The 178,583-nt window shown below is 68.0% G+C and carries 165 protein-coding genes, 1 tRNA gene and 1 pseudogene; 73 read left to right on the plus strand and 94 right to left on the minus strand.

What is annotated here, in order from left to right:
- Positions 1-64: 64 nt before the first annotated feature.
- Positions 65-286, plus strand: a pseudogene (locus FFS08_RS10080) (helix-hairpin-helix domain-containing protein); the annotation flags it as partial.
- On the opposite strand, the gene FFS08_RS10085 reads toward FFS08_RS10080, so the two are convergent.
- The 4 genes from FFS08_RS10085 to FFS08_RS10100 all read right to left on the minus strand — a co-directional run bounded on the left by FFS08_RS10085 (position 283) and on the right by FFS08_RS10100 (position 3,198).
- A complete protein-coding gene (locus tag FFS08_RS10085) occupies positions 283-792 on the minus strand; it encodes a hypothetical protein (RefSeq protein ID WP_137865134.1) in 510 nt (169 codons plus the stop codon). The pseudogene FFS08_RS10080 and the gene FFS08_RS10085 sit on opposite strands and share 4 nt — an antisense overlap.
- The gene (locus FFS08_RS10090) at positions 789-2,096 is read right to left on the minus strand and encodes a hemolysin family protein (RefSeq protein ID WP_137865135.1); all 1,308 of its coding nucleotides are present in this window, start codon (positions 2,094-2,096) and stop codon (positions 789-791) included. Before FFS08_RS10090 ends, FFS08_RS10085 begins: the two co-directional genes overlap by 4 nt.
- A gap of 73 nt (positions 2,097-2,169) precedes the next feature.
- Positions 2,170-2,601 (minus strand): nucleoside deaminase, encoded by a 432-nt coding sequence (locus tag FFS08_RS10095; protein ID WP_137865136.1) that lies wholly within the window; start codon positions 2,599-2,601, stop codon positions 2,170-2,172.
- Positions 2,602-2,901: 300 nt separating this feature from the next.
- Positions 2,902-3,198, minus strand: coding sequence for a hypothetical protein (locus tag FFS08_RS10100; RefSeq protein WP_137861594.1), 297 nt, complete (start codon positions 3,196-3,198; stop codon positions 2,902-2,904).
- A gap of 173 nt (positions 3,199-3,371) precedes the next feature.
- Here FFS08_RS10100 and rpmB point away from each other — a divergent pair, with 173 nt between their 5' ends.
- Positions 3,372-3,668 carry a 50S ribosomal protein L28 gene (rpmB, locus tag FFS08_RS10105; protein ID WP_086127409.1) on the plus strand — a complete coding sequence of 99 codons (297 nt, stop codon included), beginning with the start codon at positions 3,372-3,374 and terminating at the stop codon, positions 3,666-3,668.
- 539 nt (positions 3,669-4,207) lie between these two features.
- On the opposite strand, the gene FFS08_RS10110 is transcribed toward rpmB, so the two are convergent.
- From FFS08_RS10110 to FFS08_RS10125, 4 genes are all read right to left on the minus strand, one after another.
- Positions 4,208-5,209, minus strand: coding sequence for an esterase-like activity of phytase family protein (locus FFS08_RS10110; RefSeq protein ID WP_137861595.1), 1,002 nt, complete (start codon positions 5,207-5,209; stop codon positions 4,208-4,210).
- A 187-nt stretch (positions 5,210-5,396) separates the two neighbouring features.
- Positions 5,397-6,119, minus strand: coding sequence for an acetoacetyl-CoA reductase (gene phbB, locus FFS08_RS10115; protein WP_137861596.1), 723 nt, complete (start codon positions 6,117-6,119; stop codon positions 5,397-5,399).
- Between the two features lie 32 nt (positions 6,120-6,151).
- A complete protein-coding gene (gene hemH / locus FFS08_RS10120) occupies positions 6,152-7,162 on the minus strand; it encodes a ferrochelatase (RefSeq protein WP_137861597.1) in 1,011 nt (336 codons plus the stop codon).
- Entirely contained in the window at positions 7,159-9,399 is a 2,241-nt protein-coding gene (locus tag FFS08_RS10125; protein ID WP_137861598.1) for a xanthine dehydrogenase family protein molybdopterin-binding subunit, read from the minus strand. The genes hemH and FFS08_RS10125 overlap by 4 nt, the downstream gene beginning before the upstream one ends.
- Before the next feature lie 163 nt (positions 9,400-9,562).
- On the opposite strand from FFS08_RS10125, the gene lgt reads away from it, so the two are divergent.
- The 6 genes from lgt to FFS08_RS10155 all read left to right on the plus strand — a co-directional run bounded on the left by lgt (position 9,563) and on the right by FFS08_RS10155 (position 16,088).
- Positions 9,563-10,429, plus strand: coding sequence for a prolipoprotein diacylglyceryl transferase (gene lgt, locus FFS08_RS10130; protein WP_502702021.1), 867 nt, complete (start codon positions 9,563-9,565; stop codon positions 10,427-10,429).
- Positions 10,430-10,521: 92 nt separating this feature from the next.
- On the plus strand, positions 10,522-11,526 hold the full coding sequence (locus tag FFS08_RS10135; RefSeq protein WP_137861600.1) for a class I SAM-dependent methyltransferase: 1,005 nt from the start codon (positions 10,522-10,524) through the stop codon (positions 11,524-11,526).
- A complete protein-coding gene (locus FFS08_RS10140; RefSeq protein ID WP_137861601.1) occupies positions 11,523-12,026 on the plus strand; it encodes a GNAT family N-acetyltransferase in 504 nt (167 codons plus the stop codon). The genes FFS08_RS10135 and FFS08_RS10140 overlap by 4 nt, the downstream gene beginning before the upstream one ends.
- A complete protein-coding gene (gene pgeF / locus FFS08_RS10145; protein ID WP_137861602.1) occupies positions 12,023-12,787 on the plus strand; it encodes a peptidoglycan editing factor PgeF in 765 nt (254 codons plus the stop codon). The genes FFS08_RS10140 and pgeF overlap by 4 nt, the downstream gene beginning before the upstream one ends.
- A 204-nt stretch (positions 12,788-12,991) precedes the next feature.
- A complete protein-coding gene (locus tag FFS08_RS10150; protein ID WP_137861603.1) occupies positions 12,992-14,302 on the plus strand; it encodes a cystathionine gamma-synthase family protein in 1,311 nt (436 codons plus the stop codon).
- Between the two features lie 91 nt (positions 14,303-14,393).
- Positions 14,394-16,088 carry a hypothetical protein gene (locus FFS08_RS10155; RefSeq protein WP_137861604.1) on the plus strand — a complete coding sequence of 565 codons (1,695 nt, stop codon included), beginning with the start codon at positions 14,394-14,396 and terminating at the stop codon, positions 16,086-16,088.
- Here the strand turns inward: FFS08_RS10155 and FFS08_RS10160 are convergent.
- Positions 16,069-17,085, minus strand: coding sequence for an SGNH/GDSL hydrolase family protein (locus FFS08_RS10160; protein WP_137861605.1), 1,017 nt, complete (start codon positions 17,083-17,085; stop codon positions 16,069-16,071). The two genes, FFS08_RS10155 and FFS08_RS10160, sit on opposite strands and share 20 nt — an antisense overlap.
- Positions 17,086-17,226: 141 nt before the next feature.
- Between FFS08_RS10160 and scpC the strand changes: the two genes are divergently transcribed.
- Both scpC and FFS08_RS10170 read left to right on the plus strand, forming a co-directional pair.
- Positions 17,227-18,738, plus strand: a complete 1,512-nt coding sequence (gene scpC, locus FFS08_RS10165; RefSeq protein WP_137861606.1) for a succinyl-CoA:acetate CoA-transferase ScpC — start codon at positions 17,227-17,229, stop codon at positions 18,736-18,738.
- Positions 18,739-18,779: 41 nt separating this feature from the next.
- Positions 18,780-21,101, plus strand: a complete 2,322-nt coding sequence (locus tag FFS08_RS10170; protein ID WP_137861607.1) for a GH92 family glycosyl hydrolase — start codon at positions 18,780-18,782, stop codon at positions 21,099-21,101.
- A gap of 24 nt (positions 21,102-21,125) precedes the next feature.
- Here the strand turns inward: FFS08_RS10170 and FFS08_RS10175 are convergent, their stop codons facing one another.
- Together FFS08_RS10175 and murA are read right to left on the minus strand one after the other, a co-directional pair.
- Positions 21,126-22,004, minus strand: coding sequence for an alpha/beta hydrolase (locus FFS08_RS10175; protein WP_137861608.1), 879 nt, complete (start codon positions 22,002-22,004; stop codon positions 21,126-21,128).
- A 5-nt stretch (positions 22,005-22,009) separates the two neighbouring features.
- A complete protein-coding gene (gene murA, locus FFS08_RS10180; protein ID WP_137861609.1) occupies positions 22,010-23,293 on the minus strand; it encodes a UDP-N-acetylglucosamine 1-carboxyvinyltransferase in 1,284 nt (427 codons plus the stop codon).
- 122 nt (positions 23,294-23,415) lie between these two features.
- Here murA and FFS08_RS10185 point away from each other — a divergent pair, with 122 nt between their 5' ends.
- Entirely contained in the window at positions 23,416-24,150 is a 735-nt protein-coding gene (locus FFS08_RS10185) for a Crp/Fnr family transcriptional regulator (RefSeq protein ID WP_249340989.1), read from the plus strand.
- A gap of 425 nt (positions 24,151-24,575) precedes the next feature.
- Here the strand turns inward: FFS08_RS10185 and clpS are convergent, their stop codons facing one another.
- From clpS to FFS08_RS10200, 3 genes are all read right to left on the minus strand, one after another.
- Positions 24,576-24,908, minus strand: coding sequence for an ATP-dependent Clp protease adapter ClpS (gene clpS / locus FFS08_RS10190; protein ID WP_137861769.1), 333 nt, complete (start codon positions 24,906-24,908; stop codon positions 24,576-24,578).
- Between the two features lie 174 nt (positions 24,909-25,082).
- The gene (locus tag FFS08_RS10195) at positions 25,083-25,850 is read right to left on the minus strand and encodes a phasin family protein (RefSeq protein ID WP_137861610.1); all 768 of its coding nucleotides are present in this window, start codon (positions 25,848-25,850) and stop codon (positions 25,083-25,085) included.
- Positions 25,851-25,970: 120 nt separating this feature from the next.
- Positions 25,971-27,719, minus strand: coding sequence for a class I poly(R)-hydroxyalkanoic acid synthase (locus tag FFS08_RS10200; RefSeq protein WP_137861770.1), 1,749 nt, complete (start codon positions 27,717-27,719; stop codon positions 25,971-25,973).
- Between the two features lie 122 nt (positions 27,720-27,841).
- On the opposite strand from FFS08_RS10200, the gene FFS08_RS10205 reads away from it, so the two are divergent.
- The 3 genes from FFS08_RS10205 to FFS08_RS10215 all read left to right on the plus strand — a co-directional run bounded on the left by FFS08_RS10205 (position 27,842) and on the right by FFS08_RS10215 (position 30,519).
- Positions 27,842-29,047 (plus strand): LL-diaminopimelate aminotransferase, encoded by a 1,206-nt coding sequence (locus FFS08_RS10205; protein WP_137861611.1) that lies wholly within the window; start codon positions 27,842-27,844, stop codon positions 29,045-29,047.
- A 13-nt stretch (positions 29,048-29,060) separates the two neighbouring features.
- Positions 29,061-29,837, plus strand: coding sequence for a sulfite exporter TauE/SafE family protein (locus FFS08_RS10210; RefSeq protein WP_137861771.1), 777 nt, complete (start codon positions 29,061-29,063; stop codon positions 29,835-29,837).
- A 244-nt stretch (positions 29,838-30,081) separates the two neighbouring features.
- Complete coding sequence (locus tag FFS08_RS10215) at positions 30,082-30,519, plus strand: acyl-CoA thioesterase (RefSeq protein ID WP_137861612.1); 438 nt, start codon at positions 30,082-30,084, stop codon at positions 30,517-30,519.
- Between the two features lie 19 nt (positions 30,520-30,538).
- Here FFS08_RS10215 and FFS08_RS10220 read toward each other — a convergent pair whose 3' ends face one another.
- Complete coding sequence (locus tag FFS08_RS10220) at positions 30,539-31,039, minus strand: winged helix-turn-helix transcriptional regulator (RefSeq protein ID WP_137861613.1); 501 nt, start codon at positions 31,037-31,039, stop codon at positions 30,539-30,541.
- A 149-nt stretch (positions 31,040-31,188) separates the two neighbouring features.
- On the opposite strand from FFS08_RS10220, the gene FFS08_RS10225 reads away from it, so the two are divergent.
- The 4 genes from FFS08_RS10225 (at position 31,189) to FFS08_RS10240 (ending at position 35,759) form a co-directional block, all read left to right on the plus strand.
- Positions 31,189-31,500: a CC_3452 family protein gene (locus tag FFS08_RS10225; RefSeq protein ID WP_137861614.1), complete on the plus strand. Its 312-nt coding sequence runs from the start codon at positions 31,189-31,191 to the stop codon at positions 31,498-31,500.
- Between the two features lie 115 nt (positions 31,501-31,615).
- Positions 31,616-33,706, plus strand: coding sequence for a RelA/SpoT family protein (locus FFS08_RS10230; RefSeq protein ID WP_137861615.1), 2,091 nt, complete (start codon positions 31,616-31,618; stop codon positions 33,704-33,706).
- Positions 33,707-34,020: 314 nt separating this feature from the next.
- Entirely contained in the window at positions 34,021-34,515 is a 495-nt protein-coding gene (locus FFS08_RS10235; RefSeq protein ID WP_171012556.1) for a YdeI/OmpD-associated family protein, read from the plus strand.
- 86 nt (positions 34,516-34,601) lie between these two features.
- Entirely contained in the window at positions 34,602-35,759 is a 1,158-nt protein-coding gene (locus FFS08_RS10240; RefSeq protein ID WP_171012557.1) for a cytochrome-c peroxidase, read from the plus strand.
- Positions 35,760-35,764: 5 nt separating this feature from the next.
- Here the strand turns inward: FFS08_RS10240 and FFS08_RS10245 are convergent, their stop codons facing one another.
- The 3 genes from FFS08_RS10245 to FFS08_RS10255 form a co-directional block, all read right to left on the minus strand.
- Positions 35,765-37,375: a hypothetical protein gene (locus FFS08_RS10245; RefSeq protein ID WP_137861618.1), complete on the minus strand. Its 1,611-nt coding sequence runs from the start codon at positions 37,373-37,375 to the stop codon at positions 35,765-35,767.
- Between the two features lie 584 nt (positions 37,376-37,959).
- The gene (locus FFS08_RS10250; protein ID WP_137861619.1) at positions 37,960-38,913 is read right to left on the minus strand and encodes a DUF6607 family protein; all 954 of its coding nucleotides are present in this window, start codon (positions 38,911-38,913) and stop codon (positions 37,960-37,962) included.
- A 20-nt stretch (positions 38,914-38,933) separates the two neighbouring features.
- Positions 38,934-41,168, minus strand: a complete 2,235-nt coding sequence (locus tag FFS08_RS10255; protein WP_137861620.1) for a TonB-dependent hemoglobin/transferrin/lactoferrin family receptor — start codon at positions 41,166-41,168, stop codon at positions 38,934-38,936.
- 434 nt (positions 41,169-41,602) lie between these two features.
- Here FFS08_RS10255 and FFS08_RS10260 point away from each other — a divergent pair, with 434 nt between their 5' ends.
- On the plus strand, positions 41,603-42,631 hold the full coding sequence (locus FFS08_RS10260) for a glycosyltransferase family 2 protein (RefSeq protein WP_137861621.1): 1,029 nt from the start codon (positions 41,603-41,605) through the stop codon (positions 42,629-42,631).
- A 27-nt stretch (positions 42,632-42,658) separates the two neighbouring features.
- On the opposite strand, the gene FFS08_RS10265 is transcribed toward FFS08_RS10260, so the two are convergent.
- Both FFS08_RS10265 and FFS08_RS10270 read right to left on the minus strand, forming a co-directional pair.
- Complete coding sequence (locus FFS08_RS10265; RefSeq protein ID WP_137861622.1) at positions 42,659-43,417, minus strand: class I SAM-dependent methyltransferase; 759 nt, start codon at positions 43,415-43,417, stop codon at positions 42,659-42,661.
- A gap of 1 nt (position 43,418) precedes the next feature.
- Entirely contained in the window at positions 43,419-43,790 is a 372-nt protein-coding gene (locus FFS08_RS10270) for a GtrA family protein (RefSeq protein ID WP_137861623.1), read from the minus strand.
- 172 nt (positions 43,791-43,962) lie between these two features.
- Between FFS08_RS10270 and FFS08_RS10275 the strand changes: the two genes are divergently transcribed.
- A complete protein-coding gene (locus tag FFS08_RS10275; RefSeq protein WP_137861772.1) occupies positions 43,963-45,801 on the plus strand; it encodes an AcrB/AcrD/AcrF family protein in 1,839 nt (612 codons plus the stop codon).
- 18 nt (positions 45,802-45,819) lie between these two features.
- Here FFS08_RS10275 and FFS08_RS10280 read toward each other — a convergent pair whose 3' ends face one another.
- From FFS08_RS10280 to FFS08_RS10315, 8 genes are all read right to left on the minus strand, one after another.
- Positions 45,820-46,461 carry a MarC family protein gene (locus tag FFS08_RS10280; RefSeq protein WP_137861624.1) on the minus strand — a complete coding sequence of 214 codons (642 nt, stop codon included), beginning with the start codon at positions 46,459-46,461 and terminating at the stop codon, positions 45,820-45,822.
- Entirely contained in the window at positions 46,458-47,069 is a 612-nt protein-coding gene (locus FFS08_RS10285; RefSeq protein WP_137861625.1) for a Cif family virulence factor, read from the minus strand. The genes FFS08_RS10280 and FFS08_RS10285 overlap by 4 nt, the downstream gene beginning before the upstream one ends.
- Complete coding sequence (gene folD, locus FFS08_RS10290; RefSeq protein WP_137861626.1) at positions 47,066-47,941, minus strand: bifunctional methylenetetrahydrofolate dehydrogenase/methenyltetrahydrofolate cyclohydrolase FolD; 876 nt, start codon at positions 47,939-47,941, stop codon at positions 47,066-47,068. Before folD ends, FFS08_RS10285 begins: the two co-directional genes overlap by 4 nt.
- Positions 47,931-48,239, minus strand: coding sequence for a DUF167 domain-containing protein (locus tag FFS08_RS10295; protein WP_137861627.1), 309 nt, complete (start codon positions 48,237-48,239; stop codon positions 47,931-47,933). Before FFS08_RS10295 ends, folD begins: the two co-directional genes overlap by 11 nt.
- A gap of 7 nt (positions 48,240-48,246) precedes the next feature.
- A complete protein-coding gene (locus FFS08_RS10300; RefSeq protein WP_137861773.1) occupies positions 48,247-48,543 on the minus strand; it encodes a YggT family protein in 297 nt (98 codons plus the stop codon).
- 126 nt (positions 48,544-48,669) lie between these two features.
- Entirely contained in the window at positions 48,670-48,933 is a 264-nt protein-coding gene (locus FFS08_RS10305) for a hypothetical protein (protein WP_137861628.1), read from the minus strand.
- Between the two features lie 130 nt (positions 48,934-49,063).
- A complete protein-coding gene (argB, locus tag FFS08_RS10310) occupies positions 49,064-49,960 on the minus strand; it encodes an acetylglutamate kinase (RefSeq protein ID WP_137861629.1) in 897 nt (298 codons plus the stop codon).
- A 43-nt stretch (positions 49,961-50,003) separates the two neighbouring features.
- Complete coding sequence (locus tag FFS08_RS10315) at positions 50,004-51,014, minus strand: DUF1176 domain-containing protein (protein WP_171012558.1); 1,011 nt, start codon at positions 51,012-51,014, stop codon at positions 50,004-50,006.
- A 61-nt stretch (positions 51,015-51,075) separates the two neighbouring features.
- Between FFS08_RS10315 and FFS08_RS10320 the strand changes: the two genes are divergently transcribed.
- Positions 51,076-51,945: a 3-hydroxyacyl-CoA dehydrogenase NAD-binding domain-containing protein gene (locus tag FFS08_RS10320; RefSeq protein ID WP_137861631.1), complete on the plus strand. Its 870-nt coding sequence runs from the start codon at positions 51,076-51,078 to the stop codon at positions 51,943-51,945.
- Between the two features lie 193 nt (positions 51,946-52,138).
- On the opposite strand, the gene FFS08_RS23435 is transcribed toward FFS08_RS10320, so the two are convergent.
- Positions 52,139-52,729, minus strand: a complete 591-nt coding sequence (locus FFS08_RS23435) for a PilZ domain-containing protein (protein ID WP_171012559.1) — start codon at positions 52,727-52,729, stop codon at positions 52,139-52,141.
- Between the two features lie 506 nt (positions 52,730-53,235).
- Entirely contained in the window at positions 53,236-54,531 is a 1,296-nt protein-coding gene (locus FFS08_RS10330) for a NupC/NupG family nucleoside CNT transporter (RefSeq protein ID WP_137861633.1), read from the minus strand.
- Between the two features lie 424 nt (positions 54,532-54,955).
- On the opposite strand from FFS08_RS10330, the gene FFS08_RS10335 reads away from it, so the two are divergent.
- Positions 54,956-55,633: a queuosine precursor transporter gene (locus FFS08_RS10335; RefSeq protein WP_137861634.1), complete on the plus strand. Its 678-nt coding sequence runs from the start codon at positions 54,956-54,958 to the stop codon at positions 55,631-55,633.
- Positions 55,634-55,734: 101 nt separating this feature from the next.
- On the opposite strand, the gene egtD is transcribed toward FFS08_RS10335, so the two are convergent.
- The 7 genes from egtD to FFS08_RS10370 all read right to left on the minus strand — a co-directional run bounded on the left by egtD (position 55,735) and on the right by FFS08_RS10370 (position 61,515).
- Entirely contained in the window at positions 55,735-56,712 is a 978-nt protein-coding gene (gene egtD / locus FFS08_RS10340) for an L-histidine N(alpha)-methyltransferase (RefSeq protein ID WP_137861635.1), read from the minus strand.
- Positions 56,713-56,766: 54 nt separating this feature from the next.
- Positions 56,767-58,032: an ergothioneine biosynthesis protein EgtB gene (egtB, locus tag FFS08_RS10345; protein WP_137861636.1), complete on the minus strand. Its 1,266-nt coding sequence runs from the start codon at positions 58,030-58,032 to the stop codon at positions 56,767-56,769.
- Positions 58,033-58,084: 52 nt separating this feature from the next.
- A complete protein-coding gene (locus FFS08_RS10350) occupies positions 58,085-58,630 on the minus strand; it encodes a cob(I)yrinic acid a,c-diamide adenosyltransferase (protein ID WP_137861774.1) in 546 nt (181 codons plus the stop codon).
- Positions 58,631-58,702: 72 nt separating this feature from the next.
- Positions 58,703-59,572: a class I SAM-dependent methyltransferase gene (locus tag FFS08_RS10355; protein WP_137861637.1), complete on the minus strand. Its 870-nt coding sequence runs from the start codon at positions 59,570-59,572 to the stop codon at positions 58,703-58,705.
- A gap of 47 nt (positions 59,573-59,619) precedes the next feature.
- Positions 59,620-60,255, minus strand: a complete 636-nt coding sequence (locus FFS08_RS10360) for a LysE family translocator (protein ID WP_137861638.1) — start codon at positions 60,253-60,255, stop codon at positions 59,620-59,622.
- Positions 60,256-60,309: 54 nt separating this feature from the next.
- On the minus strand, positions 60,310-60,543 hold the full coding sequence (locus tag FFS08_RS10365) for a twin transmembrane helix small protein (RefSeq protein ID WP_137861639.1): 234 nt from the start codon (positions 60,541-60,543) through the stop codon (positions 60,310-60,312).
- A gap of 9 nt (positions 60,544-60,552) precedes the next feature.
- A complete protein-coding gene (locus FFS08_RS10370; protein ID WP_137861640.1) occupies positions 60,553-61,515 on the minus strand; it encodes a glutamyl-Q tRNA(Asp) synthetase in 963 nt (320 codons plus the stop codon).
- A gap of 98 nt (positions 61,516-61,613) precedes the next feature.
- Between FFS08_RS10370 and FFS08_RS10375 the strand changes: the two genes are divergently transcribed.
- From FFS08_RS10375 to FFS08_RS10395, 5 genes are all read left to right on the plus strand, one after another.
- A complete protein-coding gene (locus FFS08_RS10375; RefSeq protein WP_137861641.1) occupies positions 61,614-62,180 on the plus strand; it encodes an HNH endonuclease in 567 nt (188 codons plus the stop codon).
- 198 nt (positions 62,181-62,378) lie between these two features.
- Positions 62,379-63,965 (plus strand): serine hydrolase, encoded by a 1,587-nt coding sequence (locus FFS08_RS10380; RefSeq protein WP_137861642.1) that lies wholly within the window; start codon positions 62,379-62,381, stop codon positions 63,963-63,965.
- A 266-nt stretch (positions 63,966-64,231) separates the two neighbouring features.
- Positions 64,232-66,364, plus strand: coding sequence for a PBP1A family penicillin-binding protein (locus FFS08_RS10385; protein ID WP_137861775.1), 2,133 nt, complete (start codon positions 64,232-64,234; stop codon positions 66,362-66,364).
- Positions 66,365-66,537: 173 nt separating this feature from the next.
- Complete coding sequence (locus tag FFS08_RS10390; protein ID WP_137861776.1) at positions 66,538-67,539, plus strand: threonine aldolase family protein; 1,002 nt, start codon at positions 66,538-66,540, stop codon at positions 67,537-67,539.
- Positions 67,536-68,453, plus strand: a complete 918-nt coding sequence (locus FFS08_RS10395) for a DMT family transporter (protein WP_137861643.1) — start codon at positions 67,536-67,538, stop codon at positions 68,451-68,453. Before FFS08_RS10390 ends, FFS08_RS10395 begins: the two co-directional genes overlap by 4 nt.
- Here FFS08_RS10395 and FFS08_RS10400 read toward each other — a convergent pair.
- From FFS08_RS10400 to FFS08_RS10415, 4 genes are read right to left on the minus strand one after another with little or no spacing between them, the layout of a single operon-like run.
- The gene (locus tag FFS08_RS10400) at positions 68,363-69,187 is read right to left on the minus strand and encodes a Rossmann-fold NAD(P)-binding domain-containing protein (protein WP_137861644.1); all 825 of its coding nucleotides are present in this window, start codon (positions 69,185-69,187) and stop codon (positions 68,363-68,365) included. The genes FFS08_RS10395 and FFS08_RS10400 overlap by 91 nt on opposite strands.
- A gap of 8 nt (positions 69,188-69,195) precedes the next feature.
- Positions 69,196-70,818: a M28 family metallopeptidase gene (locus FFS08_RS10405; RefSeq protein WP_137861645.1), complete on the minus strand. Its 1,623-nt coding sequence runs from the start codon at positions 70,816-70,818 to the stop codon at positions 69,196-69,198.
- Positions 70,815-72,401 (minus strand): M20/M25/M40 family metallo-hydrolase, encoded by a 1,587-nt coding sequence (locus FFS08_RS10410; RefSeq protein ID WP_137861646.1) that lies wholly within the window; start codon positions 72,399-72,401, stop codon positions 70,815-70,817. Before FFS08_RS10410 ends, FFS08_RS10405 begins: the two co-directional genes overlap by 4 nt.
- A gap of 2 nt (positions 72,402-72,403) precedes the next feature.
- Positions 72,404-74,092, minus strand: coding sequence for a M28 family metallopeptidase (locus tag FFS08_RS10415; protein ID WP_137861647.1), 1,689 nt, complete (start codon positions 74,090-74,092; stop codon positions 72,404-72,406).
- 120 nt (positions 74,093-74,212) lie between these two features.
- Here FFS08_RS10415 and pepN point away from each other — a divergent pair, with 120 nt between their 5' ends.
- The 3 genes from pepN (at position 74,213) to FFS08_RS10430 (ending at position 78,901) form a co-directional block, all read left to right on the plus strand.
- Positions 74,213-76,801 carry an aminopeptidase N gene (pepN, locus tag FFS08_RS10420; protein ID WP_137861648.1) on the plus strand — a complete coding sequence of 863 codons (2,589 nt, stop codon included), beginning with the start codon at positions 74,213-74,215 and terminating at the stop codon, positions 76,799-76,801.
- Between the two features lie 71 nt (positions 76,802-76,872).
- Complete coding sequence (locus FFS08_RS10425) at positions 76,873-77,358, plus strand: methylated-DNA--[protein]-cysteine S-methyltransferase (protein WP_137861649.1); 486 nt, start codon at positions 76,873-76,875, stop codon at positions 77,356-77,358.
- A gap of 37 nt (positions 77,359-77,395) precedes the next feature.
- Positions 77,396-78,901, plus strand: a complete 1,506-nt coding sequence (locus FFS08_RS10430; RefSeq protein ID WP_137861650.1) for an ABC1 kinase family protein — start codon at positions 77,396-77,398, stop codon at positions 78,899-78,901.
- Between the two features lie 43 nt (positions 78,902-78,944).
- Here the strand turns inward: FFS08_RS10430 and FFS08_RS10435 are convergent, their stop codons facing one another.
- Positions 78,945-80,567, minus strand: coding sequence for an alkaline phosphatase D family protein (locus FFS08_RS10435; RefSeq protein ID WP_137861651.1), 1,623 nt, complete (start codon positions 80,565-80,567; stop codon positions 78,945-78,947).
- 162 nt (positions 80,568-80,729) lie between these two features.
- On the opposite strand from FFS08_RS10435, the gene FFS08_RS10440 reads away from it, so the two are divergent.
- On the plus strand, positions 80,730-82,280 hold the full coding sequence (locus tag FFS08_RS10440) for an ArnT family glycosyltransferase (protein ID WP_137861652.1): 1,551 nt from the start codon (positions 80,730-80,732) through the stop codon (positions 82,278-82,280).
- Here the strand turns inward: FFS08_RS10440 and FFS08_RS10445 are convergent.
- Genes FFS08_RS10445 through FFS08_RS10455 form a run of 3 tightly spaced genes read right to left on the minus strand, consistent with a single transcriptional unit; the run spans position 82,217 to position 84,883 of the window.
- Positions 82,217-83,416: a glycosyltransferase gene (locus tag FFS08_RS10445; protein WP_137861653.1), complete on the minus strand. Its 1,200-nt coding sequence runs from the start codon at positions 83,414-83,416 to the stop codon at positions 82,217-82,219. The two genes, FFS08_RS10440 and FFS08_RS10445, sit on opposite strands and share 64 nt — an antisense overlap.
- 13 nt (positions 83,417-83,429) lie before the next feature.
- Complete coding sequence (locus FFS08_RS10450) at positions 83,430-83,954, minus strand: DUF2141 domain-containing protein (RefSeq protein ID WP_137861654.1); 525 nt, start codon at positions 83,952-83,954, stop codon at positions 83,430-83,432.
- Positions 83,951-84,883 carry a hypothetical protein gene (locus FFS08_RS10455; protein ID WP_171012560.1) on the minus strand — a complete coding sequence of 311 codons (933 nt, stop codon included), beginning with the start codon at positions 84,881-84,883 and terminating at the stop codon, positions 83,951-83,953. Before FFS08_RS10455 ends, FFS08_RS10450 begins: the two co-directional genes overlap by 4 nt.
- Positions 84,884-85,072: 189 nt before the next feature.
- Between FFS08_RS10455 and FFS08_RS10460 the strand changes: the two genes are divergently transcribed.
- Positions 85,073-86,173, plus strand: a complete 1,101-nt coding sequence (locus FFS08_RS10460; RefSeq protein WP_137861655.1) for a glycosyltransferase — start codon at positions 85,073-85,075, stop codon at positions 86,171-86,173.
- Positions 86,174-86,177: 4 nt separating this feature from the next.
- Here the strand turns inward: FFS08_RS10460 and FFS08_RS10465 are convergent, their stop codons facing one another.
- The 8 genes from FFS08_RS10465 to pyrE are packed head-to-tail and all read right to left on the minus strand — an operon-like array spanning position 86,178 to position 92,931.
- Positions 86,178-88,244, minus strand: coding sequence for a TonB-dependent receptor (locus FFS08_RS10465; protein WP_137861656.1), 2,067 nt, complete (start codon positions 88,242-88,244; stop codon positions 86,178-86,180).
- Positions 88,241-88,861, minus strand: a complete 621-nt coding sequence (maiA, locus tag FFS08_RS10470) for a maleylacetoacetate isomerase (protein ID WP_137861657.1) — start codon at positions 88,859-88,861, stop codon at positions 88,241-88,243. The genes FFS08_RS10465 and maiA overlap by 4 nt, the downstream gene beginning before the upstream one ends.
- A complete protein-coding gene (locus FFS08_RS10475; protein ID WP_137861658.1) occupies positions 88,858-90,021 on the minus strand; it encodes an AI-2E family transporter in 1,164 nt (387 codons plus the stop codon). The genes maiA and FFS08_RS10475 overlap by 4 nt, the downstream gene beginning before the upstream one ends.
- The gene (gene lepB / locus FFS08_RS10480; protein ID WP_137861659.1) at positions 90,021-90,920 is read right to left on the minus strand and encodes a signal peptidase I; all 900 of its coding nucleotides are present in this window, start codon (positions 90,918-90,920) and stop codon (positions 90,021-90,023) included. The genes FFS08_RS10475 and lepB overlap by 1 nt, the downstream gene beginning before the upstream one ends.
- The gene (gene acpS / locus FFS08_RS10485) at positions 90,920-91,324 is read right to left on the minus strand and encodes a holo-ACP synthase (RefSeq protein ID WP_137861660.1); all 405 of its coding nucleotides are present in this window, start codon (positions 91,322-91,324) and stop codon (positions 90,920-90,922) included. Before acpS ends, lepB begins: the two co-directional genes overlap by 1 nt.
- Positions 91,321-91,572 carry a hypothetical protein gene (locus FFS08_RS10490; protein WP_137861661.1) on the minus strand — a complete coding sequence of 84 codons (252 nt, stop codon included), beginning with the start codon at positions 91,570-91,572 and terminating at the stop codon, positions 91,321-91,323. Before FFS08_RS10490 ends, acpS begins: the two co-directional genes overlap by 4 nt.
- Positions 91,569-92,321 (minus strand): pyridoxine 5'-phosphate synthase, encoded by a 753-nt coding sequence (locus FFS08_RS10495; protein WP_137861662.1) that lies wholly within the window; start codon positions 92,319-92,321, stop codon positions 91,569-91,571. The genes FFS08_RS10490 and FFS08_RS10495 overlap by 4 nt, the downstream gene beginning before the upstream one ends.
- A 13-nt stretch (positions 92,322-92,334) precedes the next feature.
- Positions 92,335-92,931 (minus strand): orotate phosphoribosyltransferase, encoded by a 597-nt coding sequence (pyrE, locus tag FFS08_RS10500; RefSeq protein WP_212741990.1) that lies wholly within the window; start codon positions 92,929-92,931, stop codon positions 92,335-92,337.
- A 160-nt stretch (positions 92,932-93,091) separates the two neighbouring features.
- Between pyrE and coxB the strand changes: the two genes are divergently transcribed.
- From coxB to FFS08_RS10560, 12 genes are all read left to right on the plus strand, one after another.
- Positions 93,092-94,183, plus strand: a complete 1,092-nt coding sequence (coxB, locus tag FFS08_RS10505) for a cytochrome c oxidase subunit II (RefSeq protein WP_137861664.1) — start codon at positions 93,092-93,094, stop codon at positions 94,181-94,183.
- A 4-nt stretch (positions 94,184-94,187) separates the two neighbouring features.
- Positions 94,188-95,864 (plus strand): cytochrome c oxidase subunit I, encoded by a 1,677-nt coding sequence (gene ctaD, locus FFS08_RS10510; protein ID WP_137861665.1) that lies wholly within the window; start codon positions 94,188-94,190, stop codon positions 95,862-95,864.
- 187 nt (positions 95,865-96,051) lie between these two features.
- Positions 96,052-96,939: an aspartyl protease family protein gene (locus FFS08_RS10515; RefSeq protein ID WP_137861666.1), complete on the plus strand. Its 888-nt coding sequence runs from the start codon at positions 96,052-96,054 to the stop codon at positions 96,937-96,939.
- 247 nt (positions 96,940-97,186) lie between these two features.
- Positions 97,187-98,089, plus strand: coding sequence for a heme o synthase (locus tag FFS08_RS10520; RefSeq protein WP_137861667.1), 903 nt, complete (start codon positions 97,187-97,189; stop codon positions 98,087-98,089).
- Positions 98,086-98,265: a cytochrome c oxidase system small membrane protein gene (locus tag FFS08_RS10525; RefSeq protein ID WP_137861668.1), complete on the plus strand. Its 180-nt coding sequence runs from the start codon at positions 98,086-98,088 to the stop codon at positions 98,263-98,265. Before FFS08_RS10520 ends, FFS08_RS10525 begins: the two co-directional genes overlap by 4 nt.
- The gene (locus FFS08_RS10530; RefSeq protein ID WP_137861778.1) at positions 98,265-98,822 is read left to right on the plus strand and encodes a cytochrome c oxidase assembly protein; all 558 of its coding nucleotides are present in this window, start codon (positions 98,265-98,267) and stop codon (positions 98,820-98,822) included. The genes FFS08_RS10525 and FFS08_RS10530 overlap by 1 nt, the downstream gene beginning before the upstream one ends.
- Positions 98,823-98,908: 86 nt before the next feature.
- Positions 98,909-99,790: a cytochrome c oxidase subunit 3 gene (locus FFS08_RS10535; RefSeq protein ID WP_137861669.1), complete on the plus strand. Its 882-nt coding sequence runs from the start codon at positions 98,909-98,911 to the stop codon at positions 99,788-99,790.
- The gene (locus tag FFS08_RS10540; protein WP_137861670.1) at positions 99,753-100,193 is read left to right on the plus strand and encodes a DUF983 domain-containing protein; all 441 of its coding nucleotides are present in this window, start codon (positions 99,753-99,755) and stop codon (positions 100,191-100,193) included. Before FFS08_RS10535 ends, FFS08_RS10540 begins: the two co-directional genes overlap by 38 nt.
- Positions 100,193-100,816 carry an SURF1 family protein gene (locus FFS08_RS10545; protein WP_137861671.1) on the plus strand — a complete coding sequence of 208 codons (624 nt, stop codon included), beginning with the start codon at positions 100,193-100,195 and terminating at the stop codon, positions 100,814-100,816. Before FFS08_RS10540 ends, FFS08_RS10545 begins: the two co-directional genes overlap by 1 nt.
- A 48-nt stretch (positions 100,817-100,864) precedes the next feature.
- Positions 100,865-102,256: a threonine synthase gene (thrC, locus tag FFS08_RS10550; protein WP_137861672.1), complete on the plus strand. Its 1,392-nt coding sequence runs from the start codon at positions 100,865-100,867 to the stop codon at positions 102,254-102,256.
- A 68-nt stretch (positions 102,257-102,324) separates the two neighbouring features.
- Positions 102,325-103,194, plus strand: a complete 870-nt coding sequence (locus FFS08_RS10555; RefSeq protein WP_137861673.1) for a class I SAM-dependent rRNA methyltransferase — start codon at positions 102,325-102,327, stop codon at positions 103,192-103,194.
- Positions 103,194-103,490: a hypothetical protein gene (locus tag FFS08_RS10560; protein ID WP_137861674.1), complete on the plus strand. Its 297-nt coding sequence runs from the start codon at positions 103,194-103,196 to the stop codon at positions 103,488-103,490. Before FFS08_RS10555 ends, FFS08_RS10560 begins: the two co-directional genes overlap by 1 nt.
- A 3-nt stretch (positions 103,491-103,493) precedes the next feature.
- Here the strand turns inward: FFS08_RS10560 and FFS08_RS10565 are convergent, their stop codons facing one another.
- From FFS08_RS10565 to FFS08_RS10580, 4 genes are read right to left on the minus strand one after another with little or no spacing between them, the layout of a single operon-like run.
- Positions 103,494-104,003 (minus strand): barstar family protein, encoded by a 510-nt coding sequence (locus FFS08_RS10565; protein ID WP_137861675.1) that lies wholly within the window; start codon positions 104,001-104,003, stop codon positions 103,494-103,496.
- The gene (locus tag FFS08_RS10570; RefSeq protein WP_137861676.1) at positions 104,003-104,641 is read right to left on the minus strand and encodes a heme exporter protein CcmB; all 639 of its coding nucleotides are present in this window, start codon (positions 104,639-104,641) and stop codon (positions 104,003-104,005) included. Before FFS08_RS10570 ends, FFS08_RS10565 begins: the two co-directional genes overlap by 1 nt.
- Positions 104,638-105,204, minus strand: a complete 567-nt coding sequence (gene ccmA, locus FFS08_RS10575) for a heme ABC exporter ATP-binding protein CcmA (RefSeq protein WP_171012554.1) — start codon at positions 105,202-105,204, stop codon at positions 104,638-104,640. The genes FFS08_RS10570 and ccmA overlap by 4 nt, the downstream gene beginning before the upstream one ends.
- Positions 105,201-105,593 (minus strand): metallopeptidase family protein, encoded by a 393-nt coding sequence (locus FFS08_RS10580; protein ID WP_137861678.1) that lies wholly within the window; start codon positions 105,591-105,593, stop codon positions 105,201-105,203. The genes ccmA and FFS08_RS10580 overlap by 4 nt, the downstream gene beginning before the upstream one ends.
- Positions 105,594-105,641: 48 nt before the next feature.
- On the opposite strand from FFS08_RS10580, the gene FFS08_RS10585 reads away from it, so the two are divergent.
- Positions 105,642-105,929 carry a 4a-hydroxytetrahydrobiopterin dehydratase gene (locus tag FFS08_RS10585; RefSeq protein WP_137861679.1) on the plus strand — a complete coding sequence of 96 codons (288 nt, stop codon included), beginning with the start codon at positions 105,642-105,644 and terminating at the stop codon, positions 105,927-105,929.
- Positions 105,930-106,085: 156 nt separating this feature from the next.
- Here FFS08_RS10585 and FFS08_RS10590 read toward each other — a convergent pair whose 3' ends face one another.
- Together FFS08_RS10590 and FFS08_RS10595 are read right to left on the minus strand one after the other, a co-directional pair.
- On the minus strand, positions 106,086-106,628 hold the full coding sequence (locus FFS08_RS10590) for a hypothetical protein (RefSeq protein WP_137861680.1): 543 nt from the start codon (positions 106,626-106,628) through the stop codon (positions 106,086-106,088).
- Entirely contained in the window at positions 106,625-107,404 is a 780-nt protein-coding gene (locus FFS08_RS10595; protein WP_137861681.1) for an SDR family oxidoreductase, read from the minus strand. The genes FFS08_RS10590 and FFS08_RS10595 overlap by 4 nt, the downstream gene beginning before the upstream one ends.
- Before the next feature lie 54 nt (positions 107,405-107,458).
- Here FFS08_RS10595 and FFS08_RS10600 point away from each other — a divergent pair, with 54 nt between their 5' ends.
- The 4 genes from FFS08_RS10600 to FFS08_RS10615 are packed head-to-tail and all read left to right on the plus strand — an operon-like array spanning position 107,459 to position 113,288.
- The gene (locus FFS08_RS10600; RefSeq protein ID WP_137861682.1) at positions 107,459-108,226 is read left to right on the plus strand and encodes an ATP-binding cassette domain-containing protein; all 768 of its coding nucleotides are present in this window, start codon (positions 107,459-107,461) and stop codon (positions 108,224-108,226) included.
- Entirely contained in the window at positions 108,223-109,740 is a 1,518-nt protein-coding gene (locus tag FFS08_RS10605; protein WP_137861683.1) for an ABC transporter permease/substrate-binding protein, read from the plus strand. Before FFS08_RS10600 ends, FFS08_RS10605 begins: the two co-directional genes overlap by 4 nt.
- A 42-nt stretch (positions 109,741-109,782) precedes the next feature.
- On the plus strand, positions 109,783-112,242 hold the full coding sequence (locus FFS08_RS10610) for a glycoside hydrolase family 3 protein (RefSeq protein ID WP_137861684.1): 2,460 nt from the start codon (positions 109,783-109,785) through the stop codon (positions 112,240-112,242).
- The gene (locus FFS08_RS10615) at positions 112,239-113,288 is read left to right on the plus strand and encodes an aldose epimerase family protein (protein ID WP_137861685.1); all 1,050 of its coding nucleotides are present in this window, start codon (positions 112,239-112,241) and stop codon (positions 113,286-113,288) included. The genes FFS08_RS10610 and FFS08_RS10615 overlap by 4 nt, the downstream gene beginning before the upstream one ends.
- A gap of 351 nt (positions 113,289-113,639) precedes the next feature.
- On the opposite strand, the gene FFS08_RS10620 is transcribed toward FFS08_RS10615, so the two are convergent.
- The 8 genes from FFS08_RS10620 to FFS08_RS10655 all read right to left on the minus strand — a co-directional run bounded on the left by FFS08_RS10620 (position 113,640) and on the right by FFS08_RS10655 (position 124,983).
- Entirely contained in the window at positions 113,640-115,211 is a 1,572-nt protein-coding gene (locus FFS08_RS10620; protein WP_137861686.1) for an aldehyde dehydrogenase (NADP(+)), read from the minus strand.
- Positions 115,212-115,338: 127 nt separating this feature from the next.
- Positions 115,339-116,124: a FadR/GntR family transcriptional regulator gene (locus FFS08_RS10625; RefSeq protein WP_137861687.1), complete on the minus strand. Its 786-nt coding sequence runs from the start codon at positions 116,122-116,124 to the stop codon at positions 115,339-115,341.
- A 201-nt stretch (positions 116,125-116,325) separates the two neighbouring features.
- Positions 116,326-116,826, minus strand: a complete 501-nt coding sequence (locus tag FFS08_RS10630; RefSeq protein ID WP_137861688.1) for a hypothetical protein — start codon at positions 116,824-116,826, stop codon at positions 116,326-116,328.
- Between the two features lie 219 nt (positions 116,827-117,045).
- Positions 117,046-118,488, minus strand: coding sequence for an efflux transporter outer membrane subunit (locus FFS08_RS10635; RefSeq protein ID WP_249340991.1), 1,443 nt, complete (start codon positions 118,486-118,488; stop codon positions 117,046-117,048).
- Positions 118,485-121,625 carry an efflux RND transporter permease subunit gene (locus tag FFS08_RS10640; RefSeq protein WP_137861689.1) on the minus strand — a complete coding sequence of 1,047 codons (3,141 nt, stop codon included), beginning with the start codon at positions 121,623-121,625 and terminating at the stop codon, positions 118,485-118,487. The genes FFS08_RS10635 and FFS08_RS10640 overlap by 4 nt, the downstream gene beginning before the upstream one ends.
- A gap of 5 nt (positions 121,626-121,630) precedes the next feature.
- On the minus strand, positions 121,631-122,887 hold the full coding sequence (locus FFS08_RS10645) for an efflux RND transporter periplasmic adaptor subunit (protein ID WP_502702020.1): 1,257 nt from the start codon (positions 122,885-122,887) through the stop codon (positions 121,631-121,633).
- Between the two features lie 63 nt (positions 122,888-122,950).
- A complete protein-coding gene (locus FFS08_RS10650; RefSeq protein ID WP_137861691.1) occupies positions 122,951-124,327 on the minus strand; it encodes a sensor histidine kinase in 1,377 nt (458 codons plus the stop codon).
- Positions 124,324-124,983: a response regulator transcription factor gene (locus FFS08_RS10655; protein WP_137861692.1), complete on the minus strand. Its 660-nt coding sequence runs from the start codon at positions 124,981-124,983 to the stop codon at positions 124,324-124,326. Before FFS08_RS10655 ends, FFS08_RS10650 begins: the two co-directional genes overlap by 4 nt.
- A 482-nt stretch (positions 124,984-125,465) precedes the next feature.
- Between FFS08_RS10655 and FFS08_RS10660 the strand changes: the two genes are divergently transcribed.
- Both FFS08_RS10660 and FFS08_RS10665 read left to right on the plus strand, forming a co-directional pair.
- Positions 125,466-125,792: a DUF2946 family protein gene (locus tag FFS08_RS10660; RefSeq protein WP_137861693.1), complete on the plus strand. Its 327-nt coding sequence runs from the start codon at positions 125,466-125,468 to the stop codon at positions 125,790-125,792.
- An 89-nt stretch (positions 125,793-125,881) separates the two neighbouring features.
- On the plus strand, positions 125,882-128,089 hold the full coding sequence (locus tag FFS08_RS10665; RefSeq protein WP_137861694.1) for a TonB-dependent receptor: 2,208 nt from the start codon (positions 125,882-125,884) through the stop codon (positions 128,087-128,089).
- Positions 128,090-128,159: 70 nt separating this feature from the next.
- Here the strand turns inward: FFS08_RS10665 and FFS08_RS10670 are convergent, their stop codons facing one another.
- Genes FFS08_RS10670 through FFS08_RS10695 form a run of 6 tightly spaced genes read right to left on the minus strand, consistent with a single transcriptional unit; the run spans position 128,160 to position 134,599 of the window.
- Positions 128,160-129,089, minus strand: coding sequence for a hypothetical protein (locus FFS08_RS10670; protein ID WP_137861695.1), 930 nt, complete (start codon positions 129,087-129,089; stop codon positions 128,160-128,162).
- A gap of 31 nt (positions 129,090-129,120) precedes the next feature.
- On the minus strand, positions 129,121-131,433 hold the full coding sequence (locus FFS08_RS10675; protein ID WP_249340992.1) for a TonB-dependent receptor: 2,313 nt from the start codon (positions 131,431-131,433) through the stop codon (positions 129,121-129,123).
- A 25-nt stretch (positions 131,434-131,458) separates the two neighbouring features.
- Positions 131,459-132,406 (minus strand): FecR family protein, encoded by a 948-nt coding sequence (locus FFS08_RS10680; RefSeq protein WP_137861696.1) that lies wholly within the window; start codon positions 132,404-132,406, stop codon positions 131,459-131,461.
- On the minus strand, positions 132,396-132,884 hold the full coding sequence (locus FFS08_RS10685; protein WP_249340993.1) for an RNA polymerase sigma factor: 489 nt from the start codon (positions 132,882-132,884) through the stop codon (positions 132,396-132,398). Before FFS08_RS10685 ends, FFS08_RS10680 begins: the two co-directional genes overlap by 11 nt.
- Entirely contained in the window at positions 132,850-133,752 is a 903-nt protein-coding gene (locus FFS08_RS10690; protein ID WP_137861698.1) for a ChbG/HpnK family deacetylase, read from the minus strand. The genes FFS08_RS10685 and FFS08_RS10690 overlap by 35 nt, the downstream gene beginning before the upstream one ends.
- Positions 133,727-134,599 (minus strand): glycosyltransferase family 2 protein, encoded by an 873-nt coding sequence (locus FFS08_RS10695; RefSeq protein WP_137861699.1) that lies wholly within the window; start codon positions 134,597-134,599, stop codon positions 133,727-133,729. The genes FFS08_RS10690 and FFS08_RS10695 overlap by 26 nt, the downstream gene beginning before the upstream one ends.
- A gap of 244 nt (positions 134,600-134,843) precedes the next feature.
- Here FFS08_RS10695 and FFS08_RS10700 point away from each other — a divergent pair, with 244 nt between their 5' ends.
- The 5 genes from FFS08_RS10700 to FFS08_RS10720 all read left to right on the plus strand — a co-directional run bounded on the left by FFS08_RS10700 (position 134,844) and on the right by FFS08_RS10720 (position 141,391).
- The gene (locus FFS08_RS10700) at positions 134,844-136,274 is read left to right on the plus strand and encodes a glycosyltransferase family protein (RefSeq protein WP_137861700.1); all 1,431 of its coding nucleotides are present in this window, start codon (positions 134,844-134,846) and stop codon (positions 136,272-136,274) included.
- A gap of 76 nt (positions 136,275-136,350) precedes the next feature.
- The gene (locus tag FFS08_RS10705; RefSeq protein ID WP_137861701.1) at positions 136,351-136,878 is read left to right on the plus strand and encodes a DUF2141 domain-containing protein; all 528 of its coding nucleotides are present in this window, start codon (positions 136,351-136,353) and stop codon (positions 136,876-136,878) included.
- Positions 136,875-138,209, plus strand: a complete 1,335-nt coding sequence (locus FFS08_RS10710; RefSeq protein ID WP_137861702.1) for an LptF/LptG family permease — start codon at positions 136,875-136,877, stop codon at positions 138,207-138,209. Before FFS08_RS10705 ends, FFS08_RS10710 begins: the two co-directional genes overlap by 4 nt.
- A 628-nt stretch (positions 138,210-138,837) precedes the next feature.
- Complete coding sequence (locus FFS08_RS10715; RefSeq protein WP_171012561.1) at positions 138,838-141,180, plus strand: TonB-dependent receptor; 2,343 nt, start codon at positions 138,838-138,840, stop codon at positions 141,178-141,180.
- A 16-nt stretch (positions 141,181-141,196) separates the two neighbouring features.
- The gene (locus FFS08_RS10720; RefSeq protein ID WP_137861704.1) at positions 141,197-141,391 is read left to right on the plus strand and encodes a hypothetical protein; all 195 of its coding nucleotides are present in this window, start codon (positions 141,197-141,199) and stop codon (positions 141,389-141,391) included.
- Here the strand turns inward: FFS08_RS10720 and FFS08_RS10725 are convergent.
- The 4 genes from FFS08_RS10725 to mgtA form a co-directional block, all read right to left on the minus strand.
- Positions 141,388-142,002, minus strand: coding sequence for a response regulator transcription factor (locus FFS08_RS10725; protein ID WP_137861705.1), 615 nt, complete (start codon positions 142,000-142,002; stop codon positions 141,388-141,390). The genes FFS08_RS10720 and FFS08_RS10725 overlap by 4 nt on opposite strands.
- Complete coding sequence (locus FFS08_RS10730; protein ID WP_137861706.1) at positions 141,999-143,093, minus strand: sensor histidine kinase; 1,095 nt, start codon at positions 143,091-143,093, stop codon at positions 141,999-142,001. The genes FFS08_RS10725 and FFS08_RS10730 overlap by 4 nt, the downstream gene beginning before the upstream one ends.
- 147 nt (positions 143,094-143,240) lie before the next feature.
- Positions 143,241-143,402: a hypothetical protein gene (locus tag FFS08_RS23440; protein WP_171012562.1), complete on the minus strand. Its 162-nt coding sequence runs from the start codon at positions 143,400-143,402 to the stop codon at positions 143,241-143,243.
- A 125-nt stretch (positions 143,403-143,527) separates the two neighbouring features.
- Positions 143,528-146,242 (minus strand): magnesium-translocating P-type ATPase, encoded by a 2,715-nt coding sequence (mgtA, locus tag FFS08_RS10735; RefSeq protein ID WP_137861707.1) that lies wholly within the window; start codon positions 146,240-146,242, stop codon positions 143,528-143,530.
- A gap of 738 nt (positions 146,243-146,980) precedes the next feature.
- Here mgtA and FFS08_RS10740 point away from each other — a divergent pair.
- The 9 genes from FFS08_RS10740 to FFS08_RS10780 are packed head-to-tail and all read left to right on the plus strand — an operon-like array spanning position 146,981 to position 155,059.
- Positions 146,981-147,265: a TrbC/VirB2 family protein gene (locus tag FFS08_RS10740; protein ID WP_137861708.1), complete on the plus strand. Its 285-nt coding sequence runs from the start codon at positions 146,981-146,983 to the stop codon at positions 147,263-147,265.
- A 1-nt stretch (position 147,266) separates the two neighbouring features.
- Positions 147,267-147,551: a VirB3 family type IV secretion system protein gene (locus tag FFS08_RS10745; protein WP_137861709.1), complete on the plus strand. Its 285-nt coding sequence runs from the start codon at positions 147,267-147,269 to the stop codon at positions 147,549-147,551.
- A complete protein-coding gene (locus tag FFS08_RS10750; RefSeq protein ID WP_137861710.1) occupies positions 147,530-149,884 on the plus strand; it encodes a VirB4 family type IV secretion/conjugal transfer ATPase in 2,355 nt (784 codons plus the stop codon). The genes FFS08_RS10745 and FFS08_RS10750 overlap by 22 nt, the downstream gene beginning before the upstream one ends.
- On the plus strand, positions 149,881-151,110 hold the full coding sequence (locus FFS08_RS10755) for a TrbL/VirB6 family protein (protein ID WP_137861711.1): 1,230 nt from the start codon (positions 149,881-149,883) through the stop codon (positions 151,108-151,110). Before FFS08_RS10750 ends, FFS08_RS10755 begins: the two co-directional genes overlap by 4 nt.
- Positions 151,107-151,880 (plus strand): VirB8 family type IV secretion system protein, encoded by a 774-nt coding sequence (locus FFS08_RS10760; protein WP_137861712.1) that lies wholly within the window; start codon positions 151,107-151,109, stop codon positions 151,878-151,880. Before FFS08_RS10755 ends, FFS08_RS10760 begins: the two co-directional genes overlap by 4 nt.
- Positions 151,877-152,569 (plus strand): TrbG/VirB9 family P-type conjugative transfer protein, encoded by a 693-nt coding sequence (locus FFS08_RS10765; protein ID WP_137861713.1) that lies wholly within the window; start codon positions 151,877-151,879, stop codon positions 152,567-152,569. The genes FFS08_RS10760 and FFS08_RS10765 overlap by 4 nt, the downstream gene beginning before the upstream one ends.
- Positions 152,566-153,675 carry a TrbI/VirB10 family protein gene (locus FFS08_RS24010; RefSeq protein WP_249340994.1) on the plus strand — a complete coding sequence of 370 codons (1,110 nt, stop codon included), beginning with the start codon at positions 152,566-152,568 and terminating at the stop codon, positions 153,673-153,675. The genes FFS08_RS10765 and FFS08_RS24010 overlap by 4 nt, the downstream gene beginning before the upstream one ends.
- Positions 153,672-154,667 (plus strand): P-type DNA transfer ATPase VirB11, encoded by a 996-nt coding sequence (gene virB11, locus FFS08_RS10775; protein WP_137861714.1) that lies wholly within the window; start codon positions 153,672-153,674, stop codon positions 154,665-154,667. The genes FFS08_RS24010 and virB11 overlap by 4 nt, the downstream gene beginning before the upstream one ends.
- On the plus strand, positions 154,664-155,059 hold the full coding sequence (locus tag FFS08_RS10780; RefSeq protein WP_137861715.1) for a TrbC/VirB2 family protein: 396 nt from the start codon (positions 154,664-154,666) through the stop codon (positions 155,057-155,059). Before virB11 ends, FFS08_RS10780 begins: the two co-directional genes overlap by 4 nt.
- Before the next feature lie 65 nt (positions 155,060-155,124).
- Here FFS08_RS10780 and FFS08_RS10785 read toward each other — a convergent pair whose 3' ends face one another.
- The 5 genes from FFS08_RS10785 to FFS08_RS10805 form a co-directional block, all read right to left on the minus strand.
- Complete coding sequence (locus FFS08_RS10785) at positions 155,125-155,502, minus strand: YdbL family probable chaperone protein (RefSeq protein ID WP_137861716.1); 378 nt, start codon at positions 155,500-155,502, stop codon at positions 155,125-155,127.
- The gene (locus FFS08_RS10790; protein WP_171012568.1) at positions 155,502-155,648 is read right to left on the minus strand and encodes a YnbE family lipoprotein; all 147 of its coding nucleotides are present in this window, start codon (positions 155,646-155,648) and stop codon (positions 155,502-155,504) included. Before FFS08_RS10790 ends, FFS08_RS10785 begins: the two co-directional genes overlap by 1 nt.
- 74 nt (positions 155,649-155,722) lie before the next feature.
- Positions 155,723-158,872, minus strand: a complete 3,150-nt coding sequence (locus FFS08_RS10795; protein WP_137861717.1) for an intermembrane phospholipid transport YdbH family protein — start codon at positions 158,870-158,872, stop codon at positions 155,723-155,725.
- Positions 158,873-159,037: 165 nt separating this feature from the next.
- Positions 159,038-159,406, minus strand: a complete 369-nt coding sequence (locus tag FFS08_RS10800) for a hypothetical protein (protein ID WP_137861718.1) — start codon at positions 159,404-159,406, stop codon at positions 159,038-159,040.
- A gap of 61 nt (positions 159,407-159,467) precedes the next feature.
- Positions 159,468-160,031 (minus strand): helix-turn-helix domain-containing protein, encoded by a 564-nt coding sequence (locus FFS08_RS10805; RefSeq protein WP_137861719.1) that lies wholly within the window; start codon positions 160,029-160,031, stop codon positions 159,468-159,470.
- A gap of 92 nt (positions 160,032-160,123) precedes the next feature.
- On the opposite strand from FFS08_RS10805, the gene FFS08_RS10810 reads away from it, so the two are divergent.
- A complete protein-coding gene (locus FFS08_RS10810) occupies positions 160,124-160,576 on the plus strand; it encodes a DUF6456 domain-containing protein (protein WP_137861720.1) in 453 nt (150 codons plus the stop codon).
- Here FFS08_RS10810 and FFS08_RS10815 read toward each other — a convergent pair.
- Positions 160,569-163,043 carry a DUF2339 domain-containing protein gene (locus FFS08_RS10815; RefSeq protein ID WP_249340996.1) on the minus strand — a complete coding sequence of 825 codons (2,475 nt, stop codon included), beginning with the start codon at positions 163,041-163,043 and terminating at the stop codon, positions 160,569-160,571. The genes FFS08_RS10810 and FFS08_RS10815 overlap by 8 nt on opposite strands.
- Positions 163,044-163,144: 101 nt before the next feature.
- Between FFS08_RS10815 and FFS08_RS10820 the strand changes: the two genes are divergently transcribed.
- Complete coding sequence (locus FFS08_RS10820; RefSeq protein ID WP_137861721.1) at positions 163,145-163,819, plus strand: glutathione S-transferase family protein; 675 nt, start codon at positions 163,145-163,147, stop codon at positions 163,817-163,819.
- 32 nt (positions 163,820-163,851) lie between these two features.
- Positions 163,852-164,787, plus strand: a complete 936-nt coding sequence (gene dapF / locus FFS08_RS10825; protein ID WP_171012563.1) for a diaminopimelate epimerase — start codon at positions 163,852-163,854, stop codon at positions 164,785-164,787.
- Here dapF and FFS08_RS10830 read toward each other — a convergent pair.
- Positions 164,784-165,248: an SRPBCC family protein gene (locus FFS08_RS10830; RefSeq protein WP_137861723.1), complete on the minus strand. Its 465-nt coding sequence runs from the start codon at positions 165,246-165,248 to the stop codon at positions 164,784-164,786. The genes dapF and FFS08_RS10830 overlap by 4 nt on opposite strands.
- Positions 165,245-166,567 (minus strand): dihydroorotase, encoded by a 1,323-nt coding sequence (locus FFS08_RS10835; RefSeq protein ID WP_137861724.1) that lies wholly within the window; start codon positions 166,565-166,567, stop codon positions 165,245-165,247. Before FFS08_RS10835 ends, FFS08_RS10830 begins: the two co-directional genes overlap by 4 nt.
- A gap of 46 nt (positions 166,568-166,613) precedes the next feature.
- Between FFS08_RS10835 and ygfZ the strand changes: the two genes are divergently transcribed.
- Positions 166,614-167,375 carry a CAF17-like 4Fe-4S cluster assembly/insertion protein YgfZ gene (gene ygfZ / locus FFS08_RS10840; RefSeq protein WP_137861725.1) on the plus strand — a complete coding sequence of 254 codons (762 nt, stop codon included), beginning with the start codon at positions 166,614-166,616 and terminating at the stop codon, positions 167,373-167,375.
- Positions 167,376-167,565: 190 nt separating this feature from the next.
- Here the strand turns inward: ygfZ and FFS08_RS10845 are convergent, their stop codons facing one another.
- Positions 167,566-168,699, minus strand: coding sequence for an OmpA family protein (locus tag FFS08_RS10845; protein WP_137861726.1), 1,134 nt, complete (start codon positions 168,697-168,699; stop codon positions 167,566-167,568).
- Positions 168,700-168,801: 102 nt separating this feature from the next.
- Positions 168,802-169,224, minus strand: coding sequence for a DUF2793 domain-containing protein (locus tag FFS08_RS10850; protein WP_137861727.1), 423 nt, complete (start codon positions 169,222-169,224; stop codon positions 168,802-168,804).
- A 6-nt stretch (positions 169,225-169,230) separates the two neighbouring features.
- On the opposite strand from FFS08_RS10850, the gene FFS08_RS23445 reads away from it, so the two are divergent.
- Complete coding sequence (locus tag FFS08_RS23445; protein WP_171012564.1) at positions 169,231-169,398, plus strand: hypothetical protein; 168 nt, start codon at positions 169,231-169,233, stop codon at positions 169,396-169,398.
- A 159-nt stretch (positions 169,399-169,557) separates the two neighbouring features.
- Here the strand turns inward: FFS08_RS23445 and FFS08_RS10860 are convergent, their stop codons facing one another.
- Positions 169,558-169,869 carry an EF-hand domain-containing protein gene (locus FFS08_RS10860; RefSeq protein ID WP_137861728.1) on the minus strand — a complete coding sequence of 104 codons (312 nt, stop codon included), beginning with the start codon at positions 169,867-169,869 and terminating at the stop codon, positions 169,558-169,560.
- A 444-nt stretch (positions 169,870-170,313) separates the two neighbouring features.
- On the opposite strand from FFS08_RS10860, the gene FFS08_RS10865 reads away from it, so the two are divergent.
- On the plus strand, positions 170,314-170,643 hold the full coding sequence (locus FFS08_RS10865) for a DUF8220 family protein (protein ID WP_137861729.1): 330 nt from the start codon (positions 170,314-170,316) through the stop codon (positions 170,641-170,643).
- 112 nt (positions 170,644-170,755) lie between these two features.
- Here the strand turns inward: FFS08_RS10865 and FFS08_RS10870 are convergent, their stop codons facing one another.
- The 3 genes from FFS08_RS10870 to FFS08_RS10880 form a co-directional block, all read right to left on the minus strand.
- On the minus strand, positions 170,756-172,063 hold the full coding sequence (locus FFS08_RS10870; protein WP_249340997.1) for a DNA-packaging protein: 1,308 nt from the start codon (positions 172,061-172,063) through the stop codon (positions 170,756-170,758).
- The gene (locus FFS08_RS10875; protein ID WP_137861731.1) at positions 172,053-172,511 is read right to left on the minus strand and encodes a hypothetical protein; all 459 of its coding nucleotides are present in this window, start codon (positions 172,509-172,511) and stop codon (positions 172,053-172,055) included. Before FFS08_RS10875 ends, FFS08_RS10870 begins: the two co-directional genes overlap by 11 nt.
- Positions 172,512-172,834: 323 nt before the next feature.
- Positions 172,835-173,605, minus strand: a complete 771-nt coding sequence (locus tag FFS08_RS10880; RefSeq protein WP_137861732.1) for a DUF1134 domain-containing protein — start codon at positions 173,603-173,605, stop codon at positions 172,835-172,837.
- Positions 173,606-173,758: 153 nt separating this feature from the next.
- Between FFS08_RS10880 and FFS08_RS10885 the strand changes: the two genes are divergently transcribed.
- A tRNA-Ser gene (locus tag FFS08_RS10885) sits at positions 173,759-173,848 on the plus strand.
- Positions 173,849-174,100: 252 nt separating this feature from the next.
- Here the strand turns inward: FFS08_RS10885 and FFS08_RS10890 are convergent.
- The 3 genes from FFS08_RS10890 to FFS08_RS10900 are packed head-to-tail and all read right to left on the minus strand — an operon-like array spanning position 174,101 to position 177,990.
- Positions 174,101-176,452 carry a TonB-dependent receptor gene (locus FFS08_RS10890; RefSeq protein WP_137861733.1) on the minus strand — a complete coding sequence of 784 codons (2,352 nt, stop codon included), beginning with the start codon at positions 176,450-176,452 and terminating at the stop codon, positions 174,101-174,103.
- Positions 176,439-177,404 (minus strand): FecR family protein, encoded by a 966-nt coding sequence (locus FFS08_RS10895; protein ID WP_171012565.1) that lies wholly within the window; start codon positions 177,402-177,404, stop codon positions 176,439-176,441. The genes FFS08_RS10890 and FFS08_RS10895 overlap by 14 nt, the downstream gene beginning before the upstream one ends.
- A complete protein-coding gene (locus FFS08_RS10900; protein ID WP_137861735.1) occupies positions 177,394-177,990 on the minus strand; it encodes an RNA polymerase sigma factor in 597 nt (198 codons plus the stop codon). Before FFS08_RS10900 ends, FFS08_RS10895 begins: the two co-directional genes overlap by 11 nt.
- 192 nt (positions 177,991-178,182) lie before the next feature.
- Between FFS08_RS10900 and FFS08_RS10905 the strand changes: the two genes are divergently transcribed.
- On the plus strand, positions 178,183-178,583 hold a 401-nt coding region (locus FFS08_RS10905), incomplete at its 3' end, for a hypothetical protein (protein ID WP_137871831.1).

Raw genomic sequence — 178,583 nt, forward strand, 5'->3', positions numbered from 1 at the left:
ATCCGGGTGAGGTCGTCCGCGGCCGGAACCGGCACCGGCCGCCCCGGCCGCGGACGACCTCACCCGGATGAAGGGCGTCGGTCCGCGCCTGGCCGAGCGGCTGGGCAGTGTCGGCATCACCAGCTTCGCCCAGCTCGCCGCGCTCACGCCCCAGGAAGCCGATGCGCTCGACGCCAGGCTGGGCGATTTCCAGGGCCGCATCCACCGCGACCGCTGGATCGAGCAGGCGAGCTTCCTGGCAAAGGAAGACATTGCCGGCTTCGAGGGCGTGTTCGGGAAACTCTAGTCGAAGAGTTGCGGTGCCTGGGCGCGGACAGCTTCGATCAGTTCGCTGGGCCGGCGGTCCGCCAGCCAGGTATCGACTCCCAAATCTGCTCTATCGCCGTCCCGGCGGAGCGCCCGATTGGTCCGCAGGATATGGTCGAGGCCCCTACCCGGCGGAATGACGGCGTCCTTCGCCAGCCAGAGTTGCAGCCTGCCCTTCACCACCGCAGCCCGCGCAATGCTGCTCCACGGCAAGACGCCCTGATAGCAACGGGGCATCTGGATGCCCTCGGCATCGACGGAGAGGAGTTCGCCTCGGTAGGACAATATCCCGCCGATGCGAAAGGCTCCGTAGAGGAACATCAGCATGCAGCCTGTCGCCAAGAGCATCGCTGCCCAATCGACGGCACGAACCGGCCATTGCCAGATCATGAGCACCATCATCGAACCTGCCGCGGCCAGCATAAACAGCACATTGCCGATCACCTTACGCCGCGAGATGAGCGCAACGAAGCGCGCGTCGCTCACCGCTCCGCCCGCTGGACCAGCAGCTTGTCGATCTTGCGCCCGTCCAGGTCGACGATCTCGAAGCGCCAGCCCTGCTCGATGAAGCTGTCGCCCTCATTGGGCAGCCGCTTGAACACCGCCAGCGCCAGGCCGGCGACCGTGGCATAGTCGCGGTCCTCGTCGAGATCGAGGCCGAGCCGCTCGGCGAGCAGGTCCGCCGCCATCTGGCCCGAGACGAGCAGCGAGCCGTCCTCGCGCGTCACGATATTGGGATTGTCGCCGGGCTCCACGTCGGAAGCGAGCTCGCCCGCGATCGCGGCGAGCAGGTTGGCGGGCGTGACGATGCCTTCGAAATGGCCATATTCGTCGTGCACCAGCCCCATCGGCACCTCGGCGCGGCGCAGCGCGCCCAGCGCGTCCATCGCATCGACGGTATCCGGCAGGATCGGCGCCTCACGCATCAGCTTGCGCAGGTCGAGCGCCTCGCCGCGGAACAGCGCGGCAGCGATGTCGCGCGCCTGGACCACGCCGATCACCGTGTCGACCGATCCTTCGGCCACCGGCAGGCGCGTGTGGGGCGTGAGCAGCAGCGCCTCGCGGATGCCGTCGGCGTCCAGGTTCACATCGACCCAGTCGACCTCGGTGCGCGGCGTCATCACTTCGCGCACCGGCCGGTCGGCAAGGCGGACGACGCTGGAGATGATCGAGCGCTCATGCTCTTCGATCACGCCCGACTTGCTCGCCTCGGCGACGAGCAGATGCAACTCCTCGGCGGTGACTCGGTTCTCCGATTCGCGGTTGAGGCCGATCAGGCGGAAGATCAGCCGCGTGGTCGAATCGAGCAGCCAGACCAGCGGCGCGGTCGCCCGGCTGGTCCATAGCAGCGGCACCGCGACCAGCACCGCGATCGGCTCGGGCGAGCGCAGCGCGAACTGCTTGGGCACCAACTCGCCTGCGACCAGCGAGGCGAAGGTGGTGAGGCCGATCACGATCGAGATGCCGAGCGTATGGGCAAGCTCGTCGCCCACGCCGAGCAACGCGATGCGCTGCGCCGTCGGCTCGCCCAGGCTGGCGCCCGAATAAGCGCCGGCGACGATGCCGATCAGCGTGATGCCGATCTGCACGGTGGAGAGGAACTTGCCCGGATCGGCCGCGAGCTGGATCGCGGTGCGCGCGCCGGCGCCGTTGCGCCCGGCACGCGCCATCGCCTCCAGCCGCGCCGTGCGCGACGATACGATCGCGAGTTCGGACATCGAAAAAAGGCCGTTCAGAACGATCAGCGCGAAGATGATCGCTACGTCTATCCAGGGGAAAGGCGCCAACATGATGTGGGGCCCTCATATCCGCAGATGGTGCCGCGCGGCAACCGGCGTTGCATCCGCGCAATGAAACGTAAGACTAACCGCGCCGTTCGCGGAAGAAATCGCGCAATATTTCTCCCGCCTCGGCCTCGCCGATGCCGGGATAGAGTTCGGGGCGGTGGTGGCAGGTCGGCTGGGCGAAGAAGCGGGGGCCATGCTCCACGGCACCGCCCTTGGGATCGCCGGCGCCGTAATAGACGCGCGCGATCCGGGCATGCGCGATCGCCCCGGCGCACATCGCGCAGGGCTCGAGCGTCACCCAGAGGTCGCAATCCTCCAGCCGCTCGCGCCCCAGCTGCTCCGCCGCCGCGCGAATCACCCGTATCTCGGCATGGGCGGTGGGGTCGCGGAGCGTACGCGGGGCATTGGCCGCCGTGGCGATCACCTTGCCTTCGCACACCAGCACGGCGCCGACCGGCACCTCGCCCGCCTCGGCCGCCGCACGGGCGGCATCGAGCGCCAGGCGCATCGGTTCGGGGAGCGGGAACATCGGGATCAGGTAGCCGAGCCGGACTTCCCCGTCACCCCGGCCCGTCACCCCGGCCCGCCACTCCGGCCCATCGCCCCGGCCCGGCCCGGCCCGGCACTGTGGTGCCCGCACGGTGCCGGGATGACGATCCAAGCAGGCAAGGGCTCGACGGGCTGCGCCTTCGGATCATGGAGCACCCTCCATAGCGGGATGGCACCGCCGGGGAAGAACCCCAGCGCCGCCGTCCCGCAGGCGATCCGGAAATCGCGCCCCGGCCCGCCAGGCCCGGGGGCGCATCCGCTATTTCGCGGCGGGCGTCGGCGTCGGAGTGGCGCCGGCCTGCTTCACTTCGATGGTGGGCAAGGTGACGGTGGTATTCTTCATCTCGACCGTCGGCACCGCGACGGTCGTATTGGTCGATCCGATCCCCACCGATCCCGTTTCGGCCTTGAATTTGGGCAGCTGGCCGCCCTTGGCGTCGAAGGTGATCGTCGGCATCGTCGCACCCTGCTGCTGCTCGATGCGCAGCATGCCGACCGACATGAGCACCACCACGGCAAGCGCGATCAGGCCAATAAGCACGAGAATTCCACGCATCGCTTCATCTCCCCAATTGAATCGGTTGCGTAATCAACGCCGCATCAACCATGGTGGTTGCGTCGGCACAAGGCGTTTCTTCGGGCGAATCGGTTGACGCACCGTCCCATTACGGCTATCGGCGCCACCTTTCCGGCCCCAGTTCGCTGAGGCTCAAACCAGGATATCAAGCGATGTCGCGCATTTGCGAGCTGACCGGCAAGGGCCGGCAGGTGGGTAACAACGTTTCCCACGCCAACAACAAGACCAAGCGTACGTTCCTGCCGAACCTGCAGAACGTCACGCTGATCAGCGATGCGCTGGGCCGCAGCGTGCGCCTGCGCGTCTCGACCCACGGCCTGCGTTCGGTCGAGCACAATGGCGGCCTCGACAACTGGCTGCTCAAGACCAGCGACGACGATCTGTCGCTGCGCGCCCGCCGCCTGAAGCGCGAAGTGCGCAAGGCGTCGGCCGAGAAGACCGCGGCCTAACAGCCCGTTTCTTCGACGGCTCCATGCGAGCCCGTTCTCTGCACCGGAGGGCGGGCTTTTCGCATGTGGATGCATCGAGTGGCGTCATGTTAGGTTGTAGCGATGCGGCCGCATGCTTTCCTGGTCCATCTTGTCGCGTTGCCCGCTCTTGGAGCGTGCTCCGCATCGTATCCCGACGCGTACCGAGGACGTGACGGGAAGGCGGAGGCGCTAGCAGATTACCAGCACGGCGCGCTCCTGAAGATCTATTCCCATATCTTCAACGGCTTCGTGCCCGGCTCAAGGAGTCCGGGCCTGACGGAATGCTCGCCGTCAGCGAGCGATGGCGGGCATCCGCGCAGCCGATTCGTCTTCATCCCCGAAGCAGCCTTCCAGGAAGGAGCCCCGACGACGCCCGCTCAGGATGCATCGGCAGCGTCCGCGATTCGCTTCGCTCGGGACTACAACATGACCACGCTAAGGTTGCGCAAGCGCGAGGTTCAGGCACTGTGCCCCCGAGTCCGGCCCGAGATATAGGCACCGGCTTCCGCGCTCACACTTCAGCGCTTCCTGAACTCGATCCGGAACTTGAGCAGCAGCGACCATTCCCAGAATTCCTGGTTGTCGTCCGACGCGATCCACAGAATCGTGTCCTCGCCCTCACGCGTGATCGCCAGCGCCTCGTAATTGTCGTGGATCAGCGGGGCAGCGAGCGCCGCAATCTCCGTGCCGCGCACCACGGCGCCTGGGCGGAAATCCTTCGGATCCACCAGGGTCAGCCGCACCGTGAACAGGCCCGGCACCGCGAAGCGCCGGTTGAGCACGATCAGCCGCCCGTCCGGCAACTGGACGGCATCGCTCGGATCATAGCGCTCGTCAGGCGGCATATAGACGAATCGGATCGGCTCGACACCGGGCGCCGTAGGATCGCCCGGGAAGAGCAGGGCTTCGCGGCCGATCCGGCTCCCCCTGGGCCGCGACGTTTCGCCAATCGCCACGAACCGGCCGTCGCGCAGCCGCACCATCGATTCGGGCCCGCCATTTTCGGACCAGTCGCGCATCGCCGCCGGCTCCACGCTTCGTTCCGCGCGGGTCAGCCCGTCATCATAGCGCCAGATCGCGTTGTAGCGCTCGAAACCCACCCAGATCTGCCCGGTGGCCGGATCGCTCGTCATCGATTCCGAATCGCGGTCCGATTTCAGCCAGCCGGTGCCGGGGCCATCGGGCAAGTCACCGAACACCAGCTCGCGCGGCACCCAGTCGGCGCCCATCCGGAAACGGATGAAGGTACCGCCATCGCTGAGCAGCGTGAAGCGGTCGCCCTTGATCTGCATCGAGGAGAAGCCGCCAAAGGCGCGATCCGGGCTCCTCAGCCGGATGCCGCCCAGATATGTGAGCGCGCCCACTCGCGTCCGCCCGGGATCGCGCGCATCGAGCGGTACCCGCTCCACGGTCATGCGCGGCGGCCCGCCCCTCCATATATCGCGCCCGTCGCGCCCCGATGCGGAGAGCAACAGGATGAAACCGAGAGAGAACAGGGCAATCGCGAGGCGGAGCAGCATTGCGTCCGCTCATAGCGGCTGGCGGCGGAAGGACCAGCGCCTGAAAGATGAACGCCAGATGACCAGTCCGTTCAGAAGAAACTAAAGGGAACCGGGCTAGGACGTCGTTGGTTGTTCGAACAAGAGTTTCCCTCGCGTAGCGTATCGAGGGTTGGGGGCCGCCCTGAAAGGGGCGGCCCTCATCGCATCAGTACATGTGCTGGCCGCCGTTGATCGACAGCGTCGATCCGGTGACGAAGCCAGCCTCGTCCGAGCAGAGGAAGGCCACGCCGCGCGCGATCTCGTGCGCCTGGCCGAGTCGGCCGACCGGGATCTTCGCGACGATCTTCTCGAGGACTTCGGGCGGCACCGCGGCGACCATGTCGGTATCGATATAGCCGGGCGCGATCGCGTTCACCGTGACGCCGAAGCGCGCGCCTTCCTGCGACAATGCCTTGGTGAAGCCGTGGATGCCCGATTTGGCGGCGGCATAATTGACCTGGCCATATTGGCCCGCCTGGCCGTTGATCGAGCCGATGTTGACGATGCGGCCCCATTTGCGATCGCGCATGCCGGGGAACACCGCATGCGCCATGTTGAAGCAGCCGCCCAGGTTGATGCGGATCACATCCTCCCACATGTCGCGGCTCATCTTCAGGATCGTGCCGTCGCGCGTGATGCCGGCATTGTTGATCACGACGTCGACCGGGCCGAGCTCGGCTTCCACCTTCGCCACGCCTTCATGACAAGCGTCGTAATCGCCCACATCCCATTTGTACGCCGCGATGCCGGTGCGATCGGTGAAGGCGCGGGCCTTCTCCTCATTGCCCGCATAGTTGGCGGCGACGATCATTCCCGCATCCTGGAGCGCGAGGCTGATCGCCTCACCGATGCCGCGGGTGCCGCCCGTCACGATCGCTACGCGTGCCATGCTCTTCCTCTCCTTCGTGGTGCGCCGAAACGCTAGGCAGGCTCGATCCAGCCCGCAAGCTCCCCGCGCAAAATTGTGCGCAGCATCGCGATGCCGCCGGCGCTGTCGTTGAGACAGGGGAGATAGGCGAAGCGGGTTCCGCCTGCGGCGAGGAACGTCTCCCGCCCGCGAATCGCCAGTTCCTCCAGCGTCTCCAGACAGTCGGCCGAGAAGCCCGGCGCCACGATCGCAACCTTCCCGACGCCCTTGCCCGGCAGCGCGGCGAGCGTGGCGTCGGTGGCGGGCTCGAGCCATTTCGCCCGGCCGAAGCGCGACTGGAAGGTGACGACGAGTTCGCGCCCCAGCGCCTCGCCCAGCAGCCGCGCCGTCTTCCGGCACTGGCAATGATAGGGATCGCCGAGGTCGAGCGTCCGCTGCGGCATGCCGTGGAAGCTCGCCAGGATCGCATCGGGCTCGAAATCGAGCCGGGCGAGGCTCGCCTCCACCGACGCCTTGAGCGCGGCGATATAGGCGGGATGGTCGTGATAGGGCGGCAGCGTGCGGATCGCCGGCTGCCAGCGCATCTTCGCGAGCGCGGCGAAGGCTGCATCGTTGGCGGTGGCAGTCGTCGCCGCGCAATATTGCGGATAGAGCGGCGCGATCAGGATGCGCCGCACGCCCTCTGCCTGCATCGCGGTGAGCCGGTCCGCGATCCGCGGTTCGCCATAACGCATCGCCCAGTCGACGGAACTGCCTTCCCCAAATGCGCCCTGCAATGCCCTGGACTGCGCGGCCGTGATCGCGGCGAGCGGCGAGCCGTCCGCGCGCCACACCTGCCGATAGGCATGCGCCGATTTGCTCGGCCGGGTGCGCAGGATGATCCCGTGCAGGATCGGCTGCCAGACGAGCGACGGAATCTCCACCACGCGGCGATCGGACAGAAACTCGGCGAGGTAGCGCCGCACCGATGCCGGGTCGGGCGCGTTCGGCGTGCCGAGATTGACCAGCAGCACGCCGATCCGGTCGGGAGGAAACAGGGGCGGATGCCCGTCCGGAATGTTCATTCGACGTCCGAGAGCAGGGGCAGCACGCGGAAGCGCACGCCGCTCGCCGATTGCAGCGCATTGGCGATGGCGGGAGCGACCGGCGGCACGGCGAGCTCGCTCACCCCGCCCGGATCGGCGGCGTTGCGGATCAGCTCCACGGTGATGTCGGGCGCATCGGCCAGGGTCGGCAGGCCGAGTTCGGAAAGGTCGCGCACGTCCGCGACATTTTCGGTAAAGCCAGTCGATCCGGCAAGCGCCGCCGCCATCCCGAACAACAGCCCGCCCTCGATCTGCTGGGTGACCAGGTCCGGGTTCACCACTCTCCCGCAATCGACCGCGGCAACCAGCCGCTCGACCTTCACCTTGCGCCCGTCGAGCCGCGCCTCGGCCATCACCGCGACATAGGAGCCGCGAAAGGCGTGGCAGGCAATGCCCTGGCCGCTGCCCGGCTGGCCGCCCTGCCAGCCGCCCAGCTGGGCCGCCATCTGCAGGCACCGCGCCAGCCGCGTCTCGCCCCCCAGCATCGCCATGCGGAACGACACCGCATCCTGCTCGGCGGCATGGGCCAGCTCGTCCATGAAGCTCTCGACGAAGAAGCAGGTGTAGCTGTGGGCGCCCGAGCGCCAATAGCCGGTCGGCACGCCGATCGCGGCGACGTGGTGATCGACCGCGTAATTGGGAATGGCATAGAAGGGCTGCGCCCCCGCCACCGCCGAGGGATCCCCCTTGCCGGGCAGCGCGAGCGAAGCCTGCACCACCGGATCGCTGCCCAGCAGCCGGGTCGCCAACTCGCGGCCCGTCTCGGGCGCGGCGACCTTGGCGAGCAAGCCCGAGACCTGGCCCCGCTGGTTCAGCTTGCCGGTCAGCCGCCCGATCGCGGGCGGGCGATAGCGATCCTGGCGCATGTCCTCGCCGCGCGGCCAGGTGAGCTGCACCGGCCGGCCGATCCGCTCGGTGAGCAGCGCCGCCTGTTCGGCCACCCGATGCTCCAGTTTCGCTCCGAACGAGCCGCCCGCCATCGTCGCGTGCACGGTCACCGAGCTCTCGGAGATGCCGATCGCGCGCGCCGCCGCCGCCCGCGCCAGCCCCGGCGCCTGGGTCGGCAGCCAGAGCGACAGGTGCCCGTCCTGATAATTGGCCGTGCAGGTCATCGGCTCGAGCGCGGCATGGAGCGCCACGTCGACGCGATATTCGGCGGATACCACCTTCGCCCCGCGGAAATCCGCCGCCAGGTCGCCGGCCTCGTGGATCCGCGCACCATCGGCGTTCAGCGCGTCGCTCAGCGCCGAGGCGATCGAATCATTGTTGATCACTTCCTCGGGCGTCCTGAAGCGCGGGCGCATCGCATCGATCGCCCGCTCCGCCGCCCAGCCATTGTTGGCGATCGTCGCGACCCAGTCCCTGGTCGTGACGATGGAGAGCATGCCGGGGATCTTGTTCGCCGCCGCCCGGTCAAGCTTCACCAGCTCGGTCTCGCCGATCGGGCCCATCCGGATCGAGGCGAACACCATGTTCGGCAGCCGCACGTCCGCCGCGTAGAGCAGGCTGCCGTCCACCTTGGCCGGCGCGTCGAGCCGGGGCAGCGGCTGGCCATAGAGCCGGTTCGCCTCGCCGGTGCGCAGCGGCACGTCGCCGGGCACGCGCTCGTCCGCCGCCTCTGCCGCCAGCGCGCCGAAGCCGAGCTTCGAGCTGCCGTGGATCACCTGGCCGCCTGCCGTGTCGCAGCTCTGCCACTCGGCGCCCCAGCGCCGCGCCGCCGCCTTGCACAGCAGCACCCGCGCGGTGGCACCGGCATGGCGCAGCTGGTCCTCGAAGCTGCGGATCGAAGTCGAGCAGCCGGTGAGCACCAGCCCGGTGCGCGCGGCATGGCTGCGCCGCAGCTGCTCGGGCAGCCCGCCCAGCGCCAGCTCGAACAGTTCCTCGGCCGCCAGCGGATTGGCATAGAGCGGGTTGAGCGGCGCCGGCTCCACGCCCACCAGCTTCCAGTCCGCGCCCAGCTCGTCGGCGATGATCTGCGGCATGGCGGTGAACACGCCCTGCCCTTCCTCGCATTGCGGCACCGCGACCGAGACGTGCCCGTCGGTGCCGATCTTGATCCAGGCGCCGAACAGGCTCTCGCCCGGCGCCGCGGTGAGATTGGGAAGATAGGTGCGCGGCCACACCGCCCAGGCGACGACCAGCCCCACGCCCACGCCGCCGCCGATCAGCAGCGTGCGCCGATCCAGCTTCTGGAGCCTGCCGAAATCGACCTTCATGGCACCGGCTCTATCGCGCGGCCGGAGCGGTGTCATCCCTGCCTTCGACGGGCGCGCGTCGCATGGCGGGCATCCCGGCTTTCGCGGGCATGGCGGAACGGGCCTCTTGGGTTTGCGGCGCGCCTGTTCTATCGGAACCGGATATCCGGAGGGACCCCCCGTGCTGATTTCCACCCTGGCCGCCGCCGCGGCCGACCATATCCAGTTCAAGGATCTCGGCCTCGACAAGGTCGCGCTCGATCTCGGCTTCTTCCAGATCAAATGGTATTCGCTGGCCTATATCGCCGGCATCCTGGTCGGCTGGTGGTATCTGCTCCGCCTGCTCCGCGTGCCCGGCGCGCCGATGAGCAAGCGCCATGCCGACGACCTCGTCTTCTACGCCACGCTCGGCATCATCCTGGGCGGGCGGCTCGGCTATGTCATCTTCTACGCGCCCGACATGTTCCTCAATCCGATCCGCATCCTCAAGCTGTGGGACGGGGGCATGTCGTTCCATGGCGGCGTGATCGGCACCACGCTGGCGATCATCCTGATGTGCCGCCGCCAGGGGCTCAACTGGCTGCGCGTGCACGATTACGTCGCCTGCTGCGCGCCGTTCGGCCTGTTCTTCGGCCGTCTCGCCAATTTCGTGAACGGTGAACTGTGGGGCAAGCCCGCGGACCTGCCCTGGGCGATCGTCTTCCCCGGCGCCGGCCCGCTGGCCCGCCACCCGAGCCAGCTCTACGAGGCCGGGCTCGAGGGCCTGCTCCTCTTCGCCATCCTCGCCTATGCCTTCTGGCGCACCAAGGCGCGCTACGAGCCGGGCAAGCTCGTCGGCATCTTCCTGCTCGGCTATGGCGCCTTCCGCTTCTTCGTCGAATATTTCCGCGAGCCCGACGCGCAGTTCGCAGGCACGATCTTCGAGCATGTGATCCACATGGGCCAGGTGCTGTGCCTGCCGATGATCGTCGGCGGCATCTATCTGATCGTCACCGCGAAGGGGCGGCGCCAACGAGTCGAACCGATCGCGGGCGTGGAGAGCGTGGCCTGAGCAACGGGAACCCCCTCGACGCGCCCGCCGGGGAGCGCGGTGCCAACGCCGCCGAGCCGCTGCTCGCCGAGCGGCTGGCCCGCGCCATAACCATGGCCGGGCCGATCCCGCTCTCGCAGTTCATGGGCGCCGCCAACGCGCATTATTATGCGACGCGCGATCCGCTGGGCGCCCGCGGCGACTTCACCACGGCGCCCGAAGTAAGCCAGATGTTCGGCGAGCTGATCGGCCTGTGGGTGGCCGACCTGTGGCAGCGCGCCGGCGAACCGCCGATCCGCTATGTCGAGCTGGGCCCGGGCCGCGGCACGCTCGCCGCCGATGCCCTGCGCGCCATGGCCAAGGCCGGGCTGGCGCCGCCGGTCGACCTGGTCGAGACCAGCCCCGTCCTGCGCGCCGCCCAGGCCGAGCGCGTGCCCGGCGCCGAATTCCATCTCGATCTGGTCGGTTTGCCCGACGACGCGCCGCTGGTCTTCGTCGCCAACGAATTCTTCGATGCGCTGCCGATCCGCCAGCTGATCGCCACCCAGGAGGGCTGGCGCGAGCGGCTCGTCGCCTGCCAGGACACGCTGTTCCTGCCGATCGCCGGCGACCGCAGCTTCGACATGATCATCCCGCGCGACTTCAAGGATGCGGCGCCCGGCTCGATCCTCGAGACGTCGCCGGCCAGCGTCGCCGTGCTGCGCCAGCTCGCCAAGCGGCTCACCGAGCAGGGCGGCGCGGCGCTTATAGTCGACTATGGCTATTCGGGCCCGGCGATCGGCGACACGCTGCAAGCGGTGAAGGGCCATGCCTATGCCAATCCCTTCGACGAGCCGGGCGAGGCGGACCTCACCGCCCATGTCGATTTCGCCACGCTTGCCGAAGCCGCGCGCGCCGAGGGCCTGGTCGTGCATGGCCCGGTGACGCAGGGCGCATTCCTGATGCGGCTCGGCATCGCCGAGCGCACTGCCGGCCTCTCGCTCGCCGCCCCCGATCGCGCCGGCCGGCTCGCCACCGATCGCGACCGGCTGACCGATCCCGATCAGATGGGCGAGCTGTTCAAGGTGATTGCGCTCACCGCGCCCGGCTGGCCGGCGCCCGCGGGGTTCGAGGGATGATCTACCGCGACGCCACGGCCGCCGACCTCCCGGCGATCGACGCGCTGTTCCGCGCGAGCTTCGTCGCGACCTTCGGCCATCTCTACCGGCCCGAGGATCTCGCCGCCTTCCTGGCCGGCTTCACGCCCGAAGCCTGGGCCGGGGAGCTGGCCACGCCCGACCTGCGCTTCCAGCTTGCCGAGGACGAGCAGGGGCTGGCCGGCTTCGCCAAGACCAGCGCACTGACGCTGCCGGCGGAAACCCAGGCCCGTACCCATGAGCTGCGCCAGCTCTATCTCGACGAGCGCGCCAAGGGCAGCGGCGCGGCGCAGACCTTGCTCGACTGGGCGCTGGACGAGGGCCGGGCGCGCGGCGCCGAGGAGATGTGGCTCTCGGTCTATGTCGACAATCACCGCGCCAGGCGGTTCTACGAGAAGAACGGGTTCGAGGACCGGGGCACCTATGCCTTCATGGTCGGCGAGCATGCCGATGAGGACCGGTTGATGAGGCGCAAGCTGTGAGTGAGGCAGAAGTTTTCCGCGCGCGGGCGCTGGCCGGGGTCGCGCACGGCTTTCTCGGCCGCCAGGGCGGCGTCTCGACCGGCGACATGGCCAGCCTCAACGTCGGGCTGGGCTCGCGCGACGATCCCGCGCTGATCGCCGAGAATCGCCGGCGTGCCGTGGCAGCGGTGCTCCCCGGCGCGCGCCTCGTCTCGGTGCATCAGGTCCATTCCGCGGACTGCATCACCGTGGTCGAGCCCTATGAGGATCGCCTGCGCCCCCATGCCGATGCGCTGGTCACCGATCGGCGGGGCCTGATACTCGGCATCCTCACCGCCGATTGCGCGCCGGTGCTGTTCGCCGACGCGAAGGCCGGCGTGGTCGGCGCCGCCCATGCCGGTTGGAAGGGCGCGATCGGCGGCGTCACCGATTCGACCGTCGCCGCGATGGAGACGCTGGGCGCCAGCCGCGACCGGATCGTCGCGGCGATCGGTCCCTGCATCGCCCGCGCCTCCTATGAAGTCGATGCCGGCTTCCTCGCCCGCTTCGCCGAAGCCGATCCCGATAACGAGCGCTTCTTCACCGAGGGGCGCCGCGAGGATCACTGGCAGTTCGACCTCGAAGCCTATGTCGCGCACCGGCTGGCCGCAGCGGGCGTCCGCACCGTCGAGATGCTCGGGCAGGACACTTATGCGCAGCCCGGGCATTTCTATTCCTATCGCCGCGCCACGCATCGCGGCGAGCCGGACTATGGGCGGCAGATCAGCCTGATCGGGCTATAGGGTCCCGCTCCCGGCGGGTGAGGGGGAACCGCCAAGGGCGGCGCGGGCAAGGGGACGAGAGTCCGCTCTTGCCGCGCGCGACGCGGAACATGCGGGCCGCCCGCATGCGCCGCGACTTTTGTGACTTTCCGCGGGTTTTGGGCTGCCCAACCGCCGGCAAATCGTTACAGCTGATACGAAATAGATTCCCATCGGAGAGCCTCCATGACCGACGAGACCGAAGCCGACCTGACCGGTGCCACGCCGCGGCGCCGCCCCAAGGCATCGGCCGACAGGATCGGCGAGCGCCAGCTCAAGCCGTCGACGATGATGATGGGGCACGGCTTCGACCCGATGCTCTCGGAAGGCTCGCTCAAGCCGCCGATCTTCCTCACCTCCACCTTCGTCTTTCCCAATGCCGCCGCCGGCAAGCGCCATTTCGAAGGCGTCACCGGCAAGCGCCCGGGCGGCGCCGAGGGCCTGGTCTATTCGCGCTTCAACGGCCCGAATCAGGAGATACTCGAGGATCGCCTGGGCGTGTGGGAAGGCGCGGAGGACGCGCTGGCCTTTTCCAGCGGCATGTCGGCGATCGCCACGCTCTTCCTGTCGATGGTCAAGCCCGGCGACACGATCGTCCATTCGGGCCCGCTCTATGCCGCGACCGAGACGCTGATCGCCCGCATCCTCGGCCGCTTCGGCGTGCACTGGCTCGATTTCCCGGCCGGCGCCAGCCGCGAGGAGATCGACGCGGTGCTGGGCAAGGCGGCGAGCGGAAACGTCGCGCTGATCTATCTCGAATCGCCGGCCAACCCCACCAACGCGCTGGTCGATGTCGAGGCCGTGGCCGCCAGCCGTGACGCGATCTTCAAGGGGCCGAACAAGCCGCCGATCGCGATCGACAACACGTTCCTCGGCCCGCTCTGGGCCCAGCCGCTCAAGCAGGGCGCCGACATCGTCGTCTATTCGCTGACCAAATATGCCGGCGGCCATTCGGACCTGGTGGCGGGCGGCGTGCTCGGCACGAAGGAGCACATCAACACGATCCGGCTGATGCGCAACACGATCGGCACGATCTGCGATCCCAACACCGCCTGGATGCTGCTCCGCAGCCTGGAGACGCTGGAGCTGCGCATGAGCCGCGCGGGCGAGAATGCGGCCAAGGTCTGCGCGTTCCTGCGCGCGCACCCCAAGGTCGAGCATGTCGGCTATCTCGGCTTCCTCGAGGAAGGATCGCGCCAGGCGGATATCTATCGGCGCCACTGCACGGGCGCGGGCTCGACCTTCTCGCTCTATCTCAAGGGCGGCGAGAAGGAGGCGTTCGCCTTTCTCGACAGCCTCAAGATCGCCAAGCTCGCCGTGTCGCTGGGCGGCACCGAGACGCTGGCCAGCCACCCCGCCGGCATGACGCACCTCTCGGTGCCCGATGCGCGCAAGCAGGCGCTGGGCATCACCGACAATCTCGTCCGCATCTCGATCGGCGTCGAGGATGCCGACGACCTGATCGCCGACTTCGACGAGGCGCTGAAGGCAGTCTAGCGCCGGGAAGCGATCGAGCCGGTACGGTTGCGTGCTTGATTGAGGTCAAGGGCCGGCGGGTATATCCTGCCGGTTCGAGGGGGAACTCGCCATGACCGGAATTTCGCGCTTCCTGGCTCTGCTCGCCGCGGCGCTGCTCGTCCCGCCCGCCGCGGCGCAGACCGGCGACATGGCCGGCATGCATGCGGGGCACGGCTTCCCGCAGACACTGGCCGATTGGGCGCATGGCGCGCAGCTCTTCCCCGATCTCGGCGATTTCCGCCGCGATGCCGGAACCAGGGTGCCCGCCGCCCAGGCCTATTTCGACCAGGGCATGCGCCTGCTCTGGGCGTTCAATCACGACGAGGCGGCGCGCAGCTTCGCCAAGGCGGCCGAGACGGATCCCCGATGCGGCATCTGCCATTGGGGCGTCGCGCTGGCGCTGGGCCCCAATTACAACATGCCGATGATGGCCGGCGCCCGGGCCCGGGTCGCATGGGAATCGCTGAAGAAGGCGGAGACGCTGGCGCCCGGCGCCACGCCCGCCAACCGCGCGCTGATCCTAGCACTCGCGAAACGCTACACGGGCCCGCAGCCGGTCGATGCCGGCAACAGCGCGCCCCTGCTGGCCGCGTTCGGCGACGCAATGCGCGCCGCGGCCAAGGCCTTCCCCCAGGACGACGACATCCTCACGCTCTTCGCCGAGGCGCAGATGAACCGGAACCCGTGGAAGCTGTGGAATGCCGACGGCACCCCGGCCAGGGATACGCCCGAGATCGTCGCCACGCTGGAGACGGTGCTTGCCCGCAATCCGCATCATCCGGGCGCCAATCATTATTACATCCACGCCGTCGAGGCATCGACCGCGCCGGCCAAGGCCATCGGCGCGGCCGAGCGGATCGGCACGTTGATGCCGGGCGCCGGCCATGTCGTGCACATGCCCTCGCACATCCTCCAGCGCGTCGGCCGCTACGCCGAATCGGCCGAGGCCAACCGCCTCGCCGACGCGGCCGACAGCGCCTATTACGCCAGGACCGCGGCCATCGACTATTACCCGATGTATTCGGCGCACAATCTCCAGTTCCTCGCGGCCTCGACGGCGATGGAGGGGCGCGGCGCCGAGACGATCAAGGCCCTGCGCGACGTACGCAAGGTCTTCACCGACGATCAGGCCGCCGCCATGCCCGGCATGGATTGGGGGATCGGCTATCTCTACCAGGCACTGATCCGCTTCGGCCGCTGGGACGAGATGCTCGCCGAGCCCAGGCCGGACGCGCGGCTGCTCGACCTGACCGTCAACTGGCTCTCCGCCCGCACCATCGCGCTCGCCGCCAGGGGCAGCATCCCCGAGGCCGAGGCAGAGCTGGCCGGCCTGAAGGCCAGGATCGCCGCCGCTCCCGCCGATGCGCTGGCCGGCATGAACCTGGCAGCGCCGCTCTTCCGCATCGCCGCGCTGCGCGCCGAGGCGCGGATCGCGCTCGCCCGCAAGGACGGTCCCCGCGCCGTCGCGCTGCTGCGCGAGGCAGTCACCGTCGAGGACGGGCTCTCGTACAACGAGCCTTCGGACGAATTCTTCCCCACCCGCCACCTGCTCGGCGCGGCGCTGCTCGACGGCGGCAAGGCGGCGGAGGCCGAGACGGTGTTCCGCGAGGACCTCGATCCCCGGCGCAATCCGCGCAACGGCTGGGCCCTGCTCGGCCTTGCCCAGGCGCTCAAGGCCCGGGGCAAGGACGCAAGCACGGCCGAGAAGGACTTCGCCGCCGCCTGGGCCCGCGCCGACGTGAAGCTCAGCGCGCCGGCCTTCTGAGCGCCGCCTCGATCAGGTCGGCCATCACCCGATGGTCCTGGATCGACGGATGCCAGTTGCACCCCGTCATCTCCAGGGCGGGCACCTTCACCGCGGTCACGCCGGCAGCCTCCGCCACCGCGGCGACATCGGGATAGAAATTCTCGGCGCCCATCAGCAGGATCCGCGCCCGGGGCTGCGCGGCCTGCCGGGCGCGGACAAAGGCGATATACTGCTCGCGGTAATCCGCCCGCAGCGCCGCCGCATCGGCCCAGGCCTCGCCGCCGTGCACCGGCGTCGAGAAGTCGTTGGTGCCGAGATTGATGACGATGGTCTCGGGCCGCCAGCCGTCCGCCCGGGCCGGGGCCGGCTCGCCGGGAATGGCACGGGGATAGAGGAAGGGCAGGCTCTCGCCCGGCTTGCTGCCGGCATAGTTGCGGACGATCCCATAACCCGAATAGGCAATCAGCCGGTAGTCGGCACCCAGCCGCCGCGCCAGCACCGGCCCGAACGCCTGGCTGGTATCGGTCGTGTCGTGCACCTTCTGCCGGTCGCAGTCGCGGGTCGGCGAAGCGTTGCCATAGCCGACGGTGTGCGAGTCCCCGATGAACTCGATCCGGCGCGGCCGCACCGGCGCGGGAAGCGGCACGCCAGAAGTGAAGAAGCCGAAAAAGCTGCTGCTGCCCGACTGGCTCTCGGTCAGCTTGTCGATGCGGATATCGTGCACGCCGGGCTGCAGCCCCGCGATCCTCACCGTGGCCGGCCCGGGCGATACCAGCGTCTGGAACGGCTTGCCGTCCACGCTCACCCGCAAGAAGTCGCCATGCGTCTCGACCCGGGCCGTGACCTCGGTGCCGCGAAAGCGCGCCTCGACATAGGTGCCCGGCCAGCCGAACCGCATTTCGCTCCCCTTGGCGACGATGCGGCCGCCGACATGAACGGCCAGCCGCTTGCCCCCCGGCACCGGCGCGGTGGAGAGGATCAGCGGCACGAGCAGCACAAGGGATACGGGCTTCATCGCATCACCCTAACCCGTCCCGCCGATGCGCGAAATCGCCGCATCGCTTGCCCGTATCGCGCCCGCAGCATGCGAAGCTTGCACTCGTGCGCAGGCCGGGCGGTGCGCTAGCGAAGGGCGGATTTCCGCAAGAGGACGCCCATGGCTTCGCGAATCGCGCATCCCGGACTAGCCGCCAAGGTCACCAGCGCCGACCAGGCGGCCGGCTTCATCGACGACCGCATGACCGTGGGGATGAGCGGCTTCACCGGGTCCGGCTATCCCAAGGCCGTCCCGCTCGCACTGGCCAGGCGCATCGCCGGCGAGCGGGCGGCGGGGCGCGATCTGCGGGTCAAGGTGTGGACCGGCGCTTCCACCGGCCCCGAGCTGGACGGCGCGCTGGCCGAGGCGGACGGCATCGAGCTGCGCCTCCCCTATAATTCCGATCCCGTCGCCCGCGAGCGGATCAATCGCGGCGAGATGGAATATCTCGACATGCACCTGAGCCAGGTCGCGCCCATGGCCTGGGAGGGATTTCTGGGCCCGCTCGACATCGCCGTGATCGAGATCGCCGGCATCCGCGCGGACGGCGCATTGATCCCCTCCTCCTCGGTCGGCAACAACAAGACCTGGCTCGATCGCGCGCAGGGCGTGATCCTCGAGGTCAATCGCTGGCAGAACCCCGCGCTGGAGGGGATGCACGACATCTATTACGGCACCGCGCTGCCGCCGAACCGGGTGCCGATCCCGCTCACCCGCCCCGACGACCGGATCGGCCAGCCGACCTTCCGCTGCGACCCCGGCAAGGTGATCGCCGTGGTCGAGACGGATGCGCCCGATCGCAACCTGCCCTTCGCGAAGCCGGATGACGCGGCGCTGGCGATCGCCGGCCATCTGATCGAATTCCTCCGGCACGAAGTCGGCATGGGCCGCCTGCCGCCGTCGCTGCTCCCGATCCAGTCCGGCGTCGGCAACATCGCCAACGCCGTGCTCGCCGGGCTGCTCGACGCGCCCTTCGCCGGCATGACCGCCTATACCGAAGTGCTGCAGGACGGGATGCTCGACCTGCTCGCCGCCGGCAAGCTGCGCATGGCGTCGTGCACCGCCTTTTCGCTCAGCCCCGATGCGGCCGAGCGGCTCAATGCCGAGATGGCCGATTTCCACGACCGCATCCTGCTGCGCCCCCAGGAGATCAGCAACCATCCCGAGATCGTGCGCCGCCTCGGCTGCCTGGCGATGAACGGGATGATCGAGGCGGATATCTACGGCAACGTCAATTCGACGCACATCATGGGTTCGCGCATCCAGAACGGCATCGGCGGCTCGGGCGATTTCGCGCGCAACGCCTTCATCTCGATCTTCATGACGCCCTCCATCGCCAAGAGCGGCAGGATCTCGGCGATCGTGCCGCATGTCAGCCATGTCGACCACATCACCCAGGACGTGCAGGTGATCGTCACCGAGCAGGGGCTGGCCGATCTGCGCGGCCTGGCACCCCGCCGCCGCGCCGAGCTGGTGATCGAGCAATGCGCGCATCCCGATTATCGCCCCATGCTGCGCGACTATTATGCGCGCGCGATCAAGGGCAGCTACGGCCTGCAGACGCCGACGCTGTGCGGCGAGGCGCTGGCCTGGCACCAGCGCTTCGTCGAGACGGGCAGCATGCGGCCCTGATCCGGGTTGGAGGCGTGGCGCGGCTCTGCTCTAAGAAGGGCATGACCGCGCCTCTCCGCACCGGCCTCGCCGCGCTCGCCGCCCTGTCGCTCCTCGCCGCGCCGCTCGCGGCCCAGACGTCCGGCGGATCCACTTATGACGCCGCCGACCCGATGATCGGCACCGGCGGCGAGGGGCATACGTTCCCGGGCGCGGTCGCGCCCTTCGGCATGATCCAGCTGAGCCCGGACACCGACACGAGCTGCGTGATCCGCAAATGCTACAGCCACGCCGCCGGCTATCGCCACGAGGACCCGACGATCCAGGGCTTCTCGATGACACATTTCTCGGGCGCCGGCCATTCGGACCTGGGCGACTTCCTGATCCAGCCGATCGCCGGCGACGACGTTCCGCTGGAGCCAGACGGCTATCGTTCGCCCTTCGACCACGCGAGCGAAGCGGCCGTGCCGGGCTATTACGCCGTCACGCTCGCGCGCCAGGGCATCCGCGCCCAGATGACGGCGGGCATCCGCATCGGCGTGCAGCGCTACGAATTTCCCGCCGGCCAGAGCGCGCATCTGGTGCTCGATCTGCGCAGCTCGCTCTACAATTATCCGGGCAAGACACTGTGGTCGTCGATCCGCGTCCGCGCCGACGGCACGATCACGGGATCGCGCGAGACGCGCGGCTGGGCGCCGGCCCGGAAGCTCTTCTTCGCAATCCGGCCCTCGCGCCCGCTCGCCGGCCATGCCTTCCTCAACCGCGAGGAGAGGATCGACTATAAGGGCTTTCAGGGCCCGAGCCGCGGCGCCGACGATGCCCGCCAGCTCGCCGGGCGCGCGCTCGTCGCCCGGCTCGACTTCGGCCGGATCGACGGGCCGCTCGACGTGAAGGCGGCGATCAGCGCAGTCGACGAGGACGGCGCCATCGCCAATCTCGACAGCGAGCCCGGCGGCTTCGACACGGTCCGCGCCGCCACCCGCGGGGCCTGGGAGCAGGCGCTCGGCGCGATCGATATCGAGGCACCCGCAGCGATGAAGAAGACCGTGGCGACCGCGCTCTATCACAGCCTGATCGCCCCCAGCGTCTTCTCCGACGCGGACGGCCGCTGGCGCGGGCCGGACGATCAGGTCCATGCGGCGAAGGGCTTCACCTTCCACTCGACCTTCTCGCTGTGGGACACGTTTCGCGCCGAGCATCCGCTGCTGCTGCTCGTCCAGCCCGAGCGGAAGAATGCCGACTTCGTCAATTCGCTGATCGCCAGCCGGCAGGTCAGCCCGTTCGGCATCCTGCCCGTCTGGCAGTTCCACGGGCGCGAGACCTGGACAATGATCGGCTACCACGCCGTGCCCGTGATCGCCGATGCCTATCTCAAGGGCATTCGCGGCTTCGACGCAGACGCAGCGCTGGAAGCGATGGCTGGGAGCGCGACCTATGGCCCCTATGGCGGCTTGGACTCATATATGAAGCTCGGCTACGTCCCGATCGACAAGGAGCCGGAAGCAGCCTCCAAGACCGTCGAATACGCCTATGACGACTGGACCATCGCGCGCATGGCCAAGGCGATGGGCAGGGCCGATGTCGCCGCCGCCTTCGGGAAGCGCGCCGGCAACTGGCGCAACAGCTTTGACGCGAAGACCGGCTTCCTGCGCGCCCGCAAGTCCGACGGGACCTATCGCACGCCCTTCGATCCCACCGCGATCAACTATGGATCGGACTATACCGAGGGCAATGCCTGGCAATATTCCTGGTTCGTCCCGCAGGACCAGGCCGGCATGTTCGCGCTGCTCGGCGGCGACGCGGCGGCGGTGCGGAAGCTCGACGCGATGTTCGATTTCGACAATTCGAAGCTCGACTACAGCCATGCGGAGGACATTGCCGGGCTGATCGGCCAGTACATCCACGGCAACGAGCCGAGCCACCACGTCGCCTATCTCTACAGCTATGCCGGCCAGCCCTGGCGGACGCAGGAGCGGCTGAAGCAGATCGTCGACAGCCAGTACAAGCCGACGCCGGACGGGCTGTCGGGCAATGACGATCTCGGCCAGATGTCGGCATGGCTCGTCTTCACTGCGCTCGGCTTCTATCCCGTCGCGCCGGGCTCGAACGAATATGTGATCGGCCGCCCCTTCGTGAACCGCGCGACGATGAACCTGCCGAACGGCAAACGCTTCACCATCGTGGCGGAGGGGCTGTCGGACGCGAACGGCTATGTCGGCAAGGTCGTGCTCAACGGCAAGCCGCTGGCGCGCGGCTTCCTGACTCATGCCGAGATCATGGCGGGCGGCGAGCTGAAGTTCACCATGCAGGCGACCCCGAACCGAAGCTGGGCGACCGCCAAGGCGGCGCGGCCCTATTCGATGAGCACCCAGCCGAGGCACTGATCCTTCGCCTTCGCTCCAGACCCCTCAGGGTGTCCCGATCGTCCCGCGCAGGAAGCCGCCCACCCGCCGCGCCCATTCGGCGTCGTGCAGGTTGCTGACGTCGCCATGCGAGAGCCCCGGCACCAGCCATAGCCCCCTGCGGTTCGGCGCAGCCTCATGGAGCGCGCGCGTCTCTGCCGGCGGCGTGTAGCGGTCCTCCGCGCCGCCGATCACGAAGACCGGCCCCCGATAGTCCCGGATCGCCGCGAGCGGCGCGATCCGTCCGGGCCACACGCCGTAGCGGGGCAGCGACTGGAAGCTGAGCAGCGGCTCGGCAAGCGTCCCGCCCACCGGAGTCAGCACCGCCGCCATCCGGTTGTAGATCGCGTGGCGAATGTCCGGGAACACGGCGACCAGCACCATCGCATCGGCCGGCACCGCGCCGTCGCGCCCGATCAGCGCCGCCGCACCGCCCAGCGAGACGCCGACCACCGCCACTTTCGCGCCGTCCTGCCTTGCCTTGAGCCAGTCGAACGCCGCGCGCGCGTCCAGCCCCTCATCGAGCCCATAGCTGTGATCGGTGATCGTGGAGGCACCATGGCCGCGCAGGTCGATCGCCAGCGCCGCATAGCCTTGCGCCACCAGCGCCTTGGCCATCGGCGCGGTCTGGTCGCGCGAGGCACCGACACCGTGGAGGAGGAGCACCGCCGGCGCATCGCGGCGTCTGCCGGGCCAATAGGTGCCGGCGACGACGATGCCGTCCCGAGCCGTCAGCGTTACATTCCGTGCAGGGGGCGGGACCGGTGCCACCGCAGAGGGATGGCCCGCCGCGATCATCGACGCGAGCGACCAGCTTCCCGCAAGCACCAGGAACGACAGCAGTGCCGCTACGCCGATCGCCAGCTTCGTCCGCGGCCTCCGCATCGGTCCTAGCCGTCGCCGACGCGCTCGATGTCCGCGCCCACTGCCTGAAGCTTCTCTTCGAGCCGCTCATAGCCGCGGTCGAGGTGATAGACGCGGTTGACCTGCGTCTCCCCCTCGGCCGCAAGGCCCGCGAGGATCAGGCTCATCGAAGCGCGCAGATCGGTCGCCATCACCTGGGCGCCGACCAGCCTGGCCGGTCCGTGCACCACCGCGGTGCGCCCGCGCACATCGATATGCGCGCCCATCCGCGCCAGCTCGGGCACGTGCATGTAGCGATTCTCGAAGATCGTCTCGGTGAACACGCTGGCGCCCTCGGCCATGCACTGCATCGCCATGAACTGCGCCTGCATGTCGGTCGCGAAGCCCGGGAAGGGCGCGGTCGACAGCGTCAGCGGCTTGAGCGGCCCATTGGCGGCGACGCGGATGCCGGCCCGAGTCTCTTCCACCGTCACCCCGGCCTGGACGAGCGCGTCCAGCGTCGCGCGCATGTCGCCCGCCGCCGCGCCGAGCAGCTCGACATCGCCGCCCGTGATCGCCGCCGCGCAGGCATAGCTGCCCGCCTCGATCCGATCGGGCATCACGGCATAGGTCGCGCCGTGCAGCCGCTCGACGCCTTCGATCTCCAGCCGCTCGGTGCCGATGCCGCCGATGCGCGCGCCCATCGCGACGAGCAGGTTGCACAGGTCGACGATCTCGGGCTCGCGCGCAGCATTGTCGAGCACGGTGGTGCCCTTGGCAGTGACCGCCGCCATCAGCGCATTCTCGGTCGCGCCGACCGAGACGACCGGGAAGCTGTAGCGCCCGCCGGGCAGCCGCCCGCCCGGCGCAGTCGCCTTCACATAGCCGGCGGCCAGCTCGATCTCGGCGCCCATCGCCTCGAGCGCCTTGAGGTGCAGGTCGATCGGGCGGTTGCCGATCGCGCAGCCGCCGGGCAGCGACACCGTCGCCTCGCCGGCGCGGCCGAGCAGCGGCCCCAGCACCAGGATCGAGGCGCGCATCTTGCGGACGATGTCATAGGGCGCGACCGTCGAGGTCAGCTTGCCGGCCCGCACCGTCATCACCCGGCCGAAGTCGCTGGGCCGCGTGCCTTCGATCGCGGTCGAGGCGCCGAGCTCGTTGAGCAGGTGGCCGAAGCTGTCGACGTCCGCCAGGCGCGGCAGGTTCCGCAGCGTCAACGGTTCGTCCGTGAGCAGCGCGCAGGGCATCAGCGTGAGCGCTGCGTTCTTGGCGCCGGAGACGGGAATCTTGCCGGAAAGGCGATTGCCGCCGCGAATGAGAATACGGTCCATGCCGGGCTTCTAATCTTTGTCCCGGCGTGCGCAAGGGCAGGCGTTTTTAGCGCCCTTGATCGATTTTAATGCATTGATTCAATTGCACTGCTTTGCATCGGCACGTGGGGGGAAGCCATCGCGTGTCCGGCAGTTGTTTCGCGGAGAGGCTGAGCGAGTTGATCGACCTGACCGAGGTCGAGCAGAAAGCGCTCGAGAAACTGGAGGAGCGCCAGCGCCATCTGCGTCGCGGCGCGGTGCTCCAGCGCGAGAACGAGGCTGGCAACGAGCTCTACATCCTGCGCAAGGGCCTGATGATGAGCTATGTGCTGCTCGACGACGGCAGCCGCCAGATCCTGCGCTTCCTCTTTCCCGGCGACATGCTCGGCATCTCCAGCGCAGTCTATCGGGAAGCGCCCGAGACGCTGGCGACGCTGTCCGAGTGCGTGGTCTGCCCTTTCGACCGCGCCGCGCTCGCGGACTTGATGCTCGCGCATCCCCGGCTCTCGGCAATGGTGCTCGCCTATTCGCAGATCGAGCGCGTGGCGCTCACCGACCGGCTCGCCGCCCTGGGCCGCACCAGCGCCAAGGCGCGGGTCGCCGCGCTGCTGCTGGAACTGCGCAATCGCCTGCGCGCCACCGACAAGAGCCTGGCCAATGTCTTTTCGCTGGGGCTGACGCAGGAGGAAGTGGGCGACGCCACCGGACTCACCGCGGTGCATGTCAACCGCATGCTGCGCCAGCTGGAGGAAGAAGGGCTGATCGCGCGCGAAGGCGGGCGCGTGACGCTGCTCGACGAGCGCGCGCTCGTCCGCGCGGCCAATTATGTGAACCGCTATGAAGGGCTGGACCTCAGCTGGCTTCCCAAGGCGGGCTGAACGGCGGCGGATCGATTGCGGAAGGGGAAGGGCCGGACGCCGGCGGTGACAAGTCGCGCCGTCCGACCCCCAAGAACTGCGCGGCTTCTACCAACTTGCCGGCGCGCCGTATCGCCCGGGAAAAGCCTATGCGGAGAATATCTTAGTCGGGGATGGAACGAAAATGCCGCCACCGCCGCCCGGGCCGGACGACGATGGCGGGGACATGCGTTCCCGGCCTGGGGTGCGGACTCAAGGATACGTCTGATTTGCCCTCGTCATCCCCGCGCAGGCGGGGATCCAGCGTAATGCGGGATATCGGTGCCATCGCGCGAACGCCGCCCGGAAAGGACAGAACCCGCCACCCTCGCTCCGCGCTTGGCCCTGGATCCCCGCCTGCGCGGGGATGACGACGGAACGGGCCGGGATGACGAGAGAAGAATCCCCTAAGCCTTTTCCAGCGTGCACTGGAGCGGGTGCTGGTTCTGGCGGGCGAAGTCGATCACCTGCGCCACCTTGGTCTCGGCGACTTCGTAGCTGAACACGCCGCACACGCCCACGCCGCGCTGATGGACGTGGAGCATCACGCGCGTCGCCTCTTCCATGTTCATCCGGAAGAAGCGCTGCAGGACGAGCACGACGAACTCCATCGGCGTATAATCGTCGTTGAGCATCAGGACACGGTAGGGCGTGGGCTGCTTGGTCCGCGTGCGGGTGCGCGTGGCGATGCCGACCGCGGGGTCATTGCCCCGATCGTCGTCATTGCCGTCCTCGGCCATGCGGAAATCGAATTTCACGGGATCTGTCACGCCGCCGAAAATATGGGCTCGCGCTCCCAAGGGCAAGGCCGCCCGCCACGCCCGCACTCCGATGGGACATGGACAAAGGAAAGGGCGGCCATCCCGAAGGACGGCCGCCCTGATCTTGTCTCCCGGCAAGCCGGAAGCACCGGCTTACGCGGCGGTCTTCACCTTTTCGGCGGCAACGGCGACGCGGTTCGACAGCGGCTGCGCGGCATCGCTGGCGAGCTTGATCAGCGCCTCGGTGTTCTTCGACGCTTCGGCGACATACGAGTCGAACGCGCCGCGGAAATAGTCGCTCTGCAGCTTGAAGAACTCGGTCGGCGACTTGACGGCGGCCAGGTTCTTCAGCGCGGCGGTCGCGCTCTCGAACGACTTGCGGCCATATTCGGCGGCGTCCTGGCCCAGGCCCTCAAAGCCCTTGGCGGCGATGCGGCCCGACTCGACCAGCGCCTCGACATTGCCCTTGGCGAAGTCATTGGCTTCCTCGACCAGCTTGGTCGACTTCTCGACGGCGGCCTTGGTACGGTCGTTCCACTCGGCGAACAGAGCCTGGGCCTTGTCGGTGGCGTTCTCGATGGTGGTCATCTTCCAGCTTCCCTTCACTTCCGGCGCGGCGACCGTCTCCTCGACGGCTTCGACGACGGTGATTGCGGTTTCCGCGGCAACCTCGGCGATCTGCTCGACGGGGGTCTCGGCCACGGCTTGGACGGTTTCGGTTTCGGTCACTTCCTGCGGTGCTGCCTCAAGGACCGGGACCGGCTCGGCGACGACGGGAGCCGCGACGATCGTCTCGGCAGCCTTCACCGGCTCGGGCTTCTCAGCCTTGGGCGCAGCAACTTTCGGCGCGGGCTTGGCGCGCGCCGCAGGCTTCGGAGCGACGGGCTTGGGCGCGCCGGTCTTCGGTCCCTTGGTGGCCATGATGTGCCTTCCCCATAAAGCTATTGCTGCGATGCAGCATGTAGGCCTTCTTGCACTGCAATGCAAGTAGCTTTTGTGCAGTGCACAAAAACAAGTAAAGGCCTGGGAAGGCGCGGGAAATCAGCGCATCCGGACATAGCTGCCGGGCGCGTCCTCCAGGGCCTTGAGCTTGCCCTTGCCCGGAATCCGCGCGCCCTTGGCCGGAACCTTGGCGGCGTCGAGCGCGTCGAGCCAGCCGATCCAGTCGGGCCACCAACTCCCCTTGGTCTCTTTTGCTCCCGCGAAAAACTCGGCGAGCGATTCGACTCGCTCCGAATTGGTCCAATATTGATATTTCTGCGCAGAGGGCGGGTTCACCACCCCGGCGATGTGCCCCGATCCGGCCAGCACGAACTTGAGCGGCCCCTTGAAGTGATGGGTGATCTTCCAGACGCTCTGCGCCGGCGCGATATGGTCCTCGCGCCCGGCCTGGACATAAGTCGGCGTCACTATCTTCGACAGGTCGAGCGGCGTGCCGCCGATCGCCAGCGCGCCGGGCTGGACCAGCTTGTTGTCGCGATAGAGGTCGGTCAGGTAGCTCATGTGCCAGCGCGCCGGCAGGTTGGTGACGTCCGAATTCCAGTGGAGCAGGTCGAACGGGGCATAGTCCTTGCCCATCAGGTAATTATTGGTGACATAGTTCCAGATCAGGTCGCGCCCGCGCAGCAGGTTGAACGTCGCCGCCATGTAGCGCCCGTCGAGGAACCCCTCGGTCCCCAGGCTGCGGATCATCGCCAGCTGGTCGTCGTCGATGAACATGCCGAGCTCGCCCGCATCGGCGAAATCCACTTGGGCGGTGAAGAAGGTCGCGCTCGCCACCTTCCCGGCCTGATCCCTCGCATGGAGCACCGCCAGCGTAGCGGCCAGCGTGGTGCCGGCGACGCAATAGCCGATCGCATGCACCGCCCCGACGCCGAGCAGCTCGCGCACCGTGTCGATCGCGTCGATCTGTCCGCCCTCGACGAAATCGTCCCACAACAGGTCCTTCATCGTGGCGTCGGCGGACTTCCACGAGACGACGAACACGGTGAGCCCCTGCTCCACCGCCCAGCGGATGAAGCTCTTCTCCGGATTGAGGTCGAGGATGTAGTAGCGGTTGATCCAGGGCGGGAAGATCAGCAGCGGCGTCGCATAGACCTGTTTCGCGCCTTCCGCCGGGGCATATTGGATCAGCTCGTAGAGCGGCGTGCGCTTCACCACCTTGCCGGGCGTCATCGCCAGGTTGCGGCCCAGCTCGTAGACGCCTTCCGCCGTCTGGGTCATCTGGCCCTTGGCCAGGTCCGCCAGCATGTTGGACAGCCCCTTCAAAAGGCTTTCGCCCTTGGTCTCGACGATCTTCTCGAGCACCTCGGGATTGGTCGCGGGGAAGTTGGTCGGGCTCACTGCGTCGAGGAAGCCCCTGGTCGCGAAGCGCACCTGGTCCTTCTGCCTGGGGTCCATCCCCTCCAGCGCATCGACGCCGCGCAGCATGTGGTCGGCGATGACCAGATAGCTCTGGCGGAGAAAGTCGAACACCGGCTCCTCGCGCCATTGCGGTGCCTTGAAGCGCTTGTCGCGCGCCTGCTCCGCCGTCTCCGCGAAGGGCGCGGCGTTCTGCGGGTCGAGGAAGCGCTGCCACAGCTGCATCGTGTCCGACCATAAGTCCATGCCGGCCTTCATCGCCGCCCCCGGATCGAGCAGCGCGCCGAAGGGCGGCGCGGCGGGCAGGTGCTCGATCATGTCGAAGCCGTGCTCCAGCATCATCTGCTGCGCCCGGCCCAGCACCCAGGTCCAGTGCTGCAGTTCTGCGAGATCGGGAATCGGCGGGGTGGTCGTCTCGGCCATGCTCATCCTCTTCAAGCGCCGCTTTAGCGCACCACAGGCAACTCGTCATTCCCGCAGGCGCGAACATGGCGTAGGACGGGTGCACGGCACAAGTTCGTGTCGCGCTCCAACCCCTGAGAGACGAGGAAATGTCCGAAGAATTCTACCGCATGAAGCGCCTGCCCCCCTATGTCATCGCCGAAGTCAATGCGATGCGGGCAGCGGCGCGGGCGGCGGGAGAGGACATCATCGATCTCGGCATGGGCAATCCGGACCTGCCGCCGCCGCAGCACGTGATCGACAAGCTGATCGAAGTGGCCCGCAAGCCCGATGCGCACGGCTATTCCCAGTCCAAGGGCATTCCCGGCCTGCGCCGCGCCCAGGCCAACTATTATGCGCGCCGCTTCGGCGTCGACATCGATCCCGAGACCGAAGTCGTGGTGACGATGGGCTCGAAGGAAGGGCTGGCCAGCCTCGCCACCGCGATCACCGCGCCGGGCGACGTCGTGCTCGCGCCCAACCCGAGCTACCCGATCCACACGTTCGGCTTCATCATCGCCGGCGCCACGATCCGCGCGGTGCCGACCACGCCGGACGAACATTATTTCGAAAGCCTCGAGCGGGCGATGGCCTTCACCGTGCCGCGCCCGTCGATCCTGGTCGTCAACTATCCGTCGAACCCGACCGCCGAGACGGTGGACCTCGCCTTCTACGAGCGGCTCGTCGCCTGGGCGCGCGAGAACAAGGTGTGGATCCTCTCCGACCTCGCTTATTCCGAGCTGTATTTCGACGGCAAGCCGACCGTGTCGATCCTGCAGGTCAAGGGCGCCAAGGACGTGGCGATCGAGTTCACCTCGCTCTCCAAGACCTATTCCATGGCCGGCTGGCGCATGGGCTTCGCCGTCGGCAACAAGCAGCTGATCGCGGCGATGACGCGCGTGAAGTCCTATCTCGATTACGGCGCCTTCACCCCGATCCAGGCCGCCGCCTGCGCCGCGCTCAACGGCCCGCAGGACATCGTCGAGGCGAACCGCCAGCTCTATCACAAGCGCCGCGACGTGCTGGTCGAGAGCTTCGGCCGCGCCGGCTGGGAGATTCCTTCGCCGCCCGCATCGATGTTCGCCTGGGCGCCGCTGCCGCCGGCGCTCGCCCATCTCGGCAGCCTGGAATTCTCCAAGCAGCTGCTCACCCATGCCAAGGTCGCGGTCGCGCCGGGCGTCGGCTATGGCGAGAATGGCGAGGGCTTCGTGCGCATCGCAATGGTCGAGAACGAGCAGCGCCTGCGCCAGGCGGCGCGCAACGTGAAGAAATATCTCCAGTCGATGGGCGTCAACACCGCGGCGAAGGCAGGCTGAGCCCCCGCCGGTGCTGCACGTCGATCCGCTCTATTCGCTTGCCGGCGTGCTGGTCGGCATGCTTGTCGGACTGACCGGCGTCGGCGGCGGATCGCTGATGACGCCGCTGCTCGTGCTCGTCTTCGGCTTCCATCCGGCCACCGCCGTCGGCACCGACCTGCTCTACGCCTCGGGCACCAAGGCGGTGGGCACCGCCGTCCATGGCTGGCGCGGCTCGGTCGACTGGCGCGTGGTGCGGCGGCTGGCGACGGGCAGCGTGCCGGCGACGATCGCCACGCTGCTGTTCCTCAGCGCCGCCCATCGCAGCGCGCAGGATACCGGACATCTGATCTCGGCCATCCTCGGCGCCACGCTGGTGCTTACGGCGATCGCGCTGTTCTTCCGCACCCGCATCGTGCGCGCGGCGGGACAGCGCTTCGCCCGGCTCGACGAGCGCGCCATCGCCGGGCTGACGATCTTGCTCGGCGCGGTGCTCGGCGTGCTCGTCTCGCTCACGTCGGTGGGCGCGGGCGCGCTGGGGATGACGGCGCTGCTTGTCCTCTATCCCGGCTCGCCGGTGGCGCGGCTGGTCGGGTCGGACATCGCGCATGCGGTGCCGCTCACCTTCATCGCCGGCATCGGCCATTGGACGATGGGATCGGTGGACCTGGGCCTGCTCGTCGCGCTGCTGCTCGGCTCGATCCCCGGCATCGTGATCGGCAGCCTGATCGCGACGCGCATCTCCGAGCGCATATTGGTGCCGATCCTGGCAGTGACGCTGGCGATCGTCGGGACGAAGCTGCTGTTCTAGGGTCAAGACCCGATCAAGGCCTTGATTTTGTTCGTCATCCCCGCGCAGGCGGGGATCCGGGGCCAAGGGTGGGGTGCGTGCGGCAGGTCCAGTCCTCTCCGGAGAGCGTTCGCGGGATGGCATCGATGTCCCATACTGTCCTGGATCCCCGCCTGCGCGGGGATGACAAGGTTTGCTGAACGAGTCTTGACCCTAGCAAGGCCCGCCGGTTGACGCGAAGGCCCCTTCGCGCCAACCCGTCGCGATGCGCCCCGGCTTCCCCTTCTCCACGCGCTTCCGCGTCCGCTATTCCGAAATCGACGGCCAGAAGATCGTCTTCAACTCGCGCTATCTCGAATATGCCGACGTCACGCTCGGCGAATTCTGGCGCTGGGCCGATCTGGGCGATATCGGCCCGGACTGGCTCGACGCCGAGTTCAACGTCGTCCGCGCCGCCATCGACTATAAGAAGCCGTTCGTGTTCGACGACATGGTCGAGGGCTTCGCCCGAGTCGAGCGAGTCGGCACGTCGAGCATGACGATGCGCGTGGAGCTCCGCCACGCCGAGACGGGCGAACTCCATACCGAGATCGAGATGGTCAGCGTCCATGTCGACCTGGCGACGCGCAAGTCGAAGCCGATCCCGGAGAATGTGCGGGCGCGGCTGGAGGGGCTGGGGACCGGGCGCCGCGACGAAGCTTGAGACCGAGCCCGAGCCGGTCCTATTCCGCCGCCTTCACTTCGGCCGCTTCGTCCTCGCGCACCACGTCCTCGGCCAGCGCCCAGAGCAAGTCGCCCTTGCCCAGCACGCGCCCGTCATGGCTCAGCACCTGGACCTGGCGGATCGGGCGGCTGTCGCGCGCATCGACCAGCACCGGAAACGCCGGCACGCCCGTCTCCCAGCGCTCGCCCCATTGCCGGAGCGAGATCATCACCGGCAGCAGCGCATAGCCCTTGTCGGTCAGGCGATATTCGATCTTGCGGCGATCGTCGGCACAGGGCTGGCGCTGCAATATGCCCTTGTCGACCAGCCGCGCGAGCCGGTTCGCCAGGATGTTGCGCGCAATGCCCAGCTCGGACTGGAATTCCTCGAAATGGTGCAGCCCGTTGAACGAGCCGCGCAGGATCAGGAACGACCAGCGTTCGCCCATCGCTTCCAGCGCCGCCGGCAGGCTGCAGTCATTCGCCAGCTGGCGCAGCGACTCTCGAATGGCACCACCCATAACTTGTCATCCTACCGTAAAAGCCGACGCTACGGAATGGCGTAACTTCTTGCGCCGCAGCAAAAGTTTCTCGTTGCAACTTACTTTCATGTCAATTAAAAACTGAGTCGCAGCTTCGGCTGCAGGTTCTGACCCCAGGAGGATTTCCCATGACCCGCTTCTTCGCCGCAGCGGCTGCGGCCACGCTGGCCCTCGCCCCCGCCGCCGGCATCGCGCAGGGTGCCCCGAACGGCTATTATGCGGCGACCCCGATCGCCGCGCCGGCCAAGACCAGCCTCGTCACCCGTTCCACGCTGTGGAAGTGCGGCGCCGGCACCTGCACCGCCGCCAAGGCGAATGCGCGCGACGGCATCGTCTGCGAACTCGTCGCCCGCGAAGTCGGCAAGCTCTCGGCCTTCCGCGCCAATGGCGCCGATTTCGACGCGGCCGCACTCGAGAAGTGCAACGCCAAGGCGAACTGAGCCTATGGCGCCGGCGCCACACCGGTTCGGATAAAAGATTGAGCGCGGTCCGGAAAAAGCCGGATCGCGCTCAATCTTATTGCAAAGCAGCAGCAGCGGGCCCCATCTAGTTGCCGTGCTGCGCCAATATGAACTTGTCGACCGGGTCCTCAGCTACGACCCCGATGCCGATGAAGCCATGCTCAACCGGGCCTATGTCTTCTCGGTCAATGCGCACGGCACCCAGAAGCGCGCCAGCGGCGATCCCTATTTCAGCCACCCGATCGAAGTGGCCGGCATCCTCACCGACCTGCATCTCGACGACGAGACGATCGTCACTGCGATCCTGCACGACACGGTCGAGGACACGGTGGCCACACCCGAGGACATCCAGCGCCTGTTCGGCGACAATGTCGCGCGCATGGTCGACGGCGTCACCAAGCTCTCGAAGATCGAAGCGCAGACCGAGAGCGAACGCGCCGCCGAGAATCTCCGCAAGTTCCTGCTCGCCATGTCGGACGATGTCCGCGTGCTGCTCGTCAAGCTCGCCGACCGGCTGCACAACATGCGCACGCTCGTCCACATCAAGAACCCGGACAAGCGCAAGCGCATCGCCCGCGAGACGATGGACATCTATGCCCCGCTCGCCGAGCGGATCGGCATGTACGAGTTCATGAAGGAGATGCAGACGCTCGCCTTTCGCGAGCTCGAGCCCGAAGCCTATGAATCGATCGAGAAGCGGCTCGACAGCCTGAAGATCGAAGGCGAGGACCGCATCGCCAAGATCGCCTCGGGGCTCAAGCTGCTCCTCTCGCGCGGCGGCATCGACGCCGAGATCACCGGGCGCGAGAAGCATCCCTATTCGATCTGGAAGAAGATGTCCGAGCGCCACGTCTCGCTCGAGCAGCTCAGCGACATCATGGCCTTTCGCGCGATCGTCGACACCGAGGAGGAATGCTACCGCGCGCTCGGCGTGATCCACCGCCGCTGGCCGATGGTGCCGGGCCGGTTCAAGGACTATATCTCCACGCCGAAGCGCAACGGCTATCGCTCGCTCCACACCAGCATCATCCATGCCGGCGACACGCGCATCGAGATCCAGATCCGCACGCGCGACATGCATGCCCAGGCCGAATACGGCCTGGCCGCCCATTGGGCCTATAAGGCCAGCAACGTGCGACCCGACACGCAGGTCAGCTGGATCAAGGACCTGATCGAGATCCTGGAACATGCCGACAGCCCCGAGGAGCTGCTCGAGCATACGCGCATGGCGATGTACCAGGACCGGATCTTCGCCTTCACGCCCAAGGGCGAGCTGATCCAGCTGCCCAAGAGAGCGACGCCGATCGACTTCGCCTATGCGGTGCATTCGAACCTGGGCGACCAGGCGGTAGGCGCCAAGATCAACGGCCGCGTGGTGCCGCTGCGCACCGAGATCGAACAGGGCGACCAGGTCCAGATCCTGCGCTCCAAGGCGCAGGAGCCCCAGGCCAACTGGCTCAACTTCGCGATCACCGGCAAGGCGCGCGCCGCGATCCGCCGCCACATCCGCCACAAGGAGCGCGAGGAGACGATCGCGCTCGGGCACAAGCTCTATGACGAGATCGTGCTGCGCCTGCCGACGCCGCCGGGCGACGGCGCGATTCCCGATGCGCTGAAGCGCCTGAAGCTGCAGGACGAAGCCTCGCTGATGGAAGCGATCGCCCGCCGCCAGTTCACCGATTTCCAGGTGATGGAGGCGCTGATGCCCGGCTCGACCGAGGGCGAGGACGAGCATGACCTGCCGCCCCAGCAGCACGCGATCGAGATCAAGGGGCTCACCCCGGGCGTGGCGTTCCACTTCTCGGTCGATTGCCGCCCGGTGCCAGGCGACCGCATCGTCGGCATCCGCCGCGCCGGCGAGCCGATCGAAGTCCACCGCATCGACTGCCCCAGCCTCGCCGACACGATCGAGGAGGACTGGGTCGACCTCACCTGGGGCGACAAGGCGGAGGGCGGCATCGCCCAGATCGAGATCACGCTGAAGAACGAGCCCGGCGCGCTCGGCGCGGTCGCCACGCTGATCGGCCAGCACAAGGCCAACATCCTCGGCCTGCGCATGGACAATCGCGACACCACTTTCCACACCAACACGATGGACCTGGAAGTGCGCAACGCCGCGCACCTGATGCGCCTGCTGGCGGCGCTGCGCGCGGCCGATGCAGTGAGCTCGGCGGAACGGGCCTAGGTTGGGGATTCATTCAGCTAACTCCATCATCCCCGCGCAGGCGGGGATCCAGAGTTATGCGTGGAGCGGGTGCGGCACGTCCTGCCCTCGGACGGCGTTCGCATGATGGCGCCGGTATCCCCTGCTACCCCGGATACCCGCCTGCGCGGGGATGACGAAGGAACATCAGATACTTGTTTGGGTTCTCAACCTAGGGAACGAGGACTCGAACCAATATCTGATTGCGCGCAGGCTTCACCGAACATCCCTGTCGCCTGCCCCGGCCCGACTCTGTAGCCTCGGCCATCGTCCCCGACATGCGCGGTGGTTCCGGAATGAAGTTCAAGGCGAGGATCGGGCTCAAGGGGATCAATCCCTATGTGATGGTGAGCGCCGCGCGCGCGCAGCGGATCAAGGCCGGCTGGAAGAAGCCGATGCCCGTCCTGGTCCAGGTGAACGGAGCACCGGATCCCGCCTGGCGGATCAACATGATGCCGGCGGGCGACGGCAGCTTCCATCTCTATCTTGACGGCAGCGTCCGCAAGGCCTCGGGCACCGGCACGGGCGATCTCGTCGACGTGTCGGTCGTCTTCGACCCCGCCTATCGAGGCGGGCCCCAGCACGACATGCTGCCGGAATTCGCTGCGCGCCTCGAGGCGGATCGCCCGGCCAAGGCGCGGTGGGAGAGCCTGTCACCCAGTCTCCGGAAGGAGATATTGCGCTATCTCGCCACGCTGAAATCGGAAGCGGCCAGGCAGCGCAATGTCGAGCGCGCCCTCCACGTCCTGGGCGGCGCGGCGGGACGCTTCATGGCGCGGGACTGGAACTGAGCGGCACCGGCCGCGGCCCGGTCGCAAGCGACTTGATGCCCCGGCACCGGAACCGCGATAAGAGAAGCAGGCGGCAGGGGATGGCGATGCGCACAGGGAAGAGGAAACGGCTGGCCGCGGGCGCCCTGGCACTGGCGCTGGCAGCATGCGGCGGCGAAGGCACCCGGCAGCCCGCCACCCCCACGGGCGTCGCGAAGTTCACCACCATCGATTTCGGCCATGTCGCCGATTATTCGCCGGCAGGCCTCCCCGCCTATTTCGACCGTACCGTGACCGTGCTCGACAACAGCCCGGCGTCCAACCCGATCGACGACAAGGTGGCGACGCTCGGGCGCGTGCTGTTCCACGATCTGCGGCTGAGCACCAACAACCGGGCCTCGTGCTCGGGCTGCCATCAGCAGGCGATCGGCTTCACCGATTCGATGCGGTTCAGCAACGGCATCAGCACCGCGGCAACCACCGATTTCCACGCGATGCGGCTCGGCAATCTCCGCTATTGGCAACCCGGCTCCACGTTCTGGGATCGGCGCGCGGCCAGCGTGGAGGCGCAGGCCAGCCATCCGTTCCACAGCCTGGTCGAGATGGGCTGGGGCGGGGCCGCGGGCGGCTTCGACGCGCTGATCCGGAAAATGAACGCGACGCCCTATTATCCAGACCTGTTCGCCTGGGCGTTCGGCAGCGCCGGGATCGACGAAACGCGCATCCAGCAGGCGCTCGCCCAGTTCGTGCGCGCGATGGTCTCCAGCTCCAGCCGGTGGGACACGGGCTATGCGAAGGTCTTCTCACCCACGGCGCCGAACCGCGCGCTGGACGTCGACCTGCCCAATTTCACGCCACAGGAAAATCGCGGCCGGCACTTGTTCATGGCTCCTGTCGGACAGGGCGGGGCCGGCTGCTCGTCCTGCCACCTCCCGCCCAGCTTCGCCCTGGCCGCGAACGCGCGGAGCAACGGCCTGGACGCCGGCGAGACGCGGCTGTTCAAGGCGCCTTCGCTGCGCAGCGTCGGGCTGACCGGGCCCTATATGCATGACGGCCGCTTCGCCACGCTGGCCGAGGTCGTCGATTTCTACGACCACGGCGTCCGGCAGGGCCCGGCGCTCGACGATCGTCTGCGCCAGGGCAATGCGCCGCGCCGCCTCAACCTGGGCGCGGCGGACCGGGCGGCGCTCGTCGCCTTCCTGATGACGCTGAGCGACCAGGAACTGACCAGGGATCCGCGCTTCGGCGATCCGTTCCGCCGATAGGCCGATCAGGCGCGGATCGCGTACAGCGTCGCGTTGCTGATCGCATACACCGTGCCGTCGGCGCCGACGAGCGTCGGCGTATAGGCCTGGCCGAGCCCGGCATTGAGCCGCACGCTCTGCGACAGGGTGTTCGTGGTGAGGTCCCAGCGATACAGCACGCCGTCCTCGCTGTTGGCGATGATCGACCGGCGCACCGGGTCCGCGGCCATCGTGTTGATGCACCATTCGACTCGCGAATTGGCCGAGGCGCCGTCCCGCGTCGGGCCAAGGATCGTCAGCACCTCGCGCATCACCTGCACGCTCGGCACGATCGTGTCGGCCTGGCCCGTCTTCGGATCGACCACGGCGATCCGGTTGAGCCCGTCGCCCGTCCCGACGCCGAAATAATTATTGTACTTCACCGCGAGCAGATAGGCCGAGGTGCCGGTGTAGGACGGCACCATCGAAGCCGGGATCACGCTGGGCGACACGTCCCAGCCGAAGCTGCCCGGCACGCTCGCCGGATTGAGCTGGGCATCGAACTGCAACAGCCAGCCCCGCGCATTGTGCGTCGGGAACTGAGTCTCCAGCACGCCGTAGAACACGCGGCCGTCCGGGCCGACCACCGGCGACGCCGTGCCGTCGTCGCTGAGCCGCGCGGGCGTGCCCAGATTGGGATCGGTCAGGGCAACCTTGGCGCGAGTCGCGAGCGTCGTGCTGTCGAGCGCGAGCAGATAGCCGTTCTGCGTCGCGGCGGTCGAGCCCCGGTTCACTGCGATATACACCGTGCTGCCGTCCGGCGAGAGGGCAGGCGCGCAATTCATCACGGGCTTCTGGACCGAGGGATCGCCCGCCGCTGTCGCGGCGCCGACCCAGGTGCCCGTACCGTCGGGAGCGCTCCGCGCGATGCCGCTCACCAGCCCCGCCGGGTTCGTACCGGTCACGACGAAACCGAAGAAGATGTTGCCGTTCGCATCCGCGACCAGCGGCGTGTTGATGAAGACGGTGCCGTCGAACGCGGCGGGATTGGCGTTGTACGTCACCGCACCGTAGAACAGCTGCGCCGCGAAGACTCCGCTGGCCGCATTCGGATCGGTGCGCACCAGCACCTTGCCGCCGGCGCCGGGCACATAGAGGCGGCCTTGCGGGGTGAGGACCGGGTTGTAGGGCGGCAGCCAGTTGCGCGGCGGCATGATATAGTCGGTAGTCGCCGACCACAGGAGCGCGCCCGTCGCGCCGGCACGGCCCTCGACCCGGTAGCTGCCCGTCGCCGCCGTCTTCACCGGGATCACCACGGTGTTGCTCGTCGTCACGACCGGCGAGCCGTAATGGGTGAACAGCACGCCGTACGACGCATATTGCGGCGCCAGGTCCATGGGCGTCGTCCAGGCGACGCGCCCCAGATCCTGCGTCGCGATCGCGCTCAGGGAAGTGTGCTGCGCATCGCGGCCATAGCCGGACCAGGCTGGCCCCGAGATCGGCGTGGACGTCGGGGACGGCGTCGGCGTGGGAGTCGGCGCGGCGCCCGGAGAGGATGATCCGCCGCTGCACGCGGCGACCATGGCGGACGACGACAGCATCGCCAGCGCGCTGCGGCGCGAAACAGGGAAGACGGAAGGAAATTGGCGGTGGCTCATGACGGCGCTCGCTCCCTGTTCGAGACGGCGCCGGCGCGCGCTGTTCACGCACGAGCGACTGTCCCCTCCTCGCCATGTTCCGCAGACATTGCGTGAACCTGACTATCCACTCATTGCGCGGACTTTCTCAAATGATTGCGATAATCGCAACTGCCCATGTGAATCGTCGACGCCGGCCGCTTCCAAGATCTGGACGCTGAAGGCCCAGGCAAACCCCCGCAATCTATTTGCTTCAAAATGGCGATATCCTGCGGCGAAACCCGTGGTCGTCTTGGACGCTACGGCAATAGCCACTCCTTCCGACGCAGGATTTCGCCCGGCACGCTCAATCGGCTCTTTCGTCCGCCGAAGCCATCTTCCCCGCCGCGCGCATCCATGCGGCGGCCCGGCACGCTCTTCGGTCATCGAATGGCGCGCCCGCGTGCATGTGCGTCAGCCGAGTCGATGAAGCGCACGCCCATCCGGTTGAATGCCCATCGCCGTCGCCGGGCAAAAAAAGGGGGCGAGCCAGGCGCGCTTGGGATACGCCCGGCCCGCCCCCAGCCCGCTCCGACCAAGGAAAGCGGGCCTTTCCCGAGGGGGAATCAGTTTGCGGCCCTGGTCGCCTGGTCCATCAGCGCCTTGGCGGTCCTGATCGCATCCGCCTCGCGGGTCTTGCCCGCCTGGATCTCGTCGGCGATCTCGAGCACGCGGCCGGCAATCACCGTGCCGTGATCGGCTTCCTCGGTGATGCGGATGCCCCCCTTGGCCGCGGCGATCCTGTCCCATTCGGCGCGGATCGCGGCCCAATAGCCCTTGGTCGCCGCCCAATAATCGTCCGCCGCCTTCACGTCGAAGCCCGCGAATTTCGTATAGCTGTTGAGGACATATTCCTGGACAACCGGCACGGTCCTGCCGTCCATCTTGAGATTGTCCTGCCAGTGGATCCAGCCGGCCGGCGCGATCGCGTGGCGGTTGACGCCCAGATAGCGGTCATAGACGGGGCCGCGCACTGCGTCGCGCCGGGCGAGCGGCCGCCAGCTGCGGTTCGATTCCCAGCGGCGCACCCCGCCGACATCGGTCCACTTGCCCCACCCGCCATAGCGCGGGGAATCGTCGACCTGATAGACGGTCTGCGACCAGGCGCCCTTGCGCTCGGCGGCGGGCACTTCGGCCCAGGTCCAGGCATCGCGGTCCGAATAGACCAGCACCTTGGCCGGCTCATATTGCCAGTCCTGGCGCCAGTGCTTGATCACCATCTTCTTGCCGTCGCCCATGTCGACCACCAGGAGATGCTGGAGCCGGATCGTCCCGCCCTTGTCCTCGATCACCCGGACGACTTCGTCGCCGCCCGAGACCTTGGCCGGGATCGGAACATAGTCGGCGCGCCAGGAAGTGCTCTCCTGCATGTCGAACTTCACCTTGTAGGTCCCCGCCATGGCGAGGATATCGGCCCGGTCGGCCTCGAAGGCGGACCGGGCCGCCGGGGCAGGCGCCGCCTGGGCGAGCGCCGGCACCGGCGCCAGCAGGAACAGGGCGATCGGAAGAAGCTGCTTCATGTCTTGGTCCTCAGAAGCGGTTAGAAACGATAGCTGATCGACACCGAGCCGTTGCGGCCCGGCTGGGTATAGGCGTCACGCACCGTGGAGCTGGCGGCCAGGCCGCGAATGTCCTGCCACAGCCAATATTTGCGGTCGGTCAGGTTGAACACGCCGCCGCGCACCGTCACGCCCTCGGCCACGCGCACATAGGCAGTGATGTCGAAAGTGACGAAGTCGCTGCCGGTGAAGCAGTTCGGCACGGCGCCGGCCGTGGCTGCATAGCAGCCCGATCCGCGCGTCCGGGCGATTTCCTTCTGCCCGCCATAGGTGGCCATCAGCCGCCCGCCGAAGCGCCGGTCGGCCGCGTCATAGCCGATGCCGGCCACCGCCTTGAGCGGGTCGACCGACTGGAGCGGCAGCCTGGCGCCGTTGGTGCCGATCGTGTCGCCATGGGCATAGGAAACCGCCAGCGTGGCGCTCAGCCCCCGCGCCGGCCGCACCTCGGCCCGCGCCTCGATGCCGCGGATCTTCACGCCGCCCAGGTTGCGCCACTGGTAGATCCAGGGATTGGCCGGCGACGGGAAGGGCCGGCCGGTGGTCTCCACCTGGTCGATGAAGTCGTGATAGCGGGCATAGAAGCCGGTCAGGTCGAACGAGACCAGCGTGTTGAAATAGCGCAAGCCGCCCTCGAAGCTCTCGCTGTTCTCCGGCTTCAGGTTCGGGTTGGCGATGCTGGTATAGCCGACCGGCGGGTTGGCGAAGAAATTGTTCACCTGGCTCGGCTCGGGCGCCTTGAAGCCCTGCGCGTAATTGGCGAACAGCCGCACGCCGTCGGACAGCTTGATCACTGCGCCGACCTTGGGCGAGACGCGCGAGCCATCCTGCCCCGAAGCGGCGAAGGTGGGCAGCAGCGGATCCTTCTCCGGCGTCAGCCTGTACGCGTCGAAGCGGAGCGCCGGATAGAGCGTGACCGGTCCGAACGAGACTTCCGCCGCAGCGACCAGGCCGGCCAGCATATAGTCGGTCACGGGAAAGGCGCGGGTCGGGAAGGTTTCCCCTGCCGGCGGCACCACGCCGTCGCGCAGGCCCTTTTGGTTGGTCCAGCTGATATCGCCCGCCAGCGTCAGCTTGGCGCGCAGCCCGTCATCCGCGCCGAAGCCCAGGCGCACTTCGCCCGATGCGCCATAGACTCGGTTCTCGAAGGTGTTGAGCCGTTCGCGATCGGCGACGGGGCTGCGGTCCTCGTCGGTGAACTGGCGATCCTTGCTGTTCTGCCAATAGCCGCTCAGCCGGGCGAATTCGAGCGTGCCTTCGCCGTGCCAGGTCCAGTCGCCGGCGATGCGGCCGCGCCTGCTGGTGTCGCGCGCCTGCAACAGGTCGATCGTGGTGCCGGTGGCGGGGAGCGGGGTCAGGCCGGTGAGCACATTGGTGAAGAGGCGGCTGTCGACATATTCGCCGGTGATCCGGAAGCGGCTGTGCGCGTCCGGCTCATAGACCAGCCGGCCCAGCGCGGCGTTCGAATGGCCGTTCTGCGGATTGGGTTCGGTGCGGGCCGTGCCGATGCCGCCGGTCGTGCCCTTGTTGTCGAGTTCATGATAGTCGCGGCGGGTATAGGCGACCATCGCCGAGAGATCGCCGAAGCGGCCGGCAATCACGCCGGTCTCGGAGAATTCATTGTCCGCCGAGCTGTATGCGGCGCGCGCCAGGCCGCCGACCTTCTTGCCGCCCTGGAGGAAATCCGAAGGGTCACTGGTGGTGAAGCTGACCGCGCCGGCCAGGCCGTCGCTGCCGTACAGCGCCGAAGCCGGGCCGCGCAGGATCTCGACCGACTTGACCAGGCCGAGATCGACATAGTCGCCGCGCCCGGTCGATTGCGCGCCGAAGCTGAAGCCGTCGGGCACGCGCACGCCGTCCACCTGGATCAGCACGCGATTGCCGCCGATGCCGCGGATGACGAAGCCCTCATTGCCGGCGCGCCCCGTGGTGCCCAGCGCCGCGCCGAAACGGGTCGGGCCGCGCGGCACGCTGATGCCCGGCTCGTAGCGGACCAGATCCTTGATGTCGGTGGTCAGCTCGTCGGCCATCCTCCGGTCGTCGATCACCGTGACGGTGGCCGGCACTTCCTTGACGTCGGCCGGAATGCGCGTGGCGGTGACGGTGATCGTCGAATCCTGCGCGGCCGCCGGCTTCCTGTCCTGCTCGTCCCGCGCCTGGGCCGGCAACGCCGCCGCCACTGCCAATATGCTCACCCCCAGCGCACTGAACCGCCCCATGCTTCGAAACCCCTTTATGCTAATGCAAGTGATTCTCAATCTCGATGTGCGTTAGGGGGCATGCGCGGCAGCGTCAACCCGGTAACGCAGGCCGATCCTGGGGCGCCGGCTGTCCTACAGCCCGGGATTCCGCTATTGCCCGGAATGCCTCCGGGCTGCTCTTTGACTCAGTGGATCCCGCGCGCAGCACCGCGGCGCGCCCGGAAATGCGCGGGTTTCGCCGCACCCGGCCCGGGGCCGTGCGAACTTCCACGATCGCGACCGTCCGCTCGCGCGACGCATCGCTCTCCGCGAACCGTTCCGATGCAGAGCCCGCCCTCCTGCGACTCGCGTGAACAACGCCAATATCGGCGCGCCCAACCGTCTGGCCGGCGGAACCGCGATGCGCTGACCCCGCTCGACGGCGGCTCGTCGCGCCGCTAAGGCGTCCGGTCATGCAAAAGCGCCCCAAGCTCTCCGTCGTCATTCCCTGCTACAATGAAGAGGCGTGCCTCGAGATGCTGCACGGCCGCGTCTCCGGCGCCGCCCGCGCCGCGGTGGGCGACGATTATGAAATCGTGCTGATCAACGACGGCTCGCGCGACCGGAGCTGGGAAGTGATGCAGCGCCTCTCGGCCGGCGATCCGCGCCTCGTCGCGATCAACCTCTCGCGCAACCACGGCCATCAGCTCGCGCTCACCGCGGGCCTGGACCTGTGCGCGGGCGAGGAAATCCTGATCATCGACGCGGACCTGCAGGATCCGCCCGAGCTGCTCACCGACATGCGCGCCGCGATGCGCTCGCAGGGCGCCGACGTGGTCTATGCGGTGCGCCGCAAGCGCGAGGGCGAGACGATCTTCAAGAAGATCACCGCCGCCTTCTTCTACCGCATGCTCGACCGGATCACCGACACGCCGATCCCGCTCGACACCGGCGACTTCCGCCTGATGACGCGGCGCGCGCTCGACGCCTTTCTGTCGCTGCCCGAACAGGCGCGCTTCATCCGCGGCATGGTCGCCTGGGTGGGCTTCAAGCAAGTGCCCTTCCCCTATGACCGGCACGAGCGCCATGCCGGCGAGACCAAATATCCGCTCGGCAAGATGATCCGCTTCGCCCTGGACGCGATCACCGGCTTCTCGACCGCGCCGCTGCGCTTCGCCAGCCATGTCGGCCTGATCCTTACCGGGCTCTCGGCGCTGCTGGTGCTCTACATCGTCGCCGGCTGGCTGATGGGCGCGGCGATCCCCGGCTGGACTTCGCTGATGCTCGTCGTCGTCGTGCTGGGCGCGGTGCAGATGTTCGTGCTCGGCATGATCGGCGAATATCTCGGCCGGCTCTATGTCGAGTCGAAGCGCCGCCCGCTCTACATCGTCGCCGACGTCGCCGGCCCGGTGATGGGCCATGCCTCGCTCGGCTATCGCTATGCCGATTCGGGCGAAGTCAGCGTCTCGCCGGTGACGCCGCGCGGCGAAAAGGCGGAGTGATCCGCCGCGCGGCTGGCTGGACCCCGGTTACTTGGACCCCGGTTGCTTGGGCCCCGGTTGCTTGGGCGACGCCAGCACGATGATCGACAGGCCCGGCGGCATCGGCAGCCGGCCGAGGATGTGCCGCTCGATCCCGAACACCGCTTCGAACGCCGCGTTGAGCGGCCGCGGCGGCGGCGAATCGTCGCTGTCGTCCTTGCCGGTCAGCTTGCCGACGAACCGCGCCGCGACCGCCACCGGGAAGAGCAGCGAGTTGAACCAGCGCAGCTTCTGCCAGCCGAGCCCCGCCTCTCGCAGCGAAGCGGTCAGCGTCGCCTTGGAATAGCGGCGCTTGTGGTGGTTCACCACGTCGTGCGCGCTCCACATCCATTGGTGCGCCGGCACGGTGATCAGGATCTTGCCGCCCGGCTTGAGCACCCGCGCGATCGCCCGCAGCGCCGCGACGTCGTCCTCGACATGCTCGATCACGTCGAGCACCGCGACCATGTCGTAGCTGCCGTCCCGGACTCCGGTCAGCTCCGGGAGCGGCGAGGCGCCCACCTGCTTGCCCAGCCGCTCGCTCGCCTTGGCGGCGGCGATCTCGTCGATCTCGATCGCGTCGATCTCGCCGAACTGGGCCAGCATCGGCAGGTTGTGGCCGGTGCCGCAGCCGATCTCGAGGATGCGCGCTTCGCCCGGAATGGCGGCATAGCGCTTCAGATAGTCGGAAAGGATCTCGCGGCGCGCGCGATACCACCAGTGGGTGGTGTCGTGCGCTGCCATGCGCTCGTAGACGATGCGGTCCATCTTATTTGAACACCAGATAGCGGTTGAGCGCGAAGGTAATGACAGGGGTGACGAACACCACCGGGAGCAAGGGCACCCAGGTCGGCTGGTGCAGCGGCCCGGTGATCACCCAGGTGAAGGCCGCGTTCATCGCCATGCCGACCGATTGCACCGCGACGAACTTGGACTGGGTGCCCATGCCGCCCTCGGCCTCGTGCCCCTTGAAGCTCCAGCGGCTGTGGAAGACATAGCCGAACACCACAGCGACCAGGAATCCCGCGATCGAGGCGAGCACCGGCGGGATCGCATAGGTGGCGAGCGGCCAATAGACCACGGCATAGACGAAGGTCGATCCCAGCCCCACGATGCCGAAGCGCACGAGTTGCCCGAACACCCCATTCGCCCACATCTCTTCAAATCGCTTGATTACAGCCGTCACAACCGCTTGCCCAAGAACCGCCGGTCGCCCTAATGCGTGGCGCGGAGCGAGGGAAGCGATTTTGACGCCAGAAGCCAAGGGCGGGTTCCGCCTCGACCGAGAACTGGATCGCCACTGGCTGCGCTGGATGGCGCTCTTCTGGTTCTGCGTGGTCGCCTGGTTCCTCCACGACCGCCAGGGCAACATCTATTGGCTGCTGCTCGGCGACACCGACGACAATATGCGGCTGATGCAGGTCCGCGCCTGGCTGGCGGGCCAGGGCTGGTACGATCTCCGGCAATATCGCCTCGATCCGGCGCTGGGCGGGTTCGACATCCACTGGTCGCGCCTCGTCGACTTGCCGATCGCCGGGCTGATCCTCGCCTTCAAGCCGTTCGTCGGCACCGCCACCGCGGAGAAATGGGCGTGCGGCCTCGCCCCGCTGCTGCCGCTGGCGCCGGCCATGGCGGGGCTCTCGCTCGCCGTGCGCCGGCTGGTGGCGCCCTGGGCCTGGCCGCTGGCGCTGATCGTCCTGATGGGCTGCGCCTCGACCATGTCGATGTACGCGCCGATGCGGATCGATCATCATGGCTGGCAGCTGGCGTTCCTGGCGATGACCGTCGCCGGCCTGGCCGATCCGCGCCGCGCCCGCGGCGGCGCCACCGTCGGCCTGTCCAGCGCCGCCTCGCTCACCATCGGGCTCGAGATGCTGCCCTACTGCGCGATGGCCGGCGCGATCATCGCCCTGCGCTGGATCTGGGATCGCGACGACGTGCGCCGCATGCAGGTCTATGGCCTGACGCTCGGCGGCGGCTCGGCGCTCGGCTTCGCGCTCTTCGCCTCGAATGCCAACCAGGCGATGCGCTGCGACGCGCTCACGCCGGTCTGGCTCAGCGTGATGATCGCGGCCGGCGCGCTGCTGTTCGGACTGTCCCTGGTCAATCCCGCCAATCGCTGGGTCCGCCTCGCCCTCGCCGCGCTGGCGGGCGGCGCGATCGTCGCCGGCTTCGCGCTGCTGTTCCCGCAATGCCTCGGCCGGCCCGAGCAAGTGTCCGACGAGCTCGCCAACACCTGGCTCAACAATGTCCGCGAGGCGCGGCCGATCTACAAGCATGCCTTCAAGACGGCCTTCCCGATGGCGGTGCTGCCGGTGATCGGGGTGATCGGCGCGATCTTCGCCACCTGGCGCGCGCGGCGCGGCGAGGCGCTGGTCGGCTGGGTCGCCGTCGCGCTCTTCACGGCTTTCGCCAGCGCGATGCTGCTGTGGCAAGTGCGTGCCGCACCCGCCGCCCAGCTGCTGGCGGTGCCGGGGTCGGTGGCGCTGCTGGTGGCGGCGGTGCCCTGGTTCCTCGGCATCCGCGCGCCTTTCGCGCGCTGGATCGGCGAGATCCCCGCGCGGCTGCTCGGCATTTTCGTCCGGGTGTTTGGCACGGTCTTCGCCTTCCTGCTGCTCTCGGGCCTGTGGGCCGGCCTGGTCGTGCCCTTCTTCTCCGCCGGCAACGACGCCAGGCCGGGCAAGCCGGCACCGCCCGACAAGATCGCCGCCGCCAACGCCGCCTGCGCGCGCATGAGCAACCTGCGCGTCCTCGACGACGTGCCCGCCGGGATCGTCTTCACCCATGTCGATCTGGGCCCGCGGCTGATCACCGTCACGCATCACAGCGGCATCGCCGGCCCCTATCATCGCAACGGCCGCGCGATCCTCGACGTGCACCACGCCTTCACCTGGGCGACGCCGAACTTCCGGCCGATCGCCGCCGCACACAAGGCGCAGTATCTGCTGGTCTGCCCGAACATGTCCGAGACCACGCTCTATCGCAGCCGGGGCCCGAACGGCTTCTATGCGCAACTGGCCAAGGGAGACGTGCCCAACTGGCTCGAGCCGGTCACGCTGCGCGAAGTCCAGCCGGGCAAGCCGCTGCCGTTCAAGCTGTGGCGGATCCGCTACGACCTGCCGGATATGGCGGGAGTGCCGGCGACGCGCTGAACGCTTCGCTGGAGCGTGCTAGTGGCCGCCGACGGCCCGTCCGGCGACCAGCGCGGCGCTGATCCCATCGATCACGAACTGCACCGCCAGCGCCCCCAGCAGCACGCCGAGCAGCCGCGACACCACCGCTTCGATCTTCGCCCCGACCACCCGCATCAGCGGGCCGGCGGCGAGCAGCGCCAGCATGGTGAGCAGCAGGATCGCAGCCATCGCCGCGAGCACCACGGTGGTGCGCTCGAAGCCGTTGTTCTGCGACATCAGCAGCATCACCGACGCGATCGAGCCCGGCCCGGCGATCATCGGCATCGCCATCGGGAAGATCGAGATATCGGTCGGCTCGCTCGCCTTCACTTTCTCGGCCCGGTCCTCGCGCCGCTCCGTGCGCTTCTCGAACACCATCTCGAGCGCGATCAGGAACAGCATGATGCCCCCGGCGATCTTGAAGGCGTTCAGACTGATGCCGAGCGCGCGCAGCAGCGCCTCGCCGAACAATGCGAAGCCGAACAGGATGATCGCCGCGACCACCACCGCGCGCACCGCCATCGCGCGGCGATGCGCCGGGCTCGTCCCCGCGGTCAGCCCGGCGAAGATCGGCGCGCAGCCGGGAGGATCGATCACCACGAAGAAAGTGATGAAGGCGGAAATGAAGAGTTCGATCATTTGCCCGGCCCGGTGATCCGGTCGTCGACCACCTGGACCATGGCCTTGCCGTCCCAGATCCAGGCGACGAACTGGCGCGCGCCGCTCGACGATACATGCCAATGCCAGGCGAGCGTCCCGTCAGCCGAGGCGCCGCTCTCGCTCGGCCCTTCGCGATAGCCGAACCGCGGCGGCTGCACGGCCTTTCCCGTGCAGGAAGCGCGGCGCAGCCTCGGCTCGGCGGGGCGTTCCCGCGGAGTCTCGAGCACTTCGCCTCCGTCGATGGTCCACTTCCAGCCGCCCTCGGCCTCGAGGCGCCACACGGTACTGAAAAAGCCGACCCTTCCCTCGGGCAGCTTCCACCCGCCGGTGTTCACCGCAGACTTGCCGTCGCACGAAACCCAGCTTTCGGTCGGCCACCATTCGATCGACCGGGGCGGGTCCTTGCGATCCTTGAGCCATTGCCGTGCCTGCACCGGCTGCGGCACGAACATCGTCGCATCCTCGGCCGCGAACGCGCGGAACGCCGTCCACTGGCCCCTGGCCTGCGCCGCGGCGTTGAACGCGCGCTCGGCATCGACCGCGCTCTGGGGCGCGGCGGCCTGCAGGACCAGGGCGGCCAGGATCATATCGCCCCCTTGTCCAGCGGCACCCCCGCGGCACGGTGCGCGGCGACCAGAGTATTGCGGAGCAGGCAGGCGATCGTCATCGGCCCGACCCCGCCCGGCACCGGCGTGATCGCGCCGGCCACGCTCGCCGCGCTGTCGAAATCGACGTCGCCGACAAGGCCCTCGTCGGTCCGGTTGATGCCCACGTCGATCACCGTCGCGCCCGGCTTCAGCCACTCGCCCTTGACGAAATGCGCACGGCCCACCGCAGCCACCACGATGTCGGCATGCTTCAGATAATGCGGCAGGTTGCGCGTCTTCGAATGGACGAGCGTCACCGTCGCGCTGGCCCGGGTCAGCAGCGCCGCCATCGGCTTGCCGACGATGTTCGAGCGGCCGATCACCACGGCGTCGAGCCCGGAGAGATCGCCCAGCCGGTCCTCGAGCAGCATCAGGCAGCCGAGCGGCGTGCAGGGAACGAAGCCATGGAGACCGGTGGCGAGACGCCCGGCATTGACCGGGTGGAAGCCGTCGACGTCCTTGTCCGGATCGATCCGGGTGAGCACCGCCTGCTCGTCGATGTGATCGGGCAGCGGCAGCTGAACGAGGATGCCGTCCACTTCGGGATCGGCGTTGAGCTTGTCGACCAGCGCGATCAGCGTTGCCTGGGTGGTATCGGCGCCGAGCTTGTGCTCGAAGCTCTCCATGCCCGCCTCGCGCGTCTGCTTGCCCTTGGAACGGACATAGACGGCGGACGCCGGATCCTCGCCGACCAGCACCACGGCGAGCCCGGGCGCGCGGCCGGCCTTCTCGCGAAATGCGGGAACCAGTTCCGCCACGCGGGCGCGCAGGCCAGCGGCGAACGCCTTGCCGTCGATGATCTCAGCCGTCATGCGCCCCGCCATAGAGCCTGCGCGCGATATCTTCCAGCGTCGCGGGATCGCCTTCCACACGAAGCCGCTTCAGCCGCGCCGCATCGCCGGCGATCAGCGTCACGGCGCGCTTCGGAACGCCGAAGGCCCCGGCCACCAGCGGCACCAGCGCGGCATTGGCCGCGCCGTCCACCGGCGGTGCGGCGAGCCGGGCCGCGAAGTGCGCATCGGTACCCGCCGCGAACGCCTCACGCGATGCGCGCGGCGTCACCCTGACGGCGATCTCGATCCCGGTCGCCACGCGCCGCCAGGCCGGCATCCCTGCCTCAATAGGCAGTGGAGGCCAGCTGCGCGGCGAGCGTCGGCAGGACGAAGTTGTTGAGGATGTAGATGATCAGCAGCGCCACCAGCGGGCTCAGGTCGAGCGCGCCGAAATCGGGCAGGATCTTCCGGATCGGGCGATAGATCGGCCGCGTGATCACCTCGAGCGCCTGCCAGACCGAACGGACGAACTCGTTGTAGAGGTTGATCACGTTGAAGACGATCAGCCACGACAGGATCGCCTGGACGACGATGACGATGCTCAACGCCGACAGCAGGAAGCCGATGATGTCGAGGATCATGAGTAGGAAGGGGATCAATGCGCTCTCCGAGGTCTCTTGCGACACAGATTAGGGAATGCGGTGCCCGGCAACAACCCCGGCGCTGCGCCGGATCGCATTCCTCGCGGAAGCCGCCGTCTCCGGAAGCTACACCAATCCCCGGGGCGGCTGGCCGGGCAGATGCCCGGAACGCATCACCGCAATTGCCTCGATTATCCGCCGCGCGAGATCGGTTGCCGTATCCTGATGGCGATATTCCAGCGCCACGAGCGTTTCCTCCACGACGTCATCGACCTCGCCGCCGCTCAGCACGCCCTTTTTCTCCAGGGCGTTCATCAGCGACTTCACCAGGGTGAACGCACTGAGGGCCAAGGCCCTGTTCTCGTCCTCGAAGTGGCTGCGCTCGCTCATTTCACTTCCTCGCTAGCAAAGGGACTCGCCCGCGGGCCGGCGCGGACCCGGGATCCGAGCCGGTCCAGGCCGCGGCGAAACGCACGCGGCCGATACTTGCCGATCCCGGCGCAGAAACCGCGCCGTCGGATCAGGCGTGGACGAGCGTGCCCGCGCCGCGCCGCGTGAAGATCTCGAGCAGCATCGCATGCGGCACCCGGCCGTCAAGGATCACCGCCGCATCGACGCCCTGCTCGACGGCGTTCACGCACGTCTCGACCTTCGGGATCATGCCGCCCTTGATCGTGCCGTCGGCCTTGAGCGCAGCGATGCGCGCCGGATCGAGGTCGGTCATCAGCTCGCCCGCCTTGTCGAGCACGCCGGCCACGTCGGTGAGCAGGAAGAAGCGCGACGCGCCGCACGCGCTGGCGATCGCGCCCGCCATGGTGTCGGCATTGATATTGTAGGTGTGACCGTCCGCGCCCAGCGCGATCGGGGCGACCACCGGAATGAAGCCCTGCGCCGCCAGCGAATGGAGGATCGCCGGATTGACGCCCACCGGCTCGCCCACAAAGCCCAGGTCGACATGCCGCTCGATGCCCTGGAGCGGATCGGCTTCGCGCCCGGTCACCTTCTCGGCAGTGACGAGGCCGGCATCCTTGCCCGAGATCCCGACCGCGCGGCCGCCCGCGGCACCGATCCAGCTCACAATCTCCTTGTTGATCGATCCGGCCAGGACCATCTCGGCGATCTTCGCGGTTTCGGAATCGGTCACCCGGAGCCCGCCGACGAAGTTCGATTCGACGCCCAGCCGCTTGAGCATCGCGCCGATCTGCGGGCCGCCACCATGGACGACGATCGGATTGATGCCCACTGCCTTCAGCAACACCACGTCCTCGGCGAAATCGCGCTGCAGCTCGGGATCGCCCATGGCATGGCCGCCATATTTCACGACGAAGGTCGCGCCGGCATAGCGCTGCAGATAGGGCAGCGCCTCGACGAGCGTTTCGGCCTTGGCGAGCAGCACGGGTTCGGGGGCGTTGGTCATGCGCGGCCCATAGGGCCGGCGAGCCCGCCCCGCAACTTGTCGCTCAGCGGAACACGGGCTCGGCGCGCCAGACCGTGAGCCAGTTGGTCGAGCCGCGGCATTCGTCCATCATCCGCATCTCGATCAGCCGGAAGCGGGTCCCGTCCCACACATAGCGGGCGCCGAGGCCGCAATCGCCGACGCCGCGACCCTTATAGTAGCTGGAGAGCACGCCCTTGTCCCAGCCGGCATTGACCAGCGCATTGCCCTCGCCCTCGCCCGAGGAAAGGTCGAAGCCGGCCTCGACCGCCTTGCCGCCCGTGAGGATGAAGGCCAGGCTGTTGTAATTATAGGCGCCGGCACCGCAGGGAATCAGCACCAGCGTCTTGCCGCCGCCCAGCGCATGAACCTGGGTCTCGGGCCGGCTCTCCGTGCCTTCATACCAGTCGTTGCAGCCGCCCTGCTGTTCGAGGCTGGCACGCAGGGCGGGCGGGAGCGCCGCCGCCGCGCCCGCGGGACGGAGGGCGGCGATGCGCGGCGGGCCGGCGGCTCCCGGAACGGTGCTCACTGCCTTGGCGCCCGTGGCCACCACCGCGGTGACGGTGCCGGCGCGGCCCTGATCGGCATCGATGTGGCGGAGCGCCGCCGAGGAGCCGGCAAGCGAGATGCGCGCCACGAGCTTGCCCGAGGCGTCGGCGAGGATGAGCTGCTTGCCGTTCGCCATCGCGGCGGCCAGCCGAGCGGAGTCCGCCGCGGCCAGCGTCACCGTGTCGCCCGCCGCATTGGCCGGGACGCTTGCCACCGGCACATCGTCAACGCGCACCGATACGCGGCCCTTCACGGTGTTGGCCGGATAGAGTTCGACGGCGAAGCCCCCTTCGGGCCCGGCCGCTCGGGTCAGCGACGCGGTCGCCTGATAGTCGGCGTCGGCATCGGACGGGCCGTCGGGCGGATAGAGCGAGGTCATCTCGCAGCGATGGGTGTTGTCGCAGGCCACGGCCCAGTCGCCATAGAGCTTGAGGGCACCGGGTTGCGGATCGTCGGCAAGGGCGGCGAGGAGCGCGAGCATCAGCATGGCGGGCAGCCTAGCCGATTCGCCAATCTCCCGGTAGGAGCGAGCGACGAAGGAGATTGAGATGAAGACGGTTGGCGTGATCGGTGCGGGGCAGATGGGCGCGGGCATCGCGCAGGTTTCGGCGCAGGCGGGCTATGCCGTGCTGCTGTCGGACGTCGATCAGGCGCGGGCCGAGGCCGGCAAGGCCGGCATCGCGAAGCAACTCGCCCGCGCAGTCGAGAAGGAGAAGATCGCCGCCGCCGATGCCGAGGCCGCGCTCGGCCGGATTGCCTGTGTCGGCGGCACCGATGCCTTCGCCCCCTGCGACCTGGTCATCGAAGCCGCGACCGAACGGGAAGCGATCAAGCGCCAGATCTTCGAGAATGTCGGCAAGGTGCTGGGCCCGCAGGCGATCCTGGCGAGCAACACTTCGTCGATCCCGATCACGCGCCTTGCCCAGGCAGCGCCCGACGCCGGCCGGTTCATGGGCGTGCATTTCTTCAATCCGGTGCCGGTGATGGGCCTGATCGAGCTGATCCGCGGTCTCGCCACCTCGGACGCGACGGTGGCGGCGGTCGAATCCTTCGGCCAGTCGCTCGGCAAGCGGATCGTCCATGCCAACGACGCCCCCGGCTTCATCGTCAACCGGGTGCTGATGCCGATGCTCAACGAAGCCTGTTTCGCGCTGGGCGAAGGCGTGGCGACGATCCCGGACATCGATGCCGCCTGCCAGCTCGGCCTCAACCATCCGATGGGCCCGTTCACCCTGGCCGACTTCATCGGGCTCGACACCTGTCTCGAGATCACCCGGGTGCTGTTCGAGGGGACGGGCGATCCCAAGTTCCGCCCGGCGCCCCTGCTGGTGAAATATGTCGAAGCCGGCTGGTATGGCCGCAAGACCAGGCGCGGCTTCTACGACTATTCGGGCGCGGAGCCGGTGCCGACGCGCTAGGTTGAGAACCCAAACAAGTATCTGATTTTCCGTCGTCATCCCCGCGCAGGCGGGGATCCAGGGCCAGGCGCGGAACGGGTGTGGCGAGTCCTGTCCTTTCCGGACGGCGTTCGCGCGGTGGCGCCGATATCCCGCATTACCCTGGATCCCCGCCTGCGCGGGGATGACGATTGAGGGAATATGAGTCCCCAACCTAGGCGTCGGCTCCGGCCAGTTCGCTCTGGCGGTCGAGCGCCCATCTGGCGAGCGTGTCGAAGGGGATCGCGACGAGGAAGCCGATCCCCGCCCGGCCGTCATGCGCCCAGCGCACCACGCCGCGGCGCGGCTCGAGGCCATGGACACCCACCGTCACCGCATCGCCCTCGCGCAGGAAATCGGCCTCGACCTTCACCCCGCCCTGCGACACGTCGACCAGCGTGACGCTCACCCGCATGCCCTCGGCCACCAGGCTCACCGGGCAGGTGATGCGCAGCCGCGGCATGCGCTGGGTGAGCCCCGGCTCGCCCTGTACCGGCGCATGGAGCACTTCGAGCACGTCGATCCGCTCGTCGAACTGCACGCCGATCATCCCGTCCGCCGACCAGGCGATGCGCCCCGATATCGCGCTGCCCGAACGGATCTCCACGGTTACCGGCTCGTCGGGCGGCAGGCTGGTATGGAGCTTGCCCATCAGGCCGCCGGGCGAAATGTTGCGGATAAGGCAGAGCGCCTCATAGCCGCCCCATCGCAGCATCGCGGACCGATAGACGGAGATTTTCGAGCGATCGTCGATTCGACGTTCCATGACAGGCACTTCGGGCTGGAAGGAGATTTCGGTGCGGATGTCTGCCTCCGACGGCGTGATGGTGGTGACCCGCGGAGAACATGCGTCCGTCAGATGTCTGTGACGTTTCGAAGATGCAACGATCCGCGGCAAATGCGGACGCACCGGACGCGCTCCCGCACCTGCGGGCTGAAAGGCGAGTTGCAGGCAATCCCCGATCCGGCCGAGCGCTTCCTCACCCGGCGTGGGCGGGGATCGTCGCGGGATACGCGGCGGACGCACGTCCGGGCCGGAAGCAAGCAAGCTGGTCACGCAACACTCCAGTAGAATGTCTGGAGAACGCACATCCGGATCCGTTCCGCGGCGCAGCGCGCGGCACGATCGTTCGATGGCGCGCGACCCGCTCTCCATCCCATATCGGTTGTTATCACGGGCCCAGCGCGCCCCCGGCGCAGCGTTGTTCCCGCGGATTTAGGCGATTTCTACCGACCGGCCGGTAACCAAAAGGTTAACGCGGCCGGGCTCGGTCAGGGAAGCAGCAGCCCCGCCAGCGCGGCGCTCATCAGGTTGGCCAGGCTACCCGCGATCAGCGCGCGGATGCCGAGCTTGGCGATCATCGGCCGCTGGTTGGGCGCCAGACTGCCCGTCGCCGCCATCTGGATCGCGATCGAGCTGAAATTGGCGAAGCCACACAGCGCGAAGGTGATGATCGCCCGGGTGCGCGGAGCGAGATCGGTCATCGCGCCCAGATCGATGAAGGCGACGAACTCGTTGAGCACCACCTTGGTGCCGAACAGCCCGCCCGCCGCAGTCGCCTCGTGCCAGGAGATGCCGAGCAGGTACATGACCGGCGCGAAGACCGTGCCGATGATCTTCTGGAAGCTGAGGTTGCGGAAGATCTCCGCCCAGGCGGCATGGCCGCTCAGCTCGTAGATCCAGTTGCCTGCCCCGGCGAGCAGCCCGTTGGCGAGCGCGACCAGCGCGACGAAGGCCAGCACCATCGCCCCCACCGCCACGGCGATCTTGACGCCGGTCGAGGCGCCGGTGGCCGCCGCCATGATGAGGTTGGCGGCGCGCTCTTCCTCGATGTCGTGCTCGGCGATCCGGATCGCCTCGTCCTCGGGCTGGTCGCCAAGCGGCAGCGCACCGTCCGCCACCGGCGCGTCGGGCATCATGATCTTCGCCATCAGCAGCCCGCCCGGCGCCGCCATGAACGACGCGGCCAGCAGATAGGGCAGCGCCGTCGGCCCGAGCAGGCTGGCATAGGCGGCGAGGATCGTGCCGGCGACGCCCGCCATGCCGACGCTCATCACCGCGAAGAGCTGCGAGGGCGTGAGCCGGGCGAGATAGGGGCGGATGACCAGCGGCGATTCGCTCTGGCCGACGAAGATGTTCGCCGCCGCGCACAGCGATTCGACCTTGCTGGTGCCCACCACCTTCTCGATCGCGCCGCCGATCCAGCGGATCACGAACTGCATCACGCCGAGATGATAGAGGATCGAGACGAGCGCGGCGAAGAAGATGATCACCGGCAGCGCGGCGATCGCGAAGCTCTGGCCGCCCAGCTCGGGCTTGGCGAGCGGCCCGAACAGGAAGGTGGTGCCGGCCTTGGCATATTCGAGCAGCGCCGAGACGCCGGCCGACAGGCTGTGCAGCGCCGCCTGGCCCCAGCTCGTGCGCAGCACCAGCGCCGCGATGCCCGCCTGCAACACGAAGGCCGCACCGACGACGCGCAGGTTGATCGCGCGCTTGTTCGACGAAAGCAGGAAAGCGATGGCGAGGATCGCAATCACGCCGAAGATGCCGACCGGAAACTGATTCAACTGCCCATTCCCCCAAGGCGTACGCCCAAGTCTTCCACCATACACGCTCGATGCCGCATGGCCATAGCCCCCACCGAACCAGACGCCTCCGGACGCCGAAGTTGGCGAACTTCACGCGGATCGACTCCCGCCGTTCCGCGCGCCGCTCGGCACAACCGCCGGGGAAACGCGGCAATTTCGGCGAGTCGATGCTCGCATGCGGATCGGAACGGCGCCGGATGTTAGCGCGCCGCCGCCCCGATCGCGGCACAAGGCATTGATCCCACGCGCATATCCAGGCGCGCAATTCGGAATCTCGACAGTTCAAAGAGCGGTACCGACCCGGCGGGACGGCACCGGGGAACGCTAAGGGAACATTTCCTACATTGACAGCCCGGTCCGCCGCGGGACTTGCGGCGCGGGCATTTCCCGCTAGCGTCCCGCCATGGACACTATTCGCATCCCGCGTTCGCTCTTCTTCCTCTCGATCTTCTACGGCGGCATGGTCTGCATCGCCGGCGTGCTCGGCAACAAGCAGGTCTCGCTCGGGCCGGTCTCGCAGATCGGCAGCTGGGTGGGCGTGGGCCCGCTCGCAGTCGAGGCGGGCATCTTCGCCTTCCTGCTGCTCGTCTCGGTCTCCAGCGCCGTCGCCGAGCTGCACGGGCCCGACACGGCGCGGCGGCTGGTCCTGTTCGGCTTCGTGCCGCTGGTCACCTCGGTCCTCCTCTCGATCCTCGTCCTCAGCCTTCCGGCCTCGCCCAGCATGGAGCCGGACCGGCTCCACGCCTTCGAGCTGATGATGTCGGGCACGCCGCGCATCTGGCTGGGCGGGATCATCGCCTATGGCATTTCGCAGATCCTCAACGTCACCATCTTCTCGGCACTCAAGAGCGGCGGCGGCCGCCTGCTCTGGCTGCGCGCCGCGATCGCATCGGTGCTGAGCCAGATCGCCGATACGCTGATCTTCGTCTCCGTGGCCTTTTACGGCGTGTTCCCGATCGGCGAACTGCTGGTCGGCCAGATGCTGACCAAGGTGGTGCTGAGCATCGTGCTGGTCCCGCCGGCGATCTATCTGTTCGTGGCGCTGGGCCGGATGCTGGACACGCGGCGCGCGCTGAACTGAGTCTCCAGAGACCCAGCCAAGTCCTCGACATATCCCCGTCATCCCCGCCTTGGCTGGGATGACGAGGGCGGGTGGCGGAAGGGTTGCTGCCGGGCTCCCGCCTACGGGGCCATCCGCAGCGGCTGCGCCTCGCAAAGCAGCAGTGCGAACCAGTCGTTCGGATCGGTCCATTCGCGGATCGGCGTCCAGCCGCCGGCGCGCAGCAGCATGCGGGCGCCGTTGCGGCCATATTTGTGGCTGTTCTCGGTGTGGATCGTCTCGCCCGCACCCATTGCGAAGGCGCGCCCGTCGACAGCGAACGCCACGTCGCGCACCGCTTCCAGGTGCATCTCGATCCGCGCGGCATCGTCGTTCCACAGGGCGACGTGGCGGAAGGCATCGACGGGGATCGTGCCGTCCAGCTCGCGGTTGATCCGCGCGAGCAGGTTGAGATTGAATGCCGCGGTGACTCCCTGGGCGTCGTCATAGGCGGGGACCAGCACCTCCGCCGGCTTCACCCGGTCCATCCCGATCAGCAGCCGCGCGCCCTCCCCCAGCCAGTCGCGCATCGCGCGCAGCAGGTCGACCGCATGAAAGGCCTGCATGTTGCCGATCGTCGAGCCCGGGAAGAAGCCGAGCTTGGGCATGCGGGCCACCTGCTCGGGAAGCGGCACCGGGCGAAGGAAATTGGCTTCGACAGGATAGACGGGCAAGCCGGGAAAGGCCTGGCCCAGCTCGGCCGCCGACTGGCGCAGGAAATCGCCGGAAATGTCGATCGGCACATAGGCGGCCGGATCGATCGCACGCAGCAGCAGGGGCGTCTTCACCGACGAGCCCGAGCCGAACTCGACCACTGCCGCCCCCCGCGCCGCGAGCGCTCCGAGCTCGGGCCCGGTCTCGCGCAACAGCGCCGTCTCTGTGCGGGTCGGATAATATTCAGGCAGCCGGGTGATCTCCTCGAACAGTTCCGAGCCGCGGCGATCGTAGAACCAGCGCGCCGGGATGGCGCGCGGCCGCGCCGCAAGGCCGCTCAGCACGTCGGCGCGGAAATGCGGATCGGCGAGACTGGCCTGGCCGTCCTCGAGTTCCTGCTTCAACATGATTGGCCGGCCTTTCTGTTTCGATGACGACGGGGGAAGTGAGGTGGGAACTCGTCACAGATCCTTCGCCAGGCGCACGCCGGTGAACTGCCAGCGCTGATGGGGGTAGAAGAAGTTGCGATAGCTGGCGCGCGAATGGCCGCGCGGCGTCGCGCAGCTGCTGCCGCGCAGCACGAACTGGCCGCTCATGAACTTGCCGTTATACTCGCCGACGGCGCCTTCGGCCGGCCTGAAGCCGGGATAGGGGCGATAGGCGCTGCCCGTCCATTCCCAGACATCGCCGAAGAATGCCGGGCCACCCGCCGAAGGGCGCGGCTCGACCGGGCCGGCCGCGTCGAGCTGGTTGCCGTCCGCCGGATCATGGGCCGAGGCAGCCGCTTCCCATTCGAACTCGGTGGGCAGGCGCGCGCCCGCCCAGCTGGCATAGGCGTCCGCCTCGAATAGGCTGACATGCGTGACCGGCGCGGCGGGATCGACCGGGCGACGGCCGTCGAGCCCGAAGCGGGTCCAGGCACCTTGCCCCTGCTGCCAGTAGAGCGGTGCCTCGATGCCTTCCTTCTGCACCCAGGCCCAGCCGTCGGACAGCCAGTGGCGCGGATCGCGATAGCCGCCATCGGCGATGAAGGCGGCCCATTCGCCATTGGTGACGGTGCGATCGGCAAGCGCGTGGGGGGCGAGCAGCGCCTGGTGACGGGGGCCCTCGCAATCGAACGAAAATGCGGATCCGCCCAGCCCGGCCCCCACCTGCACAAGGCCTTCCGGCCCCGCGATCCAGCCGATCGGGCCGGGCATCGCCACCGGCACCTTGGGCGCGCCCTGCCAGATCGCGGGCTCGAGCGGGTTGACCGAGAAATGGTGCAGGATGTCGGTGAGCAGCAATTCCTGATGCTGCTCCTCGTGGTTGCAGCCGAGCAGCACCAGCTCCACGGCGGCCGGCGGGAGAGCGGGCAGCGCATCGATCAGCGCGGCGTCGACATGGGCGCGCCAGGCGAGGATTTCGTCCAGCGCGGGGCGCGACAGCATCCCCCGGCGCGGGCGCGCATGGCGCTGCCCTTCCGCCTCGTAATAGCTGTTGAACAGGAAGGGCCAGCGCGCGTCGAACAGCACATAGCCGGGCAGGTGATCGCGCAGCACGAAGGTCTCGAAGAACCAGGTGGTGTGCGCGAGGTGCCATTTGGCGGGCGACGCGTCGTCCATCGACTGGATCGTCGCATCGGCATCGGAAAGCGGCCGGACCAGCGCCGCGCTCAGCGCGCGGATGTGGAGGAACTTCGCGCCCAGGGCGCTGGGAGCCGGCGCCGATCCCGTTTCCGTTCGCATTATGTTCTCCTAGTCCAACAGGCTGCCGCCCGTCAACCCGGAGAAGATAAGGTCAGCGGGACGCCCCCGGTACCCATAGAACGTCCCCCGCCTCGCTTTGGTTCACCGCGCGGGCGGCGACAAAGAGCAGGTCCGACAGGCGGTTGAGATAGGCAAGCGGCAGGCCGCCCGCGCCGGCGGCGACTGCGGCGCGCTCGGCCCGGCGCGTGACGGCGCGGGCGAGGTGGAGCTCGGGCGCGCCCGGGGCTCCGGCCGGAAGCACGAAGCTGGTCAACGGCGCGAGCGCCGAGTTGATATGGTCGATCCGCTCCTCGATCCAGGTCACCTGGGCGGGGGTGATGCGCAGCGCGCCGTCGATACCCTCGGGCGTGGCGAGATCGGCGCCGAGATCGAACAGGTCGTTCTGGATGTGCGCGAGCATGCCGCCGAACGCATGATGGCCCAGCGTGGCGCGGGCCACGCCGATCGCGCAGTTCGCTTCGTCGACATCGCCGATCGCCGCCATGCGCACATCGGCCTTGGAGATGCGGGATCCGTCGACCAGCCCGGTGGTGCCGTCGTCGCCGGTGCGGGTGTAGATCTTGTTGAGCTTGACCATGCGCGCGAGGATAGGCGCGGCGGAGGCGCTTCTCAATTCCCCTCCCGGGCGCGCCGGGAGGGGAATTCGCGGTCAGGCCGCCACGTCCAGTTCCCCGCGGGCGGGCGGGAGGAAATGCTCGGCGCCGAGCAGCGGGTGCGGATAGAGGAAGCTGTTGGCCGCCATCGGCAGCACCACGCCCTCGGCGACGCCGGGCATGAAGTAGTTGCCCTGATAGCGGTTGGGCCGAGTCATTTCGTTGTCGCCGTGATAGGCGGCACCGATCGAGGCATAGTTCAGCTCGGTGCCGAACACGGCATAGAGCGCCATGTCGACGAAGTTCATGAAGTGCGGCGTGCCGCGCAGATGCGTGTCCTGGGCGATCAGCGCGACGAGATCCTCGCGCACGAAGGAGAGCGCTGCGAGATCCTTCACCACCTGCTCGAAATTATGGTCGCCGTCATGATGGACGATGTTCCGGCGGCCGCGCTCCTCGAGCATGACGTGGCGGACATAGCTGGGCACGTCGCCATGGAAGAGCCGCATGCGGCGCGCAGCCTCGGGGAACATGCGGCGGACGCGCTCATGGGCGAAGCGCAGATAGTCCGGAGAGATGTCGATCAGATCGAGATCGAAGTCGAACGCCTCGATGCAACCCGCGAAATAGGCGGTGGAGCCGCCCATGAACACGCCGACTTCGACGACGCGGTCGAACTGGCCGTTATAATCGCGCAGCGTGCGGACGATGTCGTAATAATATTGCGGCGAACATTGGTCCTCATAGGCGAGGCTCAAGTCGCGGACCTTGCCGGCGATGCGATCGAAGATGCGGTTCACGCCGAGCAGCGGGTTCATCTGCGCGCGCGCCTGATAGCCCGAAGGGATGGCGATGCCGAGCGCCGCGGCGGGGTCCGAGGCATCGTTCAGCATCGCGTCGGGAGCAATGAAGGTTCCGAAGGTCATGGGGACATCCTGCTGGTTGCCTCCGACTTATAGAGGCGCGGCGCCGCTCAGGCGTGGCGGAAACGCAGCAGCAACATACCGAAGCCGATGAAGATCGTGCCGGTCAGCCGGTTGAACCATTTCTTGAGCGCGGGCCGCTCGAGATGGCGGGCCAGGCCGCGACCGCCGAGCGCATAGACCATGTACCAGAAGCATTCGACCACCGCGAAGGTGAGCACCAGGATCGCGAACTGGGGCGGCTTGGGCGCGGCGGCGCTGACGAACTGCGGAAAGAAGGCCGCGGCGAAGAGCAGCGCCTTGGGATTGGAGATGCTGATCGCGAAGCCGCCGCGGAAGAGCTGGGCGGGCGTGAGGCGGCGATCGGCCAGCGCCTTGTCGTCGCCGATGTCGAGCGGCGTCGGATCGGCGCGCCAGGCCTTGATGCCAAGCCACACCAGATAGGCGGTGCCGAGCCAGCGCAGCACTTCGAACGCGCCGGGGATGGCGAGCAGCAGCGCCGTGAGGCCGGCGGCGGAGGCAGTGAGGATCGCGACCAGCCCGGCCAGGCAGCCGGCCATCGCCGCCACGGTGCGCCGCACGCCGAAATCGACGCTGCGCTGGAGGATGTGGAGCATGTTGGGGCCGGGCGTTCCCGACAGCAGGAACACGGCCATGACGAACAGCCACCAGGTCTGGAGAGTCATCGCGTCACCTCGCGATCGATGTGCTTGGGAAGAAGGGCCGAGCGGCCCGGCGCGTCAGCCCTTGGCCGACATGGCGAACAGGATGATCGCCGCCACGGCAATCGCCACTGCCTGAAGCAGGATGCGTTGCTGCATCAGCTTCTGCGACTTGAGCGCGCGCGGGCTGGGGCCGTCGCCATGGCCTTCCAGGTCCTGGCTGGTGGTGCCCGCCATGTTCACCAGCCCCTTGATGAGGACGAACAGAGTCGCGAACATCGCGGCGAGCAGCAGGATGGCCAGGAAGAACATGGCGCGAGCTTACGCCTGTGCGGCGGCGATGCCAACCGGCAGTTGCCCCGCGCGCAACCGCGCGGCGAGCGCGGGGCCGTCCTCCCCGGCGAGACGCAGCGCCTCCAGGCTCGGTGCGCCGTGGCGCTTGGCGAGGCGCGTTCCGTCCGGGCCCATGAGCAGCGGGTGATGCCGATATTCGGGCGTGGGCAGGCCGAGCAGTGCCTGGAGCAGACGGTGGACATGGGTGGCGGCGAACAGGTCCACCCCGCGCACGACATGGGTGATGCCCTGGGCGGCATCGTCGACGGTGACGGCGAGATGATAGCTGGCGGGTGCGTCCTTGCGGGCGAGGACCACGTCGCCGGCGGCTGCCGGATCGGCACGGACCCGGCCGGCAAAGGCGTCGTGCCACCATAGATCCTCCCCGGCACGGGGAGGGGGACCAGCCGCAGGCTGGTGGAGGGGGCGCTCCTCATCGGGAATAGCTCGCGGCACGCCCCCTCCACCACCGGCTTCGCCGGCGGTCCCCCTCCCCGTTCCGGGGAGGATTTTAAGCGCCCTTCCCATGTCCAGCCGCCAGCAATGGGGCCGGCCCAGGTCCGGCGCTTCGCGCCCGCGGCAGGTGCCGGGATAGAGCGCGCCCTCGGGCCCGTGCGGCGCGGTGAGGCTGGCGGCGATGTCGGCGCGGGTGCAGAAACAGGGATAGAGCAGGCCCGTCGCACGCAGCCGGCCGAGCGCCTCCTCGTACAGATGCAGGCGCCGGGACTGGAAGACCGGCTCGCCGTCCCATTCGAGCCCAAGCCATGCGAGGTCCCGCAGGATCGCGGCGACATGCTCGGGGCGCGAACGGGTGCCGTCGATGTCCTCGATGCGCAGCGTGAAGCTGCCGCCGCGTGCCCGCGCGAAATCATGCGCCAGGATCGCCGACCAGGCATGGCCCAGGTGCAGCCGCCCCGTCGGGCTCGGCGCGAATCGCGTGTGGATAACCATCAAACCGGCCCTTGACCACGAGTCGCGGCATATGCTGTCATCACTGCGTCACGCTTCTCGGCGAGATGCGTGCCACCACGTAACGGGCGAGGGAGCGCATGTATCATCCCGATCTGATCCGCCATCCGGACAGCTGCCCCGCCCTTGTGCTCAACGCCGATTATACGCCCCTGAGCTATTATCCGCTGAGCGTGTGGCCCTGGCAGACGGCGGTCAAGGCGCTGTTCCTCGAACGGGTGGACGTCGTCTCCTACTACGAACGGGAAGTGCGAAGTCCCAGCGCGAGGCTGAAGCTTCCTTCGGTCATCGCGCTCAAACAATATGTGAAGCCTTCGCAATTCCCCGCCTTCACGCGTTTCAATCTCTTCCTTCGCGACAAATTCTCCTGCCAATATTGCGGCAGCCATCGCGACCTCACCTTCGACCATGTCATTCCCCGCGCCCAGGGCGGGCGCACCACCTGGGAAAATGTCGCCACCGCCTGCGCGCCGTGCAACCTCAAGAAGGGCGGGCGCACTCCGCAACAGGCCGCGATGCCCCTCTATCTCCAGCCGATCCGGCCGACCAGTTGGCAGCTCCAGGAGCACGGCCGGCGCTTCCCCCCCAATTATCTCCACGAGACCTGGCGCGACTGGCTCTACTGGGACGTCGAGCTGCTGGCCTAGGGTGAGAACCCAAACAAGTATCTGATTTTCCGTCGTCGTCCCCGCGCAGGCGGGGATGACGATTGAAGGAATATGAGTCCCCAACCTAGGCGCGTCCAGCTATCCGCATTCCCCGTCATCCTTGACTCAAGCCGGGATGACGAGCTCGTTTGGCGACGCTAGCATTCCCCGCGACAACTGACTCGCAGGGGAACGGGCATGAGCGGCTTCACCATCGACCGGCGCACGGCGCTGGCACTTTCGCTGGGCGGCGCCAGCGCGCTGGCGTTCCCGCGGCTGGCCCTTGCGGCTGAACTGGACGAAGCCGCGGTCGATGCGATCGTCCAGCCCTTCATGGCCGCGTTCGAGACGCCGGGCATCGCCGTGGCGATCGTCCGCCCGGGGGCGCCTGCCTTCGTCAAGGGCTATGGCGTGCGCACGCTCGGCAAGCCGGGCGCGGTGGACGTGCACACGCGCTTCGGCATCGCTTCCCATTCCAAGGCGTTCACCGCCGCCGCGCTGGCGCTGCTCGTCGACGCAGGCAAGCTCGGCTGGGAAGACCCGGTGGTGAAGCACCTCCCCGAGTTCCGCATGTCCGATCCCGCGGTCACGCAGATGATGACAGTGCGCGACCTGCTGGTGCACCGCTCCGGCCTGCCGCTCGGCGCGGGCGACCTGATGTTCTTCCCCGCCGGGAGCCATGTCGCCGCCGACGTGCTCAACGCGCTGCCCCATCTTAAGCCGGCGCGCGGCTTCCGGGCCGGCTATGACTATGACAACATCCTCTACATCGTCGCCGGGCTGCTGATCGAGCGCGTGGCCGGCATGGCCTGGGACAAGTTCGTCGAGGCCCGGCTGTTCGCGCCGCTCGGCATGGCGGATGCGGTGGGATCGCGCGGCTCGCTCCATACCGATAATGTCGCCGGCCGGCATGCGCGGCTCGGGCCGCCGGTGCGCGGGATCGGCAAGCTGGAAGTGGTGCAGCCCGACGAGGGCGCGATGGTCGACGCCGCCGGCGGGATCAACGCCAGCATCGCCGACATGGCAAAGTGGCTGCAGGTACAGCTGGCGCAGGGCAAGCTGCCCGACGGCAAGCAGCTCTGGTCGCCCGAACAGGCGAAGGAGATGTGGAAGCCGCAGACGATAACCTCGGCAAGCGACGGGCCAACCGAGAACAATCCGACCCGGCCGGTGCTCGCCGCCTATGCGCTCGGCTGGTTCGTGCAGGACTATCGCGGGCTGCGGATGATCCAGCACAGCGGCGGACTGTCGGGCCAGGTCACCTATAGCGGCATGCTCCCGTCGCGCGGCATCGGCGTCTCGGTGCTGAGCAATGTCGAGGAGAGCGTCTCCGCCGCGATCCGCAACGCGATCCTCGACCGGCTGATCGACGCCCCGGCCTTCGACTGGGTATCGAGCTACCGCACGCGCCAGAAGGCGGCACAGGACGAAGCGCTGGCAAGCGTCGAGGGCGGCGTGGACAAGGCGCCGGCCGGCGCGCCCTCGCTGCCGCTCGCCCGCTATGCGGGCCGCTATCGCGACCCCTGGTACGGCGATGTGGTGGTCAGCCAGAAGGGCGGCAAACTGTGGATCGACTTCGTGCCCACCCCGGTCTTCAAGAGCGTGCTCGAGCCCTGGGGCCCGGACGCCTTCCGCACCCGCTTCGCCAAGGACGCCGGCGAGGACGCCGTGGTCAGCTTCGAGATCAAGGACGGCAAGGTCACCGGCGTGGCGATGAAGCCGCTCTCGCCGCTCGCCGACTTCAGCTACGACTATCAGCACCTCGCCTTCGTGCCGGTGCCGTAATCAACTGTATTATTGTAGTAACACAGATGCTGCGCTAGAAGGACGCCATGCGCATGGCAGATTCGACGACGGGCTAGATGGCTGACGGCAGCGACCCGAGGAACGTGCGCTTTCCGCTGCGCCGGTCGGGCAACGATTTCGAGCCGAGCCCGGCGCCGAAGCTGGAGCCGCGCGCCTGGCGCCCGCCTTCGATCGACGCGCTGGGCGAAGCGTTGCGCCGGGTGAAGCCGCGGCGCCCGGAGCCCCCGCTCGAGCTTTCCGGGGGCATGCCGCCGCCCGGCGACTATGCGCCGCGCTGGCGCCGCGCCGCGCCGCCGCCTCCCCCATCGCCACCGCCGCCGATCCAGCCCGGCCATGCCGAGCCGCTGCCGGCGGGCGGCTACACGACCAACCTGCCGGTGGTGGTCCGCAAGCGGAACTGGCTGCGCTGGGCGAGCTGGGCGATCGCCGGCCTGATCCTGCTGTTCTTCGTCGCGATCGCCTGGCTGGCGCTGACCGCGCCGCTCTCCAAGTCGCTGCAGCCGCCGGCACCGCCCTCGATCACCCTGCTCTCCGCCGAGGGCAAGCCGATCGCACGGCGCGGCGCAGTGATCGCCGAACCGGTGGATGCGACCAAGCTGCCCCAGCATGTCCGCAACGCGTTCGTCGGGATCGAGGATCGGCGCTTCTACAGCCATTGGGGCGTCGATCCGCGCGGCATCCTGCGCGCGCTGGTCCACAACGTCACCAGCGGCGGCGGCTCGCAGGGCGGCAGCACCATCACCCAGCAGCTCGCCAAGAACGCCTTCCTCAATTCGCAGCGGACCTTCGGGCGCAAGGCGCAGGAAGTGCTGATCGCCTTCTGGCTGGAGGCATGGCTGAGCAAGGACGAGATCCTCTCGCGCTATCTCTCGAACGTCTATTTCGGCGACAATGTCTATGGCCTGCGGGCCGCGGCGCGCCATTATTTCAGCACCGAGCCCGAAGATCTGACCCTGAGCCAGGCCACGCTGCTGGCCGGGCTGGTGCAGGCGCCTTCGCGGCTCGCCCCCACCGGCAATCTGAAGGGCGCGCGCGAGCGGCAGAAACTGGTGATCGGCGCGATGGTGGATGCCGGGCTGATCACCAAGGCGCGGGCGGAGACGATCCGCCCGGGCGTGCTCCATGTCAGCAAATCCCGGGAAGACCTGCCCAACGGCACCTATTTCGCCGACTGGGTGCTGCCCCAGGCGCGCGACCGGGCGGGCGGCGTCGGCACCGAGCAGACGGTGCAGACGACGCTGGAGCTGAGCGCGCAGCAGGCGGCCGAGCGCGCGGTGCGCGGCGCGGGGCTGAAGAAGTCGCAGATCGCGATCGTGGCGATGCGCCCCGACGGGCGGGTGATCGCGATGGTGGGCGGGAAGAGCTATGGCGAGAGCCCGTTCAACCGCGCCACCCAGGCCCGCCGCCAGCCGGGATCGACCTTCAAGCTGTTCGTCTATCTGGCGGCGCTGCGCGGCGGCATGGATCCCGACACGATCGTCGACGACAGCCCCGTGCAGATCGGCGACTGGAAGCCCGAAAATTCGCACGGCAGCTATGCGGGCAGGATCACGCTGCGCCAGGCCTTCGCCAAATCGTCGAACGTGGTCGCGGCGCGGCTGACTCAGAAGTTCGGCGTGCGCGCGGTTACCCAGGCAGCGCGCGACCTGGGCATCTCCACGCCGATCGGCGACGATGCCTCGATCGCGCTTGGCACGTCCACCGTCTCGCTGCTCGAGCTGACCGCCGCCTATGCCGCAGTCGCCAACGGCGCCTATCCGGTGCGGCCGCAGGGGCTGAGCGAGGACGAGGCGGCGAGCGATTGGCTGGCGCGGCGGCTGGGCGGGCCGACCCGGTTCAACGGGCGCCAGCTCGACGATCTGCGCAGCCTGCTCGGCACAGTAGTGGAGGACGGCACCGGGCGCGGCGCGGCGCTGCCGATCCCCACTTATGGCAAGACCGGTACCACCCAGGACAATCGCGACGCGCTGTTCATCGGCTATGCGGGCGGCATCGTCTGCGGCGTGTGGCTGGGCAATGACGACAATTCGCCCAATCCCGGCCTGTCGGGCAGCGGCCTGCCCGCGCGGGTGTGGCGCGACTTCATGACCCGGGCGCTCGATCTGCGCATCCCGCCGCCCGAGCCGACGACCGAGCCCGAGGGCAATGACGTGACGCTGGACGATGTGCTGAACGGCGTGGGCGACTTCATCCACGGCACGGGCATCGAGACCCAGGTGGTGCCGCAGGGCGTCGACCCCGACGAGCAGGGCGAGGCACCGATTCTCGGCCGGCCGGGCGACGCGCCCGGGCGACGTCCCCGCCGCGAGCAGGCGCCGGACGGACCGCCCCCGCCGGATCGCTTCCGGCCTGACGATCGGCGCGGCGAGGAGCGGTAGCGCGCGCGTCATCCCGAACTTGTTTGGCCCTTATCCCCACGCGACAAGCACCCCCTCTTCGTCATCCCCGCCCAGGCGGGGATGACGGTGTGGGTATCGATGAAGTGTCTGGAAAGGGTTGCGCGACACTCTGGCTGTTGACGCCGCCCGGCACCCCCAGCATGGACCTCCCCATGCGCTTCTTCTCCGACAATGCCGCCGCCGTCTGCCCCGAAGTGCTCGCCGCGCTGACCGGCGTGAACCAGCTCGACACCGCCTATGACGGCGACCAATGGTCGCAGTCGCTCGACGGCGCCTTTTCGGACCTGTTCGGCACGCCGGTGCGCGCACTCTGGGTGCCGACGGGCACCGCGGCGAACAGCCTCGCGCTGGCGGCGCTCTGCCCCCCGCATGGCGGCGTGGTCTGTCACCGCGAGGCGCACATCAATGTCGACGAATGCGGCGCGCCCGAATTCTACACGCACGGCGCCAAGCTGCTCGCCGGCGAGGGCCCGGGCTCGAAGCTGACGCCCGACGCGATCCGCGCCGTGATCGATCCGATCCGCCCGGACGTGCACCAGGTGCAGCCGCATGCCGTCTCGATCACCAACGCGACCGAATATGGCCTGGCCTATACGCCCGACGAAGTCGCGGCGATCGGGGCGCTGGCGAAGGAACGCAAGCTCGGGCTGCACATGGACGGAGCCCGCTTCGCCAATGCCGTGGCGCATCTCGGCTGCCATCCCGGCGACGTGACCTGGCGCGCCGGCGTCGACGCGTTGAGCTTCGGCTTCGTCAAGAATGGCGGGATGAGCGCCGAGGCGCTGATCTTCTTCCGGCCCGAGCTGGCGGAGGCGACGCTCTATCGCCGCAAGCGGGCGGGGCTGCTCTTCTCCAAGGGCCGCTATCTGGCGGCGCAGATCCTGGCGCTGCTCGACGGCGATCTGTGGCTGCGCAACGCCCGTGCGGCCAATGCCGGGGCGGGGCTGCTCGCCCGGGCGGCGGGCCAGCGGCTGGTGCACCCGGTCGAGGCCAATGAAGTGTTCCTCAAGGTGAGCGCCGGGGAAGCGGCGCGCCTGCGCGCGCTCGGCTTCGATTTCTACGACTGGGGCGTGGGCGAGGCGCGGCTGGTGATCTCCTGGGATCAGGCCGAGGAAGCCATCAGGCCGCTGGCCGACGCGATCGCCGCGCTGTGAGCACACGGCCCGCGCCCCAGTCGACGCGCCTCTCCGTCCTGATCCCCTTCGCGATCGTCACGCTGATCTGGGGATCGACCTGGATCGTGATCCGCGACCAGCTTTCGGTGGTGCCGCCGAGCTGGTCGGTCTCGTATCGCTTCGCGGTGGCCGGGGTGACGATGCTGGCCTGGGCCGCGCTGCGCGGCGACGGACTGCGGCTCGACGCGCGGGGCATGCGCTTCGCGGCGCTGCTCGGGCTCGCGCAGTTCGTGTTCAACTTCAACTTCGTCTACCGCGCCGAACAGCACATCACCTCGGGCGTGGTGGCCGTGGTCTATGCGCTGCTGCTGGTGCCCAATGCAGTGCTGGCGCGGATCTTCCTCGGACAGAGGATGGGCCGCCAGCTGATCATCGGCTCGGGGATCGCAATGGCGGGCGTCGCCCTGCTGTTCCTGCACGAGGCACGGCTGAGCCCGGTGGGGCCGGCCCAGGCGCTGCTCGGCATCGGCATCGCGCTGGCCGGCGTGATGTGCGCTTCGATCGCCAATATCATGCAGGCGACCGACGCGGCCAAGGCCTATCCGATGGCGACGATGCTTGGCTGGGCGATGCTGAGCGGCGCGGCGATCGACGCGCTGTTCGCGCTCGCCACCGCGGGGCCGCCGGTATTCGATCCGCGACCCAGCTATGCGGGCGGCATCCTCTATCTCGGCGTGCTGGGATCTGCGCTGACCTTCAGCATCTATTTCCGGCTGATCCGCACGATCGGCCCGGCCAAGGCGGCCTATACCAGCGTGCTGATCCCGGTGATCGCGATGCTCTTCTCGACCTTGTTCGAAGGCTATCGCTGGTCCGCGCTGGCCGAGGGCGGCGCCGGGCTGGTGATCGCCGGGCTGGTGGTAGCGCTCAAGGCACGCAGGCCCGAGCGATAGTCGGCATGGCGGGGGGCCCAGCCCAGGACCCGCTTCGCCTTCTCGTTCGCAACGCGGCGGCTCTCGGCATAGAAGGCCCGGGCCTGCGGGCTGAGGCCCGCCTGCTCCAGCGGGACCGGCGGCGGGACCGGCAGGCGCAGCAGCCCGCAGCCATAGGCAATGACGTCGCTCTGGGGGGCGGGACAATCGTCGGCCAGATTATAGGCGCCGGGCGGCCCGGCGAGACCGGCAACCACGCCCGAGACGATGTCGTCGACATGGATCCGGCTGAACACCTGGCCCGGCAGGTCGATCCGCGGCGCCGCGCCGGCACGGATGCGATCGAGCGGGGAACGGCCCGGGCCGTATATGCCGGGGAGGCGGAAGACCCGCGTGCCGGCAAGCGCCAGCCAGGCGGCATCCGCCCGTGCCCGCGCGGTGCGGCGGCCGGTGCCGATGGGGGCGGTCTCGTCCACCCAGGCGCCGCCGGTATCGCCATAGACGCCGGTCGAGGAAAGATAGCCGATCCAGGCACGCGAGGCAGCGATTTCGGCACCATAGGCGGCGAGGACGGGATCGCCGTCATCGCCCGGCGGGACAGTGGAGAGGATGTGCGTCGCGGCCGCGATCTCGCCCATGGTGCGAGTACGATCCTCGAAGCGCGCGCGGTCGATCGCGGCGACGTCGGCGTGCCCGACAAGCCGCGCGATCAGGCGCTTGGCGGCATAACCGGGGCCGAGGATCAGCAGGCGCACGCGCTAGATCACTCCGCCCCGCGTCCTCCGAACTGGACTCCGAAGAAATCCCCCTTGTTCCAGCGCGGGCGCTCGGGCGCGTCGGTGAGCGCGCGCGCGACGGCATAGTTCAGGCGCATATATTTGGCGGCCGAGTTCCAGTCGAAGGGCAGGTCGATCTGGTCCGAGGGCTTGTGATAATTCTCGGCGAGGAACTTCTTCTGCGCCTCGGCCCCCTGCCCGCCCGGACCGGTGTCGATCGACACGGCCGGAATGCCGGACTTGACGAAGCTGTAATGGTCCGAGCGGACGAAGAACATCTCTTCCGGGCTCGGATCGGGGACGACGGCGAGGCCCTCGCCGGCCGCCGCCGCCGCGATCACCGGGCCCAGGCTGGAGCGCTCGCCCCCCAGCGCGACGACATCGACCAGCGGATAGGTGAGGATCGGCATGTCCATGTTGATGTCGGCGACCAGCCCGTCCTTCGCCACCGGCGGATAATGGACGAAATAGTCCGAGCCGAGCAGCCCCTTCTCCTCCGCCGCCAGCGCGACGAACAGCATCGAGCGCCGGGGCTTCTCGCCCGAGGCGACGAACTTGCGGGCGACCTCGAGCATCGTCGAGACGCCGATCGCATTGTCCATCGCCCCGTTGTAGATGCGGTCGCCATTGACCGGATCGCCCACGCCGACATGGTCGAGATGGGCGGAAAGGACGACATATTCGGCCTTGAGCGACGGATCGGCGCCCGGGATCAGCCCCACCACGTTGCGCGTCGCCTGAGTCACCAGCTTGGTCTTGCTCGCCACCTTGAGCGTGCCGGTGAGCGTGCCGGTGGGGATCCGCGTGCCCCGGCGCTGCGCGGCGAGCACGTCGGCCCATCGGATCTTCGCGCCCTGGAACAGCTTCTCCGCGCCCGCCGGGCCGACATAGCCGACCGGCGGCGCGCCCGGCGCGGTCGCGAAGGGAGTGCCGTCCGGACGGGCCCAGGTCGTGCGTCCGTAATCATAATAGGGAACGATCGCCTCGAACGGGAACTGCTCGCGTTGGGCGAGCGATTCGAGCACGATCACTGCCACCGCGCCCCTTTTCTGCGCGATCGCCGCCTTCTGCTCGTCGTCGCCGAAATGCGCCTCGACTTCGTTGGGCAGCCCCTGGGGCACGCCGGGAAGGATCGCGACGATCTTCCCCTTCACGTCGAGCCCCTTGTAATCGTCCCGCTTTCCTTCGGGATAGACGATGCCATAGCCGGCGAAGACGACGCCGCCTTCGGCCTTGAAATCGGGCGTGGCGGGCACCGGAGTGTTGACATAGTCGATGCCGAACTGGAGCGGGATCTCCATCGAACCGCGCACCAGGCTCCATTTCGCCTTCTCGGCCGGCTTGTACGAGACGAGCTTGAACGGCTGGAACCAGCCTCCCTCCGCACCGGGCACCAGGCCGATCGCCAGCATCTGTGCCGCGACATATTCGGCCGCCACGTCATAGTCGCGCGTCCCCGCCTCGCGCCCGCGAAGGACATCGGCGGCGAGGAACTGGACATGCGCCTTGAGCGCCGCCTGATCGGGCGGAAGCTGCGGCGCCGTCTGAGCCTGGGCGAGCGGCGCCGCGAACAGCGCCGCCGCGGCGAGGAGGAAGCGGCGCAGGATCACTTTTCCGAAGGTCCTTGCGCCATCGGCCCCTTGTAGAGCGTGCCGAAGAAATCGCCCTTGTTCCACACCGGCCTGTCCTCCGCATCGGCAACGGCGCGGGCGATCGCATAGTTGAGGCCGACGAAGCGCAGCCCCTGCTTCCAGTCGATCAGACCCACTTCGTCCGAAGGCTTGTGATAGTGTTTGTCGAGGAATTCCTTGGTCGCGGCCGCACCCGGGCCGCCGGGACCGAGATCGAGCGAGACCGCCGGGATGCCCGCCTTGACGAAGCTGTAATGGTCCGAGCGGACGAATGAAGCTTCCTCGGGCGTGGGATCGGGGACGAGCTTGACGCCCTCGGCCGCCGCGGCCGCCTCGACGATCCTGCCCAAGGTGCTGCGATCGGCGCCATAAGCGACGAGGTCGACGAAATCATAAGTAAGGATCGGCATGTCGAGATTGACGTCGGCGACAATCGATCCCCTGGGCACGACGGGGTTGGCGGCGAAATATTCCGAGCCGACCAGCCCCTGCTCCTCCGCAGTGACCGCGACGAACAGGATCGAGCGGCGCGGCGCCTTGCCCGAGGCCTGGAAGCGCCGGGCGACTTCGAGCATCGCGGCGGTGCCGACGGCATTGTCCATCGCGCCGTTGTAGATCCTGTCGCCCTTCGCATCGGGCTCGCCGACGCCGACATGATCGAGATGCGCCGAAAGGACGACATATTCGCCCTTCTTGTCGGTGCCTTCGAGCACGCCCGCGACATTGCTGGCGGTGAGCGTGCGAATCTCGGTATTCGAAGTGCCGGTGGCGATGACGCCGAGCGGGCCGCGCGGCAGCGGCTTGTCCGCCTTGTCGGCGGCGAGCACGGCGTCCCATTGGATCTTCGAGCCGGCAAACAGCTTGGCCGCGCCATCGAAGCCGACATAGCTGAACGCCGGGGCGGCGGCGCCGTCGGGCGACCCCTGCCAGGTCATCGCGCCGCTCTGCCAGCGCGGCACGGTCTGGCCGAAGGAATAGACGGCATGGCGGGCATTGCCCTCGACCAGGATCATGCCGATCGCACCATGTGCCGCGGCGACGCGCGACTGCTCGACGGGGATGCCGAGATGGGCGCGCACGTCGCTGGGCCCGGAATGCGGCGCGTCGCGCAGCACCGCGACGATCGCGCCCTTGACGTTGAGGCCCTTATACTCGCCCTCGCTGCCATAGCCGGCGAAGACCACCGGCCCCGACAGCGCGACCTTCGGATTGGAAGGGACGCTGCGGGTAAGATAGTCCTTGCCCCATTCCATCACTGTCTCGACCGCGCCCCGCCTGAGCACCAGGCTGCCATGATCGGCGGGCCGATAGGCAATCAGCGGCACCGGCTGGAGCCAGCCGCCATTCGCGCCGGCGGGCTTGAGGCCCGCGGCGAGCATCTGGGCCGCGACATATTGCTCGGCGATCGCCAGTTCGGGGGAGCCGGTGTCGCGGCCCTTCATCGCATCGGAAGCGAGGAACTGGACATGCGCCTTCAGCGCCGCGGCGCCCGTGCCGAGATCCTGGGCGAAGGCGGGAACGGCGGCGAGCAGCGTCGCCGCGAGCAGCAAGTGGCGCTTCATGATCACTTGGCCCCCGCGCCGTCATAGGTGAGGCCGAAGAAATCGCCCTTGTTCCACATCGGCCGCTGGTCGCCATCGGCGATCTCGCGCGCGATCCGATAGTTCACATCGACGAAGCGCACACCCGATTCCCAGTCGATCGCCGGCAGCTGGCCGATTTCGTCCGAGGGCTGATGATAGTGGTTCTTCATGAAGTCGTCGATCGCGGCACGGCCCGGACCGCCCGCGCCCGGCCAGAGGAAGACCGAAGGCACGCCCTTGCGGACGAAGTTGTAATGGTCCGAACGCACGAAGATGTTCTCGCCGGGCAGCGGATCGTCGGACAGCGGCACGCCGATCGCCTTGCCCGCGCGCTCGACGATCGGCCCCAGCGTCGAATGGCCGGCGCCGTACACCACGATGTCCTGGAACTTGTAGGTGATGATCGGCATGTCGAGATTGACGTCGGCGACGATGCTCGACATCGGCACGGTGGGATTGTTGGCGAAATAGTCCGAACCGACCAGCCCCTTCTCCTCGGCGGTGACCGCGAGGAACAGGATCGAGCGGCGCGGCTTCGTCGCGGCGGTCTTGAAGCGCTTGGCTTCCTCGATCAGCGACGCAATGCCGACGGCATCGTCGAGCGCGCCGTTGTTGATCGTGTCGCCGGTCTTGTCGGGCCGGCCGACGCCGATGTGATCGAGATGCGCGGAGAGGACCACCACTTCCCTCGACAGCGCCGGATCGCTCCCGGGCAGCATGCCGGCGACATTGTAGCTCTTCACCGGCGTCAGCGCGGTCTTGGCGGCGACAGTGATGCGCACCGGCAGCGCCTCTGCCTTGAACACCGCGTCGGGCGCCGCGGCGGCCTTGGCGATGTCGGCCCATTTCTGCCGGGCGCCGGCAAACAGCTTCTCGGCGCCGGCCAGGCTGATCACGCCGGCCGAGGGCGTGCCCGGCGCGGCGATGTGGCCGGTGCCGTCCGGATTGCTCCAGGTGAAGCGCGTCCGCGACGCGGCGTTGACGTACAGGCTGAAAGGCGGGGCCTTGCCCGTGCGCGGCGATTCGAGCGTGATGGTGGCGATCGCGCCGCGCTTCGCCGCGATCCCGGCCTTGGCGGCGGGGTTGGAGAAATGCGCGGCGACTTCGCCGGGGAAGCTTTCGGGCGCGCCGCCGAAATAGACGACGATCCTGCCCTTCACATCGACGCCCTTATAGTCGTCGCGGCCCTGGCCGACGATGCCATAGCCGACGAACACCACCGGCGCGGTGACGGCATAGCTGGGCGTCTCGGGATTGGCCGAGGAAACGAAGTCCTTGCCGAATTCGAGCGCGACCGGCGTGCCGCCCTTGCCCGTCACCGTCATCGTGCCGGGGCCGTCGAGCTTGGCGCTGACCAGCGGCACCTTCTGCAGATAGCCGCCCTCGCCCCCCGCCGGCTTCAGCCCGGCCGCATAGAATTGCGACGCCACATAGTGCGCGGCGATATCGAACTCGGGGCTGCCGGCTTCGCGGCCCTTCATCACGTCCGAGGCGAGGAACATCACATGGCTCTTGAGCGCGGCCTGGTCGGCGGGCAGTTCGGCATTGATGATCGCATTGCGCTCGGCAGCGGTGGGAGCCGGGGCGGGCACGGGTGCCGGCGCGTTCTGGGCATAAGCGGGCATCGCCAGCATCAGCGCAAGGGCCAGCGGCGTGGTGGTGCGGATCATGTGGGGGAACCTCTCGGCGGTAACTCGGTATATCGCTTCGGTAGCACGGCTTGGCGCAGGCGCAAGCCGGCAGATTTTCAAGGTGGCGAGCGCCGAGCTTGCGCCTATATCCGAGGCACCATGGCAGACGCTCTCAACGCCCCGCAGACTCCGCACGTCACTCGTCGCGAGGAGTATCGCGCGCCCGACTGGACCGTTCCCGAAATCGCGCTCGACTTCGATCTCGATCCCATGGCGACCCGGGTGCGCGCCACGCTGAAGGTGGCGCGCAGCGGCGCGCACGACCGGCCGCTGGTGCTGAACGGCGACGGGCTGGCGGCGGAAAGCGTGAAAGTCGACGGCGCCGAAGCGCAGGGCTGGCGCATGGAGGGGCCCGACCTCGTCATCCCGCTCACCGGCGACGCGCACGAGATCGAGACCGTCGTGACCATCGCGCCCGAACGCAACACCCAGTTGCAGGGCCTTTATGCCTCATCGGGCATGCTCTGCACCCAGTGCGAGGCCGAGGGCTTCCGCCGCATCACCTTCTTCCCCGACCGGCCGGACGTGCTCTCGAAGTACAAGGTGCGGATGACCGGCGACAAGGCGCGCTTCCCGGTGCTGCTGGCCAATGGCGATCCGGTCGCGCGGGGCGATGCGGGCGACGGGCGCCACTGGGCCGAGTGGCACGACCCGTTCCCCAAGCCGAGCTATCTGTTCGCGCTCGTCGCGGGCGACCTGGTCGCCAATCGCGGCACCTTCACCACGATGCGCGGGCGCAAGGTCGATCTGGGCATCTGGGTGCGCGAGGGCGATCTGCCCAAGACCGATCACGCGCTGCACGCGCTGAAGCTGTCGATGGCCTGGGACGAGAGCGTCTATGGCCGCGAATATGATCTCGACGTGTTCAACATCGTCGCGGTGGACGACTTCAATTTCGGCGCGATGGAGAACAAGGGGCTCAACGTCTTCAACAGCCGCTACATCCTCGCCGATCCCGACACCGCCACCGATTATGATTATGACGCGATCGCCGCGGTGGTCGCGCACGAATATTTCCACAACTGGTCGGGCAACCGCGTCACCTGCCGCGACTGGTTCCAGCTGAGTCTGAAGGAAGGTTTCACCGTCTTCCGCGACCAGAGCTTCTCGGGCGACCAGGGCTCGAAGGCGGTCAAGCGGATCGAGGATGTGCGCGGGCTGCGCGCGTCGCAATTCCCCGAGGATTCGGGCCCGCTCGCGCACCCGGTGCGCCCGGATTCGTACATCGAGATCTCGAACTTCTACACGGCGACCATCTACAACAAGGGCGCCGAAGTGATCCGGATGATGTCGACCATCCTGGGACGTGAGAAGTTCCGCGCCGCGACCGACCTGTATTTCGACCGGTTCGACGGCACCGCCGCCACCTGCGAGGATTTCGTTCGCTGCATGGAGGAGGCGGGCGGCGTCGACCTCACCCAGTTCCGCCGCTGGTACAGCCAGGCGGGCACGCCGCGCGTCTCGGCGACGCTGAGCCAGGAGGGCGGCCGCGCGCGCCTGAAGCTCGCCCAGACCGTGCCGCCGACGCCGGGCCAGCCGGCCAAGGAGCCGATGGTGCTGCCGCTCAAGCTGAAGCTGTTCGGCGGCATCACCGGGCGGCCGATGTGCGACGAGCAGCTCGTTCTCCTGAAGGACGCCGCACAGGAGATCGTCTTCGAGAACCTGTCCGAGGCGCCGGTGCTCTCGATCAACCGCGGCTTCTCCGCCCCCGTGATCGTCGAGACCAATCGCACGGCCAGGGATCTCGCCTTCCTCTCGGCGCATGACGACGATCCCTTCGCCCGCTATGAGGCGATGCAGCAGCTGATGCTCGACACGCTGGTCGCCGCGGTGACCGGCGGCAGGGGCGAGCATGGCGCGGTGATCGAGGCGGTACGGAACACGCTGCTCGATTCGGCGCTCGACAAGGCGTTCGTCGCCGAAGCGGTGCTGCTTCCATCGGACAGCTTCATCGGCGACCAGATGGCGATCGTCGATCCCGACGCGATCTTCGCCGCACGCGAAGCGCTGCGCGCGGACCTGGGCAAGGCGCTGGAGAGCGAATGGCGCGCCGCCTATGACGGGGCGCAGGCCAATCGCTTCGAATATTCGCCGGCCGCCAAGGGCGCGCGGCGCCTGAAGACGGTCGCGCTCGGCTATATCGCGGCGAGTGGCGCGGACGATGCCGCCGCGCTTGCCTTCGGCCAGTTCGAGGCGGCGGACAACATGACCGACCGCCAGGGCGCGCTGACCACGCTGGTCAACGGCAGTTCGGACAAGCGCGAGGCGGCGCTGGCGGCCTTCTACCAGCGCTACCAGGGCAATGCGCTCGTGCTCGACAAATGGTTCCAGACCCAGGCGCTCTCGTCGCGCGACGATGCCGCACAGGCCGTCGAGGCGCTGGCGGCGCACAAGGACTTCACGCTCGCGAACCCGAACCGGGCCCGTGCGCTGATCGGTGCGTTCAGCGTCAACCAGCGGGCGTTCCACGATGTCTCGGGCCGGGGTTATCGCTTCGTCGCCGACCAGCTGATCGCGCTCGACCGGCTCAATCCGCAGACCGCGGCCAGGCTGGTGCCGCCGCTCGGCCGGTGGAAGCGCTTCGACGCGGCGCGCGCGGCGAAGATGCGCGCCGAGCTGGAGCGGATCATCGCCGCGCCCGGGCTGAGCAAGGACATGTTCGAGCAGGCGAGCAAATCGCTCGACTGACGCTTTGACGACAAGGCGCGGGAAGCGGCGGCGCGCGTGCCGGCCCATATCGGCAGGGTAAGGAGAGACATATGACCTTGTCGACCAAGACCATCCCCTCGCCCGTCGGCGCGCTCACTCTCGTCGCGAGCGACGCGGGCCTCGTGGCGATCCTGTGGGAGAATGATTCCCCCGACCGCGTGAAGCTGGGCGCGGCGACCGGGGACAGCGGACATCCGGTGCTGATCGCGGCCGAGAGCCAGCTGCGCGAATATTTCGCCGGCACGCGCACCCGCTTCGACCTGCCGCTGGATTTCCGCGGGACCGATTTCCAGAAGAGCGTATGGGCCGAGCTGCTCGCCATCCCCTTTGGCGAGACGCGCTCCTATGGCGAGATCGCCGCGAAGCTGGGCCGGCCCAAGGCATCGCGCGCGGTGGGCGCCGCCAATGGGCGCAACCCGATCTCGATCGTCGCCCCGTGCCACCGCGTGATCGGATCGACCGGCAAGCTCACCGGCTTCGCGGGCGGGCTGGACGCCAAGGAATATCTGCTCGCCCTGGAGCGCCGCGCCGGTTGACGCGGGAGCGTTCGCGCCGGACCGGCGTTGGCGCGGCATGATCAAGCTGATTGCCACCACTGCCCGCGACCGTGACCGGGTGGGCGAGATCGCCGCGGTCGCCGCGCGCTTCGGGCTGGGCGTGCTGCTCGCCCGGCTGGGCTTTGCGAGCGAGGGCGAGGACACGGACGCCGACGCGCCGCCGCTGCCGCGCCGCACCCGGCTGGCGCTCGAGACGCTGGGGCCGAGCTTCGTGAAGATCGGCCAGATCCTCGCGACGCGCGGCGACCTGCTGCCGCCCGAATGGATCGCCGAACTCGAGCAGTTGCACAGCGACGCGCCGACGCTGGACTTCGAGGCGATCCGCGCGGCAGTGGAGGAAGCGCTGGGCGAACCGCCCGAAGCCGCCTTCGCACGCTTCGATCCGGCACCGCTCGCCGCCGCGTCGATGGCGCAGGTGCATCGCGCCCAGCTGAAGGACGGGCGCGAGGTGGTGCTCAAAGTCCGCCGGCCGGGCATACGCCGCGCGATGGAAGCCGACATGCGGCTGATCGCCGAGCTGGCCGCGCTGGTCGAGCGGAGCAGCACCGAGGCGCGGCGCTTCGAGCCGGTGGCGCTCGCGCGACAGCTGCGCCAGGCGATGCTCGAGGAGCTGGACTTCACCCAGGAGGGCCGCAACGCCGATCGGATCCGCGAGGACCTGGCCGGTCAGCCCGATGTGCTGGTGCCCGGCATCCATTGGGAATGGACCAGCGAAACCCTGCTGGTGATGGACTATGTCGAGGGCGTGAAACCGCTCTCCGCCGCGGCGCTGGAGGCGCGCGGGATCGATCCGGCGGCGATCGCCGAGCTCGGCGCCGATCTCGTCATCGAGATGGTGCTGGTCCATGGCCGCTTCCACGGCGACCCGCACCCCGGCAACCTGCTCTGCCTGCCCGGCAACCGGCTGGCGCTGCTCGATCTCGGCTCGATCGGCCATATCGGGCCGGGGCGGCGCGAGGAGTTTCTCGGCTTCGTGATGTCGCTGGCCTGGGGCAATCCGCGGGCGCTCGCGGAGACGCTGGCGCTCTGGTCCGAAGGACATGGCGTGCCGCGTGGCCGCATCGACCGCGCCGCCGAGCAGATCGTCCAGCGCCATGGCGGCGGGCGCATCGTCATGGCGGAGATGGTGCCCGATTTCCTCCGGCTGCTGCGCGAGGAAGGGCTGGTGATGCCGCCGGACCTGCTGCTCGTGTTCAAGGCATTTGTGACGATGGACGGCGTGCTCGCGCGGATCGCGCCGGGCTTCGACTTGTCCGATGCGATCCGACGAGCGGCGGCGCGGCTGGTGGCGGAGCGCTTCGCGCCGGGGCGGCTGGCGGCGAGCGGCGGCATGCTCGCCTGGACGCTGGCGGGGCTGGGCGACGATGCGCCGCGGCTGGTGCGCGCCGCGATCCGGCGGATCGAAGCCCAGCCGCCGAACGACGCCGCGACCGCCGCGGCGATCCGGCGGGGCGCCGGCTGGATCGCCGCCGCGCTGCTCGGCGGAGCGGTTATCCTGGCGGCGGCGCTCACGCTCAGCTAGCTTCGTCATCCCCGCCTGCACGGGGATGACGAAGCAACGGCGACTAGGCGCTCATCACGTTGCGGCCGCGCGCGACCACGGCGGTGTGCCCGACGCTGGCCTTGGTCGTGCGCTGGGTGATCGTGTCCATGAACACCCAGTCGTTGCTCGCCCTTTCCGGAGTGAGCGTGAGCGCCATATAGCCGCGGCGGCTGGTGTCGCACCATTTCAGCTCGGGATTGGCGGCGACGAGGCCGGCGGCGATGATCTTCGGATCAGTAGTGGTGCTGTTCTCATAGCCGGGCGAAGTGACGCTGTGGCCGGCGAACTCGACGCCGGCCGGCTTGCCGTCCTGTCCCAGGTCGAACGCCCAGGCATTGTGGCTGTCGCCGCACAGCACGATGAGATTCGCGCCCGCAGCCTGGGCGGACTTGAGGAAGCGCGCACGCGCCGCCGGGAAGCCGCCCCAATTGTCGAGGTCCGACGGCACGCCGAGCTTGCTCGCGATCACCCCGGCCTGGACATAGGCGCGGGTGCGGGCGGGGGCATCGGGCTTGATCCAGTCGAGCGCCTGCTCCGGCATGCGCTGCTTGCCCATGATCGTGCCGAAGCCGACCAGCTGCCATTTCTGGCCGGCGCGAACCGACTTCTTCATCGCATGGCCCAGCCACGCCTCCTGCTCGGTGCCGAGCATGGTGCGCGCGGGATCCTGCAGCTCGCCGTCGCGAAAGGCGATCAGGGCCTTCTGCGCATCGGCCGAGCGGAACAGCGGCGCGAGATCGGGCTCACCGCTGCGCGCGAGGAGGCGGCTCTCGGTCCGGAACAGGGTGGCAAGGCCGCCGATATCGTAGCTGCCCCACGGCGTCTCCGAGACGGGCAGCCATTCCTTGAACGCCTGCAGCGCGGCCGCCTTGCGGATGCTCCAGTCGCCCTCGTCCGGCTGATGGTTCTGCGCGCCGCCTTCCCAGCTGTTGTTGGTCGATTCGTGATCGTCCATCTGGATCAGCATCGGCTTGACGCGGTGCAGCTCCTGCAGATCGGGGTCGCTGCGATAGCTGGCATAGCGCAGGCGATAATCGGCGAGATGGACCATCTCGGTCGCCGGTTCGGGCCAGCGATCCGCCACCGCGCCGCCGGCCGGCGCATAGCCGCCCTTCTTATACTCGTAGAGATAATCGCCGAGATGGACCCACAGGTCGATATCGGCACGCGCCGCGGCATGGCCATAGGCGTTGAAGAAGCCGAACGGCATGTTCGAGCAGGAGAAGACGCCGATGCCGAAGCGGCCGACATTGCCGGCGGGCAGCGTCTTCGTCTTGCCGACCGGCGAGAAGCCGCCATCGGGCGCCACGAAGCGGTAGAAATAGCTGGTGCCGGGTTCGAGCCCGTCGACGGTGATCTTGGCGGTGTGATCGCGCCATGGGCCGGTGATCTGCTCGCCGCCCGAGACGATCTTCGCGAAATCCGCGGTCTTCGAAATCTCGGCCCTCAGCTTCACGGCGCCGCCATCGGCGGGCACGTAGCGCGTCCAGAGCAGCATCATGTCCTGCCCGGGCTCGCCGCTGGCGACCGAGTGGGTGAAGCCGGTGGCCAGCGCCTGGGCCAGGGCGAAGCCGGGAATGGCGAACGCGCCCAGGCCCAGCGTGCCGGTGAGAAGAAGCGAGCGGCGATCGGTGCGAAGCGTCATTCGTGGCGTTCCCAAGCAATTTCGTCGCAAGCCTTGCCGCGCTCTCGTGGCGAGTTCGTGACAGAACGCGCCCTCGGCGCTAAGCACGGATCAGAATTCACCGGGAAGGGCCCTTTCGAAAACCATGCTGCATCTCCTTCCGCCCGGGGCGCCGCGCTCCTGATGGCAAGCAAGTCCGAAGTGCTGGGGAGCCGGACTGCTCGCCTTTCCGATCTGGTCGCCGCGATCGCCGCCTTGCCGCGCTGGTCGATCCTGCTGCTCGCCGCCGTGGCGGTGCGCGCGATCACCTTCGGCAATCCCGTCGTCCATGTCGATGAGGAATTCTATTTCGTCACCGCGCAGCAGATGCTGCACGGTGCCGTTCCCTTTGTCGACATCTGGGACCGCAAGCCGGTGGGGCTGTTCCTGATCTATCTGCTGCCCGCCGCCTTCGGGGTTCCGGCCGGCATCTGGATCTATCAGATGATGGCGCTGGCCGCGGTGACGGGCACCGCGCTGCTGATCTGGCGGCTCGCCGACAAGGCGGGCTGGGGCCGGGGCGGCCTCGCCGGCGCGCTGCTCTACCTGTTCATGATCAATTTCGCCGACGGCCAGGGCGGACAGGCGCCGGTGTTCTACAATCTGCTGATGGCCTGGGCCGTGCTGCTGATCGTGCCGCGCCCCGATGATGCGAGCGGTGACCGCCGGCGCATTCACCGTGCCACTGCGGCGATGCTGATCGTCGGCCTGGCGATGCAGGTCAAATATTCGGTCGTCTTCGAGGCGATATTCCTCGGCCTGTGGCTGATGTGGAACGAAGCGCGGCTCGGGACCAGCATGGTGCACGTCATGCGCCGCGGCGCGCTGTGGGCAGCGGCGGTGTGGCTACCCACCTTCGCCGCCTGGGCGACGTTCATCCTCCTGGGCCATGGCGACCCCTGGTTCTACGCCAATTTCGGCTCGATCCTGGCGCGGCAGAGCGATCCGCCAAGGGTGCTGCTCAACAATTTCCTGGAAGTCGCGCTGATGCTGGCGCCGCTGCTGATCGTCTCCGGGCTCTCGCGCCATGTGCCGGTGGGCGAACGCAGCGAGCATCCGGTCCGCGCATTGCTCTTCGGCTGGCTCATCGCCGCCGTGATCGGGCTGCTGCTGTTCGGCACCTGGTTCAATCACTATGCGCTGCCGGTCCTGCTGCCCGCGAGCCTGTGCTGCGCCGGCTATCTGGGCGGCACCCGGACCGGTCGCAAATGGGTGGCGCCGGCGCTGCTGATCGTCGCCGCCATCGGCGGGGAAGCGAGGCTGGTCGGCACCAGATTGCATCGCGGCAATGCCGCGCAGCTACAGGCGCTGGCCGACGGCATCGGCCGCGGCCCGGGCTGCATGTACGTCTATTCGGGCAACTCGATCCTCTACGGCTATACCGGCCGCTGCACGGTGTCGCCCTGGGTCTTCCCGAGCCACCTCTCGCGCGAGCGCGAGAATGGCGCGCTGGGCGTGGACCAGCTCCAGGAGATCGACCGCATCTTCGCCCAGCCGCCGGAGATCGTGGTGATGCGCCCCGCCTATTTCGGCGAGCGCATGGAATCGCATCGGCGGGCGGTGCAGCGGATGGAGGAGCTGGGCTATCGCCTGCGCGGCCGCTGGCCGCTCGGCAATCTCAACATCTCGGTCTATGCGCTGCCGACGGCACGCAAGCCGGCACCGCCGCGCCTCGCCGCAAGCAAGCCTTCATAATAGGCCATCAGCTCGGCGGCATGATCGGCGTCGCTGCGCACCTTGCCGGCGGCGACGCGGGCGGCATTGCGCAGGATGGCCTGCTCGCGGCCGAACATCCGGCGGATCGCGGCCGCGGCCGAATAGGCATCGCGCGCGCGATAGGTTTCGGCGAACAGCGGGTCGGCGAGCTCGGCGAAGCCGCCTTCGTCGGGCCCGATCAGCGGCAGGCCCGAAGCCAGCGCCTCGGACGCGACGAGACCGAAGGGCTCGGCGTCGGAACCATGGATCAGCGCATCGCAGCTGGCCATGATCCGCGAGAAACGCACCCGGTCATAGACCGGGCGGAAGATCTTGATGTGCGGGCTGCCGGCGATCCGGTCCTCCAGCTGGCGGCGCTGCGGGCCGTCGCCGATCAGCATCAGGCCGACGGGCAGATCGTTCGCCGCCGCCTCGACCGCGTCGATCACCAGCGGCCAGCGCTTCTCCTTGTGGTGCCGGCCGAGGCCGAGCAGCAAATGCCCTTCCGGCGGCAGGCCGAGCTGGGCGAGCAGCGCGACGCGCAGCTTCTCGTCGCGCAGTTGGGGCGAGAACCATTGCCGCTCGATCCCCAGCGGCATCGAGGCGTGGACCGTCATGCCCCGCCGGCGAAAGCGCTTGGCCAGTGCCGGACCGTTGGTGACGAACGCGTCGTAATGCTGGAGGAAGCGGCTCATGTACCGGGTGTACCAGGCAAAGGCCCGCTCGACCTGGATCGGCGTCGCCACGCTGTCGAGCCAGCGCTGCGGATAGGCGCCGATATTGTCGCCATGCGCGAAGAACACCTTCACCGCATCGCCCTGCCAGCGCGCCACCGTCCAGGCGGGAAGCCAGGGCGAGCTGGTCTCGACGATGTCGGGCTTCAGCGCGTCGAGCAGATCCCATACCGGCTCGTCATGGACGAAGATGCCATAGTTGCGATCGAGGATCAGCGGCGGCGCCTTGACCCAGAAGATGCGGCCGCCGCCGGGACGCTCCTCGACGCTCGATTCGAGCGCGGGGGCGATGACGGTCAGCTCATGGCCCATATCGGCCATGAGCCCCATCTTGCGATCGAGATAGGTGCGCACGCCGCCGCCGGTCGGCGAGTAGAACTCGTTGACGTCGACGATGCGCATGCGCCCCCGCCCCTCAGTCGTCCAGCGGCGCGAAACCGCCCAGGCCCTTGAGATATTGGGCCTTGATCGTGATCTGTCCACCCCCGGGGCCGACATTGACCAGCGCCTGGCGCACCTTGGGCCGGCTGCGGCCAAGCTTCTGGTTGCTCGGGAAGCCGGCGCCGTCCTCCCAGAAATTGAACTTGTTCTTGCCGTCGCGATCGTGGGTGAACAGCACCGCCCAGGTGCCCGGCCCCGGCGCGCGGATGCACAACCGGACGGGCCCCGAGGGCGGCGTCTGCGCCCAGATACGGCGGAACGGCTTGTTCTCCCGCTTCAACGACGTGTCGTCGCGCAGGAAATCCTCCTCGTTCGGCGGATAGATTTCGAGCTTCAGGCGCCCGGTCCGATCCTTGAGGCCGGTGATGTTGACGTAGAGCGGCACACCGGCACGCGTGGCGCAATTGCCGTCGACCGGATCCTGCTGCGCGGCTGCGGCGGCGGGCGTCGCGACGAGGAAGAGCGCGGCCGCCATCGGGGCGATCGAAGAGCGGATCATGGCTGCTTGTTCCTCGTGACCAGGGCCTGCACGCTGAAACCTCCGATCAGGGCGACGTGGATGAGAAGCGTGAGGCCGGCGATCAGCGCCATCAGCTCGGACATGGCCGAACCCTGGCCGATAACCACCCCGGTGATCGCGGCGAAGGCGGCTTCCTTGCTCGGCACCAGCGGCAGGCGCCAGACGAGCAGGCGGCCTGCGGCCATCATCAGCCACACGCCGATCGAGACGTTCGGCATCGCCAGATGCCAGGCGATGGAGACCAGCAGCGAACCGGTGACGATGCGCGCGCAATGTACCAGGAAGACCCACCACAGCTCGCGGCGCGGCAGGGAGAAGACGCGCTTGGAGAGGAGCAGGAACGGAACCGACATCAGCACCAGCACGACGACCGAACCGAGCACCGCGCCCTTCCACTGCGGCGGCACCAGGCCCAGATAGAGCGGCAGGCCGACGATCATCATGATCAGCGTGATCGCATTGCCGGCAATGGCCGACAGGATCATCACGTCCTTCACCGCGCCGAACGGCGCCGCGACCATCTGGGTCCGCTGGCGCGCCCAGGCGTAGAAATAGGCCTCGCCCGAATAGCCGAACAGCACTTCGTTCGAGATGCGCTTCTTGTGAAGCGCGACAAGCCCGGCGAGCGGGATATGCCACAGCCGCTTGAAGATCACATAGTCGAAGGTCGGCGGCCCGACATAATAGAGTGCGAAGACCAGGTAGAAGAGCGGGTTGGTCGGCAGGCTGCGATAGAGGCCCTGCAGCCCCGAGCCGAACAGCTCGCGGCCCAGCGCCACGATCATGAGCAGCGTCAGCGCGCCGCCGAGAATCGCCGGCCAGCGGCGCCTGATCCTTTCGACGGGTTCGAGACCCGCAAGGTCGGGCGCACCCGGGAGGGGGACGGCCTCGACTACGCTCGTGTTCAACGAAGCCTCCAGACTTGGTTCGTTCACTGCTTCACATTCCGCCGCCCAAAACGGGCATTTCCAGTATTTTATCCGCGTCTCGCGACGTACAGCCCCCCAGTTCGTACAAGCACGAAAATGGCTGGTGGCAGCAGATTGCGGTTTATTGCGGGGGCGATTTGGGCTTAAGGATGGCAATCCGCAAGGCCTATGTTGCACCGCACCCATTCCGAAACCGCACAGCATATCCTCACCTATGCCCAGCAATTGCAGGGCGGCGGCGTGGAGCGGGCGATGCTGCGCATGGCTGCCGGATGGCGCGCAGCGGGGCGGCGCGTGACGCTGGTGCTGGGCAGCCGCGAGGGGCCGCTGGCCGCGGAAATCCCCGACGGGATCGAACTGATCGAGCTGGGCGACGGACGGCACCAGGCGCTGTTCCGGCTTGCCGAGGAAGTGCGGCGCGCGCGCCCGGACCTGCTGTTCTGCCCCGGCAACCGCTATACCGGAGTCACTGCGCTCGCCCGGCTGCGGCTGGGCCGCGCCGCGCCGCCGATCGTCGGCAAGGTCTCCAACGCGCTGGTGCGCCCCGAACTCTCGCAGGGCGCGGCATGGCGCTATCGGCGCTGGTTGCGGCTGCATCCGCGCTTCCTGACCCATGCCGTGGCCATGACCCCGGCGATGGCGGCGGAAGCGATGGCCGAGATGGGAATGTCGCCGGAGCGCGTGAGCGTGATCGCCAATCCGCCCGCCCGCACCATTCCAGGCGCCGCCCCGGTGGCGCTGCCCGAGGGCCGCTATCTGATCGGCGTCGGACGGCTGGAGCCGCAGAAGCGCTGGGACCGGCTGCTGACTGCCCTGCCGCAGCTGGCCGACAAGCAGGTGAAGCTGCTGCTGCTCGGCGAAGGCGGCGCGCGCGGCACGCTCGAGGCACAGGTCGCCGCCCTGGGGCTGGGCGACCGGGTGACCATGCCCGGCCATGCCGGCGACCCGCTGCCCGCGCTCAGGAGCGCGGCGGTGGCGGTGCTGACGTCGGACTATGAAGGCGTGCCGGGCGTGCTGCGCGAGGCGCTTTCGGTGGGGACGCCGGTGGTATCGACCGAATCGAGCGTCGCGGTGCGCGAGATCGTCCATGCGCCCGAACTGGGCACGGTGGTCGAGCGCGAGGATGGTGCGGCGTTGGTCGGGGCGCTCGACCATTGGCTGGCGCCGGATGCGGTGCGCCCCACCCCGGTAGCGGCAGCCGGCGACTCGATCGCAGAATATCTCGCCCTGTTCGATCGCATGGTGCGCGAACGCTCGCCCATCCGGTAGCGGCTCAGCGCAGCTTCAGCCGAGCGCCCAGCCACAAGGTTCGCGGCAGGGCGCGCTCGATCACGCCCGGGCCGCTGATCCCGGCCTGGACCTCGGCGTCGAAGATGTTCTCCGCCCGCGCTTCGAGTGCGAAGCTTCGGGTAAGCGGCAGCGCGGCGGCAGCATCCAGCGTGAAGGCGCCCTTCAGCGTGCGGCTGTTCTGGTCGTCCTCGAACTGCGGGCCGGCATAGCGGGCAGTGAGCGACGCCCCGGCATCGCCCCGCGCCCAGCCGAGCGCGGCGCTGGCCTGGTGCCGCGCGGTCTGGGCCGGGCGCAGGCCGTCGAGCGACGCCGCAACGCCAGATGCCGAGACGCGCGAATCGGCAAAGGCATAGGATGCCGCCACGCTGAGGGCGCCGGCCGCCCAGCGCCCGTCGAGCTCGATACCCCTGGCGGTCACGGCATCGAGATTCTGCCGCCGGCGATAGAAGCCCGCTGCCGAGACGAAGCCGATGCCGGGAAAATTGCCGGGCCCCTGGGCAAGAGTCACGTTCGCGATCGCGCCGCGCAGCCGGTTCCAATAGCCGGTGGCGCGGAGCGTCAGCGAAGGCATGGGGCGCCAGTCCATGCCGATCTCCGCTCCGGTCAGCCGTTCGGGATCGAGCGCGGCATTGGCCGCAGTCGCGTCCGCGCCGGCGCGGAAGGGGCGATAAAGTTCGTTGAGCGTCGGCAGCCGCCAGCCGCGATAGGCGGCGGCCCGCAGCGTGACGCCGCCCAGCCGATAGGCGGCGCCGGCGCGGCCGGTGGCTTCCCAGCCGCGGCGATCGGGGAAATGGCTGTCGGTGAGCACCGGGCCGGGTGCCAGCGACGTCTCGGCCAGCGCGCCGCCGGTAATGTCCCAATGATCGAGCCGGCCGCCCAGGCTGAGCGTCAGCGGGCCGCTTTCCCGGCTGGCATCGGCAAAGACGCCGATGGTCGCGCTCGCCCCGCCCGCGACCCGGCGGCGCGTGGGCAGGCCGCCGGCATAGGCGAACAGTTCCTCGGTCCGCCCCGAGACCCGGCGCAGATCGCTGCCCAGGCGAAGTGTCATGCCGCCGCCGATCGGCGGCGCGATCTCGAGCCGCCCGCCCAGGCCGGTGGCAGGCACGGCATATTGATCGAGCGTCGGCGCGACGATGGTGCGCGCATCGTTGACGCTGGCGAAGCCCGAGGCGAAGCCGCGCGTCTGGAGCCAGGCCAGCGCCGACCAGCCCCAGGCGCCGCGGCCGACCAGGCGAAGGCTCGCATCGGCGCCCTCGCTCCGCACGCGGGTGAAGTCGACGCCCCGGTCGCGGCGATCGGTGAAGGCGGAGAGATTGGCCTGGAGCTCGGTATCGGCGCCGAGGCCGGTTACCGCGCGCAATGCGATGGCGGCCTGCTCATAGGGCGCCGGGCGGTCGACGGGGCCGCGATCTCCTGCGACGATCGGCGTGAAGCCATCCCCCCGGGCATATTGGCCGGCAAGCGTCACGAAGCCGCGCCCGAGATCGGCGGCGCCCACGCCCGACAGGTCGAGGCTGTCGCGGCTGCCGTAGAGCGCACCCAGCGAAAGATGGCCGAGCTGCGCCGGGCTACCGCTCTCCAGCTCGATCGTGCCGGCGAGCGCGCCGGGTCCGGCATAGCCGCTGCCCCCGCCCCGCACGATCCGCGCGCCCGCCAGCCGCACGGGGAGATAGGCGGGAAAGGCGACCCAGCCGCCGAACGGATCGGCCTGGGGCACGCCGTCGAGCAGCAGCAACGCGCGGCTGGAGGCATTGCCGCCCAGGCCGCGCAGCGTGATGCCCTGCGAGGTCGGATGCGCCGAGCGCGAATCGGAGCGGCGGAACTGGGCGAGGCCGGCGGCGTCGCGCAGCGCATCCTCCAGCCGGCCGCTGGCGGTGCCGGCGATGCGATCGCGCGATATCGTCACCACGTCATAGGCAGCGTCGCCCGGCGGCGCCGCGAGCCCGCGGCCGGTGACGACGATCTCGGCCCGGTCCTGTTCCTGATCCTGTTCCTGTGCGAGAGCGGGGCCGGCGAGCAGGAGGCCCGCCGCCAGCCCGGATATCCTCACTTTGGCGCCACCGCGTCGGGATGGGCGGCGGCGAAGGCCGGCAGCGCAGTGGCCGCCGCGTCGATCGCGACCAGCCGGGGGAAATCGTCGAGCGGCGTTGCGAAGCGCCGGGCATTGTACATCTGGGGCACCAGGCAGAGATCGGCGATTCCGGGCGCGCCGCCGCCAAGGAACGGCCCTTCCCCCGCCATCGCCTCCAGCGCGGCGAAGCCCTCCGCGATCCAGTGGCGCGTCCAGGCGTTCCGCCCGTCCTCGTCCACGCCCATCTCCTTCAGCCGCCGCATCACGCGCAGATTGTTGAGGGGGTGGGTATCCGCCGCGACGACGAGCGCCCGGGCCATCGCCGCGGCGCGGGCATCGGGATCGGGGGGGATCAGCCTCGGCTCGGGATGGCGCGCATCGAGCCATTCGATGATCGCCAGGCTCTGGGTGATCACCTTGCCATCGGCTTCCAGCGCGGGGACGAAGCCCTGGGGGTTGCGCGCGAGATGCTCGGGCGAACGCTGCTGGTTCTCGAGCAGCATGATGTCGCGTCGCGCATATGCCACGCCCTTCAGGTTCAGCGCGATGCGGACGCGATAGGCGGCCGAGGAACGGAAATAGTCGTAGAGGATCATGCCGCACCTGCCGGCGGCTCGAGCGGCGTGGGCGCCTCCTCCTCATATCCGCGGCGCAGCCGGACGCGCCATTTGGACCGCGGCGACGGTTCGTCGGCGGCACGGGCCGCCCGCTCCGCCTCGCTCTCCAGCGCGACCTTGATCATCGCGACGATCGGATCGGCAAGCGCCAGGCCGAGCACGCCGAACAGGGTGCTGGCAAGGATCTGCGACGAGAGCGTGAGCGCCGGCGGCATGTCCACCGTGCGCCGCGCGACCATCGGGATCACGACATAGCCGTCGAAATTCTGCACGCCGAAATAGATGATGATCGCCCAGATCCCGGTGTCGGTGCCGGCGCTGAAGCCCACCGAGACCATCATCACGCCGGAGATGAAGGCGCCGATATTGGGAATGAAGGCGAGCACGCCGGTGATGATGCCGAGCAGCAGCGCCATCGGCACGCCGGCCAGCCACAGGAAGAAGGCGGTGACCACCCCTTCGAAGAGCATGCCGAACAGGCGCCCGGCGAGCAGGCGGCGCATCGTCGTTGCCATGCGGCTGATCGTGAGCGCGAACGCGTCGCGCGCGTCCCTTGGCACCATCCATTGCAGGCCGCGCTCGTAGATGCGCGGCTCCAGCGCCACGAACAGGCCGATGATCACGATCATCAGCAGCGACGAGACCGCACCGAACACCGTTCCCACGGCGGAAGTAAGCCGCCCGACGCTGCCCAGCGCCTGCTGGACGAGGCCGCTGAGATCCGAGCGCCCGGGCATCAGGCCCAGATCGGCAACCCATTGCGCGACCTTGTTCGCCTGCACGTCCAGCGTGGTGCGCAGCTGCTCGGCCTGGGCGGCGATCTGCACGCCGGTCAGGTAGAAGATGCCCGCGAAGAAGGCGATCACCAGCAGGACGACGATCACGATCCGCAGCGCGCGCGGAATGGGCAGGATGCGGCCGAGCAACCGCGCGCCGCCGTCGAGCATCGAGGCGAAGACGAGCCCGCCGAAGATGATCAGGATCGGCTGGACCAGCAAGACGAAGAGGGCGACCGCAATGGCGAGGCCGAACCAGACGCTCGCCTTCTTCAGTTCGGCACGCACCATCGGGTCGCGCAGCTCGTTGGGGCCCGGCTCTTGGACCACATGGACCTTCGCGGAGGCAAGCGGATCGCTCATCAGTGACTGTCCCGTTGCGGGTGGAGGGAAGTGCCGGCGCGGCCGGGGCGGAAGGATCGGGGCCAGGTCAGCGGGTTCCAGCTGGCGCTGCCGTCGAGGCTGAAGGTGATGAACTCGGCGCGGCCGCCGATATTCTCCCAGGGCACCGGGCCGCCGAGTCCGTTCTGATACAGCGGGAAGCGGCTGTCGGCCGAATTGTCGCGATTGTCGCCCATCAGGAAGACACGGCCCGCACGCACGGAGACCGGCCCGTAATTGTCGCCCTCCGACACGCCGAGATCGGCGACGTCGTAGGAGCGGCCATTGGGCAGCGTCTCGCGGAAGATGGTCAGGCGGCAATAGGGCTTGCCGTCGGCGGCGGTGATTCGGCGCCCCGCATAAAAGCGCGAACCGCCCTTGTCCGGATCGGATTCGCAGCGCGTATTGGCGTCGACCGGGATCAGCCGGTCGCCCATCGCGCGGCGCGGGACGGCGCGGCCGTTGAGATAGACGATGCCGGCGCGCACCGCGACGGTATCGCCCGGCAGGCCGATCACGCGCTTGATATAATCGGTGCTGGTGCCCGGCGGCGTGACGATCACGACGTCGCCGCGCTCGGGCAGGCGGCCGAACAGCCGGCCGGGGATGAAGGGCAGCACGTGGAAGGTCGGCGTCACCCAGCTATAGCCATAGGGGTATTTGGTCACGACCAGGCGGTCGCCGACAAGCAGCCCGGGCAGCATCGATTCGCTGGGAATGAAGAAGGGCTTGGCGATCAGGCTGTGGAAACCGAGCACGGCGAGCACGAGCCAAAGGATGCCGCGCGCCTCCGCCCACCAATCGGTGCGCGGGCGGCCTTCCGCTTCCTCGATCGCTTCGTGACTGGCCTGGTGATTCAGGGCCGATTCCTCCGCCGCCATCAACCTTCCTTCACCGCCTCGATCATCACCATGGCGAACGCCCAGGGATGATCGTCCGTCAGCGTCAGGTGCACCTTGGCGACGTGACCCGCCGGGGTGATGGCGTCAAGCCTCGCCCTGGCCCCGCCGGTGAGCGCCAGGGTGGGGGCGCCGGAGGGCGAATTGACGACACCGATGTCCTTCATGAACACGCCTCGCTTGAAGCCGGTTCCCACGGCCTTGGAGAAGGCTTCCTTGGCAGCGAAGCGCTTGGCGAGCGTAGCGGCATAGTTATGGGGGCGGGTCTTCGCCTTGGCGATCTCGATCTCGGTGAAACTGCGCGCCTCGAACCGTGTCCCGAAACGGTCCAGCGACTTCTGGATCCGCTCGATATTGCAGAGGTCCGAACCGAGGCCGAGGATCATGGCCGCCCGTCCTCGCCCGACGTCGCCTGCACGAATTGCAGGATCAGGCCGGAAACGAAGTAGACCACGCCTCCGCCAACTGCGATTCCCGTAGCAATCAACAGGTTCTGCCAGCCAAACGGCTTGCCGTCCGATGCATCGCTCAGGATCGCGCCCAGGGCGATGAGGGCGCACATCGGGAAAAAGAACAGGAAGAAGTGGCGGCGCGCGCGCAGCTGGGATCGGACGAAGTCGGCGCGCCGGCTCACCGGGCTTCGTCCATCAGCGCACGCATGTGGCGGATCACCGGGGCGAGCCCGTCGAAGATCGCCTCGCCGATCAGGAAATGGCCGATGTTGAGCTCCAGGAGCTGCGGGATCGCGGCGATCGGGATCACATTGTCGAAGGTCAGGCCATGGCCGGCATGCGGCTCGATCCCCGCCTTGGCCGCCAGCGCCGCGGCGTCGGCGATGCGGCGCAGCTCCGGCGCGCGATCGGCTTCGGCCAGCTCGCAATAGCGGCCGGTGTGGAACTCGACGACCGGCGCGCCCAGGCGCAGCGCCGCGTCGATCTGGCGCTCGTCGGGCTCGACGAACAGCGAGACGCGGCTGCCATTGTCGCGCAGCCGCGCGACCATCGGCGCCAGGTGAGCGGAATGCCCGGCGACGTCGAGCCCGCCCTCGGTGGTGCGCTCCTCGCGCTTCTCGGGCACGATGCACACGGCGTGCGGGCGGTGGCGCAGCGCGATCGCCAGCATCTCGTCGGTCGCCGCCATCTCGAGGTTGAGCGGCACGGTGAGCTCGGCGGAAAGCCGGGCGATGTCGTCGTCGGTGATGTGCCGGCGATCCTCGCGCAGGTGCGCGGTGATGCCGTCGGCTCCCGCCTCAGCCGCGAGCAGGGCGGCTCGGACTGGATCGGGATAGCCCGAGCCGCGCGCGTTGCGCACGGTGGCGACGTGATCGATGTTGACCCCCAGGCGAAGACGTTCGCCCGACGACTCCCGAAGCTTGCCGGTCACCGCTGGCGCCTCCTCATGCCGTGATCGCCCGGCTGCCCGGCTTGATCGCGGGGATCGCCGCCAGCTCGGGCGGGAGCTGGTCGGCCGGATAGGCCGGCACGTCCATTCTGAGCAGCGACACCAGGGGCACGCCGACATCCGCCTTGCCGTTCGAGCGGTCGACGATGCAGGCGGCGCCGAGCAGCTCGCCCGGATGCTTGCGGATCGCGGCGATGCACTCGCGCGACGAAAGGCCGGTGGTGACGATGTCCTCGACCATCACGATCCGCGCGCCTTCGGGAATCTCGAAGCCGCGGCGCAGCTGGAACTCGCCGTCCTCGCGCTCGACGAACACCGCCTTGCAGCCCAGCGCCCGGGCCGTCTCATAGCCCGGGATGATTCCGCCGATCGCCGGCGAGACGACCATGTCGACCTCGCCGAATGATTCGCGGATCAGCTTTCCTAGTGCACCGCACACACGCCCGGTGCGCGCGGGATCCTCGAAAATACGCATCTTTTGCAAGAAGATGGGAGAACGAAGGCCGGAAGACAGGATGAAATGGCCCTCGAGCAACGCACCTGCAGCACGAAACTCGTCCAGAATTGCGTTGCCTTCCAATGCGCGCTCCATCGTCGTCGGGATTGTCGATTTCCCTTAGGACCAGCCTCCAACGACCGCAACGGGCGATCAAAAAGGGTTGAGAATGGATGCGTGGCTCGTATACGCCAGTTGCACTGGGGGTAATCCTTTCCCAGCCCGGGGCTCTTGCGGAACAGGGTGAAGATAGACGATGCGCATGCTTGGGTTGACTTCGATCCTCCTGGCGGCGGGGATGGCGTTCGCCACGCCCGCCTCGGCCCAGGAGCCTGTTGCAAACACCGCGGCGCCGGTCGCGAACGCCGCCGCTCCGGCAGCGGCCGCCACGCCGGCAGTCGCCGATCCCACGCTCGATGCTTCGGGCAAGCCGTTGACCAAGGCGGCACCGGGAATCGGCCAGCCGACGGCCGACGCGATCACGCTGCAGCCGCAGGTGACCGCCACCGGCCGCGAGGCGCATGATTTCCACAACTACATCCTGCTGCCGCTGATCACCGCCATCTCGGTCTTCGTGCTGATTCTGCTGGCGTGGGTGATCTTCCGCTATCGCCGCGCCGCCAACCCGACGCCGTCGCGGACCGCGCACAACACCGTCATCGAGATCGTCTGGACGCTGGTGCCGGTGCTGATCCTGGTCGCCATCGCGGTGCCGTCGATCAAGCTGCTCGCCGCGCAGTTCAAGCCCGCGCCCAAGGATGCGATCACCTTGAAGGCGATCGGCAACCAGTGGTTCTGGAGCTATGAATATCCCGACAATGGCGGCATCCAGCTGACCGCCAACATGCTCAAGGAGCAGAGCCAGGTTCCGGCCGGCCAGCGCTATCGCACCGATGCCGACGGCCCGCGCCTGCTCGCGACCGACCAGCGCGTCGTGCTGCCGGTCGGCGTGCCGATCCGCCTGATCACCACGGCGCAGGACGTGATCCACAGCTGGGCGGTCCCCGCCTTCTGGATCAAGCTCGACGCGGTGCCGGGCAAGCTCAACGAGACGAGCTTCATCATCGAGAAGCCGGGCCTCTATTTCGGCCAGTGCTCCGAGCTGTGCGGCGCGCGCCACGCCTATATGCCGATCGCGGTGGAAGCCGTGTCGCCGGCCGAATTCGCCCAGTGGGTGAAGTCGAAGGGCGGCACCATGCCGGCCGAGGTCGCCGCCGCGGCGGCTGCCGAGGCCGCGCAGAACGCCGCCGCGCCGGCCGCCGAGGCCAATGCCGCCGCCGAACCGGCCGCCACCAACGAGACCGTGCCGGCCGCCAACGCCGCCGCCGGCAACATGACGGGCAAGTGAGACCATGACCGATATCGCCCTCCACGCGCATGATCACGACCATGGGCATGCGCATGACCACCATGATGCCGATCACAAGCCGGGCTTCTTCGCCCGCTGGTTCATGTCGACGAACCACAAGGACATCGGCACGCTCTACCTGATCTTCGCGATCGTCGCCGGCATCATCGGCGGCTTCATCTCGGGCCTGATGCGCATGGAGCTCGCCGAGCCGGGCATCCAGTATCTGCCGACCTGGCTCGGCATGCTGCACGGGCACGGCACGTTCGACGACGCCATGCACTTCTGGAACGTGCTGATCACCGCGCATGGCCTGATCATGGTGTTCTTCATGGTCATGCCGGCGATGATCGGCGGCTTCGGCAACTGGTTCGTGCCCATCATGATCGGCGCGCCGGACATGGCGTTCCCGCGCATGAACAACATCTCGTTCTGGCTGCTGATCCCGGCCTTCCTGCTGCTGCTCGCCTCGCCCTTCGTCGGCATCGGCGCCGGCACCGGCTGGACCGTCTACGCCCCGCTCTCCACTTATGGCGAGCCCGGGCCGTCGGTCGACATGGCGATCCTGTCGCTCCACCTGGCGGGCGCCAGCTCGATCCTGGGCGCGATCAACTTCATCACCACCATCTTCAACATGCGCGCGCCGGGCATGACCCTGCACAAGATGCCGCTGTTCGTCTGGTCGGTGCTGATCACCGCCTTCCTGCTGCTGCTGGCGCTGCCGGTGCTCGCCGCCGCGATCACCATGCTGCTGACCGACCGCAACTTCGGCACCGCCTTCTACGATCCGCAATATGGCGGCGACCCGATCCTCTACCAGCACCTGTTCTGGTTCTTCGGCCACCCCGAAGTGTACATCATGATCCTGCCGGGCTTCGGCATCGTCAGCCAGATCATCGCCACCTTCAGCCGCAAGCCGGTGTTCGGTTACCTGGGCATGGCCTATGCCATGGTCGCAATCGGCCTGGTCGGCTTCGTCGTGTGGGCGCACCACATGTTCACCACCGGCATGAGCGTCACCGTGAAGATGTACTTCACTGCCGCGACCATGGTGATCGCGGTGCCGACCGGCGTGAAGATCTTCTCGTGGATCGCCACGATGTGGGGCGGCTCGATCAGCTTCAAGACCCCGATGGTCTGGGCGATCGGCTTCATCTTCATGTTCACCGTCGGCGGCGTGACCGGCGTCGTGCTCGCGAACGGCGGCGTCGACGATTACATGCAGGATACCTACTACGTCGTCGCGCACTTCCACTATGTGCTGTCGCTCGGCGCGGTGTTCTCGCTGTTCGCCGGTTTCTACTACTGGTTCCCGAAGATGTCGGGCCGTATGTACAGCGAACTGCTCGGCCAGCTGCACTTCTGGATGTTCTTCATCGGCGTGAACATCCTGTTCTTCCCGATGCACTTCCTGGGCCTGCAGGGCATGCCGCGCCGCTATCCGGACTATCCGGATGCCTATGCGCTGTGGAACCATGTCGCGACGGTCGGCTATTTCATCATGGCCGTTTCGATGCTGATCTTCTTCGGCAACATCCTGTGGGCGCTGTTCGCCGGCAGGAAGGCCGAGGGCAATCCCTGGGGCGAAGGCGCGACGACGCTCGAATGGACGCTGTCGAGCCCGCCGCCGTTCCACCAGTTCGAGACGCTGCCGGTCATCGAGGACGGGCATCACCATTGAGCCCGGCCGAAAGGCTGAATCACGAAGCGCCCCGGGAGGAGACTCCCGGGGCGCTTTCGTTGCGGCTTCCCGTATCGTCCGGTTTCGTCGCGCCATTGTCGGCATTGATCGCGCGCAACCTTGCGGTTCATCGCAGCGAAGCGATGCGCAAGGAAAACGAACGCCGGAAAATTCTGGGAGATCCGAGATGAAGTTCCTGCCGGGCGCGCTCGCGCTGCTCTTCGCCGCCATGCCCGCCGCCGAGGCGCAGACCGCGCCGCCCGCCGCGCCCGAGGCGGTGATCCAGATGAAGCCGTGGCGCACGCGCTGGGCAATGGAAGCCGAGATCGCCGGCAAGAAGGGACTGTATCTGCTCGATACCGGTGCCGGCATCACGCTCGTCTCGCGCGAGACCGCCACCCGGGCCGGCTGCACCCCCTGGGGCCGCCTGACCGGCTACAACATGATGGGCAATCGCAGCCAGGGGCCGCACTGCGCCGACAGCATCGCGATCACGGTGGGCGGCATCACCGCCAGGCCGCCGATCACGGGCCTGATCAACATGGCCGCGGAACCGCGCAACGCCGCGCTCGACGGCGTCATCGGCCTGAACCTGTTCGAGGGGCGCACCGTGACCTTCGATTTCGCGGCGGGCATCGCGACGATCGAATCGGATGCCAGCCGCGCCGCGCGCGTCGCAGGCATGCGCCCACTGCGCATCCGGCTGAAACGCGAGATCGACGGCGGCGCGCTCGCGGTGACGACGGCGGTGCCGACGAAGAAAGGTACGCTCTGGTTCGAGCTCGATTCGGGCAATGGCGGCACCGTGCTCGTCTCCCAGCCTGTCGCCGAACTGGTGGGGATGGATCCGAAGCAGGAAGGCAAGCAGCCCGCCGATTTCGAAGTGCTGGGCGACATCCGCGCGACGACTCCGGATGCGTTCACGCCGGACATGATCATGGACGGCAATCTCGGCATGCCGTTCCTGCGCAACTGGGTGGTGACGATCGACCTTGCCCGCGGCCTTGCCTGGATCGGCAAGCCGCCCGTGCCGCCCAAGCCCGCAATCCCGCTCGAGGAGGCGGTGAAGCAGTAAGCGGCGGCGCCTGCCGCCTAGGACTACGGCCACTATCGGGCCGGATCGGAAAGTCGAGACAGCAGCACCCCATGAGAATCCCCGGGGCGCTTCTGTCTCAGGCCCCACCGGACAAGCGCCGCGGCCGGATCAGGCGATCAGGCCGTGCGACTGGAGCCGGGCGATGCGATCGCGGTGCCGCGGCGCTTCTATGGCAAAGCCTCCACTTCCCCCCGCGCACGCCTGGGCCTATAGCCGACGCACGACCATGAGCACCGCTTCCGCCACCGTCACCCTGCCCGCCGACTGGCGCGACTTCCTCGCCCTCACCAAGCCGCGGGTGATGACCCTCGTCGTCTTCACGGGGCTGTGCGGCATGCTCGCCGCGCCCGTGCCGATCCATCCGGTGCTGGGCTTCACCGCCATCCTGTGCATCGCGCTGGGCGCCGGCGCGGCAGGGGCGCTCAACCAATGGTATGAGGCCGATCTCGACGCCAAGATGAAGCGCACCGCCAAGCGGCCGCTGCCGGCGGGACGGATGGACCGCCAGTCGGCGCTGCACTTCGGCGTGGGACTGGCGGGCTTCTCGCTGGCGCTGATGTATTTCGCGATCAACCTGGCCGCGACGATCATCCTGGCCGCCTCGATCCTGTTCTACGTCTTCGTCTACACGATCTGGCTCAAGCGCCGCACGCCGCAGAACATCGTGATCGGCGGCGCGGCGGGCGCCTTTCCGCCGATGATCGGCTGGGCGGCGGCGACCGGCGACGTGAGCACCATGCCGGTGCTGCTGTTCGCGCTGATCTTCCTGTGGACGCCGCCGCATTTCTGGGCGCTCGCGCTGTTCGTGAAGACCGATTACGCCAATGCCGGCGTGCCGATGCTGCCGGTGGTGGCGGGCGAGAAATCGACGCGGATCCAGATCGGCCTCTACACCCTGCCCATGATCCTGTGCGCCGCGGCGCCCTGGCCGCTGGGCTTTACCGGCGCGATCTACGGGATCACGGCAGCGGTGATGTCGGGCCTGTTCCTCGCCATGGCGGTGCAGGTCGCGATCCGCCGTTCCGAGCCCGACGACACGATGGTGCCGGAAAAGCGGCTGTTCAAATTCTCGATCCTCTATCTGTTCATTGTTTTCGGCGCGCTCGTCGTCGACAGGTGGTTCGCATGACCGATGATCTGATCCAGGCCCCGCCCCATGTTCCGGCGACACCGATCGAGGAGGCCGAGCTGATTCGCGCCCGCCAGCGCAGCCGCGCTACCGTGATGGCGGTGCTGCTCGGCCTGTTCGTGGTGCTCGTCTTCGCCATCTCGATCGTGAAGATCCAGCTGGGCCATACGGGGTGATCCGGCTGAGCCGGAACCTGCGCGTCGCGATCCTCGCCGGGATCGGCGTGTGCTCGATGACCGGGCTCGGCTTTGCTGCCGTGCCGCTCTACCGCATGTTCTGCGAGGCGACCGGGCTCAACGGCACCACCCAGCGCGGCGTGCGCGCGCCGGGCAGCGTCGGCCAGAAGATCACCATCGCCTTCGACAGCAATGTCGCCAAGGGCATCCCCTGGAAGTTCCAGCCCGAGCGGCGATCGGACACGATCGACATCGGCGGGCGCGACATGGCGTTCTTCACCGCCACCAACACTTCGGATCACGAAGTGACCGGCACCGCGACGTTCAACGTCACGCCGGTGTTCGTCGGCAAATATTTCACCAAGATCCAGTGCTTCTGCTTCACCCAGCAGACGCTGAAGCCCGGCGAGACGGTGCGCATGCCGGTGATCTTCTATGTCGACCCCAAGATCCTCGACGATCCGGACGCCCGCGACGTGCAGGAGATCACGCTCTCCTACACCTTCTATCCCGCCGAATCGCCGGCAGTGAAGGAAGCCGCGGCCCAGGCCCGCTGACACGCGAACCGCGCGTGCGCGAGGGTTGTTGCGGGAAGCGATTTCGCACCGTAAAGCTTGCTGCAAAATAGGAGCAGGGAAGTTCGATGGCCGGGGCAAAGAATCACCAGTACCATATCCTTCCACCCAGCATCTGGCCGCTGTTCGGCGCGTTTGCGGCGCTGGTGCTTGCTTCGGGCGGCATCATGGTGATGCACAGCTATCCGAGTGCCTATCTCGTCTTCTTCGCCGGCGTGGCGCTGGTGGCGATCACCATGTTCGGCTGGTGGAGCAAGGTGATCCAGGAAGCGCATGCCGGCGATCACACGCCGATCGTGCAGCTCCATCTGCGCTACGGCATGATCCTGTTCATCGCTTCCGAAGTGATGTTCTTCGTCGGCTGGTTCTGGGCCTGGTTCGACTTCTCGCTCTTCCCCAGCCACGTCGAGGCGGTCGGCGGGCAATGGCCGCCCAAGGGCATGGAAGTGCTCGATGCCTGGAAATTCCCGCTGCTCAACACGCTGATCCTGCTGCTCTCGGGCTGCACCGTCACCTGGGCGCATCATGGGCTGATCCACAATGAGCGCGGCGGCGAGAAAAAGGGTCTCTGGGGCCTGATCGGCGTGGGCGAGAACGACACCGTGCTGAAGGGCCTGTGGCTCACCGTGGTGCTGGGCCTCACCTTCAGCTGCCTGCAGGCCTATGAGTACAGCGAGGCGCCCTTCCCGTTCAAGGCGGCATCCGAGGGCGGGTCGAGCTATGGCGGCGCCTTCTTCATGGCGACTGGCTTCCACGGCTTCCACGTGATCGTCGGCACGATCTTCCTGTTCGTGAACCTGGTCCGCGCGTACAAGGGCGACTTCACGCCGAAGCAGCATTTCGGTTTCGAGGCCGCGGCCTGGTACTGGCACTTCGTCGACGTGGTGTGGCTGTTCCTCTTCGCCTCCATCTATGTCTGGGGCGGCTGGGGCGCGCCGGTCCACGGCTGACGTGACCGACAGCGCGAACGACATTTCCGGGGGAGGCGGTCCAGTACCACCTCCCCCGATCCTTTCGGGGACCAGGGGTGCCTGCCCCTGCTGCGGCGCGCCCACGCTGTTTCGAAGCCTTGCGGGCTTTGCCGAGCGCTGCGGCGCCTGCGGGCTGGACTTCACGCGGTTCAACGTCGGCGACGGGCCGGTCGTGTTCCTGACCCTCGGCATCGGCGCGCTGGTCACTGCGCTGGCGCTATGGGTGGAGTTCCGCTTCCAGCCGGGCCTGCTGGTCCATGCGCTGCTCTGGATTCCGTTCACGGCGGCGCTGGTGATCCTGGCGCTGCGCTTTTCCAAGGGCCTGTTGCTCGCGCTCGAATATCGCAACCGCGCCGGCGAAGGGCGCGTTCGGGGCGAATGATGCCGCGATTTCCCCTGGTCCCGACGTTCCTCGTCGCCCTCGCCGTCGCCGCGATGATCGCTCTGGGCGTGTGGCAGCTCGCGCGCCGCAGCGAAAAGCTCGTCGCGCTCGAACGCTATGCCGCCAATTTCGAGAAGCCGGAAATGGCCTTTCCCCGCCTGCCGGTGGGCGACGAGAATCTGTTCCGCCGCGCCAGCGCCTTCTGCCTCGAAGTGACGGGCTGGCAGAGCCAGGGCGGCCGCGCGGCGAGCGGCGCCAATGGCTGGCGCCACATCGCCCGGTGCCGCACCGGCGCGGAAGGCCCGGCGCTGCTGATCGACATGGGGGTGAGCAGCGATCCCAAGTTCGCCCCCATATGGAAGGGCGGCCAGGTGAAGGGCACGATCACCCATGCCCCCGATCACCGCCCGCTCCTCGCCGGACTGTTCGACAGCGAGCCGAAGCATCTGATGCTGATCTCCGAAGCCGCCGCGCCCGGCCTGGTGCCCACGGCCAGGCCGGACCTTTCGAGCGTGCCGAACAACCACCTCTCCTATGCGGTGCAGTGGTTCCTGTTCGCGCTGGTGGCGTCGGTGATCTATGTGCTGGCGCTCAAATGGCGGCGGAAGCCGAAGGCGCCCTAAAGCTCGGCTTTGTTGCCTGCGGCATTGCACCCCGCTAACGCCACCCGCATGCGATATCAGAGCACCCGAGGCGGCGCGCCGCTGCTTGGCTTCCGCGACGTGACTCTCGCCGGGCTGGCGAGCGACGGCGGCCTGTACGTTCCCCAGAGCTGGCCGCGCTTCAGCCGCGAGGATATCGAAGCGCTGAAGGGCCTCTCCTATGTCGAGACCGCCGTCCGCGTGATGGCGCCCTTCACCGGCGAGGATCTGAGCGAGGATGAACTGCGCACGCTGTGCGAGCAGGCCTATGGCCGCTTCGCCCAGGCGGCGGTGACGCCGCTGGTCCAGCTCGACCATCGCCATTTCCTGCTCGAGCTGTTCCACGGGCCGACACTGGCCTTCAAGGATGTCGCGCTCCAGCTGCTCGGCCTGCTCTTCGAGAAGTTCCTGACCGGCAGCAGCGAGCCGCTGACCATCGTCGGCGCGACTTCGGGCGACACCGGCAGCGCTGCGATCGACGCAGTCGCCGGGCGGCACGGCGTCGACATCTTCATGCTGCATCCCAGGGGCCGGGTCTCGGACGTGCAGCGCCGCCAGATGACGACGGTGCTGGCGCCGAACGTCCACAACATCGCCATCGAAGGCAGCTTCGACGATGCCCAGGCGATGGTGAAGGCGCTGTTCAACGACGCCGCATTTTCCGGCCGCTTCCGGCTCAGCGCAGTCAACTCGATCAACTGGGCCCGATTGATGGCGCAGGTGGTCTATTATTTCTACGCCGCGGTCCGCCTGGGGGCCCCGGCGCAGAACATCGCCTTCGCGGTGCCGACGGGCAATTTCGGCGACGTGTTCGCCGGCTATGTCGCGGCGCGGATGGGGCTGCCGGTCGAGCGGCTGATCGTCGCGACCAACGTCAACGACATCCTTCATCGCGCGCTTTCCAGCGGCGACTATTCGGCAGGCAGCGTCACCCCGACGGCAGCGCCGAGCATGGACATCCAGGTGAGCTCGAACTTCGAGCGGCTGCTGTTCGACCTTGCCGACACCAGCGTGGCGGAGCAGATGCGCGGCTTCGAAGCTTCCCGGGCGATGCGCCTCACCGACGCGCAGCAGAAAGGCGCGGCGAAGCTGTTCGCCAGCGACCGGATCGATGCGGACGCAATGAACGCGACGATGCGCTGGGCCTCGGCCGAAGCGGCGCAGGTGATCGACCCGCACAGCGCGATCGGCCTCGCCGCCGCGCGACGGGCGGACCTGCCGGCCGACGTGCCGGTCGTCACGCTGGCGACGGCGCATCCGGCCAAGTTCGCCGACGCCGTCGAGCGCGCCACCGGCGTGCGGCCGTCGCTGCCCGCGCGTGTCGGCGATCTGTTCGACCGGCAGGAGCGCTACGACGTGCTGCCGGGCACGCTGGAGGCCGTGCGCGAATACATCGCCGAACGCGCCAAACCGCGTGCGTAGATCCTCCCCGGGCGGGAGGGGATTTGCGGCGGATGACGAGAGAGGATTGCGCGTCTAAGACGCCTTCCATGGACCTGATCACTCTCACCGGCGAGCCCTGGGCCGATTACGGGCTCGTCGACAGCGGCCATGGCCGCAAGCTCGAGCGCTACGGCAAATATCGTTTCATCCGCCCCGAGCCCCAGGCGATGTGGGCGCCCGCGTCCGACAATTGGGACGCGCATGGCGAGTTCATCCCCGGCTCGGACGAGGATGGCGGCGGCCGCTGGAACCTCACCAGGCCGGTGCCGCGCGAAGGCTGGCCGCTAAGCTGGGAGGAAGTGCGCTTCACCGCGCAGAACACGCCGTTCCGCCACCTCGCCTTCTTCCCGGACATGTCGCCGGTCTGGCACTGGATGCGCGCGCGGATCGACGGGATGGACGCCCCCGAATGCATGAACCTGTTCGGCTATACCGGCGTCGGCAGCCTGGCGCTGGCGGCGAAGGGCGCGCGTGTCACCCATGTCGATGCCTCGAAGAAGTCGGTCGCGGAAGGAAAGGCCAATGCCGCGCTGTCGGGGATGGAGGACAAGCCCATCCGCTGGATGATCGACGACGCCGCCAAGTTCACCGCGCGCGAGGTGCGGCGCGGGCGGCGCTATGACGGGATCATCCTCGATCCACCCAAATGGGGCCGGGGCCCCAATGGCGAAGTGTGGAAGCTGGAGGAGGGCCTGCCCGGGCTGATCGCCGACACCGCGAAGCTGCTCGATGCGGATTCGCGCTTCCTGTTCCTCACCGTCTATGCCGTGCGCATGTCGGCGCTGGCGATCGGCGAGCTGCTCCGCCAGCATGTCGCGCACCTGCCCGGCAAGGTGGAATGCGGCGAGCTGGCGGTTCGCGAGGAAGCGCGCGGGCTGGCGCTGCCGACTGCGATCTTCGCGCGCTGGAGCCGCTGATGGGGCTGTCGGTCTTCCTCGCCACTGCGGTGGCCGACGCCGTCGAAGGCCGCCGGCCCGGCGCGCGCCATGCCATGCTGATCTATGTTTCGGCCGACAGCTTCGAGGAGGCCCAGCCCAAGGCCGCCGGAGTCGCGCTCGGCGCGGGCTGGATGCTGGTGCGCCTGGAAAAGGGCATGGAAGTCGCCGATCCCGCCGCGACCGAAGACCCGGTGCTGCGCGCCGCCGCCGCGACGGCGCTGGCCGAGGGTTCGGCGATGGTGGTGTATGGCGACGAGCTTCCGCCCGAGGCTTAGGCTTCAGCGGCGCCGGCGTGCCGCCTCGCGCGCATTCCAATTGGCACTTCGGCCGCCAATGCCCGGGCAGGCATAGGTCGCATCGTCGGTCTGCACGAGCACGACCAGGATATGGCCGAAGAGCAGATGGTCGCGCGACGCCGATTCGAAGATGTCGAGCAGCGCATGCGCGCGATCCCGATCCGCGTCCGCGATCAAATGAAACCCGTCAAGGACCAGCGCGCTCTTGCCCGACGATCCGAAGGGATAGCCGGCCATCGCGTCGTTCAATGCATCGAGATTGCCAGACCAGGGCAGGTAGCCAAACTGATCTTGCCAGCGCAACAGATCGGCGAATTGCCGCTCGAAGCCGGGGCTCCCGTCGCGACAGGATATCTCGGCCAGCGCATAGCCCAGCGCAGCCAGATCGGCACAGGCATCGGCCAGTATCTCGGGGCTGTGGAACAGGTTGACCGCACCGTTCTGAAGTAGCGGCCAATCGGCCCGGTCATGACGATCGCCTTCGGCGAACATCAGCTCCGCCCCATCCGGATCGCCGCACCCGCCACGAACGGGCAGCCGGCCACCAGCACCAGGCTCACTGCGCCGAGCAGCTTGAGTGCGCCGGGTTGATCGGCGGTGGCGCCGAAGATCAGCAGCGGGACGGCGAAGGGCAGCATCACCAGACCGGCCAGCGCGCCCGCGCCGCGCAGGCCCGCGACCAGCGCCGCGGTGGCGACGCCCAGCGCCGCCAGCCCCGGCGTGCCGGCCAGCAGCGCGAGCAGCAAGGGTGCCAGCGCCGCGCCGGGAAGCTGGAGCAGCCCCGCGGCGATCACCGTCGCGGCGAGCAGGGCGGGCGCGAAACCGAGCCAATGGCCGGCGACCTTGGCGGCGGCCACCCCGGCATCGGGCAGGCCGCGCACCGCGAACTGATCGAGCACCCCGCTCTCCAGGTCGGGCGACACCAGCCGCTCGACCGGCAGCAGCGCCGCGAGCAGTGCCGCCGCCCAGATCACGCCTGGCGCGATACGCCCGAGCAGTTTCGGATCGGGGCCGATCGCAAAGGGAAAGAGGATCGCCACCAGCAGGAAAAAGACCAGGGGGAGCACCATCCCGCCGGTGCTCCACGCACGCCGCAGCTCGCGCCGGACGATCGCGGCATAGGGGCTCACAGGCGCACCGCCCGGGCGTCGGGAAGCGCGATCGGCAGATGCGTCGCGACCAGGGCGATGCCGCCGGCTGCCCGGTGACGGGCGATCAGGCCCTCGAGCAAGGCGACCGAAGCGGCGTCGAGCCCGTTGGCCGGCTCGTCGAGCAGCCAGATCGGCGCGGCGCTCGCCACCACCCGCGCCAGCGCGGCGCGGCGGCGCTGTCCGGTGGAGAGCATGCGGACGGGAACCGGGGCGAGATCGGCGAGATCCACTGCCGCCAGCGCGGCACCGATCGCGTCGCGGCGGCCGTCGAGCCCCGCCCAGAAGCCCAGCGCGGCGCGGAGCGGCAGCTCGGGGTCGAGCGCGGCGGCCTCCGCCATCAGCGCGCAGGCGCCTTCCCGCTCGATTCGGCCCGCGGCGGGCGCGAGCAGGCCGGCGGCGATGCGGATCAGGCTCGATTTGCCGATACCGTTCGGACCGGTGACGAGCGCGGCCTCGCCGGCGGCGAGCGCGAGGTCGAGCCCCTCGAACAACAGCCTTCCCCCGCGCAGGCACGCGACGCCGCGAAGGGCCAGGGCGCTCACTCGGCCGAATCTTCCAGCGCGTGCATGTCGTCGTCGGAAAGCCCGAAATGATGGCCGACCTCGTGCACCACCACATGCGTGATCAGCGCTTCGAGCGTAACCCCGGTATGCACCCATTCGTCGAGCAGCGGGCGGCGATAGAGATGGATCTCGTCGGGCATGGTCACCCCGTCCCAGGCCGATTTCTCGCCCATCGGCCGGCCGCGATACAGGCCGGTCAGGTCGAACGGATCCTCGATGCCCATCGCGTCGAGCGTCTCGTCATCGGCGAAATCCTCGACCATCAGTACGATGTCGGCAAGGTGGTGCTGAAACGGCTCGGGGATACGCGCGAGCGCGGCGCGGGCAAGCGCCTCGATCATGGCGGCGTCTGGGGCTTGCCCGGTCATGCCGCCGGGAATAGGCCGGGGAACGGAGCTACGGCAAGGAGGCAGTGAATGGTGGCGCGTCTGACGGATGGACTTCGCGAGGAATCGCTCGCGGCGCTCCCGGACTGGACCTGGGATCCGGCGCGCGACGCGATCACCCGCCGCTTCGAGTTCGCCGACTTCAACCAGGCGTTCGGCTTCATGGCCCGCGTGGCGCTGCTCGCGGAAAAGGCGGACCATCATCCCGAATGGTCGAACGTGTGGAACAAGGTCGACATCCTGCTGACCACGCATGACGCGGACGGGCTCTCCACTCGCGACATCCAGATGGCGCAGGCGATCGACGCGCTGCTCTAGGGGCTGTCGCCATTTGGTTTGCAATGCCGGATCGCCTGCTTGGCTCGACCGGCCGGACTTCCGCCCGGTCGCTCTTCGACCAGTCGGAAATGGGATCAGCGCACGTAACAGGATTGCGCGCTGCGCGCCGATCCGGCCGAATCGGCGGGATCGGGCCTAGCCCCCGCAGCGCAGCTTGCTGGCGCGCGCATAGTCCGCCGCCAGCCGGTCGGTGTCGGCGGCATAGGGCCTGGGCAATTCGGCCTTGATCCGGGTCCAGACGGCCGCGCCGCCGGGCGTGCAGATCACCCGCACGAAATCCAGTCCCTGGCCCTGCTCGTAATGCGCGCGTGGCATCAGCCCTTCCTGGACACGGGCCCAGATCTGATAGGTCGCCCAGCCATGTTCGCGCATCAGATAGTCGAAGCGCAGCTTGTCGGCGGGGTCGAGCGGCCGGCTGCCGTCCATGCCCGCCCGGAACATCTCGGCAATGTCGCGCGAGCCGTAGATCGAAGCGCGGAAGGACGCCCATTGCGCCTGGGTGTCGTTCGCTTCGCTGCGCGCCGCCACGCGGTTGCTCTCGTAGAGCTGGATCCCGACGAACACGAGCGACAGCACCACCGCGAGCGCGCTGACGATCTGCCCGACGAACGCCCAATATTCCATCCGGTCGCGGTGAAAGATCGGGCGCCGGGAAGCGCCCCCTTCCCGTCCGCTCACTTGAACGCCCGGCGCTGGAGCTTGCGCAGCGTGCCGGGCATCCAGCGCGCCATGAACCAGAGGCGATGCGCGGTCTTGCCCACGCGGGTGTGCACGTCGCGGCGGATGTCGAGCATGTGGCGGACGGTCTTCACCACTTCCTCGACCGGCGTGATCTCCAGCCCGGCCGCGCGCACCGATTCGCGCACGTTGCGGTTCGAATCCTGGGTGACGTGGTTGAGCAGCGGCGTCTCGATGAAGCTCGGCATCAGCGAGCCGACATAGATGCCCTCCTGCCCCCATTCGGCATTGAGCGCCTCGGCGAAGCCGCGCATCGCGAACTTGCCGGCGCTGTAGATCGACATGCCCGCATTGCCCGAGATGCCGGCGGCCGAGCTGGTGACGATCATCGCCGATCCGGGCGTTGCCTTGAGCAGCGGGTGCGCCGCGCGGGCGCCGTTGACGACGCCGTTGATGTTGATCGAAAGGCCGCGGTCGATGTCAGCGTCGGACATGGTCTCGAGCTGGCCGCCCACCGCGATGCCGGCATTGTTGAACAGGAAGTCGAGCCGGCCGCCGCTCTTGCCCGCGAAATCGGCGAGCGCGGCCCTCCAGGCATCGCGGTCGCGCACGTCCATCGCATAGGTCTCGGCGCCCGGGATCGCGGCCTTCGCCGCCTCCAGCCCCGCCGCGTTGACATCGGCCAGGCCGACCAGCCAGCCGTCCGCCGCCAGGCTCCTGGCGACGGCGAGACCGATACCCGATGCGCCGCCCGTGATGAATGCCGCCTTGGCCATTGCCTCACCCTCCATCTTTGACCTTTGGCATTTCATCCCGCACAAAGCGCCGCGATGCCAGAGCAAAGCCGCTCCGTTACCTTCAAAAATGTCAGCAAGGTCTGGCCTGGGGGTGTGAGGGCCGTGGACGGCGTGTCGCTGGACGTGGCGGCGGGCAGCTTCGTGGCGCTGGTCGGGGCCTCGGGATCGGGCAAGTCGACCTTGCTCAAGATGGTCAACCGGCTGATCGAGCCGAGCACGGGCGCGGTGCTGGTGGGCGACGCACCAGTGGACGCCGGCCCCGCGCCGGAGCTGCGGCGGCGGATCGGCTATGTCTTCCAGAATGTCGGGCTGTTCCCGCACATGCGCGTCGCCGAGAATGTCGCGATCGGGCTGCGGCTGGCAGGCGAGAAGGACACGGCCGAGCGGGTTCGCGAGCTGCTGGAGCTGGTCGAGCTTTCGCCCGAAATGGCCGGGCGCATGCCGGATGCGCTTTCGGGCGGCCAGCGCCAGCGCATCGGCGTGGCGCGGGCGCTGGCGACGGGGCCCGGCATATTGCTGATGGACGAGCCCTTCGGCGCGCTCGATCCCGTCACCCGCGACGGGCTTGGCACGGCGATCCGCGCGCTGCACGATCGGATGGGCCTCACCACGATCCTCGTCACGCACGACATGGCCGAGGCGCTGCTGCTCGCCGATCGGGTGCTGGTGATGGAGCAGGGCCGGATCGTTGCCGATGCCACGCCGCGCGAGCTGCTCGCCGGCAAGGGCGGCGCGGTGGCGGACGCGCTGGTCGCCGTGCCGCGCGCGCAGGCGCACCGGCTGGCGGAGCTGGAGGAATGAACGCACTGGCCCGGGTGCCCGAGCTGCTGGCGCAGCATCTGCTGCTGGCGCTGGCCGCGCTGCTGCTCGGACTGGTAGTGGCGCTGCCGCTGGCGGTGTTCTCGGCACGCAACAGGATCGTGGGGCGAATCGCGCTGGGCTTTGCCAGCCTGGTCCAGACCATTCCGAGCTTGGCGTTGCTGGCGCTCTTCTACCCGGTCCTGCTCTCGCTCTCGGCCCTGGTCGGGGGCGGCATTCCTGCGCTGGGCTTTCTGCCTTCGCTGCTGGCGCTGTCGCTCTACGCATTGCTGCCGATCCTGCGGAACGGCGTGACCGGGCTGGCGAACATCGATCCCGCGGTGATCGAGGCGGCGGACGGCGTGGGGATGACGGCGGCGCAGAAGCTGCGGCTGGTCGAGGCGCCGCTGGTGCTGCCGGTGCTGATGGCCGGCATCCGCACCGCCGCGGTGTGGACGATCGGCGCGGCGACGCTCTCCACCACGGTCGGCCAGCCGAGCCTGGGCGACCTGATCTTCGCCGGCCTGCAGACGCAGAACTGGTCGCTGGTGCTGACCGGCTGCATCGCCGCCGCCGCACTCGCGCTGGCGGTGGACGGGCTGCTGGGGCTCGCCGAGCACGGCATCGCGCAGCGGAAGCGGGGCCTGATCTGGGGCAGCCTCGGCACGCTGCTGGTCGCCGTGGCGATCGCGCTGATCCCCGCCCTGCCCGCGGCGCGCGGCACCGTCACCATCGGCGCCAAGGGCTTTTCCGAGCAATATATCCTCGCCCGGCTGATCGGGCACCGTCTGGAAGCGGCGGGATACAAGGTCCGCTACCGCGAGGGGCTGGGCTCGGCAGTCGCGTTCAGCGCGCTCGCGAGCGGCGATGTCGACGTCTATGTCGATTATTCGGGCACGATCTGGACCAACCAGATGCAGCGCCGCGACGTGCCGCCGCGCGACGCCATCGTGCGCGGCGTCACGGATTGGGCCCGCGACCGGCACGTGACGCTGCTCGGCTCGCTCGGCTTCGAGAACGCCTATGCCTTCGCCATGCGCGGGGACGACGCCAGGAAGCGCGGCATCGCCAGCATCGCCGATCTCGCGCCCGTGGCGGGCAGCCTCAACCTCGCCACCGATGTGGAATTCCTCGAACGCCCCGAATGGGCAGCGGTGAAGAAGGCCTACGGCCTGAGCTTCAAGTCCGCCCACCCCTATCAGCCGACCTTCATGTACCGCGCCCTCGCCTCCGGCACGGCCGATGTGATCCCCGCCTTCTCATCGGACGGCAGGATCGCGGCGGACAAGCTCGCCATATTGACCGATCCGAAGGGCGCGATCCCCGGCTATGACGCGATCCTGCTGCTCGCCCCCGCCCGCGCCAACGACCTGCGCTTCCAGGCCGCGCTCAAGCCGTTGATCGGCGCGATCCCGGTCGAGCGCATGCGCGAAGCCAATTACATGGTCGATCGTGACAGCGGCAAGGCCAGCCCCGACGATGCGGCGCGCTGGCTCGAACGTGGACTCGCCCGATGAATTTCTGTTATCGCTACCAGAATATAAAAAGAGGAGAGTGAAATGCGGCCTGGCCTGAAGCTTCTGCTGTCGACCACCATCATCTGGGCCGCATCGCCGGCTTTTGCGCAGCACGCGCCGACAGCGCTGTCGGAGGCAGGCACGGCGCATCCCGGCAAATGGCCGGCCGCCGGCTCGCAGGGCCTGGTCGATCCCGCGACCGAGAAGTTCGTCACCGATCTGATGGCGCGGATGACGCTGGAGGAGAAAGTCGGCCAGATGATCCAGGCGGACATCGGCGCGATGAAGCCCGAGGAGCTGCGCCGATATCCGGTGGGCTCGATCCTGGCGGGCGGAAGCTCGCCGCCGCTCGGCGCGCCGGACCGCTCGCCCCAGGCACCCTGGGTCGAGACCGCCAACGCCTTCCGCGCAGTGGCCATGGAGCCGCGCGGCAAGCATCAGCCGATCCCGCTGCTCTTCGGCATCGACGCGGTGCACGGCAACAACAACGTGATCGGCGCGACGATCTTCCCGCACAATATCGGCTTGGGCGCGATGCACGATCCCGCACTGATCCAGCGCATCGGCAGGGCGACCGCCATCGAGACCGCCGCGACCGGCCCCGACTGGGCGTTCGGCCCCACCCTCGCCGTGCCCCAGGACGATCGCTGGGGCCGCAGCTATGAAGGCTATTCGGAGGACCCGGCGGTGGTCCGTTCCTATGCCGGCGCGATGATCCGCGGGCTGCAGGGCGAGCCGGGCACGAGGAACCGGATCCAGCAGGGCTATGTCGCCGCATCGGCCAAGCATTTCCTGGGCGATGGCGGCACGTTCGAAGGCGTCGACCAGGGCGATACCCGGGTCAGTGAGGACGAGCTGATCGCGACTCACGCCCAGGGCTATGTCCCCGCGATCCAGGCCGGCGCGCTCACCGTAATGGCCAGCTATTCGAGCTGGAACGGCGTCAAGATGCACGGCAACAAGTCGCTGCTCACCGATGTGCTCAAGGGCAGGATGGGCTTTCAGGGCTTCGTCGTCGGCGATTGGAACGGCCATGGCCAGGTGCCGGGCTGCACCAAGGAAGATTGCGCCGCCACCTTCAACGCCGGGCTCGACATGGCGATGGCGCCGGACAGCTGGAAGGGCCTGTTCGAGAGCACCGTCCGCCACGCCAGGGACGGCACCATCCCGATGCCCCGGATCGACGACGCCGTACGCCGCATCCTGCGCGTGAAGGCGAAGCTCGGCCTGTTCGATCCCGCCCGCCCGATCGAAGGCAAGGCCGACGTGCTGGGCAGCCCCGAGCATCGCGCGATCGCGCGCGAGGCCGTGGCCAAGTCATTGGTGCTGCTCAAGAACCAGGGCGTGCTGCCGGTGAAGGCCTCCGCCAACGTGCTGGTCGCCGGGCCGGGCGCCGATTCGATGCCGCTACAGACCGGCGGCTGGACGCTGAGCTGGCAGGGCGACGGCAACGACAATTCCATGTTCCCCAACGGCCAGACGATCTTCTCCGGCATCGCCCAGGCCGTGCAGGCCGGCGGCGGCACCGCGACGCTCTCGCCCGACGGCAGCTTCACCGCCAGGCCCGACGTCGCGATCGTCGTGTTCGGCGAGCAGCCCTATGCCGAGATGCGCGGCGACATCCCCACGCTCGAATTCCAGCCGGGTGACAAACAGGCGCTGGCCTTGCTCAGAAAGCTGAAGGCAGCGGGCGTGCCCACCGTCTCGGTGTTCCTCTCGGGCCGGCCGCTCTGGGTGAACCCCGAGATCAACGCGTCCGACGCGTTCGTCGCCGCCTGGCTGCCGGGCAGCGAAGGTGCCGGCTTGGCCGACGTGATCATCGGCGACAAGGCGGGCAAGCCGCGCCGGGACTTTCACGGCACGCTCTCGTTCAGCTGGCCCAAGACCGCCGGTCAGTTCACGCTCAACAAGGGCAAGCCGGGCTATGATCCGCAATTCGCGCTCGGCTACGGCCTCAGCTATGGCAAGCCCGGCAAGGTCGGCACGCTCGACGAAGTCGCCGGCTTCGATGCCTCGGCGCTCAACACCAGCATCTATTTCGCCAAGGGCGTGACGCCCGCGCCCTTCTCGTTCGCCACGGACTCGAAGATTGCCCGCGCGCCGATCGACGGGCCGCAGACGCAGGAAGGCGCACAGCAACTGTCCTGGCCCGAGGGCCCTGCGGCGCTTCGCATCGGCGGCAAGCCGATCAACCTGGGGCGGGAGGCCAATGGCGACTTGTCGCTCGCCCTCACCTATCGCCTCGATCGTGCGGCCATGGGCACGGTGACTCTCGCCATGGGCGAGGGCAAGGGCATCGACGCAACCAGTCTGTTCACCGGCGAGACCGGCAAGTGGCGCACGGTGAAGATCCTGCTCAAATGCTACCAGGCCAATGGGACCGACATGAACGCCGTCTCGGCGCCGGTCGTGATCCGTGCCGCGGGCCCGCTGATGTTCAGCCTGTCCGATGCGCGGATCGTGTCCGATCCCGCCAACTCGATCTGCCCCGGCACCAAATGACGGGCGGAACGGACGATCCGATCGAGACGGTCGCGATCGCCCGCGGCCCGTATCGCGCCGAGCTGATTACGCTCGGCGCGGCATTGCGGGTGCTGGAAGTGCCGGATCGCCATGGAAGGCCTGCGAACGTGGTGCTCGGCTTCGCGAATCTCGACGACTATCGCGGGCCGCCGCGCTTTCATGGCACAGTCACCGGGCGCTACGCCAACCGGATCGGCGGCGCGCGCTTCACCCTCGACGGCATCGAGCATCGGATCGTGGCGAATGACGGGCCGAACAGCCTCCATTCGGGGCCGGGCGGCCTCGACCAGCAATTCTGGAAGCTGGTGGCGCGATCGGACGACACGGTCAGCTTCCGCCACATCAGCCCCGCAGGACATAACGGCTTTCCAGGCACATTGACGGTCGAGGCGCGCTACACGATCGAAGCGGACGGGCTCGCAATCCGGCTGACCGCGACCACCGATGCACCGACGGTCGTGAACCTCACCCATCACGCCTATTTCAACCTGGCCGGGGAAGCGAGCGGGGCGACGATCCTCGATCATCTGCTGCGCATCCCCGCCAGCCGCATCACCTCGGTCGATGCCGGGCTGATCCCGACCGGGGCGCTTGCCGAAGTTGCCGGCACTCCCTTCGACTTCCGCACGGCCAGGCGAATCGGCGATGCGATCGACGGCAACGACGAGCAACTGCGGCGCGGCCATGGCTATGACCATAATTTCGTGATCGACGCGGCGAGCGGACGAAACCGCCCGGTGGCGACACTGTTCGATCCGGTCTCGGGCCGCGTGCTCGATCTCCATTCGAGCGAGCCGGGGCTGCAATTCTATTCGGGCAACCATCTCGCCGGTGGCGCGCCGGGAACGAGCGGGCGCGTCTACGCGGCGCGCGGCGGGCTGTGCCTGGAGCCCCAGAAGTTCCCGAACAGCCCGAACCAGCCGGGCTTCCCCTCCGCACGACTGGATCCTGGCCAGGTCTATCGCCACGACATCCTCTTCCGCTTCCGGACCGCGGACGACGCGGAAGCGGCTTTCGGCTTCTGATCCCCTCCCCTATCGGGGGAGAGGCGCGTGTCATTTCCGCTCCGCCTGGAAGACCCCAGAAGAATCGGGCCCATCCCCTTGAGACAAATACCCCGCTTTCGTCATCCCCGCGCAGGCGGGGACCCAGAGTCACGGGCGATACAGCACAGAAACCCTGGGTCCCCGCCTGCACGGGGATGACAGTCATTGAACCATCCTGGCCTGAAAGGGATAAGTGCCGAGTAGGATGGCAGGGAGGATGCGAGGAATATTTGCCCGAGCGGGATAATCGCCGAAGAATCCGGGGGGTGAGCGACCCGACGACTATTGCCGGCCGACGCGCCGGCCCACCCCTGGATCAGCCAAGGCGCATCAAAGTACCGGCTTGCCGTCGATGCGGCGCGGAATCCCCGCATCGCCGTCGCGCAGCTCCGCGGGCAGCAGCGCCGCCGGCAGGTCCTGATAGGCGACGGGGCGCAGGAAACGGTCGATCGCCAGCGTGCCGACCGAAGTGCTGCGCCCATCGGCGGTCGACGGGAAGGGGCCGCCATGCACCTGCGCATCGGTGACTTCCACGCCGGTCGGCCAGCCATTGGCGAGGATGCGGCCGGCGAGCCGCTCGAGGATCGGCAGCAGGCTGGCCGCCATGTCGGTATCGCCATCGTCGAGATGCAGCGTCGCGGTGAGCTGGCCCTCGAGCAGCGCGACGACTCCGAGCAGCTCCTCCAGATCGGCGCAGCGCACCAGCAGCGAGGCGGCGCCGAAGACTTCCTCGGCATGGCTGGGATCGGCGATGAAGTCCGCGCCGGTCATGGTGAACAGCGCGGCGCGGCCGCAGCTGGCCGAGCCCTCCTGGCCCTGGGCCAACCGAGTGAGCCCGGGCGCCGAAGCCCAGCGGGCGACGCCGGTTTCATAGGCCTTGAGGATGCCGGGGGTGAGCATGGTCTGCGCGGCCACGCCCGCCACGGCTTCGGCCGCCGCCGCCAGGAAGCGCTCGAGCGCCGGACTATCGAGCGCGAGGACGAGACCGGGATTGGTGCAGAACTGGCCGGCGCCCATGGTCAGGCTGGCGATATACGCCTTGCCCAGCGCCTCGGCGCGCGCTTCGAGCGCGTGCGGCAGCAGGAACACCGGGTTGATGCTGCTCATCTCGGCATAGACCGGGATCGGAACCGGGCGGCTCGCGGCGAGCTTCATCAGCGCCGTGCCGCCACCGCGCGAACCGGTGAAGCCGACTGCCTTGATGCGCGGATCGGAAACGAGCGCCGAGCCGACTTCGTTGCCGGCGCCGTTGATCAGCGAGAACACGCCCGCGGGCATGCCCGTCTTCTCGACGGCGCGGGCAATCGCGCCCGCTACCAGCTCCGACGTGCCGGGATGCGCCGAATGCCCCTTGACGATCACCGGGCAGCCCGCGGCAAGCGCCGAGGCGGTGTCGCCGCCAGCGACCGAAAAGGCGAGCGGGAAATTGGAAGCGCCGAAGACGGCGACGGGACCGAGTGGAATCATGCGGAGCCGCAGGTCCGGCTTGGGAACGGGCTGGCGATCGGGGAGCGCATGATCGATCCGGGCACGGAGATATTCGCCCAGGCGCAATTCCCTGGCGAACAGGCGCAGCTGGCCCGAGGTGCGGCCACGCTCGCCGGTGAGGCGCGCATGCGGCAAGCCGCTTTCCTGCATCGCACGCTCGGTGAGCGTCTCGCCCAGCGCGTCGATCTCGTCGGCGATCGCCTCTAGGAATGCGGCACGCTTGTCGCGCGGCAGATTGGCATAGACGGGGAAGGCAGCTTCGGCAGCCGCGGCGGCGGCTTCGACATCGTCGCGCGTCGCCATGCTGAAGCTCGGCTCCAGCGGCGTACCGGTCGAGGCGGCGACCGCCTGGAAGCCCGGTCCGTCGCGGCGGACCCGCTTCGATGCAATGAACAATTCGCCGGTCAGCGCCATGCCTGCTCTCCTGTCTGCCCGATATAAGTTAGCGGTAACATCGCTCGTGCGGGACTTAGGCAGCGCCATGGCAAAAAGCAATCGGGCGCGCCTGCGAAGTTGCGGAACGGAGCGATCGGAACTGTACTCAGTGCGCGATACGGCGGCCGCCGACGCTGTTCACGGGCTTGCGCGCTTCCATCGTATCCTGGAAACCGCGCTCGACCAGCCGCGCCATCGCATCGTGCGCGCGCTCGGCATCCTGCGCCTCGATCGCTTCGAGCACCGCAAGATGGACCGGCAGCGCATCGTGCGGAGCCGGCAGATGCCGCTGCTTGAACGCCGTGGTCAACTCGATAGCCGCGGCGACACCGCTGGTCAGCGACATGATGAAATCATTGCCCGAGGCCTCGAGCAAGGCGGAATGGAATGCCTCGTCGCAGCATCGGCCCTCCTCGGAATCGAAGCCGTGACGATCGACCCCCGCAAGCCCTTCCTGCATGCGGGCCAGCTGCTCCGGCGTGCGGCGGAGCGCGGCGAGACGGGCGGCGTCGGGCTCGACGATGCGGCGCAGCTCGAACAGGCTCTCGATCAGGGCATCGTCGGGCGCGCCGGCGAAGATCCAGCTGAGCACGTCCGGATCCAGCAGATGCCACTCGCGACGCGGGCTTACCTGGGTGCCGATCTTCGGGCGAGAATGGACGAGACCCTTGGCCGCCAGGATGCGGATCGCCTCGCGATAGGCGGTGCGGGAGACCTTGAACTGCTCGCTCGCGGCAATCTCCCCGTCGAGAATTTCGCCGGGCGCGATCTCGCCGGAGACGATGCGGACGCCGAGCGTCCGGGCGACGGTGCCGTGCAGGCGCAGCGAACGCGGCCGGGGCTTGCGCGAGCGGGGCTTTTTTCCGGTGAGATCGAGAGGCGCGCCTCGCATCGAATTTCCTAGGCGACGGCGAAGACGGAAGGGTTCGTCTGCCAGCTGGGCATGGTTCGAATCCCTAGGCCCTTTGCGCGCCACTGCCAAGAGCCGGGCGGCATCCGCGAATCACTTCGCGCACGCGCCCGTGCGCGACGGGCGGGGCAAGCCCACACCGGCCGGCGCCGGAAAATTCGCCTGCATGCGAATCGCGGCCCCTCAGGCTCGGGCTCTCGGATCGATCCACAAGAGACGATGGGGCAGGTCGATGACGATATAGCGCCCTTCGAAGGCGCCGAGATTCAGGACGATCCTGCGCCTTGCATCCGGCAAGGCCTCACGAGCGGCATTGGGCACCGAAAGCGTGGCAGCTCCCGAGGCAAGCGTGAGCAGCGCGGCGCCGCTTGCCGATGCGGTCGCCGCACGATCCGGACCGGACAGATACAATGCCGCTGAAACCGGCTTCCCGTCGATGCTGGCCGGGAAATTCCAGCTTCCATCCGGAGCCGGCGTCAAATCGACTCGAACCAGACGACGTGTCGCGTTGCCATATTCATAGGGCAGCACCATTCTGAGCTGCCGGCTGCGGAAATTCAGCGCGAAGACATGGCTTCCGAGAATATCGCGCCCGATGACGAAATCGACGTCCGACTCCAGCGGCGCGCGCGCGACCGGGAGCGCATCGACGGGAAATGTGCCTGCCGACAGGGCGATCAGCATCGGACGGCTGCGCTGGAGCACGCTACCGGGCGGATGGGGTCTGCCGTCCTTGTCGATCCGGTCCGCGGCGCGCTGGCTTACGACCGAGGCTTCGGAACCCGGATCGATCCGTGCGCGCAGCGGTTGTCTTTCGATCGAGGCGGAGACCAGCAGTCCCGTCGCCAGCAGCACGAACTTTCCGCTTACCGCTCCGATCACCCCACCCATTCGACAATCCTTCTATCGCCCCGGCTCGGCGCTTCCGCCGAGCGCGAGGTAGAGGGCGGCCACGTCGCTGAACCGCGCCGCGCGGGCATCGACCAGTGCAGTGGCGGTCTGGACCCTGGTCGCAGTCGCATTGAGAAGCGCCAGCGATCCGACCTGGCCGAGCCGCAGCTGGTAATCGAGATAGCCGAGATTCTCCGCTGCCGCGGCATCGGCCCTCTCCGCGGCGGCCAGCGCCGCGGCATCGGCATCGAGAGCGGTCAATGCATCGGCGACATCGCCGAACGCGCCGAGAACCGCGGCGCGATATTGCGCCTTGGCGCCATCCAGCGCCGCCTCCGCCGCTCTTTGCTGGTTGCGCAGCGCGCCACCGTGAAAGAGCGGCTGGGTGATGCCGCCGATCAGCGACCAGAAGGGATTGCCGTCCCGGAACATGTCGCCGAAGCGCACAGCCTGGCCGCCGGCCGAGGCGCTGAGCGTGATCGACGGAAGCCGCGCGGCGATCGCGGCGCCCACATCCGCGCTCGCCGCGTGAAGCGACGCCTCCGCTGCGCGGACATCGGGACGCTGGCGGACCAGAGTGGATGGCAGCGAGACCGGCAGCGTCGCGGGCAACGCCAGCTGGTCGAGCTCGATCGTCGCGGGCAACGGCTCGCCGGGATCGCGCCCGAGCAGGATCGACAAGGCCGATTGCTGATGCCCCCGCGCCTTGACGAGGGCGGGCAGGCTTCCCTCGGCCTGGGCCAGCACCGCGACCTGCGCCGCGATATCGGCCTTGCCGATCGCCCCGGCATCGAACTGGACGCGCAGCAGCGCAAGCACATTGCGACTGGCCTTTATGCTTGCCTCGGTCGCGGCGATCTTCCGGCGGAGCGCGGCTTCCTCGATTGCCGCCACCACCGTGTTGGCGGCCACCGCCGCCTTGGCGGCTTCGAGCCGAAAGGCCGCCGCCTCGGCGCTGGCCCTCGCGGATTCGACCCGCCGCCGTGTCCCGCCGAACAGATCGAGCGGATAGGCGATGTTCAGCGTCGCGGTGTGCAGGCTGTAGAGGAAGATGCCAGGGTCCGAGAGCGGATCGGACAAGGCGCGGGATGCGCGAACGCGCGACGCCTGATACTCGACATCGGCCTGGGGCAGGCGGCTGCCCGCCACCGTCGCCGCCTGGGCGCGTGCCTGGCGCAGATTTGCGTCGGCAACGGCAATATCGGTGTTCGCCGCCAGCGCCATGTCGACCAGGCGGTCCAGCCCCACATTGCCGAACTGGGTCCACCAGCGCGCCGGCAGCGCCGCCCCGGCTACCAGCGTTTCACCCGGCAGGCCGGCCGTGGCGGGAATTGCGGTGGGCGGCGGATCCGGCGTGTAGCCCTTGCTCGAAGGTGCCGCGGGCGGCGCGAAATCCGGACCGACGGTGCACCCCGAGAGCAGGGCCATGCCAAGCAGGACGAGCGCGCGCTTCACGATATCGCCCCCTCTTTCGCGACCAGAACCGGCTCGTGCCGCGAGAAGAGATCGATCAGCACGGGCAGGACGAGCAGGATCAGCAGCGGCGCCAGCATCATTCCGCCGACCACCACGATGGCGAGCGGCTTCTGCACCTGGCTGCCGATGCCGCTGGAGAATGCGGCGGGCACCAGCCCGATCGCGGCAACGAGGCAGGTCATGACGACTGGCCTCAGGCTCTGGCTGCAGGCCTGAGCCAATGCCCTGGCACGCGCCATGCCTTCGTCGATCGCCTGGTTGAAGGCTGACAGGACGATGATGCCGTCCATCACCGAGATGCCGAGCAATGCGACGAAACCGATCGCAGCGGAGATGCTGAACGACGTGCCGGTGAGCACCAGCGCGAGCACGCCCCCGATCAATGCCATCGGCATCACCGAGGCCGCGAGCAGCATGTCGCGCGCCGAACCGAAGTTGAGGAACAGGAGCAACAGGATCAGCCCGAGGCTGATCGGAATGACGACCTGCAGCCGCGATACCGCATTCTCCAGATTGCCGAGTTCGCCCGCCCATTCCAGGTGATAGCCCGGCGGCAGCTTCACCTGCTCCGCCACCGCCCTTTGCGCGTCACTCACCGCCCCGCCCAGATCGCGGCCACGCACCGCGAACTTGATCGGAACATAGCGTTCCTGATGCTCGCGATAGACGAAGGACGGCCCGGTGGTCAGCTTGACCTCGGCGACCTCGGAAAGCGGCACCTGCACGATCGCGCCATTCTCGCCAGGGGCTCCGACGGTGATCCGGCGGATGCTGTCCACGCCGTCGCGCTGCCCGGGCTGCAGGCGCACGACGATGGGAAAATGCCGGTCGGTGCTGCGTTCATACAGGTCGCCGGCCTCCTCGCCGCCGATCGCCGCGCGCACCACCCGGTTGATATCCTCCGGCGTCAGACCATAGCGCGCTGCCCTGTCGCGATCGGGGACGACCTGCACGGTCGGCTGGCCGAGCAGCTCGAACATGCCGAGGTCGGTGATGCCGGGCACCTTCGCCATCACCGCTTCGATCTGCTTGCCGGTCTTCTCCAGCGTTTCGAGATCGGGGCCGAACAGCTTGATCGAATTGGCGCCCTTCACGCCCGAGGCGGCCTCCTCGACATTGTCCTGGATATATTGGGAGAAGGCGAATTCGACTCCCGGGAAGCGGTCGGCGAGTTTCTTCTGCATGTCGGCGGTCAGCTTCGCCTTGGTCATCCCGGCCGGCCATTGGTTGCTGGGCTTGAGCGGCGTGAAGAACTCCGCGTTGAAGAAGCCGGTCGCGTCCGTGCCGTCATCGGGGCGGCCGTGCTGCGAGACGACGGTTTCCACCTCGGGATAGGCGCGGATGATCCGCCGTGCCTCGTTGACCACCCTTTGCCCCTCCTCGAGCGAGACCGAAGCGGGCATGGTCGCGCGGATCCACATGTTGCCCTCCTCCAGCTTGGGGAGGAATTCGACGCCGAGCGTCCAGGTCGCGAGGCAGGCCGACATCAGCAGCGCCGCGCCGCTGCCCAGGGTGAGCAGGCGATTGGCGATCGCGAAGCGGACGGCGGGTTGGTAGACCGCGCGCAGCTTGCGGACGATCCAGGTCTCCACTTCGCTCAACCGATCGGGCAGCAGCAGTGCCGCAAGCACCGGAGAGACCGTGAAGGTCGCGATCAGCCCGCCGGCGATGGCATAGGCGTAGGTCTTGGCCATCGGGCCGAAGATATGCCCTTCGACGCCGGACAGGGTGAACAGCGGAATGAAGCTGGCGATGATGATCGCCGCTGCGAAGAAGATGCCGCGATTGACCTCGCTGGCGGCACTGAGAATCGTCGAGAGCCGGCTGCCGGGCGTGTAGTGGCCCGCACCGTGCTCCACCGCATGGCTTCGCGCGACCAGATGGCGATAGATATTCTCCACCATGATCACCGTCGCATCGACGATCAGCCCGAAATCGAGCGCGCCGACCGAAAGCAGGTTCGCGGATTCCCCCTGCAGGGTCAGGATCAACACAGCGAAGCACAAGGCGAACGGGATCGTCGCCGCGACGATCAGCGCCGATCGCAGATTTCCCAGGAACAGCCACTGGAGGAAGAAGATGAGGAGGATGCCCTCGATCATGTTGTGGATGACGGTGCGGGTGGTCAGTGCGATCAGGCCCGACCGGTCGTAGATACGCTCCAGCTTGACGCCGGGCGGCAGGATCCCGGAGGAATTGATGTCCTGGATCGCATTTTCCACCGCCGTGATCGTCGGGCTGGATTGCGCGCCGCGATACATCAGCACGGTGCCCTGGACGATATCGTCGTCGCCATCCTGCCCGGCGATGCCGAGCCGCGGCTGGTTGCCGACCTTCACGGTCGCCACGTCACCGAGCTTGATCGGCGCACCGCCCCGCGTGCCGACCAGCACGCCGTTCATGTCGGAGACCGAGTGGATCAGCGCGACACCGCGCACGATCGCGTTCTGCGGACCGAACTTGACCGTCTGGCCGCCGACATTGGCGTTGCTCTTGCCGAGCGCATCGATCACGTTGGCGACGGTGACGCCTTCGGCGACCAGCTTCTCGTTGTCGATCACCACTTCATAGGTGCGCGTCTTGCCGCCCCAGCCGGTCACGTCGATTACACCCGGCACCGCCTTGATCCGGCGCTCGACGATCCAGTCCTGGATCGTCTTCAGGTCCATCACCGAATAGCCCGGCGGCCCGACGACGCGGTATCGATAGACTTCGCCGATCGGGCTCACCGGCGAAATGCCGGGCTGCACGCCCGGCGGCAGCCCGTCGATCTGGCTCAGCCGGTTGATCACCTGCTGCTGGGCCTGTTCGAACGTATAGTCGTAGCTGAACTGGATCTTCACGTCGGACAGGCCGAACAGCGAGATCGTGCGCACCGAGGTAATGTGCGGGATGCCTGCCATTCCCACTTCGATCGGAATGGTGATGCTGCGCTCGATCTCCTCGGCGGAGATGCCGGTATTCTGGGTGACGATCTCCACCGCGGGCGGCACCGGGTCCGGATAGGCCTCGATGTTGAGCCGCAGGAAGGCGAAACCGCCGGCGACGACCATCGCCACCAGCATCAGGACGATCAGCACGCGCTGGTGCAGCGCGAAGGCGACGAACCGGTTCATCGCGATCAGCCCGGAATGCCGGCTTCGTTGACGAAGATCGCCCCCCGCGTCACGATCCGCTCGCCGGGACGAAGGCCGCCGATGATCCGGATCGTGCCGTCGCCCGGACCTTCCGCCACGGTGACGCTACGCGCGACGAGGCGGCGGCCGGCCTGCGCGACCCAGACGCGGGCGCTGTCGCCCTCGCGGATCACTGCTTCCGCGGGAACGCTGAGCCCGGTGCTCGGCACCGCCCCGGCCGGCGCGGCGATCGCGAAGCTCGCGAACATCTGGGGCTTCAGCACACCGTCCGGATTGGGGATGACGGCGCGCACCGGCAGGCGATGCGTGCTCGGATCGAGCGCCGATCCGACCATCCGCACCTGCGCGGTGAAGCTTCGGCCAGGCGCTGCCGGCGTCGTCACCGTCAGCCGATCGCCGACATGAACCCGTCCGGCATCGCTTTCGGTCACCTGCGCCACCAGCCATACGGTGGCCGGATCGGTGATCACGAGTGCCGGCCCGTCCGATGCCGCGCCGAGATACTGCCCGGCGCTGACGGAACGGCTGGCGACGACGCCGCCGATCGGGGCACGCACAATGGCATTGCCGGCCAAGCCACCGCGCGCGATGCGGGCGATGTCGCCCGACGTCCCGCCCTGGACCGCGATCTGGTTGCGCGCCGCAGTATAGGCGGCATCGGCCGCACGCATCGTCGCCTGCGCGGCGACCAGCTCGCTCTGCGCCTGCTCATGGTCGCGCAGCGCGCCGCCACCATTTCGGTAGATCAGGTCCTGCCGCTGCGCATTTTCCCGCGCGATGCCGAGCTGGGCACGCGCCGTCTCGCGCTGGGCGGCGGCCGCGACCAGGCCATTGGCGCCCTGGATCCGTTCGGTCGATCGGATCTCGAAAAGCGGCTGGCCACGCACGACCCGCTGCCCCGCCTCGACGAATATGCGAGTGACCTGACCGGTAAGCGGCGGCAGCACCGGGGTGGAACGGTCCCCGTCGACCGAGATCACGCCGGTCGCGCGGATCGTGGAGCCCGGTGCCGACGTCCCTACCGTGCGGATTTCCATGGCGGCATACTGATCGGGAGTCGCCTGGAATATGCCGGGCTCGCCATGGGTTTCCGCCGGATCCGGATCCCGCCGATACAGCAGCGAAGCCAGCAGAATGACGATGGCCAGGACGGCCGCGCCGGCCAGCACATAGACGGCCTGCCGCCTGCGGGACAGCGGTTCCGGCGGCGGCGCGGGCAGGATGGTTTCGGTCAAGGCCACCTCGGACGGCAAGAGATCCGCCGCCGATAGATCGCGAAGCTGATGCGAAGCTGATGCCGGGGATCAATCCGGCAAGAGCATCGTCGCGCGCAAGCCCGGCCCGTCGGTTCGGTTCTCCAATTGCAGCGCACCGCCCAACACCGCCATGGCCCGCCGGGCGATCGCCAGGCCCAGCCCGCCGGAAACGCCCGGCTGGGGGTCGCCGTCCCGCCCCATCAAGGCCGGCAGGCGTTCGGGAGCGATGCCGGGGCCGCGATCACTCACCACCAACCCCAGCGTCCTGCGGAAATGGCGTATCTCGACATCGATCGTTCCGCCGCTTGCCGCATGCGCCACCGCATTGTCGACGATCGCCGCGAGTGCCACGCGCAGCGGCGTCGGATCGGTCGACGCGATCGCGACGTCGGGCGCGCTCAGCGAGAAATCGGCGCCGGCCCGCGCCGCGAACAGCGCGCGATCGGCGATGACTTCGCTCGCCAGCCCGCGCAGGTCGACGGGCTCGCGCGCCAGAGTCGCCGCATCGAGCCGGGCGAGTTGCAGCATCTGGGTGATCGTATCGCTGCCGCGATCGACGCTTTCCAGCAGGTCGGAAAGCGCGTCATGATCCTCGGATCCGGGGGAGGCTCGACGGAGCAGCAGCTGCATGCGCACCTTGAGCGCGGCGAGCGGCGTGCGCAGTTGATGGGCGGCATGATCGGCAAAGGCCTGCTCGCGCCCGACCGCGGTTCGCACCCGTTCGAGCAGTCCGTTCAGAGCGGCGACGATCGGGGCCAGGTCGCTCGGCATGGTATGCAGATGCAGCGGTTCGAGCTCGGTCGCGGACCGCTTGCCGAGCATGGCGCTCAGCTGCTGCACTGCCGACAGCCCGCGGCGCAGCGTCAGCCACAGCAACGTCGCGCTGGCCAGGATCAGGAGCATGATCGGCAGAACCAGCTGCTCGCCGACGCGCAGGATCAACCCGCCACGGACCTGCATCGGCTCGGCTACCACGATCAGCAGCTTTCGCTCCGGAATTTCCAGGCCATAGCTTCGCCACTGCTCGTCGCCGACGCCGAAGGTGCGGAACCCGGGCTGCTGCGTCACGCCGCTTTCGATATCGCGCCGGGTCGGCGGCACCGTCATGGTGCCGAAATGAAAGACCGCGAATTGGCGCCAGGCAGCCGAAGCCCGGAATGCGCTGAGATCTTCGTCGCTCAGCAGGCGCTGATAGCGCAGGTTGCGTGGCGTATGAGGCGCGAGATCGGTGCCGCTGAACTCCTCGCGCATCAGCAGATACAGCACGCGCGTCGCGGTGATCAGTTGCTGGTCGGCCCGGTCGTTGATGTCGGCGCGCACGATCGCAAACAGCACGCCGGCCATCAGCAGGCCGGTTATCGCGACCAGCAGCAGCGTTCGGATGTACAGCGCGCCGGTAAGCGACTTGCCGATCGCCGCCTTCATTTTGCGACCATGTAGCCGAGGCCGCGGGCAGTGACGATGAAATCCTTGTCCAGCTTGCGCCGCAGCGCGGAGATGGCAACCTCCACGGTGTTGCTCTCGACATATTGATCCTGGTCGTAGAGCGTCGCTTCGAGTTCGGCCTTGCTGACGAAGCGGCCCGCCCGCCGCATCAGCAAGGCGGCAATCCGAAATTCCTTGGCAGTAAGCGCGACCGGCTGATCGCGCAGTCGAACGGTGCGGCCACTCAGATCGAGCGTGACTTCCCGCGCAACCAGGAGATCGGATCCGCGTCCGTCGCGGCGGCGTAGCTGCGCACGCACGCGGGCAGCCAACTCGTCGATGTCCAGCGGCTTGACCAGATAGTCATCCGCGCCGGCATCGAGCCCCGCGATACGCTGGGTAATGCGATCCTGCGCCGTGATGACGATGACCGGGACCAGCCGGTTCTCGCTGCGCAGCCCCCGCAACAGCTCGAGCCCCGAGACATCGGGCAGGCCAAGGTCCAGCAGGACGACACCATAGGCTTCGCTGCGATAGGCGAGCAGCGCCTCCTCGCCCTTCCTGACCCAATCGACGGCGTGTCCGGCATCTTCCAGCGCGGCCTTCACCCCCTTGCCCAACGGCAAGTCATCTTCAACGAGGAGCAGGCGCGCCATGAAACTTTGTCTTGTTGTCACTTTCGGCCGTCACACTAACGCGACCGGGAGGATCGATCCAGATGGTCGCCCCTATTGAATCCCGCGGCGCGGCGCGAGAACGCCATGCGCTCGACAGCGGGCGCCGGCCGCCCGCGGGCATCGATGCGCCACGCGCCGCGGCCGCAATACGCGCTATCCCTCGTCGTTCGGGATAGGTGCAACACGTGCCGAAAGCCGTCATTCGCCACAACTCGGCAAATGCGACAGCCGCCGAATGGCGACCGGGGGCGGGATTGAATTGGGGAACGTTACAACATACACAGTGGCTGCGCTGTCGACTGCGCGTCGCGACAAAGGCCGATGATGTGCCGATGAGTGATCCGGAATAGATGCGAGCGAGACGCTCCGATCTCCGATCGCGGCGCCATGCCGGCCTGGGCTTCGCCGGTGCGCATCCCGCTCCCGAACATGCCGATCGGGGCATTTGGTCGACCATCATATTGCTGACCGCCATTCTGGCCTTCCTTTGCCAGAGCCTGGTGATCCAGGGGCATCTTCACGCGAATCCCGTCACGCACGCGGCCGGCGCCAGCCCCGTGGAAGCATCGAGCATATCGACTGCTGCATTGTCGGGAGAGGATCAATCACCCTGCCCGATCTGTCAGGAGATCGCGCAGGCCGGCACCTATCTTCCCGTAGCTTCGGCCACGTTCGTCCCGCCCACGCCGATCGCGCTATGGCGGGCGGTCACGTCGTCGCTTGAATTGGCCCTGCGCCAGCGTTCCCACGCTTGGCAAAGTCGCGCGCCACCGCTCCTCCAGGCCTGAGGTGCGCGGGAAGGGCGCAACTGCGCCTCCCGCATCTCGATAGACTCTCGTCCTGCGAGTCCGTTTTCGAAGACCCGGAGCTCATGATCATGAAATATCTCTTCCTGCTGGCCGCCGCCGGCGCCGCGCTCGTTCCCGCCGTCGCCGGTGCGCAGACCGCCGCCCCGCAAGGCGCCGCCCCGTCCGATGCCTCTGCCACGCCCCAGGCGCAGGACGCGCCCGCCGACAGCGGCGGCAAGTCGAACGACATCGTCGTTACGGGGCGGCGGCTCGACGAAGCGCGCGACGCGATCCTGCCGTCCCTGGGCGCGAGCGACTATCGCATCGACCGCAAGATATTGGAGAATCAGCCGGGCGGCGTCGACCGCAGCCTCGTGCAGGTGCTGGTCCAGGCACCCGGCGTCACGCTCGACAGCTACGGCTCGATCCATGTCCGCAACGAGCACGCCAACCTCCAGTACCGGCTGAACGGGATCATCGTGCCGGAAAGCATCTCGGGCTTCGGGGCGACGTTCGATCCGCACATCGCGGATTCGGTCGATCTGCTGACTGGCACATTGCCCGCGCAATATGGCTATCGCACCTCGGGCGTCGTCAATCTCAAGACCCGCACCGGCGCGTTCGAAGACGGCGGCGACATGGGATTCTATGGCGGCAGCCGCGGCATGCTGCAGCCGAGCGCCAGCCTGCACGGCACGAGCGGCAACCTCAATTACTTCCTTTCGGGCAGCTATCTGGAAAATGACCTCGGAGTCGAGAACCCGACCGCCGCCCGCGATGCCATTCACGACCATACCCGCCAGTACCGGGGGTTCGGCTATCTTTCCGAGATCTTGTCCGACACCAGCCGGCTGACGGTGTTCGGCGGCACCTCGATCGGCTATTTCCAGATCCCGAACAATCCCGGCCAGGGCGGCGCCGCGCCAGGGGGCGGGAACTATGTCCTCAACGGCAACTCGACCTTCGATTCGGCGAAGCTCGACCAGAACCAGCGCGAGATCACGCATTACGGCGTCCTCGCCTATCAATATGCGGGCGACGCGCTGAACTTCCAGATCGCGCCGTTCATCCGCTATTCGCAGACCCGCTTCACGCCCGATCCGCAAGGCGGCGACCTGATCCTGACCGGCGTCGCGGACCGTTCCCGCCTGTCGAGCCTGACCACCGGCGTGCAGGCCGATGGCAGCTACAAATTATCCGACAGCCACATGCTGCGCTTCGGCCTGTTCTTCCAGAACGAGCGGACCCGCTCCGATATCGTCTCGCGGGTGTTCCCGGTCGACGCCAACGGCAATCAGACCTCCGACATCCCGCTGACCATTGCCGATACCGGCGGCCGCAATGGCCAGCTCTACGGCATCTATCTGCAGGACGAGTGGTCGCTGACGCCCAGGCTCACGCTCAACTACGGCGTCCGCTTCGACGCGGTGCGCGCCTATACCAGCGAACAGCAGCTCAGCCCGCGGGTCAACATGGTGTGGAAACCGCTGGAGGGGACGACCTTCCATCTCGGCTATGCGCGCAACTTCACGCCGCCGCCGCAGGAACTGGTCGCGGCGCCGACGCTGGCGCTGTTCGCCGGCACGACCAAGGGTCCGGCAATCACCACCGACGATCCCGTTCGGGCGGAGCGCGAGCATTATTTCGATGGCGGCGTCCAGCAGGTCCTCGCACCGGGGCTGAAGGTCGGCATCGACGCCTATTACAAGATCAAGCGCAACCTGCTCGACGAAGGGCAGTTCGGCCCCTCGCTCGTCCTGTCCCCCTTCAACTATGCGAAAGGCTATGCCTGGGGGGTCGAACTGACCGCCAACTACACGCACGGCCCGTTGGATCTCTACGCCAATGTCGCGCGGGGCGAGGAGAAGGGGCGCGACATCGTCTCGAGCCAATATTTCTTCGCTCAGGACGAGCTCGACTACATCGCGGCGCACAGCATCTTCACCGATCATTCGCAACGCTGGACCGCTTCGGGCGGCGGCAGCCTGACGATACGGGACGGGATCGGCACGCTCGTACCCTCCGTCGACTTTCTCTACGGTGATGGTCTGCGCGCGGGCGATCCGGCCGGCATCGTGCCCAATGGCGGCAAGTTGCCGTCCTATTTCACTGCGAATATAGGCATCACGCAGAACATCGACGGCCCCGGCTTGCTGAAGGGCCTGTCGATCCGGCTCGACGTGGTGAACCTGTTCGACCGCATCTACCTGCTGCGCGATGGCTCCGGCGTCGGAGTGGGCGCGCCGCAATATGGTGCCCGGCGGGGAATCTTCGCGGGCATCCGGAAGACGTTCTGACTCGCGCAGGTTCCTGGCGGGAATATCGCATCCCCGGCCGATGGCCGATATTCCCGCTACGCCGCCACGCTCATTCGGGCTCGAGCCCGGCCTTGGGCGGTATCGATCGCGACGTGGAGGGCATCCAGCGGCGGAGCATGGGCAAATAGGTCAGCGGCCACAGGGCGATGTGCGCCGCGATGGTGAGCGCCGCGACGAGCGCGATGGCGCGCGAGGTATCCGATCCAGCCCCAAGCGCGAGTATCGTCGCGCCCGCGAACAGGGCGTCCTTGTTCGGGAAGAGCGGCAGGCGCGAGAGCATCAGGCGAATCGTCGCGAGCAGCAACAGCCAGGCCAGCGTCGCCTGCGGGACCAGCACGTGCCACATCACCGCGAGCAGGAGGATCGAGATGAAGAGCCGCGCCAGGTGCACGGCGAAGATCCCCCAGAGCTGGCGGCGCGGAAGGCTGAACAACGCACCGCGGAACAGGAAGATGGCCAGCGAGACCAGCGTCACCAGCCCGATGGATATGCCGAGCGCTCGCAGCCAGCCGCTATCCATCATCGACCATAGCATCGGCGCGGTTGCCGCCATCATCGCCAGCGTCGCGATGTTGCCGGCGGCGGCCGAGAGCAGCGCGACGTCCTTGACCGCAGCCGCCGCATTCGTGCCCCCCGCGTTCTGGCGGGCCCATAGATAGAGTTGGGCGTCACCCGAATAGCCAAGCAGCAATTCGTTGGCGATCTGCTTGCGCAGCAAGGGCAACAGGCCGTTTGGAGGGAGGTGCCAGAGCTTGCGATAGATCAGCCATTCGCTGCCCGGGACGAGCAGGTATGAAGCGATGAAGGCTGTCCAGAACAGCGGACTGCCAGGAGTGGATCGCAGCAGGCCGGCAAAATCCAGGCCGCGAACCGCGAGCACGATGGCAATCAGCGTTATCACGGACAGAGTGATGCTCAGCCAGCGCACCAGGCGCTGACGCAGCGCGGGCGGCTGATCCGGCGGCAGATCTACGGTCATCGCATAGCTTCCATCGAGGCGTTCGCCGGCCTCACCAGTGGACGGCCAGACCAAGGCGCGCGCTGCGCGGTCGCAGCGGCGTCACCTGATTGCGGGCCAGGAGCGTGAAGGGATTGCCGAACGCGAATTGATTGGCAGTCCCGTTGAAGAGGTTGTCGACGTCCAGAGACAAATCGACGCGGCCGAGGCGGGCGCCCGCGGACAGGCCCATTACCCAGTAGCGACCTTGGCTGATATCGAGAAAATCGCCGGTGCCGAGCACGGAGCGCCCGACATAGTTGGCCGTGATCCCGAAACGCGGCGCGTACCGATGGTTGGTCGCGCTGTAGGAGAGGCTGGCGGTGGCGGCGAATGGCGGAGTTTCCGGAAGACGCCGATTGTCGCGCTTCGACGCGCTGGCGATCGGGCCCAGGACCTGGTTGGCGGTGTAGAATATCGATCCGCGCGCATGAAGGCCAGGGATCGGCACCCAATCGAAACTGGATTCGATTGCCCGAATTCGCGCATCGCCGATATTCGCCGTATAGGGCTGCCCGCGCTGGGTAACGAGGTCGGCCTGGATATTGCTCCAGTGCGCGATCGAGAAATCCAGCGAGAAGGCAAGGCCGGTGGGGCCCGTGCGCAGCTTGCGAATGCCGACTTCTCCCACCTGGATGACGTCCGACAGATAGTCCGCGACGCGGCCGGTGCCAGCCGCGACGGCTAGACCGCCGGTGCGATAGCTGGTCTGGAAGCGGCCGAACATCGCCAGCGCCGGCGCCAGCCGCCACGAGAAGGCGATGGTCGGGTCGATCCGGTGCGTCGAGCGCCCCCTGGTGAAGCTGCCCCCGCGCGGCGTGCTGGAAGGCTCGCCGTCGTTCCGGCCCATGGTGGCGCGCGCACCCAGGGTCAGGGAAATGTCGTCGAACACGGCAAAGCTCGCCTCGCCGAACACGGACGCGGCACGCGACACGTTGGTGACGCCGATAAGCGAACGGTCGGTGACGGAAGTCTCGATCGCGCGGGACAGGATGTCGCGGTCGCTGACCAGCGTGAAGCCGCCCACCCAGGAATTGCCGTTCCCGAGCGAACGCGAAAGGCGGGTTTCGTGGCTGACGAGCAGCTTGTCGCGGTCCGCCCGATATTGCGTGGTCGGGCCTGGCCCGCGTGGCGACGCATCGAACTGCTCGACCGAATGTTGCGCGACGATGCCGTTCGCGACGACCAGGCGCAACCCGCTGTCCCAGTCCTTCGAGATGACGGAGCGCCCCAGCCATAATGCGCTATGGAAGGGCTGCGGAAGGCGCGAGAGCCGGACCAGGGGGCGCCCGACAGCGTTCGCATATTGACCGTCGCCCATGTCGATCGACTGGATCGCGCCGCTCAGCTCGACTCGCCAGCCGTCACCCGGTTCGAGGCGCAGCGCCAGTCGCCCGCCCAGGGTGTCGATGCGATTGGTGTCGCGCACGTGCCGCGTCGTGTCGTCGATATAGCCGCCGTCGCGCACCCGATAGGCGACCGCGCGCAAGCCCAGCCGCTCCCGCATCACGGGCACATTGACGATGCCGGCCATATCGAACCCCGGCTCGCCGTGATCGGTCGCGGTCGCGCCGCCGATCATCGAGGCGGAAGTCTCGGTGACGCTGGCCGGATTGGAAGTGAGCCGGATCACCCCGCCGATCGCCCCCGAGCCATAGAGCGTGCCCTGCGGCCCTTCGAGCACCTCGACGCTGCGCATGTCGTAGAGCCGCAAGCCCGCATCCGGCCCCGAATAGTTCAGCTGGACATCGTCGAAATAGACGCTGGTCGGCGATTGAGTGCTGCCGTTGAAGCTGCTGTCGGCCACGCCGCGGATGAAGATCTTGTTTCGGCCCGGGCCAAGCAGGGTGCTCTGCAGAATGGGGGTGGAGGAGGCGATGTCGGACAGGCCGTTTCCCGGCGGCGCCGGTATCTCGTCGCCGCGCAGCGTGGTCAGGCTGCCCGGGTAGCGAAGCAGCGGGACACGCTGCTTGTTCGCCTCGACGACGATCTCGTCGGCGTTCTCGCTCTTCGGGGGCGGGGCGGGGGCCGGCTTGCGCTTGGGCCGCGGCGGCGCCGGGGCAATCCTGGCGCGCACGATCCGATATCCCCGGCCCGCGCGCTCGGCCCGGTAGCCGGTGCCGGCGAGCAGGCGGGAAAGCGCCGCCGCCAGGTTCGACCTGTCGCTGACCGGCAGGGTCCGCACGCGCGACAGACCAGGCTCGGTGCTGATGATCTCCACGCCCGCCTGGCGGGCCAGGATCAGCAACGCCTGGTCGAGGGTCGTCGCCGGAACCGAAAATGCGACGCGCTGGGCGAGCGCGGGAGATGCCGGCAGCGCCAGCACCAACGCCAGCGCACACGCTCCGCCTCTACGGCGTTTCCGACAAAATCCAGCGCTTGCCTTCACGTCGCGACGTTGCCCCGATCAGTTCGGCCAGATGCGGTACGTCGCGTTCGGCGGCCCCGGTGAAGCGGATCATGCCCGTAAAGGGTCTGGTGGACAAGTTCGGGGCAAGTATCAATTCGGTACCATAGAGGCGCGTCAGCGCGGCCGCGACGTCGCCGACCCGTGCTCCGTCGAACGACAGGTCTCCGGTGCGCCATCCGCCCACCAGCGCCGGCGCCACCCGCATGCGCGCGATCCTGCCGGTCCGCGTGTCGAGCGCCGCGGCTTCTCCGGGCCCCAGGCGCAGCGCCTCGCGCTCCGGCCGCAGCATGACCGAGCCTTCGGCCACGGCGATCTGCACACGCGTATCGACAACCCCGAGATCGAAGACAGTGCCGAGGTCCCGCACCGCGACGCCGCCGGCGGTAACCGTGAACGGGCGCGCCGCATCGTGGCGCACATGGAAGACGGCCTCGCCGCGATCGAGCGACGCGACGCGATCGTCGGCACGGTCGAGCGTGACTGCGGTGCCGCCGCCGAGTTCGATGCGCGTACCGTCCCCGAGCATCACCGTCTTGCGCTCGCCATTGGCGGTGGCGACGACATAGGTGCTCGACGCCTGCTCGACCGGGCGCGGCTGGAACGCCACCAGGGCGATGGCGGCCGCGACCGCGCCGCCCGCGCCCAGCGCCCACCACCAGCGCCGCGGCTCGGGCGGGTTGTCGTTGTCGGCCGTGTGCACGGGCGCCGCGGGGAAGACCGTCTCGTCCAGCCGTCGATCGGCGACGGCAACGCGGTCATAGGCCGCAGCGTGCGCCGGGTCGCTTTCGAGCCAGGCGATGAACTCCGCCCAGCCCGCCTCGTCGACCTCCGCAAGCCGCAGGTGCCAGGCGATCGCCTGATCGGGGATATCCACTCGGTCAGTGGTCATTGGTGCCCCCTTCCGCCTCGATCACCGCGCCCGGCTCCGACAGCGAATCGTGAATCTTGCGATAGGCGCGCGCCAGCAGCTTCTCGACGCCACTGACGCTGATGCCCAGATGCTCCGCGATCGCTCGCTGCGGGCGCTCCTCGAGCCTGAACATGCGCAGCGCCGTTGCCATGCGATCGGGCATCGCCGCGATCGCGCGTTCCAGCGCCCGGCGGTCGTCCGCGGCGGCGATCACGCCCTCTGGATCCGCGACAGCCGGCGGCGGCGCCTGGACCGCGAGCCACGCACCGTCGCGGGCCACCCGGCGGGAGGCCGCGATGCGGCGATCCGTCGCGTGGTTCGCCGCCATCCGGTACAGAAAGGCCGCGGGCTGCGCGATCGGCGCCTGAATATGGTCCAGCTTCAACCATAGGTCCTGGAGAGCGTCCTCGGCATCATCGCGGCTACCCAGCCGCGCGGCCAGAAGCCGCAGCAACATGGGCCTCTGCGCGAGGAAAATGGCCTTCAGATCTTCTTGCGACACTTTCGCGCCGACCCTCCGCTCGACCAGGGAACGCCATTCCGGCACGCGCAGCCATGTCGGCGATCGGGAGTTTGATCAAGGTCTCGGCTTCACGGCACCGCGCATCGGCGATCACGTCGTCCTCGCGTTCTCCGGCGCCCGGATGACACATGACCAGGTGCATGCCCCGCCCGCCGCGCAGGAAGCGGCCGAACAGGTCCGCATAATCGCTGGCGAAGTCATAATGGCCGCCAAAGCTGTCATTGGTGGCGATGCCATAGGCCGCCGCGGCGCGGCGGAAGCCCCGCGTATGGAAGCTGCTTCCGATCGCCTTGCCCAGGAACGGGCGCCGCACCATCGACGAGAAGCGATCCGAACAGGCGCGAACCCAGCTGCGGGGCGCGCGGCACGCGACTTCGGCAAGCACGAGCTCGCGTATTCCGGTCAGGGCATGGGCGTGCTGGTGACCGTCGACGAAATCGGGTGCGCGGCCCATCGCCTGCGCGAACGCCGCGAATTGCGCGCGAATCTCGTCGGCGATCTCGCCGAACGGCAGATTCCAGCGCGCCGCCCTACGCTGGAGCGTATTGATGTCGGGCAGCACGCCGCGCGGCGCCAGCTCGGGCATGTGAGTGAGCGGCTTCTCGCCGGTGAGGGTGAGGTGGAGGCCGATCTGGACGTGCGACGGGACGGTCTGAAGCAACAGGCTGTCGCGGTGCCAGCCGGGCATGCCGGTCATGCAGCTGATGGCATTGATCTTGCCTGCCACGGCGAGCTCGACAATGGTTTCGCTCACTGCCCGCGAATAGGCGAAATCGTCAGCGCACAGAATGAGTCGGGACAAGCTTGGTCTCCTCTGTCTGCTGGAACTGGCGCTCACGGATGTTGTGGCTGAGCAGCCGGCGCTTTCGCAGGCGGGCCGAAAGGAACGAATAGAAGAACCAGTCGCCGGCCCAGGGCGCGGCCACGGAATAGGCAAGCCGCTCGAACAGGGTCCAGCGGATCGAATCGCGGTCCCGCTCGCGGGGCGAGGGCATGCACCATAGGGCATCGGAATAGTGCATCGTGCCCTTGCGCATGATGCGGTGGATCACTTCATGATCCTCCAGCACGAAGTTCCAGCGATCGGGATCGAAGCCGCCTACCGCGCGCAGCGTCGCGGTGCAGAAGGCCTGACCGGCGCCCCCGGTATGCGATTGGCGCGGAAGCAGGCGCGCGGCCTTGCGGATCGTCTCGGCGCGTGCCGCGCGGTCGTCGGCATCGGCGCCCGGCGCGACGAAATAGGCGCCTGCGGCCACGCAATTGCGCCGCGACAGCAGCTCGCCCGCCGCGGCGAGATAATGCGGGGGATATAGCGTGTCGGCGTCGCAAGTGGCGGTCCAGCGCGTACGGGACCAGCCGAAGCCGGCACGCAACGCGGCGACCTTGCCGGGCGCGCGCTCGGTGACCAGCATATAGTCGAGCCCGTGGCGCCGCGCCGCCGCCTCCGCGATCGCCCCGCTGCCGTCGCTCGAGCCATTGTCGACCAGGACCAGCCGGAACGGCACGGTTTGCCGCGCAAGGCTGGCGATCGTGCCGGCCAGCAATTCCCGTTCATTGAAGAACGGGACGACCACCGTCCAATCCACAGCCATATCCGGCGCGGCGCGGTTCGCCGATGGCGGCAGCTCACGCTCCAGGTCGATGTACATACTCTGCCCCAATCCCCGACAGTCCACCGGGATCGAGCTCGAGCGCGGCGGCTGCGAAATCATCTGCCGGCGCCGCGTTTGGCTCTCCCCGATACCGTCCTGACGATGCCGCGAGGGGCGACCCCCACATCGCCACCGAAAAATAGTTTCCATGACGCTGGGAGCCGAACCTCATAGGATTCGATGGGAACCAACGGGGAAGGGCGAGCGGGGGATGATCCGGGCAGGGACGTATCGAAATGCGGTGACGTTCTTGATCTTGCTGATGTTCGCGGTGGCGGTGCGCGCGCGCGATTTCGGCAATCCGTCGATCCATGTCGACGAGCAATTCTATCTGCTCGTCGGCGACAGGATGCTGCACGGGGCACTGCCCTATCTCGATATCTGGGACCGAAAGCCGATCGGGCTGTTCCTGCTCTTCGCGGGCATGCGGCTGCTGCCCGGCGACGGCATCCTCGCCTATCAGCTGGTCGCGACGCTGTGCGCCGCGCTGACCGGGTTGATCGTGGCGCTCGGCGCGCGGCGGCTCGGCGCGCGTCCGCTCGGGGTGCTGCTCGCCGGTTGTGCCTATATCCTGTGGCTGTCGTTCCTGAGCGGGCGCGGCGGCCAGTCGCCGGTCTATTATAATCTGCTGATGGCGGCGGGCGGGTATCTGACCCTGTGCCTGCCCGAGCGGGCACGGCACGGAAAGATCGGCGCGATACTTGCCAGCGGCATGGTCGCCTGCCTGCTCGCCGGCCTTGCCATCCAGATAAAATACACGCCGCTGGTGGAAGGTGCGTTCTTCGGGATCGCCCATCTCTGGTACCTGCATCGCGCCGGCGCCCGGATCGCCCTGACGATCGGCGCCGGCATGCTCTGGGCAACGCTCGGAATCGCGCCCACCCTGGCGGCGATCCTCTATTTCAAGGCGCAGGGAGCCGCGGCATTCGACGCCTTCTGGTTCTCGAATTTCACTTCGATCGCCCTGCGGCGAGGCTATCCCGCCGGCAAGATCGCCGCGCGGCTCGCGGGGTCGGCGGCGCAGCTCTCGCCCTTCGTCCTGGCCGCCGCCATGGCCCGGCGCTTCTCCGATCGCGACGAGGCGCTGGCGATCTGCTTCGCCTGGCTCGCGGCGGCGCTGATCGCCTTTGCGATGATCGGCGCGTTCTTCGATCACTATGCGCTGCCGCTGCTCGGCCCGCTGGCGATGATCGCAGGGCCGGCGCTGGGCCGATCGCGGCTTGCGCAAGGGCTGGCGGCCGCAGCCGCGCTCATCCTGGCCGTCTTCCACCTTTCGACCGAGCGCGACTATCGCACGAGCATCTACACGGCGGCACGGGTGATCGAAGCGCATTCGGCCACCGGCTGCCCCTATGTCTTCGCCGGAGATTCGGTGCTCTATGTGCTCGCACGCGCCTGTGTGCCCACGCGATATGCCTTTCCTTCGACACTGGCCTATGCTGCCGAACAGGGCGCGACCGGAACCGACGAGGCGGCCGAGGTCCGGCGGATCCTCGCGCGCCGGCCGCCAGTGATCGTCACGCTCGACGCGCCGCTTTCGCCCTGGAACACAGCCAGCAAGGCCGTGATCGACGCGGCGTTGCAGCGCGACTATTCGCTCGCGCTCTCGCAGTGGCGCGAGGAGGAGCATCTCCTCGTCTACGTCCGCCACGACCCGCCGGCGCGCCGATGAGGATTTTTCGCGGCCCGAAGTGAGAGTCGACCCCTGCCGTGTCGTCTGTCCCTGAAAGATCGGGGGAATACGCGGAATGCACTTCGCGCGGATCGTTATCGCTTCGGCACTTGCCTGGATTGCCATCGCCCTCCCGCCGGCTGCGAACGCGCAGATCGGCGAGGATTCGGACTATTGCCGGACCGGCCGAGGACCGGCGATCCAGGTCAACGTCCAGGGATTGAAGGATCGCAGCGGCGAGCTCTGGCTCGAGCTCTATCCGCCGAACGACACCGATTATCTGCGGACCGACACGGATCTGGTCGCCGAGGGCAAGGTTTTCCGCCGCACCCGGTCGCGGCTGCCCGCCACCGGCAATGTGGCGATCTGCGTCCGCGTCCCCCAGCCCGGCACCTATGCGGTCCTGCTTCGGCACAACCGGGTGGGGCGCGACAAATTCTCCTTCTGGAGCGACGGCGCCGGCATACCTGCGAACCGGGCGCTCGTGCGCAGCAAGCCGACCGTGGAACAGGCCAAGGTGATCGCCGGCGCCGGCATCACCACCGTAAGCGTGCAGATGCAGTATCTGCACGGCTTCGGTTTTTCGCCGCGCAGCTCGAAATGATCGGCGGCATCTTCGATCGCTACTGGACCGCGAAGATCGCGGTTCGCTTCGTCGTGATCGTCTCGATCATTCCGGCGATCCTCCAGCTGGAGAATTTGCGGCGCCTGCTCTCGGAGGTGCAGAAGAGCAGCGATGCGATGCTGCTGCTGGTCCGGCTCATCGTCGCGCTGATCCCGGAGCATCTGAGCGACGCGGTGCCCGTCGCGCTGATGCTGGCCTCGGCCATGGCGGTGCGGCAGATGGTCTTGCGCGGCGAATGGCAGATCGCCGCGGCCGCCGGCATGAGCCGCCTGCGCATCATGGCCGTTCCGCTCGCCTTTGCCGCACTCGTCGCCGGTGCTCAATTCGTCGTCGGGTTCGAACTGCGGCCCGCCGGTGAGCGCACGCTCGATACCATTTATCGCGAGATGCAGACCGGGGAACATGGCCTGCCCCTGCCGCTTGGCGAGCCGATCGAGCTCGACGCTTCGACCACGCTCTTCGTCGGCGGGCTGGGAAGCGGGAGGGAGCGCCGGCTCGAGGAAGTCGTCGTCCGCCGCGGCGAGGACAGCTTCAGCGCGCCGCGCGCCGATATCGGCTTCTCGCCCGACGGCGGCGTGCGGTTGCGGCTTCGCGACGGCGTCGGCGTGATTCGCGCGGAGGGGGATCAGGTCCGTGCCGTCCGCTTCGAACGCATGGACTTTTCCGGCAAGCCGGCGGGGATCGGCATGGTCGACGAAGACCCGATGCACCGCTTCGATCGGCTTTCGACCGCGGACCTAATCGCGAAGATGCGCAATGGCCCTCCGCTCGATCGCCAGTCGGCGCTGACCGTATTGGTGATGCGCATGGACAGCGTGCTGTTCTGCCTGCTCATCCCCTGGTTCGCTATTCCCCTGGGCAAGCCCCCTCGGCGCAAGGAAAGCGCAGCCGGAATCCTCGCATCGATCGTGCTGGTCGTGCTGCACCTGAAACTGGCCGCATCGATCGAAACGCATTTCGCCGCGCAGATATTGCTGGCGGAGGCACTGCACCTGTGCCTTTGGATAGCGGCGGCGGCCATGCTGATCCACCTCGAACAGGTCCATGGCGAAGGCGTTGTCGACCAACTCGCCAACCGGCTGGGGGCGACCCTGCAACGCCTGCGCAAGCGGCATCGAGCGGCTTCCTCCACTATCCATGCCGAGGCCGTTCATGCCGAGCCCCTCCATGCCGATGGCCGGGGATCGCCCGGCCCCAGAATTGGTGCATTCTGGATGGCGCAGCTGGATGAAGCGGATAATCGGCGCAGACGGCGGCAGTCAGCGTCCGCGCGTCCGGAAGTCGCGGTTCCGCTTTCAGCCGCACTGTGATCCGCGAAGACTTGCCCGCTCTGCCGGCTCGGCCATCGCGGCTGGTCCGGCAGGCGCTGCAAGAGCCCGGCAATGCCGGCACCGCGAATGCCCGATCATGGTTTCCGGGCAGGTCGCTTGCGAAAATCGCTCCACCATTGAAGGCGCCGATCTCGGGCGGGGCCTGAGAGGGCTCGTTCGCGCCTCGCCGCCGCAGCGCCTCTGCAAGTGCAGGCGAATATACCATGGTAGCGTTGAACCATACCGGGCACCGGGAATAGTCCGAGTGCGGCACGGGGCACTTTCGCGCCCGTGCGGCCAAGGGGATGCGATGAACTCGCGAACCGATAACCCGTCGGACGATTGCGACAGTAGGCGCGCGCCGCGCGCCGGTCCGCATCGTGCCATCCCGATCCCGTCCCGGAGGACGGAAGGTCGATGAGCCTCGACGCCGCGATACGGGCGAAGGGTTGATCGCCTTCGCCTTCCGGGTTGTTCCCGAGAGGCAAGAATGAGCAACGCCTGATCTCTTCGCCGCCTGCTCGCCGCGCGCGGCTGCCGCGACATCCGTTTCCTGCCCGCACCCCACCATCTGCCGCTCCCACGCGGCGGAGCGATGGCGCGTGCGCCGTCTTCAGAAAGAATTCCTGTGCTCTCATTCTCCAAAATCCTCATCCATTGCAGCCAATCCGCGCTGGCGATCGGCGCGATCGGCAGCATCGCCACGCCGGCCTGGGCGCAGACATCCGCGGTCGCGCCGGCGCCCGATGCGGAAGCGCAGCCGGACGCGGAAATCACCGTGACCGGCAAGCGCTCCACGCTCTCCGACGGCACCAGGCGCCCGATCGAGGCAGGCGACTATGCCCTCACCAAGGGCGACTGGTCGGACGTGCTTTCCGGCAGCAGCGCCCTGGCGCTGGTGAAGAATCTTCCGGGCGTAACCTTCACATCGACCGATGCCTATGGCCTCGATCTGTCCGACGGGTTTCTGCTGGTGCGCGGGTTCCGCCAGAATGAACTTGCGATCACCCTTGAAGGCATTCCGCTGAACGACGGCAGCTATGGCAGCGTGACCGGCACCGCGCCGCTCAATATCGGGGTCGCCGCCAATATCGATTCCGTCAGGATATCCCCTGGCTCCGCGGCGGTGAGCACGTTCTCGAACACGGGAAACGGCGGCGAAATGCGCTATGCCATCGCCGATCCCAAGCCGCATTTCGCGATGGAGGTGACGCAGGGCCTCGGCGGGGACCACACCCTCGTGACCAGCGCCACGGTCAATACCGGCCGGATCGGCGAGGACGGGCCGCGGATGCTGTTCGGCATCGAGCGGATATCCAAGGACAAATATACCGGCGCGGGAACCCAATATATGCTGCGCGCCAACGCCAAGCTCGTCCAGGACCTTCCCTGGGGCGATCTAACCGCCTTCCTCTCCTTCGCCCGCGCGGAGATCTGGGGCTACAACAACACCTCGTTCGACATGCTGGCCAAGCTCGGCTGGAACGGGACCGACATCTTCTATCCCAACTATGCGCGCGCAGTCTTCATCGCGGCGCCCGAGAATGCGAGCAAGTCGTGCGGCGCGTACAGCTGCGGGGAGCTGGCGTCGCTCATCCCCTATGACACCGGCCAGGCGACCGGCGATTTCGTCGGAAACATCACCCATCGCTTCAATCTGACGGACCGGCTTTCCGGCAGCGTGACGGGCTATGCCGCGATCAGCAAATCCGACATCGAGATCTCGGATGTCTCGACGCCCTCGCAAACCGGCGCACCGTTTTCCTCGCAGGTCTGGCAGACGCGCCCCCGGCGTTTCGGGGGCACGGCGGACCTCAGCTGGAAGGGCGACCGCCACACCATCTCCGTCGGAGCCTGGGTGGAGCGCACTTCGTCCACCTCGCGCTTCGCCTATTATAATCAGCCGCTTCCGGGGCAGGGCGCGCCGCTGCGGGCGATCGGGCCCTATGATGTCTATGGGCCGGCCTTCCAGATCGCCAACGACTCGCGCTGGAGGACCAGGTCGTTCCAGCTCTATGTGCGCGACGTCTTCAAGCCCAGCGATGCGCTGACGATCGATGCCGGCTTCAAATCGGTGAACTTCTCGACCAGCGGTGGCGGCATCGGCCCCGACCGGGCGCCGAACGGGACGCTCAGGACCATCGATCCCTTCCTGCCGCATCTGGCGATCGATTGGCATCCCGACGCCGGTACGTCGCTCTACCTCGACATCGCCAAGACGGCGATGGGCTATCGCGTGTCGTCACGCGGCAATATCGGGCCGGTGTCTTCCGCCTGGGCCGCGGACAACCAGGAGCTGTTCGATGCGGCACGCGCCACGCTGAAACCGGAGAAGGACTGGAACTTCACGGTCGGCGGATATCGCCGGTTCGGCGCGCTGAGCATCAATATCGACGCCTATTACGGCATCATCCTCAATCGCCTGCTCAACGGGACCAGCGGGCCGCAGTTCAATCCGGTGCGCACCGTCGGGATCGTGCCGCGATCGGAGCTGATCGGCGCCGACGCGATCGTCGATCTGAAGCCCGCCCCCTGGCTGGACATCTCGCAGTCCGTTTCCGTCAGCAAGCTGCGCTATGCCGATGATCTGGTGGTGGCGGGGGAAGCCATGCCGCTCAAGGGGCATTTCCAGCCGGGCTATCCGGGCGTCTCGCTCATTTCCCAGGTCTCGGCGAAGCGCGGCCGGTTCGAGGCGGGGGCGACGAGCACGCTCTATCTCGACGATCCCTTCACCTACAGCAACGACATCCATGTCCCCGCCTATTGGCAAGTGAACGCGCACGCCTCGTATCGCCTGCCGAAGCGCACCGGCCTGCCGGAACTGCTGTTTCGTCTCGATGTCAGCAACCTGCTCGACCGGCACAATATCGGGTCGGTGGGGATCGGCGGCTATTCGGTTTCCGGCGACTATCAGACGTTCATGCGCGCCGCGCCGCGCACCGTCCTGTTCAGCATGAACGCGAAAATCTGACAGATGGAGGATGGCCATGCCGCCGGATCATTTCCACAAGCCGATGCCGCTGGCGCTCCGGCTGCGACTGCGGCTGCTGACCGGCCTGGAGCTGCTGCTGCTGCCGCATCGCCGGAGGAGCCGCACGGCCGCGAGCCTGCTGGCATGGATCGATGCCGAGCATGTTCGCATCCATGATGCGGTCCATCGCGACGACGGTGGCCGGGCCTAGCCGTGGATGCGATCAAAGGCGCGGACGAGATCGGGCAGCGTCCGCGCCTCCATCTTGCGCATCATGTGGCCACGGCGGACCTTCACCGTGATCTCGCTCAGGCCAAGCTCGGCGGCGACCTGCTTGTTGAGCAGACCGCGCACCACCAGCCGCGCCACTTCGCGCTCGCCCGGGGAGAGCGCTTCCCACAATTCCCGCACGCGACGCGTTTCCGCCGCAGCCGCGCGGCGCAAGCGATCGATCTCGATGCCGCGATTGATCGCGTCGAGCAGATCCTGATCGCGAAAGGGCTTGGTGAGGAACTCGATCGCGCCGTCCTTCATCGCGCGGACGCCCATCGCGATGTCGCCATGGCCGGTGATCATCACCGTCGGCAGGACGATGCCGCGTTCGGCCATATGGGCAAGAAACTCCATCCCGCTCTGGCCCGGCATGCGCACGTCGAGCACAAGGCAGGACGGCACCTCCGCCCGCGCCGCGCCGGCGAATTCCTGCACCGAGGCGAAGGATCGCGAACCCAGTGCGACGGAGGAAAGCAGATCCTCCAGCGCCTCGCGGACCGAGCGGTCGTCATCGACGATATAGACGATCGGGGATTCGGGATCGGTCATGCTCCGGCCTCCTCTTCGCCTTCACCTTCGGCGGGCGCGATCGGCAAGGTGAACGACAGGGCCGCGCCGTCGAGATCGCTTTCCTCGGCCCAGATGCGGCCGCCATTGGCCTCGACGATCGCGCGGCTGATGGTGAGCCCCAGCCCGATGCCGTCCTGCTTGGTCGTCCAGAAGGCATCGAACAGCCGCTCCGCCTCCTGCCCGCGAAAGCCGATGCCGGAATCGGCAACCGCGAGCGTCACGCTCGACCCGTCCTTGGCGACGGACGCGATCATCTCGATCTCGTGCCCGCGGGCCGGATCCGCCATCACGGCGTCGATCGCGTTGAGCAGCAGATTGCCGATGACCTGGCCGATCTGCACCCGATCGCCGAACACGCGCGGCAAGTCTTCCGGCAAATAGAGCCGCAGCAATATGTCGTTGCGATCGATCTGTCCGCGCGCCAGCCCAACGATCTCGTGAACCAGCGTGCCGAGGTCGAACGCCCCCCGTATCGGCGACTTGCCGCTGGCAAGCCCCCGCACGCGCGCGATCACTTCGCTGGCGCGGCTGGCTTCCGCGACGATCCGCTCGGCAGCGCGCTCCGCCTTTTCGATATTGGGAGGGTCGGCGGCCAGCCAGCGCCGGCACGCCCCTGCGCTCGTCATCACCGCAGCGAGCGGCTGGTTCACTTCATGCGCGATCGAGGCAGTGAGCTCGCCCAGGCTGGTCACCCGCGCGATACGCGTGAGCCGCTCGCGCGCATCGTGGATCGCTGCCTCCGCCGCGACCAGCTTGAGCGAGAGATACGTGGTCACCGCGATTGCGACGAGGCTGATCCCGGTGTTGATGATGCCGACCTCGTACAGCCCGGAATGCGTGAGCCCGAAGCTGACAACCGTCAGCGTTCCGCATGCCGATGCCAGGACGACGACCGATCGGGGGCGCATCAGCCGTGTGGCGAGCAGAATCACCGCGACGTAGAATACTGCCGCCGCAATGGCATAGTTGGTCACCGTATCGATGACGAAGATCGCTGCGATGGCGGCGATCAGCAGCGCGATCCTGATTGCCCGCCCGCGCTCCAGGCCGCTCCCGCGCCTTCGCGTCATGACCTTGTGCCTGAGTTCATCGCGAAGCCCTTGGGTGTGCCTGCGTCGTGTGCGTCGACTGTCTTCCCTATGCCGCGCGGCGCGCCTTCCGTCGATCATTCTGCGCCCTTCGCCATGGCGACGCCCCGGAAACCCCGCGCGCATCACTCAGCCGGCCCTGCGCAGGATGTGGAGCGCCGCGCGCTGAAGGCGATGGCAGAACCGCGAGGCACGCAGCCATTGTCGTCGCGAGATCGCGCCGTGCCGTGCGAGCATCGCCGCCATCGCGAACAGGAGCATCGCGATGGCGGCGACAGCCCAGGCGGTCAAGCGGGCCAGGCGCTCCCGCCATGATGGTTCGGGCGGGCGCCTGGACCCGTCGGGCTGGCCGCCGGCGCCGTCTCCATGCCGGCCGCCCTGCGGGACGGTTCCCTGAAACGCCCACGCACCGCGCTTCAGAACCATTGCCCGAACCGCCGAATGTAGAGCGCCTTCATCGATTGGGCGACGACGCAGTAGCTCAACAGGATCCCGGCCAGCCACGGGAAATATTGCCAGGGCAGCGGCTGAAATCCCACCATCGCCCCGAAGGCGGAGAAGGGGAGGAACACGCCAAGCGTGCAGATCAGCGCCGTCATCACCAGCACCGGCAGCGCCGCGATGCTCTGAAAGAAGGGGATGCGCTGCGTGCGCAGCATATGCACCACCAGAGTCTGGGACAGCAGTCCCTCGACGAACCAGCCCGACTGGAACAGCGATTGATGCTCGGGGGCGTTCGCGCCGAATATGAACCACAGGAGCGCGAAGGTGGTCACGTCGAAGATCGAGGAGGTTGGCCCGATCCACAGCATGAAGCGCCCGATGTTGCGCGCATCCCATTTGCGCGGGCGCATGAGGAACTCGCGGTCCATCCTGTCCCACGGCAATGCGAGCTGCGACACGTCGTACAGCAGATTCTGGATCAGAAGCTGAATCGCCAGCATCGGCAGGAAGGGGATGAAGGCGCTGGCGATCAGCACCGAGAAGACGTTCCCGAAATTCGAGCTGGCCGTCATGTTGAGATATTTGATGATGTTGCCAAAGGTCTCGCGCCCCTTCAGCACGCCTTCCTCCAGCACCATCAGGCTCTTCTCGAGCAGGATGATGTCGGCCGACTCCTTCGCGATGTCGGTGCCGCTGTCGACGGAGATGCCGACATCGGCGTCGCGCAGTGCGGGCGCGTCGTTGATCCCGTCGCCGAGGAAGCCGACGGTGTGGCCATTTGCCTGCAACGCCTTGAGCACCCGCGATTTCTGGAGTGGCGTGAGCTTGGCGAAGATCGTCCGCTCATCGACCAGCCTGCGCAGCCGCGCATCGTCGAGCGCTTCGATGTCGCGTCCGAGCAGGGGCTGGCCCGGCTCAAGCCCCACCTCGCGGCAGATGCGCGCGGTGACCACCTCATTGTCGCCGGTCAGCACCTTCACGACCACGCCATGCTCGGCGAGCGCGGCGAGCGCCGGCGCCGCGCTTTCCTTCGGCGGGTCGAGGAAGGTGAGGAAGCCCTCGACGATCAGATCCCGCTCGTCCGCGATGCCGTAGAGAAGCTTGCGCTCATCCTCCGGCACCACCCGCGTCGCGAGCACCAGCACGCGGAAGCCCTCCGCGTTCATCGCGCGGGCGCGGGCGATCAGCGTATGGCGTTCCGCATCGCCGAGCGGACGCACCACACCGCCATCGCGGATGGCATGCGCGATGCCGAGCATTTCTTCCACCGCGCCCTTGCAGACGATCAGATGCCGGTCCTCGGCGTCCTCGACCACTACCGAGAGGCGACGGCGGACGAAGTCGAACGGCAGTTCGTCGATCTTGAGATAGGCTTCCACCGGGCGGATCACGTCCGGCAGTTCGCTCGCGAAGCGGACCACCGCCTGATCCATCAGGTTGCGCACACCGCTCTGATGGTGGCTGTTGATCCAGGCATAGCGGAGCACGGCGTCGTCGCGCTCGCCGTGAATATCGAGATGCCGCTCGAGGATGATGCGATCCTGAGTCAGCGTGCCCGTCTTGTCGGTGCACAGCACGTCCATCGCGCCGAAATTCTGGATCGCGTTGAGCCGCTTCACCACCACCTTGCGTCGCGCCATCGCCACTGCGCCCTTGGCGAGATTCGACGAGACGATCATCGGCAGCATCTCGGGCGTGAGGCCGACCGCGACTGCGAGCGCGAACAGGAAGGCGTTGGTCCAGTCGCCCTTGGTGAAGCCGTTGATCAGCAGCACCACCGGCACCATCACCAGCATGAAGCGGATCAGGAGCCAGCTGACCGAATTCACGCCGCGATCGAATGCGGTTTCCGCACGCGAGCCGACGATCGCCTTGGCCAGCGAGCCGAAATAGGTCCTGGCACCGGTGGCGACGACGATCGCCGTGGCGGTGCCGCTCACGACATTGGTGCCCATGAAGCAGATCGTCGGCAGATCGAGCGCATTGGCGTCGTCGTCGGTTGCCGCAGTGGCCGATTTGCCGGCCACCGCGCCCAGCGTGTCATATTTCTCCACCGGCAGCGCCTCGCCGGTCAGCGCGGCCTGGCTGACGAACAGGTCGCGCGATTCGAGCAGCCTTATGTCGGCCGGGATCATGTCGCCGGCCGAAAGCTGGACGATGTCGCCGACGACGATCTCCGCCATCGGGATCTCGCCGATATGCGCCTCGGCATCCTCGTCCCCGCGTCGCCGCACCGTGGCGGTGGTGCGCACCATCGCCTTCAGCGCGTCGGCCGCCTTGCCGGAGCGATATTCCTGCCAGAAGCGCAGCAATCCGCTCAATACCACCATCGTCACGATGATGAGGACACCGGTATAGTCCGCCGGCTCGCCCCGGCGCAGCGGGAGGATGATATCCGTCACCGACGAAATCGCCGCCAGCGTCATCAGCACCGCGATGAACGGATTGGCGAAGGCATGCAGGAGTTGGGCCGAGACGGGCGGGCGGCGATCGTGCGCGACTTCGTTCGGCCCGTCCTTGGCCAGGCGGGCCGCCGCTTCCGCCGTGGTCAGCCCCGCATCGCTGGCGCGGAAGTTGGTGAGCGTCGTTTCCACGCTGTTCCGCGCCTCGCGGATCGCGCGCACCGATAGCTTGGGATCGCGGGAGCGTGCGGCGGCGCCCGGCGCGGCCTTCGTCATCAGGGTCATGTCGGTTTCCTGGCTCTAGCAAGCGAGCTTCGTCAGTGTGAGGTGCATCGAGGCATCGCCCGGATCCGCGCCGCGAATGCGCGTTTCATCCATCCAGGCGATGCAGCGGCATTCGAGTTGCCGGGGATATGCGTCCGTGCGCCCGCCAGCTGGTCGGCGGAACCCAGGCACGTTTCGCTTCAAATGACGTCCATGTCGGCACCTCGCTGCGACGCGACCGCGGCCGCCGGCGAGAAGCCGAACTTCAGCTCCGACCAGACGACGACAGTGGCGTGGTTTCTCGACTATTGTCGCATTGCATGGTTGTTGGTTCCTCGAAGCGATCCGAAGCGAACAAGGCCCGGGATTGCTGCACGCGGCTTAGTTTCCGGCGGGGCGCTCAGCCATAGATACCAACGGTGCCGCCAGTATCTCTTCGTCGCCTCGGCATATACGAAGGTAGCGCCGCAAGGACCGTGCGCAGGCGTTGCCGCATCGATCGCTTTGAAGCCAAGGAGAACTTGGCACCGGCCATGAGCGCGACCGGGAACTGCACAAGAGGCTGACCGCGCGGGCAAGACACGACATTTCCTCGATGTTTTCGAGAATCGAGATGAAGCCAAAGCGGTGGCAGATGCGAATTTTCTACGGAAAGCCATTGGCAGCGGCTAACCCGGTGCGCATTATCGACATTCGAATCAGGGGGTAAGCGGCGTGTTGAACCGTGTATTTTGGGGGTGCTCGCTAAGAGCCGCGGCGATGCTGCCAGCATTGATGCCCAGCGCCGCCTTGGCGCAGGAATTGGGTGCAGATCCCGCGGGATCGGGGGTTATCGTCTCCGCAGTGCACTGGCTGCAGGGCACCTTGCTCGGCACCGTCGCCACAGTGGTTGCGGTGATCGCCGTCGCCTCGGTCGGCTTCCTGATGCTCACCGGCCGGATCAACTGGCGCTATGGGGCGACCGTGATCCTGGGCTGCTTCATCCTGTTCGGTGCCGCAAGCATCGTTGCCGGCATCCAGTCGACTGCCCAATCGGGCCTTTGAAATGAACGGGCTGGAGCGCGACCCGCTGTTCGTGGCGCTAACGCGCCCGCAGATGTTTGCGGGCGTCACCTACAGCTATTTCGTCGCCAATGCGATTGTGGCAACCGAATTGTTCCTGATATTCAAATCGGCCTGGTCGCTGATCGCTGCCTTGGTGGTCCATCTGATCGGCGTGCTCGCCTGCCTGCGCGAACCACGCTTCTTTGATTTGTGGCTGGCGCGGGTGAGCCGCTGCCCCCGGGTGCGCAACCACAAGATTTGGCAATGCAACTCCTACCGGCCCTGACACGTGATCCCAAGGTCGTCGCGCGGGAGGCGCCTGCCGGGCGCCACCTGCCCTATGCGCGCCATGTCGACGACCATACGATAGAGACGCGCGACGGGATGCTTCTCCAGGTCGTCCATCTGCGCGGCCTGCTCTTCGAAACGGCCGACACGGAGGAACTCAACTATCGCAAGCGCTTGCGCGACGCGATGCTCCAGTCGATCGGCTCCTCGCGCTTCGCGGTCTATTATCACGTGGTGCGCCGGGCGATCGAACCCCAATTCGACGCCGAGTTTCCCGATGCCTTCTCCACGCGGCTCGATGAAGTCTGGCGCGCGCGGCTGGCGGAGCGCCGGCTCTATACCAACGACCTGTTCCTCACCTTGATCCGGCGCCCCCTCCAGGGGCGGATGGGCCTTCTCGACCGGCTCCGCGGCAGCCCGGCCGCAGCCAATACCGGACACGACCTGCGCGCGCTGGACACGGCCCGCGATGCGCTGATCGCCGCGCTCGGCAGCTATGAACCCCGGCTGCTCTCGGTCTATCAGACCGCGCAGGGCAATTGCTCGGAACCGCTCGAATTCCTGTCCTCGCTCTACAATGGCGAGGTTCGACCGGTATTGTTGCCGATGCAGGACGCGGGCGCCTATTTGCCCTATCGCCGGATCAGCTTCGGACAGGAGGCCATCGAGCTCGGCGCCGCGGGTCCCAGCCCACGCAGCTTCGCGGCGATCGTCTCGATCAAGGACTATCCCGGCCAATCGGCGCCCGGCATGCTCGACGAGTTGCTTCGCCTGCCCTTCGAGATCACGATCTCGCAGAGCTTCGGCTTCGTCGAGCGCCAAGCCGCGCTCTCGCGGATGAACCTGGCGCTGCGGCGGATGCGCTCGGCCGAGGACGAGGCGGTGAGCCTGCGTGCCGATCTTTCAGGCGCCAAGGACGATGTCGCCGCGGGGCGCGCCGGCTTCGGCGAGCACCACATGACGATCGCCGTGCGCGGGCAGACGCTGGCGGAAGTCGATCGCGGCGTGGCCGAGATACAGGCGACGCTGGCCGATCTCGGCATCATCGCGGTGCGGGAGGAGATCGCGCTCGAGCCTGCCTTCTGGGCCCAGTTCCCCGGGAACTTCAAATATATCGCCCGGCGCGGGCTGATCTCCACCGCGAATTTCGCCGGTTTCGCCAATGGCCACAACCTGCCTCAGGGCAAGGCGTCGGGAAACCATTGGGGAGACGCGGTGACTCTGCTCGAGACCACCGCCGCCGGCCCCTATCACTTCAACTTCCACCACGGCGATCTCGGCAACTTCACCATGATCGGGCCCTCGGGCTCGGGCAAGACGGTGGTGCTCAACTTCCTGCTCGCGCAGAGCCGCAAATTCGCGCCGCGCATCATCTTCTTCGACAAGGATCGCGGTGCGGAGCCCTTCCTGCGCGCGATCGGGGGGCGCTACGACCTGTTGCGCCCCGGCACTGCTTCGGGTCTCAACCCGCTGCAGATGGAGGACGATCCGGCCAACCGCCAGTTCCTGATCGATTGGGTGGCGCTGCTGGCCGGCGGCGCGGACATCGACGAGCTTGCCCAGATCAGGGACGCGATCGACGCCAATTTCGGCCAGCCGCGCGAACAACGACGGCTGCGCCATCTCGTCGAGCTGTTCCGGGGCAGCCACCGTCCGCATGGTGCGGACCTGTGGGCGCGGCTGCGCGCCTGGTGGGGCGATGGCGAACGCGCATGGCTGTTCGACAATGCGGAGGATCTCACCGATCTCACCGCCGATACGGTCGGCTTCGACATGACCCAGATCCTCGACGATCCCGCGGTCCGCACGCCCGCCATGATGTATCTCTTCCATCGCGTGGAGGAACGGCTCGACGGCACCCCGGCGATCATCGTGGTGGACGAAGGCTGGAAGGCGCTCGACGACGATGTGTTCGTCCGTCGGATCAAGGATTGGGAGAAGACGATCCGCAAGCGCAACGGCATCGTCGGCTTCGCCACGCAGAGCGCGCAGGACGCGCTGGAGAGCCGCATCGCGAGCGCAATCATCGAGCAGGCGGCGACTCAGGTCTTCATGGCCAATCCCAAGGCGCGCGCCAGCGATTATATGGAGGGTTTCGGGCTCACCGCGCACGAATATGAGCTGGTTCGCACCCTGCCGGACAATGCGCATTGCTTCCTGATCAAGCACGGCAATGAGAGTGTCGTCGCGCGTCTCGATCTCAGCGGCGAGCGCGAGCTGCTCACCATACTTTCCGGCCGCGAGCGCACGGTGCGATTGCTCGACCAGATCCGCGCCGAACATGGCGAAGATCCCGCGCAGTGGCTGCCCCGCCTGTTGGAGGTGGCATGAACAGCTGCCCCGGCATCACGGACGGCGCCTATCTGCAAAGCGTCCTCGACTTCGTCGATTGCCAGGCGCAGACGATCGGGGCCGCGGGCTATGAGGCTGCCGCGGCGCCGGGCTCGCCGCTCTCGCTGCTGCTGACCGGGTTCGTCACGCTGTTCGTGGCCTTTTACGGCTATCGCCTGCTGTTCGGCGACACGCCGGGCATACGCGAGACCGTGCTTGCGCTGGTGAAGGTCGGCATCGTGCTGGCGCTCGCCACCAGCTGGGGCGCCTATCGAACCCTCGCCTATGAGGTGGCAATGCACGGCCCCGCCGAGCTTGCCTCGAGCGCCGGAGCGCCCGCCGGATTGCCGGGGGCGACCGGTGGGCTGGCCGAACGGCTGCAACAGGTGGACAATGCGCTGATCGCGCTCAACGGACTGGGGACCGGTCCGAACGGCATCGCCACCCGGGCGCGAACCGATGCGAACGGCCAGCCCGTGGCAGTCACCGAAGCCAATCCCGAGCCGGCGAGCATCGTCGGCCCCTTCGCCCTGGGCACCGCACGGGTCACCTTCCTCACCGCGACCATTGCCGCCTATGCTTCGGTCCGGCTGGTCGCCGGCCTGCTGCTCGCACTGGGGCCGCTCTTCATCGCGCTGCTGCTGTTCGAAGGTACGCGCAGCCTGTTCGAAGGCTGGGTGCGCGGGCTGGTAGCCGCGATATTGGGCGCGGTGGCAGTCACGATCCTGCTGGGAGTGGAACTCGCCCTGCTGGAACCCTGGCTCGCGACCTTGCTGGCCCGTCGGCAGGCCGGATTGCCGATCGGCGGAGCGACGAGCGAACTGCTCGTCACATCGCTCGCCTTCGGGCTGGCGATGCTGGCGGGACTCGGCATGGCGGCGCGCGTCGCGATCGCCTTCAGGCTCGGCGCGCTGTGGCGTCGCCTTGCGGCGCATGTCGCCACCACCACGGTCAATACCGACCGGACATCATCGCCCGCAACGCTCCCCGCGCGCCAGCCGCCGGCCGAGCACCAGTCTCGCGCCGTCGCGGTGGCGGAAGCGGTCGCGCGCATCCAGCGCCAGGAAGCGGTGCTCGCAGGTACTGCGGCCGGGCCCGCTCGCACACCGGGCGCCACGAGCCTGCGCGATACGCCCGTCGCGGCGCCGACACCGCTCGGGCAAACTCATCGCCGTACCCGAAACCGGATCTCGGCCAGTGCAACACGACGGGATCGTCAATCATGAAGAACAAGGCGCGCGAGGCGCTGGACGCCTATTATCGCGAGGCCGGAAGCTGGGCCGAAGACAGCCAGGCCGCGCTGCGCGGCTCGCAGCGCACCGCATGGATCGTCGCCGGAGTCGCCTGCGCCATCGCCCTGATGGAGGCTGCGGCGCTGCTTGCGCTCACACCGCTCAAGACCGTCGAGCCCTATACCCTGCTCGTCGACCGGCAGACCGGCTATGTCCAGGCGCTGAAACCCCTCGACGCGCAGCAGGTAAGCGCCAATGCCGCGCTCACCCAGTCCTTCCTGGTCCAGTATGTGATCGCCCGCGAGAGCTTCGACGCAGCGGCGCTGCAGTCCAATTATCGCAAGGTGTCGCTCTGGTCCGCCGGCGAGGCACGCAACGCATATGTCGCGGGCATGCAGGCCTCGAATCCCGAAAGCCCGCTCGTCCGCCTGCCGAGAATGAGCGTGGTGGAAACGCGAGTGAAGAGCGTGTCGCCGCTCGGCGGAAGCGCCGCGCTCGTCCGCTTCGAGACGGTGCAGCGCGACGCGAATGGCACGACGCAACCGCCGCGTGCCTGGGCATCCGTGGTCCGCTATCGCTATTCGGGCGCGCCGATGAGCATCGAGGACCGGTTCGTCAATCCGCTGGGTTTCGAAGTGACGCGATATCAGCGCGATGCCGAAGCGCTGCCGCCGGCCGAACCCGTCGCCGCGGCGCCTGCGGTTTCGCCGGCACCTGCACCATCGCCCAGCGCCAGCCCGCTCCCCGGCTCGACACCGCGATGAGAGGCGTACCCGGCCTGATTCTGCTGCTCGTGCCGATAGCGGCTCCGGCCCAGGTGCGTCCGCAGCCCGGCATCGGCAATCCGCACATTCAGGCGGTCGATTACAGGCCCGACCAGGTCGTCACGCTGGAAGCGGCGCCCGGCTATCAGGTCACGATCGAGCTGGCCCCCGACGAACATGTCGAGAATGTCGCGCTGGGAGACAGCGGCGGGTGGCAGGTAACTGCCAATCGCCGGGGCGACCGGCTGTTCGTCAAGCTGCTCCGGCCCGATGTCTCGACCAACATGCTCGTAGTGACCGACGCGCGGCTCTATAATTTCGAGCTGTCGCCGCTTTCCGCACCGCGCGCGGACACGGCCTGGACTATCCGCTTCCGCTATCCGGGGCCGCTGGCGGGATCGGGCGCAGCCACGCCGGTCGCAGAGAAGGTCGTCGGCCGCTACAAGGTTCGCGGCAGCGCGGACCTTCGCCCAAGCGGAATCCATGACGACGGCGTTCACACCTATCTCGAATGGCCGGAGGACCGCGCGCTGCCGGCCATCTATGCCGTGAACGGTCGCGGGCAAGAGACGCTCGTCAACGGGATGATGCGTGACGGGAGGATGGTGATCGACAGCGTGCAGGACAAGCTGGTGTTCCGCATCGACAATCGCAGCGCCGAAGCGGTGCGCTCGGCGGCCGGGCAGTGACGGATCCCGTCCCTTCCGCCTCGGCTGGCCCCCAGCCCGTGGCCGGTACCGGCATGCTTCCCATGGTCGCGCGCCCGCGCTCGGGGCCACCGGCCTGGGTCCTGTTGCTCGTCGCCATCGGTATCGGCCTGGTGCTGTTCGCGATCCTCGATGCGCGCCGTCGCTCGCTGAGCGCGCCCGCGGTTCGTCCGCGTGCCGCAGATGCCGTGTCGACACCCTCCACCGTTCCTCCGCTCTATATTCCTCCCGTGGCAGAGCCTCGCCCCGCGCTCCCGCCGGCGCCGCTGCCCGCGTCCGGCCTCGCCACGCCGCTTCCGCCCCAGCGCACCACGCCGCAGCCCCAACCTCCTGCCTATGTTCCGCCGCCAGCCAATACGCCGCCGCAACAGGCACCGGCACCCACGCCGCCCGCGCGCATTGCGAGCGAGCCGACGCTGGTGATCGATACGACCGGTGCCGAAAGACCGCGAGCCGCCGGTGACGGCAGTGCCACGCCCGCTACCGGCCAGCCCATGAAGAACAGCATCGCCGGCACCCGCACCGCCGCGGGGGTGCTCGCCAACAAGGCGACGACGGTGCCCCAGGGCACATTGATTCCCGCGGTACTCGAGACCGCACTCGATTCGACCAGTTCCGGCCTGGCCCGCGCTCTCGTCTCGCGCGACATCCGCGGCTTCGACGGCACGCGGGTGCTCATTCCGCGCGGCAGCCGGCTGATCGGCGAATATGGCTCCGACACCGAAACCGGCCAGAAGCGGATGCTCGTCAACTGGATCCGCCTGATCCGCCCGGACGGCGCCACCATCGCGATCGGCTCGCCGGCTACCGATCCGCTCGGCCAGGGCGGCATTCGCGCCAGCGTCAACTCGCATTTCTTCGAGCGCTTCGCCGGCGCGATCCTGCAATCCGCACTCGATGTCGGCGTGAACCTCGCCGCCCGCGCGGTGGACAGTCCGGTGATCGTGGCGGTGCCTGGCTCGATCGGCGGCGCCGTGCGCCCCGTCGCGCCGGCCCAGATCAAGCCGACGCTGAAGGTGAAGGCCGCGACCAGCATCTCGGTCTTCGTCGCGCGCGATCTGGACTTCACGGGCGTCGAAAGCCGGTGAGCGCCGCCGCCGCCGCGAACGACGCGCGAGTCTATCTGAAAGCCTATCTGGCGCCGCTCGCCGAAGTGCTGGCCCGGCCCGACGTGACCGATATCTATGTCAACCGGCCCGGAGAAATCTGGGCGGAAACGCTGGGCGGCGCAGTGGAGCGCCACACGGCTCCCGACCTCGATACCGCCACGCTCAACCGGCTCGCGCGCCAGATCGCCGCGCTCTCGCACCAGGGGATCAGCCGCGAGCACCCGCTGCTTTCCGCCAGCCTGCCCGACGGATCACGCGTCCAGGTCGTGGCGCCACCGGCAACGCGCGGCCCCATGGCGCTTGCCATCCGCAAGCACGTCTCCTCCGACCTCACGCTTGACGATTATGTCGCTGCCGGCGCATTCGCCGCGACCAGCCGGAGCACGGCACCGGGAAGATCGGAGACCGACGTGCAACTTGCCGCGCTGCTCGAAGCGGGCGACATCGCGGGCATGCTCGCCGCCGCCGTGAGGGCCCGCAAGAACATCCTTGTCTCCGGCGGCACCTCGACCGGCAAGACCACCTTCCTCAACGCGCTGATCCGCGAGATCCCGGTCGGGGAGCGCCTGATCCTGATCGAGGATACGCCCGAGCTCCACCAGCATCACGAGAACCTCGTCGGCTTGCTGGCGGTGCGCGGCGCGCTGGGCGAGGCGCGGGTGACCGCGACCGATCTGCTGGCGGCGTCGCTCCGCATGCGCCCCGACCGGATCATTCTGGGTGAGCTGCGCGGCGAGGAAGCCTATACTTTCCTGCGCGCGATCAACACCGGCCATCCCGGCTCGATGACTTCGGTCCACGCGGACTCGGCCGAGCGGGCGATCGAGCAGATCGTGCTGCTCGTGCTGCAGGCGGGCACCCAGCTCAGCCGCGACGATGTGCGTCACTATGTGCGCAGCACGGTGGACGTATATGTCCAGCTCGCCCGCACCGGCGGGCAGCGGCGCGTGGCGGAGGTGTTGCTGGCATGACTGCGCCTGCGCTCGCCTATGCGATCGCGCCTTCACTGGCCGACCCTGCGGGATCGAGCCCATTCGTGGCCGCGATCGGCTGGATCCAGGGCGTCGCTCTGGGCACCATCGCAACCAGCATCGCACTGATTGCCGTGGCGAGCATCGGCTTTCTGATGTTCAGCGGCCGCCTGCAGGTTCGTCGCGGCGTAACCGTGATCGCAGGCTGCTTCGTGTTGTTCGGCGCGCCGGTGATTGCGGCGGGCCTGCTGGGGTCGTTGCGGTCCGGCCGCAATCCTCCCGTGCAGGCAGCGCCTCCGCCTTCACCGCTCGTCGCCGCGATACCGAAACCCACGCCGATGCCGACGTCTGCATATGATCCCTATGCCGGCGCCGCCGTTCCGCAACGATAGCCGGCTCGCATTCCATACCCGGCGCGGTCTCGAGCCGGAAAGGATTGCCGTATCGGCGATACCAGTCAGAGGCAGCGGGCATCCCGCACGGGCGCATCGCCGCCGCGGGTCAGCCAGCGGCCGTCGGGGGCCCGGTATTTCTCTCCGGGCGCAGTACGCGAGATCAGGTTGCAGCCGGTGACGAACGCCATCTGCTCCACCGTCGAGCTCGTCGTCGCCTGCTGCGTATATTGGCGCTTCCGCTGGATGTTGATGTTGTTCACCATCGCCTGGAGTTCCGGCGTCGCGCTGCCGACGATGCCGAGATAGCCATCGGGCTGCTCGCCGACGAGCCCGCCCTGACGCGCCGCCTGATAGGCGGGGTCCCGCTGGGCGGAAGCGGGCGCGACCATGGCGACCGAGAGCATGGCGGCCAGGCCGAAGGTGGGAAGCAACTTGCGCATCAGAATATTCCCGGATTGTCCTGGATGAGAGCCTTCGCCTTGTTGTCGAGACGATAGACCACTTCCTGGGTGATCGAAATGTTGAGGTTGATGACGATCGGCTTGTCAGGCGCGGTCACGTTCACGCAACCGCCTGCAAGCACCATCGGCGCCACCCCAAGGTACCTCAGCCAATGCGGCACCGCCTGTGTCATGCTTCGAAACTGCATATGCTTGCCTTTCATGGGACAGGGGCGCTTTCATGGGGCTGAACGACGGGCCTGGCCGCTTCCTCTGCACGATTCTGCTCTTCGATCAATGACCGCAGGTTGCGCTCGACGAGGCGGCGAGGATCATACCAGGATTGGACCGAGTCCAGCAGCTCGCGAAAGGGCGCGCTGATCCGCACGTTGAATATGAAGGGCAGCCGCGCCAGCCTGCGGATCAGGAAATTGGACTTGGTGCCCTTGCCCTGGCTCACCCCCGCAAAGCCGATGTCGGTGATCATCTCCCCGGCGAGGGGGCCGTTCATCCGAATGGTGAGCTGTTTGTAGTTCAGCGATTTCAACGCCTGGAACGCCATGTTGCCCCAGAGGCCGACATCCTGCCGCGAGACTTCGCCGACATAGGCGATGTGCCCGCCCGCCCGGGCGTGCAACTCGCCGCCTTCGATCCGGCCTCCGTTCGCATCGAAGATCATCGGGAGGGTGCCGTCGAACGTTCCGGTGGCGTCGAGATTGTCGAACGCCATCTCCTTCAGGAACAGCGCGGCGTCGGCGCCCTTCACATGGAAGGTCAGCCGCCGCTCGCCCGCCACGTCGAAGTCGAGAATGGTGGGATCCAGGACGAGTTCGCCGCCCGCGAACGGCCAGCGCGCGCCCTCCACGCGCACGCGACGGCTGTCGAGCAGTTGATAGCGCAGGACGCCGCCGCGAACCGGAACGCCGGGATTGATCTCGGCTATTTCGGCCACCTGCCCGGGCGCCGTGCGCAGGTTCAGCAGGTCGACGAAGTCGAGTTGCGTCCTGAGCCCCTGCACCGGCCCGAACGCCGCCGCCAGATCGACATCGGTCGCAGTGAAGTGGCCGGTGCTGGTGACCGCATCGCCCGTCCAGTCGAACCGGCCCGACCCGGCGACGAGGCCGGCCACATCGGCGATCACGCCATAGGTGAGCGGGGTGAGATTGTTGGGCTGGAGGCCGTCGGTATGGAAGCGGATGCCCGGGACCTCGATCAGCGCCGAGCCTTTCCCCTCGGTCAGATCATGGGCGATGCGCACCGTGCCCACCATCAGTTGGTGCTGGGGGCTGACCAGCCCGGCCTGCGCGTCGATCTTGCCGCCGCTCAGGCGCAAGGTTCCATTCGGTGCCGCCAGCGGCAGGAAGCGGGCCGGCGTCTCCGTATCGGCAAGTGCGAAGCTGCCCTGCAACAGGAGGTCGCCGCGCGCGACATGCCAGGTGCCCTTGCCCTCCGAGAGAAGCAGCGGCACCGCGCCGATCTGGCCGCGCAGCGCGTCGAACTCGCCGTTCGGATCGGAGCGGAAGCTCCCGCTCAACTGGCCGATGTCGAGGCGCGTCGGCCGATCGACGCCCAGGCGGACTTCGGCCTTGGCGATCGCGAAGCGGCTCCCGGCCAGATCGAACTGCGCCGCGTCCGCCGAAAGGCGCAACGGGCTGTCGCCCACCTTGCCCTTCAGATCCGGTTTCGAGGTGCGAATGCCGCCGGCGAGCCCGTGCGGACCCCAGCGCACCATTGCCGGCCCGAGCGGGCACAGCTCGAGGCGATTGCCTTCCAGAACCGCCCCCGCCGCGGCGATGCGCGAGAAGCCGATCGTGCCGCACCCGGGGTTTACTTCGAGCATCGACGCATTCCAGCGGGCCAGGAGCGGCATCGACAGCCCGTCCACGCGCCCGCCGCCCAGCGGCCCCGACAGCGCCATCGCCGTCCGGACTTCGCCGGTATCGCCGCGCAGGCTGAAGTCGAGGCGGGAAAGCGCGAGGGCAGCGCCGCCCGCCGTATAGGGCCGGACGAAGCCGGTGCCGCGCAGCTCGGGGCTTTCCGCGCGCCGTGACAGCTGCACCGTCGTATCCGGCAGCCCGCCACCGCCGAGCGAAAGCCGACCCGCGAGATCGATGCCGCCATCGAGCAGGGCGAGCCCGACGCCGGGCCCCTCACCGAAGCGCAACCGCGCACCCGAACGCGCGGCGAGGTCGAGTTGCCGCAGGCGGAGCGCCGTCCGGCCGGCGCGCATCTCCAGTTCCAGGCCCGCGGAACCCCCGAAATCGCGGCCCGCGTCGCGCATGGCGCGCACAAGCTGCTGGATCAGGGGCGCGACCGGCGTGCCCTGTCCGGCATTGCCATAGCCCCCGACGCGGTCGAGCAATGGCCGCGGCAACGCCGCGCCTTCCACCACCGCCTCGCCCTGGAAGCTGGTGGTTTCTCCGAGCGCATAGCGGCCGGAAAGAACCGCCGCACCAGCATGCATATCCTTCGCGGCGAGCATGCCGGTGTGGAGCGCGACGCTGCCTTCGGTACGGGCATGATCTCCGGCGAAGCCGATGCTGCCGCTCAGCCCGAGCACCTGGCCAAGAGAGGAAGCGACGCTTGCCGCGCCAAGGTCGGCATCGCCCTTCCAGCGCGCCAGCGATGCTGCCAGCGACGCTCGAACATCGATGCGGGGCCGCGCCGCGCGCATATCCGCGCAAGCGACCTGCGCGGCCTGGGCCGGCCCATCGAAGCTCGGCGCTCCGCGCTTGATGCGTATCCGCATCCGGGCGGCGACGCCGTCCAGGGTACAATCGGAGATACGCAGCCGGGTCGCGTCGGCGCGCAGCATGCCGGCGAACCCGTCGGTCAGCATCCCCTTGCCGCTGAGGGCGAGTTCGACCATGCCGCCGCCGCTGTCGAGCCGGAGGCGGGCATCGGCAACGTCGACGATCAGGCGCGGCAGCGAGAATGGCTTGCCGGACGGTGGCGGCAGCAGCCGGTCCAGCGTGCCCAGTGAAAGCGTGCCGTTCGCGATCCGCCCCTTCACCCGGACCGTGCCCGCCCTCACTACCAGTATCTCCGCGCGCCAGGGATAGAGCGACGTGCGAAGCTCGATCCAGTCAGCGGCGAGATCCGGATCGCGCGGATCGCCGATCGACACGTTGGTCAGTCGTTGCCGCCAGGGTGACAGCTGCTCGATCTCATAGCGGGCAGGAACGCCGCGCCTGGCCAGTTCACGATCGACGAAGCCGCGCGCGATGATGCGCCGCTGCAGCCACGCCGCCCCGATCGCAACGGCCAGGACGACGAGCACCCCGATCGCGGCACGGCGCCACCGCCAGGCCGCGCGCGGAGCAGCCGGTTGCGCGTTCCCGCCATTCGACTCTTCCACGCTACGGTCCACGCCCGCTCCAGCCAACAAGCGCCCATCTCGTTGCGGCGCGGTGATCAACTAGAGTCGTTTCATCCCGCAAAGGTTCCGTCAAAGGCAAGCGGCGCGGGGAATCGCCAGGCCCGGGATCATCGGCAGGCGGAAGATCGGCTTCGCGATCCCCGCGCGGTCGCGCGATCAGTTCGCAGTGAAGGCGGTCGCGCCGGCGGCGTTGTACTTCACGGTGACGTAGGAATTGTCGCAGACGTTGATGCCGCTCCACACACCGTTGCTGTTGTCAGCGAAGTTGAGCTTCACGTCGTACTTGCAGCCTTCACCCTTGTTGAAATGGACGGTCATCCGCGCGCCGGGCTTCACCGTCGCATCTTCCTTCTTGAATTCGGGATCGACCTTGTTGGGCTGCCAGTTGGTCGTGCCCGTCGGCGCGATCTCGACCGTCTTGATCGCCTTGCCGCTATTGTTGATCAGCACGAAATCCCAATCGTCCGCCATCGCGGGTGTTGCAATCACGATTGCGGCAATTGTCGCCAGACCCAGTTTCAGCATGATAGCCCCTCCTGCCTTTTGCGGGCAAAATGCGCCTGTCCGCGGCGCTCCGCAAGCCGATTCAGAGCAGGCGGACCAGGCGAATCGCTTCGGCGATCCAGGGCGGGTCGGCCACCACCTGCTGGCGTGCGCCGGCGCCGAGCGGGAGGAGGTGGAGCCGGTCGCCCTCGCGCCCGATCAGCCGCCCGAACAGGAAGCGCCCGGCGGGGCGCGGCACGAGCACGTCCCGGTTGAGCGCTCCCGCGAAACCGTCGGGCGCGAGCATGCGGCACCAGATCTCGTCTCCCGCGCGATAGTCGCCGATCCCGGCCGCCACCGCTACCGCCACCATGCCCGGCTCGGCATGCGGGGGCACCACTGCCGCCGGTCGGCGCGGGGCCTGGGCGCCGGCAGTCTCGAGCATGGCCGCCACCGGAATCTCCGGCCGTTCGGGCAGCTTGACCAGGTCGGCGCTGTCCACACCGAGCGCGGCGGCGATACGATTGAGCCACCCGACCGAGACGGTACGCGTGCCCATCTCCAGCCGGCCGATGGTCTGCGCCGTGGTGGGAGGCTCGCAACGCGCCGCGACTTCCTCCAGCGTAAGCCCCTTGGCGCGGCGCACTTCGCGGATGGCAGTGATCATCGGTGCATTCTCCTAACCAAATCGGTTTTTTTCTTTCCTACAATCGATCCCGCATGGCAAGGGAGGCGAATCGGAACAAAAGGAGATCATCGATGCGCGAGCTGGTGGAGCGGACGATTGAGGACGCGGCCGGGCGGCGGCGGGTCGCGGTGAACCAGGCCGAATCGCCGATGGCGTGGCTCGCGGCGCGCGGCCATGTCAGCGCGCGGCAGCTCGAGGCGGGCGAGCGGCTGCGCGGCGACTATGAGATGGCGGCGCTGGGACCCCGCATCACGATGCGGTGGGACGGCGCGCCGTCGGCACGATCCCCGGGCGGCGTACCGGAACGGCTCGATCCGACGCTGACGCAGATCGCCGCGCGGCGGCGCTTCGACGGAGCGGTGACGGCCGCGGGCGCCGGGCTCGCCGACATATTGTGGCGCGTGGTCTGCGCGGGCGAGGGGCTGGGGCCGGCGGAGAAGGCGCTGGGCTGGCCGAGCCGCGCCGGCAAGCTGGTGCTCTGCTTCGCGCTCGATCGCGTCGCCGATTTCTACGGGATCAAGTGAGCGGCTCCGGGGCTCCCTTGCCGACGAACCGGCCATAGGCCCAGCCGATCCCGATCAGCGCAAGGCCGAGGCCCAGGAAGGAGAGGATGCGCAGCAGCCCGTCGAGCGCGGCGGCGTCGATCAGGAACACCTTGAAGGTGACGCCGGTGAGCAGGGCGAGGCCGAAGACGCGCAAGTCACGCGCGCCCGTGGCGATGCCGCGCCACAGCCAATACAGTGCAAGCGCCAGCATCGCGGCGCTGTACCCGCCATTCTCGGCCGTGCCGATCGGACCGGCGAGCAGGTCGCCATGCGCCGCCTGACGCACCGCCGCGAGCGCGGCCAGCAGAGTCAGCAGCGCCGCGCCCGGCCGCCAGCGCGGGGCCAGGGTCCACAGCCAGAAGCTCGCGAGCGCGAAATGGAGCACCGCTGCGTTGAGGAGCGGCAGCGAGCCGACCGCCTGGGGCTCGACCAGGGCGGAGAGCAGGAAGAGGTCGAACCACAGGATGCGGAACAGGCCGAGCGCGAGCAGCGCATGGCCGAGCGCAGCAAACCCGCCGCGGCGAAGCAGGAGCCAGCCGGCGGCGAGGCAGGCCTGGGTGAGCAACGCGCGCTCGACGAAGCCGAACGCCTGGAAGCGCGGCAGCGTGGCAATGGCGAGCGGCTGCTTGGCGACCGCGTAGAGCAGCAGCACGCCAAGGGCGACGGCGAAGAGCGAGGCGACGCGGCGGACCCGGCCGAACTGCGCGGGATCGAAGAGCAGCGCGACGGCAAGCGCCACCGGCAGCGCCAGCGCGCGCAGCAGCCCGGGCAAGGCGGGAAGCAGCGGATAAGTGAGCCGTTCGCCGGAAAGCGAGGCGAGAATCAGCTCGCTCAGCGCGCCCAGCGGCAGCGCGGCGGCAATCAGCGCGGCGGCGAGGGGATAGGCAGGAAGCTCGTAGAGCAGCGGCACACGAAGCTTGCGCGCCCACCAGGCCAGGGCCGCGGCGGTGCAGCTGAGCGGAAGGGCCAACCAGTCGTCCGGCACGAACTGGCCAAGGCCCAGGCCGGCGAGGAAAGCCGCGAGCGCGGTCGCCGGGACGAGAGTCGACCATTCCCGGTCGGCGCGGCTCCGCCATGCAAGACCGAACGCCACTGCCGCCCCCGCCAGTTCAATCCATCCCCATTGCACCGCGGACAACAGCTCCGGCGCCCGCAAATGGGCGATGAGGAGCGGACCCGCCGTGCCGAGCAGCGCAATGCCCGCCCAGAGCCTATGGCGACGCGCCAGTACATGGCCGGGAACGGCGAACAATGCCGTGGCGAGAATCGCCGCGATCGGCGTGACTCCCGGCGGGCGCGGATCGATGGCGAGCAGCTCCAGCACGAGCAGCAGCACGCAGGCGGCAAGCGCGCCGGGAAGATAGGCTGTGTCGCGCCAGGCAAGGAACAGTGTGGCGGCCGCGAGCGTGAGATAGAAGGCCCAGGCGAGCCAGCTGAAGTCGAGCGCCGGGGCGAGCAGGGCGAGTTGCAGGCATCCCGCCACCAGAGGGGCGAGACGAAGCCAGCGATTGCCCGCTCCTGTGGCCGGCAGCGCCGCGCTGGCACCGATCGCGAGCAGCAGGGTAAAGGCGCCGACGGCGGAAAGATCGCCCTCGCGCGCGACCAGCACGGCGATCAGGAAGTTGATCCAGGCGAAGCCCGCTGCGCAGGCAGTCAGCGCCAGCCAGGCCCAGCCGCGATGGGCGGCCAGGCCGAACAGGGCGGCAATGAACAACGCGAGATAGACGAGCAGCGGGCCGATCCCGGCCGCATCGAAGCCGGCGACCAGGGGCGCGGCGAAACCACCGATCAGCGCCATCACCGCAGTGGGCGGCCCGTGGCGCAGCGCCAGGGTGAGCGCGCCGCCGGTGACGGCCAGCACCAGCAGGAACGCGATGAGGGGCGTGATCAGGTGATAGAGCGCGGCAGCCATGTAGAGCGTGCCGTAAAGGCTCGCGACTCCTGCCCCGGCCAGCGCCTGCGCCACGCGCGGATCGTCGGCGGTCGCAGGCAGGCGCCGCGTGATCTCGCTGCCCGCGACCAGCACCGCGCCGAACAGCGCCGCGAGCAGGGTCCGCGTTCCCGGGCCGAGCAATCCGCTTTCGATCGAGTAGCGGACCAGGAAGAAACCGGCGAGCACCAGCGCCGCGCCGCCGATCCAGATCGGCAGTCTTCCGCCGATCAAGGTCTCGAAGCTGAACTGCGGCAGAGGCCGCGGCTCGACGGGGCGCCGCCCCGGCCCGGGGCCCGCCGGTGCCTCAACGACCGGGGCGGGCGGATCGGCCGCGGGAGCCGGCAGGGTCGAGGGCTCGGGCGAGGAGGCCGGCGTTTCGCGCGCGTCCCGGCCGCGCAGGGCGATCAGCGATTCGACACGGCGCAGTTCTTCCTCCAGAAAGGCGATGCGCCGCAGCACGATATAAAAGGCCGCAGCCGCGCCCAGCGCGAGGAGGAGCATGAGAGCAATCACGCGTCCCTTCTTCGCACAGCGGAGCGCACCTGTCGCGCATAAACCAGTTGCAAATAACAACTGATTTGATAGCCTGATGTCCAAGCCGAGGAGAGGTTGGCATGATCGTGTTTGGTTCGACGCTTTCGCCCTATGTGCGCAAGGTCATGGTGTTCGGTGCCGAGAAGGGGCTGGATCTCGAGTTGGAGGCGGCCGGCATGGGCCGGGGCGGACCGGAATTCATGGCAGCGAGCCCGTTCGGCAAGATGCCGGGCTTCAAGGACGGCGATTTCCTGATTTCGGACAGCTCGGCGATCGTCGCCTATCTTGACGCCAAATATCCGGAGCCGAGCCTGATCCCGGCCGAGCCGCGGGCGCGGGCGCGGACGATCTGGTTCGACGAGCTCGCCGACACGATCATGATGGCCGCCGGCGGGGCGATCTTCGGCCAGCGCTTCGTGCGTCCGCGCGTGCTGAAGATGGAGTGTGATCATGCCGCGGCCGACACCGCCGAGCGGGAGCTGATGCCGCCGATCCTCGCCTATCTGGAAACTGCGATCCCAGCGAGCGGCTTCCTCGTCGACGACCGGCTGACCCTGGCGGACATCGCCGTGGCGAGCCCACTCGCGACTCTTGGCTGCATCGGGGTGACCGTGAATGCCTCGACCTATCCGCGGCTGGCCGCGTGGGTCGCCGCGATGCACGCACGGCCGAGCTTCGCCGCGATCATCGCGCGCGATCGTGCGATGATCGATGCGATGGGCGGCCCGGTGGAGCGCGAGGCAGTTGCCGGCTAGCCAGCACGCCACGGCGTCCCTAGATGGGCGCCATGCGGCTCGCCTTCATCAAATGCCATGGTTCGGGAAATGATTTTCCTCTGATCGACGCTCGCGCGCTCGCCTTGTCCGATCCGGACTGGGCGGGCGTGGCGCGCGCGCTCGCCGACCGCGCCGGGCCGGTCGGCGGCGACGGGCTGCTACTGCTCACCGCGGGCGACGATGCCGGCCATGATTTCGGCATGCGCATGTTCAATTCGGACGGTTCCGAAGCAGAAACCTGCCTCAACGGCTTGCGTTGCGTCGCCCGGCTTGGCTTCGAGCTGCTCGGCCTCGATGCGGCACGGGTGCGGCTGAAGACCAGCAGCGCCGAAGTCGCCCGCGCCGAGCCGCTCGCGCCGGGCGTGGTGACGATTCGCGAGACTGCCGGCCCGGCCTCCACCCGTGCCGCCGCCGTCGGCCTGCGCATCGCGGCAGAGACGGTGATCGACCAAGCCGTTCCGGGCCTGCCCAGCGCGCGAACCTTCACTGCAGTCGCGATGCCCAATCCGCATCTCGTCGCGTTCGTCGACACGGTGGACGAAGCCGAGCTGGTGGCGCTCGGCGAATGGTGCGAGGCTGGGCCCGATCTGATCCCGGCACGCGCCAATGTCTCCTTCGTGGAAGTGCGCGGGCAGGACCTGTTCGTGCGCACCTATGAGCGCGGCGTCGGCCTGACCGATAGTTGCGGCAGTGCCATGGCCGCCTCGGTCCATGCCGCGGGGCGCACCGGGCGCCTGCCCTTCGGCACCATGATCAAGGTGTTCAACAAGGGCGGGCTGGTAATGGGATCGTCAGACGCGGCCGGCATGGTCACGATCCGCGGCAATGCAACGTTCCTTTACGACGCAGCGATCGAAGTCGATCCGGCCCGCGCCGCCGCCGAGCCGCCGCTCGTCCATGCCCGGCGCGAGGACGAAGCCGCCGCCTGGGCGGCCGCCATCCCCTAGCCGCCGACAAACGCCGCGAGATTGGCAAGCGACGACTTCAACCCCTGGAGGTGATCCTGCTTGCGGATGCCCTGCGGCACGTCCTCGCAGGTGATCGCGACTCGGGTGCCGACTTCGGTCGCCTCGAAGGTCCAGGTCATCCGCATGGTGCCGGCAAAGGCCGGGTCCTCCGATTCGAACATCGCCGTCTGGACGATTTGCCTGCCCGGCTTCAACGCGACGAAGCGCGTCTCGACCACATCGCTGTGCTCGTCGGTCTTGCCCGGCGTGCCGTCCCGATAGTGTAGCGCCATCCGATAGCCGCCGCCGGGCTTCGCATCGAATGCCAGCATCTCGCCGGTCATTCCCTCGGGCGGCAGCCAGCGCACCAGCGCCTCGGCATCGACAAAGGCTTGATAGACGCGCGCGGCCGACGCCTTGATCAGCCGCGACGCGCGATCGGTACGCGAAACCGTCCTCACCCGAACTCGACCGCCTCGAAGCGCACCGGCTTGCCCGTAGCCTGGTTGGCGAGTTCGGCTTCCCACATCACCCGGTTGCCGCGCACGATCGTGCCGATCGGCCTGCCGGTGATCTGTGTGCCGGTGAAGGGCGACCAGCCGCAGCGTGAAGCGAGCCAGCTCTCCTCGATCGTCCAGCGCGCCTTCAGGTCCACCACGGTGAAGTCCGCGTCATAGCCCACGGCGATCCGGCCCTTGCCGGCGATGCCGAATATGCGCTGCGGACCCGCGCTGGTCAGGTCGATCACGCGTTGCAGCGTCGTCCGCCCCTCGGCAACGTGATTGAGCATGAGCGGCAACAGCGTCTGCACGCCCGGCATGCCGCTGGGGCTGTCGGGGTAGGGCCTGGCCTTTTCCTCGCGCGTGTGCGGCGCATGGTCCGACCCGAGCACGTCGGGAACGCCCTGATTGAGCCAGTGCCACAGCCCGGCACGATGCGCGGCGGATCGGATCGGCGGGTTCATCTGCGCGAAGGTGCCGATCGTGGGATAGGCTTCCTCGCCGGCCAGCGTCAGGTGCTGCGGCGTGACTTCGCACGTGGCGATGTCCTTGTTCGCGCCGAGCAGTTCCAGCTCGGCGGGCGTCGTCACGTGCAGCACATGGATCCGCCGCCGCGCCGCGCGCGCCAGACCCAGGATGCGCCGCGTCGCCAGCATCGCGCTCTCGTCGTCGCGCCAGACCGGATGGCTGGCGGGATCGCCGGGCACGCGCTCGCCCAGCCGATCCTGCATGCGAAACTCGTCCTCGGCATGAATCGCCACGCGGCGATGGCCCGAAGCGAGCACGCGGGCCAGGTTCGCATCGTCGGAGACGAGCAGGTCGCCGGTCGAGGCGCCCATGAAGATCTTCACGCCGGCCGTACCCGGCAGCCGCTCCAGCTCGGCGAGATGTTCGGCATTGTGGTTGGTCGCGCCGACATAGAAGGCGTGGTCGCACCACATCCGGTCGCGGGCACGAGCGAGCTTGTCCTGCACCGCTTCGGCCGAATCGGTGTTGGGCTTGGTGTTCGGCATCTCGAACACCGCCGTCACTCCGCCCAGCACCGCCGCACGCGCGCCGCTCTCCAGGTCTTCCTTCGCCTCGAGCCCGGGCTCGCGGAAATGCACCTGGCTGTCGATCACGCCGGGCAGCACGTCGAGCCCGGTGCAGTCGATCGTCTCGCCCGCTTCCAGCGGGCCGCCGATTGCGACGATGCGCCCCCTGGAGACGCCGATGTCCGTTTCGGCCGGACCACCGGGCAAGTGCACGCGCCCGCCCTTGAGCTTCAGATCGACATTCATATCCGCGCCTCTTCCGTCGCCCCCGCCTACCCCCTACCTGTTCGGCATGATCGATACCAGCATTGGCGATTGCGGCACCTGGCTTGCCGATCGCGCCCTGATCCGCATTTCGGGCGAAGACGTGCGCGGCTTCCTCCAGGGCCTGGTGACACAGGATCTGGCAACAGTGGCCGCCGACGCGCCGCAATGGGCCGCGCTGCTCACGCCACAAGGCAAGGCGCTGTTCGATTTCCTGCTCTGGGAGGCGGGCGACGATATCGTGGTCGATTGCGAGGAAGCGCAGGCCGAGGCGCTGATCCGCCGCCTCACGCTATATCGCCTGCGCCGGCCGATACGCATCGGCCACGAACCCGCGCTGGGGGTGCATTGGTCGCGCGCCGCGCGGCCGCACGCGGCCGCGGATCCACGCCTCGCCGCGCTTGGCTGGCGCTGGCTCGATGAGAATGCAGGGAGGGATGCCGGCCTCGCCTGGCGCGCGCACCGCCTGTCGCTCGGCGTCACCGAGGGCGCGGCCGAGCTCGGCCAGGACAAGACACTGTGGCTTGAATGCAACGCTGCCGAGTTGAACGGCGTCAGCTTCGGCAAGGGCTGCTATGTCGGTCAGGAGAATACGGCGCGAATGCACTATCGCGCCAAGGTCAACCGCCGGCTCGTGGTCGCGCCGCTCGGCGAGCCGGGCGAACGGACGCGTGCGGCATATCCCGATCTCGGCCTGATGGTGGAGCTGCGCCGAGTCGAAGCGCTCGGTGACGCATGCGTGCCGGAATGGCTGGGGGAGGCACTGGCCGAGTCGCCGGCCAAGGGCTGAAGCGCGTCGATCCGGGCGAGCACCCTCGCCCGAGGAACAGGCTCGAAAGCTGACGCCGGCCCGAAGCCGGGGTGACGGCAACCGCCCCTGCAGCGGGTACCTTCCCGGGAGAGAAAGCGGCGGCGCCAAAGAAAAAGGGAGGCCGGTTTCCCGACCTCCCCGATTCTCAGTCCTTGCGGACGGGTCTGGCTTAGTTGCCCGAACCCGGACCGTAGGTGACTTCCACGCGACGGTTCTGCAGTTCGCGAACACCGTCGGCAGTCTCGACGCGCGGCTTGCTCTCACCGAAGGCTTCGGTCGAGATCACGCCGGCGGCGATGCCACGGGCAGTCATATAGGCCTTCACCGAGTCAGCACGACGCTGCGAGAGGCCGACATTGTAGCTGGCCGAGCCCGAGCGGTCGGCGTGGCCGGCCAGCATCACCTGCGCATTACCGCAGTTCTGATAGTTGCTGATGGCGTTGTCGAGGATGCTCGCGGCTTCCGGCGTGATATCCGACTTATCCCAGTCGAAGAACACGATGTACGGTCCCGGGGTGCAGACGACGGTCGGCGTCGGGGTCGGTTCCGGAGTCGGCGTCCAGGTCGGCGTCGGAGTGGGCTCCGGCGTCGGAACCGGCGTCGGGGCCGGGGCCGGGGCGCCGAAGTTGAAGATCAGGCCGCCCAGGATCGAGTGCGAACGGAAGCGGCCGTCCCACACGCGACCCGAAACGTCGGTGATCTTCACATTGTCGGCATTGAAGAAGCGATACTTCAGCGAGATGTCGATCGAGTCGGTCAGCGGCGCGCGGATGCCCGCGATCGCCTGCCAGGCGAAGACCGTGTCCGAATCGTCGATCGTGTCCTGATAGGTGTTCAGGCCGACCTTGTTCTTGACGCGCGCCACGCCGACACCGCCGCCGACGAAGCCCTGCACGCCGGTGTCTTCACCGAAGTCGAGCAGGCCGTTGACCATGAAGCTCAGCGCCGAGGAACGGCCGCCGGCATAGCCGTAGTTGCCCGGAGCCGCGTTGAGCGCGGCACCGGCCGAATTGCGGATCGGCATGGTGATGGTGCTCTGGAGCCGGTTGACCGAAGCCTGGCGATAGCCGACCTCGGCTTCCGCACGGAACGGACCGAAATCGTAACCGACAACGGCGTCGGCATCCCAGCCGGCCTTGTGGTGCACGGTCGCGGCCTGCTTGGCCGTGCCGACGTCGAACTTGATGTCCTCGACGAGCATCGCGCCGCCTTCGACACCCACATACCACGCATCGTCGCGGGCGAGGGCGGGCGTGCTGAGCGCGGTAGTCGCGAGTGCCAGAGTAACGGCAAGCTTCCGCATCTTAATCCCCTTTCATGATTGTCACTACGGACAGCGAAAAACTCAGTACCGAAACGAAAGTTTCTACGCAAGCGCACAAATCCCGGTACTGTTGCATTAACGTCACAGCCCGCCACCTTCGATCAGACCATGTGTGCGCAATGCAGCCAATACCGCCGAGATCGCGGCCCGCGCTGCCGCATCAACCACCGTGCCGCCTTCCGGTTCCGGAATCGCGGCGGCGCGGGCGCCGACGACCCGTTTTCCCTCGACGACGAGCCGGCCATGCACCTCGCCCGCGTGCCAGTCGCCATTGGCGAACAGCGCATGCCCGGCGCCCTGGCCCAGCCACAGCCGCATGCCTTCCGGCGGAGCGACGAAGCGCCAGCCACCTTCCGTCCAGCCCGCGACTTCTCCGGCATGTCCCTGCCAGTCGCCTTCGGGCGCGTCGCCGATGATCCAGCACCGGCCGGGCAGCGGATCGCGGGGCGGCACATTCGCGCCGATCGCTTCGGCGGCCGCCTGCGTGAGCAGGTCGAGACGCACAAGCGCTTGCCATGCAGCAGCAGCTGCGCCGCCAGCGTCTCGATCAGCGGCTGCCCGCCCGAGCGCGCCGTCACCAGCCTGAGCAGCGCGGGATCGCTCGCGTTCAGCCCAGCGCTGCCCGCGCCTTCGGCGACCAGCTTCACGGCGCGCTGCGCCACCGGATTGTGGCAATAGGCCTCGCGCACCTGCGCTTCGTAGCTGCGCGGCCATTCGCCGATGCCGCCCGTGAAGTTCCCGCCGCGCGACAGCGCCGGCCGCGCACCGTCGCGCGCGGACTTCCGCCCGAACCATTTCATGCCATTCCTCCCGAAATTGCCGGACGTTCCCTTCGAATCACGCGCAGGGGGCGTCCGTCGCCAGCTCGGCGGGATCCAGCCGCCCGTCGCGATTGCAGTCCCGCGTCCAGTATCCCGCCGCCAGCCCGGCACGCAGCGCGTCGCGCGCCACGCCCTTGCCGGGCACCATGGCCGCCGCCATCGCCGTCACTTCCGCGCGATCGAGCCCGCCGTCGTGATCCGCGTCGAAGCGCGCCACCCATGCCGCGCTTCCCATATTCCGCAGCGCCGCCCCGCTGGTCGCGCAGCCGCACAGCCCCAGCGTCCCGGCGAGCGCGATCGCCCGCCGGAACATGCTTCGTTCCGTCATCTCGATTCTCCCGTTCAGTCGCTATTCTCGGCGGGCGGCACGCCCTTGCCCGTCATGCCGACCCCGGGCTTGATCCGGGGTCGGCATCCAATGCTCCACGAGCGGAATCGCGCGTGGCTCCTCGGGCCCTGAAACAAGTTGGGGCTTGTCCCCTTCAGACAAGCATCTCTCTCGCTCTCCCGGCCCTCCACCTCTCGTCATCCCCGCGCAGGCGGGGATCCAGAGTCACGGGCGATATGGCGGAGAAATCCTGGATCCCCGCCTGCGCGGGGATGACGAAAGCGAGATACTTGTCCGAAGGGGATAATCGCTAAACAAGTTCAGAGGGACAATGGAAATTGGCCGCCAACTGCATCACTGTCGAACTAGGCCGTAGACTCATGAAAGCAGCCCGACGGCAAACGCCCCATTTGCGGGCGTTCCCTTCTCTGGCAAGATCGCAATATGAAGAACGTTCAGATCATCGACGGCGCATCGAACGCGACCTTCAGCATCTTCCAAGCGACGGACGAGGAATACGCCGCGATTTTTCCCGACGGTCGCGACATGGAACTAGCGGAAGACCTGTGGGAGCGGCTCGGCAGCGCGGCCGGCCGATTTCTCACGCGGCTGTGGGAACGTCCGATCCTGAAGTCAGAGGCGAACGGCATCCACGGAACCCTGTTCTACAACAACGAGCATCGCAGCATTCCACCGTCGAAGCGGGAAGTCGATTGGGACGCTGCCTCGATCAATGCTGCTCAACGGGAGCTATTCTCTCGACATCGCGATTGACCGCTTCCCACCCAAGCTCGGCCGTTCCGCCCTCGTGCCGACAGCGGTCGTCTATGAGTTTACGACCCAAACCGCTAACGACTTCCGGTTCGTTCCGAAGCCTTGCCGCCCCCTACAGCATCCGTATCGCCGCCAGCCCGCGCCGGCTCAGCATCAGCTCGGTCAGTGCCCAGACCAGCGCGTCGGCGCGGTCCGGCGAGCGGCCGGGGCCCTCATAGCCGCCGCCCGCCACCAGCCCGCACAATTCATCCTCCAGCGCCGGGAAGGCGCCGGCATGGCGCACCTTGCCCGCCTCGTAGAGCAGGCTCACCGGCTCGGCGCGCGCCGCCTTGCCCTGGCTGGCATGCACGAGCGTCACCGGCAGGCCGTCATCGGCGCCGAGCAGCACGCTCTTCACCATGGCGCCGCCCTGGTTCTTCTCCGCCACCACCCGGTCGGCGCCGTGCCGCGCGGCGCAGGCCGCCACGGCGCGTGCCCAGCCCTCGGGCGTGGCGCCCGCGACGCTGGCGTCCTCGATCACATATGCCTTGCCGTCGCGCCCCAGCGCCGCCGCCACGATCCCGCAGGCATCGCCGCCGACGCCCGCCGGCGGATCGACGCCGATCACGCAGCGCACCCGCTCGGGCACCGCCTCCGCCCGGCATTTCTCGATCAGCGCGCGGCTCCACAGCGCGCCCTGCGGCGCGTCGATCATCTCGCCCTCGAGTTCCTGCCGGCCCAGGCTGGTGCCGCCATAATCGGCGGTCATCGCCTCGACGAAGCTGCGCGGCAGCCACGGATTCCCCCGCGTCCGCCCGCGCGTTTCCACCAGGCCCGGCAGCGCCATCACCTTGCGCATCAGCTTCACCGGGCGCGGCGTGGTCGTCACCAGCACCTGCGGCGCCTCGCCCAGCCGCAGGCCGAGCATCAGATTGTCCCAGGCGACCTCACCCGCCCGACCCCATTTCGCCAGCTCGTCGCACCAGGCGAAATGATGTTCGGGGCCGCGCAGCCCTTCGGCCGCCGCCGCCGAATAGATGCGCGCCCGGGCGCCGCTGGGAAAGCGCAGTTCGCCCGAGCTGCGAACCCAGATCATCTCCTCGTCCTCGCGCGCCGCCGCCAGCAATCCACTCGATCCCTCGATCATCACGTGCCGCACATCCTCGACGTTGCCGCCCACCAGCGCGATCCGGGCATCGGGATCGGCGCGGGCACGGGCATGCACCCATTCGGCGCCCGCCCGTGTCTTGCCGAAGCCGCGGCCCGCGCGGATCAGCCAGATGCGCCAGTCGCCCTCGGGTTCGAACTGGCCCTGGTGCGCCCATTGCCACCAGCGCTCGTCGAACTCGCGCTTCTGCGGGCCGCTCAGGATGCGGATCGCCTTGGCGCGGTCCTCCGGCGTGCGGGCCACCAGCGCCTCGAACGCGGCGCTACTGCGCACGCGCTTCCTCCGCCTCCAGGGCGCGGGCCCGGTCGATGGCCGCCAGCTTCCTGAGGATCGCCGCATCGGTGTCTTCGGGCCGGGCGCGCTCGAGCGGCCTCCCTCCGCGCTTCCGGTCGCCCTGCCGGTGCGCGCGATGCATGCTGAGCAACCGCATCGCGTCGCCCAGATCGATGGTCCGCCCGTCGGGCCGCTGGATCCTGCTGCCTCCGCCGGCCAGCACATGGCCGAGCAGGACGGTCTCGAGCATTTCGTAGCCGAGGATCAGCGCCTTGCGCCAATCCTCGGCGAACGCCTCGTCCTTGCGCCGCAGGCGATAGACGCTGGACGTGCTCACTTCCGCGATGGCGGCCGCCTCGCACACACTGCCCGTCGCGGCCAGGTGATCGAGAAATACGGTGCGCTCCTTCTTGGTCCAGCGCACCCAGCGCCGTCTAGCCTCCTCCACAGCTCCTCTCCCCGAAAGAAGGGCGATCCCGTCGATTGCGAACGCCGGCCCGCCGATCCGGCCCGGCCGTCCGCGGATCAGCCCGGAGGGACGATGGCATGGGCACATGCCGTTCTCCCCGGCGGGTTCGTTCGCAATTGATGGGATCGCCCAAAGAAAAGGGCCGGAAGGCGTTGCCGCCCCGGCCCGACTCGCAATTCTTCAGCGTTCCTGCTTTGTGCCATATCAGCGTGACGATGTCAAGCTAAAAGTGCCTATTTGGTTCGTCATCAGCCGCACCCCCGGGATTTGCGGGGGAGAGCGAAAGGGGGGATGCGGGCCCTTTAGAAGGGCAGCCAGCGCTTCTTCTCGCTGAACTTCATATAGCCGGCGTTCACGCCCAGCCGCCAGCCCACGCCCAGACGGACGGGGATCAGCACCACGTCGCCGCGGCGCAGATAGGAAGCGGAGAGGCCGCCGACGAAATAGGCCCGGCCTTCGCCCTGGGGAAAGCGCTTGTAGAGTTCCTGGCTGTCGTAGAGATTGTAGACGAGGACGAACACCTTGTTGGCGTCGCCGCCCAGGTCGAAGCCGATCGACGGGCCGGTCCAATAGACTTTGCGCTGGCCCTCGACCTTGTGGAACATCATGCCCGATCCGTAGCGCAGGCCGACGCCGACCGCGCCGGCGGCCTCGCTGCCGGCGATATAGGCGTTGGGCTGGCCCTGGTCCTTGAGAATGTCCTCGATCAGCTTGCCCAGGCCCGATGCGCCCTTGCCGAACACGCCCTCGGCGGCGCCGACCAGCTCGTCGCGCTGATAAGTGGTGGCCTGCTGGCGGGCGCTGCCGCCGGGGCTGTACGGGGCCTGGCCTGCGGGGGGCGGTTGCTGCGGCTGATAAGGATCGTCCTGCGCGGGCGGCGCGTCCTGCCGCTGCTGCGCCGGCACGGCATAGGGGTCGCGGGCAGGCGGCGGGGTGTGCAGGTCCGAATCGATCGCGGTGTTGGGGTCGATCGTGGTCATCTGCTGCTGTTGCTGCTGCTGTGCCGCCGCGGGCAGGGCGCCCGTCGCGAGTGCGGCCGTCGCCGCCATCAACACCAGATCACGAACGCGCATGGTCGAATTACCCCAGCCCAGCAGAAGCCCGATCTATAGGGGGCGCGGCTGTCACGGCAATGAACGAGCGGCGGATTGAGTCGATTTCACGTCAAGCTGGGCGTTGATTGCTCCGAAACCCCCCGCTATAGCCCCCGCTTCGAGCCGTTATCCGGAGACGTGGGTGAGTGGCTGAAACCAACGCTTTGCTAAAGCGTCATACGGGAAACCGTATCGAGGGTTCGAATCCCTCCGTCTCCGCCAACACCCCATAACACATTGAAATTACTTGCTAATTTCCGGGGGCGATCAGGCCGCATCGAAATCGCGATGGAGATCGCAGCCCTTCTTCGGTGTCGCGATAATCCCGCCGTGCGACGAACCGAGGCGCAAGTGGATGCGGCGAGCCCGTCAGGTCCTGAACTGCCGCCCGCGCGTCGTTCCGCAGCCGCATTCGTGATGGCGCACGCCGAAACCCGTGGCACGCGGCTCCTGCGTTGAACGCCGTGCGCGCGCTCAGAAAGCCGCGTTGAGGCCCAGACGAATGGTCCGTGGCCGCAACGGAGTCATCTGATTGCGCTCGGCCAGGCCGAACGGGTTGCCAAAGGCGAAGCTGTTCCCGCGAACATCGCCAAGATTCGTAACGTCCAGCGAAACGCCGAACCTGCCGAAACCCAATCGGCCGCCGAGATCGCCAACCGCATAATTGCCTTGCGGGATATCGAGCAATGGCCCGACGCCCAGCCGCGACGCCCCGACATAGCGCAGAGAAGCCTCGCCGCTCAGCGTGACGCCCGACGCAATCTCGCGCCGCCACGCCGCGACGGCGCGCGCGCCGTTGCGTGCCACGTTCGGCAGGGTCCGCTCGCCCGCGGCCACGAACTCCGCCTCGGGCGCGTACAGATCGCTATTGTTCAGGAATGCCGATGCGGTGATCGTCAAGCTTGGCGAAGGACGCCATGCGATGTCGCCATCCAGGCCATAGATCCTCCCGCTGCCGATATTGGCGGTATAGGGGAGGCCCGAGCGGTCGATGAGATCGGCCTGGATATTGTTCCAGTCGGCAAAGAATAAGGCGGCCCGGATCGACAGGCGATCCTGCTCCCGGTGGCCGAAGCGGATGCCGAACTCGCTCATGATCAGGTCGTCGGTCGCGAACTTGCGGGCTTCCAGCGTCGACCCCGCTGGCGCGACGGCCAGGCCGCCGGCGCGATATCCCTGCTGATAGCGGAGGAAGGCCGAGAATCTTCCATCGGGATGCCAGTCCAGCGCCAGGGTCGGCGAGAAGCGCAGCTCGTTGCTGAACGGCTCCTTCGACTTCTCCACCGGGCTGTCGAGCAGGTTGCCGACGCTGCGCGCGAACGTGACGCGGCCGCCGACCGTGCCGGTCAGCCTGCGGAACAACGGCCGCGACAGCTGGCCGAATATGGCCCCTTCCACCTGCTGGTTGACGACGCCCGCGATACGGGCGGGAGCGTCGGGGGAACCCAGCGCGCGGGACAATGCGCTGATATTGTAGATGCTCGAAATGCCCAGGACCCAGGGGTAGTTCCTGCCGCCGCCGGACAGCCGCGTTTCCTGGTTGAACAGCGTGATGTTGTTGTTCTCCTCATAACGCGCGGTCGAGCCGGAGCCGTCATGGCCCGTCGCATCGAAGACGGTCCGCAGGTCGTGGCGGACGACCGACGTGGTCGAAACCAGCTCGGCCCGCCCCAGCCACCGTCGCGCAGTGAGATAGGTCAGATAATAGGTGTTCCGGAAAGGCTCGGCGATCGCATTGTCCCGAGTCAGCGGCGGATCGCCGCGACGCGTATACTGCCCGTCCCGGGTGGACGTGTTGTGCGTGGCGGTGCCGAAATCGACGGAGAATCCCCAGAGATCCTCGACGCGCCCGGCCAGGCGCTGGCCGTAGCTGGTCGTATTGTTGATGTTGCGCCGCTTGCGGGCGGGAGCATCGATATACCCCGCCTCGCGCGTCGCGAACACGACGAAGCGGACGGCGACCCGGTCGTCGGCGATCGGGAGGTTGAGCATGGCGGCGGCGTCGCCGCCCACGCCGCCGAATCGGGTGCCGCTGATCCCCGCCGACACCGTCGTCGACAGCGTATGCGTGTCCGGTTCGTTGGGCACGAGGCGAATGATGCCGCCGAGCGAGCTCGCTCCGTAGAGCGTGCCCTGGGGCCCCACCAGCACTTCGATGCGCTTCATGTCGTAGAGGTTCAGGTTCGGATCCGGCGCGTTGTAGTTGAGCCGAACGTCCCCGAGATACTGACCCACCGTGGCCTGGGTCGGACCGTTGAAGCTGCTGTCGGCGATACCGCGGATGAACAGCTTGTTGCGCGCCGATCCGAGATTGGTGGAACCGACCGAGGGCAGCAGCTTCGTGATCGCGGCCGTGCCCCCGGCGGCATTGCCCGCCACCCAGCCGGGGTCGAGCGCGACGAGCTTGACCGATCCCGGATAGCTGTCGATCGGAATATGTTGCTTGCTGGCGGTGACGACGATCTCCGGGGGCGGATCGGGCGCGATCGGCGGAGCAGCCGGCGGCTGCGGTTTCCGAGGCGTCCTTATCGGCTCCCGCTTCCGGACGATGCGAACGGTATTGCGGTCGTAGAACATCGCTTCCGTGCCGGTCCCCCGCAGCGCGCGGTCGAGCGCGGCGCGCAGGCGGAAACTGCCCTTGACCCCGGGGGATCGCCTGGCGGCGAGATCCGGATCGGTCACCGTGATGGTGGCGCCGCCCTGCTCACCAAGGGCCGCCGCAACTTCACCGAGGCGACCGGGCGGAACGTTGAATCGCTGCGCATGGGCATTGTCGATGCCGAGAATGCCAGCCGCGGCGAACGCCGCCCAGCTAACGCTCCGCACGGGCAGCGGTCATCGTCCAGCCGCCGGCACGCGGCACGAATGCCACATTCAAGGCCGGCGTCAGGCGCTTGAGCTCGTCCGGGCCCGTCCCGCGCAGCGCGATCGCGCCAGAGAAGGGGCGGTCCGCAACATCGGGTGCCGGGGTGATGCGCATGCCGAGCGCCCTGCCGAGATCCTCCGCCACCTGCGAGAGGGGCTCTCCAGAATAGACCAGCCGCCCCTTGCGCCATGCCCCGACCGAGCCGATCGCGGTTCGAGACACGCGAGGCTCCCCGGCCGAGGAGGGATCGAACACCGCCTGCCCGGCATCGAGGGAAATTGTCCGTCCGCCGGATTCGTAGCGGACCTTGCCTTCGGCCACCGCCACGCGGACCGCGGCCGCATCGTGCACGACGTTGAACACGGTTCCCAGGTCCACGACTCGGCGGCCGGCAACCTCGAGCGTGAACGGCCTGGCACCGTCGTGCCGGACCTGGAAGAGCGCCTCCCCGGCCTCCAACGATGCGAAGCGCGGATCCTTGCGATCGAGGCGCATCCGCGTCGCGCCGTTGAGCGTGATCTGGGTGCCCGCCTCCAAGTTGATCGTTCTGCGCTGTCCTGGATCGGTCGTCACTTCATATCGGCTGGTGGCGGCCTGGGGCATGAAGGCCAGCGCCGCAGCGACCGCCGCGACTGCAGCCCCGCCCCCGATCCCCCACCAGCGCCATCGCGAGCCCGGCCGCTGCGGGTCACCGATCTCCGCGTCATTGGCGGCTTCCCGAAAAGTCACCGCGGGCAACAGCGGCTCGAGGGCAAGATCGGCCTGCTCGATCTCATCGTAGAGCGCCGCATGCACCGGGTCCTCGGCCAGCCATTCCGCGAACCCTTCCCACGCCGCGTCGTCGCCGTGACGCAGCCGGATATGCCATTCGATGGCGCGCGCCCGCGCGCTGCCTTGTCCCTCAGATGTCATGACGACCTCTCTCGATCCTGAGATGCCGCGGGCCGCCGACATCCGCATCAAGACGAAACCTTGCGACGGCGATGGCCTCATAGGCACGTGCGAGATGCTTTTCGACAGCGCTGATGCTGATGCCGATGTCCGCGGCGATCTGGCGCTGGGGTTCGCCGTCGATCCGGAAGCGCCGGAAGATGATGCGGGTTCGCTCCGGCAGCCCGTCAAGCACGCGCTGCAGGAGCGCGAGCTGCTCGCGGGCGATGAGATGCGTCTCGACCGATGGCTGCTCGTCGATCTCCCGCTCTTCCCCGCTATGCGCGTCGACCCAATCCTCCTCGCGCCGCACCCGCCTTCCTGCGGTGCGGCGCCATCCGAGGAAATGGTTGTTCGTCATGCGGTAGAGATAGGCACGCGGCTCGGCGACAGGGCCGACCTTCTCTTCCAGGAGCTTGAGATGAACCTCCTGCAGGATGTCTTCGGCCTCGTCCGCAGTCGCGCCGCGCAGCGAGAGGTAGCGCGACAATGCGGAGCGTGTTTCGGTGAAGGTCTGAACCAGCCCCCCACCGGCGAGACTCTGCCCATCGCGCTCGTCCTCCGACATGCCGCGGTACTAGCCGCGGAGCCGCCCTCTAACAATCCGGTGTCGCAGCCGTAATGAAATGCCCCCGGGACCGGTCGGCGCACCGGGCCGGCTCGGCCGGACGCCCGCCGTTTCCCGGCGCGCAGGCATGTCCATTTTTTTGATGAGGGTGGTCGAAGACGCCGGTGTCTCAGGCAGGAAAGGAGACGAACGGTGCGCAACGAAACGCTGACGGCCCTGGAAGTCACGGTGCTCGCACTGGCCTGCCACGATCCCTTGTCGAGCATCCTGCCGAGGAAGGGATTTGCGCGCTATCCGCTCGGCCCACGCCCCCATTCGCCATTGGCCAATCCGCGCCTGGAGGCGCTTCGCCGCTTTGCGATCCTGCGTCGTCTTCATGGCCGGGCCATGGCCGCGGCCGAGCGCGAGCGCATCCGCGACGCCGGCTATGACCCGCGACAGATCGACGCGATCGAGGCCCTGATCGAGCAGGCGAGCGGCCGGCAAGGCGGCGCCGGGCGCTCCATCGTGGGTGTTGCCGCAGGCTGGGAGGCGATCTTCACCGGCTGGCGACGGTCTCGATCCCGGAACGCGCCCCACCCCATCCCCAACGG

Origin of the sequence: Sphingomonas sp. 1F27F7B (assembly GCF_005503355.1) — a bacterium.
Classification (GTDB): domain Bacteria; phylum Pseudomonadota; class Alphaproteobacteria; order Sphingomonadales; family Sphingomonadaceae; genus Sphingomonas.

Bases quoted from the DNA above. Each gene is read 5' to 3' on its own strand.
- FFS08_RS10215 (WP_137861612.1), top strand. From the start codon at position 30,082: ATGCGCCCCGGCTTCCCCTTCTCCACGCGCTTCCGCGTCCGCTATTCC.
- FFS08_RS10665 (WP_137861694.1), top strand. From the start codon at position 125,882: ATGAAATATCTCTTCCTGCTGGCCGCCGCCGGCGCCGCGCTCGTTCCC.
- FFS08_RS10225 (WP_137861614.1), top strand. From the start codon at position 31,189: ATGACCCGCTTCTTCGCCGCAGCGGCTGCGGCCACGCTGGCCCTCGCC.
- FFS08_RS10435 (WP_137861651.1), bottom strand. From the start codon at position 80,567: ATGACGCTTCGCACCGATCGCCGCTCGCTTCTTCTCACCGGCACGCTG.
- FFS08_RS10595 (WP_137861681.1), bottom strand. From the start codon at position 107,404: ATGGCCAAGGCGGCATTCATCACGGGCGGCGCATCGGGTATCGGTCTC.
- FFS08_RS10880 (WP_137861732.1), bottom strand. From the start codon at position 173,605: ATGCGCGTTCGTGATCTGGTGTTGATGGCGGCGACGGCCGCACTCGCG.
- FFS08_RS10450 (WP_137861654.1), bottom strand. From the start codon at position 83,954: ATGATCCGCTCTTCGATCGCCCCGATGGCGGCCGCGCTCTTCCTCGTC.
- FFS08_RS10705 (WP_137861701.1), top strand. From the start codon at position 136,351: ATGCACTTCGCGCGGATCGTTATCGCTTCGGCACTTGCCTGGATTGCC.
- FFS08_RS10475 (WP_137861658.1), bottom strand. From the start codon at position 90,021: ATGAGCGATCCGCTTGCCTCCGCGAAGGTCCATGTGGTCCAAGAGCCG.
- clpS (WP_137861769.1), bottom strand. From the start codon at position 24,908: ATGGCCGAGGACGGCAATGACGACGATCGGGGCAATGACCCCGCGGTC.
- FFS08_RS10895 (WP_171012565.1), bottom strand. From the start codon at position 177,404: ATGACATCTGAGGGACAAGGCAGCGCGCGGGCGCGCGCCATCGAATGG.
- egtB (WP_137861636.1), bottom strand. From the start codon at position 58,032: ATGCGAACGGAAACGGGATCGGCGCCGGCTCCCAGCGCCCTGGGCGCG.
- FFS08_RS10245 (WP_137861618.1), bottom strand. From the start codon at position 37,375: ATGAGCCACCGCCAATTTCCTTCCGTCTTCCCTGTTTCGCGCCGCAGC.
- FFS08_RS10565 (WP_137861675.1), bottom strand. From the start codon at position 104,003: ATGTTCGCCGAAGGCGATCGTCATGACCGGGCCGATTGGCCGCTACTT.
- FFS08_RS10260 (WP_137861621.1), top strand. From the start codon at position 41,603: ATGCAAAAGCGCCCCAAGCTCTCCGTCGTCATTCCCTGCTACAATGAA.
- FFS08_RS10810 (WP_137861720.1), top strand. From the start codon at position 160,124: ATGCGCGAGCTGGTGGAGCGGACGATTGAGGACGCGGCCGGGCGGCGG.
- FFS08_RS10695 (WP_137861699.1), bottom strand. From the start codon at position 134,599: ATGTACATCGACCTGGAGCGTGAGCTGCCGCCATCGGCGAACCGCGCC.
- FFS08_RS10750 (WP_137861710.1), top strand. From the start codon at position 147,530: ATGCAACTCCTACCGGCCCTGACACGTGATCCCAAGGTCGTCGCGCGG.
- FFS08_RS10430 (WP_137861650.1), top strand. From the start codon at position 77,396: ATGATCAAGCTGATTGCCACCACTGCCCGCGACCGTGACCGGGTGGGC.
- FFS08_RS10585 (WP_137861679.1), top strand. From the start codon at position 105,642: ATGGTGGCGCGTCTGACGGATGGACTTCGCGAGGAATCGCTCGCGGCG.
- FFS08_RS10630 (WP_137861688.1), bottom strand. From the start codon at position 116,826: ATGCTGATCGCCCTGTCGGCAGGCACATTTCCCGTCGATGCGCTCCCG.
- FFS08_RS10820 (WP_137861721.1), top strand. From the start codon at position 163,145: ATGATCGTGTTTGGTTCGACGCTTTCGCCCTATGTGCGCAAGGTCATG.
- FFS08_RS10650 (WP_137861691.1), bottom strand. From the start codon at position 124,327: ATGAAGGCGGCGATCGGCAAGTCGCTTACCGGCGCGCTGTACATCCGA.
- FFS08_RS10195 (WP_137861610.1), bottom strand. From the start codon at position 25,850: ATGGCCACCAAGGGACCGAAGACCGGCGCGCCCAAGCCCGTCGCTCCG.
- FFS08_RS10425 (WP_137861649.1), top strand. From the start codon at position 76,873: ATGACCTTGTCGACCAAGACCATCCCCTCGCCCGTCGGCGCGCTCACT.
- FFS08_RS10220 (WP_137861613.1), bottom strand. From the start codon at position 31,039: ATGGGTGGTGCCATTCGAGAGTCGCTGCGCCAGCTGGCGAATGACTGC.
- FFS08_RS10745 (WP_137861709.1), top strand. From the start codon at position 147,267: ATGAACGGGCTGGAGCGCGACCCGCTGTTCGTGGCGCTAACGCGCCCG.
- FFS08_RS10315 (WP_171012558.1), bottom strand. From the start codon at position 51,014: ATGCTGATGCTCGCGCTCCTCGCCGCCCTTGCCGACGATCCGCAACCC.
- FFS08_RS10680 (WP_137861696.1), bottom strand. From the start codon at position 132,406: ATGACCACTGACCGAGTGGATATCCCCGATCAGGCGATCGCCTGGCAC.
- FFS08_RS23435 (WP_171012559.1), bottom strand. From the start codon at position 52,729: ATGGAACGTCGAATCGACGATCGCTCGAAAATCTCCGTCTATCGGTCC.
- FFS08_RS10460 (WP_137861655.1), top strand. From the start codon at position 85,073: ATGTTGCACCGCACCCATTCCGAAACCGCACAGCATATCCTCACCTAT.
- FFS08_RS10725 (WP_137861705.1), bottom strand. From the start codon at position 142,002: ATGACCGATCCCGAATCCCCGATCGTCTATATCGTCGATGACGACCGC.
- FFS08_RS10615 (WP_137861685.1), top strand. From the start codon at position 112,239: ATGACGGGCGGAACGGACGATCCGATCGAGACGGTCGCGATCGCCCGC.
- FFS08_RS10150 (WP_137861603.1), top strand. From the start codon at position 12,992: ATGACCGACGAGACCGAAGCCGACCTGACCGGTGCCACGCCGCGGCGC.
- FFS08_RS10280 (WP_137861624.1), bottom strand. From the start codon at position 46,461: ATGATCGAACTCTTCATTTCCGCCTTCATCACTTTCTTCGTGGTGATC.
- ctaD (WP_137861665.1), top strand. From the start codon at position 94,188: ATGACCGATATCGCCCTCCACGCGCATGATCACGACCATGGGCATGCG.
- FFS08_RS10355 (WP_137861637.1), bottom strand. From the start codon at position 59,572: ATGACCTTCGGAACCTTCATTGCTCCCGACGCGATGCTGAACGATGCC.
- folD (WP_137861626.1), bottom strand. From the start codon at position 47,941: ATGACGGCTGAGATCATCGACGGCAAGGCGTTCGCCGCTGGCCTGCGC.
- FFS08_RS10625 (WP_137861687.1), bottom strand. From the start codon at position 116,124: ATGCGAGGCGCGCCTCTCGATCTCACCGGAAAAAAGCCCCGCTCGCGC.
- FFS08_RS10390 (WP_137861776.1), top strand. From the start codon at position 66,538: ATGCGCTTCTTCTCCGACAATGCCGCCGCCGTCTGCCCCGAAGTGCTC.
- FFS08_RS10385 (WP_137861775.1), top strand. From the start codon at position 64,232: ATGCCGCCGCCCGGCGACTATGCGCCGCGCTGGCGCCGCGCCGCGCCG.
- FFS08_RS10110 (WP_137861595.1), bottom strand. From the start codon at position 5,209: ATGCTGCTCCGCCTCGCGATTGCCCTGTTCTCTCTCGGTTTCATCCTG.
- maiA (WP_137861657.1), bottom strand. From the start codon at position 88,861: ATGATCCTCTACGACTATTTCCGTTCCTCGGCCGCCTATCGCGTCCGC.
- FFS08_RS10760 (WP_137861712.1), top strand. From the start codon at position 151,107: ATGAAGAACAAGGCGCGCGAGGCGCTGGACGCCTATTATCGCGAGGCC.
- egtD (WP_137861635.1), bottom strand. From the start codon at position 56,712: ATGTTGAAGCAGGAACTCGAGGACGGCCAGGCCAGTCTCGCCGATCCG.
- FFS08_RS10350 (WP_137861774.1), bottom strand. From the start codon at position 58,630: ATGGTCAAGCTCAACAAGATCTACACCCGCACCGGCGACGACGGCACC.
- FFS08_RS10200 (WP_137861770.1), bottom strand. From the start codon at position 27,719: ATGAGCATGGCCGAGACGACCACCCCGCCGATTCCCGATCTCGCAGAA.
- FFS08_RS10525 (WP_137861668.1), top strand. From the start codon at position 98,086: ATGACCGATGATCTGATCCAGGCCCCGCCCCATGTTCCGGCGACACCG.
- FFS08_RS10765 (WP_137861713.1), top strand. From the start codon at position 151,877: ATGAGAGGCGTACCCGGCCTGATTCTGCTGCTCGTGCCGATAGCGGCT.
- FFS08_RS10300 (WP_137861773.1), bottom strand. From the start codon at position 48,543: ATGATCCTCGACATCATCGGCTTCCTGCTGTCGGCGTTGAGCATCGTC.
- FFS08_RS10640 (WP_137861689.1), bottom strand. From the start codon at position 121,625: ATGAACCGGTTCGTCGCCTTCGCGCTGCACCAGCGCGTGCTGATCGTC.
- phbB (WP_137861596.1), bottom strand. From the start codon at position 6,119: ATGGCACGCGTAGCGATCGTGACGGGCGGCACCCGCGGCATCGGTGAG.
- FFS08_RS10275 (WP_137861772.1), top strand. From the start codon at position 43,963: ATGGCGCTCTTCTGGTTCTGCGTGGTCGCCTGGTTCCTCCACGACCGC.
- FFS08_RS10560 (WP_137861674.1), top strand. From the start codon at position 103,194: ATGGGGCTGTCGGTCTTCCTCGCCACTGCGGTGGCCGACGCCGTCGAA.
- FFS08_RS10155 (WP_137861604.1), top strand. From the start codon at position 14,394: ATGACCGGAATTTCGCGCTTCCTGGCTCTGCTCGCCGCGGCGCTGCTC.
- FFS08_RS10865 (WP_137861729.1), top strand. From the start codon at position 170,314: ATGAAGAACGTTCAGATCATCGACGGCGCATCGAACGCGACCTTCAGC.
- FFS08_RS10785 (WP_137861716.1), bottom strand. From the start codon at position 155,502: ATGCGCAAGTTGCTTCCCACCTTCGGCCTGGCCGCCATGCTCTCGGTC.
- rpmB (WP_086127409.1), top strand. From the start codon at position 3,372: ATGTCGCGCATTTGCGAGCTGACCGGCAAGGGCCGGCAGGTGGGTAAC.
- hemH (WP_137861597.1), bottom strand. From the start codon at position 7,162: ATGAACATTCCGGACGGGCATCCGCCCCTGTTTCCTCCCGACCGGATC.
- FFS08_RS10845 (WP_137861726.1), bottom strand. From the start codon at position 168,699: ATGCGGAAGCTTGCCGTTACTCTGGCACTCGCGACTACCGCGCTCAGC.
- pyrE (WP_212741990.1), bottom strand. From the start codon at position 92,931: ATGGAGCGCGCATTGGAAGGCAACGCAATTCTGGACGAGTTTCGTGCT.
- pepN (WP_137861648.1), top strand. From the start codon at position 74,213: ATGGCAGACGCTCTCAACGCCCCGCAGACTCCGCACGTCACTCGTCGC.
- FFS08_RS10860 (WP_137861728.1), bottom strand. From the start codon at position 169,869: ATGACGGAACGAAGCATGTTCCGGCGGGCGATCGCGCTCGCCGGGACG.
- FFS08_RS10755 (WP_137861711.1), top strand. From the start codon at position 149,881: ATGAACAGCTGCCCCGGCATCACGGACGGCGCCTATCTGCAAAGCGTC.
- murA (WP_137861609.1), bottom strand. From the start codon at position 23,293: ATGGACCGTATTCTCATTCGCGGCGGCAATCGCCTTTCCGGCAAGATT.
- FFS08_RS10800 (WP_137861718.1), bottom strand. From the start codon at position 159,406: ATGCTGAAACTGGGTCTGGCGACAATTGCCGCAATCGTGATTGCAACA.
- FFS08_RS10125 (WP_137861598.1), bottom strand. From the start codon at position 9,399: ATGAAGGTCGATTTCGGCAGGCTCCAGAAGCTGGATCGGCGCACGCTG.
- mgtA (WP_137861707.1), bottom strand. From the start codon at position 146,242: ATGACCCTGATGACGAAGGCCGCGCCGGGCGCCGCCGCACGCTCCCGC.
- FFS08_RS10515 (WP_137861666.1), top strand. From the start codon at position 96,052: ATGAAGTTCCTGCCGGGCGCGCTCGCGCTGCTCTTCGCCGCCATGCCC.
- FFS08_RS10365 (WP_137861639.1), bottom strand. From the start codon at position 60,543: ATGTTCTTCCTGGCCATCCTGCTGCTCGCCGCGATGTTCGCGACTCTG.
- FFS08_RS10235 (WP_171012556.1), top strand. From the start codon at position 34,021: ATGAAGTTCAAGGCGAGGATCGGGCTCAAGGGGATCAATCCCTATGTG.
- FFS08_RS10685 (WP_249340993.1), bottom strand. From the start codon at position 132,884: ATGTTGCTGCGGCTTCTGGCCGCGCGGCTGGGTAGCCGCGATGATGCC.
- FFS08_RS10090 (WP_137865135.1), bottom strand. From the start codon at position 2,096: ATGTTGGCGCCTTTCCCCTGGATAGACGTAGCGATCATCTTCGCGCTG.
- scpC (WP_137861606.1), top strand. From the start codon at position 17,227: ATGGCTTCGCGAATCGCGCATCCCGGACTAGCCGCCAAGGTCACCAGC.
- FFS08_RS10790 (WP_171012568.1), bottom strand. From the start codon at position 155,648: ATGGTGCTTGCAGGCGGTTGCGTGAACGTGACCGCGCCTGACAAGCCG.
- FFS08_RS10240 (WP_171012557.1), top strand. From the start codon at position 34,602: ATGCGCACAGGGAAGAGGAAACGGCTGGCCGCGGGCGCCCTGGCACTG.
- FFS08_RS10835 (WP_137861724.1), bottom strand. From the start codon at position 166,567: ATGAATGTCGATCTGAAGCTCAAGGGCGGGCGCGTGCACTTGCCCGGT.
- FFS08_RS10100 (WP_137861594.1), bottom strand. From the start codon at position 3,198: ATGCGTGGAATTCTCGTGCTTATTGGCCTGATCGCGCTTGCCGTGGTG.
- FFS08_RS10730 (WP_137861706.1), bottom strand. From the start codon at position 143,093: ATGACGCGAAGGCGCGGGAGCGGCCTGGAGCGCGGGCGGGCAATCAGG.
- FFS08_RS10250 (WP_137861619.1), bottom strand. From the start codon at position 38,913: ATGAAGCAGCTTCTTCCGATCGCCCTGTTCCTGCTGGCGCCGGTGCCG.
- FFS08_RS10375 (WP_137861641.1), top strand. From the start codon at position 61,614: ATGTATCATCCCGATCTGATCCGCCATCCGGACAGCTGCCCCGCCCTT.
- FFS08_RS10285 (WP_137861625.1), bottom strand. From the start codon at position 47,069: ATGATCCTGGCCGCCCTGGTCCTGCAGGCCGCCGCGCCCCAGAGCGCG.
- FFS08_RS10370 (WP_137861640.1), bottom strand. From the start codon at position 61,515: ATGGTTATCCACACGCGATTCGCGCCGAGCCCGACGGGGCGGCTGCAC.
- thrC (WP_137861672.1), top strand. From the start codon at position 100,865: ATGCGATATCAGAGCACCCGAGGCGGCGCGCCGCTGCTTGGCTTCCGC.
- FFS08_RS10720 (WP_137861704.1), top strand. From the start codon at position 141,197: ATGCCGCCGGATCATTTCCACAAGCCGATGCCGCTGGCGCTCCGGCTG.
- FFS08_RS10295 (WP_137861627.1), bottom strand. From the start codon at position 48,239: ATGCCGGCCTGGCGGCGCGTGGCGACCGGGATCGAGATCGCCGTCAGG.
- FFS08_RS10535 (WP_137861669.1), top strand. From the start codon at position 98,909: ATGGCCGGGGCAAAGAATCACCAGTACCATATCCTTCCACCCAGCATC.
- FFS08_RS10205 (WP_137861611.1), top strand. From the start codon at position 27,842: ATGTCCGAAGAATTCTACCGCATGAAGCGCCTGCCCCCCTATGTCATC.
- FFS08_RS10415 (WP_137861647.1), bottom strand. From the start codon at position 74,092: ATGATCCGCACCACCACGCCGCTGGCCCTTGCGCTGATGCTGGCGATG.
- acpS (WP_137861660.1), bottom strand. From the start codon at position 91,324: ATGATCCTCGGCCTCGGTTCGGACCTCTGCAATATCGAGCGGATCCAG.
- FFS08_RS10335 (WP_137861634.1), top strand. From the start codon at position 54,956: ATGGACACTATTCGCATCCCGCGTTCGCTCTTCTTCCTCTCGATCTTC.
- ygfZ (WP_137861725.1), top strand. From the start codon at position 166,614: ATGATCGATACCAGCATTGGCGATTGCGGCACCTGGCTTGCCGATCGC.
- FFS08_RS10095 (WP_137865136.1), bottom strand. From the start codon at position 2,601: ATGCGCCTGGCGCTCGATGCCGCCCGTGCGGCGGCCGAGGCGGGCGAG.
- FFS08_RS10580 (WP_137861678.1), bottom strand. From the start codon at position 105,593: ATGACCGGGCAAGCCCCAGACGCCGCCATGATCGAGGCGCTTGCCCGC.
- FFS08_RS10555 (WP_137861673.1), top strand. From the start codon at position 102,325: ATGGACCTGATCACTCTCACCGGCGAGCCCTGGGCCGATTACGGGCTC.
- FFS08_RS10545 (WP_137861671.1), top strand. From the start codon at position 100,193: ATGCCGCGATTTCCCCTGGTCCCGACGTTCCTCGTCGCCCTCGCCGTC.
- FFS08_RS10805 (WP_137861719.1), bottom strand. From the start codon at position 160,031: ATGATCACTGCCATCCGCGAAGTGCGCCGCGCCAAGGGGCTTACGCTG.
- dapF (WP_171012563.1), top strand. From the start codon at position 163,852: ATGCGGCTCGCCTTCATCAAATGCCATGGTTCGGGAAATGATTTTCCT.
- FFS08_RS10670 (WP_137861695.1), bottom strand. From the start codon at position 129,089: ATGACCGTAGATCTGCCGCCGGATCAGCCGCCCGCGCTGCGTCAGCGC.
- coxB (WP_137861664.1), top strand. From the start codon at position 93,092: ATGCGCATGCTTGGGTTGACTTCGATCCTCCTGGCGGCGGGGATGGCG.
- FFS08_RS10265 (WP_137861622.1), bottom strand. From the start codon at position 43,417: ATGGACCGCATCGTCTACGAGCGCATGGCAGCGCACGACACCACCCAC.
- FFS08_RS10710 (WP_137861702.1), top strand. From the start codon at position 136,875: ATGATCGGCGGCATCTTCGATCGCTACTGGACCGCGAAGATCGCGGTT.
- FFS08_RS10160 (WP_137861605.1), bottom strand. From the start codon at position 17,085: ATGAAGCCCGTATCCCTTGTGCTGCTCGTGCCGCTGATCCTCTCCACC.
- FFS08_RS10445 (WP_137861653.1), bottom strand. From the start codon at position 83,416: ATGCGCATCGTCGACGTCAACGAGTTCTACTCGCCGACCGGCGGCGGC.
- FFS08_RS10610 (WP_137861684.1), top strand. From the start codon at position 109,783: ATGCGGCCTGGCCTGAAGCTTCTGCTGTCGACCACCATCATCTGGGCC.
- lepB (WP_137861659.1), bottom strand. From the start codon at position 90,920: ATGGCGGCGGAGGAATCGGCCCTGAATCACCAGGCCAGTCACGAAGCG.
- FFS08_RS10255 (WP_137861620.1), bottom strand. From the start codon at position 41,168: ATGGGGCGGTTCAGTGCGCTGGGGGTGAGCATATTGGCAGTGGCGGCG.
- FFS08_RS10380 (WP_137861642.1), top strand. From the start codon at position 62,379: ATGAGCGGCTTCACCATCGACCGGCGCACGGCGCTGGCACTTTCGCTG.
- FFS08_RS10440 (WP_137861652.1), top strand. From the start codon at position 80,730: ATGGCAAGCAAGTCCGAAGTGCTGGGGAGCCGGACTGCTCGCCTTTCC.
- FFS08_RS10655 (WP_137861692.1), bottom strand. From the start codon at position 124,983: ATGGCGCGCCTGCTCCTCGTTGAAGATGACTTGCCGTTGGGCAAGGGG.
- FFS08_RS10135 (WP_137861600.1), top strand. From the start codon at position 10,522: ATGGCCGGGCCGATCCCGCTCTCGCAGTTCATGGGCGCCGCCAACGCG.
- FFS08_RS10305 (WP_137861628.1), bottom strand. From the start codon at position 48,933: ATGAGCGAGCGCAGCCACTTCGAGGACGAGAACAGGGCCTTGGCCCTC.
- FFS08_RS10740 (WP_137861708.1), top strand. From the start codon at position 146,981: ATGCTGCCAGCATTGATGCCCAGCGCCGCCTTGGCGCAGGAATTGGGT.
- FFS08_RS10140 (WP_137861601.1), top strand. From the start codon at position 11,523: ATGATCTACCGCGACGCCACGGCCGCCGACCTCCCGGCGATCGACGCG.
- FFS08_RS10540 (WP_137861670.1), top strand. From the start codon at position 99,753: ATGTCTGGGGCGGCTGGGGCGCGCCGGTCCACGGCTGACGTGACCGAC.
- FFS08_RS10780 (WP_137861715.1), top strand. From the start codon at position 154,664: ATGACTGCGCCTGCGCTCGCCTATGCGATCGCGCCTTCACTGGCCGAC.
- FFS08_RS10900 (WP_137861735.1), bottom strand. From the start codon at position 177,990: ATGTCGGAGGACGAGCGCGATGGGCAGAGTCTCGCCGGTGGGGGGCTG.
- FFS08_RS10175 (WP_137861608.1), bottom strand. From the start codon at position 22,004: ATGCGGAGGCCGCGGACGAAGCTGGCGATCGGCGTAGCGGCACTGCTG.
- FFS08_RS10620 (WP_137861686.1), bottom strand. From the start codon at position 115,211: ATGGCGCTGACCGGCGAATTGTTCATTGCATCGAAGCGGGTCCGCCGC.
- FFS08_RS10360 (WP_137861638.1), bottom strand. From the start codon at position 60,255: ATGACTCTCCAGACCTGGTGGCTGTTCGTCATGGCCGTGTTCCTGCTG.
- FFS08_RS10320 (WP_137861631.1), top strand. From the start codon at position 51,076: ATGAAGACGGTTGGCGTGATCGGTGCGGGGCAGATGGGCGCGGGCATC.
- FFS08_RS10520 (WP_137861667.1), top strand. From the start codon at position 97,187: ATGAGCACCGCTTCCGCCACCGTCACCCTGCCCGCCGACTGGCGCGAC.
- argB (WP_137861629.1), bottom strand. From the start codon at position 49,960: ATGACCAACGCCCCCGAACCCGTGCTGCTCGCCAAGGCCGAAACGCTC.
- FFS08_RS10170 (WP_137861607.1), top strand. From the start codon at position 18,780: ATGACCGCGCCTCTCCGCACCGGCCTCGCCGCGCTCGCCGCCCTGTCG.
- FFS08_RS10605 (WP_137861683.1), top strand. From the start codon at position 108,223: ATGAACGCACTGGCCCGGGTGCCCGAGCTGCTGGCGCAGCATCTGCTG.
- FFS08_RS10410 (WP_137861646.1), bottom strand. From the start codon at position 72,401: ATGAAGCGCCACTTGCTGCTCGCGGCGACGCTGCTCGCCGCCGTTCCC.
- FFS08_RS10600 (WP_137861682.1), top strand. From the start codon at position 107,459: ATGCCAGAGCAAAGCCGCTCCGTTACCTTCAAAAATGTCAGCAAGGTC.